At 71.6% G+C, this 230,686-nt stretch carries 159 protein-coding genes, 5 tRNA genes and 2 pseudogenes (1 of these 166 running past the window's edge); 56 read left to right on the top strand and 110 right to left on the bottom strand.

The window, feature by feature from the left end:
• Positions 1 to 189: 189 nt before the first annotated feature.
• Positions 190 to 1,215: an Lrp/AsnC family transcriptional regulator gene (locus N6H00_RS13690; protein WP_268971941.1), complete on the bottom strand. Its 1,026-nt coding sequence runs from the start codon at positions 1,213 to 1,215 to the stop codon at positions 190 to 192.
• 141 nt (positions 1,216 to 1,356) lie between these two features.
• Between N6H00_RS13690 and N6H00_RS13695 the strand changes: the two genes are divergently transcribed.
• Entirely contained in the window at positions 1,357 to 2,079 is a 723-nt protein-coding gene (locus N6H00_RS13695) for an SDR family NAD(P)-dependent oxidoreductase (protein WP_268971942.1), read from the top strand.
• An 8-nt stretch (positions 2,080 to 2,087) separates the two neighbouring features.
• Positions 2,088 to 3,155: an amidohydrolase family protein gene (locus N6H00_RS13700; RefSeq protein WP_268971943.1), complete on the top strand. Its 1,068-nt coding sequence runs from the start codon at positions 2,088 to 2,090 to the stop codon at positions 3,153 to 3,155.
• Here N6H00_RS13700 and N6H00_RS13705 read toward each other — a convergent pair.
• Genes N6H00_RS13705 through N6H00_RS13720 form a run of 4 tightly spaced genes read right to left on the bottom strand, consistent with a single transcriptional unit; the run spans position 3,118 to position 6,684 of the window.
• Positions 3,118 to 4,059, bottom strand: coding sequence for an SUKH-3 domain-containing protein (locus N6H00_RS13705; protein WP_268971944.1), 942 nt, complete (start codon positions 4,057 to 4,059; stop codon positions 3,118 to 3,120). The two genes, N6H00_RS13700 and N6H00_RS13705, sit on opposite strands and share 38 nt — an antisense overlap.
• On the bottom strand, positions 4,056 to 4,445 hold the full coding sequence (locus tag N6H00_RS13710; protein ID WP_268971945.1) for a YwqJ-related putative deaminase: 390 nt from the start codon (positions 4,443 to 4,445) through the stop codon (positions 4,056 to 4,058). Before N6H00_RS13710 ends, N6H00_RS13705 begins: the two co-directional genes overlap by 4 nt.
• On the bottom strand, positions 4,438 to 4,914 hold the full coding sequence (locus N6H00_RS13715) for an SUKH-3 domain-containing protein (RefSeq protein WP_268971946.1): 477 nt from the start codon (positions 4,912 to 4,914) through the stop codon (positions 4,438 to 4,440). The genes N6H00_RS13710 and N6H00_RS13715 overlap by 8 nt, the downstream gene beginning before the upstream one ends.
• Before the next feature lie 39 nt (positions 4,915 to 4,953).
• Positions 4,954 to 6,684, bottom strand: a complete 1,731-nt coding sequence (locus N6H00_RS13720) for a YwqJ-related putative deaminase (protein WP_268971947.1) — start codon at positions 6,682 to 6,684, stop codon at positions 4,954 to 4,956.
• A 216-nt stretch (positions 6,685 to 6,900) separates the two neighbouring features.
• Between N6H00_RS13720 and N6H00_RS13725 the strand changes: the two genes are divergently transcribed.
• Complete coding sequence (locus N6H00_RS13725; protein ID WP_268971948.1) at positions 6,901 to 7,374, top strand: carboxymuconolactone decarboxylase family protein; 474 nt, start codon at positions 6,901 to 6,903, stop codon at positions 7,372 to 7,374.
• 81 nt (positions 7,375 to 7,455) lie between these two features.
• Here N6H00_RS13725 and N6H00_RS13730 read toward each other — a convergent pair whose 3' ends face one another.
• Positions 7,456 to 7,863, bottom strand: coding sequence for a hypothetical protein (locus N6H00_RS13730; RefSeq protein WP_268971949.1), 408 nt, complete (start codon positions 7,861 to 7,863; stop codon positions 7,456 to 7,458).
• A 348-nt stretch (positions 7,864 to 8,211) separates the two neighbouring features.
• On the opposite strand from N6H00_RS13730, the gene N6H00_RS13735 reads away from it, so the two are divergent.
• Both N6H00_RS13735 and N6H00_RS13740 read left to right on the top strand, forming a co-directional pair.
• Complete coding sequence (locus N6H00_RS13735; protein ID WP_268971950.1) at positions 8,212 to 9,564, top strand: S8 family peptidase; 1,353 nt, start codon at positions 8,212 to 8,214, stop codon at positions 9,562 to 9,564.
• A gap of 35 nt (positions 9,565 to 9,599) precedes the next feature.
• Positions 9,600 to 9,848: a hypothetical protein gene (locus N6H00_RS13740; protein WP_268971951.1), complete on the top strand. Its 249-nt coding sequence runs from the start codon at positions 9,600 to 9,602 to the stop codon at positions 9,846 to 9,848.
• Positions 9,849 to 9,891: 43 nt separating this feature from the next.
• On the opposite strand, the gene N6H00_RS13745 is transcribed toward N6H00_RS13740, so the two are convergent.
• A complete protein-coding gene (locus N6H00_RS13745; RefSeq protein WP_268971953.1) occupies positions 9,892 to 10,407 on the bottom strand; it encodes a GNAT family N-acetyltransferase in 516 nt (171 codons plus the stop codon).
• Between the two features lie 127 nt (positions 10,408 to 10,534).
• On the opposite strand from N6H00_RS13745, the gene N6H00_RS13750 reads away from it, so the two are divergent.
• From N6H00_RS13750 to N6H00_RS40515, 3 genes are all read left to right on the top strand, one after another.
• Entirely contained in the window at positions 10,535 to 11,176 is a 642-nt protein-coding gene (locus N6H00_RS13750) for a GNAT family N-acetyltransferase (RefSeq protein ID WP_268971955.1), read from the top strand.
• A gap of 57 nt (positions 11,177 to 11,233) precedes the next feature.
• The gene (locus N6H00_RS13755; protein ID WP_268976953.1) at positions 11,234 to 12,316 is read left to right on the top strand and encodes a glycosyl hydrolase family 18 protein; all 1,083 of its coding nucleotides are present in this window, start codon (positions 11,234 to 11,236) and stop codon (positions 12,314 to 12,316) included.
• A gap of 310 nt (positions 12,317 to 12,626) precedes the next feature.
• Positions 12,627 to 13,025, top strand: a complete 399-nt coding sequence (locus N6H00_RS40515; RefSeq protein ID WP_443072945.1) for a hypothetical protein — start codon at positions 12,627 to 12,629, stop codon at positions 13,023 to 13,025.
• 175 nt (positions 13,026 to 13,200) lie between these two features.
• On the opposite strand, the gene N6H00_RS13765 is transcribed toward N6H00_RS40515, so the two are convergent.
• Both N6H00_RS13765 and leuA read right to left on the bottom strand, forming a co-directional pair.
• Positions 13,201 to 13,914, bottom strand: coding sequence for a TerB family tellurite resistance protein (locus N6H00_RS13765; protein WP_268971957.1), 714 nt, complete (start codon positions 13,912 to 13,914; stop codon positions 13,201 to 13,203).
• 284 nt (positions 13,915 to 14,198) lie between these two features.
• A complete protein-coding gene (leuA, locus tag N6H00_RS13770; protein WP_268971958.1) occupies positions 14,199 to 15,992 on the bottom strand; it encodes a 2-isopropylmalate synthase in 1,794 nt (597 codons plus the stop codon).
• A 345-nt stretch (positions 15,993 to 16,337) separates the two neighbouring features.
• Here leuA and N6H00_RS13775 point away from each other — a divergent pair, with 345 nt between their 5' ends.
• The gene (locus tag N6H00_RS13775; RefSeq protein ID WP_268976954.1) at positions 16,338 to 17,465 is read left to right on the top strand and encodes a M4 family metallopeptidase; all 1,128 of its coding nucleotides are present in this window, start codon (positions 16,338 to 16,340) and stop codon (positions 17,463 to 17,465) included.
• Positions 17,466 to 17,492: 27 nt separating this feature from the next.
• Complete coding sequence (locus N6H00_RS13780) at positions 17,493 to 17,759, top strand: protealysin inhibitor emfourin (RefSeq protein ID WP_268971959.1); 267 nt, start codon at positions 17,493 to 17,495, stop codon at positions 17,757 to 17,759.
• Positions 17,760 to 17,816: 57 nt separating this feature from the next.
• Here N6H00_RS13780 and N6H00_RS13785 read toward each other — a convergent pair.
• The 18 genes and pseudogenes from N6H00_RS13785 to hrcA form a co-directional block, all read right to left on the bottom strand.
• Positions 17,817 to 17,957, bottom strand: a pseudogene (locus tag N6H00_RS13785) (GTPase Era); the annotation flags it as partial.
• Between the two features lie 257 nt (positions 17,958 to 18,214).
• Positions 18,215 to 19,180, bottom strand: coding sequence for a GTPase Era (gene era, locus N6H00_RS13795; RefSeq protein WP_443072946.1), 966 nt, complete (start codon positions 19,178 to 19,180; stop codon positions 18,215 to 18,217).
• Between the two features lie 98 nt (positions 19,181 to 19,278).
• Positions 19,279 to 19,629: a cytidine deaminase gene (locus N6H00_RS13800; protein ID WP_268971961.1), complete on the bottom strand. Its 351-nt coding sequence runs from the start codon at positions 19,627 to 19,629 to the stop codon at positions 19,279 to 19,281.
• A 70-nt stretch (positions 19,630 to 19,699) separates the two neighbouring features.
• Positions 19,700 to 22,681, bottom strand: a complete 2,982-nt coding sequence (locus tag N6H00_RS13805; protein ID WP_268971962.1) for a beta strand repeat-containing protein — start codon at positions 22,679 to 22,681, stop codon at positions 19,700 to 19,702.
• Between the two features lie 540 nt (positions 22,682 to 23,221).
• Positions 23,222 to 24,535 (bottom strand): hemolysin family protein, encoded by a 1,314-nt coding sequence (locus tag N6H00_RS13810; protein WP_268971963.1) that lies wholly within the window; start codon positions 24,533 to 24,535, stop codon positions 23,222 to 23,224.
• Positions 24,532 to 25,029 carry an rRNA maturation RNase YbeY gene (gene ybeY, locus N6H00_RS13815; protein ID WP_268971964.1) on the bottom strand — a complete coding sequence of 166 codons (498 nt, stop codon included), beginning with the start codon at positions 25,027 to 25,029 and terminating at the stop codon, positions 24,532 to 24,534. Before ybeY ends, N6H00_RS13810 begins: the two co-directional genes overlap by 4 nt.
• 12 nt (positions 25,030 to 25,041) lie before the next feature.
• A complete protein-coding gene (locus tag N6H00_RS13820; RefSeq protein ID WP_268971965.1) occupies positions 25,042 to 26,046 on the bottom strand; it encodes a PhoH family protein in 1,005 nt (334 codons plus the stop codon).
• A gap of 167 nt (positions 26,047 to 26,213) precedes the next feature.
• The gene (locus N6H00_RS13825) at positions 26,214 to 27,326 is read right to left on the bottom strand and encodes a carbohydrate kinase family protein (RefSeq protein WP_268971966.1); all 1,113 of its coding nucleotides are present in this window, start codon (positions 27,324 to 27,326) and stop codon (positions 26,214 to 26,216) included.
• 85 nt (positions 27,327 to 27,411) lie between these two features.
• A complete protein-coding gene (locus N6H00_RS13830) occupies positions 27,412 to 28,332 on the bottom strand; it encodes a ribonuclease Z (protein WP_268971967.1) in 921 nt (306 codons plus the stop codon).
• A gap of 3 nt (positions 28,333 to 28,335) precedes the next feature.
• The gene (locus N6H00_RS13835; RefSeq protein ID WP_268971968.1) at positions 28,336 to 28,695 is read right to left on the bottom strand and encodes a histidine triad nucleotide-binding protein; all 360 of its coding nucleotides are present in this window, start codon (positions 28,693 to 28,695) and stop codon (positions 28,336 to 28,338) included.
• 77 nt (positions 28,696 to 28,772) lie between these two features.
• Positions 28,773 to 29,465, bottom strand: coding sequence for a hypothetical protein (locus tag N6H00_RS13840; RefSeq protein WP_268971969.1), 693 nt, complete (start codon positions 29,463 to 29,465; stop codon positions 28,773 to 28,775).
• 118 nt (positions 29,466 to 29,583) lie between these two features.
• Positions 29,584 to 30,459, bottom strand: coding sequence for a short-chain dehydrogenase/reductase (locus tag N6H00_RS13845; RefSeq protein ID WP_268971970.1), 876 nt, complete (start codon positions 30,457 to 30,459; stop codon positions 29,584 to 29,586).
• A gap of 103 nt (positions 30,460 to 30,562) precedes the next feature.
• Entirely contained in the window at positions 30,563 to 32,194 is a 1,632-nt protein-coding gene (locus N6H00_RS13850; protein WP_268971971.1) for a phytoene desaturase family protein, read from the bottom strand.
• Positions 32,187 to 32,690 carry an SRPBCC family protein gene (locus tag N6H00_RS13855; protein ID WP_268971972.1) on the bottom strand — a complete coding sequence of 168 codons (504 nt, stop codon included), beginning with the start codon at positions 32,688 to 32,690 and terminating at the stop codon, positions 32,187 to 32,189. Before N6H00_RS13855 ends, N6H00_RS13850 begins: the two co-directional genes overlap by 8 nt.
• Before the next feature lie 200 nt (positions 32,691 to 32,890).
• Complete coding sequence (locus N6H00_RS13860) at positions 32,891 to 33,634, bottom strand: 16S rRNA (uracil(1498)-N(3))-methyltransferase (protein ID WP_268971973.1); 744 nt, start codon at positions 33,632 to 33,634, stop codon at positions 32,891 to 32,893.
• On the bottom strand, positions 33,631 to 34,722 hold the full coding sequence (locus tag N6H00_RS13865) for a nitronate monooxygenase (protein WP_268971974.1): 1,092 nt from the start codon (positions 34,720 to 34,722) through the stop codon (positions 33,631 to 33,633). Before N6H00_RS13865 ends, N6H00_RS13860 begins: the two co-directional genes overlap by 4 nt.
• A 284-nt stretch (positions 34,723 to 35,006) precedes the next feature.
• Complete coding sequence (dnaJ, locus tag N6H00_RS13870) at positions 35,007 to 36,140, bottom strand: molecular chaperone DnaJ (RefSeq protein WP_268971975.1); 1,134 nt, start codon at positions 36,138 to 36,140, stop codon at positions 35,007 to 35,009.
• The gene (hrcA, locus tag N6H00_RS13875) at positions 36,141 to 37,157 is read right to left on the bottom strand and encodes a heat-inducible transcriptional repressor HrcA (RefSeq protein ID WP_268971976.1); all 1,017 of its coding nucleotides are present in this window, start codon (positions 37,155 to 37,157) and stop codon (positions 36,141 to 36,143) included.
• Positions 37,158 to 37,320: 163 nt separating this feature from the next.
• On the opposite strand from hrcA, the gene N6H00_RS13880 reads away from it, so the two are divergent.
• Positions 37,321 to 38,043, top strand: coding sequence for an MBL fold metallo-hydrolase (locus N6H00_RS13880; protein WP_268971977.1), 723 nt, complete (start codon positions 37,321 to 37,323; stop codon positions 38,041 to 38,043).
• 95 nt (positions 38,044 to 38,138) lie between these two features.
• Positions 38,139 to 38,960, top strand: a complete 822-nt coding sequence (locus tag N6H00_RS13885; protein WP_268971978.1) for a DUF3097 domain-containing protein — start codon at positions 38,139 to 38,141, stop codon at positions 38,958 to 38,960.
• 128 nt (positions 38,961 to 39,088) lie between these two features.
• On the opposite strand, the gene hemW is transcribed toward N6H00_RS13885, so the two are convergent.
• The 4 genes from hemW to lepA form a co-directional block, all read right to left on the bottom strand.
• The gene (gene hemW / locus N6H00_RS13890) at positions 39,089 to 40,321 is read right to left on the bottom strand and encodes a radical SAM family heme chaperone HemW (RefSeq protein ID WP_268971979.1); all 1,233 of its coding nucleotides are present in this window, start codon (positions 40,319 to 40,321) and stop codon (positions 39,089 to 39,091) included.
• Positions 40,322 to 40,465: 144 nt separating this feature from the next.
• The gene (locus N6H00_RS13895; protein ID WP_443073212.1) at positions 40,466 to 42,487 is read right to left on the bottom strand and encodes a SpoIIE family protein phosphatase; all 2,022 of its coding nucleotides are present in this window, start codon (positions 42,485 to 42,487) and stop codon (positions 40,466 to 40,468) included.
• Positions 42,488 to 42,729: 242 nt separating this feature from the next.
• Positions 42,730 to 44,619: an AMP-dependent synthetase/ligase gene (locus tag N6H00_RS13900; protein WP_268971981.1), complete on the bottom strand. Its 1,890-nt coding sequence runs from the start codon at positions 44,617 to 44,619 to the stop codon at positions 42,730 to 42,732.
• 287 nt (positions 44,620 to 44,906) lie between these two features.
• The gene (gene lepA, locus N6H00_RS13905) at positions 44,907 to 46,784 is read right to left on the bottom strand and encodes a translation elongation factor 4 (RefSeq protein WP_268971982.1); all 1,878 of its coding nucleotides are present in this window, start codon (positions 46,782 to 46,784) and stop codon (positions 44,907 to 44,909) included.
• Between the two features lie 205 nt (positions 46,785 to 46,989).
• On the opposite strand from lepA, the gene rpsT reads away from it, so the two are divergent.
• On the top strand, positions 46,990 to 47,256 hold the full coding sequence (gene rpsT, locus N6H00_RS13910) for a 30S ribosomal protein S20 (RefSeq protein WP_268971983.1): 267 nt from the start codon (positions 46,990 to 46,992) through the stop codon (positions 47,254 to 47,256).
• A gap of 233 nt (positions 47,257 to 47,489) precedes the next feature.
• Positions 47,490 to 48,380, top strand: coding sequence for a hypothetical protein (locus tag N6H00_RS13915; RefSeq protein WP_268971984.1), 891 nt, complete (start codon positions 47,490 to 47,492; stop codon positions 48,378 to 48,380).
• 29 nt (positions 48,381 to 48,409) lie between these two features.
• Here the strand turns inward: N6H00_RS13915 and holA are convergent, their stop codons facing one another.
• Positions 48,410 to 49,399 carry a DNA polymerase III subunit delta gene (gene holA, locus N6H00_RS13920; RefSeq protein ID WP_268971985.1) on the bottom strand — a complete coding sequence of 330 codons (990 nt, stop codon included), beginning with the start codon at positions 49,397 to 49,399 and terminating at the stop codon, positions 48,410 to 48,412.
• Between the two features lie 44 nt (positions 49,400 to 49,443).
• On the opposite strand from holA, the gene N6H00_RS13925 reads away from it, so the two are divergent.
• Positions 49,444 to 49,722, top strand: coding sequence for a hypothetical protein (locus N6H00_RS13925; RefSeq protein WP_432280583.1), 279 nt, complete (start codon positions 49,444 to 49,446; stop codon positions 49,720 to 49,722).
• Positions 49,723 to 49,829: 107 nt separating this feature from the next.
• On the opposite strand, the gene N6H00_RS13930 is transcribed toward N6H00_RS13925, so the two are convergent.
• The 16 genes and pseudogenes from N6H00_RS13930 to N6H00_RS14005 all read right to left on the bottom strand — a co-directional run bounded on the left by N6H00_RS13930 (position 49,830) and on the right by N6H00_RS14005 (position 65,189).
• A complete protein-coding gene (locus N6H00_RS13930; protein WP_268971986.1) occupies positions 49,830 to 50,498 on the bottom strand; it encodes an O-methyltransferase in 669 nt (222 codons plus the stop codon).
• Positions 50,499 to 50,589: 91 nt separating this feature from the next.
• A pseudogene (locus tag N6H00_RS13935) lies at positions 50,590 to 52,821 on the bottom strand (ComEC/Rec2 family competence protein); the annotation flags it as partial.
• A 596-nt stretch (positions 52,822 to 53,417) separates the two neighbouring features.
• Positions 53,418 to 54,692, bottom strand: coding sequence for a ComEA family DNA-binding protein (locus tag N6H00_RS13940; protein WP_268971987.1), 1,275 nt, complete (start codon positions 54,690 to 54,692; stop codon positions 53,418 to 53,420).
• Between the two features lie 160 nt (positions 54,693 to 54,852).
• The gene (locus N6H00_RS13945) at positions 54,853 to 55,698 is read right to left on the bottom strand and encodes a DegV family protein (RefSeq protein ID WP_268971988.1); all 846 of its coding nucleotides are present in this window, start codon (positions 55,696 to 55,698) and stop codon (positions 54,853 to 54,855) included.
• A 125-nt stretch (positions 55,699 to 55,823) separates the two neighbouring features.
• Positions 55,824 to 56,606, bottom strand: coding sequence for a hypothetical protein (locus tag N6H00_RS13950; protein ID WP_268971989.1), 783 nt, complete (start codon positions 56,604 to 56,606; stop codon positions 55,824 to 55,826).
• A 242-nt stretch (positions 56,607 to 56,848) separates the two neighbouring features.
• Positions 56,849 to 59,725: a leucine--tRNA ligase gene (leuS, locus tag N6H00_RS13955; protein WP_268971990.1), complete on the bottom strand. Its 2,877-nt coding sequence runs from the start codon at positions 59,723 to 59,725 to the stop codon at positions 56,849 to 56,851.
• Positions 59,726 to 60,003: 278 nt separating this feature from the next.
• Positions 60,004 to 60,076: transfer RNA gene (locus N6H00_RS13960), tRNA-Ala, on the bottom strand.
• A gap of 103 nt (positions 60,077 to 60,179) precedes the next feature.
• Positions 60,180 to 60,413 (bottom strand): hypothetical protein, encoded by a 234-nt coding sequence (locus N6H00_RS13965; RefSeq protein WP_030835565.1) that lies wholly within the window; start codon positions 60,411 to 60,413, stop codon positions 60,180 to 60,182.
• A gap of 5 nt (positions 60,414 to 60,418) precedes the next feature.
• Entirely contained in the window at positions 60,419 to 60,577 is a 159-nt protein-coding gene (locus N6H00_RS13970; RefSeq protein ID WP_268971991.1) for a hypothetical protein, read from the bottom strand.
• Positions 60,578 to 60,910: 333 nt separating this feature from the next.
• A tRNA-Ala gene (locus N6H00_RS13975) sits at positions 60,911 to 60,983 on the bottom strand.
• Positions 60,984 to 61,055: 72 nt separating this feature from the next.
• Positions 61,056 to 61,709 carry a histidine phosphatase family protein gene (locus tag N6H00_RS13980; protein WP_268976956.1) on the bottom strand — a complete coding sequence of 218 codons (654 nt, stop codon included), beginning with the start codon at positions 61,707 to 61,709 and terminating at the stop codon, positions 61,056 to 61,058.
• On the bottom strand, positions 61,706 to 62,149 hold the full coding sequence (rsfS, locus tag N6H00_RS13985) for a ribosome silencing factor (RefSeq protein ID WP_268971992.1): 444 nt from the start codon (positions 62,147 to 62,149) through the stop codon (positions 61,706 to 61,708). Before rsfS ends, N6H00_RS13980 begins: the two co-directional genes overlap by 4 nt.
• Positions 62,150 to 62,265: 116 nt before the next feature.
• Positions 62,266 to 64,056: an LCP family protein gene (locus tag N6H00_RS13990; protein ID WP_268971993.1), complete on the bottom strand. Its 1,791-nt coding sequence runs from the start codon at positions 64,054 to 64,056 to the stop codon at positions 62,266 to 62,268.
• A 10-nt stretch (positions 64,057 to 64,066) separates the two neighbouring features.
• The gene (gene nadD, locus N6H00_RS13995; protein WP_268971995.1) at positions 64,067 to 64,678 is read right to left on the bottom strand and encodes a nicotinate-nucleotide adenylyltransferase; all 612 of its coding nucleotides are present in this window, start codon (positions 64,676 to 64,678) and stop codon (positions 64,067 to 64,069) included.
• A gap of 58 nt (positions 64,679 to 64,736) precedes the next feature.
• Complete coding sequence (locus N6H00_RS14000; RefSeq protein WP_268971997.1) at positions 64,737 to 64,904, bottom strand: hypothetical protein; 168 nt, start codon at positions 64,902 to 64,904, stop codon at positions 64,737 to 64,739.
• A gap of 132 nt (positions 64,905 to 65,036) precedes the next feature.
• Entirely contained in the window at positions 65,037 to 65,189 is a 153-nt protein-coding gene (locus N6H00_RS14005; RefSeq protein ID WP_268977295.1) for a hypothetical protein, read from the bottom strand.
• Between the two features lie 105 nt (positions 65,190 to 65,294).
• Here N6H00_RS14005 and N6H00_RS14010 point away from each other — a divergent pair, with 105 nt between their 5' ends.
• Positions 65,295 to 66,494, top strand: coding sequence for a M48 family metallopeptidase (locus N6H00_RS14010; RefSeq protein ID WP_268971998.1), 1,200 nt, complete (start codon positions 65,295 to 65,297; stop codon positions 66,492 to 66,494).
• 18 nt (positions 66,495 to 66,512) lie between these two features.
• Here N6H00_RS14010 and N6H00_RS14015 read toward each other — a convergent pair whose 3' ends face one another.
• From N6H00_RS14015 to proB, 5 genes are all read right to left on the bottom strand, one after another.
• Positions 66,513 to 67,595: an SCO2583 family membrane protein gene (locus N6H00_RS14015; RefSeq protein ID WP_268972000.1), complete on the bottom strand. Its 1,083-nt coding sequence runs from the start codon at positions 67,593 to 67,595 to the stop codon at positions 66,513 to 66,515.
• 125 nt (positions 67,596 to 67,720) lie between these two features.
• On the bottom strand, positions 67,721 to 68,347 hold the full coding sequence (locus N6H00_RS14020) for an SCO2584 family spore wall biosynthesis protein (RefSeq protein ID WP_268972002.1): 627 nt from the start codon (positions 68,345 to 68,347) through the stop codon (positions 67,721 to 67,723).
• Positions 68,348 to 68,453: 106 nt separating this feature from the next.
• Complete coding sequence (locus N6H00_RS14025) at positions 68,454 to 69,752, bottom strand: glutamate-5-semialdehyde dehydrogenase (protein WP_268972003.1); 1,299 nt, start codon at positions 69,750 to 69,752, stop codon at positions 68,454 to 68,456.
• 91 nt (positions 69,753 to 69,843) lie between these two features.
• Positions 69,844 to 70,302 (bottom strand): hypothetical protein, encoded by a 459-nt coding sequence (locus N6H00_RS14030; RefSeq protein WP_268972004.1) that lies wholly within the window; start codon positions 70,300 to 70,302, stop codon positions 69,844 to 69,846.
• Between the two features lie 241 nt (positions 70,303 to 70,543).
• Positions 70,544 to 71,695: a glutamate 5-kinase gene (gene proB, locus N6H00_RS14035; RefSeq protein WP_268976957.1), complete on the bottom strand. Its 1,152-nt coding sequence runs from the start codon at positions 71,693 to 71,695 to the stop codon at positions 70,544 to 70,546.
• A gap of 331 nt (positions 71,696 to 72,026) precedes the next feature.
• Between proB and N6H00_RS14040 the strand changes: the two genes are divergently transcribed.
• A complete protein-coding gene (locus tag N6H00_RS14040; RefSeq protein ID WP_268972005.1) occupies positions 72,027 to 74,138 on the top strand; it encodes a hypothetical protein in 2,112 nt (703 codons plus the stop codon).
• A gap of 424 nt (positions 74,139 to 74,562) precedes the next feature.
• On the opposite strand, the gene obgE is transcribed toward N6H00_RS14040, so the two are convergent.
• The 17 genes from obgE to N6H00_RS14125 form a co-directional block, all read right to left on the bottom strand.
• On the bottom strand, positions 74,563 to 75,996 hold the full coding sequence (obgE, locus tag N6H00_RS14045; RefSeq protein ID WP_268972006.1) for a GTPase ObgE: 1,434 nt from the start codon (positions 75,994 to 75,996) through the stop codon (positions 74,563 to 74,565).
• Positions 75,997 to 76,137: 141 nt separating this feature from the next.
• Positions 76,138 to 76,395: a 50S ribosomal protein L27 gene (gene rpmA, locus N6H00_RS14050; RefSeq protein ID WP_268972007.1), complete on the bottom strand. Its 258-nt coding sequence runs from the start codon at positions 76,393 to 76,395 to the stop codon at positions 76,138 to 76,140.
• A gap of 14 nt (positions 76,396 to 76,409) precedes the next feature.
• A complete protein-coding gene (rplU, locus tag N6H00_RS14055) occupies positions 76,410 to 76,730 on the bottom strand; it encodes a 50S ribosomal protein L21 (RefSeq protein WP_268972008.1) in 321 nt (106 codons plus the stop codon).
• Positions 76,731 to 76,968: 238 nt separating this feature from the next.
• Entirely contained in the window at positions 76,969 to 81,237 is a 4,269-nt protein-coding gene (locus tag N6H00_RS14060) for an Rne/Rng family ribonuclease (protein WP_268972009.1), read from the bottom strand.
• 223 nt (positions 81,238 to 81,460) lie between these two features.
• Positions 81,461 to 82,237 carry a TIGR03936 family radical SAM-associated protein gene (locus tag N6H00_RS14065; RefSeq protein ID WP_268972010.1) on the bottom strand — a complete coding sequence of 259 codons (777 nt, stop codon included), beginning with the start codon at positions 82,235 to 82,237 and terminating at the stop codon, positions 81,461 to 81,463.
• Positions 82,238 to 82,417: 180 nt separating this feature from the next.
• Positions 82,418 to 84,340 (bottom strand): TIGR03960 family B12-binding radical SAM protein, encoded by a 1,923-nt coding sequence (locus N6H00_RS14070; protein ID WP_268972011.1) that lies wholly within the window; start codon positions 84,338 to 84,340, stop codon positions 82,418 to 82,420.
• A 71-nt stretch (positions 84,341 to 84,411) separates the two neighbouring features.
• On the bottom strand, positions 84,412 to 86,148 hold the full coding sequence (locus N6H00_RS14075) for a CYTH and CHAD domain-containing protein (protein WP_268972012.1): 1,737 nt from the start codon (positions 86,146 to 86,148) through the stop codon (positions 84,412 to 84,414).
• A 43-nt stretch (positions 86,149 to 86,191) separates the two neighbouring features.
• Positions 86,192 to 87,325: a rod shape-determining protein RodA gene (gene rodA / locus N6H00_RS14080; RefSeq protein ID WP_268976958.1), complete on the bottom strand. Its 1,134-nt coding sequence runs from the start codon at positions 87,323 to 87,325 to the stop codon at positions 86,192 to 86,194.
• A 181-nt stretch (positions 87,326 to 87,506) separates the two neighbouring features.
• Positions 87,507 to 89,651, bottom strand: a complete 2,145-nt coding sequence (gene mrdA, locus N6H00_RS14085; RefSeq protein ID WP_268972013.1) for a penicillin-binding protein 2 — start codon at positions 89,649 to 89,651, stop codon at positions 87,507 to 87,509.
• 40 nt (positions 89,652 to 89,691) lie between these two features.
• Positions 89,692 to 90,405, bottom strand: coding sequence for a rod shape-determining protein MreD (mreD, locus tag N6H00_RS14090; RefSeq protein WP_443072947.1), 714 nt, complete (start codon positions 90,403 to 90,405; stop codon positions 89,692 to 89,694).
• Between the two features lie 3 nt (positions 90,406 to 90,408).
• Positions 90,409 to 91,353 carry a rod shape-determining protein MreC gene (mreC, locus tag N6H00_RS14095; RefSeq protein ID WP_268972014.1) on the bottom strand — a complete coding sequence of 315 codons (945 nt, stop codon included), beginning with the start codon at positions 91,351 to 91,353 and terminating at the stop codon, positions 90,409 to 90,411.
• A 142-nt stretch (positions 91,354 to 91,495) separates the two neighbouring features.
• Complete coding sequence (locus tag N6H00_RS14100; protein ID WP_268976960.1) at positions 91,496 to 92,515, bottom strand: rod shape-determining protein; 1,020 nt, start codon at positions 92,513 to 92,515, stop codon at positions 91,496 to 91,498.
• Positions 92,516 to 92,838: 323 nt separating this feature from the next.
• A complete protein-coding gene (gene ndk / locus N6H00_RS14105) occupies positions 92,839 to 93,252 on the bottom strand; it encodes a nucleoside-diphosphate kinase (RefSeq protein ID WP_137977951.1) in 414 nt (137 codons plus the stop codon).
• A 75-nt stretch (positions 93,253 to 93,327) separates the two neighbouring features.
• The gene (locus N6H00_RS14110) at positions 93,328 to 93,681 is read right to left on the bottom strand and encodes a DUF4233 domain-containing protein (RefSeq protein WP_268972016.1); all 354 of its coding nucleotides are present in this window, start codon (positions 93,679 to 93,681) and stop codon (positions 93,328 to 93,330) included.
• Between the two features lies 1 nt (position 93,682).
• Positions 93,683 to 95,188: a bifunctional tetrahydrofolate synthase/dihydrofolate synthase gene (gene folC / locus N6H00_RS14115; RefSeq protein ID WP_268972017.1), complete on the bottom strand. Its 1,506-nt coding sequence runs from the start codon at positions 95,186 to 95,188 to the stop codon at positions 93,683 to 93,685.
• An 80-nt stretch (positions 95,189 to 95,268) separates the two neighbouring features.
• Positions 95,269 to 96,717, bottom strand: a complete 1,449-nt coding sequence (locus tag N6H00_RS14120; RefSeq protein ID WP_268972018.1) for a peptidoglycan D,D-transpeptidase FtsI family protein — start codon at positions 96,715 to 96,717, stop codon at positions 95,269 to 95,271.
• Positions 96,718 to 96,883: 166 nt separating this feature from the next.
• Positions 96,884 to 99,517, bottom strand: a complete 2,634-nt coding sequence (locus N6H00_RS14125; protein WP_268972019.1) for a valine--tRNA ligase — start codon at positions 99,515 to 99,517, stop codon at positions 96,884 to 96,886.
• Between the two features lie 117 nt (positions 99,518 to 99,634).
• Here N6H00_RS14125 and N6H00_RS14130 point away from each other — a divergent pair, with 117 nt between their 5' ends.
• From N6H00_RS14130 to N6H00_RS14140, 3 genes are all read left to right on the top strand, one after another.
• Positions 99,635 to 100,627 (top strand): hypothetical protein, encoded by a 993-nt coding sequence (locus N6H00_RS14130; RefSeq protein ID WP_268972020.1) that lies wholly within the window; start codon positions 99,635 to 99,637, stop codon positions 100,625 to 100,627.
• A 65-nt stretch (positions 100,628 to 100,692) separates the two neighbouring features.
• Positions 100,693 to 101,709, top strand: a complete 1,017-nt coding sequence (locus N6H00_RS14135) for a hypothetical protein (protein WP_268972021.1) — start codon at positions 100,693 to 100,695, stop codon at positions 101,707 to 101,709.
• A 56-nt stretch (positions 101,710 to 101,765) separates the two neighbouring features.
• The gene (locus tag N6H00_RS14140; protein ID WP_268972022.1) at positions 101,766 to 102,614 is read left to right on the top strand and encodes a hypothetical protein; all 849 of its coding nucleotides are present in this window, start codon (positions 101,766 to 101,768) and stop codon (positions 102,612 to 102,614) included.
• Positions 102,615 to 102,701: 87 nt separating this feature from the next.
• On the opposite strand, the gene clpX is transcribed toward N6H00_RS14140, so the two are convergent.
• The 5 genes from clpX to N6H00_RS14165 all read right to left on the bottom strand — a co-directional run bounded on the left by clpX (position 102,702) and on the right by N6H00_RS14165 (position 107,447).
• Positions 102,702 to 103,988, bottom strand: a complete 1,287-nt coding sequence (gene clpX / locus N6H00_RS14145) for an ATP-dependent Clp protease ATP-binding subunit ClpX (protein WP_069865840.1) — start codon at positions 103,986 to 103,988, stop codon at positions 102,702 to 102,704.
• 182 nt (positions 103,989 to 104,170) lie between these two features.
• Positions 104,171 to 104,827 (bottom strand): ATP-dependent Clp protease proteolytic subunit, encoded by a 657-nt coding sequence (locus tag N6H00_RS14150; RefSeq protein WP_268972023.1) that lies wholly within the window; start codon positions 104,825 to 104,827, stop codon positions 104,171 to 104,173.
• Between the two features lie 61 nt (positions 104,828 to 104,888).
• A complete protein-coding gene (locus N6H00_RS14155; protein WP_268976961.1) occupies positions 104,889 to 105,491 on the bottom strand; it encodes an ATP-dependent Clp protease proteolytic subunit in 603 nt (200 codons plus the stop codon).
• A 288-nt stretch (positions 105,492 to 105,779) separates the two neighbouring features.
• On the bottom strand, positions 105,780 to 107,216 hold the full coding sequence (tig, locus tag N6H00_RS14160) for a trigger factor (protein WP_268972024.1): 1,437 nt from the start codon (positions 107,214 to 107,216) through the stop codon (positions 105,780 to 105,782).
• 154 nt (positions 107,217 to 107,370) lie between these two features.
• Positions 107,371 to 107,447: transfer RNA gene (locus tag N6H00_RS14165), tRNA-Pro, on the bottom strand.
• 178 nt (positions 107,448 to 107,625) lie between these two features.
• Here N6H00_RS14165 and N6H00_RS14170 point away from each other — a divergent pair.
• Positions 107,626 to 107,699: transfer RNA gene (locus N6H00_RS14170), tRNA-Gly, on the top strand.
• Between the two features lie 140 nt (positions 107,700 to 107,839).
• Here the strand turns inward: N6H00_RS14170 and N6H00_RS14175 are convergent.
• On the bottom strand, positions 107,840 to 108,034 hold the full coding sequence (locus N6H00_RS14175) for a hypothetical protein (RefSeq protein WP_268972025.1): 195 nt from the start codon (positions 108,032 to 108,034) through the stop codon (positions 107,840 to 107,842).
• Between the two features lie 615 nt (positions 108,035 to 108,649).
• Between N6H00_RS14175 and N6H00_RS14180 the strand changes: the two genes are divergently transcribed.
• The gene (locus N6H00_RS14180) at positions 108,650 to 109,840 is read left to right on the top strand and encodes an acyltransferase family protein (RefSeq protein WP_268972026.1); all 1,191 of its coding nucleotides are present in this window, start codon (positions 108,650 to 108,652) and stop codon (positions 109,838 to 109,840) included.
• 164 nt (positions 109,841 to 110,004) lie between these two features.
• Here N6H00_RS14180 and N6H00_RS14185 read toward each other — a convergent pair whose 3' ends face one another.
• Positions 110,005 to 111,147, bottom strand: coding sequence for a PP2C family protein-serine/threonine phosphatase (locus N6H00_RS14185; protein ID WP_268972027.1), 1,143 nt, complete (start codon positions 111,145 to 111,147; stop codon positions 110,005 to 110,007).
• A 128-nt stretch (positions 111,148 to 111,275) separates the two neighbouring features.
• On the opposite strand from N6H00_RS14185, the gene N6H00_RS14190 reads away from it, so the two are divergent.
• On the top strand, positions 111,276 to 112,508 hold the full coding sequence (locus N6H00_RS14190; protein ID WP_268972028.1) for a GNAT family N-acetyltransferase: 1,233 nt from the start codon (positions 111,276 to 111,278) through the stop codon (positions 112,506 to 112,508).
• A 62-nt stretch (positions 112,509 to 112,570) separates the two neighbouring features.
• Here the strand turns inward: N6H00_RS14190 and N6H00_RS14195 are convergent, their stop codons facing one another.
• Together N6H00_RS14195 and N6H00_RS14200 are read right to left on the bottom strand one after the other, a co-directional pair.
• Complete coding sequence (locus N6H00_RS14195) at positions 112,571 to 113,380, bottom strand: Fpg/Nei family DNA glycosylase (RefSeq protein WP_268972029.1); 810 nt, start codon at positions 113,378 to 113,380, stop codon at positions 112,571 to 112,573.
• Entirely contained in the window at positions 113,380 to 113,868 is a 489-nt protein-coding gene (locus N6H00_RS14200; protein WP_268972030.1) for a ribose-5-phosphate isomerase, read from the bottom strand. Before N6H00_RS14200 ends, N6H00_RS14195 begins: the two co-directional genes overlap by 1 nt.
• A gap of 181 nt (positions 113,869 to 114,049) precedes the next feature.
• Between N6H00_RS14200 and N6H00_RS14205 the strand changes: the two genes are divergently transcribed.
• Positions 114,050 to 115,543, top strand: coding sequence for an amino acid permease (locus N6H00_RS14205; protein ID WP_268972031.1), 1,494 nt, complete (start codon positions 114,050 to 114,052; stop codon positions 115,541 to 115,543).
• A gap of 343 nt (positions 115,544 to 115,886) precedes the next feature.
• Here the strand turns inward: N6H00_RS14205 and N6H00_RS14210 are convergent, their stop codons facing one another.
• Positions 115,887 to 116,480, bottom strand: coding sequence for a biotin transporter BioY (locus tag N6H00_RS14210; RefSeq protein ID WP_268972032.1), 594 nt, complete (start codon positions 116,478 to 116,480; stop codon positions 115,887 to 115,889).
• 278 nt (positions 116,481 to 116,758) lie between these two features.
• Here N6H00_RS14210 and N6H00_RS14215 point away from each other — a divergent pair, with 278 nt between their 5' ends.
• Positions 116,759 to 118,180 carry an amino acid permease gene (locus N6H00_RS14215; protein ID WP_268972033.1) on the top strand — a complete coding sequence of 474 codons (1,422 nt, stop codon included), beginning with the start codon at positions 116,759 to 116,761 and terminating at the stop codon, positions 118,178 to 118,180.
• A 163-nt stretch (positions 118,181 to 118,343) separates the two neighbouring features.
• The gene (locus tag N6H00_RS14220; protein WP_268972034.1) at positions 118,344 to 118,985 is read left to right on the top strand and encodes a superoxide dismutase; all 642 of its coding nucleotides are present in this window, start codon (positions 118,344 to 118,346) and stop codon (positions 118,983 to 118,985) included.
• A 141-nt stretch (positions 118,986 to 119,126) separates the two neighbouring features.
• Here the strand turns inward: N6H00_RS14220 and N6H00_RS14225 are convergent, their stop codons facing one another.
• Positions 119,127 to 119,762, bottom strand: a complete 636-nt coding sequence (locus tag N6H00_RS14225; protein WP_268972035.1) for a mycothiol-dependent nitroreductase Rv2466c family protein — start codon at positions 119,760 to 119,762, stop codon at positions 119,127 to 119,129.
• Positions 119,763 to 119,931: 169 nt separating this feature from the next.
• Between N6H00_RS14225 and pepN (N6H00_RS14230) the strand changes: the two genes are divergently transcribed.
• The gene (gene pepN / locus N6H00_RS14230) at positions 119,932 to 122,577 is read left to right on the top strand and encodes an aminopeptidase N (protein WP_268972036.1); all 2,646 of its coding nucleotides are present in this window, start codon (positions 119,932 to 119,934) and stop codon (positions 122,575 to 122,577) included.
• A 157-nt stretch (positions 122,578 to 122,734) separates the two neighbouring features.
• Positions 122,735 to 123,757, top strand: a complete 1,023-nt coding sequence (locus tag N6H00_RS14235; RefSeq protein ID WP_268972037.1) for a hypothetical protein — start codon at positions 122,735 to 122,737, stop codon at positions 123,755 to 123,757.
• Positions 123,758 to 123,791: 34 nt separating this feature from the next.
• Here the strand turns inward: N6H00_RS14235 and N6H00_RS14240 are convergent, their stop codons facing one another.
• The gene (locus N6H00_RS14240; RefSeq protein WP_268972039.1) at positions 123,792 to 125,534 is read right to left on the bottom strand and encodes a TIGR03767 family metallophosphoesterase; all 1,743 of its coding nucleotides are present in this window, start codon (positions 125,532 to 125,534) and stop codon (positions 123,792 to 123,794) included.
• Positions 125,535 to 125,851: 317 nt separating this feature from the next.
• Between N6H00_RS14240 and N6H00_RS14245 the strand changes: the two genes are divergently transcribed.
• Positions 125,852 to 126,877 (top strand): aspartate-semialdehyde dehydrogenase, encoded by a 1,026-nt coding sequence (locus N6H00_RS14245; protein WP_268972041.1) that lies wholly within the window; start codon positions 125,852 to 125,854, stop codon positions 126,875 to 126,877.
• A 177-nt stretch (positions 126,878 to 127,054) separates the two neighbouring features.
• Complete coding sequence (gene pepN / locus N6H00_RS14250; RefSeq protein WP_268972042.1) at positions 127,055 to 129,625, top strand: aminopeptidase N; 2,571 nt, start codon at positions 127,055 to 127,057, stop codon at positions 129,623 to 129,625.
• 105 nt (positions 129,626 to 129,730) lie between these two features.
• Here pepN (N6H00_RS14250) and N6H00_RS14255 read toward each other — a convergent pair whose 3' ends face one another.
• The 6 genes from N6H00_RS14255 to N6H00_RS14280 all read right to left on the bottom strand — a co-directional run bounded on the left by N6H00_RS14255 (position 129,731) and on the right by N6H00_RS14280 (position 136,826).
• The gene (locus tag N6H00_RS14255; RefSeq protein ID WP_268972043.1) at positions 129,731 to 131,566 is read right to left on the bottom strand and encodes a tetratricopeptide repeat protein; all 1,836 of its coding nucleotides are present in this window, start codon (positions 131,564 to 131,566) and stop codon (positions 129,731 to 129,733) included.
• A gap of 21 nt (positions 131,567 to 131,587) precedes the next feature.
• The gene (locus N6H00_RS14260) at positions 131,588 to 132,562 is read right to left on the bottom strand and encodes an acyl-ACP desaturase (RefSeq protein ID WP_268972044.1); all 975 of its coding nucleotides are present in this window, start codon (positions 132,560 to 132,562) and stop codon (positions 131,588 to 131,590) included.
• 246 nt (positions 132,563 to 132,808) lie between these two features.
• Positions 132,809 to 133,051: a hypothetical protein gene (locus N6H00_RS14265; protein WP_014060726.1), complete on the bottom strand. Its 243-nt coding sequence runs from the start codon at positions 133,049 to 133,051 to the stop codon at positions 132,809 to 132,811.
• 214 nt (positions 133,052 to 133,265) lie between these two features.
• Positions 133,266 to 135,593 carry a 4-alpha-glucanotransferase gene (gene malQ, locus N6H00_RS14270; protein WP_268972045.1) on the bottom strand — a complete coding sequence of 776 codons (2,328 nt, stop codon included), beginning with the start codon at positions 135,591 to 135,593 and terminating at the stop codon, positions 133,266 to 133,268.
• Positions 135,593 to 135,883: a hypothetical protein gene (locus N6H00_RS14275; protein WP_268972047.1), complete on the bottom strand. Its 291-nt coding sequence runs from the start codon at positions 135,881 to 135,883 to the stop codon at positions 135,593 to 135,595. Before N6H00_RS14275 ends, malQ begins: the two co-directional genes overlap by 1 nt.
• Before the next feature lie 406 nt (positions 135,884 to 136,289).
• Entirely contained in the window at positions 136,290 to 136,826 is a 537-nt protein-coding gene (locus tag N6H00_RS14280) for an HNH endonuclease (RefSeq protein WP_268972048.1), read from the bottom strand.
• A gap of 433 nt (positions 136,827 to 137,259) precedes the next feature.
• On the opposite strand from N6H00_RS14280, the gene N6H00_RS14285 reads away from it, so the two are divergent.
• On the top strand, positions 137,260 to 138,372 hold the full coding sequence (locus tag N6H00_RS14285; RefSeq protein WP_268972049.1) for a mechanosensitive ion channel family protein: 1,113 nt from the start codon (positions 137,260 to 137,262) through the stop codon (positions 138,370 to 138,372).
• A 77-nt stretch (positions 138,373 to 138,449) separates the two neighbouring features.
• On the opposite strand, the gene N6H00_RS14290 is transcribed toward N6H00_RS14285, so the two are convergent.
• On the bottom strand, positions 138,450 to 140,375 hold the full coding sequence (locus tag N6H00_RS14290) for a S53 family peptidase (RefSeq protein WP_268976962.1): 1,926 nt from the start codon (positions 140,373 to 140,375) through the stop codon (positions 138,450 to 138,452).
• Between the two features lie 378 nt (positions 140,376 to 140,753).
• Between N6H00_RS14290 and N6H00_RS14295 the strand changes: the two genes are divergently transcribed.
• The 13 genes from N6H00_RS14295 to N6H00_RS14355 all read left to right on the top strand — a co-directional run bounded on the left by N6H00_RS14295 (position 140,754) and on the right by N6H00_RS14355 (position 158,432).
• On the top strand, positions 140,754 to 141,989 hold the full coding sequence (locus tag N6H00_RS14295) for an ROK family transcriptional regulator (protein WP_268972050.1): 1,236 nt from the start codon (positions 140,754 to 140,756) through the stop codon (positions 141,987 to 141,989).
• A gap of 100 nt (positions 141,990 to 142,089) precedes the next feature.
• Complete coding sequence (locus N6H00_RS14300) at positions 142,090 to 143,418, top strand: ABC transporter substrate-binding protein (RefSeq protein WP_268972051.1); 1,329 nt, start codon at positions 142,090 to 142,092, stop codon at positions 143,416 to 143,418.
• 11 nt (positions 143,419 to 143,429) lie between these two features.
• Positions 143,430 to 144,383 carry a carbohydrate ABC transporter permease gene (locus N6H00_RS14305; protein ID WP_268972052.1) on the top strand — a complete coding sequence of 318 codons (954 nt, stop codon included), beginning with the start codon at positions 143,430 to 143,432 and terminating at the stop codon, positions 144,381 to 144,383.
• Between the two features lie 27 nt (positions 144,384 to 144,410).
• A complete protein-coding gene (locus N6H00_RS14310) occupies positions 144,411 to 145,316 on the top strand; it encodes a carbohydrate ABC transporter permease (protein ID WP_268972053.1) in 906 nt (301 codons plus the stop codon).
• Complete coding sequence (locus tag N6H00_RS14315) at positions 145,313 to 146,575, top strand: 6-phospho-beta-glucosidase (protein WP_268972054.1); 1,263 nt, start codon at positions 145,313 to 145,315, stop codon at positions 146,573 to 146,575. The genes N6H00_RS14310 and N6H00_RS14315 overlap by 4 nt, the downstream gene beginning before the upstream one ends.
• Positions 146,566 to 147,642 carry an N-acetylglucosamine kinase gene (locus N6H00_RS14320; protein ID WP_268972055.1) on the top strand — a complete coding sequence of 359 codons (1,077 nt, stop codon included), beginning with the start codon at positions 146,566 to 146,568 and terminating at the stop codon, positions 147,640 to 147,642. The genes N6H00_RS14315 and N6H00_RS14320 overlap by 10 nt, the downstream gene beginning before the upstream one ends.
• Before the next feature lie 137 nt (positions 147,643 to 147,779).
• Positions 147,780 to 149,189 carry a hypothetical protein gene (locus N6H00_RS14325; RefSeq protein WP_443072949.1) on the top strand — a complete coding sequence of 470 codons (1,410 nt, stop codon included), beginning with the start codon at positions 147,780 to 147,782 and terminating at the stop codon, positions 149,187 to 149,189.
• 20 nt (positions 149,190 to 149,209) lie between these two features.
• Complete coding sequence (locus tag N6H00_RS14330) at positions 149,210 to 150,217, top strand: glutamate ABC transporter substrate-binding protein (RefSeq protein ID WP_361256909.1); 1,008 nt, start codon at positions 149,210 to 149,212, stop codon at positions 150,215 to 150,217.
• A 159-nt stretch (positions 150,218 to 150,376) separates the two neighbouring features.
• A complete protein-coding gene (locus tag N6H00_RS14335; RefSeq protein WP_268972058.1) occupies positions 150,377 to 151,702 on the top strand; it encodes a hypothetical protein in 1,326 nt (441 codons plus the stop codon).
• Positions 151,699 to 154,296 (top strand): serine/threonine-protein kinase, encoded by a 2,598-nt coding sequence (locus tag N6H00_RS14340; RefSeq protein ID WP_268972059.1) that lies wholly within the window; start codon positions 151,699 to 151,701, stop codon positions 154,294 to 154,296. The genes N6H00_RS14335 and N6H00_RS14340 overlap by 4 nt, the downstream gene beginning before the upstream one ends.
• Positions 154,297 to 154,299: 3 nt before the next feature.
• Complete coding sequence (locus tag N6H00_RS14345; RefSeq protein ID WP_268972061.1) at positions 154,300 to 155,802, top strand: PP2C family protein-serine/threonine phosphatase; 1,503 nt, start codon at positions 154,300 to 154,302, stop codon at positions 155,800 to 155,802.
• A 22-nt stretch (positions 155,803 to 155,824) separates the two neighbouring features.
• Positions 155,825 to 157,216, top strand: coding sequence for a vWA domain-containing protein (locus N6H00_RS14350; RefSeq protein WP_268972062.1), 1,392 nt, complete (start codon positions 155,825 to 155,827; stop codon positions 157,214 to 157,216).
• A 70-nt stretch (positions 157,217 to 157,286) separates the two neighbouring features.
• Positions 157,287 to 158,432: an FHA domain-containing protein gene (locus tag N6H00_RS14355; protein WP_268972063.1), complete on the top strand. Its 1,146-nt coding sequence runs from the start codon at positions 157,287 to 157,289 to the stop codon at positions 158,430 to 158,432.
• Positions 158,433 to 158,460: 28 nt separating this feature from the next.
• Here N6H00_RS14355 and N6H00_RS14360 read toward each other — a convergent pair whose 3' ends face one another.
• Positions 158,461 to 159,648, bottom strand: coding sequence for a methyltransferase domain-containing protein (locus N6H00_RS14360; protein WP_268972064.1), 1,188 nt, complete (start codon positions 159,646 to 159,648; stop codon positions 158,461 to 158,463).
• Between the two features lie 80 nt (positions 159,649 to 159,728).
• On the opposite strand from N6H00_RS14360, the gene N6H00_RS14365 reads away from it, so the two are divergent.
• Positions 159,729 to 160,133 (top strand): globin, encoded by a 405-nt coding sequence (locus tag N6H00_RS14365; RefSeq protein ID WP_268972065.1) that lies wholly within the window; start codon positions 159,729 to 159,731, stop codon positions 160,131 to 160,133.
• A 10-nt stretch (positions 160,134 to 160,143) separates the two neighbouring features.
• Here N6H00_RS14365 and N6H00_RS14370 read toward each other — a convergent pair whose 3' ends face one another.
• The 7 genes from N6H00_RS14370 to N6H00_RS14400 all read right to left on the bottom strand — a co-directional run bounded on the left by N6H00_RS14370 (position 160,144) and on the right by N6H00_RS14400 (position 169,254).
• The gene (locus N6H00_RS14370; protein WP_268972066.1) at positions 160,144 to 160,980 is read right to left on the bottom strand and encodes a hypothetical protein; all 837 of its coding nucleotides are present in this window, start codon (positions 160,978 to 160,980) and stop codon (positions 160,144 to 160,146) included.
• On the bottom strand, positions 160,977 to 161,480 hold the full coding sequence (locus N6H00_RS14375) for an acyl-CoA thioesterase (RefSeq protein ID WP_268972067.1): 504 nt from the start codon (positions 161,478 to 161,480) through the stop codon (positions 160,977 to 160,979). The genes N6H00_RS14370 and N6H00_RS14375 overlap by 4 nt, the downstream gene beginning before the upstream one ends.
• A gap of 4 nt (positions 161,481 to 161,484) precedes the next feature.
• A complete protein-coding gene (gene ettA, locus N6H00_RS14380; protein ID WP_268976963.1) occupies positions 161,485 to 163,149 on the bottom strand; it encodes an energy-dependent translational throttle protein EttA in 1,665 nt (554 codons plus the stop codon).
• 312 nt (positions 163,150 to 163,461) lie between these two features.
• Positions 163,462 to 164,865 (bottom strand): Cys-Gln thioester bond-forming surface protein, encoded by a 1,404-nt coding sequence (locus tag N6H00_RS14385; RefSeq protein WP_268972068.1) that lies wholly within the window; start codon positions 164,863 to 164,865, stop codon positions 163,462 to 163,464.
• Positions 164,866 to 165,081: 216 nt separating this feature from the next.
• A complete protein-coding gene (locus tag N6H00_RS14390; protein WP_268972069.1) occupies positions 165,082 to 165,585 on the bottom strand; it encodes a single-stranded DNA-binding protein in 504 nt (167 codons plus the stop codon).
• A 147-nt stretch (positions 165,586 to 165,732) separates the two neighbouring features.
• A complete protein-coding gene (locus N6H00_RS14395) occupies positions 165,733 to 167,637 on the bottom strand; it encodes a GTPase (protein ID WP_268972070.1) in 1,905 nt (634 codons plus the stop codon).
• 6 nt (positions 167,638 to 167,643) lie between these two features.
• Complete coding sequence (locus tag N6H00_RS14400; RefSeq protein WP_268976964.1) at positions 167,644 to 169,254, bottom strand: dynamin family protein; 1,611 nt, start codon at positions 169,252 to 169,254, stop codon at positions 167,644 to 167,646.
• A 380-nt stretch (positions 169,255 to 169,634) separates the two neighbouring features.
• On the opposite strand from N6H00_RS14400, the gene N6H00_RS14405 reads away from it, so the two are divergent.
• A tRNA-Arg gene (locus tag N6H00_RS14405) sits at positions 169,635 to 169,707 on the top strand.
• Between the two features lie 187 nt (positions 169,708 to 169,894).
• On the opposite strand, the gene ctaD is transcribed toward N6H00_RS14405, so the two are convergent.
• The 5 genes from ctaD to N6H00_RS14430 all read right to left on the bottom strand — a co-directional run bounded on the left by ctaD (position 169,895) and on the right by N6H00_RS14430 (position 174,529).
• Complete coding sequence (ctaD, locus tag N6H00_RS14410; protein ID WP_268972071.1) at positions 169,895 to 171,688, bottom strand: aa3-type cytochrome oxidase subunit I; 1,794 nt, start codon at positions 171,686 to 171,688, stop codon at positions 169,895 to 169,897.
• A 202-nt stretch (positions 171,689 to 171,890) separates the two neighbouring features.
• Positions 171,891 to 172,088: a hypothetical protein gene (locus N6H00_RS14415; protein ID WP_268972072.1), complete on the bottom strand. Its 198-nt coding sequence runs from the start codon at positions 172,086 to 172,088 to the stop codon at positions 171,891 to 171,893.
• 115 nt (positions 172,089 to 172,203) lie between these two features.
• On the bottom strand, positions 172,204 to 172,398 hold the full coding sequence (locus tag N6H00_RS14420; protein WP_268972073.1) for a DUF2795 domain-containing protein: 195 nt from the start codon (positions 172,396 to 172,398) through the stop codon (positions 172,204 to 172,206).
• 384 nt (positions 172,399 to 172,782) lie between these two features.
• Positions 172,783 to 174,054 carry a cation:proton antiporter gene (locus tag N6H00_RS14425; protein WP_268972074.1) on the bottom strand — a complete coding sequence of 424 codons (1,272 nt, stop codon included), beginning with the start codon at positions 174,052 to 174,054 and terminating at the stop codon, positions 172,783 to 172,785.
• 4 nt (positions 174,055 to 174,058) lie between these two features.
• The gene (locus tag N6H00_RS14430) at positions 174,059 to 174,529 is read right to left on the bottom strand and encodes a cation:proton antiporter regulatory subunit (RefSeq protein ID WP_268972075.1); all 471 of its coding nucleotides are present in this window, start codon (positions 174,527 to 174,529) and stop codon (positions 174,059 to 174,061) included.
• 160 nt (positions 174,530 to 174,689) lie between these two features.
• On the opposite strand from N6H00_RS14430, the gene N6H00_RS14435 reads away from it, so the two are divergent.
• A complete protein-coding gene (locus tag N6H00_RS14435; RefSeq protein ID WP_268972076.1) occupies positions 174,690 to 175,094 on the top strand; it encodes a hypothetical protein in 405 nt (134 codons plus the stop codon).
• 69 nt (positions 175,095 to 175,163) lie between these two features.
• Here N6H00_RS14435 and N6H00_RS14440 read toward each other — a convergent pair whose 3' ends face one another.
• Positions 175,164 to 176,153, bottom strand: coding sequence for a zinc-binding alcohol dehydrogenase family protein (locus N6H00_RS14440; RefSeq protein WP_268976965.1), 990 nt, complete (start codon positions 176,151 to 176,153; stop codon positions 175,164 to 175,166).
• A 352-nt stretch (positions 176,154 to 176,505) separates the two neighbouring features.
• Between N6H00_RS14440 and N6H00_RS14445 the strand changes: the two genes are divergently transcribed.
• Positions 176,506 to 177,549 (top strand): polyprenyl synthetase family protein, encoded by a 1,044-nt coding sequence (locus tag N6H00_RS14445; protein ID WP_268972077.1) that lies wholly within the window; start codon positions 176,506 to 176,508, stop codon positions 177,547 to 177,549.
• A 183-nt stretch (positions 177,550 to 177,732) separates the two neighbouring features.
• Here the strand turns inward: N6H00_RS14445 and speB are convergent, their stop codons facing one another.
• Complete coding sequence (speB, locus tag N6H00_RS14450; RefSeq protein ID WP_432280587.1) at positions 177,733 to 178,734, bottom strand: agmatinase; 1,002 nt, start codon at positions 178,732 to 178,734, stop codon at positions 177,733 to 177,735.
• Positions 178,735 to 178,950: 216 nt separating this feature from the next.
• On the opposite strand from speB, the gene crcB (N6H00_RS14455) reads away from it, so the two are divergent.
• Genes crcB (N6H00_RS14455) through crcB (N6H00_RS14465) form a run of 3 tightly spaced genes read left to right on the top strand, consistent with a single transcriptional unit; the run spans position 178,951 to position 180,163 of the window.
• On the top strand, positions 178,951 to 179,460 hold the full coding sequence (gene crcB / locus N6H00_RS14455) for a fluoride efflux transporter CrcB (protein ID WP_268972078.1): 510 nt from the start codon (positions 178,951 to 178,953) through the stop codon (positions 179,458 to 179,460).
• Positions 179,457 to 179,792: a DUF190 domain-containing protein gene (locus N6H00_RS14460; protein ID WP_268972079.1), complete on the top strand. Its 336-nt coding sequence runs from the start codon at positions 179,457 to 179,459 to the stop codon at positions 179,790 to 179,792. Before crcB (N6H00_RS14455) ends, N6H00_RS14460 begins: the two co-directional genes overlap by 4 nt.
• Positions 179,789 to 180,163, top strand: coding sequence for a fluoride efflux transporter CrcB (gene crcB, locus N6H00_RS14465; RefSeq protein WP_268972080.1), 375 nt, complete (start codon positions 179,789 to 179,791; stop codon positions 180,161 to 180,163). Before N6H00_RS14460 ends, crcB (N6H00_RS14465) begins: the two co-directional genes overlap by 4 nt.
• A 104-nt stretch (positions 180,164 to 180,267) precedes the next feature.
• On the opposite strand, the gene N6H00_RS14470 is transcribed toward crcB (N6H00_RS14465), so the two are convergent.
• The gene (locus N6H00_RS14470) at positions 180,268 to 181,203 is read right to left on the bottom strand and encodes a LysR family transcriptional regulator (RefSeq protein WP_268972081.1); all 936 of its coding nucleotides are present in this window, start codon (positions 181,201 to 181,203) and stop codon (positions 180,268 to 180,270) included.
• Between the two features lie 175 nt (positions 181,204 to 181,378).
• Complete coding sequence (locus N6H00_RS14475; protein WP_329618531.1) at positions 181,379 to 182,428, bottom strand: sulfotransferase; 1,050 nt, start codon at positions 182,426 to 182,428, stop codon at positions 181,379 to 181,381.
• 624 nt (positions 182,429 to 183,052) lie between these two features.
• Here N6H00_RS14475 and N6H00_RS14480 point away from each other — a divergent pair.
• Positions 183,053 to 185,857 carry a helix-turn-helix transcriptional regulator gene (locus N6H00_RS14480; protein ID WP_268972083.1) on the top strand — a complete coding sequence of 935 codons (2,805 nt, stop codon included), beginning with the start codon at positions 183,053 to 183,055 and terminating at the stop codon, positions 185,855 to 185,857.
• Between the two features lie 39 nt (positions 185,858 to 185,896).
• A complete protein-coding gene (locus N6H00_RS14485; RefSeq protein WP_268972084.1) occupies positions 185,897 to 187,555 on the top strand; it encodes a flavin monoamine oxidase family protein in 1,659 nt (552 codons plus the stop codon).
• A gap of 63 nt (positions 187,556 to 187,618) precedes the next feature.
• Here the strand turns inward: N6H00_RS14485 and N6H00_RS14490 are convergent, their stop codons facing one another.
• Positions 187,619 to 189,028, bottom strand: coding sequence for a class I adenylate-forming enzyme family protein (locus N6H00_RS14490; RefSeq protein ID WP_268972085.1), 1,410 nt, complete (start codon positions 189,026 to 189,028; stop codon positions 187,619 to 187,621).
• 53 nt (positions 189,029 to 189,081) lie between these two features.
• Complete coding sequence (locus N6H00_RS14495; RefSeq protein ID WP_268972086.1) at positions 189,082 to 189,693, bottom strand: thioesterase II family protein; 612 nt, start codon at positions 189,691 to 189,693, stop codon at positions 189,082 to 189,084.
• Positions 189,694 to 190,069: 376 nt separating this feature from the next.
• Here N6H00_RS14495 and N6H00_RS14500 point away from each other — a divergent pair, with 376 nt between their 5' ends.
• Genes N6H00_RS14500 through N6H00_RS14510 form a run of 3 tightly spaced genes read left to right on the top strand, consistent with a single transcriptional unit; the run spans position 190,070 to position 193,483 of the window.
• Positions 190,070 to 191,071 carry an ABC transporter ATP-binding protein gene (locus N6H00_RS14500; RefSeq protein ID WP_268972087.1) on the top strand — a complete coding sequence of 334 codons (1,002 nt, stop codon included), beginning with the start codon at positions 190,070 to 190,072 and terminating at the stop codon, positions 191,069 to 191,071.
• A complete protein-coding gene (locus N6H00_RS14505; protein WP_268972088.1) occupies positions 191,068 to 192,510 on the top strand; it encodes an ABC transporter permease in 1,443 nt (480 codons plus the stop codon). The genes N6H00_RS14500 and N6H00_RS14505 overlap by 4 nt, the downstream gene beginning before the upstream one ends.
• 34 nt (positions 192,511 to 192,544) lie before the next feature.
• Complete coding sequence (locus N6H00_RS14510; RefSeq protein WP_268972089.1) at positions 192,545 to 193,483, top strand: ACP S-malonyltransferase; 939 nt, start codon at positions 192,545 to 192,547, stop codon at positions 193,481 to 193,483.
• Between the two features lie 364 nt (positions 193,484 to 193,847).
• Here the strand turns inward: N6H00_RS14510 and N6H00_RS14515 are convergent, their stop codons facing one another.
• Both N6H00_RS14515 and N6H00_RS14520 read right to left on the bottom strand, forming a co-directional pair.
• On the bottom strand, positions 193,848 to 210,728 hold the full coding sequence (locus tag N6H00_RS14515) for a type I polyketide synthase (RefSeq protein ID WP_268972090.1): 16,881 nt from the start codon (positions 210,726 to 210,728) through the stop codon (positions 193,848 to 193,850).
• Positions 210,729 to 210,788: 60 nt separating this feature from the next.
• Positions 210,789 to 230,686, bottom strand: partial view of a type I polyketide synthase gene (locus N6H00_RS14520; protein WP_268972091.1) — the 3' portion only. It continues 2,527 nt past the right edge of the window; 19,898 of the gene's 22,425 nt are visible here — the last part of the coding sequence; its start codon lies off the right edge, out of view — the gene reads right to left on this strand; it ends in the stop codon at positions 210,789 to 210,791.

Here is a 230,686-nt window from a genome sequence, read left to right on the forward strand (position 1 = left end):
TTGAGGTCGTGGCCGACCGGCTGTTGATGTCGGCACCTGGCGCGGCCGTGGCCTCGGCCACCTGGCGCGTCGCCGGGGCCGCAGTCGGCCTGCCGAGGGGGCGCGGGGGAGCAGCCGCCGCGCCCTCTTCGGCCGGGCCTGCGCGGCGTCATCCCGCTGTAGGGCGGCGCCGTGAGCCAGGTGCCCGGTTCACCGGACCCGGCGCCCGGTGAGACGGTCGCCGGACAGACGCGTGCCGGCCTGCTTGATCTGCTGGAACAGCGGAGAGACCGCCAGGCTCTGGAGGCCGGGCAAGGACCCGACGCGGTCCGATGTGAATTCGAACAGTTCATCGAGGTCCCGGCAGTGCGCGACGGCGTGGATGTTGTCGGGCCCGGAGACGGCCGCCGCGAAGGCGATCTCGGGTTCCCGCGCGAGTGCGCGTCCGACGCTTTTGACCGCCGACGGGTGCACGCGGAGCCAGAGGTGGGCCTGAGCGTGGTAGCCCAGCGCCGCCGCGGCGATCTCGACGTCGATGTGGACGACGCGGCGCAGGATCAAGGCGTGCAGGCGGCGTGACGCACGGCCAGGCGTGAGGTCCGCCGCCGCGGCGAGATCGACGAGACTGGCACGACCGTCCGCGGCGAGGACGTCGAGCATCTTCTCGTCCCCGGGGGTGAGGCGCACCGGATCGCGCGCGACGATCGGGGACTCCGTGAAAGGGACTTCGTCGGTCCCGAGGAGCGCTTCCTGCTGCGGGGTCAGCGCGCCGCGCAGGGCGGCCCAATAATGGCCGCGGCCGCCGAGGAACTGACGGAGCATCACGGACGCGTTGATGTCGAGGACCGCCGCGGTGCGCGGAAGCCGCTGGCCGAGCAGGTCGTCGCGCTGTTCCGGAGTCCGCGAGCGGACCGCGCAGGTGACTTCGGAGCCCGCGGCGCCGAGGGCCACCCAGTTGACATCGTCGCGCTTCGCGAGTGCGTCGGCGATCGCCGCCGCACTGCCGGGGCGGCAGCGCAGCCGCACCAGCCACTTGCTCTGCCCGAGCGCCCCCGGATCGACGACGCCGGCGACGCGGATGACGCCATCGGCGCGCAGCCGGCGATAACGGCGGCCGACGGCGCCCTCGGTGAGGCCGAGCGCGTCCGCGATCGAGGCGAACGAGGCCCGCGGAGCGACCTGGAGTGCCCGAATGAGACGCACATCATCAGGCTGCACAGCGCCGGATTCGGTCATGGACGCGCTTGTCATGCGGGCAATCGTACAAATCTGCCCTGTGGACGTGCCCCGGAGGCGGCGTAACGGCAAGACTCCCACGAGGCAGCTCGGTGCGAGCTCGCCATTGTTCGAATGTTCGAAGAAGGAGGATGACCCGAAGTGTCATCAACGGAAACCGAGGCGGACCGGCACCCGCCGACCGCTCTCATCGTCGGGGCGTCGCGCGGTCTCGGCCACGCGATGGCGGCCGAACTTTTCGACCGGGGATGGAACGTCATCGGAACGGTCCGGGACGCGACGGCCCGGACCCTCTTGCACGATCTCGCGGACCGCTCCGACGGGCGCGTCTCCGTCGAGCACCTCGACATCAACGAGCCCGATCAGCTGGCGCCCCTGCGCGAGCGTCTCGGGCCACGAGAACTCGACGTGCTTTTCGTCAACGCGGGGACCACGAGCCATGAACAGGCGCCGATCGGTGCGGTTCCGACGGCCGATTTCATCGACGTGATGGTCACCAACGCGCTCAGCCCCATGCGCGTCATCGAAACGCTCGAAGACCTCGTGTCTCCGACGGGACTCATCGGGGTGATGTCCTCCGGACAAGGCAGCATCACGAACAACACGTCCGGATCGCGCGAGGTCTACCGGGGCAGCAAAGCGGCCTTGAACATGTTCATGCGCAGCTTCTCGGTCCGGCAGTCCGAGACCCGGCGCGCCTTCGTCCTCATGGCACCTGGCTGGATCCGCACGGCCCTGGGCGGGCCGGACGCGCCCTACACCATGGAAGAGGCCGTCCCGCGGGTGGTGGACGTTCTGCTGTCGAGGCTGGGGAAGCCCGGCCTCGAGTATCTGGACCGTTTCGGTCAGACCGTGCCGTGGTGAACCGGAGCATGAGGAACGTCATCGCCATCGAGGAGCACTGGACCACCGACGGCATCGACCGGGCGCTCCGGTCGCGGCCGGTACCGTCGCGCGACGAGAGCGTGGCGTTGAACGACAGTGGGGACATCCCCGAGCGGCTGCTCGACATCGGCGAGCGACGTATCGCGGCGATGGACGCGGCGGGCGTCGACCTTCAGGTCCTCTCGATCGCCCCGCCGGGGACCCACGGGCTCCCGGCCCGTGAGGCCATCGCGCTGAGCCGCGAGGCGAACGACCGCGCCGCCGAGGCCGTCAGCCGCTACCCGACGCGTCTGCGGGCGATGACGACGTTGCCGATGTCGGATCCGGACGCCGCCGTGGCCGAGCTCGAGCGCACCGCGAACGCGCCCGCTCATGTCGGGATCATGTCCTACGGCCGCAGCGGCGACCGCCCGCTGGACGATCCCGCCTACGACGAGTTGCTCGCGACCGCAGCCGCCCTGCGCCGGCCGGTGTTCATCCATCCCCAGATCCCGCCGAACGCGGTCAGGGACGCCTCCTATCGCGGGTTCGACCCCACCGTCGAGCTCGCGCTGGCCACCTTCGGCTGGGGCTGGCACATGGAGGCGGGACTCGCGGCGCTCCGCCTGATCCTGCGCGGCACGTTCGACCGGCACCCGGATCTCCAGATCGTGCTGGGGCACTGGGGCGAGATGCTGCTGTTCGCCCTCGACCGGGTCGACAGCCTCTCGAACGTCGCGACCGGCCTCGACCGTCGTGTCGCCGAGTACGTCCGGACCAACGTCCACATCGCGACCAGCGGCATGCTGACCCCCCGTTTGCTGCGGCACGCGCTGGACTTCACCAGCGTCGACCGGATCCTGCTCTCGGGCGACTATCCCTTCCACCGTCTCGACACCGCGACGCTCGCCGACTTCCTCGGGACGCTCCCCGACCGCGAGGACCAGCACAAGATCGCGTACGCCAACGCCCAGGCGCTCTTCCGCCTGGAACCGTCACCGTCCGGCCCGGACGGCGGGACAGCGCCGATCGGCTCCCTCACCGGGTCGCGGCGTAGCGCTCCACCTCCGCCGTAGCCTCGTCCACGGCGCGCCGGCGGTCCGCGTCGAGCAGGAATCCCGCACGGGCCGTCAGCTGTACGAGGACCCCCTGGACGGGGATTCCGCCGACGCGCTGTCCGCCCGCGGCCAGCGAACAGCCGATGGCGGGCCGCTTCGCCCCGGAACCGGCCGGGCGCAACTCCAGACGCACCTCGGTGGTGTCCAGGGGCGCCGGCCCGAGTGCCTGCCCGATGTCGTCCGCCAGCGGGGCCGCGTTGGCCTCCAGCGTCTTGCGCCGCAGCCGGAACTCGCGGTCCAGGTAGACCCCGCCGAAGCCCCGGAAACCGACGGCACGGGCCCGTATGGCACGCGTCACCAGGAGCCCGTGGCGGTGCAGTACATAGGCGAGCACCAAGGCGGTCTTCACCAGGTCGGTGACGACGTCCTCCGCCGTCCGGACGAGCTCCCGGTCCCGGCTCCATGACGTCACGCGCTGGGGTGCCCGCCCCTCGGCCAGTGACACCAGCCCCTCGGCCACGGACTCGCCCAGCAGCCACCAGCCGCTGTGGTCGACGGCGAAGAGCCGGCCTTCGTCGTCCACCGCCAGCAGGGCGTCGGCGTCGGTGCGGCCGAACGGGAACAGCCGGTGTCCGAGCCCCTCCTGGAACGCCGCGAAGGTGCGCAGGGCATGGCGCCCCAGGGTCGGATCGACCACGCACCCCGTCGCGGCGACGTCGGCGCCGGGCCCTGCCGGGGTCACGGCGAGTCCGTGGAACTCCCGCAGCGCGCGCTCCGCGGCGGGGAAGGTCTGCCAGGCGGTGACCCCGTCGACGGCCACCGTGCTGGTCGTCTCGAGAATCCCCAGGAGCGCCCGGTTCCCGGCGTCCCTTCCCGGTTGCCACCCCGCGGCGACCAGCGCCTCGTTGCCTCTTCCGGTCACGGCCGCATGATCTCCACACCGAGACGCTCCAGGAGAGCGGTGCAGGAACGGCACGGTGTGGTCGTGCGGCCGTGCTCGGGGTCGCCCTCTTCACGGATCAGCTTGGACACGATCACGGCTCCGGCGAAGTGCGGACCGGCCTCGTCGAGCCCGGTCCAGCGCCCGTCCGAGCGGCCCTCGTCGAGCGACCACAGCTGGTCCGAGATCAACGCGGATTCGGCGCAGTAGCCGATGAAAGGCTCACGGAGTGCGTGGGGAAGGGCGGTGAAGAAATCCGTCACGGCGGGGTGGAGGTCGGGGGTTCCTTCGCCGGAGAGATTGGTCTGGCTGACAATGTGGCCCTGGATCAGCAGGCTCGACGAAACGCCGAGATCGATGTCAGACATAGAATTCCTCCGCATCGGACTGATCTCCGGTCAGGAGACTGTTCAACACATCATCCCGCTCCTCACCCAGGTAATAATATCCCGACCAGTGAGTGTAGAAGACCCTGCCGAGCGGATCCATGACGGCGGTGCCCCGCTCCATCCGTTCGAAAGCCACCGGAAACAACGGCTGCTCCAGCAGCTCGGACAGCTCCGCGATCTGCTCGGCCCTGATCGCGTCGACGAATCGCACCTCGAATACGCAGTGTTCCTGCGGAGGCGCACCAGGAGATTCGAGATCGAGAAAAGCGAACTCCCGGAGAAAGTCGGTGACAGCCGGGAACGGGCTGACGGAATACCCATGGGAGCGCAGTTCGGCGGCGGCGGACTCCATGAGTTCGCCCACGTCCTCCCCGACATCTCGTCCCGGGTGCCAGCCTGCTGCGCGCAGTCGTTCTTCGATCTCTTCGTGAGTGAGCCGACGAGGCATGAGGTAGTGCTTCCTGTCTCTCTCTGTTTCTGAGCCGGTCTAGTGGGTGGTGGTGATACCGAGGGCCGGCAGGGCATGCCGGCATGAGTGACATGCCGGCAGAAAGTCTCCGTGCGGTATGACGTCTCCGGTGTCCGGATCAACCTGCTCCCCGATGGAACGGGTATCGATCACCGCTCCGGAAAGAGCGTTTCGCGCGTCTTCGACGGTTCTGATCGATTGTCCGGTCGGATCCATCTGATGCAAACGGTCCGAAATGAGGGCGACCTCGGCACACTGACCGTGACCTCGCCCCGTCCTCTCCCCGGAATCCGCGATCTGCTGGTAGAGGTCACGCACAGCCGGGTGGAGGTCCGGTGTCTGCGCGGCTACCGCCTGGTCTCTGGCATCCCCCGTCAAGTTCTTGGATATCTTCATCCGCTGCATGCTGGTGTGGGCCGTGATCTCGCCATTGTGCAGCAGACTGCCCGCACACCCCGAGTTGACGCGGCTCTTGCCGATCGGCGCCACACCCTTCTCGCTGTCCGGTCGCTTTTTCTGCGCCTCGTTCGCCAGCCGCCGCGACTCCGCCTCGAGCTCTCGCCGCTGGGCTTCGGGAGACAGATGACGCACGTCCCGCGTGTCCAGGCGATGGTGCCGTGTCTGCCGAGCCGTGCGGCCGTGCCAGTTCTGTCCGCCGCCCGAGCCGTTGCCGCCGCCACCCGGCGGCTGGCCCCCGCCGCCGCCTCCGTTCGCCGGCGGCTCACCGGAATGCGACCCGCGTTCCTTCTGGAAACTGTCGCGCGTCTTCTGGTTCTGCGTCTTCTGGCCCTCACCGGCCTTGACGAGCCCGTCTCCGACCTTGTTCAGATGCGTCCGCAGTTTTCCGTGCGCATCTCCCAGAGACGTCATCGCCTCCTCGACGACCCCCTCGATCGCCTGCGCCAGCGAGCCGCGGCCCTTGGTTCTGCCCAAGGCCGTACGACCGCGCCGGAGGTGGGTGCTGCCCTTCTCGTCGAGGTGCTTCGAATGGTCGTACACCCGCGAGGCGAACAGACCGTGTTCGTGGTCGTCGAAGACGAGGTCACCCACGCCCCCGCCCGCTCCCCCGCCGCCGACCCCCGCGAGCACCAGTCCACCGCCCCCGGCGCTCGCCAGCTGCATGCCGTCCTTGCCCGCCTGCGCCGTCTGACCGAGGTCGATACCGTCCTGGATGCCCGCGCCATCGGCGGCGACCTGCACGATGAGATCGGTGGTCATGGCCCCCAGCGCGGCGAACACCGGGCCGGTGGCGACGGCCAGCAGCTCCTCGGCCGCATACTCCGCGGCCTCCCTCAGAAGGCGTTTGACGATCGTGCGCGTGGTCGCCACACCGGCCACGGCCCCGAGTTCCGACAGCCCCAAGGTGAAGGGGGCCGCGGCCTGCGCCGCCGCCACCTCCGCCGCCAGGATGCCCAGTTGGACGATGGCAGCGCCCTTGGCGCCCTCGACGAGGATCGCCGCCCCGTCCAGCCCACCGGCCAACAGCCGCCCGGCCTCGGCCAGATTGTGAAGATGTTCCGCGTTGAGCTTTCGCATGTGCGCGTCGATGGCATCGGCCATCTCGCCGCGATTGGTCGAGATCAATCGGTTCAGGGCCGTGTTGGTGTCCCCGCGCCCGGTGTCCACGTCGTCCGCGAACGTACGCAGCGCGTCGGCCATGTCGCGGTAGTCGTCCTCGTCCACGTTCGGCCAGCTCACGCCGATCAGATCGAGCACGAAGGCCAACTCGTCAGGCAGCACGACGCCCATATCTGCACCCCCCAGTGACGTTCCGGGCCCAGTGAGCCCGAATCAGCTTACGGGGGCGTGTCAGGTCTCCACCTGTGCTGTGACCTGCTGTGACAGAGTCGTTGAGATATACATGCACAAGGAGAGACGCAGGTCACACCCACCCCTGTCACATTCCGCCGAGCCATTCCGTCAGTGAGGTGTAACCAGCAGCAAGCAACCGCATAGGAGCCCACCATGGACGCTCGGCTGAACCTTCTCGGCAACCCGCTCGCGGCCACATTCGTGAAGCACCTCATCTCGGCGGGCAAGGTGTTCGCGGACTCGGCGCTGCCGGCCGCGACACAGGAGCTGGTGAAGATCCGCGCCAGCCAGATCAACGGCTGCGGCTTCTGCACCGACATGCACACCAAGGAGGCCGCGCACGCCGGGGAGACCTCGGTGCGCCTCAACCTGATCGCCACCTGGCGGGAGGCCACGGTCTTCACCGACGCCGAGCGCGCCGCGCTGGAGCTGGCGGAGCAGGGCACCCGCATCGCCGACGCGGCCGGTGGGGTCACGGACGAGGCGTGGGCGAACGCCGCCAAGCACTACGACGAGGAGCAGCTGACCGCTCTGGTGTCGCTCATCGCCATCATCAACGCCTTCAACCGCCTGAACGTCATCGTCCAGCAGCCGGCCGGCGGCTACCAGCCCGGTCAGCTCGGCTGACGAGGAGTGCCCCGCCGGGGCCATCGCGGAGGCGCGATGGCACCGGCGGCCCCGTGAGGCGCTGGAGCGGCGCGCGGCGCCTCAGTCGTAGAAGTCCACCTTGTACGCCCACGGGTCGTTGGTGGCGATGTACAGCTCGGCCCTGTTGTTGCTGCCGTCGACGTAGGCGCTGACGTTCCAGGTCTCGCAGCCGCCGGCCGTCTGGGTGCGGATGGTCCCGATCCGCTCGTGGGAGCTGTTCGGGTCGGATTCGTAGAGGGCGTACTGCGCCTGGCCGGTCAAGCTGGTGTGGATGCAGGCGTGGAATTCGCCGCCGTGCGACTCGGCGTTGTAGCTGTAGTAGACGCCGGCGATCTCGAAGAACTTCGTGGACGTGACATAGTCCCAGCTGGGCGGCACGTCGGCGGTCGTGGCCGACGCGGGGACGGCGAGTCCCAGGGTCGCGGCGGCCGCGATGCCCGCGAGTGTCAAACGGCGTGTCCCGGTCATGGTGTTCCCCCGTGGTTCGGCTGTGCGTCAAGGGATTTGACCATCTCATGGGAGAAAAGTTGCCGGGAAGAGCTGCTTCGGCGCATTGTCCGGTTCCGTTGCGTGAGTGACCGGTTCCGGGCGCACCTCCCCCCGGGTTGCGGGCCCCCGCGCGCGGGGTGACGGTGGAACCGGGGGCACACGGGGGTGGGCTGAAGAAGACTGAAGAGGACCGCGCCGGTTGCGGGCAAGCACCGGACCGTCGTCCTTGGGGCCTTGGCTGTCCGCGCGGTGGCGCGGGTCCGCGATCCGGGGGGGGAGTCCCGGTGGGGGGAGCGCACTGAACGCGCGAAGGAAGCGGAGAAGGCAATGACGAACGGACCTGGGCCCATGGGGCCCATGGGTAAGGGCCCGAACGGGGACCGGCCGGAGCGCCCCGGCATACCGCTCGGAAAGCAGACGACGACCGAGTACACCGGACGCTATGTGGTCCTGCTCGACCAGCAGGAACCCGAGCGCGGCATGGACGCGCTGCGCTCGTCCGTCGGGATCGCGGCCGTGGAACGGGTCCGCGGGGCGGACCCCGGCGCCGCCGCCGAGCTGCTGCGACGGTCCGATGTGTCGGTGGTCCTCGACGAACTCGGCGTCGCCGTCGTCGATGTGCAGCCCGACCAGCGCCATGCGCTGGTGACCACGGCGGAGGCGGAGCCGGCGATCATCGCCACGGAGCCGGAGCGTGTGGTGTACGCGTCGGTGATCACGGAGCCGCAGCGCACGCTGACCGGGTTCTTCCCGACGTACCGCAGCGATGACGACGAGGTGACCCGGCACACCCGGGCCGAGCTCGCCACCTCGCTGGGACCGGCGTGGGACGAGCGACACGTCACCTGGGGGCTCCAGGGAATCCGCGCCAACTGGTCGCATCTGACGGGCAGCGGGGTGAAGGTCGCCGTGCTCGACACCGGGGTGGACACCGACCATCCGGATCTGACCGGATGCGTCGAGGCGACGGCCTCCTTCGTGTCCGGTGCCGGTGTCGAGGACGGCCACGGCCACGGCACCCACTGCATCGGCACGGTGGCCGGTCCGGCCCAGCCCCAGCACGCGCCGCGGTACGGCGTGGCCGGTGAGGCCCGGGTGCTGGCCGGCAAGGTGCTCAGCGACCAGGGCATGGGCTCCGACGGCGAGATCCTGGCGGGCATGGCCTGGGCGGTCTCCCAGGGCGCCCGGGTGATCTCCATGTCGCTCGGGGCCCCGGTGGAGCCGGGCGAGCTGTTCCCGCAGACGTACGAGAACGTGGCGCGGCGCGCCCTGCGGCGCGGCACCGTGATCGTGGCCGCGGCGGGCAACGAGAGTCGGCGGCCCGGTTTCGTGGCGCCGGTGGGGCGGCCCGCCAACTGCCCGTCCATCCTGGCGGTGGCGGCGCTCGGCAAGGACCTGGGGACCGCGTTCTTCTCCTGCGGCGCCATCAACGGCGCGGGCGGGGAGATCGATATCGCGGCGCCCGGTGTCGACATCTTCTCGGCCGCGCCCGGCGGGACGTACCAGACGATGAGCGGCACGAGTATGGCGACGCCGCATGCCGCCGGTGTCGTCACGCTGCTCGCCCAGGCGCATCCGGAGGCGTCGGCGGCCGACCTCAGCACCCGTCTGCGGTCCGGGGCCCATCCGCTGCCGCAACCGGCGGCGGACATCGGCTCGGGCCTGCTCCAGGCACCGTGAGGCCCGCGAGCGGGGGCCCGGTGGGCGAGGACCCGGTGGGCGGAGCGTCGCGGTCCGGGCCGGTCGGAGTCATCCTCTCCGTCGACCCGGACCGGTTCGCCGAGGTCGTGGCGGCCGCGCGCGGGGTCGGGCTGACGGTCACCGGTGAGCAGCCGGTGCTCGGCTCGCTGTCCGGGACCATCGCCGAGGACCGGATTCCGGTGCTGGAGGCGGTGGACGGCGTCGAGTCGGTGGACCGGGAACGGATCGTCCGGCTCCCCCCGCCCGACTCACCGATCCAGTGACGGGCGCTGCCGTTTCTCCGCGGGGGCGCTTCCGTGGGGGCGCTCAGACCCGGTCGAACGGTTCGGCGTAGGCGAAGGGCCCCTTGAGCGTGGGCTGATAGGCGGTCAGGGTCCGGACCTGGAAGTAGTCGCCCCAGGCCGGGTCCGGGGCGGTGATGCCGTACTCGGCCGACGGGCGGAAGCCGAACCGTCCGTAGTAGGCGGGGTTGCCGAGCAGGGCGACCAGCGATTCGCCGAAGGCGTCCGCGGCGCCGAGCACGGCGTGGACGAGCGCGAGGCCGACGCCGCGGCGCTGGTGGGCGGGGTGCACACTGAGCGGGCCGAGGCCCAGGGCCAGCTCGGAGCCGACATGACCACGGGTGCACACGACATGTCCGATCACCTCGCCACGGTCGCCGGTGGCGACGAACGACAGACCGGGCAACCAGGCGTCGCTGGAGCGGAGTTCGTCCAGCAGCGTGGACTCCACCGGAACCTCGGTGTCCGACTTCGCGAACGCGGCCGTGGTGACGGCGCGGACCGCGGCGGTGTCGGAGTGGATCTCTCGTCGGATGAACATCGGGTCAGGATGCGGTCCGGCCCGGCGCGGCGGCAACCGAATTGTTCAGCACCACGCGGTGCGGACGGTGGACGCACCGGGCCGTAATTGGCTCGACGCGGCGCCGTACGTCCGGCAGCCTCCCGTCATGGACCCCCATCACTGGCCCCTGTACGGGCTTCGCCTGCGTACCCCACGCCTGGAGCTGCGGCTCCCCGACATCCCCCGGCTCGACGCGCTCGCCGCCGTCGCGGCGGACGGGGTGCACGACCCGGCCGAGATGCCCTTCAGCGTCCCCTGGACCGACGCGCCCCCGAAGGAGCGCGGACGCGCCACCTTCCAGCATCTGCTGCACACGATCGCCGAGTGGCGCCCGGAGCGGTGGACGCTGAGCCTCGCGGTACTGCACGAGGGAGCGGTGATCGGGCGGCAGGACCTGACCGCGACCGAGTACGCGATCACCCGGGAGGCCGAGACCGGCTCCTGGCTGGGCACCGCCCACCAGGGCAAGGGCCTGGGCACCGAGATGCGGGCGGCGGTGGCGCACCTGGCGTTCGAGGGCCTGGGCGCGCGGTCGCTGACCTCGGGCGCGATGGTGGAGAACGGCCGCTCGCTCGGGGTCTCCCGGCGGCTCGGCTACCGCCCCGACGGGCTGTCCGTGGTCGCCGTACGGGGCGAGGCCCGCACCATTCAGCGGCTGCGGCTGGACCGCGCGGCCTGGGCGGAGCACCGCACCGTCCCGGTCGAGGTGGCCGGATTGGAGCCGTGCCGCGCGCTGTTCGGCGCGTAACGGCCGAAGCCCACTGGCTACGCTCCCCCCGTGACGACACCCCGGATAGTCCTGGCCATGGCTTCCGCCCTGCGGCGGGCGCGCGGCACCCTCGTACGCGGCTGGTCGCACCCCCGGCTGCGTCGGCCCAAAGCAATCGCCCAACGCATCGTGACCGGTCTGGCGGGATGTCTGCTGATCGCCGTGCTGGCCGCCGGGATCTCGCTGCGGCTGCTGTACGCGGGCGACCCCGGGCCCGATACCCGCACCCGGGGCCGGGACGCGGTGTGGCTGGGCCACGCCTGGGTGGACGGCCGCAACGGCGAGGCCGAGCTCACCGCGCTGGTGCGGCGGGTGCGCGACACCGGAATCCGCGATCTGTACGTCCACGCGGGCCCGTTGGAGCACGACGGCACCCTGCCCGAAGGGCGCTACCCGAAAGCGGGGTGGCTGCTGAAGGCGGTGCACCGGGACCTGCCCGGCGTCCGCGTCCAGGCGTGGCTCGGCGACGTCCTGGACACCGAGGGCCCGACCGGGCTCAGCCTGGCCGACGGCGACAACCGCACGCGGATCGTGGCCTCGGCGCGGCAGGTGCTGGACGCGGGGTTCGACGGCGTCCACTTCGACCTGGAGCCGCTGCACTCCGGAGACCGCGCCTACCTCGCGCTCCTCGACGCGCTGCACACCCTCACCCGGGCCCGCCACGCCCCGCTGTCGGTCGCGGCCCACCAGATCGACCCGCTGCCCGCCCTGCACTCGGTCGCGGGCTTCCTCACCGGCCACCCGAAGTGGTGGTCGCAGTCGTACTTCGGGCAGGTGGCCCGGCGGGTCGACCAGATCGCGGTCATGTCGTACGACACCTCGATGCCGCTGGAGCGCCTCTACGGCGGCTATGTGGCCCAGCAGACGCGCCTCGCGCTCGAGGCCACCCCGCCGACCACGGACCTCCTGATGGGCCTCCCCGGCTACCACACCAACAACCTCGGCCGGCACGCCTGGGCCGAGACGGTCCCGGCGGCCGTCCGGGGCGCCCGCCTCGGCCTCGGCCGCGAGGACCGCCACCGTGAGCGCTTCGGAGTGGCGCTGTACGTGGACTTCGCGGCGACGGACGACGACTGGGCGGCGTACCGGGAGGGCTGGGGCGGACGCGCGGCGGGCTGACCGGCCCGACCCCCTGGTCCCCGACCGGCCCGGCACCCCTGACCGGGCCGCTCGCCTCCGCCGCCTGGCGTGCCCGGTCAGGAGCGGGACGGGTGACCAGGCCGGACTCATAGGCGGCGATCGGTCGGCCCGCGCGGCCCCCTCCGTGTCGCGGGTCCGTCGCAGCATCCCGTCCGCCCCCGCGGTGCGCGCCATCACGCTGATCGGCTGGCTGCTGTCGTCCGGATAGGCGCGGGCGAGGGTCTGGGCCGCGGCCACCGACTCGGGCCGGTCGGTGAAGGTGGTCCGTCTCCTTGAGGTCGCCGGGCAGATGGAGCAGGCCGAGGGCGAGCGCCGCCGGCAGCGCGGCACCGCCCAGCAGCACGGCCACGGGCCGGCGGCGGACCGAGCCGCCCATCGCCTCGAAGAACCCGCGCCGGGTCGCCCGCGGCTCCTCGCCGTAGGCGGGTATCAGCGGCCAGAACACCCGCCGCCCGAGCAGTACCAGCGCCGCGGGCATGGTGTCGCCACCGGGCAGCCGCTCCTGGAGCCGGGCCACCTGGGTGGAGTCGGCGCCCGCCGGGAGGTAGTCGACGGCCGTGTCCCGTTGGGCGCCGTCGAGCTTGCCCGCGAAGGGGACGGCGACGAGGAGCACAGCAGCACCCAGCCCGCGAGGACCGCCCAGGGCAGCGAGCGGCGCCGCTTTCCGGCCGGTCGCGGCGGGCGGTGACGCGCCCGGTCGATGGGGATCGCTCGGATTCCGTGACGATGTCGTCCGCATGCCCCCGGGCTTCCGGCGCCGGAGGGCCCGATACGTCGCGCCGACTGCGGAGATGGCGCCTACTGCGCCGGGGGGAGGGGCGCGATGACTCCCCGGGGAGTACGGACGCGGGCCGGCCGCCGGATCAGAAGGCCGCCCTGGTGGCGGCGAGCAGCCGGGCCGTGTCGTCGGGGCAGATCATCAGGGCCCGGCCGACGGTCTCCAGGACCGCGCGCTCGGCCGGGCGGTAGGCGCCGTCGGCGACGGCGATCCGGGCACCCTGGAGCAGGATGGCCTCCCGGCCGGCCGGAGCCAGATGCGGGGCCAGCGGCTCCAGGGACTCGTGCAGCTCGATGGCGAGCGCCGTACCGCACGGGTCCAGACCGTCGCGCTCACCGCTGCCCGCGCCCGGCAGCCGCCCGGTGTCGGCGGCGAGCGCCTCGATGAGCGCGAGCAGCTGCTCCTCGCCGCAGTCGGCGAACCCGGCGGCGCGCACCGCGCCGACCGCGACCTGCCGGACCGCCGCCGATTCGGTGCCGCCCGCGGCGAGGACCGCGAGGGCCACGGTGTGCACCGCGTCGCGGAGCATCGCGGAGAAGCGGGTGGTGGTCGGGTGGTCGAGCACGTCCGTGCCGTGGCGGCTGCCGCAGGCCGCGCATTCGACGATGGGCGCGGCCGGGCCGCGCGGCAGCAGCGGCAGGCCGAGCACCACGATGCGGCGGCGGCCGGTGCGGCGGCGGTAGTTCCGGTCGCCTCCGCACTCGGGGCAGAAGAATTCGCCATCGCCGACGGTCCGCCACAGAGTGCGTACGCCTACCACACACAGGTCCCGGTCACGGCGGGCTCGCCGGTGCACCACGTCACACCTCCATAACGCTTCGGCCACGTTGCCGCGTTGACGTGATGCTAGCCACATCCATGATGTGGCGTCAGTACCCCGAACGGAGACAACAGGCCAAACCCGAGGCCCCGCCCACCTCATGCGGTGAACGGGGCCCATGTGGGTGACGGGTCAACGGGGTGACGGACCCGTCCGGTGAGAGATCGGCCGCGCGGCCGAAGGATCACCTGCGCAGCGGCCGGATCACCTGTACAGCAGCGGGATCACCTGTACACCGCGGGATCAGCCGCGCGGCCGAAGGGTCACCTGCGCGCCCGGTTCACCGCGGAGACGACCGCCTTGAGGGAGGCCCGCACGATGTTGGCGTCGATCCCGACCCCCCACAGCACCTGCCCGTCGATCGCGCATTCGATGTACGCGGCGGCCTGGGCGGCGGCGCCCTCGCTCAGGGTGTGCTCGGAGTAGTCCAGCAGCCGTACGTCCACGCCGATCGCGGCCAGGGCGTCGAAGAAGGCCGCCAGCGGGCCGTTGCCGGTGCCGGTCAGCACGGTCTCGGCACCGTCCACGACCGCCTCGACGGTGAGCGCGTCGGTGCCCTCGCTGGTGGTGGACGTCTGCGCGCTGCGCAGCGCGATCCGGCCCCACCGGTTGTCCTCGGTCGGCAGGTACTCGTCCCGGAAGACCGCCCAGATCTGGTCCGGGGTGACCTCGCCGCCCTCGGCGTCGGTCTTGGCCTGAATCGTCTTGGAGAACTCGATCTGCATCCTGCGCGGCAGGTCCAGGTTGTGGTCGTTCTTCAGGACATAGGCGATCCCGCCCTTGCCGGACTGGGAGTTCACCCGGATCACGGCCTCGTAGGAGCGGCCGACGTCCTTGGGGTCGATGGGCAGGTACGGAACCGCCCACTCGATGTCGTCCACCGTCTTGCCCTGCTCGGCGGCGCTCGCCTCCAGCGCCTCGAACCCCTTCTTGATGGCGTCCTGGTGGGAGCCGGAGAAGGCGGTGTAGACCAGATCGCCCGCGTAGGGGTGGCGCGGGTGGACCTCCATCTGGTTGCAGTACTCGGCGGTGCGGCGGATCTCGTCGATCTGCGAGAAGTCGATCTGCGGGTCGACGCCCTGGGAGAACAGGTTCATGCCCAGCGTCACCAGGTCCACATTGCCGGTGCGCTCGCCCTGCCCGAACAGGCAGCCCTCGATCCGGTCCGCCCCGGCCATGATCGCCAGCTCGGCGGCGGCGACGGCGGTGCCGCGGTCGTTGTGCGGGTGCACCGACAGGCAGATGTGCTCGCGCCGGGACAGATGGCGCGACATCCACTCGAAGCGGTCCGCGTGGGTGGACGGGGTCGAGCGCTCGACGGTGGCCGGCAGGTTCAGGATGATCTCGCGGCCCGCCTCGGGCTGCCAGACGTCCATGACGCCCTCGCAGACCTCCAGCGCGAAGTCCAGCTCGGTGTCGGTGAAGATCTCCGGGCTGTACTGGTAGCCGAAGACCGTCTCATCGCCGAGGATCTTGTCGGCGTACTCCATCACCAGCCGGGTGCCGTCCACCGCGATCTGCTTGACCTGCTCCCGGGTGCCGCGGAAGACGACCCGGCGGAAGGTGGGGGCGGTGGCGTTGTAGAGGTGCACGGTGGCCTTGTGCGCCCCGCGCAGCGACTCGACGGTGCGCTCGATCAGCTCCTCGCGCGCCTGGGTGAGGACGGAGATCGTCACGTCCTCCGGGATCGCGCCCTCCTCGATGATCGACCGTACGAAGTCGAAGTCGGTCTGGCCGGAGGAGGGGAAGCCGACCTCGATCTCCTTGTAGCCCATGCGTACCAGCAGGTCGAACATCTCGCGCTTGCGGGCCGGGGACATCGGGTCGATCAGCGCCTGGTTGCCGTCCCGCAGGTCGGTGGAGAGCCAGCGCGGGGCGACGGTGATGCGGTTGTCCGGCCAGGTGCGGTCCGGGATGTCGACGGCCTCGTACGGGCCGTACTTGTGGATCGGCATCCCCGAGGGGCGCTGCGCGACGGTCGCGGCGGTGATGGGCGTGGGACGGCCGACGGCGTTACCGGAGGTCTCGGAATGACCGGGCGTATCGGAGTGAGTCATGGTGCGCGGGGCTCCTTGTGTGAATCCGCTGTCCGCTGGACGGGTCCGCTGGTACGGAAGTCCTGGGGCGGCCGACGGGGCGTGATCACCGCAACGCCGAACTCCGCGGGGAGGGGGTCGGCCTTCGACTACAGGCCCTCGCCGCGGCAGCTAAGAAGAAGCAGCCCGAAACGCATGATGGAAGGCAGCCTAACCGAGACGGACGGGACACGGCGGGCCCGTATCACTATGCGGACCGATACATGGTCCGCGGGAGAATACACATCTACCACTCGATTTCAGCAATCATGGCCGCAAGGCGTGACACGGCCACCACGCGGTGCGACATTGCCAGCCATGGACGCCATGGACGCCAACGCCAACGCCCGCGGTCACCGCCGGACCGCTGCCCCCGGTGACCGCCGCACCGCCGCCTTCTGCACGATCGTGCCGCCGCATGTCCTCGACAAGCTGGCCCACGCCGACGACCCCGCACTGGCCGAGCCCGCCCGCCGCACCCTGGAGCGGGACGCCCTGGAGCGCACCCGCCGCCGGATCACCACCGTCCGCGGGGTCGTCGCCGCCGCCCCGCCGGCCGAGCCCTCCTACCAGCCCCGGCGCACCATCTACGACGCCCAGCACACGACCTCGCTGCCGGGGCGGAAGGTGCGCGGCGAGGGCGACCAGGCGGGCGCGGACGCCTCGGTCAACCGCGCCTACGACGGGCTCGGCGCGACCTTCGAGCTCTTCCTGAAGGCGTACGGCCGGCACTCGATCGACGGCTCCGGGCTGCCGCTGGACGCGAGCGTCCACTACAGCGACGACTACAACAACGCCTTCTGGGACGGCGAGCAGATGGTCTTCGGCGACGGGGACGGCGAGGTCTTCCTGGACTTCACCATCCCGATCGACGTCATGGCCCACGAGCTCACCCACGGCGTCACGCAGTACACCGCCAACCTCGAGTACTTCGGCCAGTCCGGGGCGCTCAACGAGTCGATGTCCGATGTGTTCGGCTCACTCGTCAAGCAGCACGCCCTCGGCCACAGCGCCGAGCAGGCCGACTGGCTGATCGGCGCCGGGCTGCTGGCGGAGCGGGTCACCGGAGTGGCCCTGCGCTCGCTGAAGGCCCCGGGCACGGCGTACGACGACGATGTGCTGGGCAAGGACCCGCAGCCGGGCACGATGGACGACTACGTCCGCACCTCGCGCGACAACGGCGGCGTCCACATCAACTCCGGCATCCCCAACCACGCCTTCTACCTGGCCGCCACCGCCCTGGGCGGCAACGCCTGGGAGCGCGCCGGGCAGATCTGGTACGACGTGCTGACCGGCGGCGAGCTGGCCTTCGACGCGCAGTTCGCCGACTTCGCCCAGCTCACGGTGGCCGCGGCAGACGCCCGCTACGGCGAGGGCGAGGAGCAGGCGGCGGTGCGGGAGGCATGGGCGGAAGTGGGCATCACCGATCTGCGGAGCCGCGTGGGCGCGCGCTAGGGCACGCCATCGGGTAGTGATGGAGCCATGCGTATCTCCGTCATCCGCACCGGCGGATTCGCCGGCATCGAGCGCCGGGCCGAGCTGGACACCACCGGCCGGCCCGACGCCACCCATCTGGACGCCCTGGCCCACCAGGCCGTCGAGGCCGGCCACACCACGGCCACCCGCGGCGTCCCGGACGGCTTCCAGTACGAGATCACCATCGACGGCCGCACCGTCCACGCCGCGGACCCCCACCTGAGCGACGCCCAGCGGGAGCTGATCCGAACGGTGCTGAAGGAGGGGGCGTAAGGACCACCCGGCCCGCCTCAGAACGCACCGGCCTCCGACCGGCGGCCAGGGCCGACCTCAGAACCCCAGCTTCCGCAACTGCTTCGGATCACGCTGCCAATCCTTCGCCACCTTCACATGAAGGTCCAGGAAAACCGGCGTCCCCAGCAGCGCCTCGAGCCCCCCTACCTCCGCCGCCCTCGCACCGCTCGGCCCCAAGGGGCCTCCCGGGCTTCGCACAGCCGCGCCGGCCTCCGACCGGCGGCCACGGCCGACCTCAGAACCCCAGCTTCCGCAACTGCTTCGGATCACGCTGCCAATCCTTCGCCACCTTCACATGAAGGTCCAGGAAAACCGGCGTCCCCAGCAGCGCCTCGAGCCCCCCTACCTCCGCCGCCCTCGCACCGCTCGGCCCCAAGGGGCCTCCCGGGCTTCGCACAGCCGCGCCGGCCTCCCACCGGCGGCCACGGCCAGCCTCAGAACCCCAGCTTCCGCAACTGCTTCGGATCACGCTGCCAATCCTTCGCCACCTTCACATGAAGGTCCAGGAAAACCGGCGTCCCCAGCAGCGCCTCGATGTGTTTGCGGGACTTGGTGCCGACCTCTTTCAGGCGGCGTCCCTTCGGCCCGATGATGATGCCCTTCTGGCTGGGCCGCTCGATGTACAGGTTGGCGTGGACGTCGAGGAGCGGCCGGTCCGCGGGGCGGCCCTCGCGGGGCAGCATCTCCTCCACGACCACCGCGATGGAGTGCGGCAGCTCGTCCCGTACGCCCTCCAGCGCGGCCTCCCGGATCAGCTCGGCCACCATGACCTGCTCGGGCTCATCGGTGAGGTCGCCCTCGGCGTAGAGGGTCGGCCCCTCGGGCAGCAGCGGGACCAGGAGATCCGCCAGCAGATCCACTTGCCGATCCCCGACGGCCGAGACCGGCACGATCTCGGCCCACTCGATGCCCAGCTCCTTGCCGAGCCGGTCGATGGCGAGCAGTTGCTGGGCCAGCTGCTCGGACTCGACCAGATCGGTCTTGGTGACGATCGCGACCTTGGGGGTCTTCTTGATCCCCGCGAGTTCGGTGGCGATGTAGCGGTCGCCGGGGCCCAGCTTCTGGTCGGCGGGCAGGCAGAAGCCGATGACGTCGACCTCGGCCCAGGTGGTGCGCACCACGTCGTTGAGCCGCTCGCCGAGCAGGGTGCGCGGCTTGTGCAGACCGGGGGTGTCGACGAGCACCAGCTGGGCGTCGGGGCGGTGCACGATGCCGCGGACGGTGTGGCGGGTGGTCTGCGGGCGGTTGGAGGTGATCGCGACCTTCGTCCCCACCAGCGCGTTGGTCAGGGTCGACTTGCCCGCGTTGGGGCGGCCGACGAAGCAGGCGAAGCCCGAGCGGTGCGGGGTCTCCCGCTGCTCGGTCGGGGACGGGGAGGTACGGGCAGTCATGGTCCCCATTCTCCCCGATGCCCCGACCGGCTCCGACCAGCCGTCCCGGCCTCGTGCGACCGCCGCTGGCGGTGGGGGGCGGCCGGGTGGCGGTGGTTGGCGACGGGTCAGGCCGGCAGTGTGGCCCGCGGGGTGCCGTCGGGGCCCGCCAGCAGCACCGGGGTCCCGGCCCCGCCGAGGTCCCGTACGGCCGCGCGGTCCTCCTCGGACACGCTCTCGCTCTCGCTCACCACGGCCGCGGCCTCCAGGGACGTGGCGCCGCTCGCCACGGCCATGGCGACGGCGGTCCGCAGCGCGCTCAGCTTCAGCGAGTCGAGGGCTACGGTGCCGGCGACATACGTACGCCCCGTCTCATCGCGGACGGCGGCGCCCTCCGCCACGGAGTTGCGGGCCCGCGCGGAGCGGGCCAGCGTGATGATCTTGCGGTCTTCGGGGTCCAGCTGCGCTGCTTCGCTCATGCGGATGAGCATATGCGGGGCGCGCCGGACCGCCGTGCGGCGGTCCGGCGCGGACGTGCGGGTTCGGGCCTTACGGGAGCAGCGGTACGGGCTGGAAGGTCAGCGAGGCCGACCCCGACGACGGGCTCAGGCCCGGCGCACCGGCGAAGGAGGCGGTGTACGTCGAGGCGGTGAGGACGGTCGGCGACACGGTGACGTTGCTGAGCGTCGCCGTGCCACTGGCGTTGGTGACCGCGCTGCCCAGCGGGATCGGGCCCAGTGCGGAGTTGGCGACGAAGGTGAGGGTCTGACCTGGGATCGGGTTGTTCGACGCGTCCCTCAGCGTCGCGCTCAGGGTCGGGATGACCAGCGTGCCGTTGAACCGCAGCCGGATGGTGGCCGGGTTGGCGGTCACGGTGGTCCCGGTCGGCGCCGCGCCCACGTTCTGGGTGATCGTCGGCGAGGTGGAGCCGCTGAAGCAGCCGTCGCCGCCGTAGGAGGCGACGACCGTGTGCGGTCCGGCGGTGAGGATGTTGGTGCTGACGCTGGCCTGTCCGAAGGCGTTGAGCGTGCCGGTGAGGGTGGGCCCACCGCTGATCACGAACGTGACGGTCCCGGTCGGAGTGCCCGTCGCCGGCGGCACCGCGGTCACGGTGGCGGTGAAGGTCACGGTCTGGCCGGTGGTAGACGGGTTCGGCGAAGAGGTGAGCGTGGTCATGGTGTTGGCCTGACCGACGGTGACCGATCCGGAGGCCGACGAGCCCCCGACACCGGTGTTGCCCGCATAGGTCGCCGTCACCGCGTGCGTACCCACCGGAATGGCACTGGTCGTCACACACGCCTGACCACTGGCGTTCAACGTCCCGGTCAACGTCGGACCACCCGCGATCGCGAACGTCACCGTCCCGGTCGGCGCACAGGTGCCGGGCGATGTCGTGGTGACCTGCGCGCACAGGGTGACCGCCTGTCCGCACACCGGAGCGGCGGGCGTGATGGTCAGCGTGGTCGTGGACGCGGCCTGGCCGACGGTGATGGTGCCGGAGGCCGACGAGCCCCCGACACCGGTGTTGCCCGCGTAGGTGGCCGTCACCGCGTGCGTCCCCACCGGAATGGCACTGGTTGTCACACACGCCTGACCACTCGCGTTCAACGTCCCGGTCAACGTCGGACCACCCGCGATCGCGAACGTCACCGTCCCGGTCGGCGCACAGGTGCCGGGCGATGTCGTGGTGACCTGCGCGCACAAGGTCACCGGCTGGCCGCACACCGGAGAGCTGGGCAAGAAGCTCAGCGTGGTGGTGGAGGTGCCCTGGCCCACCGTGACGGAACCGGATGCGTTCGAGCCCCCGACACCGGCGTCGCCGGAGTACGTGGCCGTCACCGCGTGCGTACCCACCGGAATGGCACTGGTCGTCACACACGCCTGACCACTGGCGTTCAACGTCCCGGTCAACGTCGGACCACCCGCGATCGCGAACGTCACCGTCCCGGTCGGCGCACAGGTCCCCGGCGCCACCGTGGTCACCTGCGCGCACAGGGTGACCGCCTGTCCGCATACCGGAGCGGCGGGCGTGATGGTCAGCGTGGTCAGGGAGGACGCCTGATTCACCGTGATCGGCGTGGTCGCCGTCGAGCCGATGACATCCCCGTCGCCCGCGTAGGTGACGGTCACGGTGTGCGTGCCGACCGGGATGGCGCTGGTGGTCACGCACGCCTGACCGGTCGCGTCCAGCGTCCCGGTCAGGGTCGGGCCGCCCGAGACGGCGAAGGTCACGTTCCCGGTGGGCGTGCAGGTGCTGGGCGGCGCGACGGTCACGTTCGCGCAGATGGTCACCGGCTCGCCGCAGACGGAGGGGCTGGGCGAGACGCTCACCGAGGTGGCCGACGTGCCCTGGCCCACGGTGATCGGCGCCGAACCGCTGGAGCCCGCGACGTCCGTGCTGCCCCCGTACGTGGCCGTCACGGTGTACGACCCCGCCGTCAGCGCGTTGGTGGTCACACATGCCTGGCCGGTCGCGTCGAGCGTGCCGGTCAGGGTCGGGCCACCGGTGATCGTGAAGGTCACCGTGCCCGTGGGCGTACAGGTGCTCGGCGGCGCCACCGTGACCTGCGCGCAGATGGTGACGGCCTCGCCGCACACCGGGGCGGCGGGCGACACCGTGACCGATGTGGCCGACACTCCCTGGCCGACCGTGACCGTTCCGGTGCCGGAGGAGCCGGCGACGTCCCCATTGCCGCCGTAGGTGGCCGTCACGGCATGCGTCCCCACCGGGATGGCGTTGGTCGTCACGCATGCCTGGCCGGTCGCGTCCAGCGTGCCCGTGAGCGTCGGCCCGCCCGCCACGGAGAAGGTCACCGTGCCCGTCGGGGTACAGGTGCCGGGCGCCACGACCGCCACCTGCGCGCACAGGGTCACCGACTCACCGCAGACCGGCGAGGCGGGAGAGACCGTGAGGGTCGTGGTCGAGGAGGCCGGGTTGACGGTGAGCGGGGTCAAGGGCGAGTTGGACGCGGCGAAGTTGGTGTCGCCGTTGTAGAACGCGGCGACCTGGTGGGTGCCCACGCTCAGGGCCGGGACGGTGACGGAGGCGTTCCCGGAGCCGTCGAGGGTTCCGTTCACCGTGGGCCCGTCGGCGCTGATGATGAAGGTGACCGTACCGGTGGGGGTGCCACTGCCCGGGGGCACCGCCGCCACATGGGCGGTCAGCGTCACGGTCTCCCCGCAGACGGGGGCGGGCGGGACGAAGGTGACGGTGGTGGCGGTCGCGGCCAGGTTGACCTGCTGGATGGTCGTGCCGGAGGAATTGTCCGCCGGGTCGGTGGAGTTGACGAAGTTCGCCGTGACCAGATGGGAGCCGACGGCGAGGGTCGAGTCGGTCACGCTGGCCGTGCCGGAGTCGGGCCCGGTGGGGGTGAGCGTCACGGGGCCGATGGTCGGGCCACCGGCGAGGACGAAGGTCACGTCTCCGAATGGAGGGGATCCGGCGGTGATGCCGGTGACGGTGGCGGTGTAGGTGACGGACTGACCGAAGACCGAGGGGTTCGGTGTGGAGGTCACCGTGGTGGTGGACATGGAAGCGGCCGCCCTTTCCTGCTGGCAGGGGGGATGAGCCGCCCGGCTCCGCGCGGCGCGGGCTGCGCGGAGCCATGGCCTCTGCGCGGGGGTGCCCATACGGTCGGCCTGTCTACGTCAAGCGGACAGGCCGACCGTCCCCCGACAGAGGTATGGGCGACCCACCAGTCGGTATCTGCAAGTAAGCGGGCTGCTACGCCGGATGGGCCAGGGAGGGGACGGCGTTTCCACTCGGATGGCGCAGCGCGGCCCGCGCGTTGCCGATGCGCGGGCGCACGGACGCGCATCGGCCGCGGCGAACGCCGCGCCCAGGCGCACGGGAGAGCGCGTGGGGACGCGGGCAGACCGAGCGACGTACGGCATGCCGATCCGGTCCGGCCCCGTCGGAGACGCCACGGCCCCGCCCCCAAGAGGAGGCGGGGCCGTGGCGGGCAGGAGGCGGTCCGGCGGGGCGCCGCCGGACCGCCGCTCAGCTCTCTCGACTCGGCTGCGGCGGGCAGGGGGCCTGGGCTCTCCGAACTCGGCCCCGCCCGGCGGGGCCTAGCTCTCCGACTCCGCCGCGGCGACCTCGCGGACCGGCTCGACCAGCACCGTGACGATGCGGTTGCGGCGGCCCGCCGGGGACTCGGCGGTCAGCCGCAGCGCCTTCAGGGCGGGGTCGGTGCCGCCCTCGGGGACGTCGACCTCGGCCTTGGCGCCCGCGATCGGCACCCGGCCCAGCGCCTTGGCGAGCAGCCCGCCCACCGTCTCGACGTCCTCGTCCTCCAGGTCGGTGCCGTACAGCTCGCCCAGGTCGCCGAGGGCGAGCCGGGCGGTCACCCGGTGGCTGCCGTCGCCGAGGTCCTCGATGGGCGGCAGCTCGCGGTCGTACTCGTCGGTGATCTCGCCGACGATCTCCTCGAGGATGTCCTCGATGGTGACGATGCCGGCCGTGCCGCCGTACTCGTCGATCACGACGGCGACGTGATTGCGCTCCCGCTGCATCTCGCGCAGCAGATCGCCCGCGTTCTTGGTGTCCGGGACGAAGGCGGCGGGCCGCATCGCGGTGGAGACCAGCTCGGACTCGGCCTCGCGGTTGATATGCGTCTTCCGGACCAGGTCCTTGAGGTAGACGATCCCGACCACGTCGTCCTCGTTCTCCCCGGTGACCGGGATACGGGAGAAGCCGGAGCGCAGTGCGAGGGTGAGGGCCTGCCGGATGGTCTTGTAGCGCTCGATGACCACGAGGTCGGTGCGCGGCACCATCACCTCGCGCACCAGGGTGTCACCGAGCTCGAAGACGGAGTGGACCATGCGCCGCTCCTCGTCCTCGATCAGCGACTCCTGCTCGGCGAGGTCCACCAGGGCGCGCAGCTCGGCCTCGGAGGCGAACGGGCCCTTGCGGAAGCCCTTGCCGGGCGTGAGCGCGTTGCCGAGGAGGATCAGCAGCGGCGGGATGGGGCCCATCACCCGGGCCAGCGGGATCAGCGCATAGGCGGCGGCGGTCGCGGTGTTGAGCGGGTGCTGGGCGCCGATGGTGCGCGGGGAGACGCCCACGGCCACGTACGACACCAGGACCATCACGCCGATCGCGACGGTCAGCGCCTTCCAGGTCTCGTCGAACTGGTGCAGACACGCATAGGTGACGACGGCGCCCGCCGCCATCTCGCAGGCCACCCGGACCAGCAGGGCCACATTGAGGTAGCGGGTGGGGTCCGCGGCGACGAGCATCAGCTTGGCGCTGCCCCGCCGCCCGGAGCGCACGGCCTCCTCGGCGCGGAACCGGGTGGTGCGGGCGAGACCGGCCTCGGCGCAGGCCGCCAGCCAGGCCACCACGACCAGCAGGACGGCCGCGGTGACGAGCTGCGCGGTCATCGGACGGTGGGGGCCGGGGAGGGGCCGGTCAGACCCTGCTCCGCACGCCAGCCGTCGATGATGGCGGCCTGGAGGCCGAACATCTCGGCCCGCTCGTCCGCCTCCTCGTGGTCGTAGCCGAGGAGGTGGAGGACGCCGTGGACGGTGAGCAGCTGGAGCTCCTCGTCCATGGAGTGCCCGGTCGGCGCCTCCTCCCCCTGCCGCTTGGCCACTTCGGGGCAGAGCACGATGTCCCCCAGGAGGCCCTGCGGGGGCTCCTCGTCGTCCTTGGCCGGCGGACGCAGCTCGTCCATCGGGAAGGACATGACATCGGTGGGCCCCGGCAGGTCCATCCACTGGATGTGCAGCTGCTCCATGGCGTCGGCGTCGACGACGATCACCGAGAGCTCGGAGAGCGGGTGGATACGCATCCGGGCGAGTGCGTAACGGGCGACGTCGAGCACCGCCCGCTCGTCGATATCGGTACCGGACTCGTTGTTGACGTCGATCGCCATGAGCGTTTTGGGTTACTTTCCGTTGCGGCTGTCGTACTGGTCGTACGCGTCGACGATACGGCCGACCAGCTTGTGACGGACCACGTCGGTGCTGGTGAGCATGGAGAAGTGCACGTCCTCGACGCCCTCCAGGATCTCCCGCACCTGGCGCAGACCGCTCTTGGTCCCGCCCGGGAGGTCGATCTGGGTGATATCGCCCGTGATCACTACCTTGGAGTCGAAGCCGAGCCGGGTGAGGAACATCTTCATCTGCTCGGGGTTCGTGTTCTGCGCCTCGTCGAGGATGATGAACGCGTCGTTGAGCGTCCGGCCGCGCATGTACGCCAGCGGCGCGACCTCGATCGTGCCCGCGGCCATCAGGCGCGGGATGGAGTCGGGGTCGAGCATGTCGTGCAGCGCGTCGTACAGCGGCCGCAGATACGGGTCGATCTTCTCGTAGAGGGTGCCGGGAAGGAAACCGAGCCGCTCCCCCGCCTCGACCGCGGGCCGGGTGAGGATGATCCGGTTGACCTGCTTGGACTGCAGGGCCTGGACCGCCTTGGCCATGGCCAGGTAGGTCTTGCCGGTGCCCGCGGGGCCGATGCCGAAGACGACCGTGTGCTTGTCGATGGCGTCGACATAGCGCTTCTGGTTGAGCGTCTTGGGACGGATGGTGCGGCCGCGGTTGGAGAGGATGTTCTGGGTGAGCACCTCGGCGGGTGTTTCCGCCACTCCGTTCTCGCCGTTCTCGGCCGCGCGCAGCATGGAGATCGAGCGCTCCACCGCATCCTCCGTCATCGGTTGACCGGTGCGGAGCACCAGCATCATCTCGTCGAACAGACGCTGGACCAGGGCGACTTCCTTCGGGTCCCCGGTGGCGCTGACTTCGTTGCCCCGCACGTGGATATCGGTCGCCGGGAACGCGTTCTCGATCACACGCAGCAACGCGTCACCGGATCCCAGGACCATGACCATGGGGTGCTTGTTCGGGACCGTGAACTGCGCATGCGCCTGCGGTGCTGTGGTTGGTTGCGTCATGGGCCGGCTCTCGGGCCTGCTTCTACCTCCTGTGACAAGGGTTCCCGCCGCTCGACAACCCCGGCTTCCAGAGTACGACGGAGCACCGACAAGACCCGAGCCTTTTACTCCACACCCACGCCGCACGCACACCACGCGCCCCGGCTGCCCCGGGTGCGGGCCCGGTCCTACGCCTGGCGGAAACCGATCGTCGGGACGGCCCGGCGCAGCGGCCAGGGGCGGGCGACGGCCGGGAGCAGACGGTCGAGGAAGGCATAGCGGCGCAGCGCGCGGGCGGGCTGGTCGTCGTAGGCGCGGGCGTGCTGCCACCAGGCGGCGATCTCGACCCAGCCGGGCGCGGACAGCGACCCGCCGAACTCCTGCACCGACAGCGCCGCGGTCAGCCCGGCGAAGGCCAGCCGGTCGGCGAGCGGCCAGCCGGCGAGCGTGCCGGTGACGAAACCGGCGACGAACACATCCCCGGCGCCGGTGGGGTCCAGGGCCTCCACGGCGATCGCGGGCACCTCGGCGGTCTCGCCGGTGCCGCCGTCGACCGCGTACGCCCCCTCGGAGCCGAGGGTGACGACGGCGAGCGGGACCAGGTCGGCGAGGGCCCGCGCGGCGGCGCGCGGGCAGTCGGTGCGGGTGTAGCGCATCGCCTCCTCGGCGTTGGGCAGGAACGCCTCGCAGTGCTCCAGCTCGGCCAGGTCGGCCGGGTCCCAGCGGCCGGTGTCGTCCCAGCCGACGTCCGCGAAGACCCTGCTGCCGCGGCGGGCGGCCTCGGCGACCCACTCCTGGCGGCGGCCGGGCACCAGGGAGGCCACCGCGGCGCGGGCAGGGGGCGGGCAGCTGGGCGCGGGCTCCTCGGGCGGCGGGGCCTCGTGGCCGTGGGAGACCATGGTCCGCTCGCCCTCGTAGGCCATGGAGACCGTCACCGGGGAGTGCCAGCCGGGGATCGTGCGGGACGGCGACAGATCGATGCCCTCGCCCCGGTCCAGGGCGTCGCGGCAGTAGTCCCCGTAGTGGTCGTCACCGAAGGCGGCGGCGAGCGAGGTGCGCAGGCCGAGCCGGGCCAGGGCGGTGGCCATGTTGGCGACACCGCCGGGGCTGGAGCCCATGCCGCGGGCCCAGGACTCGGTGCCGCGGACGGGGGCGGTGTCCAGGCCGGTGAAGATGATGTCGAGGAAGACGGTGCCGGTCAGATAGACGTCGCACTCCGGGTCACCGGGCCGGCGCACGGCCGCGAGCGGGTCGAGCAGCGGGCAGCCCGCCGCGAGCTTGTCTCCGTCGTGTGTCGTCACCGCGCTCTCCCAGGTCTGGCCGGTCCGCTCCGTCGTCGGATACGGGTGCGGCCAGTGTGCACGATGGCACGGACAACCGGCCGCCTCAGCGCCGTTTGGGCAGCGCCACGGTCATCAGGTCCCGGGCCACCGTGAGCTCCCCCTCGAACCCCGCGGCCCGCGCCTGGCGCTCGAAGTCGGCCGGATCGCCGTAGCGCTGCGAGAAGTGCGTCAGCACCAGATGCCGCACCCCCGCCCCGGCCGCGACCCGGGCCGCCTGCCCGGCGGTCAGATGCCCGTACTCGACGGCCAGCGCCTCGTCCTCGTCCAGGAAGGTCGACTCGATGACCAGCAGATCGCACCCCTGGGCCAGCGCATAGGCGCCCTCGCACAGCCGGGTGTCCATGACGAACGCGAAGCGCTGCCCCCGGCGCACCTCGCTGACCTCCTCGATCGCGACCGTACGCCCCTCGCGCTCCAGCACCCGCTCCCGCTGGAGCCGGCCGATCTCCGGGCCCCGGATACCGAGCGCGGCCAGCCGCTCGGGCAGCATCCTGCGGCCGTCCGGTTCGACCAGCCGGTAGCCGTACGACTCGACGGGGTGCGAGAGCCTGGCCGCCTCCAGCGTGTACCCGGGGGTGCGGGCCAGCACCCCGCCGTCACCGGCGACCGGCTCCTCGGCCAGCGCCACCGTCTCGCGGTAGGCGGTCGCGTACCGCAGCCGCTCGAAGAACCGCCGGCCCTCGGCCGGGTAGTGGGCGGTCACCCGGTGCGGCACCCGGTCGAGGTTGATCCGCTGGATCACCCCGGCCAGCCCCAGGGAGTGGTCCCCGTGGAAGTGCGTGACACAGATCCGGTCGATGTCATGGGCGGCGACCCCGGCCTTGAGCATCTGGCGCTGGGTGCCCTCGCCGGGGTCGAAGAGCAGGCCCTCGCCGTCCCAGCGCAGCAGATAGCCGTTGTGGTTGCGGTGCCGGGTCGGCACCTGGCTGGCGGTGCCGAGGACGATCAGTTCCCGTGCGGACAAGGGTTATCCGGGGGGCCAGTTGAGCCCACGGCCGCCCAGGACGTGGGCATGGGCGTGGAAGACGGTCTGGCCGGCGCCGGAGCCGGTGTTGAACACCACGCGGTAGCCGGTGTCGTCGATCTTCTCATCGGCGGCGACCGTGCCCGCCTCGCGCAGCACATCCGCGGTGATCCCCGGTTCGGCGGCGGCGAGGGAGGCCGCGTCCGGGTAGTGCGCCTTGGGGATCACCAAGATGTGGGTGGGCGCCTGGGGGTTTATGTCGCGGAACGCGACGGTGGTGTCCGTCTCGCGGACGACGGTGGCCGGCACCTCCCCCGAGACAATCTTGCAGAACAGGCAGTCGGTCTGCGGTTCTCCCGCCACCGGTGGCTCCTTACGGATCGTCGGCACGTACGGTCCGGATGGTACCGGGAGGCCCTGCCGACGGTCGCGCTCGCGCCCTATTCGCCCTGGGCGGCACGGGTCACGGTGCGGTCCGGGGCCGTGCCGCTCTCGGTGCCGCCCGGAGCGGCGCCGCTCCCGGTGGGGTCCGGGGCGGCGGTGCGCTCCGTGACGCTCGGGGCGGCGGTGCGCTCAGGAGCGGCAGGATTGGTGGCGCTCTCGGTGGTCCGGTGCTCCCGTGGGTGGCTGAAGGTCGGGCGGGGGCTTGCGGTGTCAAGGGCGCGGCCCTGGCACTCCCCGATCACGTTCGCCTGGAAGACCTTCCGGCCGTCCACCTCGCCGGTCAAGTCGCCCCGGACGCAGTGGTTCTCCCGTACGTAGGTGACCCGGCCGCTGACCCTGATGTCCTTGTCACTGTCGGTCCTGCCGCGGCAGTCCACCCGCGCGTCGGTCTCCTGGGCCCGCTCGGTCTCGCGCGGGGGCTCACTCGCGCGTGTCCGCTCGCTCGCGCGCGCGGGCGAGGCGCCGACCGTACGGCCCTTCCTGAACTCGGCGTTGCAGCTCATCCAGCGGACGCCGACACCGCCCCGCTCCAGCGCGTGTGAGGCGACCTTGTCCGTGGTGATCGCGATCGTCACGGAGCTGAGGCCGCCCTCGGCCGGCTCGCACCCCGTCACCGCGACCGCCGCCGCGCCGACCGCCACGACGGCCAAAGCCGCCCGCCCCCGCTCCACTCGGCTGAATACCCCCATGGGGGACAGATTCCCATTGGTCGCCACGAACCGAAAGACGGTCATCGGCCAGCTGGAAACCGCCTTCGGTCAGCCGACCGGGCGGCTCGCGCGCCCGTACGGACGGCAGGAGCCGGGCCTATGGCTCTCCGCGCCGTTCGTCGGCTCGTCCGCCCGCGCCCAGCAGGCCGGTGGGGCGCAACGGCCGCTCGGCCTCGATGCGGGGCAGCGCGCGGCGGGACACGCGCAGCACGACGGGCGGCAGCGCGGCCCGTGCCACTTGGGCGAGGCGGAGCCATGTGGGCACGTAGAGCGCGGTGCGGCGCCGTTCCACGGCGCGCGCCAGCCGGGTGGCGACCGCGTCCACCTCGGAGACGCGACGGACCGGTGGCGGCATGTGGGAGCGCAGCGCACGCAGAGCCTCGGCTGAGTCGTCGTCACCGATCATGTCGGTGTCGACCCAGTTGAGGTAGGCGATGCCGACCGCGACGCCGTGGTGTGCCACTTCGGCTCGGAGCGAGTGGGCGAACGCCTCCACACCCGCCTTCGACGCGCAGTAGGCGCTCATCGTGGGCGCGGCGCCGAACGACGCCAGTGATCCGATCTGGAGGAAATAGCCGGCGGAGGCCATGAGGTCCGGGAGGAAGGTGCGTGCCGTAAGGGCGCTCGCACTGAGGTTCACATCGATCACCCGACGCCAGACGGCCGGATCCGATGCGGCCAGCAGTCCGGCCACCGCGACCCCCGCGTTGGCGACCACGGCCGAAGGGCGGCCCAGGTGTCCGCGGACCTCCCGGGCCGCGCTCTCCAGGGCGGTGACGTCGGTGACATCGACCTCGAGGGCCAGCGCGGCGGTCGGCAACGAGGCGGCCACCTCGTCCAGCGCCCGCTTCTCATGGCCGAGAAGCGCCGTCCGGGCGCCGCGTCGTGCGAGCTCGCGCGCCAGTGCCGCGCCCAGCCCGCGGGCGGCTCCCGTCACCACCACGGTCCGGTCCTCGAGCGGGCTGTCTCCCATGGTCCGTCCCTTCGTCACCGAGTGCCCGGCGCAGTCGGCTTGATGGCACGTCGCCAGGCTCTCGACATGCGGTCGGCTCGCTGGCGTGTCGCCGGCCCGCGGCTCAGCCACCAGGCGGTGGTCGCCTGCCGAGCCGGTCGCGCCGGGCGAGCAGGCGCTGGGCCCGTGCCAGGCCCGGCGGCCGGTGCCGGCGCAGTGCGGCACGTGCGGCGTTGGCGCCCGGAGCGCCGTGGACTCCGCCGCCCGGATGGGCGCCGGCGGAGGCGAGGAAGAGGCCGCCCACCGGTGTCTCCGGCCGCCCGGTCCCGGGCAGCGGACGGAAGACGAGCTGCTGGTGGAGGTTGGTGGTGCCGCCGTTGATGGCACCACCGAACAGGTTGCTGTCGAGCGACTGGAGCGTGGGCGGGGCCAGGATGCGCCGGGAGCGGATCAGGGCCCGGAAGCCTGGCGCGAACCGTTCGACCTGACGTTCCACCCGGTCGGCCATGATCTCCTGCTCCCTGGTGTCCCAGGTGCCGGTCAGGCCCTCCTCCGCCGCGTCGGCCGCTATCCGGTGGGGCACGTGGGTGTAGGCCCAGGCGGACTCGGTGCCCCGGGGCGAGCGCGCCGGGTCCGCGGTCGTCATCTGGCCGAACAGCGCGAAGGGGCGGTCGGGGACCTGGCGCATGGCGATCTGGGCCGCGAACCGGGTGAGCTCGTCCAGACCGTCGGCCAGGTGGACGGTGCCGGCCCGCGCCGCCCCCTCGGCCTGCCACGGCACCGGTCCGCCGAGTGCCCAGTCCACCTTGAAGGTGGCGAAGTCCCACTGGAAGCGGCGCAGGTCGGACAGGAGCGGGGACGGCAGGTACTCGGCGTCGACGAGCTCGCCGTACAGGACCGGTACGGATACGTCCGCGAGCACGGCACGCCGTGCGGACACCGTCGCGCCGCCGGCCGTGGCCACCCCCCTGGCCCGCCCGGCGCGGACGATCACCCGGTCGACGCGCTGTCCGCAGCGCAGCACCCCACCGCGGGTCCGCAGCCGCTGGACCAGGGCCGCGACCAGGGCGCCCGAGCCGCCGACCGGCACCGGAAAGCCGTAGGTCTGGCCGAGCATGGACATCAGCCACCCGAATCCGCCGCTGCCCGCGGCCTCCGGAGCGAGGTCGGCGTGCAGGGCGTTGCCCGCCAGCAGGAGCCCGCCGCCCTCGCCGCGGAATTCCTCCTCCGCCAGGCGCCGCACCGGCAGCACCATGGTGCGGGCCATCCGCAGCCCGCCCGCGCCCCGCAGCCGGACGAAGAGCCGGGCCACCGCCCTGACCGGCGGAAACGGGGTGAACAGGGCGTCCAGCACATCCGGCCGGAGACCGTCCCACATCTCGTGCAACCGGCGCCAGGCGACCCCGTCCCCCGCCGCGAAGGCATCGAGGGAGTCGGCCGTGGTGTCGATCGCGCGGTCGAGCACCGCGCATCTGCCGTCGCCCAAGGGGTGGGCCAGCACATGCGGCGCATGGCTCCACCGCAGTCCGTGCTCCTCCAGCCGGAGCCCGGCCATGACGGGGGACGCGGCGGCGAGCGGATAGAAGGAGCTGAAGACGTCGTGGACGAAGTCGGGATCGACGCCCCTGTCGTGGCGCACGGCCCCGCCGGGTTCCGGCTGCTCCTCCAGCACCTCCACGCTCCAGCCCGCGTCGGCCAGCACATTGGCCGCCACCAGTCCGTTGGGTCCGGCCCCGATCACCACCGCGTCAGCCACGGCCGCCTCCCGTCCCGGGGAGCCGGCCGGCCGGATGCGGGGCGGGGCCGGTCCCGCGCCCGGCGGCTTCCACCTCGCACACCTTGGCCAGCCGGGCGAGCATCGCCCGGTGCCGCAGCTGGATCAGCGCCTCCATGCCCATGTTGTGCAGCACACCGCCCGCCCCCTGGAGCGGATGCTCGTCCACGATCACCAGGCAGTGCTCGCCCCAGGGCCGCAGTTCGATGGCGATCCGCGCCGTGCCCAGGAAGCCCGCATGGGCCTCGAACTCCACCGCGGCTCCCTCTTCGCAGCGCCGTACGACGGTCTCGTTGGTGAGCCGAAGCGGGCCCAGCCGTACCTCGTAGTCGATGACCGAGTCCTTCCCCGGCCAGTCGCCCCGCACCGGCTGGGACGTCGAGGTCCCCACCACCCACTCGCCGTACCGGCTGCCGTCCGCGAGGACGGCCCACACGGTCTGCGGGCTGGTCTTGATCAGACGATGACGTCGTGCCATACGCCCCTCCGATACACGCCTCCGCGGCCGGAACCGGCATCGCCGGACACCACCGGGTCCCCGCCGTGCCGCGGGTCAACCAGGACGCGTACGGAGAATGCCGTGAGGTACGGGCTACCGCCCGAGCGCTCGGTCGCCGCGAGCAGGCGGCCGGGCGAGCGCTCGGACCGGCCGGGACCGCTCGGACCGGCCGGGCTCGCTCAGCTCCAGCGGCCGGTGCGGCCCAGCAGCAGCGCGGCGGCGGCCGTCCCGGCCGTGGAAGTGCGCAGCACGCTCGGGCCCAGCCGGTACGGCCGCGCGCCCGCCTCGGCGAAGGCCGCCAACTCCTCGCCGGACACGCCCCCTTCCGGCCCGACGACCAGCACGATCTCACCACTCGTCGGCAGTTGGGCGGTGGCCAGCGGTTCGCTGCCCTCCTCGTGGAGCACCGCCGCGAAATCGGCCCCGGCGAGCAGCCCGGCCACCTGCTTGGTCGTCATCGCGTCCATGACCTCGGGGAAGGTCAGCCGACGGGACTGCTTGCCCGCCTCGCGCGCGCTGGACCGCCACTTGCCGAGCGCCTTGAGGCCGCGCTCGCCCTTCCACTGGGTGACGCAGCGGGCGGCCGACCACGGAACGACGGCGTCCACGCCCGTCTCCGTCATGGTCTCCACCGCCAGCTCGCCCCGGTCGCCCTTGGGCAGCGCCTGGACGACGGTGATCCGGGGGGCCGGGGCCGTCTCCTGGCGCACCTCGTCCACCGCGACCTGGAGCCGGTCCTTGCCCTCGACGGCCGCCACGGTGCCCTGGACGCCCGTACCGCGGCCGTCCGTCAGCACCACGGGCTCACCGACGCGCAGCCGCCTTACGGACACCGCATGGCGCCCTTCGGGGCCCTCCAGCCAGACCCGGGCTCCCGCGGCCGCCCCCGCCAGGGAGTCGGCCACGAACACAGGGGCGGTCATGACACCACACCCCGCTGCGGCTGAAGCCCCAACGCGGCCCGCGCCGCGTCGAGTTCCACCGCGAGCGTCTCCACCAGCCGCGCGGCGGGCAGCTCACGCGCCAGCCGGTGTCCCTGCCCGGCCCACAGCGCCATGCCCTGCGGATCGCCCGCCTCGGCGGCCGCCTTACGGAGGCCGGCAGTCATGTGGTGCAGCTGGGGGTAGGCGGCGGGCGCGTGCGGGCCGTGCTCGCGCAGGAAGCGGTTGACCAGGCCCCGGGCCGGGCGGCCGGAGAAGGCGCGGGTCAGCTCGGTCCGGCCGAACAGCGGATCCGTCATCGCCCGCTTGTGCAGGGTGTTCGCCCCGGACTCGGGGCACACCAGGAACGCGGTCCCCATCTGGCCCGCGGCCGCGCCCGCGGCCAGCGCCGCGGCGATCTGCGAACCGCGCATCATCCCGCCCGCCGCGATGATCGGGACCTCGACGTACTCACGGACCAGCGTGATCAGCGACAGCAGCCCGAGTCCGGCGCCCGTCCCGTCGGCGGCCGGGTCATCGCTGTACGAGCCCTGGTGGCCGCCGGCCTCCACACCCTGCACACAGACCGCGTCGGCGCCCGCCCACTGGGCGGTCTGCGCCTCGACGGGCGAGGTGACGGTCACGACCGTGCGGGTGCCGACCTTGGCGAGGGCGTCGAGGACCGCGCGGGTCGGACAGCCGAAGGTGAAGGAGACGACCGGCACCGGATGGTCGAGGAGTACGGCGAGCTTGGCGTCGTACGCGTCGTCCGAGCCCGCGTCCGGATCGCCCAGCGAGGTCTCGTACCGGGCCGCCTCGCCCGTGAGCCGCTCCCGGTAGGCCGCGACGGCGGCCGGGTCGGCGTTGGCCGGCTGGGGCATGAACAGATTGACGCCGAAGGGCCGGTCGGTCAGCCCCCGCACCTGTTCGATCTCTTCGTGCATCGCCTCCGGCGTCTTGTAGCCGGCGGCGAGGAAACCGAGACCACCGGCCCCGGAGACAGTGGCGGCAAGGCGCGGGCAGGAAGCTCCGCCCGCCATCGGCGCCTGCACGATCGGGTAGCGGAAAAGACCGGTCAGCGCGGAGGACATGGTCACATCGTGTCATGCCCTCCGCACCGGCTCACCATGGGATCACGACGCCGCGCTGGGCCAACGGCGACTCGGCGACGGGCCGCGACCTCGGCCCCGAGGTCTGCGGATACCAGCGCCACGAACCCCCGCACCCCGGCCGGACAGCGCCTACCGCCCGTTGAACGCCTCGGCGAGCCCTACCGCCCGTTGAACGCATCCTTGAGGCGCGAGAACAGCCCCTGCTGCCCCGGCTTGCCGCACCCACCCGGGGGGCAACCCCCGCACCCCCGGCCGGACAGCGCCTACCGCCCGTTGAACGCATCCTTGAGGCGCGAGAACAGCCCCTGCTGCCCCGGCTTGAACTCCCCGGTCGGGCGCTCCTCGCCGCGTAGCTTGGCCAGCCGCCGCAGCAGCTCCTCCTGCTCCGGGTCGAGCTTGGTCGGGGTGGTCACCTCGACGTGCACGATCAGATCGCCCCGGCCGCCGCCCCGCAGATGGGTGACGCCGCGCTGGTGCAGCGGGATCGACTGGCCGGACTGGGTGCCGGGCCGGATGTCGACCTCCTCCAGGCCGTCCAGCGTCTCCAGCGGCACCTTGGTGCCCAGCGCCGCCGCCGTCATCGGGATGGTCACCGTGCAGTGCATGTCGTCGCCGCGCCGCTGGAAGACCGGGTGCGGGACCTCGTGGATCTCCACGTACAGGTCGCCCGCCGGGCCGCCGCCCGGCCCGACCTCGCCCTCGCCGGCCAGCTGGATCCTGGTGCCGTTGTCCACACCGGCGGGGATCTTCACGGTCAGGGTGCGCCGCGAGCGGACCCGGCCGTCGCCCGCGCACTCCGGGCACGGGGTCGGCACCACGGTGCCGAAGCCCTGGCACTGGGGGCACGGCCGCGAGGTCATGACCTGGCCCAGGAAGGACCGCGTCACCTGGGAGACCTCACCGCGACCACGGCACATGTCACAGGTCTGCGCCGAGGTGCCCGGCGCCGCGCCCTCGCCGCTGCACGTCGTGCAGACGACCGCGGTGTCGACCTGGATGTCCTTGGTGGTTCCGAACGCGGCCTCGTTGAGCTCCACCTCGAGCCGGATCATCGCGTCCTGACCGCGCCGGGTCCTGGACCGCGGACCGCGCTGCGAGGCGGTGCCGAAGAACGCGTCCATGATGTCGGAGAAGTTGCCGAAGCCCGCGCCGAAGCCGCCGGCGCCGCCGCCGCCCGCCCCGGACATCGGGTCCCCGCCCAGGTCGTAGACCTGCTTCTTCTGCGGATCCGACAGGACCTCGTAAGCGGCGTTGATCTCCTTGAACCGCTCCTGGGTCTTCGGATCCGGATTCACGTCCGGATGCAGCTCGCGTGCGAGCCGACGGAATGCCTTCTTGATCTGGTCCTGCGAGGCATCACGCGGCACGCCCAGGACTGCGTAGTAGTCAGTCGCCACTTACGACTCCGCCAGGATCTGTCCGACGTAACGTGCCACTGCGCGTACCGCTCCCATCGTTCCGGGGTAGTCCATGCGGGTCGGTCCGACCACGCCGAGTTTGGCGACCGCCTCGTCGCCGGAACCGTAGCCGACCGCGACGACCGAGGTGGCGTTGAGCCCCTCGTGAGCATTCTCATGCCCGATGCGCACGGTCATACCCGAGTCCTTCGCCTCGCCCAGCAGCTTGAGGAGGACGACCTGCTCCTCAAGTGCCTCCAGAACGGGCCGGATCGTCAGGGGGAAATCATGCACGAAACGCGTGAGGTTCGCGGTGCCGCCGATCATCAGCCGCTCCTCGGTCTCCTCCACCAGCGTCTCGAGCAAGGTCGACAGTACGATCGACACGGTCCCCCGGTCCTCCTGTTCGAAGGACTCCGGAAGATCCTGCACCAATTGCGGCACATCCGCGAAACGCCGCCCGACGACCCGGCTGTTGAGCCGGGCCCGCAGATCGGCCAGCGAATCCTCGGTGACCGGGGCCGGGCAGTCCACCATGCGCTGCTCCACCCGCCCGGTGTCCGTGATCAGCACCAGCATCACCCGGGCCGTGGCCAGCGGCAGCAGCTCCACATGGCGCACCGTGGACCGGGTCAGCGACGGATACTGCACCACCGCCACCTGCCGGGTCAGCTGCGCCAGCAGCCGGACCGTGCGGCCCACCACGTCGTCGAGGTCGACCGCACCGTCCAGGAAGTTCTGAATGGCCCGCCGCTCCGGGCTGGACAGCGGCTTGACTCCGGCCAGCTTGTCCACGAAGAGGCGATAGCCCTTGTCCGTGGGGATCCGGCCGGCGCTCGTATGCGGCTGGGCGATGAAGCCCTCGTCCTCCAGAGCGGCCATGTCGTTACGCACCGTGGCCGGGGAGACCCCCAGCCGGTGCCGCTCGGTGAGCGCCTTGGAGCCGACCGGCTCCTCCGTCCCCACGTAATCCTGGACGATGGCACGCAGCACCTCGAGTCTGCGTTCGCTGAGCACCCCGCGCACCTCCAGTCCAGCGGTCTCATCAGGTCGTCCGTCTGGCACTCACGAGGCACGAGTGCCAGAACCCCTCCGCCAGTGTACGGCGGGGTGCGGTGGCATGGGCAAGAGCCGACGCTGGCAGCAACTCTCCCCACCCCCGCTGAGCTAGCGTCGCGGTATGGAGACGTGTTGGGAAGAGGCAGGCTGGGAGCGGCTCGCGCCGGATGTGGCCCGCCGCCGGATGCCGGAGTGGGACGAGACGGTCGGCGTGGTCGTCGGCCGGACCGACATCCTCGTCGTGGACACCGGCGCGACCCTGCGCGCCGGGGCCGAGCTGCGCACCCGGATCACCCGGCTGACCGGCCGCCGCCCCACCCGGATCGCGTTCACCCATCCGCATTTCGACCACGTCCTGGGCTCGGCCGCCTTCGCGGGCTGCGAGGTGTACGGGGCCACGGGCGTGGACGAGCTGCTGTGCCGGGAGCGGGAGACGCTGCGCGAGGACGCGATCCGCCACGGGGTGGAGCGGGGCGCGGCCACCGAGGCGGTGGACCATCTCGTCGGCCCGCACCATCTGGTCTCCGGGGAGCTCACCCTCGACCTGGGCGACCGGCCGGTGCTGCTGGCCAATGTGGGACCCGGCCACACCGCCCACGACCTGGCCGTTCTGGTGCCCGGCCATCCCGAGGTGGTCTTCTGCGGCGATCTGGTGGAGGAGTCCGGCCCACCCCAGGCGGGGCCCGACGCGATCCCCGGCCACTGGCCCGCCGCCCTGGACCGGCTGCTCGCCCTCGGCGGCGAGGACGCGCTGTACGTCCCGGGACACGGCTCCGTCGTGGACGCCGCCTTCGTCCGCACCCAACGCGACGAACTGGCCGCCCGCTTCGGCGTGTCCACCTAGGCGGCTTCTAGTTGTTCGCCTAGTCGTGCGCCTGGCCGTTCGCGTGGTCGTGCGGCCATGGGGGCGGGCGGTCGTCGCACGCTATCGTCAGCCGGATGCGACAGTACGACCCGGACCTGACCCCGCCCTGGAAGCGGCAGCGGCCCGCCCCCGAGGTCCCCGCCGAACCGGACCTCGTCGTGGAGGAGATCACCACCGGATTCTGCGGTGCGGTGATCCGCTGTGAGAAGACCGCCCAGGGTCCCACGGTCACTCTGGAGGACCGCTTCGGCAAACATCGCGTCTTCCCCATGGAGCCGCGCGGTTTTCTTCTCGAGGGGCGTGTCGTCACCCTCGTACGCCCGCGCGCGGCGGCCCCCAGCGCGCCCCGGCGCACGGCCTCCGGGTCGATCGCCGTTCCGGGAGCGCGGGCCAGGGTCGCCCGCGCGGGACGCATCTATGTCGAGGGGCGGCATGACGCGGAGCTGGTCGAGCGGGTCTGGGGCGACGATCTGCGCATCGAGGGCGTCGTCGTGGAATACCTGGAGGGCGTCGACGACCTGCCCGCCATCGTCGACGGCTTCTCCCCCGGCCCGGACGCCCGGCTCGGCGTCCTCGTCGACCATCTGGTGGCGGGCTCCAAGGAATCCCGGATCGCCGCGCAGGTGACCGGCGAGCACGTGCTGGTCCTCGGCCACCCCTACATCGACATCTGGGAGGCCGTGAAGCCGTCCTCCGTCGGCATCCCGGCCTGGCCCGCGGTGCCGCACGGCCAGGACTGGAAGAAGGGCGTCTGCCGCGCCCTGGGCTGGCCGGAGAACACCGGAGCCGCCTGGCAGCGCATCCTGTCCTCGGTCCGCTCCTACAAGGACCTTCAGCCGGAGCTGCTGGGACGGGTGGAGGAACTGATCGATTTCGTGACGGCCCCGGAGGGCTGATGGTCTCCGGAACCAGGAGGGCTGACGGCCCCAGGAGGACTGACGGCCCCGGGAGGGCTGACGGCTCCCGTCCCGGCGCGCCGGATCGCGTCAGTCCGCCTCGATCACGTCAGTCCGCCTCGATCACGTCAGTCCACCAGATCCCGCACCACCGCGTCCGCCAGCAGCCGCCCCCGCAGGGTGAGCACGGCCCGCCCCCGCCCGTACGGCCCCGGCTCCAGCAGACCGTCCTCCAGCGCCCGTGCCGCGGCCGCCGCCCCGGCCGGGCGCAGCAGGTCCAGCGGGCACCCCTCGGCCAGCCGCAGCTCCAGCAGGATCCGCTCCACCCGGCGCTCCTCGCCGGAGAGCAGCTCCCGGCCCGCGCCGGGCGACCTGCCCTCGCCCAGGGCCTGTGCGTACGCCCCGGGGTGCTTCACGTTCCACCACCGCACGCCGCCCACATGGCTGTGCGCACCGGGTCCGGCGCCCCACCAGTCGGCGCCGCGCCAGTACAGCTCGTTGTGCCGGCAGCGCGCGCCGGGCGAGGTCGCCCAGTTGGAGACCTCGTACCAGGTGAATCCGGCGGCCGACAGGGTCTCCTCGGCGATCAGATAGCGGTCCGCGTGCACATCGTCGTCGGTCATCGGGACCTCGCCGCGCCGGATCCGCCGCGCCAGCTGGGTGCCCTCCTCGACGATCAGCGCATACGCCGACACATGGTCCGGGCCGGCCCCGAGCGCGGCTTCCAGGGAGGCCCGCCAGTCCGCGTCGCTCTCTCCCGGTGTCCCGTAGATCAGGTCCAGGTTCACATGGTCGAATCCGGCCGCCCGCGCCTCGGCCACACACGCCTCCGGCCGCCCCGGGGTGTGCGTACGGTCCAGCACCTTCAGGACGTGCTGCCGGGCGCTCTGCATCCCGAAGGAGATCCGGTTGAACCCCGCCTCCCGCAGCTCCGCCAGATACCGCGGATCGACCGACTCCGGATTCGCCTCGGTCGTGATCTCGGCCCCCTCGGCCAGCCCGAACTCCTCCCGGATCGTCCCGAGCATCCGCCCGAGGTCCGCCGCGGCGAGCAGGGTCGGGGTCCCGCCGCCGACGAACACGGTCCGCACGGGCCGCGGGTCGTCCCCCAGCACCTTCCGCGCCAGCCGCACCTCCTCGGCGACCAGCTCGGCGTAGTTGTCCCGGGAGGCGAGCACGCCGCCGGAGCCGCGCAGCTCACTGGCGGTGTAGGTGTTGAAGTCGCAGTAGCCGCAGCGGGTGGCGCAGTACGGCACGTGCAGATAGAACCCCAGTGGCCGCCGCTCCGCCCCGGCCAACGCGGTCGCGGGCAGTGCGCCGTCCTCGGGCACGGGCTCACCATCAGGCAGTACGGAAGGCATGCCCCCATTGTCCGCCACGGCCCGCCGCGCGGGGCGCGCCCGTCCCGGCGCCACCGTTCCCGGCGTCACCGGTGACCTCGGGATCCACCCCCGGGACCCCGCCCTCGAGACCCAGCCCCCTTGGATCCCGCCCTCGGGATCCGGCTAGGGCTTCGGCTCGGCCGCCTTCAGGACCAGCATCGCCAGGTCGTCGTCCGGCGGCTCCGCGGCGAACTCGTCCACCGCCCGCCGCACCCGCTCCGCGACCTGCCGCGCGCTCATGCCCGCGCACAGCGCGAGCGCCGCCGCCAGGCCGTCCTCGTCGTCGAACTGCCGGTCACCGGATCGGTGCTCGGTGACCCCGTCCGTCACGCACAGCAGCGTCTCCCCGGGCGCCAGGTCGAACGATTCACTCGCGTACCCGACCTCGTCCACGACGCCCAGCAATATCTGCGGCTCCGCGACGGTCCGCACCTCGCCCCCGGGCCGCAGCACCAGCGGCAGCGGATGTCCCGCGCTGGCCAGGGTGCAGCGCACCCCCTCGCCCTCGCCCAGCGGCTCCAGCTCCCCGTACAGCAGCGACAGGAACCGGGGGACCCCGCCGCCCGACGGGAGCCCCGTGCCGACCGTGCCGATCAGGCCCCCGTCCACCAGCTCCACGACCCCGGAGGAACCTTCCGCGGCCTCCACACCGGCCGCCACGGCCTCCGCGGCGCCCTCGACCGCCTGCTCCACCGCCTCCTCGCCCAGCAGCTGGTTGAGCCGGTCCAGGACCTCCCCCACGCCGTACCCCTCGCGGGCGAGCAGCCGCAGCCAGGGCCGGACGAGCCCGGTCACCACGGCCGCCTCCGGACCGTTCCCGCAGACGTCGCCCAGGACGAAGCACCAGCGGCCGGTGCCGGCCTGGAAGACGTCGTAGAAGTCGCCGCCGGCCGAGATGTCGCCGGTGGGCTCGTACACGACCGCCGACTCGACCCCGGGGATACGCGGGATGACGGAGGGCAGCAGCCCGCGCTGGAGCACCCGGCTGATCGTCGCCTGCCGGGTGTAGCGGCGGGCGGAGGCGAGGGCCAGGGCGACGCGCCGGGTGAAGTCCTCGATCAGACCGACCACTTCGGTCGGCATCCGCACCAGCCCGGCCCGCCCCAGCAGCAGCGTGCCGAGCGCACGGCCGCCCGCGACCAGCCGGCAGGCGAGGGCCGCGCCACCGGGCCCGTACGCGGCGGGGTCGGCCGGCCAGGGCCACTCCACGGCGCCGCCGCGGGCGGCGGCGGGCACCTGGGGCGGCTCCTTCTCCAGCACCTGCCGCAGGCCCTCGATGCGCCCTTCGCTGGCGTGCCAGACCCGGGCGAGCCGCGGCGGGCCGCTCGCGGAGTCGAGCCAGATCGCGCACCAGTCGGCGAGCCGGGGCACCAGCAGCTGCCCGGCCAGCGAGGTCACCATGTCCTCGTCGAACTGTCCGGCCAGCAGATCGGACGCCTCGGCGAGGAAGGTGAGCGCACCGCGCTGGATCCACTCGGGGTCGCGGCGGACGGGGACGCGGCCCGGTGCGGGAGCGACGATCTCGACGGCGTCCTTACGGCCGTCATGAACGGCCCCCGTCCCGAATGCGCCCTCCGGCTCCCCCAAGGCGGCGGGCGCCGCGTCCACGGCGGACGCCGCGTCGTGGAAGGCCGAGCCCATGGGGCCGGGCCCGGCGGCGGACCCGGCCGTGGGCGCCACCGCCATCTGGAACCACACCGACTTGCTCGTCCGCCGGTACGTCGTCCCCCATGATTCGGCGATCTCGGCCACCAGCCGCAGCCCGTGGCCGCCGGCGTACTCCGGCCGCTCGTCCGGGTCCGGTGGATCGCCGCGCAGCACCCGGGTGGGGTGGTGGTCGGTCACCTCCACCACGAGGGAGGGCGGTTCGCCCTCGCGGTCCGACACATCCAGCGCACAGCTCACCTCGATGGCGGTGCCGGCGTGCACCACCGCGTTGGTGACCAGCTCGCTCACCAGCAGTACGGCCTCGTCCGCGACCCGGTCGGTGATCCGGTCGGCGGCCGGGACCTCCAGCGCGGCCCAGTCGGCGAGGGCGGCACGGACGAACCGGCGCGCGGCCGAGGCCGCGAGCGGAGTGCCGGGCAGGCTGGCGCGTGCCGAGGCGCTGGTGCGGACGGGGCCGATGCCACCCCCGACCGGCAGAACCACCCCACCGCCCTCAACCGACCCACCAGACGTGGCAGAAGATGACGTCCCCACTGTGCGGCTCCTGAAGAAGCTCCGTCATAACGCCGTATCCGTAACCGTATCCGGCACGGACAGAGTGGCAGACCGACCGCCCTCATATGCACCGAGTTACGCAAGTGAACCGCGATAAGGGGAAAATTCATGTGTCCGGCGGGCCGGTCAACTGGAAATCCGGCGTCGGACCGTATCCTTGCCTGTTAAACCTCTTTCGTGCCCGCGTACATGTCCTCGATCAGAGCCTTGTACTCACGCTCGACCACCGGCCGCTTGAGCTTCAGGCTGGGGGTCAACTCGCCGTGCTCCACGTCCAGATCGCGCGGCAGCAGCCGGAACTTCTTGATCGTCTGCCAGCGCTGAAGCCCCTCGTTGAGCGTGCGCACATAGCCCTCGATCAGCTCCCGCACCTCATCGGTGGCCACGACCTCCGCGTAGGGCTTGCCCTGGAGACCGTGGTCGCCCGCCCACTTCATGATCGTGGGCTCGTCGAGGGCGATCAGCGCGGTGCAGTAGTTGCGATCGGCGCCGTGCACCAGGATGTTGGAGACGAACGGACACACCGCCTTGAACTGGCCCTCGACCTCCGCCGGAGCGACGTACTTGCCGCCCGAGGTCTTGATCAGGTCCTTCTTGCGGTCGGTGATCCGCAGATAGCCGTCAGGGGACAGCTCCCCGATGTCCCCGGTGTGGAACCAGCCGTCGGACTCCAGCACCTGCGCGGTCAGCTCCGGCAGCCCGTGGTAGCCCTGCATGATGCCGGGGCCGCGCAGCAGCACCTCGCCGTCCTCGGCGAACCGCACCTCCAGGCCGGGGAACGCCTTGCCGACCGTGCCGGTGCGGTAGTCCGCCGGGTTGAGGAAACTGGCGGCGCTGGACTCGGTCAGGCCGTAGCCCTCCAGGATGTTGATGCCGGCGCCCGCGAAGAAGTAGCCGATGTCGGGCGTGAGCGCGGCGGAGCCGGACACCGCGGCCCGCAGCCGGCCGCCGAACGCCTCGCGCAGCTTGGCGTAGACGAGCTTGTCGGCCAGCGCGTGCTGGGTCTTGAGACCGAAGGGCACGGAGGCGGTGCCGGTACGGCGGAAGTTGTCCTGAGAGGTCCTGGCGTACTCCCGGGCGACCCCGGCCGCCCACTGGAAGATCTTGTACTTGGCCGCCCCGCCCTCGCGTGCCCGCTGGGCCACTCCGTTGTAGACCTTCTCGAAGATCCGCGGCACGGCACACATATAGGTCGGCCGGACCACCGGCAGATTCTCGATGATCTTGTCCACCCGGCCGTCCACCGCCGTGGCGTGGCCGACGTAGATCTGCCCCGCCGTCAGCACCTTGCCGAAGACATGGGCGAGCGGCAGCCACAGGTACTGCAGATCGTCGGGGTAGAGCAGCCCCTCCTGGGTGCCGATCACGATGGCCATGTACGACCAGGAGTCATGCGCCAGCCGTACGCCCTTGGGGCGCCCGGTGGTGCCGGAGGTGTAGATGAGCGTCGCCAGCTGATCGCCGCGCAGGGCGTCCATCCGCCCCCGTACGGCGTCCGGATGGCGCTCCAGATGAGCCGTGCCCCGCTTCTCCAGTTCGGCGAGCGAGAGCACCCAGCCCTCCGGGTCGTCCGCGGCGGGGACCGCGTCCTCGGCCTCGATCACCACCACATGGGCGAGCTCGGGGAGCTCATCGCGCTGCGCCCGCACCTTGGCGAGCTGCGCCGCGTCCTCGGCGATCAGCACCCGGCTGCCGGAGTCGGAGAGGATGAAGGCGGTCTCGTCGGCGTTGGTGGTCGGGTAGACCGTGGTGGTCGCCGCGCCCGCGGCCAGCACGCCGAGGTCGGCCAGGATCCACTCGACACGGGTGGCGCAGGCCAGCGCCACCCGCTCCTCGGGGCGGATCCCCAGATCGATCAGCCCGGCGGCGATGGCGTACACCCGGTCCGCGCATTCCCGCCAGGTCAGCGACCGCCAGTCGTCGGGACCCTCGCCCGAGGCGGAGGGCACCGGGTAGCGGTACGCCTCCTGGTCCGGGGTCGCCTCGACGCGCTGGAGGAAGTGCGTCGCCAGGGACGGCGGCCGGTTCTCGAGCAAGATCTGTGTGTCGGTCACGGCATCCTCCGGGGCCCGCATCATTGCTTGGTGACTCGCGAGTAACCTTCGAGTGGTGATCAGAGTAGGGGCCGAATCCTTACCGCGTAAGGGGTCCGCGCCACGTTGTTCCCCTGAAGTGCCCAGTTGTTCCGCTGAGGTGCCCCACGAAGCTCTGAGGTACCCACGAGGCTCTGAGGTGCCCAAGAGCCCTGAGGTGCCCACGAGGCTCCCCCGCACGCAGCGGGCCCGGCGCGTCCAGCACGCCGGGCCCGCTGACCGAAGTCTCCTCGGCTCGCTCCCGCTCGCTACTTCTTCGCCTTGGAGTCCTTGCCGTCGGAGTCGGAGGACAGCACCGCGATGAACGCCTCCTGGGGGACCTCCACGCTGCCGACCATCTTCATCCGCTTCTTGCCTTCCTTCTGCTTCTCCAGCAGCTTCCGCTTACGGGAGATGTCACCGCCGTAGCACTTGGCGAGGACGTCCTTACGGATGGCACGGACCGTCTCACGGGCGATGACCCGGGAGCCGATGGCCGCCTGGATGGGCACCTCGAAGTTCTGCCGCGGGATGAGCTCGCGCAGCTTGGCGACCAGCCGGACACCGTACGCGTACGCCTTGTCCTTGTGGGTGATCGCCGAGAACGCGTCCACCTTGTCGCCGTGCAGCAGGATGTCGACCTTGACCAGGTCGGAGGTCTGCTCACCGGTGGGCTCGTAGTCGAGCGAGGCATAGCCGCGGGTCTTGGACTTCAGCTGGTCGAAGAAGTCGAAGACGACCTCGGCGAGCGGCAGGGTGTAGCGGATCTCGACCCGGTCCTCGGAGAGGTAGTCCATGCCGAGCATCACCCCCCGGCGGTTCTGGCACAGCTCCATGATCGCGCCGATGAACTCGCTCGGAGCGAGGATGGTGGCCCGGACGACCGGCTCGTGCACCGTGTCGATCTTGCCCACCGGGAACTCGCTGGGGTTGGTCACCGTGTGCTCGCTGCCGTCCTCCATCTCCACCCGGTAGACCACGTTGGGCGCAGTGGCGATCAGGTCGAGATTGAATTCGCGCTCCAGGCGCTCACGGATGACCTCCAGGTGCAGCAGCCCGAGGAAGCCGACGCGGAAACCGAAGCCGAGAGCGGCCGAGGTCTCCGGTTCGTAGACCAGCGCGGCATCGTTGAGCTGTAGCTTGTCCAGGGCCTCGCGCAGCTCGGGGTAGTCCGAGCCGTCCAGCGGATACAGCCCCGAGAACACCATCGGCTTCGGGTCCTTGTAGCCGCCCAGCGGCTCCTGCGCACCGCCGGTGACCTGGGTGATCGTGTCACCGACCTTGGACTGGCGGACATCCTTCACACCGGTGATCAGATAGCCCACCTCGCCCACGGACAGCCCGTCGGCGGGGGTCATCTCCGGGGAGTTGGTGCCGATCTCCAGCAGCTCATGGGCGGCGCCGGTGGACATCATCCTGATCCGCTCGCGCTTGCTGAGCGTGCCGTCGACGACCTTCACATAGGTCACGACGCCCCGGTAGGCGTCATAGACGGAGTCGAAGATCATCGCGCGGGCGGGGGCGTCCTCGACACCGACCGGAGCCGGCACCAGCTCCACGACCCGGTCCAGCAGCTCGGCCACGCCCTCGCCGGTCTTGGCGGAGACCTTCAGCACGTCGGAGGGGTCGCAGCCGATGAGATGGGCCAGCTCGGCGGCGTACTTCTCGGGCTGGGCAGCGGGCAGGTCGATCTTGTTGAGGACCGGGATGATCGTGAGGTCGTGCTCCATCGCCAGGTAGAGGTTGGCGAGGGTCTGGGCCTCGATGCCCTGGGCCGCGTCGACCAGCAGGATGCACCCCTCACAGGCGGCGAGGGAGCGCGAGACCTCGTAGGTGAAGTCCACGTGGCCGGGGGTGTCGATCATGTTGAGGATATGGGTGGCCGACTCGCCGCCCTCGTCCTTCGTCGGCGCCCAGGGCAGCCGGACCGCCTGGGACTTGATCGTGATGCCGCGCTCGCGCTCGATGTCCATGCGGTCGAGGTACTGCGCGCGCATCTGCCGCTGCTCGACCACACCGGTCAGCTGGAGCATACGGTCGGCGAGCGTCGACTTGCCGTGGTCGATGTGCGCGATGATGCAGAAGTTACGGATCAGAGCCGGGTCGGTACGGCTCGGCTCCGGCACATTGGTAGGGGTCGCGGGCACGCAGGGTCCTGTGTCTAGGCGGGACTCGGTGTTATCGGTATGGGTTGGTCCCGTCCATGGTCCCATGAATGGCGACCTCTTCCGGGTTTGGGACGCCATCGACCCTGCTGGTAACCTGGCCGACTGTGTCTCGTGCCGCCCTCGCGCGGACACAGAAGACACACCGAAGCAAACGAAACCCGACGAACCTGCGAAGGCTTTTTACGTGGCGAACATCAAGTCCCAGATCAAGCGGAACAAGACGAACGAGAAGGCGCGCCAGCGCAACAAGGCGGTCAAGTCCGAGCTGAAGACCGCCATCCGCCGCACCCGCGAGGCCGTGGCCGCCGGTGACGCCGAGAAGGCCACCGAAGCCGCCCGCGTCGCCGCGCGCAAGCTCGACAAGGCCGTCAGCAAGGGCGTTCTGCACAAGAACAACGCCGCCAACAAGAAGTCGGCGCTCGCCCAGCAGCTCGCCGGCCTCAAGGGCTGACCTCGAGGGCTGACACCTTCCGGGGCGTCATCGCCCCATAGCGCCGGTTTGGGCACAGCGGTCCCTCTCACCCGCTCCGACCGGCAGCCGACGGATTCGTCAGCACCACCGCGCCGCACGCGGCCTGCGTTCGCCACGCGGGTGCGGCGCACATGATCGACACGAGGGCCCCGCCCTGTCCTTTCCCCAGGACAGGGCGGGGTCTTCGCGCTTCATTCGGGTATGTTCACGTCATGTCGATACCGGGGGAGACACCCAACCCGTACGGGCAGCCGCAGCCGCCCCAACCGCCTCAGCCGCCTCAGCAGAGCCCGCCGCAGAGCCCGTCACCCGGCCCGTACGGGCAGCCGCAGCCGCACCAGGCCCAGCCGCTCCAGCACAATCCGTACGCCCAGCCGACGATGCCGTCCGTACCTCTGGGCGGATACGGGCCGATGGGCACGCCTCCTGGGGCGCCGCCCACGGGCTCCGGGGGCGGCCGCAAGGGCTGGCCGTGGGCGCTGGGCGGGGCCGTCGTCGCCTCGGCGGTCTGGGCCGGGGTGCTGTTCGCCACGGGAGGGTTCGACGGGGAGGCGAAGGCCGATCTCGCGGGCTACCGCTATACGAACAATCTGTGCACCGCGACCGACGCCCAGACCATCGAGGACGCCGGGTACCAGCAGGAGGACGGGTCGGCGAACCCTCAGCACAGCAGCTCCGAGGACCCCGCACTGGACTCGATGACCTGCAACATCGACTTCGAGCCGAACGACGCGGACAGCGACGACTACTCCTCGGTGTGGCTCTACACCACGGCGTCGCTGCACAAGAAGACCGACCCCGCGCCCGAGTTCGAGGCCCAGTACCGGGCGTACGAGGAGCAGAAGACGTCCAGCTACAGCTACAAGGTGAGCCCGGTCAACGGGCTGGGCGACGAGGCGTATGTGGTGACGCAGGTGAGCAAGAGCGGCTCCGACACCGGCGCTTATGTGATCCTCGGGGTGCGCGACGGCTGGATGACCTACCAGTCGACCTGGTCGGAGTATCTCTCGTCGTCCTCCAGCGCCACGGCCAAGACGCCCGAGGAGGCCACCGCGATGCTCAAGAAGAGCGCCAAGGCCACGCTGGAGAAGATGAAGGAGTGATCGCGGGCCGGTCCCGGACCGGCTCTCTGCTAGCCTCGGCCCGCCCGAGCGGCGCGGGCGATCGTGACGACCGCCTTCTCCAGGGCGTACTCCGGATCGTCCCCGCCGCCCTTGACCCCCGCGTCGGCCTCGGCGACGGCGCGCAGCGCGACCGCCACTCCGTCCGCCGACCAGCCGCGCATCTGCTGCCGCACTCGGTCGATCTTCCAGGGCGGCATGCCCAGCTCACGGGCCAGATCACCGGGGCGGGCCCCGCGCGGCGCGGAGGCCAGCTTGCCGATGGCGCGGACGCCCTGGGCCAGAGCACTGGTGATCAGCACCGGCGCCACCCCGGTGGAGACGGCCCAGCGCAGCGCCTCCAGCGCCTCGGCCGCACGGCCCTCTACGGCGCGGTCGGCGACGGTGAAGCTGGACGCCTCGGCCCGGCCGGTGTAGTAGCGGGCGACGACGGCCTCGTCGATGGTGCCCTCGACATCGGCCACGAGCTGGGAGACCGCGCTGGCCAGCTCGCGCAGATCGCTCCCGATGGCGTCGACCAGCGCCTGACATGCCTCGGGGGTGGCGGACCGGCCGGTGGCACGGAACTCGGACCGCACGAACGCCAGCCGGTCGGCGGGCTTGGTCATCTTCGGGCAGGCGACCTCGCGCGCCCCGGCCTTGCGGGCGGCGTCGAGCAGCCCCTTGCCCTTGGCCCCGCCCGCGTGCAGCAGCACCAGGGTGATCTCCTCGGCGGGGGTGCCGAGGTAGTCCTTGACGTCCTTGATCGTGTCGGCCGCCAGATCCTGTGCGTTGCGCACCACCACGACCTTGCGCTCGGCGAAGAGCGAGGGGCTGGTCAGCTCGGCGAGGGTGCCGGGCCGCAGCGCGTCGGGCATGAGGTCGCGCACATCGGTGTCGGGGTCGGCCGTGCGGGCGGCCGCCACCACCTGCTGCACGGCGCGGTCGAGCAGCAGCTCCTCCTGGCCCACGGCGAGGGTCACGGGGGCGAGCGGATCGTCGGTCGTCGATTTCCTGGCCATCGCGGTCCAGCATCCCACGGACCTCGGACAACCCGGCCGTCCGGATGTCCGACAATGTTCCGGTGATCGATGAAGAGCTGACCGGCGCCCGGCACATCCTGGTGCTGCCCGACCGCGACGCGGCCGAGGAGGTGGCCGAGGCACTGCCCGAGCGGTTCGGCGTCACCCAGGAGCCCCAGCTGGTACGGGACGCGCTGGCGGGCGAGGACGACGCCGAGGACGCCCAGTGGCTGGTGGTGGTCGAGGACCCGGCCGGGGCGCTGGACGCGGCGGCGCTGGACGCGTTCGCGGACGAGTACGACGGCTGGCTGGAGACCGAATAACCCCTGCCCGGCGCCGGATATCCCCACGCTGGATGCCCTGGCGCTGGATGCCCTGGCGCTGGATGCCCCGCACCGGATGCCCCCCGCACCGCCCGCGCCGGCCGTCTCTAGCCGGTGACCAGCGCCAGCGCGAAACCGTCGTACCCCTTCTCGCCGACGGTCTGTATCGCGGTGCCGGTCAGCCGGGGCTCCTGGGCGATCAGCTCGGTGAACCGCCGCACGCCCCGCACCTTCGGGTCGGTGCTGGCCGGGTCCGCCACTGCGCCGTCCCGCACCACGTTGTCGCCGATGATCAGGCTGCCCGGCCGGGTGAGCCGCAGCGCCCACTCCAGGTAGCCCGGGTTGTTGGGCTTGTCCGCGTCGATGAAGACCAGGTCGAAGGGGCCGGCTCCCTCTTCGGCCAGCCGGGGGAGCGAGTCCAGCGCCGGGCCGGTGCGGATCTCGACCACCTTGCCCAGCCCGGCCCGCGCCACATTGGCCCGCGCCACCTCGGCGGACCGCGGATCGGCCTCCAGGGAGATCAGCCGGCCTCCCTCGGGCAGCGCCCTGGCCAGCCAGATGGTGCTGTAGCCGCCCAGGGTGCCGATCTCCAGCACGGTGCGCGCGCCCTGGATCCGGGCCAGCAGCTGGAGCAGCTTGCCCTGGTTGGGGGCGACCTGATGCGGCGGCAGCCCCGACGCCGCGCTGTGTTCCAAGGCCGCGTCCAGAGCCGGGTCCGAGGGTGCCAGCAGGCCGTTGAAATAGGCGTCCACTTCGGTCCACCGCGCAAGCGACATGGGCATTCGTCCTTTCGGAACTGACGGAGTCCGCAAGGGGGAACTTACGCCGCGCGCGGCGCCGGTTGACGGAATATCCCGGAGCCGTGCGGCGGCCCGCCAGCACCGCGCGCAGACCCGGGCCGCCCGTCACCGCGATCGGCCCATCGGTGTCGGTCCGCAGCACGGCCGCCCCTTGACCGCGCAGGGAGGCGATGGTGCGGGGCGACGGATGGCCGTAGGGGTTGTCGGCACCGCAGGAGATCAGGGCGAGGCGGGGCCTGAGGCGTTGGAGCAGCCGTGGGTCCTGGTAGGCCGAGCCATGGTGGGCCACCTTGAGGACGTCGACCTGGGGAAGGGCGGGGTGGGCCGTCAGCAGGGCCTGCTGGGCCGGGGGTTCCAGATCGCCCAGGAGGAGCAGGGTCAGCCCCGCCGTGCGGACGAGGAGGGTGACGCTCGCGTCGTTCGGCCCCTCGGCCGTGGCCGCGGCGGGCGGCGGCGCGGGCCACAGCACCTCCCAGGACAGCGGACCGAGGCGGCGTCGCTCCCCCGGCACCGCGGAGACCACCGGCACATGCGCCGACCGGGCCACGCGCCGTACGGACTCGGCCTGGCCGGGCGGCTCTCGCAGACCGGTCGTCTCGATGGCGCCGACCGCCCGCCCGCGCAACGCCCCGGTCAGGCCCGCCACATGGTCGGCGTGGAAGTGGGTGAGCACCAGCAGCGGGATCCGCACGACGCCGAGCGTGCGCAGACAGCGGTCGACGGCCCGCGGCTCGGGTCCGGTGTCCACGACGACGGCCGTGCCGGGGCCCGCGGCCAGGACGAGGGCGTCTCCCTGCCCGACATCGCAGGCCACCATCCGCCAACCGGGCGGCGGCCACCCGGTGATGACCCGGGCCAGGGGTGCCGGGCGCACCACGGCCAGCAGCACCAGCAGCGCGCATACGGCGCACATCAGGCGGTGGCGCAGCAATCGGCGGCCCGCGAGGACCACGGCCAGGGTGACGGCGGCCAGCAACACTCCGCCGGTCCAGCCGTCCGGCCAGTCCGCCTCGGCTCCGGGCAGCGCCGCACCGGTGCGGGCCACCCACGCGATCCACCCGGCGGGCCAGCCCGCCGGCCAGGCGATCCACTCGGCGACCGGCGGCGCGACGGCGGCCACCGCGAGCGCGGCGAACCCCAGGACGGTGGCGGGCGCGACCGCCACCTCGGCCACGAGGTTGCACGGAATCGCGACCAGGCTGACCCGCGCGGCCATCGCCACCACGACCGGCGCGCAGACCGCCTGGGCCGCGGCGGCGGCCGCCAGCGCCTCGGCCACCCGGGGCGGTACCCCGCGGCGCCGCAGGGCCTCGCTCCACCCCGGCGCGATGGTGAGCAGCGCGCCGGTGGCCAGGACGGAGAGCAGGAAGCCGTAACTCCGGGCGAGCCAGGGGTCGTAGAGCACCAGCGCGAGGACAGCGGCGGCCAGGGCCGGGAGCAGGGAGCGGCGGCGGCCGGTGCCGAGGGCGAGCAGCGTGATCAGCCCGCAGGCCGCGGCGCGCAGCACACTGGGCTCGGGTCGACAGACGATGACGAAGGCGAGCGTGAGCCCACCGCCGAGCAGCGCGGTGGTCCGCAGCCGGATGCCGAGCGCGCCCGCCAGACCGCGCCGCTCGGCCCGCCCGGCCAACTGCGGCGGGCCCGTGAGCAGCGCGAGCACCAGCGTCAGATTGCTGCCGGAGACGGCCATCAGATGCAGCATGTCCGTGGCCCGGAACGCCTCGTCCAGCTCGGGCGGCACCCGTGAGGTGTCCCCCACGACCAGCGCCGGGAGCAGCGCCCGCGCGTCCGGGGAGAGCCCGTCGGTCGCGGTGCGCAGCCCGGCGCGCAGCCGCCCGGCCAGCCGCTGAACCGCGGTGGGCGCGCCCGTGACCCGTGGGGGTCCGCCGCTCAGCCGCACCACGGCCGCGACGCGGTCCCCGTCACGCAGCGGCGGCGCCAGGCGGCCGTGGACGTGCAGACGTGTGGACGGCAGCAGCCGGAGCCAGGCCGCCCGCTCCTCGGGTGTGCCGGGGTGGACCGTCACCAGGACGGGGGCGCGGGTGACGGTCCTGGTGCCGCCCGGTCCGGTGACCCGGGTGACCTCGGCGTCGAGAACCACGGACGCGGGCGCGAGCGCGGCGCCACGCACCCGTGGCCGGGTGAGCTGTGGATCCCCCGTGACGGTCACCTCGGCGGTGGCCTCGGCGTACTGCCGGGCCAGCGCGGGCACCGGGCCGCGACGCACATCCGCCCCGTGCAGCCCGGCGACCGCCCCCGCGGCGGCCCCGCACAACAGCGCCGCCACCACCGCCCCCACCGCACGCCGTCCTCGCCATGTGACGGCTCGTGGCGGCGATGCGGTCCGCTCCCCCGGCGTCGCGTGGGGGCTCTCGCCGGTGCCCGCCCGCCGACGCGCCCGGGGGGCGGCACAAGGTGTGGCCCCGGGTGGCGCTCCCGCCTCCGACGGCCGCCGTTCGGCCTTGGACGGCAGTGACGTCCGGCCCCGCCTCCGAGGTCCGGCGCCGCGCGACGGCGTCGCGGTGGCCCCGGGCGCGTCCCGGCCGTCCAGAGGCGGCCTCGGTGAGCGCGGCCCTGGCGAGGACGGCACCGGTGGGAACACGTCCGGCGCGCGCCGGGACCGGGGCGCGCCGCGCGGTCGTCCACCCGGTGCCGGGGTGACTCGTCGGCGGGCCCCGATGAGCAGGGCGACCGCCACGAGAAAGGCCGCGGCGCAGGCGAGGGCCACCATAGGAGCCGGTGCGTCCAGGGCGAGGGCCGCAGCGGCCCAGGCGGCCAGGGCCGGTGGTACGAGGCGGAGGTCGGGCGGGCCTTCCTGGCGTGGCTGTGAGGCACCGCGCGGGGACGCGGCCGTCGCGTGGACCGGGATGCGGGTCCGCGTCGGCTCCGTGGCCGTCATGGCCGGACCAGCGGGCGCAGATCGGCGAACCGGCGCTCACCGATGCCGTTCACCTCGCGAAGTTCGTCGATGGAGCGGAAACCTCCGTGCTGGGTGCGGTAGTCGATGATGTGCCGGGCCAGCACGGGGCCAACTCCCGGGAGGGTGTCGAGCTGTTCGGCGGTCGCGGAGTTGAGGCTGACCGAGCCGCCGGGCGCTCCTGGTCCGGCCGGTGCGTTCGGCGCACTCGCGCCGTTCAGCGGGCCCGCCCCGTTCGGTGCGCTCGGCACACCGGCGGCCGGATCGGCGGCCGCGCCCGGCGCCGGCGGTCCGCCCGCGGGGGCGCCGACCACGATCTGCTCCCCGTCCACCAGCGGCCGGGCCCGGTTCAGCCCGCTCAGGTCGGTGCCCGGCCGTACCCCACCCGCCGCTTCGAGGGCGTCGGCGACCCTCGCCCCGGACGGCAGCTTCCGCAGCCCCGGACGGCGGACCTTGCCCGTCACATCCACCACGACCGCCCGACCGTCCCCGGAAGGGGCGGGCCGGCCGCCGGATGTCGGACCGGGTGCGGAGGACGCGGCACGCGGGGGCTCCGGATCCGGTGCCCGCACGGTCTGGGGACGGCCGGTCCAGAAGTGGTAGGCCGCGAAGGCCACCGCGGTGAGCAGGGCGACGGCCAGCGCGGCGACCGTCCTGAGCTCCATACCGCAGCGGACCTGGAGCCACACCGGCAGCCGCTCCCGCAGGGCCAGTCCTGCCCGGTCGCGGCGGCGCAACGGACCGTCCCCGGGCGGCTCGTCCTTCCGTACCTCCGCCACACCCTCGGTCGGCATGCCCTCGCCCTCGGTCGGCATGCCCTTGGCCGGGAGGCCCTCGGCCAGGGCGTCCTTGACCGGGCGCTCGTTGGCCGGAAGGTCCTCGGCCAGGAGGTCCTTGGCCGGAAGATCCCTGGCCGGAAGGTCCCTCGCCGGAAGGTCCCTGGCCGGGGGCTTCCCGTCCCGGATCTCCGCGACGCCCGTCGGGCCGTCCCGGCTGCCCAGGGCGAGGGACCCGACCGCGACCGGGGGTGCCGACGACGTGGCGAAGAGCGCCGCCGCGCGAGTGGCCCGTGAGGGGCGCGTGGCGCGTGAAGCTGCGGTCGGGCGGGCATGGCGGTGGGCGCCACCGAGGCGGCTCCCGGCCCGGGACGGGCCAGCGCCGCCGGACGGCGGGCCTGGCCGACGGCCCGCCCCGCCGTCGCGATGGCGGCCGCGCCCCGGCCCTTCGGTTACCGTGCGTGATCGTGACCTCATGTCACCCGACGGTAGACACCCGCGGCCGATCGCGCCGATCGCCCTCAATTCCCGTGGACAACCCTCAGATTGTGGACAAGTTCGTCACCCTGTCGGGTGAGCCGCACCGCCAAACATCGTCCGGAACCGCCATGCATCGTCCGGCACCGCCCACCCTCCGCTACCGCGGAGAGACCACCGCCCCCAGCAGCCCCGGTCCGGTGTGCGCCCCGATCACCGCGCCGACCTCGCTCACATACAGCTCCTCCAGCCCCGGCACCCGCTCCCGCAGCCGCTCCGCGAGCGCCGTCGCCCGTTCGCCCGCCGCCAGATGCTGCACCGCGATGTCCACCGGGCTGCGGCCCGCCCGCTCCACCACGATCTCCTCGAGCCGGGCGATGGCCTTCGAGGCGGTGCGGACCTTCTCCCGCAGCTCGATCCGCCCCTCGTCGAGCTGGAGCAGCGGTTTCACCGCGAGCGCCGAGCCGAGCAGCGCCTGGGCCGCGCCGATGCGGCCGCCGCGCCGCAGATAGTCAAGGGTGTCGACGTAGAAGTAGGCGGCGGTGCCATCGGCCCGCTTCTCCGCCGCCGCCACCGCCTCGTCCAGCGTGCCGCCGCCCTCCGCCACCTCGGCCGCCGCCAGCGCGCAGAAGCCGAGTGCCATCGCGACCATTCCGCTGTCCACCACCCGCACCGGTACGGGCGCGTCCTGTGCCGCGAGCGCCGCCGCGTCGTAGGTACCGGAGAACTCGGCCGACAGATGCAGGGAGACGATGCCCGTCGCGCCCGCCTCGGCGGCGGCCCGGTAGGCGGCCGCGAACATCTCCGGACTGGGCCGGGACGTCGTCACCGGCTTGCGCTTCTGCAACGCCTGCGCGAGGGACCGGGCCGAGATCTCGGTGCCTTCCTCCAGGGCCCGGTCGCCGAGCACCACCGTCAACGGCACGGAGGTGATGCGATGCCGCTCCATCGCATCCGGCGGCAAGTAAGCCGTGGAATCGGTCACGATCGCGACATGGCGGGACATGACTGGGAGGTTATCGGGGGACGGGGCTCGCTGACCGCGCGACCCCAGCGGATGATCAATTGCCTTACGGATCATGCCCTGTTCAGACGTGGCTCAGGTCCCGTTCTCCGGCCGTGTTCCCGGTCTCAGGCCGTGTTCTCGGGACGGGTGGACTCCTGCCAGGGCTCCTGCCGAGGCTCCCGCCGAGGCTTCTGCCAAGGCTGCTGCCACGAGTGGGGCTCCGTCCGTGACGCCGCCCCGAGCGAGGGCGAAGGCGAGGGCGAGGAGGGGGACGGGGGTGACGCCGGCTCCCGGTCCGCCCCGGACCCCGTCCGCGGGCCCGCCCCAGGCTCCTCCCTCGCCGCGGCCCACGGCTGCTCCGCATCCGCCGTCGTCCAGTGCCGCAGCGCCCCGGCCTCCATCTCGATCTCTTGGCCCAGCGTGTCCAGATCGTCGTGTGCCAACCGCTGTGTCCGCTCCTGCACCGCCCAGCGCAGCGAGTCGGCGGAGTGGGTGATCCGCCCGGTGCGCTGCCGCAGCTCGGGCAGCAGGGCCGCGATCCGGGTCTTGTCGGGCTCCTGCTCCAGCCGCTTCAGATCCGCTTCCAGGTCCTGCGCATGGGCGCTCAGCCGCCGCAACAGGCCCAACGACTCCGACAGCGACCGGTCTTGCGGGGCGGCCGCCTGGAGCGCTTGCTCGGTGGCGCGCATCGAGCCGCGCAGGGAGAGCCGCAGCTGGGCGAGCTCGCCGGCCGCACCCGGCTGGGCGAGCTGCCGGGCCCGGAGTCTGGTCTCCTCCACCGTGCGGCGGGCCTGGTGCACCGTGCGGTCGATGCCGCGCTTGGCCGCTCGGACCGTTCGAACGGCCGCGTAGACCCCCAGCAGCATGATCAGGACGAAAAGCGACAACAGGATCCAGATGGCTTCCATGTGCGCTCCTTGGGGCGGCGGTCACGGCACGGTGGCGGTCGTCCTCCCAGCGTAAACGCGCCGGGCGGGCCGGGGGTTCCTGACGAACCCCCAACCCGCCCGCGAGTGGGACCCACGACGCGCTATCAGGCCGGCACGATCCGGACCCGCCACCAGGCCGAACGGGCCGGAGCCATCCGGACCCGCCATCAGGCCGAACGGACCCGGACCCGCCATCAGGCCGGAGCGATCCTGGCCAGCTATCAGGCCGGAACGATGTTGACCAGCTTCGGCGCCCGTACGATCACCTTACGGATGCCCGCGCCGTTCAGCGCCGCCACGACCGCCGGGTCGCCCAGCGCCAGCGCCTCCAGCTCCTCGTCCGAGACCGAGGGCGCGACCTCCAGCCGGGCCTTGACCTTGCCCTTGACCTGCACCACGCAGGTGACGGTCTCGTCCACGACATACGCCGGGTCGGCGACCGGGAAGGGCTCGTGGACGACCGACGTGGAGTGGCCCAGCTTGCGCCACAGCTCCTCGGCGATGTGCGGGGCCAGCGGCGCGATCAGCAGCACCAGGCCCTCGGCCACCGAGCGGGGCACCTCGCGCACCTTGGTGACGTGGTTGTTCAGCTCGGTGATCTTGGCGATGGCGGTGTTGAAGCGCAGGCCCTCCATGTCCTGCCGGACGCCGTCGATCGCCTTGTGCAGGGCGCGCAGCGTCGCCTCGTCGGGCTCGGTGCCGACGACGGTGACCTCTCCGGTGGCCTCGTCGACGACATTGCGCCACAGCCGCTGGAGCAGCCGGTACTGGCCGACCACGGCCCGGGTGTCCCAGGGCCGCGAGACGTCCAGCGGGCCCATGGCCATCTCGTACAGGCGCAGGGTGTCGGCCCCGTAGTCGGCGCAGATCTCGTCCGGCGTGACGGCGTTCTTCAGGGACTTGCCCATCTTGCCCAGCTGACGGGTGACCTTCTCGCCCTGGTACCAGTACGCTCCGTCGCGCTCCTCGACCTCGGCGGCCGGGACGGCGATGCCGCGGCGGTCCCGGTAGACGTACGCCTGGATCATGCCCTGGTTGTACAGCTTGTGGAACGGCTCGGCCGAGGAGATGTGCCCCAGGTCGAACAGCACCTTGGACCAGAAGCGGGCGTACAGCAGGTGCAGTACGGCGTGCTCGGCGCCACCGACGTACAGGTCGACGCCGCCGTGCGGCCGGTCCTCGGCCGGTCCCATCCAGAAACGCTCGATGTCCGGGTCGACCAGCCGGTTCTCGTTGTGCGGGTCCAGGTAGCGCAGCTCGTACCAGCACGACCCGGCCCACTGGGGCATGGTGTTGGTCTCGCGGCGGTACGGGCGCGGGCCACGGCCGTCGCCCAGGTCCAGCACCACGTTGACCCAGTCCTCGTTCCGGGACAGCGGGGTCTCCGGGGAGGTGTCGGCGTCGTCGGGGTCGAAGGTGCGCGGCGAGTAGTCCTCGACCTCGGGCAGCTCCAGGGGCAGCATCGACTCGGGCAGCGCGTGGGCCACGCCGTCCTCGTCGTAGACGATGGGGAAGGGCTCGCCCCAGTAGCGCTGACGGCTGAACAGCCAGTCGCGCAGCCGGTAGTTGACGGTGCCCTCGCCGATGGAGCGGGCCTCCAGCCACTCGGTGATGCGCGCCTTGGCCTCGACGACGCCCAGCCCGTCCAGGGTGATGCCCTCACCCGCCGAGTTGACGATCTCGGCATCGTACGAGGCGAACGCGTCGTCCCAGGTCGACGGGTCGGTGCCGCGGTCGTCCGACGGCTGGACGACGCAGCGCATCGGCAGCTCGAAGGTGCGGGCGAAGGCGAAGTCACGGCTGTCGTGCGCCGGGACGGCCATGATCGCGCCGGTGCCGTAGCCCATCAGGACGTAGTCGGCGATGAAGACCGGGACCTGCTCGCCGCTGACCGGGTTGACCGCGTACGCGCCGGTGAAGACGCCGGTCTTCTCCTTGACCTCGGCCTGCCGCTCGACGTCCGACTTGGCCGCGGCCTGCTTGCGGTAGGCGTCGACGGCCTGGGCCGGGGTGGCGTGCCCGCCGGTCCACACGTCGTGGGTGCCCTCCGGCCAGGCGGCCGGAACGACGGCGTCGACCAGGTCGTGCTCGGGCGCCAGCACCATGTAGGTCGCGCCGAACAGGGTGTCCTGGCGGGTGGTGAAGACCGTGATCTTCGCGTCGGAGTGGCCGGCGACGGGGAAGTCCACCCGGGCACCCTCGCTGCGGCCGATCCAGTTGCGCTGCTGGAGCTTGATCGCCTCGGGCCAGTCCAGCGCCTCCAGGTCCTCCAGCAGCCGGTCCCCGTAGGCGGTGATCCGCATGTTCCACTGGCGCAGCTTGGCCTTGAAGACCGGGAAGTTGCCGCGCTCGGAGCGGCCGTCGGCGGTGACCTCCTCGTTGGCCAGCACGGTGCCCAGGCCGGGACACCAGTTGACGGGCGCGTCCGAGGCGTAGGCCAGGCGGTACTGGCCCAGCACATCGGCGCGCTCGGCCTCGGTCAGCTCGGCCCAGGGGCGGCCGTCGGGGGTCGTGCGCTCACCGGAGGCGAACTGCTCGACCAGGGTGTCGATGGGACGCGCCCGCTTCGCCTCCGGGTCGTACCAGGAATTGAAGATCTGGAGGAAGATCCACTGGGTCCACTTGTAGTACTCCGGCTCGATCGTCGCGAAGGAGCGGCGCCGGTCGTGGCCCAGGCCCAGGCGGCGCAGCTGCCGCCGCATGTTGTCGATGTTGGCCTCGGTGCTGACCCGGGGGTGGGTGCCGGTCTGCACCGCGTACTGCTCGGCGGGCAGGCCGAAGGCGTCGAAGCCCAGGGTGTGCAGGACGTTGTGGCCCGTCATGCGGTGGTAGCGGGCGTACACATCGGTGGCGATGTAGCCCAGCGGATGGCCCACGTGCAGTCCCGCGCCCGAGGGGTACGGGAACATGTCCATGACGAACTTTTTGGGCCGGGCGGCGGCCTCGGGGTCGCCGGCCAGGTCTCCACTCGGGTTGGACGCCTCATACGTGCCGTTCGCGTCCCAGAAGTCCTGCCACCGGGCTTCGATGTCGGCGGCCAGGGCGGCCGTGTAGCGGTGCGGCGCGGCCACCTCGGCCGCGGCATTGGTCTCGCTCATGGTCCTCAAAGCTCCATCGGTCGTCTCTGCCTGCGGCAACGCAGCGGATCCCTCTCGCTTCCGAAACAAAAAGGCCCCTCGCACAGGAGGGGATGCCGCGCTGATGCCGACCGGAGCTGTTCTCGGTCGGTGCTGATCAGCGCGGCCCGCTAAGCAGAAGGCGTACGGCACGCATGGGGCCAGGTTACCGCAGGGCACCGACGGCCCGCACGGAGGTGGCCTCCGTCACGCAACGCCAGAGGCGGGCCGTCCTTGTCGGACGACCCGCCTCTGTGATGTGGAGCTAAGGAGAATTGAACTCCTGACCTCCTGCATGCCATGCAGGCGCTCTACCAACTGAGCTATAGCCCCAGGTCTTGCTCCGCCCGGTTTCCCCGGCGGCGACGCCTACATTACACGGATGCCCCGGCCTTCCGCCAAATCGATTCCCCGGAGGCTGGGAGCGAGGCCCCGGTTACGCCGTGGCGAACGAATAGAAACGCTTCAGCGTGCAGTGCTCGTCGAGCAGCCGACCGTAGATCGGCTCCCCTTCGAGCTCGCGGTAGGTCTCGATGGGATCGCCCCGGATGATCAGCGCCCGCGCGCACTCCGCACACCAGTACTGGTAGTCGGAGTTGAGCGGCTCCATGTCGCGGACGATCGGTGTGCCGGTGCCGCACCAGTCGCACTTCCGGCTGTGGGCTCCCATCTCACTCAGCTCCAGCTATGTCCGCAGGCCGTACACACGTAGGAAACACCGCCGTTGTCACCGAGGACCTGGGCCACGTGCGCGGAGCCGCAGGACGGGCACACCATGTCCGCCGGTGCCGCGCGGGACGGGTCCTCGATCGCATCGAGGATGCTCGTCGGCATCCCACCTGCCCTCCCCATCGGACGTATCGGCCCCGTCCCCCTCCGGGTGTCCGATTCTGCCACGGGACGACGCGCAGGTCAGCGGAGATTCCCCACTGGAATCTCACCAGACTCACCAATGTGCCGCGCAGTTGAGCCGCCGGCACCCGAACTCCGCCGCGTCCGGCGCGTCCTGCCGCCTTACGGCTACCAACATCCGCGTGTCCATAGGGACGTAGGCCGTAGCCGAACCGGCTGGAGAGTCTCAGGTGCGGCGGATCCGAGGGGCGGACCGAAAGCGCGCAGAACGCAGCGATCCCGCCTCCCTCGAAGGGAGACGGGATCGTGGATCTGTGGAGCTAAGGAGAATTGAACTCCTGACCTCCTGCATGCCATGCAGGCGCTCTACCAACTGAGCTATAGCCCCGCTCTTCTCTGCGCCGGAGCGCTTCGAACGAGTAGGAGCATAGCCGGTGACCTGCCGGAAAAGGAAATCGGCTCAGTCGTCGTCGCCGAGGACCGGTTCGGGCAGCGAACCGGCGTTGTGCTCCAGCAGCCGCCAGCCCCGCACACCCTCGCCCAGAACGGACCAGCAGCAGTTGGACAGACCGCCCAGCGCCTCCCAGTTCCTGGGCTCCAGACCGAGCAGCCGGCCGATGGTGGTGCGGATGGTGCCGCCGTGGCTGACCACCACGAGCGTGCCGTCGTCCGGCAGCTTGTCGGCGCTCTCCAGCACCACCGGGGCCGCCCGGTCGGCGACCTCGGCCTCCAGCTCACCGCCGCCGCGGCGGACCGGCTCACCGCGCTTCCACGCCGCGTACTCCTCGCCGAAGCGCTCGATGATCTCCTCGTGGGTCAGCCCCTGCCACGCGCCCGCATAGGTCTCCCGCAGTCCCGCGTCATGCGTGACCGACAGCCCCGTGACGGTGGACAGCTCGGCGGCCGTGGCCGCCGCCCGCTTCAGGTCGGAGGCGATGATCGCGTCCGGCTTCAGGGCGGCCAGCAGCCGGGCCGCACGGTGCGCCTGCGCGACACCCGTGTCGGTGAGCTCTATGTCCAGGGAGCCCTGGAAACGGCGCTCTATGTTCCAGGCCGTCTGGCCGTGGCGCCACAGGACGATGCGGCGGCCGCGGCCGCTCGAGGTGCCGTTCAGCTCAGCTCACCGCCCGCGCCGCCGTCCGCCGCGGCCTGCGACCGCGCGTACTCCTGCGCCTTGCCGCGGGTGGCCTCGGCGTCGGCCGGGAGCTCCAGCTGCGGGCAGTCCTTCCAGAGCCGCTCCAGGGCGTAGAACACCCGCTCCTCGCTGTGCTGGACGTGCACCACGATGTCCACGTAGTCCAGCAGCACCCAGCGGGCCTCACGGTCGCCCTCGCGGCGCACCGGCTTGGCGCCCAGGTCCTTGTTCAGCCGCTCCTCGATCTCGTCGACGATCGACTTGACCTGACGGTCGTTGGGCGCCGAGGCCAGCAGGAAGGCGTCGGTGATGGAGAGCACATCACTGACGTCGTACGCGATGATGTCGTGGGCGAGCTTGTCGGCGGCCGCCTGGGCGGCGGCGTTGATGAGCTCGAGGGAGCGGTCCGTGGCGGTCACAGGCAAGGCTTTCGGTCGGTGGTACCTCGAAGGTCTGGCTCCCCCCAGGGTCTCACGCCCCACCGTCACCCCGGGCGGCCGAGGAGCGGCCGCCCGGGGTGCCCGAGGTGAACGGCTCAGCCCGTGGCGTCGTAGTCCGGGCCGAGGAGGACCGTGATGTCCGCGTTGGCCGCGCCCTTGCCCTTCCGCACCGCGGTCGCGGGCAGCCCGAGCGTCTTGGCGACCTCCTTGGCCTGCTCCGCCTGCGCGGTGTCCGCGTAGGTCACCCGCGAGGCCGACTGCGGCGTACCGCCGCTCTCGGTGGCCGCGACGACCGTGAAGCCGCCGTTGACCAGCGCCACCCGCGCGGCGCTCGACGCGTCCTCGGGGCCTCCGGCGTTGGTCACGCTGACCCTGGGGCCGGTGGTGTTGTCGGTGTTCTTGACCGTGCCGCCGAGGATGTCCTTGACCACCCGGTCGGTCGCCTGGCTGCTGAGCGTCCCGTCCGACTGGACCGGCAGCATCGCGGTGTCGTACGCGCCGCTCTTGGCCCGCTCGGCCAGTTTGGCCAGCGACGCCCCGAGCTGCTGCTCGGACAGCGAGGGGTCGGGGATCTGGGCCAGCGACTCCACGGTGCTGGTGGCGCCCTCCGCATCGCTGGAGACCTTCTTCAGCGCCGCGTGCATGACCTGCCCGAACCGCGCGAGCTGCTTGGTCTGCGCCTCGCCGGACGCCCGGTAGGTGGCGTACGCCACGGCCGCCTGGCCGCCCAGGATCTGGTCCTTGCCCCGCTTGACCAGCGGGTCCTCGCCCTTTTCCGAGCTGGGGACGGTCGCGTCGGTATCGAGGGTGATCCCGCCGACCAGCTCGACGAGGTTCTCCAGATACGGCGTGTCCAGCCGCCAGGTGCCCTGGATCTTCGAGCCCAGCAGGGTGCTCAGGGAGTCCCGGGTGGAGTCGGAGCCCTCGTCGGTCACCGACTTGCCGAGCGTGGTGGAGGCACCGTCCTCGGTGGCGACGGCCAGCGAGTTCGGCAGCAGGACGGTGGTGCCCTTCTGGGTGGTCTCGTTGTCCACCAGCAGGGCCGTGGAGGTGCGCCCGCCCTTGGTCTCGCGCAGATGGACGACGATCACATCGCGCTTCTGCGGACCGCCCGCGGCCGCCTGGTCCCCGGAGCCGCCGGACAGTCCCGGGAGCTTGCCCGCGTACCAGAGGTAGCCGACCCCGCCCGCGACGGCGAGGACCAGGACCACCACGAGCGCGACGAGGCGGTTGCGACCCTTACGGCGGCGCTCGTCACGGCGCTCGGAGCGGGTCTCGGCGAACTTCAGCCAGTCGATGACGTCGTCGGAGTCCTCGTTCTGCTCCTCGACGAAGGAGAACTGCTCGGTGCGGTACTCCCCCTCATCGGAATCCCCGGTCCGCTTCGGCCCAGCTGGCCGCGACTCCTCCGCCTGGGGCGTCTCGGCCCCGGCGCCCAGCTGCTCCGGGCTCAGCTCCTCATAGGGGTTGGGCTCGCGCTGCGGGGGGACGGCCGGGGCGGCGGCCGGCGGGTAGTCGTAGCCGTAGCCCTGTTGCTGTTGCTGTTGCTGTTGCTGTTGCTGTTGCTGTTGCTGTTGCTGGGGAGCGTACGGGTCGTAACCGTGCGTCTGGGTGTACTGCTGCTGGGACTGCTGGTGCTGCTGTTGGTGGTGCTCCGGCTGGGCATAGGGGTCGTAGCCGTACCCGTCGTGCCCGTCGTGCTGTTGCTGCCCGTACTGGGGCTGCTGCTGGGCATACGGGTCGTAACTCTGCTGCTGTGCCGCCTGCGGCTGGTACACCGGACGCCCATAGGCGTCATAGCCGTAGATCTGCGGCTCCTGGCCGTACGGATCCTGTGCGTACGGGTCGTGTGCGTACGGGTCGTACGAGTCCTGCCGGTCGTTCACCGCTACCCCTTCAGCAGTCGTGCCGGTACAGCTCGCGCTTGTCGATGTAACGCACCACGCCGTCCGGCACCAGGTACCAGACGGGATCGCCATGGGCGACCCGCGCCCGGCAGTCCGATGACGAGATCGCCAGCGCCGGGACCTCGACCAGCGACACCCCGCCCTCCGGGAGTCCCGGATCGGCCAGTATGTGCCCGGGTCTGGTCACCCCGATGAAGTGGGCCAGCGAGAAGAGTTCTTCGGCGTCGCGCCAGGTGAGGATCTGGGCGAGGGCGTCGGCCCCGGTGATGAAGAACAGATCGGCGTCACCGTTGAGCGCGCGTAGTTCCCGGAGCGTGTCGGTGGTGTACGTGGGGCCACCGCGGTCGATGTCGATGCGGCTGACCGAGAACTGCGGGTTCGAGGCGGTCGCGATGACCGTCATCAGATAGCGGTCCTCGGCCGGTGAGACCTTCTTGTGGCTCTTCTGCCAGGGCTGACCGGTCGGCACGAACACCACCTCGTCGAGGTGGAACTGCGAGGCCACCTCGCTCGCCGCGACCAGGTGACCGTGGTGGATCGGGTCGAAGGTCCCGCCCATCACGCCGAGTCGCCGCTTGCCGGACCCTTGCTGCTCTTCCATGCGTGCAGACCCTACTGGGCCCGGCCCGGAGCCGGGGCCCATAGGGGCGATCGCCCGATCAGCGGTCCCGGTTGAAGCGCGTGGTGATCCACAGCAGCAGGAAGAGGATCACCAGGGCCGCACCGCCGGTCATGAAGGGGCTGATGCTGGGGTGGGTGTCGGTGTGCTCACCGCCCTCGGCCGCGAGCGTGGTCAGGGCAGCATGTGCGGTGCTGAAAGCGGTCATCGCAGGCAATACCTATCCGGGTCTAGGCGTCACAACACGTCGGCCACATCGTATGCGAGGCGGTTTTCGGTCCTGATGTCCGTCCTGCTTCGAGCCCTGTCCCGCGCTCCGGGGCCGCGGCCGGCCCCGGCGTCAGTCCTGCTTGTACCCGCGCAGCAGGAACCAGGCGAGCAGGGCGGCACCCACGACGCCGACCACGATGACGATGCGCAGCAGCGCTCCCGGGCCGTCGTTGCTGTGGGAGGTGGCGGCGAGGGCTTCGGCGAGGCCAGTCATATCGGGCATGTCTCCACGCTAACCCCCGGCCGCCCAGGGCCTAGGCTGGGGGCCGCCGGACGAGGGGCCCGGACCGGGCGTCCCGTCGAGCGGGTAATCGGACGAGGGGGCCAGATGAGCGACACTCACGAGACCGGTGGCGGAAACGGGGCGGGGGACGCCCGGGAGCACGTGCCCGGCCGGAGCCGGCGGCGGTTCCCGGGGATCTCCTCGCGGGCGTACGAACATCCGGCGGACCGCTCCGCGCTGGTCGCGCTGCGCAAGCTGACCGGCTTCGACACGGTGTTCAAGGCGATGAGCGGTCTGCTGCCCGAGCGGAGTCTGCGGCTGCTCTACCTGTCCGATTCGGTGCGGGTCAGCGAGCGGCAGTTCGCCCATCTCCACGACATGCTGCGGGACGCCTGCTACATCCTGGACCTGGAGCGGGTCCCGGCCATGTACGTGACCCAGAGCCCGCAGCCGACCGCGATGTGCATCGGCATGGACGCGCCGATCATCGTGATCTCCACCGGTCTGGTCGAGCTGCTCGACGAGGAGGAGATGCGGGCGGTCATCGGCCATGAGGTGGGCCATGCGCTGTCCGGGCACTCGGTCTACCGGACGATACTGCTGTTCCTCACCAACCTCGCGCTGAAGGTCGCCTGGATCCCGCTCGGCAACGTGGCGGTGCTGGCGCTGGTGACGGCGCTGCGGGAGTGGTTCCGCAAGTCCGAGTTGTCGGCGGACCGGGCGGGGCTGCTGGTCGGACAGGATCTGCGGGCCTCGATGCGCGGGCTGATGAAGCTCGCGGGCGGCCACCACCTCCATGAGATGAACGTGGACGCCTTCCTGGAGCAGGCGGAGGAGTACGAGTCGAGCGGCGATCTGCGGGACTCCGTCCTCAAGATCATGAACATGCTGCCGCGCAGCCACCCGTTCACCACCGTGCGCGCCGCCGAGCTCAAGAAGTGGGCCGCGACCCGCGACTACCAGCGGCTCATGGACGGTCACTACCCGCGGCGCGACGAGGACAAGGACACCTCGGTCAGCGAGTCCTTCCGGGAGTCCGCGAACCACTACGCGGAGTCGGTCCGCAGCAGCAAGGACCCGCTGCTCGCCTTCGTCAGGGACGTGGCGGGCGGCGCCGGCGACCTGGGCAGCAAGCTGCGCGACCGGTTCACCGGCGGCGGAGGCAAGCAGGGCGGGCAGGCCCCGGAGGACCGCACGCCGCCCCGGGACGAGTCCCAGGACGCCTCCTCGGACCGGCGGCCCGAGGACGGGCCGGAGGAGCGGCCGGGGGACGACGGGCCCGGGGACACTCCGCCGAAGCGCTGAGACGGCCCCTGGCGGCCCTCAGGACCGCCCGTCGAGGGCGGGCTGGGTTCCGGGAGCCAGGACGCCGCACAGCGAGACCGTGGTCCGGCCCCTGGTGTACGGGTCGGTGCCGGTCGGGGCGTCGCCCTTGGCGCTCTGACCGGCGAGCATCGGCCGCAGATACCCTGCGGCGTTCGCGGCACAGGCCTGCGGGCCGGCCAGTACGGCGCTCTGCACCAGCTCCACGTGGCGGTCGCGCAGATCGTCACGGTCGAAGCGGAACCGCGTCTCACGGCGCACGGTGAACAGCGAGGCGTGGTCCGGTCCGCGCTCATGGGCCTGTTGGACCGCGTAGACGAAGACGTGGTCGGCGGCGACCTCCAGGGTCGCGGGGCTGCGCTCGAGGACCGTAAGGGTGCCGCGGACCCGCACCGGGGAGTCGGCGAGAGTCACCTCGGCCGGGTTGAAGCGGGTCAGCCAGCCGGTGGCCGCGTGCCGTCCGTCGTCGACCGGGCGTTCGAGGCTCTGGTCGAACTGCGTCTGCTGGGCGGGGTCCAGCAGCAGCCTTACGGCCCGCACCGGGCCGCCGGTGAGCACACCCGGGTCGAGGGCGGACCTGACCACGTACTCCTTGGCGGTGGTCAGCGCCGTCATCACCTGGCTCTCGGAGAAGTTCCGGGTGCGGCGGGCGCCGGGCACGGTGACCCCTTCGGCGCCGGTGCGGAACTCGGCGGCCGGGCTGTTGCGGAACAGCCGGTCCGGCGTCCCGCCGGGCACCTCACCACGCGGCGCGAGCGGCACCACGCTGGTGCGCAGCGGTTCCACGGCCTGCGGCTGGGGCGCCTGGTACGGGTGGCGCACCCCCATGTAGACGGCCGCGGCGAAGGCGACGGCGATCAGCAGGACGAGCGCGATGGCCTGGCGCGACGCCCCGGCCCTGGCCCAGGCGTGCCGGCTGCGCACCGCCCGTGCGTGCTCACCCATGCGCTCCTGGGCGGAGAATTCCTGGAGCCGGGCAGCACGGACGAAGGACTCGTCGAATACGACGGAGCGGTACTCGTCCTCACCACCTCCCGGGACGCCATCGGGTGTCCCCTCGGGAGGGTCTCCACGCCCGGCCATATCTCAAGAGTAGGTCGCCCGGGGCGGCGGTAAACGCGGTGGTACTCCACGACTTGGCAGCCGGGAGGGGAGGAAACCGAGGAAACCCCCCATACCCCGCGCCGCGTCCGCGACCTGCACGGAGGTCACTGAGACGGCGGTACGGCGGAGGCGGGCGACCCCTTGGCCCCGGTCGGCTCCGGGGCCGACTCCGACCCCGAGGGCTCCAGGCGCGGCTGTCCCGTGGGCGAGCCGTCGACACCGGTGGTGGCGGGCGGCGGCGCGGGGTCCTGGCGGTTGCCCGAGGCGCCCCGGTAGACGGCCGTGAAGGCCAGGGCGACCACGCCGATGCCCATGAGGACGGCCAGCAGCCAGGCCACGGGGCGGTGCCAGCGGGCATGGCCGCGGTAAGGACGCCCCGCGCTGCCGTACCGCCCATAGGGGCCGTAGGCGTCGTCCGCGTCCCGCCCGGGGCCGAAGCGCCCGTCGGGGTCGTCCGGGCCGTAGAACTCGGTCTCCGGGCCGTAGCCGTCCTCGAAGAGCTCGTCCTCGGGGGATACGCCGGCCCTGTGGCGCCGGGACGCCTCGGCCTCGGCGCGGGCCTCGGCGGCGGCCAGCATCCGCTCGATGGCGGTGGGCTCATGGATCGGGGCGGCCCGTACGAAGTCCTCGTCGAAGACCACGGCGGCGAATTCGTCGTTCGCCTCACCGTGGCTGCGGTCGTCGGGCTCGTCGCCGTTCGGGAACGGCTTGCCCCCCACGTCGTCCGGCACCCATTCAGAGTAGACCGGACGGGTCATTTTGGGCAGGGTGAAAGGGTATTCGGGGGAAGATCCGCCCCGGCGCCGCCGGGTGTCGGGCATCCCCCGAACGGGTGAGTCAGCGGGTGTGGCCGTCGCCGGTGACGATGTACTTCGTCGAGGTCAGCTCGGGCAGGGCCATGGGTCCCCGGGCGTGCAGCTTCTGGGTGGAGATGCCGATCTCGGCGCCGAAGCCGAACTGCCCGCCGTCGGTGAACCGCGTGGAGGCGTTCACGGCGACCGTGGTGGAGTCCACCAGCTGGGTGAAGCGGCGGGCGGCCTTCTGGGACGACGTGACGATGGCCTCGGTGTGCCCGGAGGACCACAGGCGGATGTGGCCCACCGCGGCCTCCAGGGAGTCCACGACGGCCGCCGCGATGTCGTACGAGAGGTACTCGGTCTCCCAGTCCTCGACCACCGCCGGGACCACCGTGGCCTTGGAGCTCTCCGCGAGCGCCAGGACGCGCTCGTCGGCGTGGACCGTGACCCCGGCCTCGGCCAGCGCGTCCAGCGCGCGCGGCAGGAAGCGCGCGGCGATGTCCTGGTGCACCAGCAGCGTCTCCGCCGCGTTGCACACGCTCGGCCGCTGGGCCTTGGAGTTCACCAGGATCTCGACCGCCATGTCGAGGTCGGCGTCGGCGTCCACGTACACATGGCAGTTGCCGGTGCCGGTCTCGATGACCGGGACCGTGGACTCCTCGACGACCGTACGGATGAGGGACGCGCCGCCGCGCGGGATCAGCACGTCCACCAGGCCGCGGGCGCGCATCAGCTCGCGCACCGAGTCCCGGCTCTCGCCCGGCACCAGCTGCACGGCGTCCGCGGGCAGCCCGGCCCCGCCGACGGCGTCGCGCAGGACCCTCACCAGCGCGGCGTTGGAATGGGACGCGGACGAGGAGCCACGCAGCAGCACCGCGTTGCCCGACTTCAGGCAGAGCGCGGCGGCGTCCACCGTCACATTCGGCCGGGCCTCGTAGATGATCCCGACGACACCGAGCGGAACCCGCACCTGGCGCAGGTCGATCCCGTTGGGCAGCGTCGAGCCGCGCACCACCTCGCCGACCGGGTCGGGCAGCGCGATGACATCGCGGACATCGGAGGCGATGGCCCGCACCCGCTCGGGGGTGAGGGTCAGCCGGTCGATGATGGCCTCGCTGGTGCCGGCCTCCCGGGCCCGCTCCACATCGGCCGCGTTGGCCTCGACGATCTCCTTGGTGCGCACCTCGAGCGCGTCGGCCATCGCCAGCAGCGCGTCGTCCTTGGCGGCGCGCGGCAGCGGGGCGAGATCGGCGGCCGCGGCGCGGGCCCGGTAGGCGGCCTGGAGGACCGGGGACTTCGGCCAGGGGTCGGTGAGCGGCGACGTGGGTGCGCTGGTCATGTCCGAAGCGTACTGAGCCACGGGCCGGGAGCCACGCGCTATTCCGCAGTTCGAGATGGCGTTCTCACATCTCGATGGCGCACATCCGTCCTCAGAACGGGTGTACGCCCACCGGGGAGGCCGGCGGGGGCCCGTACCCCTCCGCGACCCGCTGGTGGTACGTGTCACGGTCGATGACCTCGAGCCCCACGATCTCCCAGGGCGGCAGCCTGGCCGAGGTCCGGTGCTCACCCCACAGCCGCAGCGCGACCGCCGCGGCGTCGTGCAGATCACGGGCCTCTTCCCAGTAGCGGATCTCGGCGTGGTCGTTGGCATAGCGGCTGGTCAGCAGGAAGGGATGGTCATGGGCCAGCTGCTCCAGGGCCCTGCGGACCTCCCGCAGCGGCGCCTCGTCCCCCGAGACGCTGAGGGTGATGTGCCACAGCCGGGTCGCCTCGCCGCGTCCGGCGCCGCGCGCCGTGGCGTCACCGGCCCCGCCGCCCGCTCCGACACTGGTCAGGGTGCGCTCCGCCGCCCCTCTGGGCGACGCCCCCGGGCGCCCTCGTCTCACCGGCGGCCTCCTGTAACTCGCTGCTCCGCTCACGCGCGGGCGGAGCACTCGGGACGGTGTGCCGTGGTCGCGGCATTCCGCTCGGTCGCCGCCGCGTCTCCCACAGCGGGCGCGCTGCCCGCGCGACCCCGTTGAACAAAGTTGACCAGCCCAGGCCCGCTCGCGGGGTGCTTTTGAGGTTTTTCGGAAGCCCGGTTCTCAAGCCCGGTTCAACGGAGCCCCGGTCCGGCCGTGCGGGGGCTCAGTCCAGGACCACGAGGTCGTCACGGTGGACCACCTCGCGCTCGTAGGCCGGGCCGAGCTCACGCGCCAGGTCCCGGGTGGAGCGGCCGATCAGCTGCGGAATCTCCTTGGCGTCGAAGTTCACCAGGCCGCGGGCCACCGGGTGGCCCGCGGTGTCCCTCAGCTCGACCGGGTCACCGGCGGTGAAGTCCCCCTCCACGGCCGCGATCCCGGCCGGCAGCAGCGAAGTGCGGCGCTCCACGACGGCCCGTACCGCCCCGTCGTCCAGGGTGAGGGCGCCACGCGGCGCGGAGGCGTGGGCGAGCCACAGCAGCCGGTTCGCGGAGCGGCGGCCGGTGCGGTGGAAGAACGTGCCCGTACGGCGGCCGAGCAGGGCGTCACCGGCTCGGCCGGCGGAGGTGAGCACCACCGGGACGCCGGCCGCGGCGGCGATCCGGGCCGCCTCGACCTTGGTCACCATGCCTCCGGTGCCCACCCCGGAGCGGCCCGCGCTGCCGATGGAGACGCCCTTCAGGTCCTCGGGGCCCCGGACCTCGTCGATCCGGGAGGCACCGGGAGTCCTGGGGTCCCCGTCGTACAGGCCGTCCACGTCGGAGAGCAGCACCAGCAGATCCGCCCGAACGAGATGGGCGACCAGGGCCGCGAGCCGGTCGTTGTCGCCGAACCGGATCTCGTCCGTGGCCACCGTGTCGTTCTCGTTGACGATCGGCAGCGCGCCCATGGCCAGCAGCTGGTCCAGGGTGCGGGTGGCGTTGCGGTAGTGGGCGCGGCGGCTGGTGTCGTCCGTGGTGAGCAGCACCTGGCCGACCCGGCGTCCGTAGCGCGCGAAGGAGGCGGTGTAGCGGGCCACCAGGAGCCCCTGTCCGACGCTCGCGGCGGCCTGCTGGCGGGCGAGGTCGCGGGGGCGGCGGTCCAGGCCCAGCGGCGCCAGCCCGGCGGCGATGGCGCCGGAGGAGACCAGGACTATCTCCTTGCCGTTCGCGCCGCCCTTACCGTCGCCATCCTTGCCGCGCAGGCCCGTACCGCCACCGTCGAGCACCTTGATGAGCACGTCGACCAGCGCGTCCACGCGGTCCGCGTCCAGGCCCCCCGCCGCCGTGGTGAGGGAGGACGAACCGATCTTGACCACGATCCTGCGGGCGGCGGCCACCTCGTCCCGCACCGCCGACCCGTCCTGCTCCGCCACACCGCTCCCTTTGCTCGTCCCCGGCTCACCACACGTCCCGAAGAAACGCATGCCCTGCACACTCATCATGACAAGTGGGCAATCTACGACAGCCGGGACCTCGCCCGCCGTGGCATTTCAGCCCCCGGACACCGCCTTACGGGCCGCCGTGAGCGCCTCCGGACACCGGGCGGTGACACCATTGACACCGATTGCGACCGGTTGGCACCGCCGCGGATTGTCACCGGGCGGGACGTCGGCATACGGTCAGGGGTCCCCCCATCAGTCCGTCGCTCTCCTGCCAGGAGCCCACCCCGTGCCCTCTGCCGGAATCGCCCCACGTCGGGTCGTACAGCTGACGGCGCTGCTCGCGATGCTCGTGTTCTTCGCCACACAGCTCGTCGGCGCCGTGCTTCCGAACGTACCGCTTTTCATCGCCGCCTCGGCGTGCGGTCTCGCGCTCGATCTCTTCCTTCAGCACAAGCAGCCAGGTCTGCTGTCGCTGCTGGGCAAGATCCGCCTGGACGTCACGGTGCGCCAGCTGTTCCGCGACATGCTCATCATGGTCGGGCTGCTGCGCATCGAGGGCATCAATCCCCTGCACGAGCAGGCGCCGCTCACCGTCGGGCTGCTGCTGTTCTACCTGGTGCACTTCGCCTGCCAGGCGGCGGCCGTCCTGGTCCGCCGGAGCCGGCAGCTGCCGTTCGTCACGCGCAACATCGACGCGTCCGCGCTGCGGCTGAGCGACGCCCCGCCGCGGCTGTTCGCCCGCCAGCACGGGCGCCGGCTGCTGCGTCTGGCGGTGCCGGTCACCGCCGGTCTGCTGATCACGGCCGCCACCAAGAACGCCGTCTGGGGCGGTGCCGGCCTGGCGATCGCGCTGCTGGTCGGCATCGGCGGCACGGCCCACCTCGCCACCTGGGTGCTGCCGCGCAAGCGCGTGGCGAACGAGGCCGCGGCCCTGAAGTGGCTGGACAAGTGGCTGGCGGACTACAAGCCGACCGTGGGCATGTACTTCTCCGGCGGCACCACCTCGGCGTACCAGGCCAACATGTGGCTCTCCACGCTCTCCGCGCTCGACGGCAAGCCGATCATCGTGCTCCGTGAGCGGTTCATGGTGCAGAAGATCGAGGCGACGGACGTGCCGATCGTCTGCCTCCCCAAGGTCGCGCATCTGATGCGGCTGGAGCACTCGACGCTCAAGGTGCTGCTGCACCCGGCGAACTCCGGCAAGACCTCGCAGGTGCTGCGCATCCCCTCGATCAAGCACGCGTTCATCAACCACGGCGAGAGCGACAAGCTCTCCAGCTGCAACCCGTACGCCAAGGCGTACGACGAGGTGTGGGTCGCGGGCCCGGCGGCGCGCGAGCGCTACCAGCTCGCCGACATCGGCGTCGAGGACAAGGACGTCGTGGAGGTCGGCCGGCCCCAGCTGGCCCCCATCCGTCCCTACGCGGGCGTGCCCACGGGTGCCCTCGGCGGAGCCGGTGACGAGCACTTCACCACCGTGCTGTACGCGCCGACCTGGGAGGGCTGGGACGGGAACCCCGGCAACACCTCGGTGATCCTGGCCGGTGAGAACATCGTCCGCCGGCTGCTCGCCGACCCCAAGGTGCGGCTGCTCTACAAGCCGCATCCGATGACCGGCTCCGTCGACCCGCGCGCGGGCCGCGCCGACGAGCGCATCCGGGCGATGATCGCCGAAGCGAACGGCAAGCGCACCGGTGCCCGCCCCGGCCCGGAGGCCGCCGCCGAGCTGACCCGGCGCGCCGACGAGCTGAACCGGCTCACCAGCACCTCCTTCCGCCCCAGTGCGGACGAGGTCGAGCGCATGAAGCTCCAGGGCGCCCCGGACGGCGACCGCGCGGCGGCCGTCGCCGCGGCCACGGCCGCCTGGGAGAGCGCGTACTGGGCCTCGTTGCCGGTCTGGGAGCACCAGATCGTCACCGGCCCGCGTCCGGGGATCTTCTCCTGCTTCAACCAGGCCGACGTGCTGATCAGCGATGTCTCCAGCGTGGTCTCGGACTACCTGACGAGCGAGAAGCCGTACGCGGTGGCGAACACCAGCGGGATGTCGGAGGAGGAGTTCCGGGCGGGCTTCCCGACGGTGCGCGCCGCCACGATCCTGACGCCCGGCGCCGAGGGCGTACCCGGGCTGCTGGAGGCGGTCCGCGACCCCGGTAAGGACACCCTCGCGGCCGCCCGCGCCGAGCTGAAGGTGCATCTGCTCGGCCCGTCCGACCCGCCGTCGCTGGTGCGCTTCAACCAGGCCACGCAGGACCTGTGCGACAAGGCCGACCAGCGCCGGGCCCGGATGGCCACCCGGCTGTCCGACGAGATCCCCTCGCAGCGCGAGGCCCGGGACGCGGCGGAGGAGACGGAGCTGGAGTCCGGCTCTCCGGAGCCGGAGGAGACCGCGACGGTCTGACCGCGACGGTCTGAGGCCCGGGGCCGGCCACCGGCCGCACGCCGGTGACCGCGACCGCCGACAGGGCATGACGAAGGGCCCGGGAGAGGTCTCCCGGGCCCCTTCGTCATGCCCTCTGCCCAGCGGCCCCGAGAAGCCCCTTCACAGCCCGCGAAGGGGGCTCCGGGCGGCCGCGCGGCCCTCGGAGGGGCCCCAGCACCCCTCAGAACGGCTTGAACGCGTCGAACTCCTGCTCCGCCCCGTCCCGCTCCGCATCCCGCTCGCGCCGCCGCTGAGCGGCCGGACGCGGCGCGTCGAAGCGGTGGGCTGACCCCACGATGGCCACCCTCGCGATGCTCGGCCCCAGCGGGCCTCCCAGGCTTCGGGCAGCCGCCCGGACTCCGTCCGGGGAACGGACACGCCCCGCGACACAGCCCACCACCCCTCAGAACGGCTTGAACGCGTCGAACTCCTGCTCCGCCCCGTCCCGCTCCGCATCCCGCTCGCGCCGCCGCTGAGCGGCCGGACGCGGCGCGTCGAAGCGGTGGTCCTCGCCACGGCGGCCCAGCATCTCCGCTCCGGTCGCGATGCTCGGCTCCCAGTCGAAGACGACCGCGTTGTCCTCGGGGCCGATGACGACCTCGTCACCCGAACGGGCACCCGCCTTCATCAGCTGCTCCTCGACGCCGAGGCGGGCCAGGCGGTCGGCGAGGTAGCCGACGGCCTCGTCGTTGGCGAAGTCGGTCTGGCGGACCCAGCGTTCGGGCTTCTCGCCCAGCACGCGGTAGAAGCCCTCCTCGGCGACGACCGTGAAGCCCGCGTCGTCCACGGCCTTCGGCCGGATGACGATCCGGGTCGCCTCCTCCTTCGGCTTCGCCGCCCGCGCCTCCGCGACGATCTTCGCCAGGGCGAAGGACAGTTCCTTGAGGCCGAGATGGGCGACGGCCGAGACCTCGAAGACCTGGTAGCCGCGGGCCTCCAGATCGGGCCGGATGATGTCGGCGAGGTCCTGGCCGTCGGGGATGTCGACCTTGTTGAGCACCACGACCCGGGGCCGGTCGTCCAGACCGCCGTACTGGGCCAGCTCCGCCTCGATGACATCGAGGTCGGTCAGCGGGTCGCGCTCGGACTCCAGGGCCGCGGTGTCCAGCACGTGCACCAGCACCGAGCAGCGCTCGACATGGCGGAGGAACTCCAGGCCGAGCCCCTTGCCCTGGCTGGCGCCGGGGATCAGACCGGGGACGTCGGCGATGGTGTAGACGGTGGAACCGGCCGTGACCACCCCGAGGTTGGGCACCAGCGTGGTGAACGGATAGTCGGCGATCTTCGGCTTGGCCGCCGAGAGCACCGAGATCAGCGACGACTTGCCGGCGCTCGGGTAGCCCACGAGGGCCACGTCCGCGACGGTCTTGAGCTCGAGGACGACGTCCCCGGAGTGACCCGGCTCGCCCAGCAGCGCGAAGCCGGGGGCCTTGCGGCGGGGCGAGGCGAGCGCGGCGTTGCCGAGGCCGCCGCGGCCGCCCTGGGCGGCGATGTAGGTGGTGCCCTGTCCGATCAGATCGGCCAGGACGTTGCCCTTCTTGTCGAGGACGACAGTGCCGTCCGGGACCGGCAGGATCAGATCGGTGCCGTCCTTGCCGGAGCGGTTGCCACCCTCACCGGGCTTGCCGTTGGTGGCCTTGCGGTGCGGGCTGTGGTGGTAGTCGAGCAGTGTGGTGACGGACTGGTCCACGACCAGGATCACATCGCCGCCACGGCCGCCGTTGCCGCCGTCCGGCCCCCCGAGCGGCTTGAACTTCTCGCGGTGCACGGAGGCGCAGCCGTGGCCTCCGTTACCCGCGGCGACATGCAGTTCGACGCGGTCCACGAAGGTGGTCATGACGGGTGCCTCCAGTTACGTACGGGGTGGATGTGGTGTTACGGGCCTGACGCTCGTAACGCGCCGAGGGCGGACCCGCTTCCCGTTCCCGGGAAGAGCGGTCCGCCCTCGGTAAGGCTGTGCGATGTCGCGCCGGGCTGATTACTCAGCGACCGGGACGATGTTCACGACCTTGCGGCCCCGGCTGGTGCCGAACTGCACCGCACCGGCGGCCAGCGCGAACAGCGTGTCATCGCCGCCGCGGCCGACACCCGAGCCCGGGTGGAAGTGCGTGCCGCGCTGGCGGACCAGGATCTCGCCCGCGTTGACGGTCTGGCCGCCGAAGCGCTTGACGCCGAGCCGCTGGGCGTTGGAGTCGCGACCGTTCCGAGTGGACGATGCGCCCTTCTTGTGTGCCATGTCTCCTCAGTCCCTTACTTCGCAGCCGAGTCGATGCCGGTGATCTTCAGCGCGGTGTGCAGCTGACGGTGGCCGATCCGCTTCCGGTAACCGGTCTTGTTCTTGTACTTCAGGATGTCGATCTTGGCACCCTTGTGGTGGTCAACGACCTCGGCGTGAACCTTCACACCGGCCAGCACCCACGGGTCGCTGGTGACGGCATCGCCGTCGACAACGAGCAGAGTCGAGAGCTCGACGGTGTCGCCGACCTTGCTGGTGGCCAGACGGTCGACCTCGATGACATCGCCCACGGCCACCTTCTGCTGGCGGCCGCCGGTGCGCACGATTGCGTACACGCGGTTCTCACTCTCTCGCTAGAAATCGGGACCTCTGATGCCAGCCGCCCAACACGGCCCATGGAGGGTCGTGACAACCGAGTGATCATGCGATTCACCGTCGGCCGAACGGCCTCTTCCGGCGGAGCGGAAGGGATGTGCTCAGGGGTTTGGCGTACAGACGCCGAGGGTCAAGGCTACCAGAGCCCTGAGGGGCACCCGCGCGGGTACGCGGGCGCCCCTCGGGCACCGGCTGCCGTCAGTCCTCGGCGGCGGCCGACACCGACGGCGGAGTCTGCTGCTCCGCCGCCGCGGTCTTCTTGGCCGCCGTCTTCTTGGCGGTCGTCTTCTTCGCCGTGGTCTTCTTCGCCGTGGTCTTCTTGGCGGCCGTCTTCTTGGCCGCCGTCTTCTTCGCGGCGGTCTTCTTGGCGGCCGTCTTCTTCGCCGGGGCCTTCTTGGCGGCCGCCTTACGGGCGGTCTTCTTCGCCGGCGCCTCGGTCTCGGCCTCGGCCTCGGCGGAAGCCTCCTCGGCGGGCGCACCCTCAGCAGGCGCGTCCTGGGACACCGCCTCCGGCTCCGGGCTCGGCTCGGGCCGCTCCGGCTCGGACGCCGGCTCCGGCTCCGCCGCGGGCGCGCTCACGACCACCACGGCCGCCTCCTCGGAGCCCGTCGGCGAGCCCGCGGGGGCGGTCACCTTACGGGTCACCCGACGACGCGTACGCGGCGCGGGAACGGCCTCCAGCGGGGCCACGGCCTCCGGCTGGGGCGCGGCCTCCGGCTCCTCGACGGGAGCGGGAGCGGGGGCCTCCACAGCCGCCTCCGGCGCCGGCTCGGGCACCGCCTGGGGCGTCTCCTTGGGCTCGTCGGCCACCACGACCACCGCGCCCTCCGGCCGCCCGGCGGCCTTCGGGGCGCCCGCCGGGGCGGTCACCTTACGGGTGGCACGGCGGCGCGTACGCCCACGGGTCGCGGCGGCCTCGGCCTCGGCGGCGCTGCTGTACAGCTCCTCGTCGGCCGCGAACACCGGCTCGGGCAGCGGCTTCGGCTGCGTGGCCTCCGCGGCGATCTCGGCCGCCGCCTCGGTGACGTCCTCGGCCTCGGCCACGGCGGCCTGCTCCGGCTCGGCCGGCTGCTGACCGGTACCGGCCGCGGCCTTCTTCTTCTTGCGCTTGCCGCCGCCGGCGGCGGACGGCTGGTCCATGTGGACGATCACACCGCGGCCGTTGCAGTGCACACAGGACTCGGAGAAGGACTCCAGCAGCCCCTGGCCGACCCGCTTACGGGTCATCTGGACCAGGCCGAGCGAGGTGACCTCCGCCACCTGGTGCTTCGTGCGGTCCCGGCCCAGGCACTCCAGCAGTCGGCGCAGCACCAGGTCGCGGTTGGACTCCAGCACCATGTCGATGAAGTCGATCACGATGATGCCGCCGAGGTCGCGCAGCCGCAGCTGGCGCACGATCTCCTCGGCCGCCTCCAGGTTGTTCCTGGTGACCGTCTCCTCCAGGTTGCCGCCCTGGCCGGTGAACTTGCCGGTGTTGACGTCGATGACGACCATCGCCTCGGTCCGGTCGATCACCAGCGAGCCGCCGCTGGGCAGCCAGACCTTGCGGTCCAGCGCCTTCATCAGCTGCTCGTCGATCCGGTAGGTGGCGAAGACGTCGACGTCCGAGGTCCACTTCTGGAGCCGGTCCACGAGGTCGGGCGCCACGTGCGAGACATAGCCGTGGATGGTCTGCCAGGCGTCGTCACCGCTGACGATGACCTTGGAGAAGTCCTCGTTGAAGATGTCGCGGACGACCCGGACGGTCATGTCGGGCTCGCCGTAGAGCAGCGACGGGGCACCACCGCTCTTCGCCTTCTTCTGGATCTCCTCCCACTGCGCCTGTAGCCGGGCGACGTCGCGGGACAGCTCCTCCTCGCTCGCGCCCTCGGCGGCGGTGCGGACGATCACGCCCGCGTCCTCGGGGACGATCTTCTTGAGGATCTGCTTCAGCCGCGCCCGCTCGGTGTCGGGCAGCTTGCGGCTGATGCCGGTCATCGAGCCCTCGGGCACATAGACCAGGTAGCGGCCCGGGAGAGAGACCTGGCTGGTCAGCCGGGCGCCCTTGTGGCCGATCGGGTCCTTGGTGACCTGCACCAGGACGGACTGGCCGGACTTCAGGGCGGTCTCGATGCGGCGCGGGCCTCCTGCGAGCCCCAGCGCCTCGAAGTTCACCTCGCCCGCGTACAGCACGGCGTTGCGGCCCTTGCCGATGTCGACGAAGGCCGCCTCCATCGACGGCAGCACGTTCTGGACCTTGCCCAGGTAGACATTGCCGACGTAGCTGGTCGCCTGCTCCTTGTTGACGAAGTGCTCGACGAGGACGTTGTCCTCCAGCACCCCGATCTGGGTGCGGTCGCCGTGCTGCCGGACGACCATGACCCGCTCGACCGCCTCGCGGCGGGCCAGGAACTCGGCCTCAGTGATGATCGGCACGCGACGACGGCCCTGCTCACGGCCCTCGCGACGGCGCTGCTTCTTGGCCTCCAGACGCGTCGATCCCTTGATCGACTGCACCTCGTCGGCGCCGGACTCGGCCTCCTTGCCGCGCCGCTCCCGCGGCTCGCGGACCTTGACGACCGTACGCTCCGGGTCGTCACCGCTCGTCTCCACGTCGACGGCCTCGCCGCTGCGCCGACGGCGGCGACGGCGACGACGGCTGCTGGCGCTGGTGGTACCGCCGAGCTCGCCGGCCCCGGGGCCGGCCGCCTCGTCCTGGCCCTCGCCCTGCTCCTCGGCGCTCTCGCCCTCGGCGGCGGGCTCGTCCTCGTACCGCTCACCGGTCTCGGCCTCGGGACGCCCCTCGGCGCCCTCGGCCTCGGCGGCCTCGCCCCGACGGCGTCGGCGTCCGCCCCGGCGACGGCGGCGGGCCGGACGGTCGCCCGACTCCTCCTCGCCGTGCTCGCCCTCGGGCTGGTCCGACTCGGGCTGACCGGACTCGGCCTCGGTCCCGGTCTCCTCGACCTCCGGGTGCTCCTCGACGGGCTCACCGCCACGGCGGCGGCGCCGACGGCGGCTGGTGGGCGCCTCGGGCTCGACGGTCTCGGCCGTCAGCTGCTCCTGGTCTTCCTCCTCCTCGGCCTCCCGCAGCGCGGCGGCGGCGCTCTCCGGCGTCTGGAAGACCGGCTCGGTGAAGACCGGCGCCTGGAACACGGCCTTCGGCGGGCGGACCGCCCGGCGCCGCGAGCGGGGCGCGGGCTCCGGCTCCGCCTCGGACGCGGCCTCGGCAGCCGGGGCCTCAGCGGCCGGGGTCTCGACGGCGGGGGTCTCGACGGCCTGCGGCTCCGGCGCGGCGGCCGGCTCCTCGGCGGGTGCGGCGCTACGGGCGGCCCGGCGGCGGGTACGGGCGCGCGGCGCCTCCACGGCCTCCGTACCGGCGGTCTCCTCGGCGCTCTCGCTCCGCTGCCCGGCGACGGACTCCTCGGCCACGGGCTCCGCAGCCACAGGCTTCTCGGCGGCCTCCGCCTGCGGCGGGCCCGCGGGGGCGGTGGCCTTACGGGTCGCACGACGACGCGTACGGGCGGGCGCCGCAGGCACGGCCTCCGCCTCGGCCGCAGCCTCGGCAGCCGCGCCGGACTCCTCCGCCTCGGCCGGCGCCTCCGCCTCCTCCGACTTCGCCGCCTCCACGGGCGCACCCGCCGGAGCAGTCGCCTTACGGGTCGCACGACGACGCGTACGGGTCCGCGGGGCCTCGTCGGCCGAGGCATCGTCGGCTGCGGCTGGGGCCGTGGCCTCGTCACCAGCGCCACCAGCGGCCGCCGCGGACGACGCGTCCGCGTCGGCGGCCTCCGCCTGCGGCGGGCCCGCGGGGGCGGTGGCCTTACGGGTCGCACGACGACGCGTACGGGCGGGCGCCGCGGGCACGGCCTCCGCCTCGGACGCGGCCTCAGCAGCCGCGCCGGACTCCTCCGCCTCGGCCGGCGCCTCCGCCTCCTCCGACTTCGCCGCCTCCACGGGCGCACCCGCCGGAGCGGCCGCCTTACGGGTCGCACGACGACGCGTACGGGCGGGCGGAGCGGCCTCGGGGGCGGTCTCCACCACGGGCTCGGTGGCGGCCTCGGCCGCCTCACCGCCACGGCCGGCGTCGGCCGGCACCACGGTCTCCGCGGCCTCCGGCGAACCCGCCGGAGCCGCCGCCTTGCGCGTCGCCCGGCGACGCGGACGGGCGGGCGGAGCGGCGGACGCGGCATCGGGGCCGGACGCGGAGCCACTCGCGGTGACCACGGCGGCACCGGCGACCGACGCGGCCTCGGACGAGCCGGCGGAACCGGCCTGATCAGCCGGTATGGCCGGTACGGAGGGCGTGGTCACCTCGGCGTCGCTCACGGCACCGGCCGGTGGGCCGGCCGGGCGGGAGGCCGCACGGCGGCGGCGCGGCGGCAGGGTGTCGCTGGGTGTGCTCTCGATGGCATCCCCGGGCGCCGCGGCACGCGCCGCTGACGGCCCAAGGGGCTGGAAAGGTTGGGTCGGCTCAATTGGTTCGAGCATGCGGGCGTTTCTCCCGTCACGCTCCCGGGCGCCGCGCCTGCCTCCGGCCGGCCACCCGCGCACTGTGCGCGGGTGCCGCCGCCCGGGGCGCGGTCGCCGCACGGGAGCTGTCGTCTCGCTCGCCGGGACCGGATATCTCGGGACCGGCGAAAGTCTCCTGGTCAGTGCGCCAGCCGGACCCGGGTGGCTCCCAAGTGCCATCGGCGGCGCATCGACGGCGGTCCTACGCGGGACCTTCCGGCGCCATCGCGGCGGTCAGCTCGGCGGCCGCGGTTGGGGCGGCTTGAGCTGCCTCGCGATCGGGCGCGAGCGGGTCGGTCACCGTGCCGGACTCCTCATCGAGCAGCCCCTGCGCCAGCCTGGTCACCGCTGCGGGGACCGGCGGCGCCAGGTCGGCCGTAGCGCGGAGACCGGACAGGACGTCGTCGGGTCGCACGGCAGGTGTCAGATGCCGTACCACCAGCCGCAGTATCGCACAGCCACCGTCGCCTGGCCTATCGGACGGCGGCGGAAACGCCTCCAGCCGGGCCACCGCGGCACGGGTGTCGAAGGTTCGCAACCCATTTTTCGTCCGGCGTTCCACCTCGACCGTGTCGGCCTCGAGGAAGGCGGCGACGGCTCGCTCGGCCTCCGCGGGGGCGACCTGGTCGAGCCGGATCTCCCATACGGACGCCTGTAGCCGGTCGGCGAGTCCCGAGGTCCGGGCCTCGACGGCGTCGATGACGTCGAGCCCCGCGGGCAGCGACTCGTTGAGGAGCGCACGCAGCTTTTCGGGGTCACGCGCCGCGGTCAGCTGGATCTCCAGGTACTCCGCCTCGCTGCCGGTGCCGGTGGGTGCGGCATTGGCGTACGACACCTTGGGGTGCGGGGTGAAGCCCGCCGAGTAGGCCATCGGCACCTCGGCGCGGCGCAGCGCCCGCTCGAAGGCGCGCTGGAAGTCGCGGTGGCTGGTGAACCGGAGGCGGCCGCGCTTGGTGTAACGCAAACGGATGCGCTGCACCGCGGGAGCGGGCGGCGGGCCTTCGGGCTGTCGCTTGCCCAGGGGACTGTCTCCTTGTACTTCTTTGCGGTCGAACACCAGGGCCGCTGGGGCCCCGGTGTCTTCCAGCCTACTTTGTGGGCGGCCCGGTGAGCGGAGGGTGGCCGGACGGCCACCGCACGGCTACGTCACCGACAACGGCTACTTCACCGACAGCGGAAGCAGCTTCCGGCCGGTGGGGCCGATCTGGATCTCGGTCTGCATCTGCGGGCAGACGCCGCAGTCGAAGCAGGGGGTCCAGCGGCAGTCCTCGACCTCGGTCTCGTCGAGGGAGTCCTGCCAGTCCTCCCAGAGCCAGTCCTTGTCGAGCCCCGAGTCGAGGTGGTCCCAGGGCAGGACCTCCTCGTAGGTGCGCTCGCGCGTGGTGTACCAGTCGACGTCGAGGCCGAATGCGGGCAGGGTCCGCTCGGCGCACTGCATCCACCGGTCGTACGAGAAGTGCTCACGCCAGCCGTCGAAGCGGCCGCCGTCCTCGTAGACGGCGCGGATGACCGCGCCCACCCGGCGGTCGCCGCGCGAGAGCAGGCCCTCGACGATGCCGGGCTTGCCGTCGTGGTAGCGGAAGCCGATGGAGCGGCCGTACTTCTTGTCGCCGCGGATCTTGTCGCGCAGCTTCTCCAGCCGGGCGTCGGTCTCCTCGGCGCTCAGCTGCGGCGCCCACTGGAAGGGGGTGTGCGGCTTGGGGACGAACCCGCCGATCGAGACGGTGCAGCGGATGTCGTTCTTGCCGGACACCTCGCGGCCCTTGGCGATGACCTTGGTCGCCATGTCGGCGATCTGGAGCACGTCGTCGTCGGTCTCGGTGGGCAGACCGCACATGAAGTACAGCTTCACCTGCCGCCAGCCGTTGCCGTACGCGGTGGCCACCGTACGGATGAGGTCCTCTTCCGAGACCATCTTGTTGATGACCTTACGGATGCGCTCACTGCCGCCCTCGGGGGCGAAGGTGAGGCCGGAGCGGCGTCCGTTGCGGGTCAGCTCATTGGCGAGGTCGATGTTGAAGGCGTCCACCCGGGTGGAGGGGAGGGACAGGCCGATCTTGTCCTCCTCGTACCGGTCGGCGAGGCCCTTGGCGATGTCGCCGATCTCGGTGTGGTCGGCCGAGGACAGCGACAGCAGTCCGACCTCCTCGAAGCCGGTGGCCTTGAGTCCCTTGTCGACCATCTCGCCGATACCGGTGATCGACCGCTCGCGCACCGGGCGGGTGATCATGCCCGCCTGGCAGAACCGGCAGCCGCGGGTGCAGCCGCGGAAGATCTCCACCGACATCCGCTCATGGACGGTCTCGGCCAGCGGCACCAGCGGCTGCTTGGGGTACGGCCACTCGTCGAGGTCCATGACGGTGTGCTTGGACACCCGCCACGGCACTCCCGAGCGGTTCGGCACGACACGCGAGATCCGCCCGTCGGCCAGGTACTCCACGTCGTAGAACTTCGGGACGTAGACGCTGCCGGTGCGGGCGAGCCGGAAGAGCAGCTCGTCCCGGCCGCCCGGACGGCCCTCGGCCTTCCAGGCGCGGATGATCTCGGTCATGTCGAGCACGGCCTGCTCACCGTCGCCGATCACCGCGCAGTCGATGAAGTCCGCGATCGGCTCCGGGTTGAACGCGGCGTGCCCGCCCGCGACCACGACGGGGTGGTCCTCGGTGCGGTCCGCGGCGTCCAGGGGAATGCCGGCGAGGTCGAGCGCGGTGAGCAGGTTGGTGTATCCCAGCTCGGTGGAGAAGGAGACGCCGAAGACGTCGAACGCCGACACCGGGCGGTGCGAATCCACGGTGAACTGCGGCACCTTGTGCCGGCGCATCAGCTCCTCGAGGTCCGGCCACACGCTGTAGGTGCGCTCGGCGAGCACGCCCTCGCGCTCGTTGAGGACCTCGTAGAGGATCATGACGCCCTGGTTGGGCAGCCCGACTTCATAGGCGTCGGGGTACATGAGCGCCCAGCGGACGTCGCAGGAGTTCCAGTCCTTGACAGTGGAATTGAGCTCACCGCCTACGTACTGGATGGGCTTCTGCACATGCGGCAGCAGGGCCTCGAGCTGTGGGAAGACCGACTCGACAGACATCGCGGACTTTCGTGAGCTGACAGGGGTGACCCTCAAGCGTACCTGCCCCGCCGGGGTCCCTCGGCCATGGATCAGGCTCCCAGGGCCGCCCGGTGCTCGGGACGGGAGACCTCGGCCCACAGTCCGGGCAGCTCACGCTCACGGGCGGCGGCCTGCGCCTCCTCCCGCCCGTGGAGCAGCCCGAAGGTGAAGTCGCTCTCCCCCGCGCCGTGGGCCTGGGCGGCCAGCGTCCGCAGCGCCTCGCGCGCGACGACGCTGTCCTGGTGGTCGCCGAGCACGTCCTGCACGGCCCGCATCCGGCGGGCGAACTTCTTGGCGGGCTTGCCGAGCGCGGGCCGGGCCGTCTCGGCGGCGTAGCGGACCCGCTTGGCGGCCTTGCGGGCCTGGTGGACGGCGACGTCGCGGTCCGGTCCCGGGGGCGTCTCAAGGGCGGTGGCCACCCGGCCGGCGAGCCGCTCGTAGTCGCGCAGCACGGCCTTGGCGACCACCGGCGCGGCCGGTTTCGCGGCGGCGGGGCGCAGTGGCGGATCGGCCACCAGGGCGTCGAGGGTGTCCAGGAGCGTGAGATAGCGCTCGCTGTCCAGCGCGCGCAGGACGGTCGCGCGGGCGCCGTCGCGCCGCCCTCGCGACCAGTGGCGCAGCCGGTCCCGCACCGGGCCGCGCCGCAGGTCGTCCGGCAGCTCGGCGAGACGGCCCGCGAGCCGCTCGGTGAGCACCTCGCGGTCGCGTTCCACGCCGAGCTCACCGGCCAGCCACTTCAGCTCGTCGCCGACCGGATCGGTCACCGTACGGTCGAGGACCTTGCGGTAGGAGCGGAAGGCGCTGCGCAGCCGGCGGGTGGCGACCCGCATCCGGTGCACCGCGTCCGGCAGGTCGCGGCGCACGGCGGGGTCGAGCCGTACCAGGGCGTCGAGCTGACGGCGCACGTAGTCCAGGACGACGTCGTCGGCGCCGAGCGGCCGCCGGGCCGCCGGCGCGGCCTGTTCGACCTCACGGGCGGTCTTCGCGGGCTTCCCCGGCTTCGCGGGCTTTCCGGCCTTCCCTGCCCTCTCCGGCTTCCCTGCCTTCTCCGGCCTCCCCGCCTTCTCCGGCTTCCCGGGCTTCGCGGGCTTCCCCGGTCCGGCGGACCGGCCCGGCCCACCTCCGCCGGTCTCGGCCGCGACCGCGCCCCTCTCCGTCTCGGCCAGGGCCTTGGCGAGCTTGGAGGGGCTGTCGGCGCGGTGCAGACCGCCGTCGCACAGCCGCGTCTCGACCGCGTCGAGCAGCCGCTCGTCATGGGCCCGGCCCTCGGCGAGCTCGACCTCGACCTCGGTCCACCGCACCGGCTCGCCGTCCTCGGGCGCCAGGCGCCGGGCCGTCACGCGGTCGACGGACACCTCGGCGAGCACGGTGCCGTCGGCGGCCACCAGGTCCTTGCGGTCCCGCTCGGTGTGCAGATGGGCGAGCGGGCGCAGCGGGTCGTGGCGGACCCGGGAGCGCAGCAGCGCGGCCATCTCGGCGGGCACCTCGCCGCCGAGCGGCGCGTGCAGCTCCTCCCGGGTGTCCGGGCCGACCGGCAGCTTCAGATGCCAGCCCTCGTCATCGCCGCCGGTGCGGCGGCGCAAGGTGATGCCGTCGGCCAGCAGCCGGCGCCCGGGGGTGTCGTAGTAGGTGGCCTCGAGGGTGGCGACACCCCGGCTCACCACGGTCGCGACCGGGCCCGCCCCGGTCAGCTCGGGCAGACCCGGCAGGTCGGGTCGCCCGGACGGACCGGCTTCCTCGGCGGTGGCCTCGTATTTACGTTCGATCTCCTGCTTCGTGTCCACCATGGAGGTCTCGTACCCGAATCCGGACTTATCAGCCCTGAGCTCCTTAAGCGGAGACGGGCCGCTGCACCCGGATGGACTGCAACAGTCCGATCGCGATCCATACGGCGAACATCGAGGACCCGCCGTAGGAGACGAACGGCAGCGGCAGACCGGCCACCGGCATGATGCCCAGCGTCATCCCGATGTTCTCGAACGCCTGGAAGGCGAACCAGGCGATGATCCCGGCCGCGACGACGGTCCCGTACAGCTCCGTGGTGTCACGCGCGATCCGGCAGGCGCGCCACAGCACGATCCCCAGCAGCACGATGATCAGCCCGGCACCGAGGAAGCCGAGCTCCTCTCCCGCGACCGTGAAGACGAAGTCGGTCTGCTGCTCGGGGACGAACTGACCGGTGGTCTGGGTGCCGTGGAAGAGTCCCTTACCGGTGAGACCGCCCGAGCCGATCGCGATCCGCGCCTGGTTGGTGTTGTAGCCGACCCCGGACGGGTCGAGCGCGGGGTTGGCGAAGGCGGCGAAGCGGTCGATCTGGTACTGGTCGAGGACGTGCAGCTGCCAGATGAGCAGCGCGCCGACCACGGCCGCGAGGATCAGCCCCGCGATCCAGCGGTTGGATGCGCCGGAGGCGAGCAGCACGGCGAGCACGATCACCGCCATGACCATCACCGAGCCGAGGTCCGGCATCAGCAGCACGATCGCGATGGGCAGCGCGGCCAGGCCGAGCGACTGGACGACGGTGCGGTGGTCGGGGATGAGCCGGTCCCCGGCGTCCACGCGCGCGGCCAGCAGCATCGCCATGCCCAGGATGATCGTGATCTTGGCGAACTCACCCGGTTGCAGGGAGAAGCCGCCGCCGACCACGATCCACGCGTGCGCGCCGTTGATCGTCGAGCCCAGCGGGGTGAGCACGGCGAGGACGAGGACGATGGACAGGCCGTAGAGGACCGGGACCGCGCCGCGCAGGGTGCGGTGGCCCAGCCAGATGGTGCCGATGGCGAGCACCAGCCCGATCCCGGTGTTGAGGGCGTGCCGGACCAGGAAGTAGTACGGGTCGCCCTGGTTGAGCTCGGTGCGGTTGCGGGTGGCGGAGTAGACGAGCGCGCCGCCGATGGCGGACAGGGCCAGCGCGGTGAGCAGCAGCACCCAGTCGAGACGGCGGACGACCGAGTCGCGCGCCATGAGCTTGCTCCAGGTGCCGCGCTCCGGGGTGAAGCGCCGGACGGCATACCCATGCGTGGAAGCGCTCACAGCTGCCTCCCGTTCGCCCCGCCGCGGCAGCGGCCCATGTCACTGCCGCCCGCGCGGCGCAGAGGTGCGGCTTTCGCCATCGTCTGCGGCCCGGCGGCCGCGCGTGCGTCGCTCACGAATCCGTCCCCCGCCGCCGGTCCCGGCCGGCCGCCTCGAACTGCTTGCCGAGGGGCTCGGCCTCGATGGAGCCGTCCGAGGAGATCTTCGGCAGGCTGGCCTGCGGCTTGGGCAGCAGCGCCTTCTTCTGGTCGATGTTGCCCTTGGCGTCGACCCCGTACAGCGCGTTGTAGATCTTGCGCACGGCGGGACCGGAGGCACCGGAGCCGGTGCCGCCCTGGGAGATCGTCATGACGATCGAGTAGTCCTTGGTGTACGTCGCGAACCACGACGTGGTCTGCTTGCCGTAGACCTCCGCGGTACCGGTCTTGGCATGCATCGGGATCTTGTCCTGCGGCCAGCCCTGGAACCGCCAGGCGGCGGTGCCCTGGGTGGCGACGCCCGCGAGCGCGCTGTCGATCTGCTTGCGCAGCGTGCCGCTCATCGGCAGCTTGCCGTGCGACGTCGGCTTGATCTCCTGGACGTCCTTGCCGTCGGGGCTGACGATCGCCTTGCCGATGGTGGGGTCGTAGAGCGTTCCGCCGTTGCTGATCGCCGCGTAGATGGTGGCCATCTGGATCGGGGTGACGAGGGTGTCGCCCTGACCGATGGAGTAGTTCACCGAGTCACCGGCGCGCATCTTCATCCCCTCGAGGCAGTTCTCGTAGGCGATCCGCTGGCCGTAGTTGCCGTCCTTCTTGCCGCTCTTGCACCAGGCGTCCTTGTTGGCCTCCCAGTAGTCCTTCTTCCACTGGCGGTCCGGGACCCGGCCGGTGACCTCGTTGGGGAGGTCGATGCCGGTCTCCTTGCCGAGGCCGAACTGGTGGGCGGTCTTGTAGAACCAGTCCCCCGGATTCTTCTTGGGCTTGTTGCCGCCGTCCTTCTTCCACTCGTCGTAGGCGATGCGGTAGAAGACGGTGTCGCAGGAGACCTCCAGCGCGCGGCCGAGGCTGATCCCGCCGTAGTTCTCGGACTCGAAGTTCTTGAAGACCTGGCTGCCGATGTTGAACGAGCTGGTGCAGGCGTAGGGGCCGTTGAAGGAGTAGCCGGCGTTGACCGCGGCGGTCGTCGGCACCACCTTGAAGATCGAGCCGGGGGCCGCCTGGCCCTGGATCGCCCGGTTCAGCAGCGGATAGTTGGAGTTCTTGCCGGTGAGCTTCGCGTAGTCCTTGCCGGAGATGCCGCCGACCCAGGCGTTGGGGTCGTACGTCGGGTTGGACGCCATGGCCACCACCCGGCCGGTCTTGGCCTCCATGACCACCACCGCGCCCGAGTCCGCCTTGTAGTTGCGGCCGGTGTTCTTGTCGAACTGCTTGCGGGCGTCCTTCATCGCCTGGGCCAGCTCCTTCTCCGCGACCGCCTGGACGCGGGAGTCGATGCTGGTGACCACGTTGTCGCCGGGACGGGCCCGCTGGCTCTCCCGCTGGCCGATGACACGGCCGAGGTTGTCGACCTCGTAACGGGTCACCCCCGCCTTGCCACGCAGCTCGCTGTCGTACTGGGCTTCGAGGCCGTTGCTGCCCACCTGGTCGGAGCGGAGCAGCGGCGACTTGGTGTCCTCGGCCTTCTTTATCTGCTCATCGGTGACCGGGGAGAGATAACCGAGCACCTGGGCGGCGTTGGAGCCGGCGGGCGCGGCGTAGCGGCGCACGGCGGTGGGCTCGGCGCTGATGCCGGGGAAGTCCTCCTCGCGCTCGCGGATCTGCAGCGCCTGCTTGGCGCTGGCCTCGTCGGTGATCGGGATGGGCTGGTAGGGGGAACCGTTCCAGCAGGGCTGCGGGGTCTTGGCGTCGCACAGCCGGACCTTGTCCATGACGTCCTTGGGCTTCATGCCCAGGACGTCGGCGAGGCGGGTGAGGACAGCCTTGCCGTCGTCCGGCATCTTCATCAGCTCGGTGCGGCTGGCGGAGACCACGAGACGGGTTTCGTTGTCGGCGAGCGGCACCCCCCGGGCGTCCAGTATCGAGCCGCGCACGGCGGGGTGGACGACCTGCTGGACGTGGTTGTTGGCGGCCTCGGCGGTGTACTGGTCGCCGTTGCGGATCTGGAGGTACCACAGACGTCCGCCGAGGGTCAGCAGCAGCGAGAAGACCAGGATCTGGATGGCGACGAGCCGGACGGTGACCCGGGTGGTCCGTCCCGTCTCGGGAATGTTGCTCATGACGCCCCCCTGAGGGCAGCGGGCGACGGGAGGGCGGTGTTCACAGGCGCTTGACCCCCTTGATGCGTGCCGTCCTGTTCTTCCCCGCGCGGGCCAGCAGTCCGCCGCGCTGGCTGCCGATCCGGGCCGCCCGGCCCGGACGCCTGAGCCGGCTCATCCGGCCGGCCCGGCCGGTGCTGACGCCGCCCGCGGTGCTGATCCAGCGGGACGGGCTCTCACCGCCGCCGCCCGCGCTGTCGGCCATCGGATCGTTCTCGCTCCGTCTGGCCAGCCCCATGATCAGCGGCACCGTGAAGGGCGCCAGCAGCAGGTCGTAGAGGGCGGCGGTGAACAGCAGCTTGCCCAGGCCCACCTGACGGGCGGCGTCGTCGCCGACCAGGATGCCGACCCCCGCGTACAGCAGCGTGGCACCGACGGCCGCCGCCACGACCACCAGCATCGGCCCGGTGGCCGACCTCAGCTGACCGGTCTCCGGCTTGGCGAGCCCCGCCAGATAGCCGATGACGCACAGCACCAGGGCGTAGCGGCCGACGGCGTGGTCGGCGGGCGGGGCGAGGTCGGCGAGCAGCCCCGCGCCGAAGCCGATGAGCGCACCGCCGGTGTGGCCGTAGACCAGCGCGAGGCCGAGCACGACGAGCAGCAGCAGGTCCGGGACGGCGCCGGGCAGTTGGAGCCGGGCCAGCACACAGACCTGGACGACGAGCGCGAAGACCACCAGGCAGGTCGACAGGACGATCCGGTTGAGGTGCAGCATCGGTCAGCTCCTGTTGGCGGCCGGGCTCGTGGCGGTGGCGGAGGGGTTGGCCGTGACGGTGACCGTGGGCGTCGGCTTGGGCTTCGCGGGCTTGGGCGGCAGCACGGTGTCGCGCGGGTTGTCGCGCGGCGGCTGGACGACGACCCCGACGATGTCCAGCTTGCTGAATTGGACGTACGGGCGCACCTGGAGCGTGCGGGTGAGGTCCCCTCCGGTGGGATCGACGCGGACGACCTTGCCGACCGGAACCCCGGGGACGAACGGCTTGTCGGCCTGGGAACCGAAGGTGACCATTCGGTCGCCCTTCTTGATCCGGGCCTTTCCGTTGAGGAGCTGTACGTGCAGCGAACGGTCGCCGCGCCCGGTGGCGAAGCCGAGCTCGCCCGACCCCTCCATCCGGGTGCCGACGGTGAAGTCCGGGTCGATGGCGAGCAGTACGGTCGAGGTCGAGGCGCCCACCGTGGTGACCCGGCCGACCAGTCCGTCGCCGTTGATGACGGTCATGTCGCGGCGGATGCCGTCATCGCTGCCGATGTCGATGGTGACGGTCCAGGAGAAGCCCTGGGCGGCGCCGATGCCGATGACCTGCGCGCCCTTGATGCCGTATTGGCCGGCGCCCGCGGTCCTGAGCAGCTTGTCGAGCTCGGCGGAGCGGGCGCGGTTGCGGTCGTCGCTGCCGAGCCGCTGCTTGAGCTTGGTGTTCTCCTCCTCCAGCCGACGGATCCGGTCGTGCCGGTCACCGGATTCCCGTACGGCCGCGACGGCGTTGCCGACCGGGTCCACGGCGGACGCGACGCTGTCCTCCACCGGCCCGAAAACCGAAGCGGCGGCCTGACGGGCGCCGTCGAGGGGGGAGTCCTCGCCGCCGCGGATATCCACCGTGATCAGCGCGAACGCGATGGCGACCAGCAGCACCAGGAGCAGCCGGCTCTCTCGTGTGTCCCTCACGTGCGGCGACGTGCCTTCCTCGTCGAAGTCGGACCGAATGCGGTGATGTGGTGTCCGGCCGGTCCAGGGGAGCCTTATGCCTGTATATCAGCGTTCCGCCGCACGGGCGGCCATCCACCCGTACGGCCGGTCCGCCGGGTTGTCATCTGCGGGGCTGGGCGTCCAGCACCTGCTGGAGCGCTTCGAACTCCTCCACGCACTTGCCGGACCCGAGCGCGACGGAGTCCAGCGGGTCCTCGGCGATGTGGATGGGCATGCCGGTCTCGCGGCGCAGCCGCTCGTCGAGGCCGCGCAGCAGCGCGCCGCCGCCGGTGAGCACGATGCCGCGGTCCATGACGTCGCCGGAGAGCTCCGGAGGGCACTTGTCGAGGGTGGTCTTGACCGCGTCGACGATCGAGTTGACCGGCTCCTCCATGGCCTTGCGGACCTCGGCGGCGGAGATCACGACGGTCTTGGGGAGCCCGCTGACGAGGTCACGGCCGCGGATCTCGGTGTGCTCCTCCTCGTCGCTCTCGAACGCCGAACCGATGGTGATCTTGATGTTCTCGGCGGTGCGCTCGCCGAGCAGCAGGCTGTACTCCTTCTTGATGTGCTGGATGATCGCGTTGTCCAGCTCATCGCCCGCCACCCGGATGGACTGGGCGGTGACGATGCCGCCCAGCGAGATGACGGCGACCTCGGTGGTGCCGCCGCCGATGTCCACGACCATGTTTCCGGTGGCCTCGTGGACCGGAAGGCCGGAGCCGATGGCCGCGGCCATGGGCTCCTCGATGATGTGCACCTGGCGGGCGCCCGCCTGGGTGGACGCCTCGATGACGGCACGGCGCTCGACTCCGGTGATACCGGACGGCACACAGACCACCACACGGGGCCGGGCGAGATAGCGGCGCTTATGGATCTTCAGGATGAAGTAGCGCAGCATCCGCTCGGTGATCTCGAAGTCGGCGATGACGCCGTCTTTGAGCGGACGCACAGCGACGATGTTGCCAGGGGTGCGGCCGATCATCTTCTTCGCCTCGGCGCCCACGGCGAGAATTCCGCCGGTGTTGGTGTTGATGGCGACGACGGATGGCTCGTTGAGGACGATCCCGCGGCCCCTGACGTACACCAGCGTGTTGGCGGTCCCGAGGTCGACAGCCATGTCACGGCCGATGAACGACATGTTGTTCCCCATGAGGATACGTCAGGCCTTCCCTGCTGGAGCGATTGCTTGCTTGAGGTCGGCAGGATGGGTATGCGCTGCGAGGCGCGGAAGCTCTCATCGTAGTCACGCCCGCTCGAACACGCTGCGGGGGTCCTCCGCCATTGTCAGCAGAACACGACCCCGCCTGCTCTTATGGTGACGACGTGTCGCGGAGACGCGTTCCCCCGATCGGGTCGCATATGCCAAGGGGCGGCCGGGTAATTCGACCGCCCCCAGGTCAGCAGGGGTAAGGCAAGCTGATGATCAAACTGATGGCCGATCAGTGAACGATCGGATCGGGATCAGGCGAGACCGGGAAAGAAAATCTTGATTTCCCGCTCGGCGGACTCCGCCGAGTCCGAGGCATGGATCAGATTTTCCCGAACGATGGTGCCGAAATCGCCACGGATGGAACCCGGCGCGGCGGCGATCGGATCGGTCGGCCCGGCCAGCGCCCGGACGCCCTCGATCACCCGCTCGCCCTCGACGACCAGCGCCACGGCCGGACCGGAGGCCATGAACTCCACCAGGGGCTCGTAGAACGGCTTGCCGACATGCTCGGCGTAGTGCTGCTCCAGGACCTCACGGTCCAGCTGACGCAGCTCGAGGGCGCTGATCGTCCAGCCCGCCTTCTTCTCGATCCGCCCCAGAATCTCGCCCACCAGACCGCGTCGGACGGCGTCGGGCTTGAGAAGGACGAGCGTGCGCTGGCTCACGGTGCGGGCTCCTTTGGGAAATGACGTGCGAGTGGGGCTGTGGAGCAGAGGCTACATGGGCGGACCACGACCACGTTACGCAGCGTCAGGTGAAGCGGCCGAGGACGCGGCGAACCGCGCCTTCGCCTCGTCGACCTTGCGGCCGAAGTGGACCGAGGCCCACCACAGCCCGGCGAAGATCGCGCCGAGGAAGAACATCGTGGACACCACGAAGCCGCTCAGCACCAGGCCGATCTGCACCGCCCAGCCGATCTGCACCGCCCCCGGACGGCTCAGCAGCCCGCACAGCAGCACACACAGAGCCATGGCGATCCCGCAGACCGTCCAGACGGTGCCCATGGACAGCCCGGACGTCTTCATCGCGACCAGCCCGGCGAAACCGATCACGAAGAACTCACCGATGAGAGTGGAAGCGCACAGCGTTCGCATATCAGCCCTTTCCCAGAAGCAGCCGGGCCTCGCCGACCGTGATCACCGACCCGGTCACCAGAACCCCCGCTCCGGCGTATTCGCCCTCTTCCTCCGCCAGGGTGATGGCCTCCTCCAGCGCGTCGTCCAGCCGCGGCTCGACCTGGACCCGGTCCGGGCCGAAGACCTCGACGGCGACCGCGGCCAGCTCGTCCGGGTCCATCGCGCGATGGCTGGAATTCCGGGTCACCACGACCTCGGCGAAGATCGGCTCGAAGGCTTCCAGCAGACCCCGCACATCCTTGTCGTCGCTCGCCCCGACCACACCGACCAGCCTGCTGAAACCGAAGGACTCGGTGACCGCCTCGGCCGCCGCGCGGGCCCCCGCGGGGTTGTGCGCGGCGTCCAGCACCACGGTGGGGCTGCGGCGCACGACCTCCATCCGGCCGGGCGAGGTCGCGGAGGCGAAGGCGGAACGGACGGTGTCGATGTCGAGCGTGCGGGCGTGCTGGGTGCCGATGCCGAAGAACGCCTCGACGGCCGCCAGCGCCACCGCCGCGTTGTGCGCCTGGTGGGCGCCGTGCAGCGGGAGGAAGACATCGGGGTACTCCCCGCCGAGTCCGCGCAGGGTCAGCAGCTGGCCGCCGACCGCGACCTCCCGGGAGAGCACGCCGAACTCCATGCCCTCACGGGCGACCGTGGCGTCCACCTCGACGGCGCGCTTGAGCACCACGGAGGCGGCCTCCACCGGCTGCTGCGCGAGCACCACGGTGGCGTCCTGCTTCACTATGCCGGCCTTCTCCGTGGCGATCTGCTCCGGAGTGGTGCCGAGCCGGTCGGTGTGGTCGAGCGAGATCGGCGTGATCACCGCGACGCCCGCGTCGATCACATTGGTGGCGTCCCAGGAGCCGCCCATGCCGACCTCGACCACCGCGATGTCCACGGGCGCGTCCGCGAAGGCCGCGTACGCCATGCCGGTGAGCACCTCGAAGAAGGACAGCCGGTGCTCCTGCTGGGCGTCGACCATCTCGAGGTACGGCTGGATGTCCTGGTAGGTCTCGATGAACCGCTCGGCGGAGATCGGCGCCCCGTCCAGGCTGATCCGCTCGGTGATCGACTGGACGTGCGGGCTGGTGTAGCGGCCGGTGCGCAGCTCGAAGGCGCCCAGCAGCGACTCGATCATGCGGGCGGTGCTGGTCTTGCCGTTGGTCCCGGTGATGTGGATCGAGGGATAGGCCCGCTGCGGCGAGCCGAGGATGTCCATCAGCGCCTCGATCCGCACCAGCGACGGGTCGAGCTTGGTCTCCGGCCAGCGCCCGGCCAGCGCACTCTCCACCTCGCGCAGCGCGCGGTCCACCTCGGGATCGGCCGGGCGGGACGGGATGCCGTCCCCCTGCGGCGGCCCGGACTGCGCGCGCAGCGTCCGGCTGCCGGCCTCGATCACCGCCAGATCGGGGTCGCGGTCGGTCTCGGCTCCGACGATCTCATCGAACTCGTCGGACTCGTTCTGGGGGCGCTCCTCGCTCACGCCGACCAGTCTACGAGGGTGGTCCGACAGGCGACGGCAGCCCCACGGGGCGCCGGAACGGATCGCCGTGAGCGGCCCGGCTACGACAGCGCCGCCTTCATCATCGCCTTGGCGATCGGCCCCGCCAGACCGCCGCCGGAGATGTCGGCGCGGGCCGCGTCGCTGTCCTCGACCACCACCGCGACAGCGACCTTGTGGCCGTTCCCCGCGTCGGCGTAACTGATGAACCACGCGTACGGGTTGGCGCTGTTGTTCTCACCGTGCTGGGCGGTGCCGGTCTTGCCGCCCACCGTCACCCCGGGGATCTTCGCGTTGGTCCCGGTGCCCTGCTCCACCACCGTCCGCATCGCGGACCGCAGCTCGGACGCGGTGTGCTCGGACATCGCCCGGCTGTAGGTCTTGGCCGAGGTGCGGTCCAGGGCGGACGCGCTGCCGTCCGTGGTGCGGTCGACCTCGTACGGGGTCATCAGCTTGCCGTCGTTCGCGACGGCCGAGGAGACCATCGCCATCTGTAGCGGGGTCGCGTTCACATCGAACTGGCCCATGCCGCTCAGTGCCGTCTGCGAGTCGTTCATCCCGCTCGGGTAGACGCTCTTCGCGGCGCGCACCGGGATGTCCAGCTCGGAGTCGCCGAAGCCCAGCTTCTTCGCCTGCGCCGCCACCTTGGACTGGCCCAGGTCCACGGCCATCTTCGCGAAGACCGTGTTGCACGAGTACTCCAGGGCGGTGCGTATCGTCGCGTTCTCGCAGGGCGCCGAGCTGCTCTCGTTGTGCATATCGGTCACCGTGCCCGGCAGCCGGTACGGGTCCGGGCTCTTGGTGGGCTCGTCCACCGACGAGTACAGCCCGTTCTCCAGCGCGGCGGCGGCGACCACGACCTTGAAGGTCGAGCCCGGCGGGTACGTCTGGCGCAGCGCGCGGTTCAGCATGGGCTGCTTCTTGTCCTTCTGCAGCGCGTTCCACGCCTTCTGGTCCGCCGTGGAGGAGCCCGCGAAGGTGCCGGGGTCGTACGAGGGCGTGCTGGCCAGGGCGAGCACGGCGCCGGTTTCGGGGTCGATCGCCACGGCCGCGCCGGTCTTGTTCCCCAGCCCCTCGTAGGCGGCCTTCTGCACGGCCGGATCGATCGTGGTGATCACATCGCCGGGCTTGGACCGCTCCCGCGTCACCGCCTGGAGCGGGTTCTTCAGCCGGCTGTCGGAGCCGTCGAGGACCTGCCGCTCCAACGCCTCCAGCTGAGTGCTGCCGTAGGACTGGGAGGCATAGCCGGTGACCGGTGCGTAGAGCTTCCCGTCGGTGTAGGTGCGCTTGTACTTCAGATTGCCCTGGGTGGCGGCGGAGCCGGTGACCGGCTCGCCTCCGACCAGGATGTCGCCCAGCGGCCCGGCGTACTCGGAGATGGCCACACGGCTGTTGTGCTCGTTGTCCCGAAGACTGCTGCCTCTGGCCAACTGCACATAGGTGACCCAGATCAGCAGGGCCATCACCAGCAGCAGGGAGAAGACGGAGGCCCTGCGCAGCGGCTTGTTCATGGAGGGTGAAGCTCCTTCCGGGGCGTACGGGCGGATAACTCCTGGAAGGCTGGGTTTGGTTCCCGATGGGGCATTCCTGTGAGCTTGCTGTGGGACACTCCACGCGTATCACACACGAGCGCCCCCGCCGGAATCCGGTGGGGGCGCTCGGCGCGGTCGAACTCGGTCAGCCCTGGGGGAGGGCCGCCAACTGGGCGGTGATCCGGGCGATATCGGCCTCGGCGGTCGCCTGCCGGGTGCGGATCTTCTCCACGACATGGTCGGGGGCCTTGGCCAGGAAGCCCTCGTTGGACAGCTTCGCGGTCGTCTGCGCCTTGTCCTTCTCGGCCGCGGCGAGGTCCTTGGCCAGCCGCTTGCGCTCGGCCTCGACGTCGATCGCACCGGACAGGTCCAGCGCCACGGTCGCGCCCGCGACCGGCAGCGAGGCGGTGGCCGTGAAGCCCTCACCGGCCGGCTGGAGGCGCAGCAGGGAGCGCATCGCGTCCTCGTGGGCGGCGAGCGAGGTGCCGGACAGCTCCAGCCGGGCCGGGACCCGCTGACCGGGCTGGAGGCCCTGGTCGGCGCGGAACCGGCGGACCTCGGTGACCACCTGCTGGAGGTTCTCGATCTCCCGCTCGGCCGCCTCGTCCCGGAAGCCGCTGTCCTGGGGCCAGTCGGCGATGACGACGGACTCCTGACCGGTCAGCGAGGTCCACAGCTTCTCGGTGACGAACGGGACCACCGGGTGCAGCAGCCGCAGCGTGACGTCCAGGACCTCACCGAGGACGCGCCGCGAGGCGTCGGCCTCCGCACCGCCCTTGGCGAAGGTGGTCTTGGACAGCTCGACGTACCAGTCGAAGACCTCGTCCCACGCGAAGTGGTAGAGGACGTCGGAGAGCTTGGCGAACTGGTAGTCCTCGTAGTACGCGTCGACCTCGGCGACCACCGCGTTCAGCCGGGACAGGATCCAGCGGTCGGTGGCGGACAGCCGCTCGGGGGCGGGCAGTTCGCCCTCGACCGTCGCACCGTTCATCAGCGCGAAGCGGGTCGCGTTCCAGATCTTGTTGGCGAAGTTGCGGGACGCCTGGACCCAGTCCTCGCCGATCGGGACGTCCACACCGGGGTTGGCGCCCCGGGCCAGGGTGAAGCGGACCGCGTCCGATCCATAGGTGTCCATCCAGTCCAGCGGGTTGACCGCGTTGCCGAAGGACTTGGACATCTTCTTGCCGAACTGGTCACGGACCATGCCGTGCAGCGCGATGGTGTGGAACGGCGGGGTGCCGTCCATGGCGTACAGGCCGAACATCATCATCCGGGCGACCCAGAAGAAGAGGATGTCGTAGCCGGTGACCAGGACCGAGTTCGGATAGAACTTCTCCAGGCTCTCGGTCCGCTCGGGCCAGCCGAGCGTGGAGAACGGCCACAGGCCGGACGAGAACCAGGTGTCCAGGACGTCGCTGTCCTGGTGCCAGCCCTCGCCGCCCGGCGGCTCCTCGTCCGGTCCGACGCAGACGACCTCGCCGTTCGGCCCGTACCAGACCGGGATGCGGTGGCCCCACCACAGCTGCCGCGAGATGCACCAGTCGTGGAGGTTGTCGACCCAGTCGAAGTAGCGCTTCGACATGTCCTCGGGGTGGATCTTCACCCGGCCGTCACGGACCGCGTCGCCCGCCGCCTTGGCCAGCGGGCCGACCTTGACCCACCACTGCATGGACAGCCGCGGCTCGATGGTCGTCTTGCAGCGCGAGCAGTGGCCCACGGAGTGGGTGTACGGGCGCTTCTCGGCGACGATCCGGCCCTCGGCGCGCAGGGCGCCGACGACGGCGCTGCGCGCCTCCAGACGGTCCAGGCCCTGGAAGGGGCCGTGGGCGGTGATGACCGCGTGCTCGTCCATGACGGTCAGGTTCGGCAGGCCGTGCCGCTGCCCGATCTCGAAGTCGTTCGGGTCGTGGGCCGGGGTGACCTTGACCGCGCCGGTGCCGAACTCGGGGTCGACGTGCTCGTCGGCGACGATGGGGATCCGGCGGCCGGTGAGCGGCAGCTCGATCTCGGTGCCGACGAGGTGGCGGTAGCGCTCGTCGTCGGGGTGGACGGCGACCGCGGTGTCGCCGAGCATCGTCTCGGCACGGGTCGTCGCCACGACGATGGACGCCTCGCCCTCGCCGTACCGGATCGAGACGAGCTCGCCGTCGTCGTCGTCGTACTCCACCTCGATGTCCGAGATGGCCGTGAGACAGCGCGGGCACCAGTTGATGATGCGCTCGGCGCGGTAGATCAGCTCGTCCTCGTAGAGCCGCTTGAAGATCGTCTGGACGGCCTTGGAGAGCCCCTCGTCCATGGTGAAGCGCTCACGGTTCCAGGCGACGCCGTCGCCCAGGCGCCGCATCTGGCCGGAGATCTGCCCACCGGACTCGCGCTTCCACCGCCACACGCGCTCCACGAACGCCTCGCGGCCCAGGTCGTGGCGGGAGACGCCCTCCTTGGCCAGCTCGCGCTCGACCACGTTCTGCGTGGCGATACCGGCGTGGTCCATACCGGGCTGCCAGAGCGTCTCAAAGCCCTGCATTCGCTTGCGCCGGGTGAGCGCATCGATGATCGTGTGCTCGAAGGCATGGCCGAGGTGGAGCGAGCCGGTCACATTGGGGGGCGGGATGACAATGGTGTAGGGCTCTTTGCCGCTCTTCGCGTCCGCCTCGAAGTAACCGCGCTCTACCCAGTGCTCGTACAGCTGCCCCTCTACGTCGGCCGGCGCGTACTGGGTCGGCAGTTCGGGGTGGCTGTTCGGCCCGCTCGTGGGGCGCTGCGAAGAGTTCTCGGTCACGCCCGCAGTCTAAAGGGCCGCCGCCTTCCGTTACGAACCCGTTGTGGCCCCGGCGCCAAGGCGCCCCGGGGCGTCGGGAAGGATGTTGGAACCTGTCATGCGCATAAGGAGAGGCACATGAGCCATCAGCAGCCGCCGCCGCAGCCCGGCCCCTATGGGGGGCAGCCGGGGCCGTACGGCGCCGGTCAGCCGCCGGTGCCCAATCCGTACGCGCAGTCGCCGGCTCCGGGATACGGACAGCCGCCACAGGGCGGCTACGGCTACCCGGGGACCTACGGCCAGTCCGGCGGCTACGGACAGCCCCAGCAGCCCGCGAACCCTTACGGACAGCCGCCCCAGCAGGGCCCGGCCCCCCAGCAGCCCGCGAACCCCTACGGACAGCCGCCCCAGCAGGGCCCGGCGCCCCAGCAGGGGCCCGGCTACTACGGCGGCCCCCAGGCGCCGCCTGCGGCCCCGGGACCGCGGGCGGGCTCCGGTGGCGCCGGTAAGGGCAGGAAGGCGGCTCTCGCGGTCGGCGCGGTGGTGGTCGTGGGGGCCCTGGGTGCGGGGGCGTACGCGCTGTTCGGCGGCAGCGGCGGCCCGTACAAGCTCACCACGCCTAAGACGGTCGCCGCGGACTACCAGCGCCAGGGCTCGGGCACGGACGACAGCGATCTGTCCGCGGCGGGCAAGAAGGACCTCCAGCAGGTGCCGGTCGTCAAGGACCCGCACCTGGTGGCGGCCGACTACCAGACCTCCGGCAAGGAGATGCTGAAGTTCACCGGCGTCTGGGGCGAGGTGACCGACCCGGAGCGGGGCGCGGACCTGGCCCTGGCGGTCATCGTCAAGACGCTCCAGGACAACGGCACCGCGCAGGCCAAGGGCAGCCCCCAGGAGTTCTCCCCGGACGGCTTCGACGGGGACGTCCTGAAGTGCCAGTCCATGAAGTTCACCTCGGATCAGGGATCCATGGAGGCCCCCGCGTGCGTCTGGGGCGACAAGGACACCCTGGGTGTCACGGTCATGGCGGACCCGGCGGCAGCGGTGCTCGGCGGTGGCATGTCCCTGAAGGACGCCGCCGAGATCACGGCCAAGGTGCGCGAGGACGCACGCGTCGAGATCGACGGCTAGATCCACGGCTGGCCCGCGACCGGCGCACAGCGACACAACAGCAGTTTCACCAACGAGGGATACAGATGAGCTACAACCAGCCGGGCCCCTACGGCCAGCAGCCCCAGCAGCCGGGTCCCTACGGACAGGGCGGAGCGGCCGGCCAGCCCGGCTACGGCTACCCGCAGCAGCCGGGCCCCTACGGACAGCCGCCCCAGCCGCCCCAGCCGGGCTACGGCTTCCCCCAGCAGCCGCAAGGGCAGCCGAACCCTTACGGCCAGCCCCAGCAGCCGGGTCCCTACGGGCAGCCCGCGAACCCTTACGGGCAGCAGCCCTACGGCCAGCCGGGCATGCCGGGTCCGTACCAGCCGGGTCCGGGCCAGGGCGGCGGCAAGAAGAAGGGTCTGATGGCCGCGATCGGCGTGGTGGTCGCGGTGGCCGCGATCGTCGGCGGTGTCCTGGTGTTCAAGGGCGGGGACGACGGCGACAGCGGTGGCAGTGGCGGCGGTAAGGAGACCGTCGCCGACGACGGCAAGCGGTACAAGCTCACCACTCCCGAGACGCTGGCCGACGGCTACACCAAGAGCGGCTCCGGCGGCGGGCTCACCTCCTCGGACGCCGACGACTTCGAGAGGTTCGGCGTCACCAACCCCGAGACCGTGAGCGCGGAATACGAGTCCGGCGAGGGCATGAACGCCAAGCAGTTGCAGCTCAACGGCGTCTGGGGCGAGGTGGAGGACCCCGAGGCGGTCGTCGACGCCGCCTTCGCGAAGATCGCCGAAGAGGCCGCGAAGGACCCCTCGACCAGCGGTGGGATGAAAGCCGAGCTCGTGGGCAGCCCGGCGCCGGTGACGCCCAGCGGCTTCGAGGACGCCGTGATGAAGTGCCAGAACACCAAGTTCACCCCGGACTCCAGCGCCAGTTCCAGCGGCATCACCAAGAGCTTCACGATTCCGATCTGCATGTGGGGCGACCACAGCACGGTGGGGTACGTGATCGTCTCCGACGCCGCCGCGGCGCTGGCCGGTGACGGCATGTCGCTCGACGACGCCGGCGAGATCACCGCGAAGGTCCGCGACGACGCGCGGGTGGAGATCAACTAGCCGAGCGGGCCGACGAGTTCCAGGCCACAGCCGATCCGGAGGGGATCCTCACACCCATGAGCCACAACCAGCCACCGCCACCGCCGGGGCCCTACGGCGGCGGGCCCGGCCCGTACGGAAGCGCTCAGCCCAATCCGTACGGCGGCGGGCAGCAGCCCCCCGCGGAGCCCAACCCGTACGCGCAGACGCAGGGTTACGGCTATCCGCAGCAGCAGCCCCCGCAGGGCTACGGCTACCCGCAGCAGGCGGCGGGTCCCTACGGCCAGCCGCCCTACCCCGCGCCGCCCGCGGCCGGCGGGGGCGGCAACCGCACCAAGATCATCGCGGTGACGGTGGCCGGGCTCGTGGTGCTGGGCGCGATCGTCACCGGCGCCGTGGTGCTGACCGGCGGCGACGACGGTCCGAAGGCGATGAAGCTCGTCACTCCCAAGACGCTCGACGACGGCACCTACACCCTCGACAAGGGCACGGACGACCTCGACAACGAGGGCACCAGCGTGCAGGACAGCATGCCCGAGGGCGCGACCTCCGTCCTGGCCCAGTACAAGCGGTCGGACGACGACAACTCGGGGCTGGCCTTCTCCGGTATGTACGGGAAGATCAGCGACCCCGACACGGTCCGGGACCAGATGTTCAAGGGCTTCTCGGGCGGCGACGGCTCCCCCACGGTGGAGAAGAAGCGCAAGCAGTTCCAGCCGGAGGGCGCCGACGGTCCGTCGGTGGAGTGCGAGGTCGTCAAGTTGTACGACCGGATCTACGCCCCGGCCTGCGTCTGGGCGGAGGAGACGGACGCGGCGATGGTGCTCGACGTCAACGCCGAGAACACCTCGGCCTCGGACGCCGACATGGAGTCCTTCGCCAAGGTGACCGCGGGCATCTACAAGGACACCCGCAAGCCCGCCTGAACCGCCCACAAGGCGCCACAGGGCGCGTACGACACGAAGAGGGCCCCGGAAGACCGGGGCCCTCTTCGTATGCTCCCTACGGGGCGCTCAGGCGCTCTTCTCGTGCCGCTCACCCGGCTCGGTGCCACGGCTGCGGGGCACCAGCGTGGGATTCACGTTGGAGTGCACGACGTCCTCGGTGATGACGACGCGGGCCACGTCCTTGCGGGACGGCACCTCGTACATCGCCGACATCAGCACCTCCTCGATGATGGCGCGCAGGCCCCGGGCCCCGGTGCCGCGGAGAATCGCCTGGTCGGCGATGGCCTCCAGGGCCGGACGGTCGAAGTCCAGCTCGACACCGTCGAGTTCGAACAGCCGTTGGTACTGCTTCACCAGGGCGTTCCGCGGCTCGACCAGGATCTGGAGCAGCGCCTCGCGGTCGAGGTTGTGGACGGAGGTGATGACCGGGAGACGGCCGATGAATTCCGGGATCATTCCGAACTTCACCAGGTCCTCGGGCATGACCTCCTGGAACTGGTCGCTCGCCTCGATCTCGCGCTTGGAGCGGATCGTGGCGCCGAATCCGATGCCCTTGGCACCGGCCCGCGCCTCGATGATCTTCTCCAGACCGGCGAAGGCACCGCCCACGATGAACAGCACATTCGTGGTGTCGATCTGGATGAACTCCTGGTGCGGGTGTTTCCGTCCGCCCTGCGGCGGCACCGACGCCGTGGTCCCTTCCAGGATCTTCAGCAGTGCCTGCTGAACGCCCTCGCCGGACACATCGCGGGTGATCGAGGGGTTCTCGCTCTTACGGGCCACCTTGTCGATCTCGTCGATGTAGATGATGCCCGTCTCGGCCTTCTTGACGTCGTAGTCGGCGGCCTGGATCAGCTTCAGGAGGATGTTCTCCACGTCCTCGCCGACATAGCCCGCCTCGGTGAGCGCGGTCGCGTCGGCGATGGCGAAGGGGACGTTGAGCATCCGGGCGAGGGTCTGCGCGAGCAGGGTCTTGCCGGAGCCGGTGGGGCCGAGCAGCAGGATGTTGGACTTGGCCAACTCGATGCCGTCGTCGCGGTTGTGGCCGCCGTTCTCCCCCGCCTGGACCCGCTTGTAGTGGTTGTAGACGGCGACCGAGAGCGCCTTCTTCGCGGCCTCCTGGCCGACCACATAGCCCTCGAGGAATTCATAGATCTCGCGCGGCTTGGGGAGTTCCTCCCAGCGCACCTCGGAGGTCTCGGCGAGCTCCTCCTCGATGATCTCGTTGCAGAGATCGATGCATTCATCGCAGATGTACACACCCGGGCCCGCGATGAGCTTCTTCACCTGCTTCTGGCTCTTCCCGCAGAACGAGCACTTGAGCAGGTCGCCGCCGTCACCGATGCGTGCCACGAGGTGCTTCCCCTTCGCCTTGGATCCGCTGCGCTCCGCGGAACCGGGTGCTTGCGCTGCGCTTTCTGCTTCTTATTTCCCGGGGCCGGGGCCCCCAGCCTTCTATGACGGTACCTTGCCGGGCCCCCGGTTCGGGCCCCCCTTGGACCTACTCGGTCCAAGGGGGTGGTGCCATCGATGAATCAGCCGAGACCGACCGACGTCTTGCGGGTCGAGACGATCTGGTCGACAAGACCGTACGCCAGGGACTCCTCGGCCGTGAGGATCTTGTCCCGCTCGATATCGTCGCGGATCTTCTCGATGGGCGTGGTGGAGTGCTTGGCCAGCATCTCCTCGAGCTGCGAGCGCATGCGCAGGATCTCGTTGGCCGCGATCTCCAGGTCGGAGACCTGACCCCGCCCGGTCTCACTGTACGGCTGGTGGATCAGCACCCGGGCGTTGGGCAGGGCCATCCGCTTGCCCGGCGTACCGGCGGCGAGCAGCACGGCCGCGGCGGACGCCGCCTGGCCCATGCAGACCGTCTGGATGTCGGGCTTGACGAACTGCATCGTGTCGTAGATGGCGGTCAGCGCGGTGAACGAGCCGCCGGGCGAGTTGATGTAGACCGAGATGTCGCGGTCCGGGTCCATCGACTCCAGGCACAGCAGCTGCGCCATGACGTCGTTGGCCGAGGCGTCGTCGATCTGGACGCCCAGGAAGATCACGCGCTCTTCGAAGAGCTTGGCGTACGGGTCGTACTCGCGAATGCCCTGGGAGGTGCGCTCGACGAAGCGCGGAACGACATAGCGGGATTCGGCCATCGGGCCGGTGTACAGGCCGCTGCCGGGGAAGTTGCTCATCTGGGTGTTCACCATCCTGTGGCGATCTGGGGGCTGGAGGTCGGCTACGGGACGGCGGGACTCAGGCCCCAGTGCCGCCACCGCCCGGAACGCTGGAGGCGGTCGTCATGACGTCGTCGATCAGGCCGTACTCCTTGGCCTCCTCGGCGGAGAACCAGCGGTCGCGGTCGGAGTCACGGACGATCTGCTCAACCGTCTGGCCGGTGTGGAAGGCGGTGAGCTCGGCCATGCGCTTCTTGGTGTGCAGCAGCCGCTCGGCGTGGATCTTGATGTCCGAGGCGGAACCCGCCAGGCCCGCGGAGGGCTGGTGGATCAGGATCTCGGCATTGGGGAGCGCGAAGCGCTTGCCCGGGGTGCCGGCGCTCAGCAGGAACTGGCCCATCGAGGCGGCGAGGCCCATGGCGATGGTGACCACGTCGTTCTTGATGTACTGCATGGTGTCGTAGATCGCCATGCCGGCCGAGATCGAACCGCCCGGGGAGTTGATGTAGAGGTAGATGTCCTTGTCCGGATCGGCGGCGAGCAGGAGTAGCTGTGCCGTGATCTTGTTGGCGATGTCGTCGTCGACCGGCTGGCCGAGGAAGATGATCCGCTCGCCGAGCAGCCGGTTGTAGACCTGGTCGCCGAGGCCACCGACGGTCGGCTCGCCGGCGGCGGAAGGCATCGTATTCGTCACGTATCCACCTGCTCGTCTCTGACGGCTTACTGGCCGTCTCAGCGTCTTCTTCTGGGTCGGGAGCGCGGCCGCCGGTGCGGCCCCGGCGGGCTTGCGAGACTCCCCTGCCCTCGTACCTACGGACCCTAACGCGCTGGTCGGCGGGCGCCATCCCGCATCAGGAACTGTTCGCTCTGAGCGCATGTCCCGGCGCCGGGCGGACGCCGCGGAACACGAACGGGCCCGGACGCGTGCAGACGTTCGGGCCCGTTCGTACGGGCTGTGAGCGGACCGGGGTCAGCTCTCGGCCTTGTCCTGCTTCTCCTGGGACTCCGCGGGCTCCTCGGCGGTCTCGGCCTCGGCCTCGGCGGGCTCCTCGGCGGTCTCGGAGGTGGCCTCGACCGTCTCGCCGGTCTCGTCCTCCTCGTCGTCCAGGTCGACGGTCTCGCCCTTGTCGTCGACGACCTTGGCGGCCTCGACCACCACGGCCAGCGCCTTGCCGCGGGCGACCTCGCCGACGAGCATCGGCACCTGGCCGCCCTCGACGACGGCCTGGGCGAACTGGTCCGGGCTCATACCGGAGGACTGGGCGCGGCGCATGAGGTGCTCGGTGAGCTCCTCCTGGCCGACGGACAGCTGCTCCTTGTTGACCAGCTCGTCGAGGACGAACTGGGTCCGGATGCCCTTCTCGGCCTGCTCCTTGAGCTCGGCGTCGAACTCCTCGGCGGTCTTGCCCTGCATCTGCAGGTAGGAGTCCAGGTTCAGGCCCATCTGGCCGAGCTGGTGGTGCTCCAGGTTGTGCTTGCGGGTGTTGATCTCGTCCTCGAGGAGCTTCTCGGGGATCGGCACCTCGACCAGGGCCAGCAGGGCGTCCAGCACCTTCTCCTGGGCCTGGGTGGCCTGCTCGAACTTCTTCGACCGCTCCAGGCGCTTGCGGCTGTCCGCGCGCATCTCCTCGAGGGTGTCGAACTCGCTGGCCAGCTGGGCGAAGTCGTCGTCGAGCTCCGGCAGCTCACGGGCCTTGACCTCGGAGACCTTGACCGTGACCTCGGCCTCCTTGCCCTGGGCGGAGCCGCCCTTGAGCTCGGAGGTGAAGGTGGCCTCGCCACCCGCCTCCAGGCCGGTCACGGCCTCGTCGATGCCGTCCAGCAGCTCGCCCGAGCCGATGGTGTAGGTGACGCCATTGGCGACACCGTCCTCGAGGACCTCGCCGTCGACCTTGGCCTCGAGGTCGATCACGACGACGTCGCCCTCGGCGGCGGCGCGCTCCACGGCCGAGGTGGTGGCGAAGCGCTCGCGCAGCTGCTCGACGGACTTGTCGATGTCCTCGTCCGTGACCTCGACGGAGTCGACGGTGACCTCGATGCCGGAGTAGTCCGGGATCTCGATCGTCGGCCGGATGTCGACCTCGGCGGTGAAAGTCAGCAGCTCGTTGTCCTTGAGCTCGGTGATGTCCACCTCGGGCTGGCCGAGCGGGTTCAGCTCACCCTCGTTGACCGCGTCGGTGTAGAACTTCGGGAGCGCGTCGTTGACGGCCTCCTCCAGCACCGCGCCGCGGCCGAACCGCTGGTCGATGATGCGGGCCGGGATCTTGCCCTTACGGAACCCAGGCACCGTGACCTGCTGGTTGATCTTCTTGTACGCCGCGTCGAGGCTGGGCTTGAGCTCCTCGAAGGGCACCTCGACAGTGAGCCGAACCCGGGTCGGGTTCAGGTTCTCCACGGCGCTCTTCACGGTTCGGTCTCCTTGGGGGCTGACGTGTGGTGTTCGGCTGCGGTGCGCTGTCGCGTCGCAGCGGATTCGCGTCCGGTTAAAAGACACAGACACGCAGCTTGCATAGTAACCGCAAGCATGACGGGCCCCACAACGCGATCTTGACGTATGTGGTTGGTCGGGGTGGCCGGATTCGAACCGACGACCTTCCGCTCCCAAAGCGGACGCGCTACCAAGCTGCGCCACACCCCGTCGGTGCGACACGTAGGGTACATGCCCGCGGACGCCCCGGCTGCCGGTTATTCGACTGGTGGCAAGGGTGTGCGGGGAACGGTGCAGACCCGCTACGATGCATCCCGTGCCGCGGTCCGGGCGATCATGCCCGGCCGAGGGTGTCCGGGCGACCGGTGCATCCGCGTACGCGGTGCGTGCGGGCGTAGCTCAATGGTAGAGCCCCAGTCTTCCAAACTGGCTACGCGGGTTCGATTCCCGTCGCCCGCTCCAATGCTTTCGGCCCGGTCCGGGGAGTTTCCCGGACCGGGCCGTTCGCTTATACCGCCGCGTACGCGGCCGGACCGCCCATAGGCGGCGGCCCGGCCGCCGCGGACGGCTCAGAGGTCTTTCAGGGGCTGCGGAGGGGTCTTTCAGAGGCTGATGTCGGCAATCGCCTCGGCGGCCGAGTCGAGGAAGTCCTGAATGTCCGGCGCGATGTCGGACGAGGCGAGCAGGAACCCGAAGAGCACCGCGACGAGCGCCGGCCCCCACTTGACTCGGCCATTGCGGATCATCAGCACCAGGATGATGCCCACCAGCAGCACCAATGACAGGGAAATGGCCACAACATCCCACCCTCGGTCGCACACGTCTCACCGGCCCGGAAGCACGCGACCCCGCACACCCCCGCAGCCACCATCGTGCCATCAACTTCCGCCGGTCAGCAGTGGGATGGAGCGATAAACGGTCACCAGTGCACACAGCACCCACCTCGCCGGTACCCGCCCGGTAAGCGTTCATTCAATCCGTCATGGGTGATGCTGCCCACAACTCGACAAGGTCCCCGATTGATGAATTCCGACCGCCTCCACATGACCTCGGACGGGAATTCGGAATTCGCCCGACGGTCACTCGCCGGGGTGACAAAACACTAATGAATCAGACATTCCACCAGAGCCCGCCGGGGGGCATATGCCCCAATTAAGTGGGATGAAGGCCAACAGAACGGACAGCATGAACCCGGATATCGAATGATCGCATCGCTTTGTCGACTCACCGGGTCGACTTCCCCGGGCCGGCTATCGGCCGCGCCACGAAGACCATGCGGGGAAAAAACTGAACGAGGTTTTACGGCACACAGGTTTCAGCGCTATCGTCCTTCAGATGTTTCACGCTGCCATGCCCCCTCCACGCGCAGTGAGGTCCCGGGTACTCTCCCCCAGTTCCTGGTGGGAGGGCCTGTGACCAACTCCCTGCGCCCGCACGACTCCCAGCGGACTCCTCTGCCCCAGCAGACGACGTCCTCTCCCCCCACGTCGCGGGACGAAGAAGCCGGGCAGCAGGGGACCACCCCGCCCGCCCCCAGCACCCCCAGCGCCCCCGCCCGGCAGAAGCCGAAACAGCGGGACGCGTTCTTCGACAACGCGAAGTACCTCGCGATCGTGCTGGTCGCGATGGGGCACTCCTGGGAGCCGCTGACCGACTCCAGCCGCACCGCGGAAGCGCTGTACATGACCGTGTACACCTTCCACATGCCGGCCTTCATCATCATCTCCGGCTACTTCTCGCGCAGCTTCGACATGCGGCCGGACCGGCTCAAGCGGCTGATCACCGGGGTCGCGGTGCCCTACCTGATCTTCGAGATCGCGTACACGCTCTTCAAGCGCTGGGCGGACGACGACCCCACGTACGACTTCAGCCTGCTCGACCCCTGGTACCTCACCTGGTTCCTGATCGCGCTGTTCGTGTGGCGGCTGTCCACCCCGATCTGGAAGCTGGTGCGCTGGCCGCTCCCGCTCGCGCTGGCGATCGCCACGCTCGCCTCCGTCTCACCCGACATCGGCGACGACCTGGACATGCAGCGGGTGCTCCAGTTCCTTCCGTTCTTCGTCCTGGGGCTGTGCATGAAGCCCGAGCACTTCCAGCTGATGCGCCGCCGCGCGGTGCGGATCGCGGCCGTGCCGGTCTTCGCCTGCGCCCTGGTGTTCGCCTACTGGGCGGCGCCGCGGATGAACTCGGCGTGGTTCTACCACCGCGACAGCGTCCAGGAGCTCGGCGCGCCCCCGTGGACCGGCCCGGTGATGACGCTCGCCCTCTTCGGCTGCTCCATCGTGCTCGTCAGCTGCTTCTTCGCCTGGGTGCCGCGGCGGCACATGTGGTTCACCGTCCTGGGCGCCGGGACGCTCTACGGCTACCTGCTGCACGGCTTCCTGGCCAAGGGCTCCCGCTTCTGGGGCTGGTTCGACAACGAGTGGCTGCACAAGCCGCTGGGCGAGATCGTGGTCACGGTCATCGCCGGCACCGTGATCACCGTGCTGTGCACGCCTCCCGTCCAGCGCGTCTTCCGCTTCGCCATGGAGCCGAAGATGGCCTGGGCGTTCCGTAAGGACCCCGCCGAACAGGCCCGCAGCCGCACGACGACGGCGGCCTGACGGCCTGCGCGGCCACGACGCGGAAGGGCTGGACCGTGGATCCCACGGCCCAGCCCTTTTTGCTGCGCCCGTCCAGGCATGGCTTGGGGATCAGATGGTGCGGAGGTGTGGATCAGATGGCTTGAAACAGTCGCCGAACCCGGTTCACTGGCGGTGGATCAGGCTCACTGGCGGCAGATCAGCAGCAGGGCCCGGTCGTCGTTGACGTCCTTCGCGACCGTCTCGATCAGGTGCCAGGCCGCGCCCTGGAAACCGGAGCCGACATAGCGGTCCGCCTCGCCGGTGAGGCGGTCGATGCCCTCGCTGATGTCCCGGTCGGCGGTCTCGACGAGGCCGTCGGTGAAGAGCATCAGGACGTCGCCGGGGCGCAGCGTGCCCTTGGTGGGGTCGAATTGGGCGCCGTCGTAGACGCCCAGCAGCGGGCCCTCGGCGGACTTCTCCTCCCACTTGCCGGTGCCCGCGCTCAGCTGGAGCGCGGGCAGATGCCCGGCGGAGAAGAGTTCGAAGTCGCCGCTGTCGAGGTCGAGGACGAGATGGATGGAGGTCGCGAAGCCCTCGTCCCAGTCCTGGCGCAGGAGATAGCCGTTGGCGGCCGGGAGGAAGCCGTGCGGGGGCAGGGAGCCGAGGAGGCCGCCGAAGGCCCCGGAGAGCAGCAGGGCGCGGGATGCGGCGTCCATGCCCTTGCCGGAGACGTCGGTGAGGACGACTTCGAGGGTGCGGCCGCCGCCGGTGCGGGCGGCGACGACGAAGTCGCCGGAGAAGGACTGTCCACCGGCCGGGCGCAGCGCCATCTCGCGGTGCCAGCCGCGCGGCAGACCGGGCAGCTTGCTCTGGACGCGGATGCGCTCGCGCAGGTCGAAGAGCATGGTGCCGCCGCGCCGCCAGGGCACCCCGACGCGGCTGCGGAACTGGGCGATCAGCAGGCCGAAGAAGCCGACGGCGGCGACGACCAGGATGGTGCCGGGGGTGACCCGGGAGGAGGCGTCCTCCTCGGTGTACGGGCCGAGCACGGCGGACTCCACGATCAGGGCCGTGGCGGCCGCCGCGTACAGGGCGAGCAGGCTGGCGGGGCGCAGCAGCAGCCCGCCCGCGACGATGGGCAGGACGAGGGCGGACGGCGAGCACCAGTCGGGCTGGGCGATGGTGCCGCCGGCGATGGCGGGGACGCCGAGCAGCAGTGCGGTCAGGGCGAGCCGGTCGGAACCCTCACCGCGGAAGTAGTCGACTCCGGCTTTGCGCACGCCTGTGCGAGCCCGGTGCAGAGCTCTGCGCATCCGGGCCAACGGAGTGTCCACGCCGCCAGTCATTGCATCGGGACCCTACCCACCCGTTCGGACGCGCGTCGATTCGTGGCGCGTTGAACCACCCAGCCAGGGGGGCAATCGTAAGCGAAATTCGTTCGCGCGTGCGGGAAGCGGCTGCTAGGGATGGGAATATGAGGACTGAGCTGCGGGTGCTCGACCCATCGATTTGGGACGATTGGTACGGAAAGCTGATCCTCGCGTTCGGAGGGGTTCCCGAAGCACCGGAGGAATCCGCGCTCTGGCGGGAGTTGACCGAATGCGAGCGCTCGATCGGCGCCTGGGACGGTTCCGACATCGTCGGCACGGCGTCGCTGATCAGCTTCCGGCTGTCGGTGCCGGGCGGCGCGATCGTCCCCGCGGCCGGTGTCACGATGGTGAGCGTGCAGGCCACCCACCGTCGGCGCGGGGTGCTGCGGGCCATGATGCGGCGCCAGTTGGACGACATCCGCGCGGCGGGCGATGAGCCGCTGGCCGTCCTGACCGCGTCCGAACCGGACATCTACGGGCGGTTCGGCTACGGGGCGGCCACACAGACCGCCTACGCCGAGATCGACACCACCCAGGTGCGGCTGAGCGTCCCCGAGGGCACCGATGACGTGACGCTGCGCGCCGTGGCCCCGGAGGCCGCCGTCGAGGCGTGCGAGGCCGTCTACGCCCGGCGGGTGCCCGCGCGGCCGGGCATGCTGGAGCGGCTCCGCGGCTGGGAGCGGGTGCCGCTGCTGGACCCGCCGGGCGAACGCGCGGGGGCGTCCCCGCTGCGCTGTGTGCTGGCCGAGTCGGGCGGCGAGGTGAGCGGCTATGTGCGCTTCGCGGTCAAGCCCGACTGGGATCTGGCGGGGCCCAAGGGCACCGTCGTCCTGCGCGATCTGGAGGCCCTGGACCCGGCGTCCTACGCGGCGCTGTGGCGCTTTCTCTTCGATCTCGACCTCACCTCGGTGATCTCGACCGGACCCCGTCCGGTCGACGATCCGTGGCAGCACCTGGTCTCCGACATCCGGCGGTGCGCCGTAAGGCTGCGCGACTCGCTGTACGTCCGCCTGGTGGATGTGGGGGCGGCGCTCGCGGCGCGGACGTACCCGGCCCCGGTGGATGCCGTCCTGGAGGTCACGGACCCCTTCTGCCCGTGGAACGAGGGGCGCTGGCGGCTGAGCGGCGACGCCAAGGGCGCCTCCTGCGAGCGGACGACGGACGCGCCCGATCTCCGGCTGGGCGCGCGGGAGCTGGGAGCGGCGTATCTCGGCGGCGTCCCGCTGACCGCGCTGGCGGGTGCGGGACGCGTCCAGGAGGTCCGTCAAGGCGCCCTTACGGAGGCCGGGACCGCCTTCGCCTCCCCGGTCGCTCCTTGGCTGCCGCACCACTTCTGACGGCTGCGGGACGGCCGGTGACCGCCTCAAGGACGTCGGCCGCCCCAAGGACGCCGGCCGCCTTAAGGGCGCTGGCAAGCGGGGCACCAGAAGAGGTTGCGCGCGGCGAGGTCGGCGGTGCGGATCTCGCCACCGCAGACATGACACGGCTGTCCGGCACGCCGGTAGACGTAGACCTCACCGCCGTGGTCGTCCACACGCGGTGGGCGGCCCATCGCCTCGGGGGTGTGCTCGGGGCGGACGGTGTCGATCCGGTTGTTCCGCACCCCCTCGCGCATCAGCGCCACCAGATCGGCCCAGATCGCGTCCCATTCGGCACGGGTCAGCGCACGGCCGGGCCGGTACGGGTCGATACCGTGCCGGAAGAGCACCTCGGCGCGGTAGACGTTCCCGACACCGGCGATCACCTTCTGGTCCATGAGCAGCGCGGCCACGCTGACGCGGCTGCGGGAGATCCGGGTCCAGGCCCGCTCGCCGTCGTCCGCCGGACGCAGCGGATCGGGGCCCAGCCGGTCGTGGATCGCCTGCTTCTCCTCGTCGGTGATGAGCGCACAGGCGGTCGGGCCGCGCAGATCCGCGTAGCCCTCGGGGTTGGCCAGCCGCAGCCGGACGGTGTCGGTGGCCGGCGGGGCGGGGGCCGGACCGAAGGTGTACGTGCCGAAGAGCCCGAGGTGGACATGGACCCAGCCGGTGACGGCGAAGTCCAGGAAGAGGTGCTTGCCGTGCGCCTCCGCGTGGTGCAGGGGCCGGCCGTCGATCAGCCCGGCACCGTCGGCGAACTTCCCCTGCGGGCTGGTGGCCCGGACGGGCCGGCCGCCGAAGGTCTCGACGTGGTCGGCGGCCAGCCGGTGGATGGTGTGCCCTTCGGGCATCAGTCGCCGTGCGGGTGGTGGGCCGGGATGGACGGCAGCTCGCCGGTGGTCTCGTAGGCGGCGAGCATCTCGATGCGGCGGGTGTGCCGCTCCTCGCCCGAGTACGGGGTGTTCAGGAAGATCTCGACGAACTTGGTCGCCTCCTCCTGGGTGTGCATCCGGGCGCCGACGCTGACCACATTGGCGTTGTTGTGCTCACGGCCGAGGGCCGCGGTCTGCTCGCTCCAGGCCAGCGCCGCGCGCACCCCCTTGACCTTGTTCGCCGCGATCTGCTCACCATTGCCGGAGCCGCCGATGACGATGCCCAGGCTCTCCGGGTCGGCCGCGGTCCGCTCCGCGGCACGCAGGCAGAACGGCGGGTAGTCGTCCTGGGCGTCGTAGATGTGCGGGCCGCAGTCGACGGGCTCATGCCCGGCCGCCTTGAGCCACTCCACGAGGTGGTTCTTGAGTTCGAAACCGGCATGGTCGGAGCCGAGGTACACGCGCATGTCCCGAGTGTGTCATGGTCGTGTGCCCCCCGCCGTCCCGGGTAGGCGTCGCATAAAAATCTGTAACGCCAAGGAACCTCATGAAAACCTCAAGTAACAATCCGGATTCAAAGGTTCATCTAGCAGGCCCCCTGAGATTCACTGGCGTCGCTCGTAACCCGAGAGCAAAGGAATCGAGCACATGAGCGCACAACCTGCGACTACGCCGGAGCGGCAGCAGCCACCCGGCGCCCCTGGCTCGACCGACGACGGCCTCCAGGCGGGTCTCAAGAACCGTCATCTCTCGATGATCGCGATCGGCGGAGTGATCGGCGCCGGGCTGTTCGTCGGCTCCAGCGCGGGCATAGCGAAGGCCGGCCCCGGCATTCTCGTCTCGTACGCGCTGGTCGGCCTCATGGTCGTCTTCGTCATGCGGATGCTGGGCGAGATGTCCGCCGCCCATCCCACCTCCGGCTCCTTCTCCGCCCACGCCGACCGCGCGCTCGGCCGCTGGGCCGGTTTCTCCATCGGCTGGCTGTACTGGTTCTTCTGGGTCGTGGTGCTGGCGGTCGAGGCCACCGCCGGCGCCAAGATCCTGGAGGGCTGGTGGCCGCAGGTGCCGCAGTGGGGCTGGGCGCTGATCGTGATGGTGATCCTCACCGCGACCAACCTGGTCTCGGTCGGCTCCTACGGTGAGTTCGAGTTCTGGTTCGCCGGGATCAAGGTCGTGGCGATCGCCGCGTTCATCGTGATCGGCGGGCTCGCCGTCTTCGGGCTGCTGCCGCATTCGGACAACGAGGGCGCGGGCCTGGCCCACCTCAGCGACCACGGCGGCTTCCTGCCGAACGGGCCGGGCGCCATCCTCACCGGTGTGCTGCTGGTGGTGTTCTCGTTCATGGGCAGCGAAATCGTCACCCTCGCGGCCGGTGAGTCCGCGAACCCGCAGCGTGCGGTGACCAAGGCCACCAACAGCGTGATCTGGCGGATCGCGGTCTTCTACCTGGGCTCGATCTTCGTCGTGATCACGCTGCTGCCCTGGGACGCCAAATCGATCGCCGACAAGGGCAGTTATGTCGCGGCGCTCGACTCGATCGGCATCCCGCACGCCGGCGACATCATGAACGTCATCGTGCTGACCGCCGTGCTCTCGTGTCTGAACTCCGGCCTCTACACCGCCTCGCGCATGGCCTTCTCGCTCGGCCGCCGCGGCGACGCCCCGGCCTCCTTCGCCCGCACCAACGCCCGTGGCGTCCCGCAGGCCGCGATCCTCGGCTCGGTGGTCTTCGGCTTCCTCGCGGTCTGGTTCAACTACCAGTGGCCGGACACGGTCTTCACCTTCCTGCTGAACTCCTCGGGCGCGGTCGCGCTCTTCGTCTGGCTCGTGATCTGTTTCAGCCAGCTGCGGATGCGCGGGATGATCCTGCGTGAGAACCCCGAGAAGCTGGTCGTCCGGATGTGGCTGTTCCCGTATCTGACCTGGGCGACGATCGCGATGATCTCGTTCGTCCTGGTCTACATGCTCACCGACGACGACGGACGCGAGCAGGTGATCCTCTCCGCGCTGGTGGCCGTGCTCGTGGTGGCCTTCGCCCTGGTCCGGGAGCGCGTCACCGCCGGCCGCGGCCCCGCCCCGGCGGCGCCCTCCGGCCCGTCCGGCCCCACGGACCCCACCCCCAAGGAGCCGGCGGCCCCGTAGGACCCGTAAGAGGGTCCGCAAGAGGCCGTAAGAGCCGTAAGGACGCCTCGCCGAGCGGTCTCCCGTGCCCCTGAGCGGCGGTCGACGCACCGCCACTCAGGGGTACGGCCGTGTCCGGGCTCAGACGCGGGGTGCCCCACAGGGCGGTGCCGGTGGCCGGTCCGGTGGCCGGTCCGGCGGCGCTGGTGAGCCGGCGCAGGGCCGCGATGGACGCCGCGTCCGGTACCGGGACCACCAGGTCGATCACCGCCGGAAGGAAGCCCGGCTCGGTACGGGGCCCAGTCCTGGTACGCCCGGGGCGCACGGGGGCTCAGCCTCCGTGCGCCCCGGGGTGCGAGGGGGTTCAGCCGCGGCGGCCCACCAGCTTCCAGGCGGTGGGCAGGGCGCCCATCGCCAGCGCGGCCTTCAGCACGTCCCCGATCAGGAACGGGGTGAGTCCGGCCGCGACCGCCTGGCCGAGGGAGATGTGGGTGGCCAGCGCGAGGTACGGGACGCCCACGGCGTAGATGATCGCCGAGCCGACCGCCATGGTGCCCGCGGTGCGCAGCGCCCCGCGGTCGCCGCCGCGCCGGGCCAGCGCGCCCACCACGGTCGCGGCCAGCAGCATGCCCAGCACGTAGCCGAAGGACGGCGCGGCGACGCCGGAGCCGGCCTCGGCGAACCACGGCAGGCCCACCATGCCGACGAGGGTGTAGAGCGCCAGCGACAGGAAGCCGCGCCGGGCGCCCAGCGAGGTGCCGACCAGCAGGGCGGCGAAGGTCTGGCCGGTCACCGGCACCGGGGAGCCGGGGACGGGCACCGCGATCTGGGCGGCGAGGCCGGTGAGTGCGGCGCCCCCGAGGACCAGGGCGGTGTCACGGGCCAGGGCGCGGCGGGCGGGGAAGACCGCGTCCGCGAGGACCGTACCGGGTATGGCGGCGGCAGAAACAGTGCTCATCAGCGATGCTCCCAGGTCGTCAGGGTGGATACCGGGACGGTAACCCAGCGCCGGGCTCTCGGACACCGTCGGATGACCACAAAGCCGGACTCATCGGCTTGGCGGCTTCGGGCAGAGATCCACGCTACGGAGCGTGACAGCAATGTCCGATATCCAGAAAAGTATGACCGCAATATTGTCCTGACCGAACAAAGCCCTTCACACTGGGCTCGTTTTGCATCCGCCCGCCCTCCTGTCCTGTGGGGGGCCGCCCTCCTCTCAAGGGACGAAGAAGAAGAATGAACCGGACATCCGCGTCCTCCGCGCCATCCGGCGCCGCCGAGGCGGCCGGTGCGGGCGCGACCGCCTCGCCCCCGCTCTCCCACGGCCTCAAGCAGCGCCATCTGTCGATGATCGCCCTCGGGGGTGTGATCGGCGCGGGGCTGTTCGTGGGCTCCGGTGCCGGGATCGCCGCCGCCGGTCCGTCGATCGTGGTCGCCTATGCGCTGTCCGGGCTGCTGGTGATGCTCGTGATGCGGATGCTCGGCGAGATGTCGGCGGCCAACCCGGCCTCCGGCTCGTTCTCCGTGCACGCCGAGCGGGCGATCGGGCCGTGGGCCGGGTTCACGGTGGGCTGGATGTTCTGGATCCTGCTGTGCGTGGGTATCGCCGCGGAGGCGATCGGCGCGGCCGGGATCATGGTCCAGTGGTTCCCGGGCACGGACTCCTGGATGTGGGTCGCGCTGTTCATGGCGATGTTCTGCGGGACGAACCTCGCGGCGGTCAGCAACTTCGGCGAGTTCGAGTTCTGGTTCGCCGCGCTGAAGATCGCCGCGATCACGATCTTCCTGGCCTTGGGCGTGCTCGCGATCCTGGGCGTCCTGCCGGGCACCGGCGCCCCGGGCAGCTCCCATCTCACCGGTGACGGCGGCTTCCTGCCCAACGGCGTGAACGGCATGGTCGTCGGCCTGCTGGCGTCCGTCTTCGCGTACGGCGGACTGGAGACGGTGACGATCGCGGCGGCCGAGTCCGAGAACCCGGTCAAGAGCGTCGCGGGCGCCGTGCGCACCGCGATGTGGCGCATCGCCCTCTTCTACGTCGGCTCCATGCTGGTCGTGGTCACGCTCATCCCGTGGAACGACGCGTCGGTGGTCGAGAAGGGCCCGTACGTGGCCGTGCTCAACCACCTCGACATCCCGGCGGCCGGCGACATCATGAACGTGATCGTGCTGATCGCGCTGCTCTCCGCGATGAACGCCAACATCTACGGCGCCTCCCGCATGTCCTACTCCCTGGTCACCCGCGGCGAGGGCCCCGCCTTCCTGGGCCGGGTCAGCGGCGGTGTGCCCCGTCTGACCGTGCTCGCCTCCTCCTTCTTCGGCTTCGTCGCGGTGCTGCTCAGCTACTGGTGGCCGGACACCATCTTCAAGTGGCTGCTCAACATGGTCGGCGCCGCGGTGCTGGTGGTCTGGGGCTTCATCGCCGTCGCCCAGCTGCGGATGCGCAGCCGGCTCCAGCGCGAGAACCCGGAGAAGCTCGTGGTGAAGATGTGGCTCTTCCCGTATCTGACCTGGGTGGCGCTGGCCGCCACGGTCGGGGTGCTGCTGCTGATGCTGCGCGAGAGCGACACCCGTAGCCAGCTGTACGCCACGGTCGGGATGGCCATCGTGCTCGCGGTCGTCGGAGCCGTACGGCAGCGGATGACGGCGGCCCGTAGCTGAGCCCTCACCACCCCGCGCAGGGAGGCGGGGCGGGTCCTCGACCGGAGGACCCGCCCCGCCTCCGTCGTTGTGCCCGGTTCCGCGGTTCCGACTGGCGGGAAACGCTCTTGCTGCTAGCGTGTACTTGCAAGTTAATTGCAATAAGCGGTCCGAAGGGCTTCGCATGGCCATCTACACACTTCCTGAACTTCCGTACGACTACTCGGCGCTGGCCCCGGTCATCAGCCCCGAGATCATCGAGCTGCACCACGACAAGCACCACGCCGCGTACGTCAAGGGCGCGAACGACACGATGGAGCAGCTCGCGGAGGCGCGGGACAAGGATCAGTGGGCCTCGATCAACGGCCTCGAGAAGAACCTGGCCTTCCATCTGTCCGGCCACATCCTGCACAGCATCTACTGGCACAACATGACCGGTGACGGCGGCGGCGAGCCGCTGGAGAAGGACGGGGTCGGCGAGCTGGCCGACGCCATCGCCGAGCACTTCGGCTCCTTCGCGGGGTTCAAGGCCCAGCTGTCCAAGGCGGCGGCCACCACCCAGGGCTCGGGCTGGGGCGTCCTGGCGTACGAGCCGGTCAGCGGGCGGCTGGTGGTCGAGCAGGTCTACGACCACCAGGGGAACGTCGGGCAGGGCTCGGTGCCGATCCTGGTCTTCGACGCCTGGGAGCACGCCTTCTATCTGCAGTACAAGAACCAGAAGGTGGACTTCATCGAGGCCATGTGGAAGGTGGTCAACTGGCAGGACGTGGCGCGCCGTTACACGGCCGCCAAGGAGCGCGCCCACAACCTGCTGCTGGCTCCGTAACCGGGAGCGCCCGCCAGACCCCTGCTCGCGTGATCGTCTTCTCACCGGACACCGGGCAGGCGGAAAAAGGGACCCCCGCGCGGTCGACTCGCGCGGGGGTCCCGTCGTGGGCGGTGGTGGTCCTTGCCGCCGGTCGAAACCTCAGTCGAAGATCGGGCCGACCGTCCGGGTCCGCTTGATCTCGTAGAAACCGGGGATCGAGGCGACCATCAGCGTGCCGTCCCACAGCCTGGCGGCCTCCTCGCCCTTGGGGGCCGGGGTGACCACCGGGCCGAAGAAGGCGATCTGCTCGCCGTCCGCACCGGGGACGGCGATGACGGGGGTGCCCACGTCCTGGCCGACCAGGTCGATGCCCTCCTTGTGGGAGGCGCGCAGCTCGGTGTCGTAGGCGTCGGAGTCGGCGTAGTCCGCGAGCTCGGCGGGGAGGCCGGCCTCCTCAAGGGCGGCCACGATGGTCTCGCGGTTCTTCTCCAGGCCCTGGTTGTGGAAGCGGGTGCCGAGGGCGGTGTAGAGGCGGCCGAGGACCTCGCTGCCGTGCTTCTGCTCGGCGGCGATGCAGACCCGGACCGGGCCCCAGGCGGTCTTCAGCAGCTCGCGGTACTCCTCGGGCAGCTCATCGAGCTTGGGCTCGTTCAGCACGGCGAGGCTCATGACGTGCCACCGCACCTCGACCGGGCGCACCTTCTCCACCTCGAGCATCCAGCGCGAGGTCATCCAGGCCCAGGGACACAGCGGATCGAACCAGAAATCAGCAGGAGTCTTGGCGGTCTCGGTCACGATTTCTCCTCGAACGGGCGCGTAGGTATCGCATGTGAAATAAAAGGCTGACCACCTCAGCCAACGCGGGCGGGGCGGGAGCTCATTCCCCGGTGCACCTGTCAGTGCGCCGTGACATGATTCCCGCTGTCCGATATCCGAGACGAGACTTTGCCGAGGGAGCCGCTTCGTGCCCGGTGAGAACCTGACCCGTGACGAGGCCCGTGCGCGGGCGAAGCTGCTGTCCGTCGAGGCGTACGAGGTGGCGCTCGACCTGCGGTCCGCGGTCGGGGAGCACACCGGGTCCGGGCCGCGCACCTTCCGCTCCACGACGACGATCCGCTTCCGCTGCGCGGAGCCGGGCGCGGCGACCTTCGCCGATCTGGTGGCGCCCTCGGTGACCTCGGTGCGGCTGAACGGGCGGGAGCTGGACCCGGCGGCCGTCTTCGACGGCTCCCGGATCGCCCTGGAGGGGCTCGCCGCCGACAACGAGCTGGTGGTGGACGCGCGGTGCGCCTACAGCCGGACCGGCGAGGGGCTGCACCGCTTCGTGGACCCGGAGGACGGCGAGGTCTACCTCTACACCCAGTACGAGCCGGCCGACGCCCGCCGGGTCTTCGCCAACTTCGAACAGCCGGACCTCAAGGCCCCGTTCACCTTCTCGGTGACCGCCCCCGAGGGCTGGACGGTGCTCGGTAACGGAACGGCCGGCCGGGTCGAGCCGTCCGGGGCGGGCGACGCCTCGGCGACCACCCACTTCACCCCGACCCGGCCCATCTCGACGTACATCACCGCCGTGGTCGCCGGTCCGTACCACTACGAGAGCGACCTCTACCGCCGCACGCTGCCGGACGGCTCGGAGCTGGAGATCCCGCTGGGGGCCCTGTGCCGCAAGGGGCTGGCCAAGCACTTCGACGCGGCCGACATCTTCACCGTCACCAAGCAGGGCCTGGACTTCTTCCACGACCACTTCGACTATCCGTACCCGTTCGGCAAGTACGACCAGGCGTTCGTGCCGGAGTACAACATCGGCGCGATGGAGAACCCGGGGTGTGTGACCTTCCGGGAGGAGTTCGTCTTCCGCGGCAAGGTCACCCAGGCGTCCTACGAGCACCGGGCCAACGTCATCCTGCACGAGATGGCGCATATGTGGTTCGGCGACCTGGTGACCATGGAGTGGTGGGACGACCTGTGGCTCAAGGAGTCGTTCGCCGACTTCATGGGGGCCTTCGCGCTGGTCGGGGCGACCCGCTTCACCGACGGCTGGATCACCTTCGCCAACCGCCGCAAGGCATGGGCCTACCGCGCCGACCAGCTGCCGTCCACCCACCCGGTCACGGCCGACATCGGGGACCTGGAGGACGCCAAGCTCAACTTCGACGGGATCACCTACGCCAAGGGCGCGTCCGTGCTCAAGCAGCTGGTGGCGTACGTCGGGCAGGACGCCTTCCTGGAGGGTGCGCGGCGCTACTTCAAGCGGCACGCGTACGGCAACACCCGGCTGTCGGATCTGCTGTCGGTGCTCGCCGAGACCTCGGGGCGGGACATGGCCGCCTGGTCGCGCGCCTGGCTGGAGACCGCGGGGGTCAACGTGCTCACCCCGCAGGCCACCTATGACGCCGAGGGGCACATCACCGAGCTGGCGGTGGTCCAGGAGGCCGCGGGCAGCGCTGGTTCCGATGGTGCGGCTCCGCCGCGCGGGACGCTGCGGCCGCACCGGGTGGCCGTGGGGCTGTACCGCAAGGACGCCCCGTCCGGTGAGCGCGCCGGGGCGCTGGTGCGCTACGCCCGCGCCGAGGTGGACGTCGACGGCCCCCGTACGGTCGTCACCGAGCTGACCGGGGCCGCCCGGCCCGATCTGATCCTGGTCAACGACGAGGACCTCACCTACTGCAAGGTCCGCTTCGACGTGGATTCGCTGGACACCCTGCGCGAGCACCTGGGCGAGCTGACCGATCCCCTCGCCCGCGCGCTGAGCTGGTCCGCGCTGTGGAACCTCACCCGCGACGCGCTGCTGCCCGCCCGGGACTACCTGGAGCTGGTGCGGCGGTTCGCCGGGGCGGAGAGCGACATCGGGGTGCTCCAGATGGTCCAGGCGTGGGCGCTGTCCGCCCTGCACTACTACTCGGCGCCGGACGCCCGGGAGGAGGCCGGCGCCCGGCTGGCCGAGGGCGCGCTGCGCGAGCTGCGGCTGGCCGAGCCGGGCAGCGGCCATCAGCTGGCCTGGGCGCGGTTCTTCGCCCAGGTCGCCGCCGCCGACTCCGAGGTGCGGCTGCTGCGCGGGCTGCTGGACGGCACCGCGCGGATCGACGGCCTGGATGTGGACCAGGAGCTGCGCTGGACGTTCCTGGCCGCGCTGGCCGCGAGCGGCCAGGCCGACGAGGCGCTGATCGCCGCCGAGCTGGCCCGCGACGACACCGCGTCCGGCAAGCGCCACCAGGTGCGGTGTCTGGCCGCCCGGCCCTCCGCCGCGGTCAAGGCCGAGGCGTGGGAGGCGGTGGTGGAGTCCGACCGGCTCTCCAACGCCCTGGTGGAGGCCACCATCTCCGGTTTCGACCAGCCGGGCCAGCGGGAGCTGCTGGCGCCGTACGCACCGCGCTACTTCGAGATGATCGAGCGGATCTGGCAGGAGCGGTCGATCGAGATCGGAATGGCGATCGTGCGCGGGCTGTTCCCTGCCGCCCTGGGCGACGCCGACACCCTGGGGGCCGCCGATGCCTGGCTGAGCGGCCATCCGGACGCGGCGCCCGCGCTGCGCCGGCTGGTCCTGGAGGCACGCGACGACCTCGCCCGCGCCCTGCGCGGCCAGGAGTGCGACGCGCGGGCGGCCCGCTGACGGCTCCGTCAGCCGCGCGCCGAGCCTGTGGCGGCTCGGCGCGCGGGGTGCCTTTTCGGCATTCGAACTGCCGTCCTTTAGTGCGGTGTTGTCCGCTTTTGTCGACGACTGTGTAACAGCGGTTAGCCGGTGGAGCGGGCACGGGAATGGCGGTGGCATGAGTCACAACACGCCGCTGTCCCCCCGCCCTCTCCACCACCTCTCGGACGTCCAGCGCCGCGTCCTGACCACGCGTCAGCTGCGCGAACACGGTGTGTCCGGGTCCGTCGCCGCGGAGCGCTGCCGGCCCGGCGGGCCCTGGCAGCAGATCCTGCCGGGCGTCCATCTGCTCCACCCCGGCCCGCCGACCAGCGAGGAGCGGCTGCTGGCCGCGCTGCTGTACACCGCGAGCCGTGGCCAGGGGGCCGACGGCGGGGCGCCCGGCGGCGGCCCCTCCGGCGAGGCGATGATCACCGGGCTGGCCGCGCTCGCCCTGCACCACTTCTCCTCCGTTCCCCCGCTGGCCTCCCTGGACCAGGTCGACGTCCTGGTGCCGCGCACCCGGCGGCTGCGCGCCACCGGTTTCGTCCGCTTCGTCCGGGCCGGCACCCTGCCCGGCCCCCAGTACCTCGCGGGGGTGCCCACCGCCCCGGTGGCCCGCGCCCTCGCCGACGCGGTGGCCCGGCTCACCGATCCCACCCTGGTCCGCGGACTGCTCACCGAGTCCGTGCGCCACGGCCACTGCGAGGCCGCGGCCGTCGTCGCGGAGCTGAGCGCGGCCCGGCTGCTGTCCCGGCCGCATGTCGTGGACGCCGTGGACGCGCTGCTCGCCGAGGGCCGGGCGATCGCCGAGGGACGGCTGTACGACATGGTGCGCGGCCACCATCTGCCCGAACCGTTGTGGAACGTGGAGCTGCGGCTGCCCGGCGGGCCCTCCCTCGGCGGGGTGGACGCCTACTGGCAGGAGCAGGCGGTGGCGGTGGAGATCGACGCACGGTCGCCGCGCCAGGACGAGCACGCCTGGCGCGGCGACCGCGGCCGCACGCGCGACCATCTGGAGAGGCTCGGCATCACGGTGGTGCGGGTCACCCCGAAGAGGCTGCGGGAGTCCCTGGCCGAGCAGGCCGCGGTGGTCCGTACCGCCCTGATCGCGGCGGCCGACCGCGACCCGGCCTCCTATGTGGTGGTGATGCCCCGCTGACGTGGCCGGCGCCCCGAGCCCCGGCGCGGGCGGATCAGGGCTTGCGCAGCAGCAGCTCGGTGTTGCGGTCCGTCGGGTCACCGGCGAGCTTCTGGCTGGCACCGGGCGCGTTGAAGGACAGCTCGCGGTAGAGGGCCGCGAGGCCGGTCTGGGACAGGTCCGTGAAGTCCGTACGGTGCGGTGCGGCCGACTCGATGAGCGTGGTGAACAGCGAGAGCGTGCCGTCGTGGTTGTCCACCACCTCGATCACCCGGGCCAGCTGGGGGAAGTCCACGTGCGAGGCGGTGGTGATCTCCCAGAAGGTGCCGTGCGGGGTGATCTCGTTCTGGTGGCTGTGGCCGTTGATCCAGGCGAGCACCTGGGGGTTGCGCTGGAAGAGGGCGACGACCTCGTCCCCGCCGTGGCGGGCCTCGCCCGGCCGGTCCGGGTCGTGGTTCATGTTGTCCAGGCTGCGGCTGTAGTGGTGGCTGAAGACGATCACGTAGTCGTCCTCGTGGGCCTTCAGGGTCCGCTCCAGCCAGCGCAGCTGGGCGGTGCCGAGCGACCCGGTGTAGTGGCCGCCCGGGTCGGTGGTGTCCAGGCTGATGCCGACCACGCCGTCGGAGATGCGGAATGTGTAGTAGAGGGTGCCCTGGTCGAGGTTGTCCTTGGTGTAGCCGTGGCCGACCGGGCCGGGGCCGGCGGCGGCCGGGTCGAGGTGCGCGGCCAGGTACTCGGCCTGGGTGAAGGGGGCGCGGCGCTCATCGGGGGTGACCGTGCGCATGTCCTTGGCGTGCGCCTCCAGCAGCGCCTTCATCTCCGTGCCCGTGGGGTCGGCCCCCTTGCGCGTCCCCTTGTAGAGCTGCTCGGCCGCCGCCGCCGAGATGATCTCCAGCTTGCGCTTCCCGGTGGCGAAGTCCGCGTAGTAGTCGTGGCCGAAGGAGTAGACACCGCCGGCCAGGTCGTCGTGGTTGCCGATGGTGGAGTACCACGGCAGCCGCAGACCGGGGCTGTGGACGGTGCGCAGCGCGGCCTCCAGGAAGCCGTCGACGCGCGGGAAGCCGAGCTTCTTGTCGGCGTCGCGCAGGGCCTGTTCGGGGTGCCAGAACTCCTTGTGCCCGCTGTTCTGGACGCCCTCGTAGTGACGCGGATCGCCGGTGTTGGGGGTGATCCGGCCGCCGTTCATCGCGGTCAGGAACCACTCCAGCTCGATCTTGGCGTTGTTGTCGGTGTTGTCGCCGGTGGTCATGACGAACGACAGCGGCGCCCCGGTGGCGGGCCCGCCGCGCAGTCCGTTGATCCGCTCGATGAGCGAGGCGACCCCGGCGATGGTCAGCGCCTCGTGCGGCCGCCACGCCCCGGCGCGCCCGGCGCGCAGGAACTCGTAGCGCATCGGGTGCTGGACATCGGTCAGGTGCAGATCCGTGAGCTGGACGAACGAGGCGAGCGCGGTACGCCGGTCCGCGCGGCCGCCCTGTGCGCCGGTGATCTCGGTGCGGATCTCCCGACCCCAGGCGGGGCCCGCGGCGAGCCGCCGGTAGCCGGTGGTGCCGTGTGCGGCGGAGAACGCTTCCAGCGTGGTACCGGCCGTCGAGGGCGCCGCGGGGGCCTGCACCACCCGGCGGGCCGCGGCGCGCGCGGTGGCGGGCTGCGAGGCGCCGGCCGAACCGCTGCCGGGCCCGAAGGCGAGCCCCAGACCCGCCGTGGCACCGGCGGCGGCGGTGGCGGCGAGGAACGTGCGCCGGTCGACGGCGGCGACGGCAGCTGCGGCGGACCGTACGGACCGTATGCGGGACATGCGCGATCTCCCCGAGTGGACACGCGGTGACGGACAGGCGGACAGCGGGGCCGTCCTCACCTCGGATCGTTGGCATCGGGGGTGGCCTGGGAGTGAACGAGACGGCAACGCCGGCCGCCGATCTCCACACGTGGATCTTGGCGATAGCAAACGGTCATCGCGCCCTGGTGAACCGGAACGCTGCCGCTCACCCGGTGTTCACCCGCGCTGGGAACCGCCCCGCCGTGGGATAAATCACGGGACGGTAACGGGCCGGCCTGAGACACTTGCCGGGGGGTAGGCGCCTCGAACACGCACAACCAAGGAAAAGGGCTGATATGAGGATCGGAATCGTCGGAGCGACCGGGCAGGTCGGCGGAGTGATGCGCAAGGTGCTCGCCGAGCGCGACTTCCCGGCCGAGCAGCTGCGGCTGTTCGCCTCCGCCCGCTCGGCCGGCCGTACGCTCCCGTGGCGCGGCACCGAGATCGCCGTCGAGGACGCGGCCACGGCCGACTACTCCGGTCTGGACATCGTGCTCTTCTCCGCGGGCGGCGCCACCTCCAAGGCGCTGGCCGAGAAGGTCGCCGCACAGGGCCCGGTCGTGATCGACAATTCCTCGGCCTGGCGGATGGACCCCCAGGTGCCGCTGGTGGTCGCCGAGGTCAACCCGCACGCCGCGGTGGACCGCCCCAAGGGCATCATCGCCAACCCGAACTGCACCACCATGGCCGCCATGCCGGTGCTGCGCCCGCTGCACGCCGAGGCCGGGCTCACCGCCCTGGTGGCCACCACCTACCAGGCCGTCTCCGGTTCGGGGCTGGCCGGTGTGGCCGAGCTCGACGGCCAGATCCGCAAGACCGCCGACCGCGCGGCCGAGCTCACCCACGACGGCGCGGCCGTGGAGTTCCCCGAGCCCGGGGTGTACGCCCGCCCGATCGCGTTCAACGTGCTCCCGATGGCCGGCAAGATCGTCGACGACGGCCGGTTCGAGACCGACGAGGAGCAGAAGCTCCGCAACGAGAGCCGCAAGATCCTGGAGATCCCGGAGCTGAAGGTGTCCGGCACCTGTGTCCGGGTCCCGGTCTTCAGCGGCCACTCGCTCCAGGTGAACGCCCGCTTCGAGCGTCCGATCAGCGTGCAGCGCGCCTATGAGCTGCTGGCCGCGGCCCCGGGCGTGGCACTCTCGGAGATCCCCACCCCGCTCCAGGCCGCGGGCCAGGACCCCAGCTATGTGGGCCGGATCCGGGTGGACGAGACGGTCGAGCACGGTCTCGCGCTGTTCCTCTCCAACGACAATCTACGCAAGGGCGCGGCGCTGAACGCCGTGCAGCTCGCCGAGCTGGTGGCGGCCGACCTGAGCTGACGCCGGTGCGCGACACGAGCGTGGGAGCGGCCCGTGCGGGTCGCTCCCACGTCCGCGTCCGGGCGGGCTCGGTCGTCCACTGGCCGCCGGTGCCCTGGGACCGACCGTCCGACATGCGAGGATGGCCATCCGCCTGACGCATGGCGTACCGCACCTGACGAACGGGAGTAATCCGACGTGCCTGGCACCAACCTCACAAGGGAGGAAGCCCAGCAGCGGGCGCGCCTCCTCACGGTGGACGCGTACGAGATCGAACTGGACCTGAGCGGCGCTCAGGAGGGCGGTACCTACCGTTCCGTGACCACGGTCCGGTTCGACGCCGACGAGTCGGGCGCGGAGTCGTTCATCGACCTGGTCGCGCCCACGGTGCACGAGGTGGTGCTCAACGGCGACGCGCTGGACCCCGCCGAGGTCTTCAAGGACTCGCGGATCGCCCTGCCGGGGCTGCTGGCCGGGCGCAACGAGCTGCGGGTGGTGGCGGACTGCGCGTACACCAACACCGGTGAGGGGCTGCACCGCTTCGTCGACCCGGTCGACCAGCAGGCGTACCTCTACACCCAGTTCGAGGTGCCCGACGCCCGCCGGGTGTTCGCCAGCTTCGAGCAGCCCGACCTGAAGGCCACGTTCCAGTTCACCGTGACGGCGCCGGAGGGCTGGACGGTGATCTCCAACTCGCCGACGCCGGAGCCGAAGGACAACGTCTGGCGGTTCGAGCCGACCCCGCGCATCTCCACGTACATCACCGCGCTGATCGTCGGCCCCTACCACAGCGTGCACAGTTCCTACGAGAAGGACGGCCGCTCGGTCCCGCTGGGCATCTACTGCCGTCCCTCGCTCGCGGAGTACCTCGACTCGGACGCGATCTTCGAGGTGACGCGGCAGGGCTTCGAGTGGTTCGAGGAGAAGTTCGACTACGCGTACCCGTTCGCCAAGTACGACCAGCTCTTCGTGCCGGAGTTCAACGCGGGCGCGATGGAGAACGCGGGCGCGGTGACCATCCGCGACCAGTACGTCTTCCGCTCCAAGGTCACGGACGCGGCCTACGAGACACGTGCCGAGACCATCCTCCACGAGCTGGCCCACATGTGGTTCGGCGACCTCGTCACCATGGAGTGGTGGAACGACCTGTGGCTGAACGAGTCGTTCGCCACCTACACCTCGATCGCCTGCCAGGCCCACGCGCCGGGCAGCAAGTGGCCGCACTCGTGGACCACGTTCGCCAACTCCATGAAGACGTGGGCCTACCGGCAGGACCAGCTGCCCTCCACCCACCCGATCATGGCCGAGATCAACGACCTGGACGACGTCCTGGTCAACTTCGACGGGATCACCTACGCCAAGGGCGCCTCGGTGCTCAAGCAGCTGGTCGCGTACGTCGGGATGGACGAGTTCTTCCGCGGCGTCCAGACGTACTTCAAGCGCCACGCGTACGGCAACACCCGGCTGTCGGACCTGCTCGGCGCGCTGGAGGAGACCAGCGGCCGCGATCTGAAGACCTGGTCGAAGAAGTGGCTGGAAACAGCGGGCATCAATGTCCTGCGGCCCCAGATCGAGACGGACGCGAGCGGCGCGGTGACCTCCTTCGCGGTGCGGCAGGAGGCCCCGGCGCTCCCCGCGGGCGCGAAGGGCGAGCCTACGCTGCGGCCGCACCGCATCGCCATCGGCCTGTACGACCTGGACGCGACCGGCAAGCTGGTCCGCTCCGAGCGGATCGAGCTGGACGTGGACGGTGAGCTGACCGAGGTACCGCAGCTGACCGGCAGGAAGCGCTCCGCCGTGATCCTGCTCAACGACGACGACCTCACCTACGCGAAGGTGCGGCTGGACCCGGAGTCGCTGGCCGTCGTCACCGAGCACCTGGGCGACTTCGCGGAGTCGCTGCCGCGCGCGCTGAGCTGGGCCTCGGCCTGGGACATGGTCCGCGACGGCGAGCTGGCCACCCGCGACTACCTGGCGCTGGTGCTCTCGGGCATCGCCAAGGAGTCCGACATCGGCGTCGTCCAGTCGCTGCACCGCCAGGTGAAGCTGGCCCTGGACCTGTACGCCGCGCCGGCCTGGCGCGAGACGGGCCTGGCCAGGTGGACCGAGGCCACGCTCGACCACCTGCGGGCGGCGGCGCCGGGCAGCGACCACCAGCTGGCGTGGGCGCGTGCCTTCGCCGCGACCGCCCGTACCGACGCCCAGCTGGACCTGGTCTCCGGGCTGCTGGCGGGCACCGAGTCGATCGAGGGCCTGGCCGTCGACACCGAGCTGCGCTGGGCGCTGCTCCAGCGGCTCGCCGCCACGGGGCGGGCGGACGAGGCGGCCATCGCGGCGGAGCTGGAGCGCGACAAGACCTCGGCGGGCGAGCGCCACGCCGCGACGGCGCGGGCCGCGCGGCCGACGGCCCAGGCCAAGGCGGAGGCATGGGCGTCGGTCGTGGAGAGCGACAAGCTGCCCAACGCGGTGCAGGAGGCGGTGATCGGCGGCTTCGTCCAGACCGATCAGCGGGAGCTGCTGGCGCCGTACACGGAGAAGTACTTCGCGGTGGTGCAGGACATCTGGAACGGCCGCAGCCATGAGATGGCGCAGCAGATCGCGGTGGGGCTCTACCCGGGGCTCCAGGTCTCGCAGGACACGCTGGACGCCACGGACGCGTGGCTCGCGGCCGCCGAGCCCTCGCCGGCGCTCCGGCGCCTGGTGACGGAGTCCCGCGCCGGGATCGAACGCGCGCTCAAGGCCCAGGCGGCGGACGCGAACGCGGGCTGACCGGGGCGTGGCGCCGTGCGGGGCCCCGCGCCCCGCACGGCGCCGCGGCCGCGGGTGGCCGGGGCCGTCTGACGGGTTCGTTGCCGGGCGCGGCCCGGTCAGCGATCAGCGAGGATCGGGGATGGCCAGGCGGGACATGTCGCCGTACTGCCGCAGCGTCTCGGGGTACGCCGCGGCGGCGACCCGCAGCCAGCGCTCCGCCTCCTCCGTCCGCCCGAGCCCCCGCAGTGCCTGCGCGAGCCAGTACGGCGCCTCCTGGTGGTCCCCCTCACACGCGGCCCGCAGCAGCGGTTCCGCCTCGGCGCAGGCGCCGCGCCGGACCATGCTGCGCCCGGCGAGGAAGGCGGGCGGGACCAGGCCGCTGCGCGCGGCGCGGACGTACCAGCGCTCGGCGTGCTGGGGGTCGCCGCCGCGCTCCTCCGACGTCCGGCCGAGCCACCACGCGGCGCGGCCGTGCCCGAGGTCGGCCGCCCGGCGGAACCAGATCTGGGCGGTGCGCCGGTCCCCGGCCTCGTCATGGACGCGGCCGATGTCGTACGCGGCCCCGGCGTCGCCCTCGGCGGCCGCGGGCTCGTAGTACGGCACCATCCGCAGCCCCTTGGCACCGCCCCGTTCGTGCAGCATCCGGCCGAGGCCGAGCAGGGCGCGCGGGGTGCCCGCCTTGCGGTACCACTCGGCGGCCTCCGGGAGCCGGTACAGCCGCATCAGCGCGTCGGCGTAGGCGCACCAGGCGTCCGGGCCGCCCTCCTCGGCGCGGGTCCGCAGCTCGGGCAGGCGCTCCGCCCACTCGGCGGGCGGCATCCGCTCGGGGTCGGCGCGGATCGCGGCGATGTCCTCCAGCGCCTTGACGATCCGTCCCTCGCTCTCGTCGAACGGGTCCCCGTTCTCCTCGTCGACGCCGGTGGCCCGCAGCCATCGCTCGGCCTCGTCCAGCCGCCGCTGCCGTAGGCACAGCACGCCGAGGTTGAAGCAGGCCCATAGGTGGCCGCCGTCCGCCTCGTCGGCCTTGCGGTACCACTCCTCGGCGGTGTGCAGCTCGCCGTTCTCCTCCGCCCAGACGCCGAGCACGTACGCCGCGCCGTCGTAGCCCAGCTCATGGGCGCGTACGACGAGGGCGCGGGCCTCGTCCCAGCGGCTGTCGTCGCGGGCGATGAAGAGGGCCTGGTCCACCAGCGCCTTGGCGCTGCCGACCGCGGCCGCCCCGGCGTACAGCGCCTCGGCCTCCGCGACCATCCGGGGGTAGCGCTCGAACATCGCCTTGCGGTCCGGGTCGAGCAGATCGCGCAGCGCCTCGTACGCCTCCTCGGGATCGCCCTCGGCCTGCGCGCGGGCGAGGGCCTCGCGCCAGCCCGCCAGGTCCCGGAGCATGTCCTGGATGGCCCGGCGGGTGCGGGTGGCCACCTCGTCGCCCTCGGCGGACGCCTCGGCCAGCCGCTCCAGGGCGGTGTCCCATTCGCCGCGGGCGGCCAGCAGCACGGCGCCGTTGGTCTTGCACTCGACGCTGCCGAGCGCGGCCCCGTGCGCGTACCACGTCTCGGCGCCGGCCGTGTCGCCCGCCTCCTGTAGCAGCCGGGCCAGACCGAACGCACAGCCGCCGTCGCGATCGGCGGCCGTGCGGTACCACCGCTCGGCCTCGGCGAACTCGCCGCGGTCCTTGTGACAGATCGCCAGCGTGCGGGAGGCGTCCGCGTCCCCGGCGTCGGCGGCCCTGGCCCACCACGGCAGGGCCTCGTCCAAGCGGTCCCGGTCGGTGAGGAGTTCGGCGTAGGCCCGGTACGCGCCCGGCTTCCCGGCCTGCGCCGCGGCCCTGAGCCGGTCCGCCTCGGCCCGCTGGTCGGCGTCCTGATCCGCCGACAGCTGGTCCGCCGTCATGTGGTCCGCCGTGGCGGGCGTTTCACCGGGAGCCGCGCCGGGCCCCTCTTGCGATGAATGTTCGACCATCACCCGATGGTGCCAGAGTGATCACGCTCGTTCGGCACGGGCCCTGCGACGGGCCAGCAGCGCCTCACGCCGCTCGTCGAACTTGGTGGCCTGATCGTCCAATCCGCCCATGTAGAGCCCCAGTTCCTCCTGGGCCTTGAGCCCCTCCGGGCCGAGCCCGCCGATCTGGAGGACCTTCAGGAAGCGCAGCACTGGCTGGAGGACGTCGTCGTGGTGGATGCGCAGGTTGTAAATGCCGCCGATGGCGATCTGGGCGGCGGCGCGCTCGAAGCCGGGCATCCCATGACCCGGCATGCGGAAGTTGACCACCACATCGCGGACGGCGCACATGGTCTGGTCCGGGGCCAGCTCGAACGCCTTCGCGAGCAGGTTCCGGTAGAAGATCATGTGCAGGTTCTCATCGGTGGCGATGCGCGCCAGCATGCGGTCGCAGACCGGGTCGCCGGAGTGATGGCCGGTGTTGCGGTGCGAGATGCGGGTGGCCAGCTCCTGGAAGGCCACATAGGCCACGGTGTGCAGCATGCTGTGCTGGTTGTCCGACTCGAAGCCCTCGGACATGTGATCCATGCGGAACCGCTCCAGCTGCACCGGATCGACGGCCCGGCTGGTCAGCAGGTAGTCGCGCATCACGATGCCGTGACGCCCCTCCTCGGCCGTCCAGCGGTGCACCCAGGTGCCCCAGGCTCCGTCGCGGCCGAAGAGGGTCGCTATCTCGTGGTGGTAGCTGGGGAGGTTGTCCTCGGTGAGGAGGTTGACCACGAGCGCGATCCGGCCCACCTCGCTGACCTTGGACTGGTCGGGGGCCCATGCCTCACCGCCCATGACGCCGTCGAAGTTCCGGCCGTCGCTCCAGGGGACGTACTCATGCGGCATCCACTCCTTGGCGACCTTCAGATGCCGGTTGAGCTCGGTCTCGACGACCTCTTCGAGTGCGTACAGGAGCTGGGTGTCGCTCCATACGGCCTGACCGTGGAGATGGGCGGGGGCAAGGGTCACGGCGGGGCTCCAGGGGGACGGGGGCGACGGGCTTTACCTACGGCCCCGTAGGTTACGACACCGTAGGTTAAAGCGAAAATAAACGGCCCGGGACCTGTGGATGGCGCCCGGTGAACCCGCCGTGACCCGAGCGGACTTGGCGACCCGGAGCGGAAGAGAAGGTGGTCCGGGCAACGACAAGGGCGCCCCGGCCGAATGGCCGGGGCGCCCTGGCAGCGGCGTACGCGCGCTTCGTCGATCGATCGCTCAGTCGGTCTGCTTGCGGGACTTCCTGTCTCCCGCCATCACCAGACCCGCGATCACCAGGAAGAGGATGATCGGAGCGGCGACGTAGAGGCCCAGCGTCTCGGCGACGCTCAGGCCCGGACCCGGGTCGTCACCGTCGTCGCGGGTGAGCGCGAACGCGGGAGACGACATCAGCAGCATCGCCGTCGTCGCGGCGATGACTGCACCGGCGCGCACGGCGTTCTTTTTGACCTTGTTGCTCACGGACTCAAGTTATCCGACGCCCCTCGGCGCCGCGTGCCCGGGGTGGTCTTTACCATGCCGTTGAGGTGGCCATGACCGGGCTTGGAGATCACCTCGGTTACGGTCCGCCTCGCTGCGGTGGACGGTGGGTGACAGCAGCCGTGGCGCCGCGCGGGAGGCGGACACGGCAGGCCCACCTGTGACCCACCTATGGAGGCGGTTCCTGGGAGGGCGTTCACGGGGCCGGGGCACGCGGGGTGAGCCGGGACACCTCGGCCATCAGGGCCCGCAGCCGGGGCGAGGCGATGAGTTCCTCGAGTGACATCGGGCGCCCCTCGGCGTCGGCGATGGGCAGCCGCCAGTTCGGGTACTGGTCCCAGGTGCCCGGCAGATTCTGGGGTCTGCGGTCCCCCACCGCGTCCGGCAGCCAGACGCCCACCATCTTCGCCGGGGTGCGCAGCAGAAAGCGGTGGACTGCCTTGACCGCCGCCTCCTCGTCGCCCGGCCCCTCCGGCAGCAGCCCGAGCCGTCCCAGCAGCGTCAGCCACTCGGCGACCTCGGCCGCGTCCGCCGCCCGCTCCTCGGCGAGCGGCCGGGTCAACAGGCCCAGCCGGTGGCGGAGCTCCACATGGTCGCCGGTGAGCCGGGCGGCCGTACTCGGCAGATCGTGGGTCGTCACGGTGGCCAGGCAGTCCGCGCGCCACTCCTCCGGCGACAGCGGCCGGGCCGCGCCGGTGGTGGCGCCCGGGTCGCCGTCGGGGGCGGCAGCGGCCTCGGCTTGGGCTTCGGTTTCGGTTTCTGCTTCGGCTTCGGCTTCGGCTTCGGCTTCGGCTTCGGCGTAGTGGCGCTCGAACCACATCACCGATGTGCCCAGCACTCCCCGCCGCCCCAGCTCCTCCCGCACGCCGGGCTCGACCGTCCCCAGGTCCTCCCCTATGACGACGGCCCCGGCCCGGTGCGCCTCCAGGGCGAGCACGCCGAGCATCGCCTCCGCGTCGTAGCGGACGTAACAGCCCTCGGTCGGCTCGCGCCCCTCCGGGACCCACCACAGCCGGAAGAGCCCCATCACATGGTCGATGCGCAGCGCGCCCGCGTGCCGTAAGAGGCCACGCAGCAGATCGCGGTAGGGGGCGTAGCCGGTGGCCGCGAGGGCGTCCGGGCGCCATGGCGGCAGGCCCCAGTCCTGGCCCCGGGCGTTGAAGGCGTCCGGCGGCGCGCCGATCGACATCCCGGAGGCGAAGACGTCCTGGAGCGCCCAGGCGTCGGCGCCCGAGGGATGGACCCCCACCGCCAGGTCGTGCACGAGGCCGATGCCCATGCCCGCGTCGCGCGCGGCGCGCTGGGCCGCCGCCAGCTGGGTGTCGGTGAGCCAGGCGAGCCAGCAGTGGAAGTCGGTGCGGTCCAGATGCTCGGCGCGCGCCCGCGCGGTGCGCGCGGAGCGCGGATCGGCCAGCCCGTCGGGCCAGGTGCGCCATGCGGGGCCGTGGGTCTCGGCGAGCGCGCACCACAGGGCGTGGTCCTCCAGGGCCTGACCGCGCTCGGCGAGGAAGTCGCAGTAGGCGGCGCGGCGGCCGGGGCTGAGCGGGACCGTCCGCACCAGTTCCAGGGCCTCGCTCTTGAGGGCCCATACGGCGTCGCGGTCGATGAGGGCGCCCTCGCGCAGGACGGACACACGGAGGGCGGCGGCGGCCTCCAGCAGCCGATCGGCCCGCTCGCGGGCGCGGCCGCGCAGATGGGCGTATTCGGGTACGTCCTCGATCCGCAGATGGACCGGGTCGGGGAAGCGCCGAGAGGAGGGGCGGTAGGGCGAGGGGTCGGTGGGCGCGGCCGGGGTGCCGGGGACGGCGGCATGCAGCGGGTTGATCTGGACGAAGCCGGCGCCGAGCGTCCGCCCCGACCAAGCGGCGAGGTCGGCCAGGTCACCGAGGTCGCCCATGCCCCACGAGCGGGCGGACAGCAGCGAGTAGAGCTGCACCAGAAAGCCGTGGCTGCGGGCCGGGGATAACGGCATCCGGTCGGGGGCCACGATGAGGGGGGCGGTGGCGCGGCGGCCGTCGGGGGCCTCGGCGAGCAGGGTGTGGGCGCCGGGCGGCAGCGCGGCGAGCCCGGCCAGGAGGCCGACGGCGCCGGTGCCCTCGGTAAGAGGGCCATCCACACGAAGGCCCTCCGTAAGAGGGCCGTCCGTGCGAGGGCCATCCGTAAGAGGGCCGTCGGCACGCGTGCCATCCGTAAGGGGGCCATCAGCGCCGCGGGCCCGCACGGCCGCCCACCCCCGCACGTGCGTGCCGTCCTCGGCACGCACCCGCAGTGCCGTGCCCTCGGGCAGACTGAGGCGTGGCGTCTTGCCGGGGCGCACCACCACGCAGGGGGGCAGCAGCCGGTCGCGCCGCCGGCTGTCATGCCGGTCCAGCGCTTCGCGTACGGATCGGGGGGTCGAGGCGTCCACGCCGAGCGCGGCGAGTACGGCGACGACCGTGTCCTCGGGCACCTGGACGGTGCGGCCCGGGGCGGGCTCGTAAGAGGTGGCGACACCGTGCAGCTCGGCGAGCCGCGCTCTGCCCATCAGTACTCCATCGGCTCGCAGCCCGTGTCCGCGCCGGAGAGGGCGGCGGTCGGCTCACTCGTCAGAGGACGTTCGGCGGCCAGCGGGGGCTCGCTGGTCAGGGGGATGTTGTCGGCGAGCGGGGGCTCGCTGGTGAGGGGCGCCTCCGCGGCGCTTCCGGACCCGAAGCCGTCCAGGCCGCACAGCCCGCAGTCGGGGTCGGAGACCCCGTCGAAGGGATCCGGTTCGCTGGACACCTCGGGGCCGGGTTTGGACAGGGCGGAGAGCAGAAGCTGAGCTGACGCGGCCACACGGACCTCCGTGGGGTTGTCGGCAGTGGGTCATGTCGAGCCCTACCCACTCCCTGCGGACGCAGACGTAAACGCTACCCGGACGTGCTGTAGCTCACATTCCCTCTGGGCGGCGATTTAACGGCGACAGGGGATTGAGGGCACAGAGTTTACGAACAGGACCGCCCTTCGTCCGTCAGACTTGCGCCGGACGCGCCGCACCCCGTCCCGGTCCACCCGATGGGTGAGGCACGCACCATGCCGACATTCCGGTCGTTCGCGGTGCCACCCACGGGAAGGGCGCCCGGGTCGACGATCGGCATGGACGCCCCGGACACACGATGCATCCGCGTCCGGGACGTCGAGCGCCACCGCCGCAAGGACCAGGGCCAGGGCACCTGCGGGCAGACACAGTAATGGCCCGGCCTCAGGCAGATCTGCCGTCGATCCGGGCCATGGCGTCCTCCGCGCCGTATGCCTGCAGGTATGGCAGCCAGCGCGGGTCCCTATGCCCCGTGCCGATGATCCGCCACGCGAGCCCCGAAGGCGGTGCGGGTTGATGGCGCAGCCGCCAGCCGATCTCGGCGACATGACGGTCGGCCTTGACGTGATTGCAGCGACGGCACGCGGCGACCACGTTCTCCCATGTGTGCTGCCCGCCACGGCTGCGCGGGATGACGTGATCGACGCTGGTTGCGACGCCACCGCAGTACGCGCATCTGCCGCCGTCGCGGGCGAACAGCGCGCGGCGGGTGAGCGGGACGGGGCCGCGAAAGGGCACCCTCACGAAGCGCTTCAGCCGGACGACGCTGGGGGCGGGTATCACACGGGTTGCGCTGTGCATCAGGGCGCCTGAGTCCTCGAGGCTGACGGCCTTGTCGTTGAGGACGAGTACGAGCGCGCGGCGGAGCGGTACGACGCCGAGGGGCTCGTACGACGCGTTGAGGACCAGGACATGCGGCACGGGGGCCTCCTTGTACGCCGGCGGCGCGTGGCTCGCGCCGGGACGATCTCCCCCAGTTTCCCCTGAACCCTGGGCGGAACGCCACTATCACCGGGTTAACGGTTGAGAGGCATTTCCGCGTACCGCGCGTATACCGCCCGCACACCCTCTGTTCGCCGACCGCTTGACCACCGCCCCGATGGCCTGCCGACGCGCTCGCGCAATGGGTGCGCGGGCGGTGGCCGCGACCTTCGAAGTGGCAAGAATCACGGCCCGCCCCGCCCGCGGCCGGACAGCGGGTGGAACTGCGGCCTCCGGGCCCGCTCATACGCGCCCCCTGGGCGCGCTCGCGCGCTCTCGAACACAGGAACGGCGCCTCCCGGGCCCGGCTAGTGTGTGAGAGGTTTCGCGCGGGTGATCCGTGCGGGCATGTCGCATACGAAGGGTTTCTGCTGTGTTCTGGTCCGCTGCTCTGGCCGCTGACTCGACGCCTCGTCCCACGACTCTCGACGATGCGCAGAAGAGCGCCACGAACGCCGCGGGCTGGGTGGAGGAGAACTGGTCCACCTGGCTCGGCATCGGGCTCCGCATAGCCCTGATCCTGATCATCGCGTTCGTGCTGCGGTCCGTCGTCCGGCGGGCGATCACCAAGCTGATAGAGCGCATGAACCGCACGGCCCAGGCCGTCGACGGCACCGCACTCGGCGGGCTGCTGGTCAACGTGGAGCGGCGGCGACAGCGTTCCGCGGCGATCGGCTCGGTGCTGCGCTCCGTCGCCTCGTTCCTGATCATGGGCACCGCGGCGCTGATGATCCTCTCCGCGCTGGAGATCAATCTGGCACCGCTGCTGGCCAGCGCCGGGGTCGCGGGGGTGGCGATCGGTTTCGGCGCCCGCAACCTGGTCACCGACTTCCTCTCCGGTGTCTTCATGATCCTCGAGGACCAGTACGGGGTCGGCGACACGATCGACGCCGGGGTGGCCTCCGGTGAGGTGATCGAGGTCGGTCTGCGGGTCACCAAGCTGCGCGGGGACAACGGCGAGATCTGGTACGTGCGCAACGGCGAGGTCAAGCGGATCGGCAACCTCAGCCAGGGCTGGGCGACGGCCGGGGTCGACGTCCAGGTCGGGGCCGAGGAGGATCTGGACCAGGTCCGCTCCGTGATCACGCAGGTCGGTGTGGACATGGCCAAGGAAGAGCCGTGGAACGAGCGGCTGTGGGAGCCGATCGAGGTCCTGGGGCTCGACGCGGTCTATCTGGACTCGATGATCGTCCGGGTGTCGGCACGGACCATGCCCGGCAAGTCGGTCGGCGTCGAGCGTGAGCTGCGCTGGCGGATCAAGAAGGCGTTGGACGAGGCGGGCATCCAGCTCATCGGCCGGCCCGTGGAGCCGGATCTGCAGACCGACGCCCCCGCCGATCCGGCGGCCACCGCGGCGGCGCCGTCGGCGCTGTCCAACCCGGACTCACCGCAGTCCGCGGCCGCCAGCCCGATCACTCCCTCCGCCGGTTCGTCCGCCGCTCCCTCCACTCCCTCCGCGACCGTGCCGCCGCCCACGTCGAAGTGACGACGCGGACGCGGTAAGGCTCCCGCCCCGGCACGGAACGGGAGCCTTACCGGCATCGCCTTGACGGCAGCGTCGGCTCAACGGCGGTGGTGTCCGCCGAACGAGGCGAGGTAGCCGGCCGCGGGGGTGCCCACACCGGTCACGTCGTCGTAGCCCACGACCGCGTGCAGCGAGCTGTCCCGGCCGAGGCTGCGCAGCGAGGTCACCAGCCCCTCGGAGTCGTCCTGGCCGTTGACGTAGTCGACCCGGACCACGCCCAGCGCGACACCGGCGCCCAGCGGGTGGTCGGTCACATCGTGGTACGAGGCGGTGCCGTACCGGTCGTACAGCGCCGGGTTGGCGAAGCCGATCGGCTGTCCGCCGCGCGCCTGCTGGGCGAGCGCCTGGACACCGGCGATCACGGGCGCGGCCAGCGAGGTGCCGCCGATGCGGTACTCGCCGTACTGGAGCGATCCGTCCGGGAAGGTCTGCGTCTGCCCCACCAGGAAGCCGGTGTTGGGGTCGGCCACGGCCGCGATGTCCGGGGTCACCCGCTGCTTGGTGGAGCCGCCGCCCGCGAGGGCGAGCGAGTCCGGCACCACACCGCGCTGGTAGAAGGGCTGGGCGACGGTCTTGCTGGTGCCGCCGCCGGCGCCCGAGGTGTAGGCGCCGGGCAGTGCGTCCCAGCTGGTGCCGTCGGCCGTGAGGGTGGCCTTGGTGGTGCCCCAGCCGGTCTCCCACTGGTACGTGTCGCCCTTGCCGACCGCCAGGGAGGTGCCGCCGACCGCCGTCACCCACGCCGAGTTGGCCGGGGTGTCGACCTGCTTGACACCGGTGGCGGCCACGTTGTCGCCGTTGTCACCGGAGGAGAAGTAGAAGCCGATGCCCTCGACCGCGCCCTGCTGGAAGATCTGGTCGAAGGCGGCGGCCACGTCCGGTGTCTCATTGGCCTCCACGTCGCCCCAGGAGTTGGAGACGATGTCGGCCAGCCGGTTGTCGACGACCTTGGCGAGCGCGTCGATCAGGTCGTTGTCGGTGCAGGACGCCCCGCCGACGTAGACGATGTCCGCCGCGGGCGCGACCGCGTGCACGGCCTCGACGTCGAGGGTCTCCTCGCCGTACCAGCCGCCCGCGTCGCACTCCTCGGTGTACCGGTAGTCGGCGGGCAGCACCTGCGTCAACTGGCCCTTGGCGTAGGCCGGGTCGCCGTTGCGGCGAGCGTATCGCGCGGCGTCGGCGGCTATCGTCGGCGAGGCGAAGGCGTCGGTGATGGCGACGGTGACGCCCTTACCGGTGTCACCGCGCTTGGCGCCGTAGGCGGCGCGCAGCTGCTTGCCGGTGTACCCCTTGACCGCGTACGGCTGCTTGGCGCCGTAGGCCGAGGGCAGGCTCCGGTCGGTCCGGGAGCCGTAGTAGCTCGAGAACGGTCCGGCGTTCTCGAAGACCGGCCCGGGTGGCGGGAGGGTCTCGTCGTGCTTGGCCTTCTTGGGCGCGTTGTCCAGACCGACGACGGTCAGCACGGCGCCGTCGAGCGAGGCGGGCACGGTGGCCGCCTTCGACGGCGCCCGGTAGACCTTGCCGCCCTTGGTGTAGTTGTGCAGCTGGGTGCCGAACGCCTGCTCGGCGGCCGCGACGTCACCGGTGACGGACAGATAGTGCTCATTGCCGCCGGTGACATCGAGCCCGGAGTCCTCCAACCAAGCGGTCACGGCGTCCTTCTGTTGCCGTGTCGGCCCGAAACGTGCCTGTGTCTGCCGGGCCGACAGGTACCTGCCGTAGTCCGGCGAGGAGGGGTCGGACACCGCCTTCGCGTACTCGGCCAGCCCCTTGGCGTCCCGTCCGGCGAGATAGACGCGCGCGGTGACCTTATGGTCGTCGTCGGTCGCGCCGCGGTCCGAACCCGCCGTCGCCCAGGCGGGCTTGGTGCCGCTCAGGGTGTCACGGCCGTGCGGTGCGGAGTCGGCCTGCGCCGCGGGTACGCCCAGTGCCAGCGCACCGGCCGCCAACGGCAGCACCGCCGCCAGCCCCAGGGCCGTGCGCTGTCTGGAACGGGCCGTGCGCTGTCTGGAAGCGAAAGATCTCACCAAACCCCCTGCGATACGAGTGGTCGCATTCCGGCGGGCGCCGGCAGCCACCGCCACGGACGATCACGGCCACTGACGATCACAGCCACCCCACCGGAGGCCACTCTTGCGGTGACTTGTCCATGTCAGTTCCATGCGAGACCCATCTCTTCGCCAAGAACCCGCCAAGGAAAGCCCACCCGAGGCCCACCCGAAGAACCCAGCCGGAGCCCGCCATGACCCATTGACGCCACCCCGGTCCGCCCCCTAGCTTGCTGTCCATCAATAGGAAACTTTCCTAACAGAGTTCTCCACGACCTGAGGGACGGGGGCAGCACCATGGCCGCACCACCCGGCAGCAGTACTCAGGGCGGCACGCCCGGGACCCCCCGCGTCCTCCGCGCCATGAACGACCGCGCGGCACTGGAGCTGCTGGCCGCGCACGGGCCGCTCACCCGGACCCGGCTCGGCGAGCTGACCGGACTGTCCAAGCCCACCGCCTCCCAGCTGCTGACCCGCCTGGAGACCGTCGGCCTGGTCCGTACGACCGGAAACGTCACCGGACGGCCGGGGCCCAACGCGCAGCTGTACGAGATCGATCCGGCCGCCGCCCATGTGGCCGCGCTCGCCGTGGACCAGGAGGGCATCACCGCCGCCGTCGCGGACATCACCGGCCAGGTGGCCGGCGAACACCGGGTGACGGCCCCGGCCACCGACGAGAGCGTGACCCACCGGACCGGCGAGCTGGTCGCCGAGGCGGTGGACGGGGCGCTGACCGCCGCCGGGCTCGGCCGGGACGATCTGCACACCACCGTGATCGGCACCCCCGGTGCGCTCGACCCGCGCACCGGGACGCTGCGCTACGCCCCGCATCTGCCCGGCTGGCAGTCCCGCACCCTGCGGGACGAGCTGGCCGAGGTGCTGCATACCCCGATCGTCATCGAGAACGACGTCAACCTCGCCGCCGTCGCCGAACAACACCACGGCACCGCCCAGGACTTCGACGACTTCGCCCTGGTCTGGGCCGACGAGGGGGTCGGCGCGGCCATCGTGCTCGGCGGCACCCTGCTGCGCGGCGCCACCGGCGGGGCCGGGGAGATCGGCTATATGCCATTGCCGGGCGCGCCGCTGGCACGGGGCGGACCGGACGCCGCCGCCCGGCCGGACGGGGGCGGCGGGTTCCAGAAGCTGGTCGGCTCCCCCGCCGTCGTCGAACTGGCCCGCGACCACGGGATCGACGCCCCCACGGCCACCAAGGCGCTCGCCGCCGCGCGGCGCACCCCCGGCGCGGGCGACGAGGTGCTGACCGAGCTGGCCCGCCGGCTGGCCACCGGACTGGCCTCCGTCGTCGCCGTGGTCGACCCGGAGCTGGTCGTCCTTTCGGGTGAGGTCGCCCAGGCCGGCGGGGAGCGGCTGCGCGAACTGGTCGAGGCCGAGATGACCGGTCTCGCACTGCCCCGCCCGCAGTTGCGGATCAGTGAGATCGAGGGGAATCCGATTCTCACCGGGGCGCTGCGGACGGCGGTCGCCGATGCCCGCCGGACCGTTTTCGACACCGCCCGATTCGACGCCTGATACGACGCCTGATCCGGCGGCCGACCAGGTAGAAAGTTCGGCATGTGATTCGCTGACCGATTCGCCGCGCGGTCGCGTACCGCAGTAAAGGAAGTCCGCCATGCCACGAAAACTGGCCGCTTTCGCCTCGGTGCTGAGCGCCGGCGCCCTCCTCCTGACGGGCTGTGCACATCCCAGCACCGGCAGCGCCGAGGACGATCCGACCAAACCCGTCACGCTGAAGTTCTGGCACGGCTGGTCGGAGAAGAACGAGGTCAAGGCGATCGATGCGAGTATCGCCCGGTTCGAGAAGCTCCACCCCAACATCAAGGTGAAGGCCACCGGAAACGTCACCGACGCCACCGTGAATCAGGCGCTGCGGGCCGGCGGGGGCGACGCCCCCGACGTCGTCTCCTCCTTCACCACCAACAATGTGGGGCAGTACTGCTCCTCCGGGATGTGGGTGGATCTCGATCCGTTCATGCGGAAGACCGGGCTGGACAAGACCGCGGTCTTCCCGAAAACGCTGCTGGACTACACCAGCTACCAGGGCGACCAGTGCGCCCTCCCGCTGCTCGCCGACGCGTACGGCATGTACTACAACAAGGACGCCTTCGAGGAAGCGGGCATCACCCGGCCGCCCCGCACCATGTCGGAGCTCAAGCGTGACGCCGCCAAGCTGACCAAGCGCACCGTGAACGGCGGCTATCAGCGGGTCGGCTTCATGCCCAATTTCCGGCTCTACCAGAACAGCCCGGACCGCTTCTTCGCCCAGTGGGGTCCGGACTACTTCGACGAGGACGGCAAGGCGCGGCTGGCGAAGGAGAAGGCGACCGAGGAGTTCTACGCCACCACCCGGGAACTGATCCGGCGCCAGGGCGGCTACGGCCCGCTGGAGACGTTCCGCACCTCCTTCGGTGATGAGATGTCGTCCCAGAACGCCTTTCTCACCGGAAAGCTCGCCATGCATCTGGACGGGGAATGGCGCGGGCTCTTCATGAAGGGTGCCGATTTCCGGTGGGGCACCGCACCGCTGCCCGTGCCCGACGACCAGCCCGAGACCTACGGCCGGGGCTATCTCACCGGTACGGTGATCGGCATCGCGCACAGCAGTACCCACCAGAACGCCGCCTGGGAACTGGTGAAGTTCCTGACCGCCGACACCGATCAGGTGGTCGCCTTCGCCAACGCCATTCACAATGTGCCGTCCACCAAAGCGGCGCTCACCTCCCCGAAGCTGGACGCGGATCCCACCTTCCGGGCCTTCCTCGATATCGCGCAGAACCCCCACAGCACCGCCATGCCGCCCTCCATCAACGGCGGTCAGTACGTGTCCTCGCTCCAGGACTTCTCCTACGACGTCGAGGCGGGCAAGGTGCACGACCTGGACGCGGGGCTACGCACACTGGATGCCGAGATCGACGCCGACAATCTCCAGGCACAGAACTGACGGAGTGCGATATGGCCACCCTGACGAACTCCACCGCCCTGCGTCGCAAGGCACGCCGTGAGCGGCTGCGCACCCTCGGCTTTCTCTCCCCCTGGCTGGTGGGCTTCAGCGTCTTCTTCGGCTATCCGCTGATCGCCACCGTCTACTTCTCCTTCATGCACTACAACCAGATCGAGGCTCCGACCTTCGTGGGGCTGCGCAACTGGCGGTATGTGCTGGAGCAGATGCCGCTGTTCGGACCGGCGCTGTGCAACACCCTCTGGCTGGTCGTGGTGATGGTCGCGCTGCGGGTCGTCTTCGGCCTGGGCATCGGGCTGCTGGTCACCAGGATCAAATCCGGGGTGGGGTTCTTCCGTACCGCCTTCTATCTGCCGTATCTCGCCCCTCCGGTGGCGGCCACCGTCGCTTTCGTCTTTCTGCTCAACCCCGGCACCGGCCCGGTGAACGACATCCTCGGGAAAGTCGGGATCGACGCGCCGAACTGGTTCAACGACCCGGCCTGGGCCAAGCCCTCCCTCGTGCTGCTCTCCCTGTGGGGCATCGGCGATCTCATGGTCATCTTCATGGCCGCCCTGCTGGACGTGCCCAGGGACCAGTACGAGGCGGCCGAACTCGACGGCGCCGGGGCGTTCCATAAGTTCCGCTATGTGACCTGGCCGTCGATCACCCCGATCGTGATGTTCGCCGTCGTGACGGGTGTCGTGCAGACCATGCAGTACTACACCCAGGCACTGGTCGCCGGAAAGCTCGCCTCGGGGGTCAGCATCGGACCCGGAACGGTCATTCAGCCCGGCTATCCCGACCATTCCACGCTCACCGTGCCGCAGCTCGTCTATTCGCTCGGCTTTCAGAACTTCAACACCGGAGCCGCCTGTGTGCTCTCACTTGTGCTGTTCGCGATCGCGATGGCCGTGACGGCGCTGCTGATGCGCAGACGAGCCGGACTGCTGTCGGCCGAGGACTGAGCCGAGGACTGAGAGGACCGATCCGCCATGACCGCCACCACCGCCCTCTCGGCGCCCTCCGCGCCCGTGCGCCCCGCCGCGGGACGCTCCCCCGCCCCCGCCGCCCGCCGTCGCGCCGTGCTGCGCTGGATCGCCGTGCACGCGGTCGCCGTCGCCGCCGCGCTCTTCTTCGTCCTGCCCTTCGTCTTCGTCTTCCTGACCTCGGTGATGAGCGACGACCAGGCGATGAGCGGCACTCTGTGGCCCACCGAATGGCACTGGTCGAATTACGCCGAGGTCTTCACCACTCCGGGCTTTCTGGACTGGTGGCGCAATTCGCTGATGTACGCCGGGCTCGGCACCCTCTTCACGGTCTGCTCCTCCGTTCCGGTGGCCTACGCCCTCGCCAAATTCCGCTTCCGCGGCCGCCGCACCGCCATGATGCTGGTCATCTCCACGATGATGCTGCCGCCACAGGTCATCGTGATTCCGATGTATCTGGTCTGGGCCCAGCAGCTGCATCTGTCGGGTTCGCTGTGGCCGCTGATCATCCCGATGGCGTTCGGCGACGCGTACTCCATCTTTCTGCTGCGCCAGTTCCTGCTGACGATTCCCCGGGAGTACCTGGAATCGGCGAAGGTCGACGGCTGCGGTGAGGTCGGCACGCTGCTGCGCATCGTCGTCCCGATGGCGAAGCCGGGAATCGCGGCCGTCGCGCTCTTCCAGTTCTTCTACTGCTGGAACGACTATTTCGGCCCGCAGATCTACGCCGCGCAGAATCCGGGGGCCTGGACGCTCAGTTACGGCCTGGAGAGCTTCAAGAGCGCGCACAGCGTCAACTGGAATCTGACGATGGCCGCGACCCTGCTCGTCATGGCCCCCGTGATCATCGTCTTCTTCTTCGCTCAGAAAGCCTTCGTCGAAGGCGTCACACTGACAGGAGTCAAGGGTTGAAGCTCGCAGTCGTGGGGGGCGGATCCACCTACACCCCCGAACTCATCGACGGATTCGCCCGGTTGCGGGACGCGCTCCCCCTGGAGGAACTCGTCCTCATCGACCCGGCCGCGGACCGGCTGGAGCTGGTCGGCGGACTGGCACGCCGGATCTTCGCCAAGCAGGGCCATCCGGGCACCATCTCCTGGACCGACGACCTGGACGCGGCCGTGGACGGCGCGGACGCGGTGCTGCTCCAGCTGCGCGTCGGCGGTCAGGCCGCGCGGAATCAGGACGAGACCTGGCCGCTGGAGTGCGGCTGCGTCGGGCAGGAGACCACCGGCGCGGGCGGGCTGGCCAAGGCGCTGCGCACCGTTCCGGTCGTGCTGGACATCGCCGAGCGGGTGCGCCGCCGCAACCCCGACGCCTGGATCGTGGACTTCACCAACCCGGTCGGCATCGTGACCCGGGCGCTGCTCACGGCCGGGCACCGGGCGGTCGGCCTGTGCAATGTCGCCATCGGCTTCCAGCGGAAGTTCGCCGCGATGCTGGGCGTGGCCCCCGGCGAGGTGACGCTGGAACACGTCGGCCTCAACCATCTCACCTGGGAGCGATCGGTGCGCATCGGCGGCGCCGACGGCGAGGATGTGCTGCCCAAGCTGCTCGCGGAGCACGGTGAGGCCATCGCCGAGGATCTGCGGATGCCGCGCACACTGGTGGACCGCCTCGGTGTCGTTCCCTCCTACTACCTGCGCTACTACTACCGGCACGACGCGGTGGTGCGGGAGCAGCGCACCAAGCCGTCACGGGCGGCGGAGGTCGCGGCGATCGAGCGGGAGCTGCTGGAGATGTACGGCGATCCGGCGCTGGACGAGAAGCCGGAGCTGCTCAGCAGGCGCGGCGGGGCGTTCTACTCGGAGGCGGCGGTGGATCTCACCTCGTCCCTGCTGCGCGACACCGGGGAGGTGCGGATCGTCAATACGTTCAACCGCGGCACCCTGCCCTTCCTGCCCGACGACGCGGTGATCGAGGTCCCGGCGACCGTCGACGCACAGGGCGCGAAGCCACTGCCCGTGCGCCCTCTTGAACCCCTGTTCGCCGGTCTGGTCGCGCATGTCACCGCGTACGAACACCTGGCGCTGGAGGCCGCGCTGAAGGGCGGCCGGGAGCGGGTCTTCCAGGCGCTGCTGTCCCACCCGCTCATCGGCCAGTTCGATGAGGCCGAGAAGCTGACCGACCACCTCATCGCGCACAACCGGGAGCATCTGGCGTGGGCCTGACCCAGTCCGTACCGAGCCCTTCTCCTTCCTCCCCTCCCGCGCCCGACCGGTCGGTGCTGGCGATCGACGCGGGCAACAGCAAGACCGATGTCGCGCTCGTCGGCCCGGACGGCTCCGTTCTCGGCGCGGCCCGCGGCGGCGGCTTCCGGCCGCCCCTCGTGGGCGCCGAGCGCGCCGTCGGGTCGCTCGCGCCCCTGGTGGCGGAGGTGGCGCGGCAGGCGGGCCGGGCCGGGCCGCAGCGTGTGGGGCATGTCTCGGCGTGTCTGGCCAACGCCGACCTGCCCAGCGAGGAGGAGGAGTTGACGGAGGTGCTGGCCGGTCGCGGCTGGGGCGCCACCGTCACGGTCGCCAACGACACCTTCGCCCTGCTGCGGGCCGGCGTCGCGGACGACGGCGAGCCGACCGGCGTCTCCGTGGTCTGCGGTGCGGGCATCAACTGCGCCGGGATCGGCCACGGCGGCCGTGTCGCCCGCTTCCCGGCCATCGGCCGGATCTCCGGCGACTGGGGCGGCGGGGGCTATCTGTCGGAGGAGGCGCTGTGGTGGGCGGCGCGTGCGGAGGACGGCCGCGGCGAGCCGACCGAACTGGCCCGCGCCCTGCCCGCGCACTTCGGCCTGACCACCATGTACGAGCTGATCGAGGCGCTGCACCTGGGCCGTCTGGAGGCGGCCCGGCGGTATGAGCTGACGCCGGTGCTCTTCGCGGTGGCCGACTCCGGTGACGGGATCGCGCGCGCGATCGTCGAGCGCCAGGCGGAAGAGGTGGTGACCATGGCCGCGGTCGCCCTCGCCCGTCTCGATCTGCTGGGCGAGGAGACACCGGTGGTGCTGGGCGGCGGGGTGATCGCGGCCCGCCATCCGCTGCTGGACGGCCGGATCCGCGAACTGCTGGCGGAGCGCGCCCCGAAGGCCGAGCCGCGGGTGGTCACCGCGCCGCCGGTGCTCGGCGCCGCGCTGCTGGGACTGGACCGCACGGGCGCGCCCGAACCGGCGTACGCCCGGCTGCGCGCGCACTACGCCCCGAGTGACGACGCGGAAAGTGGAACCGAACGTCCTTCCGAAGCGTAATGAGAGGGGGAGGGTAGATCGCGATCCGAACAAGATCCAGGCTCGTCCGGTGACCTCTCCTGGCGCCGCGGTCCATACTGCTGCGACACCGACTGCGACACCACACCATGGGATCCGGGCCAAAGGGGAGAGGTCTTGTGTCATACCCGCCGACCACCGGCAGAGCCGTAGCGCCGCCCGCGCCCGTGGCCCCGCCGCGCACCGTGTGGCGTGAGGGGCTCGACCGGGCGCGGGCGGCGGCGACGACCGAGCCCGGTCGGCTGCGTGTCATCGGGGCGGTGCTGGCCGCGCTGATGGTCGCGTTCGGCGCGGTCACCGCCTGGCAGGTCTCCGATCGGCAGACCGCGGCGGACGCCGTGGCCGAGCGCAGCCAGCCGCTGAGCGCCGACGCGGCGCAGATCTACCGCTCCCTGGCCGACGCCGACACCACGGCGGCCAGCGGCTTCCTGGTGAGCGGCCAGGAGCCCGGCCAGGTCCGGCAGCGGTACGAACGGGACATCGACACCGCCTCCGAGCTGCTGGTGCGGGCCGCGGCCAATACGGAGGGCTCGTCCTCCGCCCGCGAGGAGATACGCAAGATCAATCAGCTGCTGCCGGTCTACACCGGCCTGGTCGAGTCCGCGCGCGCCAACAACCGCCAGGGGCTGCCGCTGGGCGGCGCGTATCTGCGCTATGCCAACGACACCATGCGCGGCGAGCTGCTGCCCGCCGCGGGCAGGCTCTACAAGGCGGAGACCGCCCGCCTTGGGGAGGACTACGAGGACGCCGAGGCATGGCCATGGGTGGCGATCGCCACCGGTGTCGTCGCGCTGGGCGCGCTGGGATGGGCCCAGCGCCGTCACTACGAGCGCACGAACCGGGTGCTCAACCACGGTCTGCTCGCCGCCACGGCCGCCGCCACGGTGGTGATGCTGTGGCTGGTGGTCGGCCACGCGGTCGCCCGCGCCCAGCTCACCGAGTCCAATGACCACGGCGCGAAGTCCCTCCAGGTGCTCAACGAGGCGCGGATCGACTCCCTGCGGGCCCGCGCCGATGAGAATCTGACCCTGGTGGCGCGCGGCGCGGTCGTCGTCGACGAGGACGGCACCGACAAGGGCAAGGACGCCTACGAGGTCAGCTACGGCTCGCGGATGTCCGCGCTCGTGGGAAAGGGGTCCAGCGGGCGCCCCTCGGACGGCAGCCTGCTGGACGAGGCGCGTGCCCTCGCGGACGACGACGCGGGCCGCGAGCCGGTGGAGAAGGCCGCGGACCGGATCCGGGAGTGGCAGGAGCGGCACAAGGCCGCCCGCGCCGCCGACGACGGGGGCGACTACAAAACGGCGTTGACCAAGGTCATCGGCGCCAAGGGCACCACCGGCGAGTCCTTCGACGCGGTGGACACGGAGTTGGCCAAGGCCCTCGACCACGAGCAGCGGGAGTTCCAGCAGGCCGCCGACGCCGGGCGGGGGGCGTTCACCGCCATGGCGCTCGGCGCCGGGGTGCTGACCGTGCTGGGGGCGGCGGGTGCGGTGGTGGGCATAGGCCGCAGACTGTCGGAGTACCGATGAGGACGATGGGGGGCCACAGCATGCGATCGGTGCGATCGGCCGCCGCGGTGACGGTATGCGCCCTGGGCGTGGCCACGGCCATCGCGGTGCCGGCGGTGATGGACGGCGACGGGAGCGGCGGCGACGGCAGGGATGGTGCGCGAAGCCCGCATACGATGCGGGCCGGGGCCGAGGCGGCGGCGGACAGCTGCCGCGATCCCGAGGCGAGCCTGCGTCCGTCGAGCGCGAGCGGTCCGGCCATCAAGCGGATCAAGGACCGTGAGGTCAACGGCCACAAGCTCAACAAGCTGATCGCGGGCGTCGACCAGAACAGCTACCGCTGGGGATACCGCGATCCGGCCACCGGCGATCTCACCGGCTTCGACATCGATCTCGTGCGCGCCATCGCCGAGGACATCTTCGGCGATCCGGACGCGGTCATCTTCCGCACCATCCCCACCAGTCAGCGCATCAAGGCCCTGCAACAGGGCAAGGTGGACGTCGTGGTGCGCACCATGACCATCAACTGCGACCGGATCAAGGACGTCGCGTTCTCCACCGCCTACTTCCAGGCCGGGCAGCAGGTGCTGGTCGCCGACGACTCGCCCATCACCGGCTACAACAAGACCCTGCGCGGCAAGAAGGTCTGCACCGCGCAGGGCTCCACCGCCGAGGCCGAGCTGGACAAGCCGGACACCGGTGCCGAGCATCTGGGCGCGATCAAGGTGAAGCCCGTGCCCAACCAGCTGGACTGCCTGGTCAGGCTTCAGCTCGGCCAGGTGGACGCGGTGATCACCGACAATGCGCTGGCGGCCGGTCAGGCCGCCCAGGACCCCTCCGTCAAGCTGGTCGGCTCGCGATTCACCGATGAGTTCTACGGCGTGGCGATGAACAAGAACGACGACGACCTGGTACGCCGGGTCAACAAGGTTCTGGAGAACTACCGCCAGGGCGGTGCCTGGATGCGGGCCTACCAGAAATGGCTCGCGAAGGACTTCAGCACGGCACAGGGGAATCCGGCACCACCCGCCCCCCAATACAAGGACTAGGGCGGACAAGGGCCCGAGCGGATGAGAACCGGCACGGACGGAAACGGACACATCACGTAGGGCAAGGAACGGACCGGCAAGGATTAGCGCCCGCCTCACACGCGTAGGGATGACGCTGAGACAGATCACATAACGGTTACGGACATGGAGAGGTGATCGATGGGGGTCCCGGGACCCTTCCCCAGCTTCGCGGGGACACCCAACGGCCCGGTCATGGGCCGCGAGGAGGTGGACCGCGCGCTGGCGAAGCTCGCCGCCGAACACGAGGCGATCGACTCCTCACTGCTCGCCCTCCAGGACCACGCGGGCAGAAGGCTCCTCGAGGGCGCCGAGCTCACGGGCGTCACCAAGGACCGGTGGTCCACCACCGAACAGGCCATCTCCCTCCTGTGGAGCTACTTCGACGCGTACTCCGAGGCCCTCACCCGCGCCCGTGAGGTGCGCTCCCGTCACCGCTGGCCGACGCAGGACGAGTTGGCCGAGCTCACCGAGCTGCTCCGCGGCACCGCGATCACCCTGCCCAGCAGCGCCACCTTGGGCGGTTCTCCCCTGCTCAGCGAGGAGTTGAGCCTGGACCGGCTGGTCGACCGGATGAACCGCTGGTACGCCGAGGCCCTCGACGTCATCGTCAGCGCCGACGCCGTATGGTCCACGCTGCCCGCCCGGATCGACATGCTCGCCGCCGAGCTGCACCGCACCCGTTCGCTGGCCCACTCCGTCGGGGTGCGCCCCGGTGAGCACCCCGCGGGGGACGATCTGGAGCAGATCACCGCCGAGCTGACCGCGTTGCGCGCCGACGTGGTCTCCGACCCGCTGGCCTTCTGGAAACCGGCCAGCGGCAGCTCCGCGCCCGGCGGCGGAAGCCCCGACACCGAGCGCTATGACCGCGCCGCCCGCGCCCTGGAGGATGTCCGGCGCGAGATCGAGGCGGTGCTGGATGTGCGGCAGGACGCCGAGCGGCGGCTGATGCGGCTGCGCGATGTGCTCTCCCGCGCCGATCGCACCCTGGCGGAGGCGCGCCAGGCGCGCGGCGAGGTGCTCGCGAAGATCGCGGCATCGGAGGTTCCGGCCGTCAGCGGCCCGCCGACCGCGCTGCACGAGCAGCTGGTCGCGGCCGCCGACTACCGCCGGCGCTCCCAGTGGCACCGGCTCTCGCCGCTGCTGGAGAGCCTGGAGCAGCGCGCCGACGACGAGCTGCTGCGGGCCCGCGAGTCGCTCACCGCGGTCACCGCGCCGCTCGCGGTCCGCGCCGAGCTGCGCGGTCGGCTCGACGCGTACCGGGCGAAGGTCGCCCGCCATGGCATGGCAGAGGATCCGCTGCTGGTGGAGCGGTATGACGTGGCCCGCCGGATGCTGTGGAGCGCACCGTGTGATCTGCGGGCGGCCGAGCAGGCCGTGCTGCGCTATCAGCAGGCGGCGGCCGAGGCCCTGGTGCCACGCCAGTCGGCCCCGGCCGACGAAAGCATCGAGGGAGGCTCGGCATGAATGCGGCGGTGGTCGCCTGCCAGCGGCGTAACTGCGACGGGTCCTACGAGGATGTGGGCGGAGGTGAGCTGTACTGCGATGTCTGCGGTATGGCCCCGGTCGTCTCACCGCAGGGGATGGTCGGCTCACCGGCCACCGGCGTCACCGGGCAGGGCGCGCCGGACGGAAGCCTGTCGTCCGGCCGGGCCGCCTCCTCCGGCCGAGCCCCCTTGTCCGGCCCGGCGCCCTCCTCCGGCCCGGCCCCTTCCTCCGGTCGGGACTCCTCGTCCGGCCGGGTGTCCTCCTCCGGCACCTCGGGCCGGTCGCGGTCCGCACGCTCCGCCTCGTCCCGGCGCTCGGTGTCCGGGCGGCTGTCCCGCTCCATGTCGGGGCGGTCCTCGTCGCGTTCGGTGTCGGTGCGCAGTTCCCGCTCCTCCGCGTCGGCCCCCTCGGGACGCAACGCGCTGGGCGCCGGTCTGGTCAGCGTCCCGGAAGTGCCGCGTCCCGACCCCCGGACGGCGGTGCTGGCGGACCCCGAGGTCCCCGAGCGGAAGCGGTTCTGCAGCCGCGCCGACTGCGGCGCCCCGGTGGGGCGCGCCCGCGGTGACCGGCCGGGCCGCACGGAGGGCTTCTGCACCAAGTGCGGCCACCCGTACTCGTTCCTGCCGAAGCTGAGCCCCGGTGACATCGTGCACGGTCAGTACGAGATCGCGGGCTGTCTGGCACACGGCGGGCTCGGCTGGATCTATCTGGCCATCGACCGCGCGGTGTCCGACCGCTGGGTGGTCCTCAAGGGCCTGCTGGACACGGGCGACGAGGAGGCCCTGGCGGCGGCCGTCTCCGAGCGCCGGTTCCTCGCCGAGATCGAGCACGCCAACATCGTCCGGATCTACAACTTCGTCGAACACCTCGACCAGCGCACCGGCAGCCTCGACGGCTACATCGTCATGGAGTACGTGGGCGGCAAGTCGCTGAAGGACATCGCCAACGCCCGCCGCACCACGGAGGGCCGGCGCGATCCGCTGCCGGTCGAGCAGGCATGCGCGTACGGCATCGAGGCGCTGGAGGCGCTCGGCCATCTGCACAGCCGCAATCTCCTCTACTGCGACTTCAAGGTCGACAACGCGATCCAGCAGCAGGACCAGCTCAAGCTGATCGACATGGGCGCGGTCCGGCGGATGGACGACCACGACAGCCCCATCTACGGCACGGTCGGCTACCAGGCCCCCGAGATCTCGGAGGCGGGCCCGTCGATCGCCTCCGACCTCTACACGGTGGCGCGTACCCTCGCCGTGCTCACCTTCGACTTCCAGGGCTATACCAACGTCTTCGTGGACAGCCTGCCGGACCCCGAGCATGTCGAGATCTTCCGGCGCTACGAGTCCTTCCACCGGCTGCTGGTACGGGCCACCGACCCGGACCCAAGTCGCCGTTTCGCCTCCGCGCGGGAGATGGCCGACCAGCTGACCGGGGTGCTGCGGGAGGTCGTGGCGCTCCAGACCGGGCAGCCCCGGCCGGCCCTGTCCACGCTCTTCGGGCCGGAACCACGGGTGGTGGACACCGAGCTGTTCGCCGCCGACGGCCAGGACCCGTCCCTGCTGGGCGCCCGGCGCACCGGCAGGGGCGCCGCCGCGGCCGCCCCCGCGCAGCGGCCGCCGGGCCCGCTGGCCCTGCCGCTGCCCGCCATGGCCGTGCCGGACGGACGGGCCACCGCGCTGGCGCTCCCGGTGCCGATGGTCGACCCGGAGGACCCGAACGCCGGGTTCCTGGCCGGGCTGCTGGCCGCCGACCCCGCCGAGGTGAGCGCCGCGCTGCGGACCGTGCCCGTCGACTCGCTCGAGCTGCGGCTGCGCCGGGTGCGCGCCCAGCTGGAGCTGGGCCAGGAGCAGGAGGCGGGCGTCGCGCTGACCGGTCTGGAGGCCGCGTACCACGACGACTGGCGGATCGTCTGGTACCGGGGGCTGCACGCGCTGGCCACCGGCGACCGGGAGACTGCCGCGCTCTCCTTCGACGCCGTCTACGACGCGTTTCCCGGTGAGCCCGCGCCGAAGCTGGCGCTCGGCGTCTGCGCCGAGGTGCTGGGCCAGTTGGACAACGCGGCGGAGTACTACCGGCTGGTGTGGACCACCGACCCGAGCTTTGTGAGCGCCGCTTTCGGCCTCGCCCGGGTCCTGCTGTGCTCCGGGGACCGGACGGGCGCGGTGCGGGCCCTGGAGTCGGTGCCGGAGTCCTCGATCCACTACACGGCGGCGCGGGTCGCCGCCGTACGGGCCCGGCTGCGCCAGCGCGCCCCGCAGGACGCCCTGCTGGGCGATCTGTCGGCCGCCGCCGTCCAGGTCGAGCGGCTGGGCGAGTTCGGTCTGGACGCGGTGCGGCGCGAGCGGCTGCGTACGGAGGTGCTGGGCAGCGCCCTGGATTGGGTACTGTCCGGCAGCAGCGGGGCACCGCCGGGACACAACCGGCCGCCGCTGCTCGGCAGCAGCCTGGACGAGCGCGGGCTGCGTTTCGGATTGGAGCGCTCGTATCGGATACTCGCCAGACTCGCGCAGCGAGGCGAGGAGAGGATCGAACTGGTGGAGCGGGCCAACCGTTTCCGCCCCAGGACGTGGGTGTGATCGATGTCGCAGATGCCGCAGCCGCCCCAGCTGTCAGCCTGCCCGACCTGTGAAGAACCTCCGCAGGCGGGGGACAGATACTGCGATCGGTGCGGTGCCGACCTGTTGGCGGCGGCCGCGTCGGCGGCGGAGGCGACCGCCGACCAGCCGGTGCCGCCGCAGGTGAACGGGGCGGCGCGGTCCACCCAGCCGGAGCCGGACGACTACGAGCTGGCCGCTCCCTCGGACGACGACGAGTCGGCCGAGCCGACCGACGACGACGGATCGGCCGCCCCGCCGGACGACGACGAGTCGGCCGCCACCCCGACCGACGAGTACGAGTCGGCCACCTTGACCGACGACGACGAGCCGGCCACCCCGTCGGACGACTACCAACTGGCCGCCCCGGCTCCCGCCGGGTACGGGCAGGTGGCCGACCCGCGGGCCACTGCGGCGCTCGGCGCGGCCGAGGCGACACCGTCCGCCGACGCCGGCACCCGCCCGGAAGCCAACGAAAGCACGCACATCAGCGCGGCGACCAGCACGGACAGCGGTACGGGCACCGGCACCGGTGCGGACCCTCGGCTGCCCGGCGGCGAGCACCACCCCCGGTGCGCCGCGTGCCAGGAGGGCACCATCGACCAGGACGGATACTGCCGGCACTGCGGGCAGGCCCAAGGGCGCGAACGCGACCATATGGAGAGCGAGCTGGAGGGCCTCGCGGCGGCCACCGACCGGGGGCTGCGCCACCACCGCAACGAGGACGCGTTCTCCGTGTCCGCCGCGGAGCTGCCCGACGGCTCACCGGTCATGGTCGCCGTGGTGTGCGACGGGGTCTCCTCGGCCACCCGCCCCGACGACGCCTCGGCCGCAGCGGCCCATGCGGCGGGTGAGGCGCTGCGGGCCTCGCTCCTGCGCGGCGCCCACCCCCAGCAGGCCATGGCCGAGGCGATCGCCGCCGCCGCCGAGGCGGTCAACTCCCTGGCGCTGGAGACCGACGCGGACGCTGTCCACCCCGAGCCGCACCGCCATCAGAACGCACCGGCGTGCACCATCGTCAGCGCCGTCGTCACCAGCGACATCCTCACCGTGGGCTGGGTCGGGGACAGCCGCGCCTACTGGGTCCCCGACGACCGTACGGCCCCGCCCGCCCGGCTCACCGAGGACGACTCCTGGGCGGCGCAGATGGTGGCCGCCGGGCTGATGTCCGAGGCGGAGGCGTACGCCGACGAGCGTGCCCACGCCATCACCGGCTGGCTCGGGGCGGACGCCTATGAGCTGGAGCCGCACACCGCCTCCTACAAACCGGACCGGCCGGGTGTCGTGGTGGTGTGCACCGACGGGCTGTGGAACTACGCCGAATCGGCGGAGGAGATGGCCCGCGCGGTGCCGCCGGACGCCCGCTCACGGCCGCTGAACAGCGCGCAGGCTCTGGTCGGCCACGCCCTCGGCGGCGGGGGCCACGACAACGTAACAGTGGCCATCGTGCCGTTCCCCGCTGCCCCGGGCCGGGCAGGATCCGCCTGACGGTCGCCAAGGAGCGGATGACATGGCCCTTTTCTCCACCTCCCCCGCGCCGCGGTTCTCGGTCGAGGTCCACCAGAACGAGTACCTTCCGGTGGGAGGCCACGAGGTGAACGCGATCATCACGGTCACCTCGGCCGGCGGCGGGGCCGAGGGAGGGTCGCCGATCCCGGCGTCCGGGAGCACCCCCGACGCGTCCGGGAGCACCCCCGACGCGTCCGGCCGGAGTGGCTCCCCTGGCCGCGCGGCCGTGGTGATCATGGTGGACTGCTCCGGCTCCATGGACTATCCGCCGACGAAAATGCGCCACGCACGGGACGCGACCGCCGCCGCGATCGACACGCTGCGCGACGGCGTCGCCTTCGCCGTGGTGGCGGGCACCCACAAGGCGGTCGAGGTCTTCCCCGGCGACGGGCGGCTGGCCACCGCCGATCCGCTCACCCGCGCCCAGGCCAAGGAAGCGCTGCGGGGCCTGAGTCCGGGCGGCGGCACCGCGATCGGCACCTGGCTGCTGCTGGCCGACCTGCTGTTCGACTCCGCCGACACCGCGCTCCGGCACGGCATCCTGCTCACCGACGGCCGGAACGAACATGAGGAGCCGGAGCGGCTGCGGATGGTGCTCGACGCCTGCGCGGGCCGCTTCACCTGCGATGCCCGCGGGGTCGGCACCGACTGGGAGGTCGCGGAGGTCACCGGGATCGCCTCCGCCCTGCTGGGTACGGCCGATATCGTGGCCGATCCCGCCGGACTCACCGCGGACTTCACACGGTTGATGGAGGCGGTGATGGGCAAGGAGGTCGCCGACGTCAGCCTCCGGCTGTGGACGCCCAAGGGCGCCGAGGTGGCGTATGTGAAACAGGTCGCACCGGCGGTCGAGGACCTGACCGACCGGCGCGTCGAGGCCGGTCCGCGCGCGGGCGACTATCCCACGGGGTCATGGGGCGAGGAGTCCCGTGACTACCACGTGTGTGTACGGGTTCCGGCCGCGGAGGTCGGCCAGGAGATGCTCGCGGCCAGGATTTCCCTGGTTCAGCCGCGGCCGGATGGAGTCGGCAGCCCGCCGAGTCCGCTGGCGCAGGGGCTGGTAAGGGCGGTCTGGACGGACGACCTGGCCGCCTCCACCGCGATGAATCCGCAGGTGGCGCACTATACGGGCCAGGCCGAACTGGCACAGGCCATCCAACAGGGAATGAACGCCCGCAAGTCCGGCAATATCGAACAAGCGACCGCGAAGCTCGGGCGTGCCGTACAGCTGGCGACCGCATCGGGAAATGAGGACACGGCGAAACTGCTTGCGAAGGTGGTGGACGTCGTCGATGCGGCGGCAGGTACTGTGCGACTCAAAGCGAAGGTCGCGGAGGCGGACGAGATGACCCTCGAAACGCGCTCCACCAAGACAGTTCGCGTTAAGAAGTAGCACATAACCAGCACTCACGTAGCACTTCTCGGCAGAAAACGCCAAGAACGCCACAAGAGGGGGATCCGACATGCCGACCTGTCCTAACGGCCACCAATCGGCGGCTGACGACTGGTGCGAGGTGTGTGGCCACCGGATGTCGGGGACACCCATGCCCTCCGGCGCCGTTCCGCCACCGCCGGCACCGCCCATGCCGGGTGCCCCCGGTACGCCCGTGCCGCCGGGCGGCTTCGGAAGTCCGGGGCCGGGCGGCCCACCACCGCCCGGTGGCCCGGGTGGCTACGGCTATCCGGCGCAGCAGCAGGAGCTGTGCCCGCAGTGCCGTACACCGCGTGAGGCGCAGGCTCCGTTCTGTGAGGAGTGCCGCTTCAACTTCCAGGCGCAGGCGCCTTCCCCGTACGGCCCGCCGCAGGGCGGTTACGCCCCGCCGCCGCAGCCGGGGATGCCGCAGCCCGGCCCCGGGGGACCGCAGGGCCCGCACCCCGCCCAGGGCGGCGGCTACCAGGCGGCGCGCCCCGACAGCGACTGGACGCTCCCGCCGCCGCAGGGAGGCACGCCGCCGCACGGCGCGCCGCAGCACGGTGCCCCGGGCCCCGGCCAGGGCGCGCCCCCGGCCCCGCAGCAGTACGGCTACGGCTACCCCCAGGCCCCGGCGCCCCCCGCGCAGCCGTACGGAGGCGAGGGGTACGCCCCGCCCCAGCAGCAGGGGCCGGGGCACCAGCCGCCGCAGCAGCACCCGGGTGCCCCGCAGCATTCGACGCCGCCCGGTGGGGCACCGTTCGGCCAGGGCGGTGCGCCGTCGCCCGCGCCCGGAAACTGGATAGCGGTCGTCGCCCCGGACCGTGAGTACTTCGTGGCGATGATGAACCGCAGCGGCCCGGAGGCCGCCGGACTGAACCTCCCGGCCTACTCCCCCGAGCAGCAGCTGCCGCTCAACGGCCACCAGATCACCATCGGGCGGCGCCGCCACAGCACCGGTGAGGCCCCCGACATCGACCTCGGGCGCCAGCCCGAGGACCCGGGTGTCTCGCACCAGCACGCGATCCTCGTCCAGCAGCCCGACGGGGCCTGGGCGGTCGTCGACCAGGACTCGACGAACGGGACGACGATCAACGGCGGCGAGGAGCCGATCCAGCCGTTCGTGCCGGTTCCGCTCCGGGACGGCGACCGCGTCCACATCGGCGCCTGGACGACGATCACGGTGCGCCGGGGCTGAGCTACCGGGCTGTGCTACGGGGCTGGGGCTAGTCGTAGGGCTGAAGCCGACCGGGAGGGCCCAGTGGCCAGCCGTAGGCGCCTTCCGGGTCGTCCAGCCAGGCCCATTGGCGCTCGCCCCGCACCGTCACCCCGTAGCGCTCCCGCCCCGGTCTGCCCTCGTGCTCCCACAGCGCGAGGGCCTCGACCGGCTCCATCTGGCCCGCGGCCAGGTTCAGCAGGAACCGGAAGGAGTCGTCCAGCAAGGGCCGGGACGGCAGCCCGTAGGTGGGCACCTGAGGCGGCGGACCGCTGCCGCGCAGCGGAACGAAGTACGCGGGGGTGGCCAGGAAGCGCCCCTCCGCATGGCGGGCGTCGGCGACCCTCAGGGCGATCAGCCCGGTCGCGAGCGGCGTGAGGATCAGCGCGTCCGGCCCGCACTGGCCGAGCCATGCGGGCGGGACGGACGCCACGGCGCAGGTGGCGATGATCCGGTCGTAGGGAGCGTGCGACGGACAGCCGCGCGCCCCGTCACCCGTGACGACCGCCGGCCGGTACCCGGCCGCGGCCAGATGGTTACGGGCGGCATCGGTGATCTCCGGGTCGAGGTCGAGGGTCGTGACCTGCGCGTCGCCGAGCCGATGTGCCAGCAGCGCGGCGTTGTAGCCGGTGCCCGCGCCGATCTCGAGCACGCGGTCCCCGTCCCGCACCTGGAGCGCCTGGAGCATCTGGGCCATCAGGGAGGGCTGGCTGCTGGAGGTGATCAGCTCGCCGTCGCGCACCCGCGTCGCGAGCGGGGCGTCCGCGTACGCACCGGCCAGCCAGCGGGCCCGCCGCAACGGGTGGGAGTCGTCGCGCCACAACCGGGTACAGCCAACCGTCCCGCGCGCCCCACCTGCCACCACCACTCCGGTGCCGCCCGCCTCGCCCCCTGCGGCTGCCCTCTCGCCGCGCACCTCGCCCGCCCCCGCTGCCCCGCCGCCCGCCTCGTGTGCCTCGCCCGTCTCGTAGTAGTAGGGCACGAAGAGATGGCGCGGCACCTCCTCGAAGGCCGCGCGCCAGGTGGGGTCCGTGAGTCCGCCGCTCGCCACGATCTCCCGGACCAGCCCGGCGCGCACCGCCGCGGCCTCCTCGGCGTACGGATCGGCCTCCCGGCCCGTACGGTCCGGCCGCGCACGTTCCGTAGCGTCCGGAGCGCTGCGCGTGCCGCCGCCCGTGCCACCGCCCGTGCTGCCCATGACTCCACTCTCCTGCGCCCGCCTCCCGGCCGCTACCCACGCCCCCTTTTCCAGACGGGGGCGTCTGAGAGCATGGAGGCGTGAAAGAGATTCCGCGCGGCACACTTCAGGAGCAGACCTTCTACGAGCAGGTCGGTGGCGAGCAGACCTTCCGGCGTCTGGTGCACCGCTTCTACCAGGGGGTCGCGGAGGACCCGCTGCTCAGGCCGATGTACCCCGAGGACGATCTGGGGCCGGCCGAGGAGCGGCTCGCGCTCTTCCTGATGCAGTACTGGGGCGGCCCCCGCACCTACAGCGACAACCGCGGCCACCCCCGGCTCCGTATGCGCCACGCCCCCTTCACCGTGAACCGCGCCGCCCATGACGCCTGGCTGCGCCATATGCGCGACGCGGTCGACGAGCTGGAGCTGGCCCCGGAGCTCGAGCGTCAGCTGTGGCACTACCTCACCTACGCCGCCGCCTCCATGATCAACGCAGAGGGCTGACCCGGCGGGCTCAGGCGGGTGTGACGGACAGACCGGGGAAGCCCGAGGTACGCACCGCCACCGAGCCGTACGGAGTGCGCAGCCGCAGCCAGCCACCCGCGGCGAGCAGCGTCAGAGGCTCGGCCACGGGGCCGGGCGCGGTGGTGGTCACAGCGCCCGCGGCAGCGGCGCCGGGCGTGGTGGCGGTCGGCGCCGCCGCCCGGACCGGCCGCAGGAAGCCCAGCGACTGGGCGGCGTGCACGGCGCGCAGCGGGAGCCCGGTGTCACCGAGCGTGCGGGACCAGATCTCATGGCCGATGCGGTCGCGCTCGGCGCGCGTACGGCGGTCCTCGGGAAGCTCCGCGTCACGGGTCCGGAACTCGGCGACGGCGGCGGCGACCGCCCCGCGCACCTCGTCAGCGCCCGGCAGCCCGTTCACCCGGCGCCAGCCGCCGCGCGGCGGCAGCACCCCGGCCCACGGCGGACCGGTGACGGACTGCGGCACGATGACCACCAGGCCGCGGCCCCCGGACGCTTCGGCGGTCCGCGCGGCCCGCGCCGTGTCCAGCGCGTCCGCGAACTCACCTGCCGAGACCGTCGCGTCCAGCCCCCCGGGCCCGCCCGCCGCCGTCGCCGACGTGGCATCGGTCTCCGTGGGGACGATCGCCTCGAGCCGTGCCGTACGGATCGCGAGGACATCGAAGGACGGCGGCCGGCCGAAGACGGCGAGCACACCGCCGCCCGCCTGTAGCCGCACCGCCGCCGCCCGGTCGTAGTGGATCAGCCGGGCCAGGAAGGCGGCGAGATCGGCTGCCTCCCCCGCGTCGGCGAAGTGCAGCTCCTGTCTGAGAGCGTGGAAGGCCGTCATACCGTGACGGCTCCCTCCGGTCGCCCGGCACGGCCGGCGGACCCGGCGGCCCCCGCGCTTCTCGCGGACGCCTTGCCGGTGTCCGTCACCGGGTCCGGCTCCAGGTACTCGGTCAGGAACTTCTCCTCTTCCGGGGTGACCCGGCGCGGGCGGCCCTGGTCGAGGTCGTACGGCACGATGCGGGTGGTGGCACGCACATACAGGGCGTCCTCGTCCTTGATCTCATAGCGCACGGTGAGATACGCGGCCCCGATCTCCGTCACCCAGGTCTCGACCGTCACCGGCCGGTGCCGGTGGACGAGGGGCTTCAGATAGTCGATCTCGTGCCGGGCCACCACCACGCCGCCGGTGAACGCGTCACTCCCGCTCCCCGGCGCCAGCCGCCACATGAAGTCGACCCGGGCCTCCTCCAGATAGCGGAGGAAGGTCACGTTGTTGACATGGCCGAACGCGTCCATATCGGACCAGCGCAGGGGGCAGGAGTAGACATGGCGTGCCATCCGCTCAGCCCCGGGTCAGCTTCTTGTAGGTGGCGCGGTGCGGACGGGCCGCGTCCGGGCCGAGCCGCTCGACCTTGTTCTTCTCGTACGACTCGAAGTTGCCCTCGAACCAGAACCACTTGGAGTCGCCCTCGTACGCCAGGATGTGCGTGGCGACGCGGTCGAGGAACCAGCGGTCGTGGGAGACGACCACGGCGCAGCCGGGGAAGTCGAGCAGCGCGTTCTCCAGCGAGGAGAGGGTCTCGACGTCGAGGTCGTTGGTGGGCTCGTCGAGGAGCAGCAGGTTGCCGCCCTGCTTGAGGGTGAGCGCCAGGTTGAGGCGGTTGCGCTCACCGCCCGAGAGCACCCCGGCCGGCTTCTGCTGGTCCGGGCCCTTGAAGCCGAAGGCGGAGACATAGGCGCGGGACGGCATCTCGACCTGGCCGACGTTGATGTAGTCGAGCTCGTCGGAGACGACCGCCCACAGCGTCTTCTTGGGGTCGATGTTGGCGCGGCTCTGGTCGACGTAGGAGATCTTGACGGTCTCGCCGACCTTGATGCTGCCCGCGTCGGCGGTCTCCAGGCCCTGGATCATCTTGAAGAGCGTGGTCTTACCGGCGCCGTTGGGGCCGATGACGCCGACGATGCCGTTGCGCGGGAGGGTGAAGGAGAGGTTGTCGATCAGGACCTTCTCACCGAACGCCTTGGAGAGGTTCTCCACCTCGACCACGACATTGCCCAGCCGCGGGCCCGGCGGGATCTGGATCTCCTCGAAGTCCAGCTTCCGGGTCTTCTCGGCCTCGGCCGCCATCTCCTCGTAACGGGTCAGACGGGCCCTGGACTTGGCCTGGCGGCCCTTGGCGTTGGAGCGGACCCACTCCAGCTCCTCCTTGAGGCGCTTGGCCCGCTTGGCGTCCTTCTGGCCCTCGACCTTCAGCCGGGCCTGCTTCTTCTCCAGGTAGGTGGAGTAGTTGCCCTCGTAGCCGATGGCACGGCCGCGGTCGAGCTCCAGGATCCACTCGGCGACGTTGTCCAGGAAGTACCGGTCGTGGGTGATGGCCACGACGGTGCCCTCGTACTTGGCGAGGTGCTGCTCGAGCCAGTTGACGGACTCGGCGTCCAGGTGGTTGGTGGGCTCGTCCAGCAGCAGCAGGTCGGGGGCCTCCAGCAGCAGCTTGCAGAGCGCGACCCGGCGCTTCTCACCACCGGAGAGGTTGGTGACCGGCCAGTCGCCGGGCGGGCAGCCGAGGGCGTCCATGGCCTGCTCGAGCTGGGCGTCGAGATCCCAGGCGTTTGCGTGGTCCAGCTCCTCCTGGAGCTTGCCCATCTCCTCCAGCAGCTCATCGCTGTAGTCGGTCGCCATCTGCTCGGCGATCTCGTTGAAGCGGTCGAGCTTGCCCTTGGTCTCCGCCACGCCGTCCTGGACGTTCTCCAGCACGGTCTTGGACTCGTCCAGCGGGGGCTCCTGGAGCAGGATGCCGACGCTGTAGCCGGGCGAGAGGAAGGCGTCACCATTGGACGGCTGCTCCAGGCCGGCCATGATCTTCAGCACCGTCGACTTACCGGCGCCGTTGGGGCCCACGACACCGATTTTCGCGCCGGGCAGAAAGCTCAGCGTGACATCGTCGAGGATCACCTTGTCGCCGTGCGCCTTGCGCGCCTTGCGCATGGTGTAGATGAACTCAGCCAAGAGAAACCGTCCGGCAATCTGGTAGGTATCGAGGTGCGGCTCCGCCGCGGTGTCCGTATCCGTGGCGGCTTCCACCGCGTGAGGGCAGATACACCCATCTTGCCGTACGGCCGGGCCGAGGCGGAAACCCATTGGTCCGGCGTGCGGCGTGGTCCGGTATCCGCGGCCCGCGCGACGCGAAGGGCCGGAACCTCCCTGAGGCTCCGGCCCTCCATCACTGTGCGTGGTCGATGAGCACTCGATGATCACCACAGTCGGTCATCATCACTTCACTCGGCGATCACTGCTGCCCTGGCGTCGCCGCCCTGGCGTTCACTCGCCCGCGGGGGCCTTCTTCTTACGGACGAAGAAGATCGCGCCGCCACCGATCACGACCAGCGCCACGGCGATGCCCGCGATCATCGGGGTGTTGCTGCTGCTACCGGTCTCGGCGAGGTCGCCACCGGCGGTGTCACCGCCGGTACCGCTGCCGCCACCGGCCGACGCGGGGCTCGGCTGCGAGGAGGGGGTGTCGCTGCTGCCGCCGCTGCTGGAGGTCTTGCAGTCGAGGACGCCGGAGAAGGTCTTCTCGAAGCCGTTCGGACCCGTGATGGTGAACTCGTAGCTCTGGTCCTCCTCCACGGGGGCGGTGACGGTCTTCGACTGACCCGCCTCGACGGTGTGCTTCTGCCCCAGGAGCTCGAAGCTGAACGCCTCGTCGCCCTTGTTGGTGGCCGTGACGTCGACGCCGCCCTTGGCGCAGTCCTTCTCGGCGGAGACGGCCGGGACGGCGCCCTTCTTCGCCCAGTTCGCGGTGGCGGTGGCGGAGACGGTGCTCTCGCTGGACCCGGCCAGGATCTGGGTCTGGCTCTTGGAGGCGCTGGAGAACGCGCGGCCCACCGGAACCTTGGTGGCGGCCTGGGCGGTCAGCGTGGCGGAGCCGTCGGCCGCGCCCTCGGGGACGTCGAAGTACACCTCGCCGCCGTCGGCGGCGCTGGTGATGGTCTTGCCGCTGCCGTCGACGAGCTTGACGCCGCTGCCCGCGTCCTCGGTGCCCGGGGTGAGGGTGACGCTGTCGGCGTTGGTGTGGACCTTGACCGGGCCGAGCCGCTCACCGGCCTTGCCGGAGACGGCCGGCGGGTCCAGGCTGAGCGACGCCTTGGGCTCCTCGAGGTTCTGGGCGCTCTTCTCGAGGTAGTCGGCGAGCTTCTCGGCCTGCGGGTCGACCGCGTCGACCTTGGCGTTGTCGGAGAAGCGCCAGATGGCGACCTGCGTACCGGCGGCGGCGGTCTTCTCGGTGAGGGCACCGGTGCCCGCCGTCTTCGCCAGCGCGTCGAGGTCGTTCACCTGCGGGTAGGAGTTCTGGAGAATCCAGTTGATCTTGCCCGCATCGGGATTGTTCGCCAGCGAGGTCTCGGCCCAGGACTTCTCCTCGTACTTGGCCTTGCTCTGCGTCGGGTTGTGCAGATCAATGCAGTACGTCTGGATGGAACCGCCGTTGTCGACCGACATCTCGAAGAGGCCGGCGCCGATCTGCTGGTCCTTGCCGTTGTCGTGGATGACGGCCTTGTCGAAGGTCTTGAGACCGCTCAGCGTGGCCGTGGCACCGCCCTGACTCGGGGGCACGTCATCGGCGGCGGCGGTACCGGCGGTGACCATCGCACCCGCCGCGACCAGGCCGGACGCCAGAACGGCGGCCGCAAGGCGGGCAATGCCCCGCCTCCGTACAGAAATCATGGTTTCCCCTCCGGGCGAGCGCCAGTCGGTTGGTGCGCCTCGCCAGCGAACTCAAAACACAGGAACCCCCGTTGGGCACCCAGGGATCCTAGGGAGAAAGAAACCGCGTGTTCCCCAGGAATGCCCCGACCCAACCGATCCGAATCGAAATCGTTATCTCGTCCACAGATTTCAAATGACTTGGGATTATCGACAAATCTCTGTGACCACGGCCACTCACGGGGAAGTTGCCCCAGTCGGTGTGTTTAGCAGAGGTTTGGCCTGTGAAACCCGCCGAAAAGCGGATGTACCCCGCGTGAGGTCGTGTCCGACCGCCACCGCGTCGATCTCCGCGGTGACCCAGCGCCTGGGCTGATGCGCCCCGCCGCCGAGGTCCGCGCCGGGCGCGCCCGGGGCCGCGGCCCCGGCCGGGCCTCCGCCGTCCCCCCGCGGCGGACGGTCCCGCTCCCGGTCCCATTCACGCTCCCGCACCCGCAACGTCCCGTGGACGACGAGGGGTTCACCCAGCGATACCGACCCGGCGACATTCGCGGCGAGCGACCGCCATGTCCAGACCGTGTAGAAACTCGTGTACGCGTCCACCCACGCGTCCCGCCCCCGGTCCCAGCGGCGCACCGTCGCCGCCAGCCGGAACCGGGCCACCGCGACACCCGCGGCCGTCTCCCAGAAGTCCGGCCGCGTCGCGGCATTGCCCACCACGGTCACCCAGCTCTCGTTCACCGGCTACGCCTCCCCCGTCACTCATCACTTCGCGGCTCTGCCGTGCCGTTCGTGGACCATGCTGCCCCCGATCGCGAGGCTCCGCCGGGCCCTGTGCACGACCCCGCGATTGTGGACAACTCGGTCATCCGTCCGGGTGACCGGCCGTCATGTCCCGCCCGCCGCGATGACGTACTGCGCCCGCACCTCCGCGTACCGGGCCAGCTCCGCCTCCACCGGCTCCAGCACCCGCGTCCGCCCGCACCCCGCCGCCGCCTCCCGCAGCAGGCCCTCCACCGACTGCCCGTGGCGCCGCGCGGGCCCCCGCGCGGCCGTCCGGGAGGCCCAGGCCAGCGCCGGGCCGACCACCGCGCCGCCCGTCACCGGCAACGCGGACAGCCACCACTCCGGTCCGCCGAACACCCCGGCCACGGCCCCCAGCAGCCACAGCACCCCCACCACTTGCGCCACCAGCAAGGCCATCTGCACCGCCGCCACCATCGACCACCACACGGGCCGGGGCGGCCGCCGGCTCGCCGTCGCGGCCGCCACCGCCTCGTCGACCGCCTCCGCCAGCCCTCTGCCGCCCCACCTCGCCGCCTCCCGCACGGCCTGGGCCCATGGGCCGGGCAGCCCCGCCGTCGCCTCGTCCGCGAGCGCCCGCACGGCCTCCTCCACCGCGGGCCGCGCCGTGACCGCCTCCGCCGCCACCGTCCGCGCCCGCGCGCCCGGGATCTCGGTCCGCTCCGGGACCCCCGAGGTCCGCGAGGCCGAAGGGCACCCCGGGTCCCCCAGGGTCCGCTCCTTCCTGTCCCGCAGCCGCCCCCATGGCGTTCCGCAGGCCCATTCGGCGTCCCTCAGCCAGGCGCGCTCCGCCGCCTGTCCGGCCGCGGCCGCGCCGGCCGCCTCGGCCAGCCGGTCCGCGAAGGCCGTCCGCGCCCGCTCGGTGAGCCCGACCGGTCCGCCGTCCGCCACGTACTGCGGCCGCAGCCGGGTCATCGTGCCCTCCACGTCCGCCGACAGCCGACGCTCGGCCGCCCCGCACTCGGCCGTGAGCCGCCCCAGCATCTCCCGCAGCTCCCGGACGCCCTCGCCGGTCAGCGCGGACAGCGCGAGCACGGCCGCCCCGGGCTCCCCGTGCTCCCCGAGGGCGAGCCCGTCCTCGTCCAGCAGCCGCCGCAGATCGTCCAGCACCTGGTCCGCGGCCTCGCCCGGAAGCCGGTCCACCTGGTTGAGCACCACGAAGGTCACCTCGGCGTAACCGGCGAGCGGCCGCAGATAGCGCTCATGGAGGACCGCGTCCGCGTACTTCTCCGGGTCCACCACCCACACCACCGCGTCGACGAGGCCCAGCAGCCGGTCCACCCGCTCCCGGTGGCCCGGGGCGGCCGAGTCGTGGTCGGGCAGGTCGAGGAGGACCAGACCGCGCAGCGCGGGGTCGTACGGATAGCCCGGGTTGCGCCGGTCCACCGCCGGGATGCCGAGCCGGTCCAGCAGGCCGTCGGCGTGATCGGTCCACGCGCAGGCGAGCGGCCTGGCGGTGGTCGGACGGCGGATGCCGGCCTCGGAGAGGGGCGCTCCGGCGAGCGCGTTGAAAAGTGTCGACTTACCGCTTCCGGTGGCCCCGGCGACGGCGACCACGGTGTGCCCGTAGGGGTGCCGTCCCCGCGCGTCCGCCTCGTCGAGCACCCGCGCGGCCCCGGCGAGCGTGCGGGCCTCCAGCCGGGACCGGGACAGCCCCACAAGCTGGCGCAGGGCCTCCAGACGGGGTCGCAGGGTGCCCGTGGCGAAGCTTCGGACGCCCGCCTCGTACACGGCGTAAGGAGGGCCGCAGAAGGGCCGCCGGCCGGTCCTCTCCGCCGTGAGGCCCGCGGGGCCGTGGGAGGTGCCCGGTGCGGGCTCCGCCACCGTCCCCTCGTCCACCGCGCGGGCCGGGCGGCCCACGGCCCGTCCTCCGGCCCACCGGTGCGCGCGCCGGGCGATCAGGCCGTCGTCCCAGGTGTGGCGGCCCCCTTCCGCGTCCCGGTCTGCCCCACCGCCCTCGTTTCCGTCGTTGTCCTCCGTGGCCGTCACTTCCGGTCACCTCTCCTTCTGCAGTACGGACAGCGCGGCGATCAGCTCGACCTGGTGGTCCGGGGACATGTCCAGGGCGTCCAGAGGGGCGAGTCTGCGGTCGCGCTCCGCCCGCATGACGCGTGCGACGCAGCCGTCGAGCAGCCGTCCGCCGCGGTCGCCCAGGCGCAGCGCCGCGTGCGCGCCCAGGGTCTCGGCGAGCTTCTCGCCCGCCTTACGGGCGCGGCGTCCGCCCAGGAGGGATGCGGCGAGCAGGGCGGCGATCTTCTCCGGGACACAGCTGCCCCCGTGTTCGGCGATCCGGACCCGGGCCTCCTCCTCGGCCAGCTCCTCGACACAGCGCCGCCAGTGCCGGACGGCCACGCCGATCCGCTCGGCGGCGCCGCGCGCGTCGCACGGCGCGAGCCCGGCCCGCGCGGCCGGGTCCTGCCGGCCGGCCTCCGCGAGCTGTTCGTCGGCGGTGGCGGCCGCGCCGCGCAGCAGGGTGGCCAGGGAGCCGGTGAGCGCCGTAAGGAGCTCGTCGGGGGTGCTGTCCTGCGGCAGGCCCTGCCAGTGGGTGAGCGCGCCGCCCGCGAGCGCCGCGCCCCGCTCGATCTCGCGCCGCACCCGCTCCGCCGCCTCCCCGTACGCGCCCTCGACCCGCTGGACCAGCCGCACCGCGGCCGCGTGCTGCGCCGCCGCGGCCCCGGCCAGCGCGGGCATCCGGGAGCGGAGCGAGTCCAGCGTCCCGGCGACCGTGCGGGCGGCGGCGACGGTGCGGGCATAGGGGTCCTGTGCGTGCTGGGTGAGCCAGGTCCGCAGCGCGGCGACGGCGGTGGCGGGCAGCAGCCCGCTGCCGCCGCCCGCGGACTCGGGGAGCTCGGGGATGGTGAAGCGCGGGACATCGCCGAGCCCGGCGGCCGTAAGGAGCGCGGCGTACTGCCGGGAGACCTCGGCGGCCACCTGGTGCGGCACCCGGTCCAGGACGGTGACGAGGGTGACGTCGTACTCCTTCGCGGTCCGCAGCAGATGCCAGGGGACGGCGTCGGCGTACCGGGTGGCCGTGGTGACGAGCACCCAGATGTCCGCGGCGCAGATCAGTTCGGCGGCCAGATCGCGGTTCTGCGCGACCAGCGAGTCGATGTCGGGCGCGTCGAGCAGGGCGAGCCCCCGTGCCAGCCCCGGGTCGGTCTCCACCCGCAGCGCCGCCGGTCCCTCCTGCGCCCGCTCCTCCTCGTCGTACGCGCTCTCCGCCCGCTCCCCCTGCGCCGGCACCCACACCCGGGCGAGCCGCGGCAGCACCCGCTGCCCGGCGAACCAGGGGTGATCGTCGGGGTGGCACACCAGCACCGGCGTCCGCGTTGTGGGACGCAACACACCTGCCTCGGTGACCCGTCGGCCGACCAGCGAATTCACCAGGGTGGACTTGCCCGCGCCGGTCGATCCCCCGATGACCGCCAGCAGGGGCGCTTCGGGGGCGCGCAACCGGGGCACGAGGTAGTCGTCCAGTTGAGCGAGCAGCTCGGCACGGCTGCGGCGAGCGCGGTCGGCGCCGGGAAGGGGGAGCGGAAACCGAGCGGCGTCGACACGGTCACGCAGTGCGGTCAGCGCGTCGAGCAGCCGGGGCCGTACGTCCAAGATCGCCACACGGTGAAGAATGCCCGCTTTTGGCGCCTTTTTGAAGCGTATGCTCACTCGCGCGCGTCAAAGAGACCTACCCGGATCAACCTAAAAGGGGCACGGGGTGAGCGTGACCACAGAGGCTCGGGCATAACGAGTGCACAACACCCGTTCTCTGATGCGTGAAAATCGATGCAAGTTCCGCACCTCCCTGCGATTATCGGATCGCTTCACCGAACCTCCACAACGTGCCACGCAGGTGAAGCACCCGGGGCGAGGCGCAGGGAGCCCTATCCTTGTCCCCGGCAAGGTCACGGTCCGTCGAGTCCGGCCACCCGCACCACGGCCGCCCCGCCGGTCCCGTGGACACCGGGGGCTCACCAGCTCCACGACCACCGGCCCCCGTAGCTCAGTGGATAGAGCAGGCGCCTTCTAAGCGCTTGGCCGCAGGTTCGAGTCCTGCCGGGGGCGCAGCGGACCCTCTCCTCTACGCACGTAGCGGAGAGGGTCCCTTGTCCGTTCGGCCGTCGTGGACGGTTGCCTGTTCGGCCGTCGTAGTCGTGCCGCGGGACCGGGATCGGACCGGAAGGGAACCGGGACGGGGCAGGGCCGGGAGCCATCGCTCCCGGCCCTGCCCTGGAACCGTACGGCGCGGGGGTCAGTCCCCGCGGCCCCGGGTGCCCCCGCCCTCTTCGCTGCCCCCGCCCGCTTCCGGGCCCGGCTCGCCGCCGGTGCGCTGCTCCTTGGTGCCGAGGTCCAGCGGGGCGCCCATGCCCCCGGAGAGGGGCGGTCCGTGGTGGGTGGGCACCTCGTGCACGACCACCTCGGGGTGGTGGAGGTCGAAGGCGGGGGACTCTGAGCGGATTTGCGGCAGGGTGAGGAAGTTGTGCCGGGGCGGAGGGCATGAGGTGGCCCACTCCAGGGAGCGGCCCCACCCCCAGGGGTCGTCGGTCGCGACGCGCTTTCCGTACTTCCCGGTCCGCCACACGTTGTAGACGAACGGCAGGGTGGACAGGCCCAGGAGGAAGGAGCCGATGGTGGAGACCGTGTTCAGCGCGGTGAAGCCATCGGCGGCCAGATAGTCGGCATAGCGGCGCGGCATGCCGTTGGCACCCAGCCAGTGGTGCACCAGAAAGGTCGCGTGGAAGCCGATGAACAGGGTCCAGAAATGGATCTTGCCGAGGCGTTCGTCGAGCATCGTTCCGGTGAACTTGGGCCACCAGAAATAGAATCCGGCGAACATCGCGAAGACCACCGTGCCGAAGACCACGTAGTGGAAGTGGGCGACGACGAAATAGCTGTCATGGACCTCGAAATCCAGCGGAGGCGAGGCGAGGATCACCCCGGTCAGGCCGCCGAACAGGAATGTGACCAGGAATCCGATGGCCCACAGCATGGGTGTCTCGAAGGAGAGGGAGCCGCGCCACATGGTTCCGGTCCAGTTGAAGAACTTCACCCCGGTCGGCACCGCGATGAGGAACGTCATGAAGGAGAAGAACGGCAGGAGCACCGCACCCGTGGCGAACATGTGATGGGCCCACACCGTCGCGGAGAGTCCGGTGATGGCGATGGTGGCGCCCACCAGACCCATATAACCGAAGATCACCTTGCGGGAGAACACCGGAATGATTTCGGTGATGATGCCGAAGAACGGCAGGGCGATGATGTAGACCTCGGGGTGACCGAAGAACCAGAAGAGGTGCTGCCACAGCACCGGCCCGCCGTTCGCTCCCTCGAAGACGACCGCGCCGAATTTACGGTCCGCCTCCAGCACCAGCAGGGCGGCCGCCAGAACGGGGAAGGCGATCAGCACCAGGATCGAGGTGAAGAGGATGTTCCAGGTGAAGATGGGGAGGCGGAACATCGTCATTCCCGGGGCACGCATGCACACGATGGTCGTGATGAAGTTGACGGCGCCCAGAATCGTGCCGAAACCGGAGAGGGCAAGGCCCATGACCCACAGGTCGCTGCCGGTGCCCGGGGCGCGCATCTTGCTGCTGAGCGGCGTATAGGCGGTCCAGCCGTAGTCGGCCGCGCCTTGGGGGGTGAGCAGACTGCCGATCACGATCAGCCCGCCGAAGAGGAAAAGCCAGTACGAAAGCATGTTCAGCCGGGGGAAGGCGACGTCCGGGGCGCCGATCTGTAGCGGCATGATCTCGTTGGCGAATCCGGCGAACACCGGCGTGGCGAAGAACAGCAGCATCAGCGTGCCGTGCAGGGTGAAAGCCTGGTTGTACTGCTCCGGACTGATCAACTGGAGTCCCGGCCGGGCCAGTTCGGCGCGCATGACCATGGCCAGCAGGCCGGCGATCAGAAAGAAACCGAACGCGGTCACCAAGTACAGGTGTCCGATTTTCTTATGGTCCGTCGTGGTGAGCCAGTCGACCACGATCCTGCCGAGTTTGGTGGGTTCCGCGGGAGCTTCAAAGTCGGGCTTGGTTGTCGTCGCCATGTCCGTGTCCGCTCCTCGGCAGTGTGTGGGCGGCCGGCGGCACCGGCCCACGAATCCGTTGTATCGATTCGCCCACCATTACCGGAAGCGGGACGGCGATTCGGACCCGACTCGCCGAAAAGGTCCCGGGCCCCATCGGGCATTGCGCGGAACACGGCAGGAGTTTCGTCCTGGCGAGCCGCTCGGGGATGCCGGAGGGCCCTCACCGTACGCCCTCCTCGCGGGACCGCCGGGTCAGCAGGCCGACGATCCTGCCGCCGAGCGACGGATGGGCCGTCGGCGGGGCGTCGGTCACCGGGGCCGGCCGCGACGGTCTGCGCCGCCACCGGCGGATCCCCGCGCTGACGACGACCGCAGCGGCGCCGAGCAGTGCCGATCTCGCCCGTCGCACACGTGACATCGGTCTTCTCCCATCCTCCGGGTGCGGATGAGCGGGCGCCTCGCATTCGCGAATCAGGCGTGTGCCGGTGCGGAAGTCCTCCGCTCTCCGCACCGGCTTCCGCCTCGCCGAGCTGCTATTCGCCCTTGAAGACGGCTTTCTGGACGTCGTCGGGGCCTTCGAAGCTGCCCTTCTTGACGTGCGACAGCTCATCGACCAATTCGCGGTCGGCCCCGTTCTCCTTGGCGCGTTCCACCAGGGACTGGCGGTCGGCCGGATAGCTGGCACCCTTGAGCGCCTTCTGGAGATCGGTGGGGTTGGGTTTCGTCATGACGAATCCTCCGTTCACCTGCCTGTCGCGGGCCTCGGGGCCCAGCCCCGGTTACCCATGTCCGGAGGGCCCAATCAGAGGGCGGCCCGGCTTTCCAGCCTTCGTCGCCGCCGGTCCTGAGGACGGCCCGGTACGGCGGCCGGAGCCGGGGGTGGAGCCGGGGGTGGCCTGGGCTCGGCCGGGATCGGCGACGCGTGAGGGGGCCTGGAGGAGTCAGCCGGTTCGGGGGGTGGGGGGCACGAGGATGAGGGTCAGGGCTGAGACGGTGGAGCCGCGGTCTTCCCACGGCCTTCCCAGTGATCACCGAACGGACGGTCCGGCGATCACCGAGCTGACAGTCCTGTGCTCACCGGACCAACGGTCCGGCGATCATCGAGCGGACGGTCAGGAACGACGCCCCACGGCGTCGGGGTCGTCCAGCGCCTCATGCGGCTCCTCCACCACGGAACCGTTCCCGCCCTCGGCCGACGCGGCCGGGGCGTGCTTGCGGCGCGCCGCCAGGCGGGCCGTGATCAGCCCGGCGACGGGCTCGGTGTAGCGGGCGGTGAGCGGGCCGAGGACGACCAGGATCAGGACGTACGCCGTGGCCAGCGGGCCGAGCGACGGTTCGATACCAGCGGTGACGGCAAGTCCCGCGATGACGATCGAGAACTCGCCACGGGCCACCAGCGTACCGCCGGCCCGCCAGCGGCCCCGGACGGAGATTCCGGCCCGCCGCGCCGCCCAGTAACCAGTGACGATCTTCGTACCGGCGGTGATGACGGCCAGCGTCATGGCGGGCAGCAGCACCGGCGGAATGCTGGCCGGGTCCGTGTGCAGCCCGAAGAAGACGAAGAAGACGGCGGCGAACAGATCCCGCAGCGGGCTCAGCAGATGGTGGGTGCCCTCGGCGACCTCCCCGGACAGGGCGATGCCCACCAGGAACGCGCCGACGGCGGCCGACACCTGGAGCTGCTGTGCGATCCCCGCCACCAGCAGCGTCAGTCCGAGCACCACCAGCAGCAGCTTCTCGGGGTCGTCGCTGGAGACGAAGCGGGAGATGAGCCGGCCGTAACGGACGGCGAGGAACAGCACCAGACCGGCCACGCCGAGGGCGATGGTCAGGGTGACGCTGCCCGCCGCCAGGCCCGCGCCGGCCAGCAGGGCGGTGACGATCGGCAGATAGACGGCCATCGCCAGGTCCTCGAGAACCAGGATGCTCAGGATCGCCGGGGTCTCCCGATTGCCGAGGCGGCCCAGATCGCCGAGCACCTTGGCGATGACACCGGAGGAGGAGATCCAGGTGACGCCGGCCAGCACGACCGCGGCCACCGGCCCCCATCCCAGCAGCAGGGCCATCACGGCGCCGGGCAGTGCGTTGAGCACGGCGTCCACGAGCCCGGCCGGGTACTGGGTCTTGAGATTGCTGACCAGATCGGTGGCGGTGTACTCCAGGCCGAGCATCAGCAGCAGCAGGATGACGCCGATCTCGGCGCCGGTCGCGACGAACTCCTCGCTCGCCCCCAGCGGCAGCAGCCCGCCCTCACCGAAGGCCAGGCCGGCCAGCAGATACAGCGGGATCGGGGAGAACTGAAACCGCCCGGCCAGTCGTCCCAGCAGCCCGAGGCCCAGGATGACCGCGCCGAACTCGATCAGAAAGACGGCAGACGAATGCATCGCTTCACTCCCGCCCTAGTATCGCCGCGGCCGTCTCCACGCCCTCGCGGGTACCGATCACGATCAGCTCGTCCCCACCGGCCAGCCGGAAGTCGGGGGTCGGGGAGGGGATCGCCTCCGCCCTGCGCAGCACGGCCACGATCGAGGCGCCGGTCTGCGTCCGCATCCGCGTCTCGCCCAGCACCCGTCCGTTCCAGTACGAGACGGTCGACAGCTCGATCCGCTCGGCCACCAGCCCGAGCTCGGTGGTGGACAGCAGGTTCGGGCTGTGATGAGTCGGCATCAACGCCCCTACGAGCGCTTCCGCTTCTCCTGCGGTCAGCCTGGTGGACAGGGCGCATTCATCGGGGTCTTCCTTCCGGTATGTACTCAGTGTCCGTCCGCCGTCGCGATGCGCGATGACCGACAGCCGCCTGTGTTCACGTGTCGTCAGGTCGTATCGAACCCCGATGCCCGGCAATGGCGTACTGCTCATCCGCGGAGCGCCCACAATCATCCCTCTCGTAGCTGCGGTCTCATGCCACCCTAACGAATGGCAAAGAATAGGTAATGATGGCCGGTGTGCGAGGGTGCGATGGGACGATGCCGACCGCACAAGGTGGGGTGACCATCGAGATACGAGGAGGATGGTGCCCATGATTGAGTGGAGGCGGCTCAGCACCGGCGTCAGGCCGGTTCCCGATCCGGTCGCCACCCCCGTCATCTGGGGCGGGGCCTTCCTCGGCGCACTCGTCCTGGTGGCGACCGTGAACTTCTTCGGCGGCCACGGACGGCCGATGTTCGCCCTGGTCACGCTGTCGCTGCTGGCCGCCCTGCTGGGGCTGTGCTCGCGGTTCGTCGCCGCGCCCGGTACGGCGGCGCTGTGCTGGCTGTTCCTCAACGGCTTCGCCATCCCGCCCGCGGGCCAGCTCACTTGGGCGGGCGACCGCGACACCGGCTGGCTCGCCTGCCTCCTGACGGCGGCCGTCGCCGGCACCGCGCTCGCCCGGGTCGTCAACGCCCGCGCGGGATACCGCCGTATCACCCCGCCGGGCCCGTAACGGACGGCGTGGTCAGGGCGCTTCACGGCGCTGTTTTCACCGCACACCTGGTGCCACACACCTGATGCTCTAGTGCGGCATCGTCAGCACCGCCACACCGCCCACCCGGTCGGCGGCGAGGTCGTCGAGGGCGGTGTCCGCCCGGTCGAAGGGGTAGCGGGTGACCGTGGCGCGGACGCGGTGGTCGGCGGCGTTGGCCAGGAACTCCCGGCCGTCCTCGCGGGTGTTGGCGGTGACGCTGCGGACGGTGCGTTCGCGGAAGAGATGGCGCGCGTAGTTCAGGGAGGGGATGTCGGAGAGGTAGATGCCGGCGATGCTCAGCGTGCCGCCGGCGTCCAGGGCCTCCAGAGCGACCGGGACCAGGTCGCCGACCGGGGCGAAGAGGATGGCGGCGTCGAGAGGCTCGGGCGGTCGGTCGTGGGCGTCCCTCGCGCTGGCGGCGCCGAGGTCCAGGGCGAGGGCGCGGGCGGCGGCCGAGCGGGTCAGGACGTGGACGACGGCGCCCTGGGCGATGGCGACCTGCGCGGTGAGGTGTGCGGAGCCGCCGAAGCCGTAGATGCCGAGCCGGCCGCCCGGTGGAAGATCGGCGCGGCGCAGGGCACGGTAGCCGATGATGCCGGCGCACAGCAGCGGGGCGAGCTCCTCGTCGGCGTATCCGGAGGGCAGCTCATAGGCGTAGGCCGCCGGTACGGTGACGTACTCGGCGTAGCCGCCGTCCGCGTCCCAGCCGGTGTACTCGGAGGACGGGCACAGGTTCTCCTGGCCCCGGAGGCAGTAGCCGCAGCGGCCGCAGGTGCGCCGCAGCCAGGGGACGCCGAGCCGGATTCCGGCGCCGGGGGCGTGCGCCCGCTCGCCCGCCGCGACCACCTCGCCGACGGCCTCGTGGCCGGGGACGACGGGGCTGCGGTGCGGGGGCAGATCGCCGTCGCGGACATGCAGATCGGTGCGGCACACCCCACAGGTCCGGACCCGGACCAGCAGTTCGTCCGCCGCCGGCCGCGGAACCGGCAGCTCCAGCTGCTCGATCCGGCCCGGGGTGGGGACCGTCCATGCCCGCATGGTCGCCGGGAGGCCGGCGTGCGCATCCCTCACACCGCCAACGTAACGCCATGAGGGCCGGGTGCGGCTATCCGGCATGCCTCCCGGCCATGCGGGGGCAGAAGGGCGGATATGTGTCCTGAACCTGCCAGAGCTGAGGACAGTGGTGATCAGGCTCGTGGGCCGCGGATCGGGGCAGAGCTCGTTGACATGGCGCGGGTGCGCCTGGCGGTCGTCCTCGCCATGGGCTGCCGTCCGGCCCGCCGGGACCTGGGCTGGGGTAGCGCCCCGGTTACGGGAATCCGGCGCGGGACATGGCACCTTCTTGACAGAACCCACCGTTCCGGTACTTCCCTCGCCTACGGTCCGCGGCATGGTCGCGTCCGTCACAACCGAGCCCGAGAGCTCCACCAGGCGCTCCATGGCCACGGAGCTCACCATCGGTGACCCCGCGCTCGCGGCCCGTCTGGCGCGCGGAATGGACGCCTCGGAGAAGCGGCTGCGCGCTGTCGCCGCCGAGGCCCGGGACCCTGGTGTCGCGGATGTCGCCGGGCATCTCCTCGGTTCCGGCGGAAAGCGGCTGCGTCCGCTGCTGGCGCTGCTCGGGGCGGAATTCGGCGAGCGCGATCCGTCCGCCGCCGTGACGGCCGCCGCCCTGGCGGAGCTGGTGCATGTCGCCTCGCTGTACCACGACGACGTCATGGATCAGGCCCGCACCCGGCGCGGAGTTCCCAGTGCCAACGCCCGTTGGGGCAATTCCACCGCCGTACTCGCGGGCAATTGGCTGCTGTCGAAGGCGGCGCAGCTCTCCTCGGAACTCGGCCCGGAAGCCATCCGATTGCAGTCGGATGCCACCCATCGGCTGGTCATGGGTCAGGTACGGGAACTCATCGGCCCGTCGGGCGACGACGACCCGCTCTCCCACTACTTCGCCGTGGTGGCCGGGAAGTCGGCCGCGCTCATCGCGATGGCACTGCAACTCGGGGCGGTCCGGACGGGCGCCCCGGAGCGTGTGGTCGAGGCGCTCGCGGAATACGGAGAACATCTGGGGATCGCGTTCCAGGTGGCCGATGACATTCTCGACATCACCTCCAGCTCCGAGGTCTCCGGAAAAGAGCAGGGCAAGGATCTCGCGATCGGCGTCGCCAGCCTTCCGGTGCTGCTGGCGCTGGCCGCCGAGCGGCCCGAGGCGGATGAGTTGCGCACCCTGCTGAACGCCGCCACCGCCGCCCCGGAGGGGGCCGGGCTGCCGAGGGCAGTGGCGCTGCTGGACCGCTGCGGGGCGCTGTCGGAGGCGCGGGCCGTGATGCACGCCCGGCTGCTGCGCGCCCGGACCGCGCTGAACGGACTGCCGCACGGCCCGGCCACCCGGGCGCTGCACGCTCTGTGCGACTTCGTCGCACACCGGGACCACTAGGGCCCTTCTGACGTCCTCCGGGGAGGGCCGGGCCGATGCCCTCGGCCGACCGGCGTACCCTCGGCCGACCGGCGTGGCGCCGGCTGGCCCTCGCGTGGCTGCCGTCCGGGACCGCCGGACGGGACTGCCATCCGGTGCCAGAGGCCAAGGGCCAGAGGAGCGGAACGTGGGACGGGCCGCGGCCTACGACTGCTGCTGCTGCTCTTCCACCCAGCGGTAGAAGGCGATCTGCCGGGACATGAGGGTGACCAGCTCGTACGCGGTGTGTGAGGCGGCCACGGAGGTGATGTCCGCGTGGTCGTACGCCGGGGCGACCTCGACCAGGTCGGCGGAGACCAGATGGCAGTCGGCGAGCCCACGCACGATCTCCAGCAACTCGCGCGAGGTGAGACCGCCCGCCTCGGGGGTGCCGGTGCCGGGAGCGTGCGAGGGGTCCAGGACATCGATGTCCACCGAGATGTAGAGCGGCCGCTTGCCGATCCGCTCCTTGAGCTGCTGCACCACCTCGTCGACCCCGCGCCGCATCACATCGGCCGAGGTGACGATTCCGAAGCCCAGCTTGGTGTCCTCGGTCAGGTCCTCCTTGCTGTACAGCGGGCCGCGGGTGCCGACGTGCGAGAGCGCGGAGGTGTCGAGGATGCCCTCCTCGACCGCGCGGCGGAATGGCGTTCCGTGGGTGTACTGGGCGCCGAAGTGGTTGTCCCAGGTGTCCAGGTGCGCGTCGAAATGCAGCAGTGCCACCGGGCCGTGTTTGCGGGCGACCGCGCGCAGGATCGGCAGCGCGATGGTGTGGTCCCCGCCCAGCGTCATCAGCTGCGCGCCCGTGGACAGCAGCTCCTCCGCGCCCGCTTCGATGTTCTCGATGGCCTCGTCGAGGTTGTGCGGGTTGGCGGTGATGTCGCCGGCGTCCGCCACCTGAACGTAGTGGAACGGGTACGCGTCCTGCGCCGGGTTGTAGGGGCGCAGCTGGCGCGACGCCTCGCGGATGGCGTTTCCGCCGAAGCGGGCGCCCGGCCGGTAGGAGACACCGGCGTCGAACGGCACCCCGACCACCGCGATGTCCGTTGTGCCGACCTGGTCCAGGCGCGGAACGCGGCCGAAGGTCGCTGGGCCCGCGAAGCGCAGGGTGCGCTCGGTCTCCTCGGGCGGTACGGGCATGGCGGTGTCGCGATGGTTCGCGGGCATGATCGGTTCTGAGCCCTTCGCGTGGGGGAAATAGGCGAGCAGTGGATCCTGCGTCAACTATTGAATCCCTCGATCGGGTGAATGCCCACCGTAATCACCCCCTAAAGGCAACCACGCCCCCTATCCGGCAGCCGGTACGCGCCGCTGCCGCAGGGCCCTGTCCGCCGCCTTTCCCCAGGTCGGCTGCCTCCGTCGGCACCGCGTAGCATGAATTCCATGGGCAGCTCACGGTCGCAGGTGGCGGACGAGTGCGGCAGCCCCGGCACCGGCCCGACCCCGCCCGTCCGGCACAGCCTGTGGCAGGGGCAGGGTCCCGTGGTGGCCGTGGTGGCGGTGGGCGGCGCACTCGGGGCGACGGCCCGCTACGGGGCGTCGCTGCTCTGGCCGACCCGGCCCGGCACCTTTCCCTGGACGACCCTGGTGGTGAACGGGGTCGGCTGCGCGATCATCGGCGTCTTCCTGGTGCTGATCAGCGAGGTGTGGACGGCCCACCGGCTGGTGCGGCCCTTCTTCGGTACGGGTGTGCTCGGCGGTTTCACCACCTTCTCCACGTACGCCGTGGACGCGACCCGGCTGGTCCAGGACGGCCGTATCGCGACCGCGTGCGCCTATCTGGCGGGGACCTTGGTGGTGGCGATGGCGGCGGTATGGGCCGCGGTGGCGGCGACCCGGCGCGCCCTCGGCGCGTACGGCGTCGGCCCCGGCGGGAAGGCGGCGGCCCGGTGAACGGCGAGCCCGCGCTGCGGCTGACCGTCTTCATCGGCGAGAACGACACCTGGCACCGCAAACCGCTGTTCGCCGAGATCGTGCACCGTGCCCATCGCGCGGGGCTCACGGGTGCGAGCGTGTTCCGCGGTGTCGAGGGCTACGGCTCCTCGTCCCTGATCCACACCTCGCGGCTGCTGTCGCTCAGCGAGGATTTGCCCATTGCCATCGTGATCATCGATACGGAGGAGCGGGTGCGGTCCTTCCTGCCCGAACTGGAGGAAGTCGTGGGCGACGGCCTGGTGGTGGTCGACCCGGTCGAGATCGTGCACCCCCGGGGCCGCATCCGGTGAACTGGCTGCTGGTGATCGCGGGTGGACTGGTCGGCGCCCCGCTGCGCTATCTGACCGACCGCGCGGTACAGGCCCGGCACGATTCGGTGTTCCCCTGGGGCACCTTCGTGGTCAATGTGGCGGGCGCCGCGGTGCTGGGCCTGCTGACCGGGGCGGCCGTGGCGGGGGCGGCGTCCCCGCGGTTGCAGCTGCTCCTGGGCACGGGGCTGTGCGGAGCGCTGACGACATACTCGACGTTCTCGTACGAGACACTGCGGCTGGCCGAGGAGGGCGCCCGGCTCTTCGCCGTCGCGAACGTGGTGATGAGTGTGGCGGCCGGGACGGGTGCCGCCTTCGCGGGTGGAGCGCTCGCCCACACGATCTGGGGCTGACGGCACACCGCTCGCCCCCGGCACACCACCCGCCCCGACACACCGCTCGTACCGGCGCGGCGGGCGCCCCGGCGCGGCGCGCGTGGGAGCACCGCCACCGGACGCTACGGCAGCAATCGCGTCGCGGTCGGTGGCAGGCCGAACTCCCCGGTGGCCGCCGTCCGCAGATGCTCCAGCAGCACCCGGCGCAGCTCACGCGCGGCCCGGGGCGGCGCGACGTCCTTACGGTGGGCGACAGCGATGGTGCGCTGCATGTCGTGCCCCGCGAACGGGGTGATCCGCAGCCCGGACCGGGCCGCCACCATCCCCGGCAGTACGGCGATGCCCAGCCCCGCCCGTACGAAGCCCAGCACCGCGTCCATCTCGCCGCCCTCCACCGTGAAGGAGGGCTCGAAACCCGCCGCCCGGCACGCCGCCGTGGTGAATTCCCGCAGGTCGTATCCGCGGCGGAACATCACCATCGGCCGGTCCCGCAGATCCTCGACCCGGATCCGGCGGCGGCGGGTCGGTGGTGGGGACGCGGGTGAGGATGCCACCACCAGCTCCTCCCGCAGCAGCTCGGTGGCGGCGAGAGCGGGGGCCTGACCGGGCAGCGGGGTGATGATCAGCGCGAGGTCCAGCTCGCCCGCGGAGAGCGTGCGCACCAGGTCCTGGGAACCGCCCTCGTCCACGATGAGTTCGATGCCGGGAAACTCGTCGTGGAAGCGGCGCAGCACATCGGGGACGAAGCTGGCGCACAGACTCGGCGTGGCTCCCAGCCGCACCCGGCCGCGCCGCAGCTGGGCGACCTCCTGGACCTCGCGGTGCGCGGTCTCGGTGTCGGCGAGGATCTGGCGGGCGAGCGGAAGCAGCGCCTCTCCCGCGTCGGTGAGCGCGATATGGCCGCGCGCCCGGTGGAAGAGATCGGCTCCGAGCTCCCGTTCCAGGGCCCGGATCTGCTGGGACAGCGAGGGCTGGGCGACATGCAGAAGCTCCGCGGCACGGGTGAAGTGCCGGGTCTCTGCGACGGTGGCGAAATAACGCAGCTGCTGCAACTGCACACCATGATGATAGGCAGGCCATGGAATCCTGCCGCAGCACGCCCGCGACGCATCGCTGGGGGAGCTGGGGTGTCGCACGTGTCGCACGTGTCGCCCGGAGGACGGAGGGGCGCATCCGGCGACCGGTCGCGACCGGTCTTCCTCAGGCGGCCGTCGCCGGATGACGACGCGCGCCCTACGGGTGAGTGGCCAGCGCCCGCATCCCCGGGCCGCAGGCCTCGATCAGCGGGGCCAGTTCCGCCTCGGGCAGCGTCCGCGCGGCGCCGCGCCGACCGCCGTCGAGATGCGCGACGGAGGCGTCAAGCCAGGTGGGGAGCGGTTCCACACCGATGAATTCGGCCAGCCGGATGAGTTCCTTCTCCGGTTCCTCGACGAGGGTGTCGTACGACATCGAGGTGCGCTGGGAGGCCGGGACCGTGGCCAGCTTCTCCAGGCCGTCGATCATCACCCCGGACCACAGGCCGCCGAACACGGCGAGCGGGATGGGGCGGTCCCACACCAGCGCCGGGTCCCACTCGTCGCCCAGCAGCGGAGCGAGGTCGGGCGGAAGCTGGGCCGCGTGCTCCGGGGTCAGCTGATACGGCGACTCCAGGCCGCAGTGGTCGGCCATCTCCTTCGCCAGCGGGAGCATCCGGAAGCTGACGTGCCGGCTCATGGAGAAGGCGCAGTCAGGGCCTTCGCGGTAGAGGTGCACAAAGCGCGCCTCGGGGAAGGCGCGGTGCATTTCCGCCACCCGGCCTATGGACAGACCGGTCCGCTCGACGACGGCGCCGGGGTTGCCGAACCGTGCGCCGAGGGTGGCGAAGAAGGCCCTCCAGTGGTCCGCCGGACATCGCGTGGGCCACGAGGTGACCTCGGACTCCAACTCGTCGTAGAGGGCGTCCGGGTCATCGGTCAGATGGGGCAGCACCATGACGCTGATGGCCGGGATGCCGGTGGTCCGGGCGTCGAACCGCCGCTTGGGCAGCCGGTGGTAGAGGAACTCGGGCGGGATGGCCCCATTCTTGATCAAGTTATTGGTGAGGGCATGGGGCCGGGACAGATATCCCCAGAACTCCGGGCCGCTCAGCGGGGCCTCGGCCAGCACCTCCGAATCGGGAATACTGGCGAACAATTCATTGATACTGAGTACGTCCGGGTGAAGATTGATGACCCGGGACAGAGCCGTCGAACCACATCGACCGGTGCCGACGACAAATGTCAAGTTCTGGTTGACCACGCGCACTTTCCTCCAGTTTGCTCGAACAACTAGTCATTTCCCTAGTGGTCGATGACACACCACACTTGGTAGCTACAGCGATGCTAATGGAGGCTCAGAAGCGGCACCCATCCACATCAACCGCCAACCACCGGCCACTGAACAGCGGAAACGCACACGACGAGACGTCAGAGGCGAACTCGGAGTTCAAGACTTTCCGAGTCTTTTGCGCAACTTTCACATCCAGCAGGGCCGCTGCCCCCCGGCTCCACCCCGCTCACCAGCGACGGAGCCCGATCCGACCGGTCACGCGGGGCTTCACAACTCGCTTACCACACCGTGACCTCAGTCGAACAAATTCACCCGTGACACAACGGTCATCTTTTCGCATCAACGGCACTGCTAGAGTTCGCAATCACCTCATACCCGAGATCCAGGGCTGGCACACACCAGCCGCGTCGGGAGAGGCCGAGAACACGCGACGTAACACAGAGCAGCCATGCCGCCGCACAGGGTGCAACCGGAGGGAACAAGGGCACCAATGGCCGGCAAGGTATTTTCGTCCGGGGGGACGGTGCGTTACCAGGTGTGCCATGCACGGTGATTCGCTTCCCCTCGCTCACGAGTAATTTCGGGGAAGGTGCTTCGTACGTGTTGGTGGAGCGCGATCAGGAGATGGCGCGGCTCAGTCGGCTCCTCTTCGAGGACGCCCGGCCAGGAAGCCGACTGGCCGTCATCAGCGGTGCCATGACGTCGGGGAAAACCGCGCTTCTGCACGCCGTGGCGGATACCGCGAGTGCGCGAGGCGTCCGGGTGCTGCCCGCCGTCGCCTCCACCTCGGAACAGAACTTCCCGTACGCCGTGCTCGATCAGCTCTACCAGAGCATGCCGGCGCACCTTCGGCACGCCCGGCCGCGGCCGGGTCTCGACGTGCCCCCGAACCCGTACGGCCCCGACCAGGCCGACCTCCCGCTCCTCCAGGAGTTCCACCGCACACTCGACGAACTGACCGCTGACGCCCCGCTGCTGATCGCGATCGACGACGTCCAGTTCGCCGATCTGCCGTCACTGCGCTGTCTGGCGTACGGCATCCGCCGATGTCGCTCCGAGGCGCTGTCCGTCGTGGTGAGCCGCGGGTCACTGACCGGGCCCACCGCCCCGGCACTGGATGAGGTGCTGCACGAGCCGAAGGTCTGCCATGTGCGGCTCGCCCCGCTCACCGTCGCCGGCGTCACCACCCTGCTGACCGAGGAGTTGGGCGCCGAGGAGGCCGAGCGCCACGCCGCCGCGTTCCACGACATGACGGGCGGCAACCTCCTGCTGCTGCGCGGACTCCTGGACGACCGGTTCTCCCGCCTCGCCCGGGGCCCTGTGCACACCGCGCCGGGCTCTCCGGTGGCCGGAGAGTTGTTCCGGCAGGCGGCGCTGTCCTGCGTGTACCGCGGCGGCCCGGCCCACCGCCGGGTGGCCCATGCCATCGCGCTGCTGGGTGACGCGGTGTCCGTTCCCCTGCTGAGCAAGCTGATCGAGGTCGAGGAGCGGCAGGTCCGGCGGTCGGTGGCGACGCTCACCGAGGTGGGGATCCTGCACGACGCGCAGTTCCGCAGCGACGCGGTGCGCACCGTGCTCCTGGAGGATCTGGAGATGGACGAGCTCGGCCCGCTGCACCACCGAGCTGCCCGGCTGCTGTACGAGGAGGGCGCCGACCCCATCGACGTGGCCCGCCATCTGCTCAGCCACGAGGCGGCCGAGCCGGTCGAGGAGTGGATTCCGCAGGCGCTGCGGGACGCCGCCGAGCAGGCGATCGCCGCCGACCGCAGGGAACTGGCGATGAACTGCCTGCAGATGGCCGATCGGTGCAGCACCGATGAGCGCGAGGCGCTCGTCCTCCAGGCGACCATGGTCCAGGCCATGTGGCCGTTCAACCCGCTGTCCCAGATGCGGCGGCTCCAGTCGCTGGCCGGCCCGGCCGGCAGCGGACAGCTGCCGACGCGGCACACTCTCGCTGTGATCATCGGGCTGCTGGGGTTCGGCCGGATGGGCGAGGCGGCAGCCGCCCTCGCGCAGGTCAGCCGGGCCGCGGCCGGGAGCCCGAGCCCCGAACTCGACACGGGTCTGCGGACCATCGGACTGACGCTCGCCACCACCTACCCCGACCACCCCGAACTGCGGCCCTTCCTGCACCGGGGAGAGCCCGTCGGCCGGTGGGACGACGACGCGCCGTCGCCGGACCGGACCCCCGAGTCCCCCCAGCTCACCGCGCTCGGGGCGCTGTGGACCGTGCTGAGCCGGGGCGTCGACGAGGACACCGTACGGGCCGCGGAGCGGGTGCTGGAGACCGTCCGGCTCTCCGACCGGACGATGCTGACGGTGCACGCCGCGCTCCAGACGCTGGTGTACGCGGACCGCCACGCCACCGCCACCACCTGGTGCGACCGGCTGATCGAGGAGACGTCCAAGCGCGGCGCCAAGGCGCTGCTGGCCTACTTCTGCGTGCTGCGGGCCCAGATCGCGCTGCGCGTGGGACGGCTCCAGGACACCGTCCGGTTCGCGGAGCGGGCGCTGGCGGAGCTTCCGGCGCGCGGCTGGGGGGTCACCGTCGGCATGCCGCTGGGGATGCTGGTCAACGCGCACACCGCGATGGGCAACCATGACGCGGCGGCCGAACTGCTGGCCCGACCGGTGCCGGAGGAGATGTACCGGAACCGCTACGGGCTGCACTACCTCTACGCGCGTGCCCGGCATCAGCTGGCCACCGGCCGTCATCACGCGGCCCTCACCGACTTCCGCGCCTGTGGCGAGAAGATGGCCGCCTGGGACCTGGATTCGCCCGCCACCCTCGCCTGGCGGCTCGGCGCCGCCGAGACCTGGCTGGCCCTGGGCGGCCAGGAGCGGGCGGCGCGGCTGGCGGAGGAACAGCTGGAGCTGGCCGGGGAGTCCGCCTCCCCCACCCGTGGTGCCGCGCTGCGGATCCTGGCCGCCACCCGGCCGTTGAACGAGCGGACCGCGCTGCTCCAGCAGGCGGTGGGGGTGCTCCAGGCGAGCGGCGGCTGGTACGAGATGGCGCGGGCGCTGGCGGATCTGGCGGAGACGCACAAACAGCTCGGGGATCTGGACACCAGCCGGCTGATGACCCGCCGGGCCCTGCGGCTCGCGGACAGCTGCGGCGCCGAGGAATTGTCCCGTTCGCTCCAGCGCACCCCGGCACGCTCGGCCCTGTCGGAGGCGGCCCGTACCGGTGAGGACACCGCCGCGTTCTCCGAACTCTCGGACGCCGAGAGCCGGGTCGCGGCGCTGGCGGCCTCCGGCTACACCAACCGGGAGATCGCCGCTAAGCTCTACATAACGATCTCCACGGTGGAGCAACACTTGACCCGTGTCTACCGGAAGATCAACATCAGCCAGCGCCGAGAACTGCCCGCGAGCCTGGATTTCGATGTCGCTTACACCGCCTGATATCCCCGCGATGCCGCTCGGCCCCAAGAGGTTGATGCCATGACGTGTGCGACCACGTCCGCCACGACGATGCTCGTGCCGGATTTTCCCTTTTCCTACGACAGATGGCTGAGCCATCCCGCCGGTCTCGGCACCCTGCCGAGTGCGGCGCACGGGACGGAAGTCGCGGTCATAGGTGGCGGTATGTCCGGACTGACCGCCGCATATGAGCTTCTGAAACTCGGGCTTCGCCCCGTTCTCTACGAAGCGGAGCAACTGGGTGGCCGGATGCGCTCCACACCCTTCCCGGGGAATCCGGAATACAAGGCGGAGATGGGCGCCATGCGCTTTCCCCTTTCCGCCCGGTCACTGTTCCACTACATCGATCTGCTGGGCCTGCCCACCCGTCCCTTTCCCAATCCGCTGGCACCGGCCACCCCCAGTACGCTGATCGACCTGAACGGCGGCCAGGACCGGGCGCGCACCGCCGGCGAGCTTCCCGAGGTCTACCAGGAGGTCGCCGCCGCGTGGGACAAGGCGCTCCAGGAGCGCGCCGACCTGGCCACCCTGCGGGACGCCATCCAGCGGCGGGACGTCGCCACCCTCAAGACCGTATGGAACGCGCTGGTCAGGGAGTTCGACGACCAGTCCTTCTACGGCTTCCTGGCCACCTCCTCCACCTTCCAGTCGTTCCGCCACCGGGAGATCTTCGGCCAGGTCGGCTTCGGCACCGGCGGCTGGGACACCGACTTCCCCAACTCGATGCTGGAGATCCTGCGCGTCGTGGTCACCGAGGCCGACGACAACCACGTGAGCATCGTCGGCGGGTCCTCGCAGGTGCCGAACGGGCTGTGGGAGCACCGGCCGGAGACCCTCGCGCACTGGCCGGCGGGCACCTCGCTGGCCTCGCTGCACGGTGGCCGGCCCAGACCCGCGGTCACCCGGCTGCGGCGGACCGACGACGGCATACGGGTGACCGACGAGAGCGGCGAGGAGCGCGAGTTCCCCACGGTGGTCTTCACCCCGCATGTGTGGACGCTGCTGAACCGGATCGACTGTGATCCGGCGCTGCTGTCCACCCCGCTGTGGACGGCGGTGGAACGCACCCACTACATGGGCGCGTCCAAGCTGTTCGTCCTGGTCGACCGGCCGTTCTGGCGGGACGCCGACCCGGCGGCCGGCCACGACGTGATGAGCATGACGCTCACCGACCGGATGCCGCGCGGGACCTACCTGTTCGACAACGGGCCCGACCGGCCCGGGGTGATGTGCCTGTCGTACACCTGGAACGACGACTCGCTGAAAGTCGCGACGCTCTCGGCCGAGGAGCGGCTGGAGACGCTGCTGACCAAGCTGGGCGCGATCTATCCGGACGTGGACATCCGGTCGCACATCATCGGCGGGCCGCTGACCGTCACCTGGGAGACCGAGCCCCGTTTCATGGGGGCCTTCAAGAACAATCTGCCCGGCCACTACCGCTATCAGCGTCGGCTGTTCACCCAGTTCATGCAGGGTGGGCTGGATGCGCGGCAGCGCGGCTTCTTCCTGTGCGGGGACGACGTCTCCTGGACGGCGGGGTTCGCCGAGGGAGCGGTGACCACGGCGCTGAACGCGGTGTGGGGGGTGCTCCATCACCTCGGCGGCACCACACATCCGGACAATCCGGGCCCCGGTGATCTCTTCGACGCCTTCGCTCCGCTGGAGCTTCCGTACGACTGACGGCCCCGGCCACCGGCCCAGGGGGAGCCGTCGCCGCAGGTCACCGGCTCCCCCTTCGCCACCTCAGCCCCGGGCGATCTGCTCGAGCCGACGCTTGTCCGGCTTGCCGTTGCGGTTGAGCGGGAAGTTCTCCAGCACCTCGACGCGGTTGGGCTGTTCGTAGACCGGGAGCACCTGGCACAGCCGCTCACGCCAGTACTTGGCGTCCCGCAACTGGTCGTCCTCCACGAAGAACACCAGCTGGGTGTCGCCGGCGCGGCGCTCATCGGGCAGCGGCACGATCCGCGTGGAGATCTCCGCGAGGGCCGCCTTCCGCTCGATCAGCTCCGGGTGGAGCGTGTAGCCGGAGCGGTGCACCGCGAACTTCCGCCCCAGGACGAAGAGATTGTCGTGTTCGTCGAGGTAGCCGAGGTCGCCCGTGGACTGCCAGCCGGTGGGTATGGCGTCGATGGTGCCGTCCTCGGCGAGATGGCCCTCGAGCGCGTCCGGGGTGTCGACCTCGATCTCACCGGCCTGGCCGGGGGCGACCGGATGGCCGTCCTCGTCGACGACGCGCAGTTTGATGCCGTCCATGGCCCGGCCGCAGGAGACCGGGTTCTCCAGGGTGGCGAAGGCGATGTTGCCCAGTTCGGTGCTGCCGTAGCTGTCCAGCAGCGGCAGTCCGAACTCGGCGACATAGCGGTCGGAGAGGGCGCCGTCGAGCGGCGCCGCGCCCGAGCAGAACATCCGGACCTGCTCCAGCCGCGCCCGCAGCGACGGTTTGCGGCCGACCAGGTTGAGCATGGTGCGGTAGCTCGACGGGGTGGCGTCGATCACCGTGGCGCCGGTGCGTCCGGCCATCTGCACCGCCCGGTCCAGGCGCTTGTACGGGGCGATCACCAGTGAGCAGCGGGTCAGCCAGGCGATGAGCACCATGGACAGCCCGTACTGGTGGGCGAAGGGCAGCAGCGGCAGCAGCACATCGTCCGGCCGGTGGCCCACCTGGGCGGCGTTGCGCTCCAGGTTGGTGAGGAACTTGCGGCCGGACTTGACGGCGCCCTTGGGCTCGCCGGTGGAGCCGGAGGTCCACATGATCAGGCCGTCGGGCCGGTCGGCCCAGGCGTCGAAGGACAGTTCGCGGGTGGTGAGCGGGCGTCCGGCAGCCGGGGCGATCAGCTCGTAGAGGCTGACCGCACGGATGTCGGCGTGGATCGGGGCGTCGTCGTCGACGAAGGCGATCCCGGCACCGGTGCGCCGGGCGATCCGCCGGGTCTCGTCCGGGTGCTCCTGCTGGTCGACCAGGACGATGGAGGCTCCCACGTGCATGAGCGCGAACAGCACGCTGACGTAGGCGGCGGAGTTGCCCGCCTTGAAGACGACACGGTCGCCGTGGGCCACCCCGTGCTCGCGGATCACATCGGCGACGCGCAGCGCGTCCAGCTCGAAGTCGGCCAGGGTGTGCACCGAGTCGGGCGCGTAGATCTTCGCGGTCATCGAACGTACTCTTTCCTTTCCGCTGACGAGTACGGGAAGCCCCGGGCCGGCCCCTAGGCTCCCTTGTCCTCGGCGCCGGTCTCCCACTCGGCGTCGACGGAGACTTGTGAGAGCAACTGGTCGTGCACCAGGTTGACGACCTCTCTCCGGCTCGAGTCGAGGTAGCCACGGGAGCCGGGAAACACCTCGAGGTCGAATCGTCCGCTCGTACGCCGCCGCCAGGCCCGTACGCCGCGCAGCGGGGTCTTGGGGTCGCCCTCACCGGCGAGGGCGACGATCCGGCAGCCGAGCACCGGGGGCCCCAGGGACCTCCCCCAGTGCGCGGTCCGGCCGGATACGAACAGGGTGAGCAGCGGCGTTCCGGTCTCCCGTTCCAGGCGCTCGGCGACGCGGTAGGCGAGGTCGGCGCCGGCCCGGTGGCCGAAGAACGCGAGCGGGCGGTCCATCCACTCCGCCAGCGCGCCGAAGATCCGGTCCGCCAGCTCCGGGGAGTCGGCCAACCGCTCCTCGTCGCCGTCCTCGACGCCGATGTGCAGCGGGTACTGGATCGCCAGCACCTCCACCGTGGGCAGCAGCAGCTCGGACAGGGAGAGGTAGTACGCGGTGGAGTGGGCGGATTCAGGGAAACAGATCAGCCGGAAACTGCTTGCGGTTTCTGTTTGCAATATCCGAATAAGGCCCACATCATCGGGCTTGATCTGGCTCAAGGAGTACATCCCCGCGATTGCACTGAGGGGCCGGGCACGAGTGCATGGTGGGGCGCGTCGACCACGCTCGTCCGAGATGCTGACTCCGTGAGGTTACGAGCGCCTTCTCCGGCGCCACAACCCCTAGTGACCGCTATTCGGAGGTACGCCTTATATGCGGGTACCGCGTCATCCCGGTGTGACACGGGCCGCCGGAGGTGCCCCCTAAAGCCCCCTCACCCGTGCCACCACCCCCTAACCTGCGAGCAGCCACGGGCCCGGAGTCAAGCAGTCGTGTTAAACATGAGGAAAGAATGTTCTCCTCCTGCCAATTAAATTCGGTGCGACGACAGCGATGAACCCAACACGTCCCATTGATTTCGCCGTCGTTGTCGACGGCTTGGTCAAGAAGTACCCAGGCCGGCCCGTTCCGGCTGTCGACAATCTCAGCTTCACCGTGAAGCACGGTGAGGTCTTCGGCTTCCTCGGCCCCAACGGAGCGGGCAAGACCACCACCATCGGCATCCTGACCACCCGGGTCGCCCCCAGTGGCGGACGCGCCTTCGTGCAGGGTGTCGATGTGATAGCCAGGCCGGCGGTGGCCCGCCAGTCCTTCGCCGTCGTGCCGCAGCGCAACAACCTCGACCGATCGCTGACGATCCGTCAGAACCTGCTGTTCCACGCCGGCTACCACGGGCTCTCCCGCTCGGAGCGGAACCGGCTGGCGGACGAGAGCCTGGAGTGGCTCGGCCTCAGCGACCACGCCAAGGCTCGGGCGGACGAGGTCTCCGGCGGCCAGGCGCAGCGCGTGATGATCGCGCGGGCACTGATGCACCGTCCCCGGGTGCTGTTCCTCGACGAGCCGGCCACCGGCCTGGACCCGCAGTCGCAGATCTTCGTGCGCGACCGGGTGGCCGAGCTGAAGACCCGTGGCGTGACGGTGGTGATCACCACCCACGACATGGAGGAGGCGTCCAGGCTGTGTGACCGGATCGGCATCGTCGATCACGGCAAGCTGCTCGCCCTGGACACCCCCGAGGCGCTGACCGGCAGGATGAGCAACACCGCCCTGACCGTCACGGTGCGGCCGCCGTACAGCGGAATGAACGGCGTGGTCCACATGGTGCAGAGCCTCGGTGTCGCCGAGCGGGTCGAGGTGCTCCAGCAGGAGGAGGGCACACCCGACGGCGACGGCACCTTCCGGATGAAGGTCTACAGCAACGCGCCGTCCTCCGTACTCCTGCCCACCGTCATCAAGGCCCTGTCCGACACCGGCTGTGAAATCAAGGACCTGAATGTGAGCAAGGCGAGTCTGGAAGACGTGTTCGTCGAGCTGACGGGGAAGGAGATGCGGTGAGCACCTCCGCACGACCCCCGTCCTCGACGGGCGAGACCACCGGCGCCAAGGCCACGGAGGAGAAGCCCGCGAGCGACGCCACGCCGTCCGCGAGCCAGGGCGGCGGCCAGGCCCCCTCCGGCGACAAGCCGGCCGAGCGCAAGGTCCCCGACCCCAGGACCCCTGCCCCCGCCGCGCCGGCTCGGGACAAGGGCGACGACGACAGGGCCGCCGAGATCAAGGCCGCCGAGGACGACGGCTTCGAGGACACCCGGACCGTGCTCGTCCGGTCCAAGTCGCCGAACGCCGCGCCCGCCGCCGAGGAACGGGCCGAGGAGCGGAAGGCCCCCGCGGCCCCGCCGGTCAAGCAGCCCACGTCGCACGAGACCAGGCACCACGAGCCCAAGCCGCTCGACACCCGCCCCCATGAGCACAGGCACCACCAGCCGACGGGGTCCGGGACCACGCACGGCGACATCGGCGACACCCTGACGCTGGTCATCAAGCCCCAGCCGGCCCCGTCGGCCTCCCAGGCCGCGCAGGACGCCAAGGCCGCGCTGAACGCCATCATCGCGGCGGCCGAGGCCCGTTCGCCCCTCGTGGAGCCCGAGCCGGAGCGCGGACTCGAACTCGAACTGCCCGACGGGAAGCGCCGCGGCGGACGCCACCGGCGCCGCGCCAGCCGGTGGCGGACGTTCTTCTTCATCCTGTGGCGGGACATCTTCGTCACCGGCCGCGAGATGGGCCCCTTCCTGGGGCAGGTCATCGTGGAACCGTTCTTCATGCTGTTCGTCTTCGGCAAGGTGCTCGGCGAGATCGGCATGACCCAGCCCGGTTTCCAGCAGGTGCTGCTGCCCGGTGTGGTGGCGCTGAACAGCTTCCTGGTCGCCCTGCAGAACACCGCGTTGCCCCTGGCCATCGACTTCTCCTGGACCAAGGAGATCGAGGACCGATTGCTCTCGCCGCTGCCGGTCGGCCTGGTGGCGGTGGAGAAGGCCATCTTCGGAGCGATGCGCGGGGTGATCGGCGCCCTGGTCATGATCCCGATCGGTCTGTGGCTGCTGGACGACGTCTCCTGGCCGCTGTCCAAGATGCCGGAGACCTTGGGCATCCTCGCCCTCGGCGGACTGGTCGGCGCCGCGGTCGGGCTCACCCTCGGCACCCTGACGCCCGCCCGCCACATCTCCATCGTCTTCGCCATGACGCTCACCCCGATCATGTTCACCGGGGCCACGCAGTTCCCGTGGCGGAGCCTGGAGGGCGTCCGCTGGTTCCAGATCCTGTGCTCCGTCAACCCGCTGACCTACGTCACCGAGGCGATGCGCGGGCTGCTGCTGCCCTCCGGCCCCGGAATCCCGGAGTCGATCCCGCTGTGGATCTGCGGATGCGCCATCGGGGCGTCCATCCTGATCTACGGGTTCATCGGTATCCGGGGCTTCAACCGCCGGGCGCAGGACTGAGCGACGGCAGGTCCAGAGAGTAAGGCACCACACCATGACGGCATCCGAGCAGACGAAGACAGCCATCGTGTTCCCGGGCATGGGACCCTCCAGCTTCTCCGAGGTGGGCAGGTTCCTGACGCTCGACCCGTTCGCCCGCAAGCGGCTCGCCGAGGCCGACGACGCACTCGGCTACTCGGTCTTCGACCGGCTCCGCGACTCCGAGGACGACTACTCCGAGGCCACCCAGATCGCCTTCCTGGTGAACTCGATGGCCTCGGCGGACCGGGCGGAGCAGGAACACGGCCTGGTCCCGGACCTGTGCGTGGGACCCAGCTTCGGGCAGAAGGCGGCGGCGGCCTACGTCAGCTCGCTGCCGTTCCCCGAGGTGGTGCGGCTCACCGCGGAACTGGCCCGCTGTGAGCACGCCTACTTCACCGAGGAGTACCAGGACGCGGTCACCCACACCTTCGTCCGCACCCCGCAGGAGAAGCTGACGGAGATCCTCGCCGAGTTCGATGAGCGCGGCGAGTGGTACGACTACTCCGGCTACCTCGACGACGGCTTCTTCATGGTCTCGCTGCGCGAGAAGGAGCTGGAGGGGTTCAAGAAGGCGATCAGCCAGGCCGGCGGCTACTCCATGTACACCATGGTCCCGGCGGTGCACGCGCCCGCGTTCGCGGAGCTGCGGCGCCGGGCCGCCGAGGAGATCCTGCCGAGGTACGACCTCAAGGACCCGAAGCTGCCCGTGGTCACCGACCAGGACGGCACGATCGTGACCTCGGCCGACGAACTGCGCACCATGCTGCTGGACACCTTCGATCTGCCGATCCACTGGCCCAAGGTCGTGGACACGCTGAAGGACGCCGGGGTGTCCACGATGTACATCACCGGGCCGGACAACCTCTTCCACCGGCTGGACCGCACCAAGTCCAACTTCGAGGTGGTGACGGTGGGTCCGGGCAAGCGCTCGCGCCCCGCCCGGAAACGCTGATCGCCCCTCCGCGGCACTCGGCCCCTCTCGCCCCGTCGATCGTGTGATCGGCGGGGCGATGTGCTGCGCGCGGCGGCTGGTCCGGGCCGGCTCCGCGAGAGCCACCGCGTTCAGCGGCCCCGCGCTGTATCCGCCGCGCTGTATCCGCTGGGATGTGTCCGCGGGATGTCTCCGCCGGTGACCTCACTGGTCCGCCCGGCCGCGTCCACGCCGGCATCCCGCCCATACGACGACGTCGGTTCCCGAGCCCGCGTCCGGGGCTCGGGAACCGACGTCGTGCCGGGCCCGAATCGGCCAACAGCGTCGGGGGAGGCGGGGTGGGCCCTTTCGGGCGGGCCCGCCCCTTTCCGCGCCGGAGCGCCCGTCAGCCCGACAGCCAGTCCTCCACTACCCGCGCCGTCGTACCGGCGTGGTCCTCCATCATCGTGAAGTGGTCCCCCGGCGCATCGACCGCGGTGTGCGGCAGTTCCCAGTACGACCGCCAGTCGCCGTCGCGGGACCAATCGAAGAACCGCTCTTCGGCCCGGACCAGCAGGGTCGGGGTCTTGACCTCGCGGGGCCGCCACTGCCCGAACAGCCGGAAGTACGCGCCCATGGCCAGCAGCCGGGTGTCGTCCACCGGCACATGGCCGGTGCTCCGCTCGTCGATCCCGGCCCTCAGGTTCGGCTGGACAGCCATGGCCGCTTCCGGATCGTGCGAGTAGATGTCGAGCAGCACCACCGCGTCCGGGAAGACCCCGGTGCTCTCCAGCCGTGCGGCCACCTCATGGGCGAGCAGTCCGCCCGAGGAGTGCCCCAGCAGCACGAACGGCGCCCCGTCGGTCTGCCGCAGCACCGCCTCGGCGTGTGCTTCGATCACCGCCTCGGGGTTCGCCGGAAGCCGCTCCCCGGCGACGAAACCGGGGTTGCCCAGCGCCCAGACGTCCCGGTGACCGCGGAATCCGGCGGCGAACCGGGCGTACTGGTGCGGGCCTCCGATCGGCAGGATCGAGGGGAAGCAGACCAGCGCGGGCCGGGTGTCACCGCCACGGGACAGCCGCACCACCGTGGGCGACTTGTCCAGTTCCGCGGCGCTCGCGAACGAGGGCCGGAACCGCGAGACATCCATCAGCAGCCGGGTGAACTCCTCCTGTCGGCCGAGCTCCTCGGCTTCCCGCATCATCGCGCCGAACACGGCCGACGACTCCGTGCCCGCCGTCTCTCCCTGCGCGGCGCCCGACACCGTACCGCCCTCGGCGGCCACCGGACCGGCCAGTCCGGCGAGCAGTTGCCGGGCGACCAGCTCGGGCGTGGGCTGGTCGAAGAGCAGCGTCGGGGGCAGCCGCAGCCCGCTCACGGCGTTGAGCCGGTTGCGCAGCTCGACGGAGGTCAGGGAGTCGAAGCCCAGCTCCAGGAAGCCACGCGTGGCCCCCACGGCCTCCGGGCCCTCGAAACCGAGGACCGTGGCGGCGTGGGTGCGGACCAGATCCAGCACGACCTTTTCCCGCTCCGCCTCGTCCAGCCCGGCCAGACGCCGCGCCAGCGAGGGGCCGCTCCCGTCGGCCGCCGCGGCGGAGGCCATGCGCCGCCGGGGCGTCGCCCGGACCAGTCCGCGGAACACGGCGGGCAACGTGCCCTCGGCGGCCTGCTCCCGCAGCGGCGCGGTGTCCAGATGGAGCGGTGCGAGCACCGCCTCACCGTCGACCGCACATGCCACGTCGAACAGCTCCAGACCGTCCGCCGAAGACAGCGGCTTCATCCCGGAGCGCTCGAGACGCCGCACGTCCGCGTCCGTCATGGCGCCGGTCATCGCGCTGCGCTGCTCCCACAGCCCCCAGGCCAGCGAGAGGGCGGGCAGGCCGGCGGACCGGCGGTGTGCGACGAGGGCGTCCAGGAAGGCGTTGGCGGCGGCGTAGTTGGCCTGGCCCGGCGCACCGAAGGTGCCGGCGACGGACGAGAACAGCACGAACGCCGCGAGGTCGAGATCACGGGTCAGCTCGTCGAGGTTCCGGGCCGCGTCCACCTTCGGCCGGAAGACCGTGTCGATCCGGTCCGGGGTGAGCGCGGGCAACGGCCCGTCGTCCAGCACACCCGCGGTGTGCACCACGGCGGTGAGCGGATGCGCCGGGTCCACCTCGGCCAGCATCGCCGACAGCGCCTCACGGTCGGCCACATCGCACGCCGCGACGCTCACCTCGGCGCCCCGCTCGGTCAGTTCGGCGACCAGCTCGGACATCCCCTGGGCGCGCAGTCCACGACGGCTGTTGAGCAGCAGACGCCGCACTCCGTGCTCGGCCACCAGATGGCGGGCGAGCTGCCCACCGAGGACACCGGTGGCGCCGGTGATGAGCACCGTGCCGTCCGGGTCGAACCCCGGCAGTCCCTCGGGCGCCTGGCCCTGGTCCCCAACGGCGACCCGGGCCAGCCGGGGCGCACACAGGCCGCCCGCACGGATGGCGAGCTGCGGCTCACCGCTGGACACCGCCGCCGTGAGCGTCGTGGCCGATATCTGTTCACCGTCCAGGTCCAGCAGCAGGAAACGGCCCGGGTTCTCGGTCTGGGCCGTCCGGACCAGACCCCATACGGGCGCGTGCGGCAGATCGGCCACCTCGGAGTCCGGGGACGTGGCGACCGCGCCGCGGGTGATGAACGCCAGCCGCGCCCCGGCGAAACCCTCCTCCGCGAGCCACGACTGCGCGTCCTCCAGCGCGGCGTGGGCGGCCAGCCGCGCGCCCTCCGCCAGATCAGCGCCATCGGCGCCATCGGCGGGGGCGGTGTGCGGGAGGAGGACAACGTCGGGCCGGTACCCGCCAGAGGCCACCACGGCCGCCAGCTCGGCCAGATCGGGGAAGACATCGCACTCGGCACCGGTGGACTCCAGCGCGGTGACGAGCCCCAGGGCGTCCGTACCGTTCACGGCACCCGCGTCGACCAGGGCCCAGCGGATGGACTCGGGGGCCGCCGAGGGCGCCGGTACCGCGGCCCACTCCAGCCGGAACAGCGATGCGTGGTAGCTCACCTGGGCCGCGCGCAGCTGCTCCGGGGCAATGGTCCGCAGCACCAGCGAGTCCACCGACGCGACCGCGCCACCGTTCTCGTCCGCGACCGTCAGGGACACCGCGTCCGGCCCGGCCGGTGCGATCCGTACGCGCAGCGCCGTGGCGCCCGCGGCGTGGAGGGTGACACCACTCCAGGAGAACGGCATCCGGATGCCATCGGCGTCGGCTGCCACGAAGTCACCCAGCGCCACGCCGTGCAGCGCGGAGTCCAGCAGCGCCGGGTGCAGCCCGAAGAGCGCGGCGTCGGTTCGCTGCCGCTGCTCCAGCCGGAGCTCGGCGAAGACCTCCTCACCACGCCGCCAGGCGGCCGTCAGCCCCTGGAACGCCGGACCGTAGCCGACACCGCCGGCCGCGAACCGCTCGTAGAGGTCGTCCACCTCGATGGCGGCCGCCTCGGCGGGTGGCCATTCGGCCAGGCCCTCGGCGGTGCCGGCGGTCTCACCCGGCGCGAGGACACCACTGGCGTTACGGCTCCAGGACTGGTCCGAGACGTCGCCCCGGTCCGCGTCCGATTCCGGTTCCGGACGGGAGTAGACCTCCAGGGTCCGGCGTCCGTCCGCGTCGGGCGCGCCGACGCTCAGCCGCAGCTGGGCGCCGCCCCGCTCGGGCAGGATCAGCGGCGCCTCCAGGGTGAGCTCCTCCAGCAGATCGCAGCCCACCTGGTCGCCCGCCCTGACCGCCAGTTCGACGAAGGCCGTGCCCGGCAGCAGCACCGTACCGGCCACCGCGTGGTCGGCGAGCCAGGGGTGGGTGTGCAGGGAGAGCCGCCCGGTGAGCAGGAAGCCATCGGTGTCCGGCAGCTCGACAGCCGCGCCGAGCAGCGGGTGGTCGGCGGAGCCCAGACCGGCGGAGGAGACATCGCCCGCCGAGGCCGGGACCTCGATCCAGTAGCGCTGGTGCTGGAAGGCGTACGTGGGCAGGCCGATACGGCGCGCGCCGGTGCCCTCGAACACCGCCTCCCAGTCCACCGCCACACCGCGCGTCCACGCCTCGCCGACGGAGGCCCAGAACCGGTCCAGGCCACCCTCGTCACGGCGCAGCGAACCGATCGCGGCGGCGTCCACACCGGCGTCCTCGGCGGTCTCCTGCACACCCATCGTCAGCACCGGGTGGGCGCTGGACTCGATGAACACCCCGAAGCCCTCGTCCAGCAGACGGCGAACCCCGCTCTCCAGCTCGACGGTGCGCCGCAGGTTGGTGAACCAGTACTCGGCGTCCAGCTCCGGACCCTCGACCCACTCCCCCGTCACGGTGGACAGGAACGGCACCTCGGCGGCCTTGGGCTGTACGGGCGCCAGCAGCTCCAGCAGCTCGTCGCGGAGCAGCTCCACCTGGGCCGAGTGCGAGGCGTAGTCCACCGGCACCCGACGGGCGCGGACCTCGTCCGCCTCACACGCGGCGATCAGCTCATCCAGGGCCTCGGGCTCACCCGACACCACCACCGACGAGGGGCCGTTGACGGCGGCGACGGAGATCCGCTCCTCACCCCACGGCGCGATCCGCTCCCGCACCTGGGCCACCGGAAGCGCCACCGACACCATGCCGCCCTTACCCGCCAGCACCCGGCCAATGGCCTGGCTGCGCAGCGCCACGACCCGGGCGGCGTCCTTCAGGGACAGGATGCCCGCCACGCACGCCGCCGCGATCTCACCCTGTGAGTGACCGATCACCGCCGCCGGGGCGACCCCGAGCGAACGCCACAGCTCGGCCAGCGACACCATCACCGCGAACAGCACCGGCTGGACCACATCCACCCGCTCCAGCGACGGCGCGCCCTCAGCACCCCGCAGCACATCCACCAACGACCAGTCGGTGAACTCCCCCAACGCCGCCGCGCATTCGTGGATACGGGCCGCGAACGCCGGCGCCGTGCCCATCAGCTCCACGGCCATGCCCGCCCACTGGGACCCCTGTCCGGGGAAGACGAAAGCCGTCTTGTCGGACGCCCCGACGTTCTGGACCGTGTGCTCGCCCTGGGCCAGCGCCGCCAGGGCCCGGATGAAGTCGTCGCGGTCGGTACCCACCAGTACCGCACGCTGATCGAAGGCGGCGCGGGTGGTGGCCAGGGAGTAGCCGACATCGGCCGGACGCAGTTCCGGGTCCGCGTCGAGGTGGGCCAGCAGCTTGGCGGCCTGCGCGCGCAGCGCCGCCTCACCCCTGGCGGACAGCGGCCACGGCAGCGCGCCGGACACTTCGAGGGAGGGTTCGGCAGGCTTCGCCGCCGTCTCCCGCTCCGCCGGGGCCTGCTCAAGGATGGTGTGCGCGTTGGTGCCACTGATACCGAACGAGGACACCGCGGCACGCCGCGGCCGGCCCGTCTCGGGCCACTCCACCTGCTCCGTCAGCAACGACACCGCACCCGCCGACCAGTCCACATGCGGCGACGGCTCATCCACATGCAACGTCCGGGGCAGCACACCATGCTCAATGGCCTTGACCATCTTGATGATCCCCGCCACACCGGCCGCCGCCTGCGTGTGACCGAAGTTCGACTTCACCGACCCCAGCCACAACGGCGCCTCATCGGTGTGCTCCTGACCGTACGTGGCCAGCAACGCCTGCGCCTCGATCGGGTCACCCAGCGTCGTCCCCGTGCCATGCGCCTCGACCACATCCACCTCGGCGGCGGACAACCGGGCATTGGCCAGCGCCTGCCGGATCACCCGCTGCTGCGACGGACCGTTGGGAGCGGTGAGGCCGTTGCTGGCGCCGTCCTGGTTGATCGCACTGCCGCGCACGACCGCCAGCACCGGATGCCCGTTCTTCCGGGCGTCCGACAGCCGCTCCACCAGCAGCATGCCCACACCCTCGCCCCAGGCCGTACCGTCGGCCGCCGCCGCGAACGGCTTGCAGCGGCCATCGGTCGACAACCCGCGCTGCTTGCTGAAAGCGATGAAGGTGCCGGGGGTGGCCATCACGGTCACACCACCGGCCAGCGCCAGCGAGCACTCACCGCTGCGCAGCGCCTGCACCGCCATGTGCAAGGTCACCAGGGACGACGAACACGCCGTGTCCACCGTCACCGCCGGACCCTCCAGACCGAAGGTGTACGACACCCGGCCCGACGCCACACTGCCCGAACTCGCGGTGCTGATATAGCCCTCAAGACCATCGGGCGCACGGTGCAGCAGAGAGCCGTAGTCGTTGTACATCACACCGGTGTACACACCGGTCCGGCTGCCACGCACCGCCGCCGGGTCGATCCCCGCTCGCTCGAACGCCTCCCACGAGGTCTCCAGCAGCAGCCGCTGCTGCGGGTCCATGGCGAGGGCCTCACGCGGCGAAATACCGAAGAACACGGGGTCGAAGTGATGGGCATCGTGCAGGAAACCACCGTTACGGGCATAGCTGGTGCCCTGCCGGTCCGGGTCGTCGTCGTAGAGCGACTCGATGTCCCAGCCACGGTCCGTCGGCATATCGGTGATCGCGTCGGTGCCCTCGACCACCAGCTTCCACAGCTCCTCGGGCGAGCTGACCCCGCCCGGGAACCGGCAGCTCATCGCCACAATGGCGATCGGCTCATCCGCACCCGCCGTCGCGGCGACCACGGGAGCACCCGCATCCACCTGACTGCCCTGCGCCTCGGCCCGCAGATACGCGGCGAGGGCGACCGGGTTCGGGTAGTCGAAGATCAACGTGGCAGGAAGCCGGACACCACTGGCAGCCGTCAGACGGTTGCGCAACTCCACCGCGGTCAGCGAGTCGAAACCGATTTCGCTGAACGCACGCTGCGGTTCCACCGCCTCCGGCCCGGCATAGCCGAGCACCGCGGCCACCTGCGCACGGACCAGTTCCAGCACGATCGTCTCGGCTTCAGCGTCCGAAACTCCGGCCAACTGCCGGGCCAGCGCACCGGACCGTGCCGCCGCGGCCGCCTGAGCCGCCCGACGCGGCGGAACACGCACCAGACCACGGAACAGCGGCGGCAGCATCCCCGCACCCGCCTGCACCCGAAGCGCGGCCATGTCCAGCGGCATCGGCACCAGCAGCGCCTCGTCCGAGCCCTGCGCGGCATCGAACAGCTCCAGGCCCATGTGGGCGGTGATGGCGGCCGCACCGCCACGCCGCAACCGGTCCAGCTCCGCCTCGTCCAGCTCCCCGGCCATACCACTGGACTCGGCCCACAGACCCCAGGCGAGGGAGGTGGCGGGCAACCCCTGGGCACGACGGTGCTGGGCCAGAGCATCCAGGAAGGCATTGCCCGCCGCGTAGTTGCCCTGCCCCGCACCACCGAACACACCAGCGGCCGAGGAGAACAGCACGAACGCCGACAGATCCAGGTCCCGGGTCAGCTCGTGCAGGTTCCACGCCGCGTCCACCTTCGGACGCAGCACCCGCTCCACCCGCTCCGGCGTCAGCGACCCGATCACACCGTCGTCCAGCACACCGGCGGTGTGCACGACGCCGGTCAGCGGATGCTCCGCCGTCATTGCCGCCAGCACCTCGGCCAGCGCGTCGCGGTCCGCCACATCGCAGGCGGCCCAGCGCACCTCCGCGCCCGACTCGGCCAGCTCAGCCGTCAGCTCGGCGGCACCGGGGGCCTGACCGCCACGGCGGCTGACCAGCAGCAGCCGACGCACACCCCGCTCGGTCACCAGATGGCGCGCGAAGAGATTGCCCAACATGCCACCGGCACCAGTGATCAGCACCGTGCCGTCCGAACCGAAGGCGACGGGCTCCCGGTCGGTGGCGGGGGCGGTGGTGCGGGTCAGGCGCGGGGTCTTGAGCGCGCCCTGGCGTACGGCGAGTTCCTGCTCACCGGACGCGAGAGCGGCCAGGAGAGCAGTGGCCGAATCCGGGTGACCGTCGAGGTCCACCAGGACGATACGCCCGGGATTCTCCGACTGCGCCGAGCGGATCAGACCGGTCGCGGTGGCCTGCGCGGGCTCCGTCACCACGTCCTCAGCGGCCGTGGCCACCGCACCCTGAGTGAGAACAACCAGCCGCGAGTCCGCGAAACGGTCCTCGCCCAGCCACGTCTGCACCAGAGCGAGAGCCCCGACAGCGGCCTCGTGCGCCACGACGACCGGCGAGGAGACCTCCCCCGACACCGCCTGCGGTGCCAAGGAGACCACGACATGCTCCGGAGCCACAGCACCGGACTCGACCGCCCCGGCCAGCCCGGCCAGATCCGCGTAGACGTCTGCTTCGAGGCCAGGGACCTCCGCACCCACGACCGCCACACGCCCCCCGGAGAAGGTCTCCGAAGACGCCGGCACCGGAACCCACTCCACCCGGAACAGAGCATCCGCCGCGCCACCACCAGCATGACCGGCACCCAACTGCTCCGGAGACACCGCACGCAACGCGAGCCGCTCCACCGACGCCACCGGCGCACCCGTCACATCAGCCAGCTGAAGCGCCACCGTGCCATTCCCGGCCGACGACAACCGAACCCGCACACTGTCCGCACCCACCGAATGGACCCGCACACCGCTCCACGCAAAGGGCAGACCACCCCGCTCCAGACCCTCGGTCAGATCACCCAGCCCGATCGTGTGCAGGACAGCATCCAGCAACGCAGGATGCAACCCGAACACATCGGCACCAGGCTCCGCACCCTCAGGAAGCGCGACCTCGGCGTAGATCTCACCCTCGCCCCGCCAAGCCGCCCGCACCCCCTGGAAGACCGGACCATAACCGAAGCCCGCCTCGGCCAGCCCCTCATACAGCCCATCGGTCCCGATCCGCTCAGCACCCGCCGGCGGCCAGACACTCAACTCGAACGACGGCACCGACGACGACGCCCCCTCCACGAGCACACCCGTGGCATGCCGCACCCACAGCTCGTCGTTCCCGGCCTCCTCGGGGCTCGAGTGGAAGGCCACGGTACGGCGGCCGGTGTCGTCCGGGGCCCCCACGGCGATCTGCAACCGCACCCCGCCCCGCTCGGGCAGGATCAGCGGCGCCTCCAGCGTGAGCTCCTCCACCAGATCGCAGCCCACCTGCTCACCGGCCCGCACCGCCAGCTCCACGAACGCGGTGCCGGGCAGCAGCACCGAGCCCATCACCGCATGGTCGGCCAGCCACGGATGCGTCTCCAGCGACAGCCGCCCGGTGAACAGGAAGCCCTCCGCGTCGGCCAGAGACACGACCGTGCCGAGCAACGGATGGTCGGCGGAGCCGAGGCCGGCCGAGGAGACGTCGCCCAGCAAGGCCGGGACCTCGATCCAATAGCGCTGGTGCTGGAAGGCGTAGGTGGGCAGTTCGACACGCTCCGCGCCGGTGCCCGCGTAGTACGCCTCCCAGTCCAGGGCCGCGCCACGGGTGTGCAGAGTGGCCAGGGCGGTGGTCAGGGTCTCCACCTCGGGGCGGCCGGACCGCAGCACGGGGACGAACGCCACCTGCTCCGCCTCGCCCGCCAGACACTCCTGACCCAGCCCGGACAGCACACCTTCCGGGCCCAGTTCGAGGTATGTCGTGACACCCTCCGCCTCCATGGCGCGGATGCCATCCAGGAAGCGCACGGCCTCCCGGACGTGACGCACCCAGAAGCCGGGGCTGGTGATCTCCTCGGCGGAGACGACGTTCCCGGTGAGATTGGAGACGATCGGGATGCGCGGAGCCTCGTACGCGAGCCCCTCGGCCACCTCACGGAAGGCGTCCAGCATCCCGTCCATACGGGGCGAGTGGAACGCGTGGCTGACGGTGAGCCGCTTGGTCTTACGCCCCTGCGCCTCGAAGCCCGCCGCGATCTCCACCGCCGCGTCCTCATCACCCGCGATGACCACCGACGTCGGGCCGTTCAGCGCGGCGATGTTCACGCTGTCGGTGAGCAGCGGCAGCACCTCGCCCTCCGACGCCTGGACGGCGATCATCGCGCCGCCCGCCGGAAGCTCCTGCATCAGACGGCCACGCGCCGCCACCAGCTTCGCCGCGTCCGCCAGCGACAGCACACCCGCCACATGCGCGGCGGCGATCTCACCGATGGAGTGACCGGACACCACATCCGGCCTCACACCCCACGACTCGACCAGCCGGAACAGCGCCACCTCGACCGCGAACAGCGCGGGCTGGGTGAAACCGGTCCGATCCAGCACAGCGGCGTCGTCGCCGAACAGCGCCTCCTGCAAGGGCCGTTCCCCATGCGGATCGAGCGCGGCACACACCGCGTCCAGCGCCTCGGCGAACACCGGGTACGTCTCGTACAGCTCACGCCCCATGCCCAGGCGCTGACTGCCCTGGCCGGTGAAGAGAAACGCCAGCTTTCCCTCGGTCTCCACACCCCGCACCACCCCGGCAGCGGGCTCACCGGAGGCGAGACGTGCGAGCCGGTCCAGGAAGGTCGCGCGGTCACCGGCGACAACAGCCCCCCGGTGCTCCAACGCGGCGCGAGTGGTGGCCAGGGAGTAGCCGAGGGACACCGGATCCAGTTCGGGGCGTTCGGCCACATAGCTGTGGAGCCGGGCGGCCTGAGCCCGCAGGGCGTCCTCGCCCTTGCCGGACACCACCCAGGGCAGCAGCGGAAGGACACGGGGCTCTGTGCCGGAGGCGGCCGTGCTGTCCGTCTCCCGCCGCGCCGGGGCCTGCTCGATGATGGCGTGCGCGTTGGTGCCACTGATGCCGAACGAGGACACCGCGGCACGCCGCGGCCGGCCCGTCTCAGGCCACTCCACCTGCTCCGTCAGCAACGACACCGCACCCGCCGACCAGTCCACATGCGGCGACGGCTCGTCCACGTGCAACGTCCGGGGCAGCACACCGTGCTCGATGGCCTTGACCATCTTGATGATCCCCGCCACACCGGCCGCCGCCTGAGTATGACCGAAGTTCGACTTCACCGACCCCAGCCACAGCGGCGCCTCATCGGTGTGCTCCTGACCATAAGTGGCCAGCAACGCCTGCGCCTCGATCGGGTCACCCAGCGTCGTACCCGTGCCATGCGCCTCGACCACATCCACCTCGGCGGCGGACAACCGGGCATTGGCCAGCGCCTGCCGGATCACCCGCTGCTGCGACGGACCATTCGGCGCCGTCAGACCATTCGACGCACCATCCTGGTTGATCGCACTGCCGCGCACGACCGCCAACACCGGATGCCCGTTCTTCCGGGCGTCCGACAGCCGCTCCACCAGCAGCATGCCCACACCCTCAGCCCAGGCCGTACCGTCGGCCGCCGCCGCGAACGGCTTGCAACGGCCGTCCGTGGCCAGTCCACGCTGCTTGCTGAAGGCCACGAAAGTACCGGGAGTGGCCATCACGCTCACCCCACCGGCCAGGGCCAGCGAGCACTCACCGCTGCGCAGCGCCTGCACCGCCATGTGCAAGGTCACCAGGGACGACGAACACGCCGTGTCCACCGTCACCGCCGGACCCTCCAGACCGAAGGTGTACGACACCCGGCCCGACGCCACACTGCCCGAGCTGGCCGTGCCCATGTAGCCCTCGAGGCCATCGGGCGCACGGTGCAGCAGCGTGCCGTAGTCGTTGTACATCACACCGGTGTACACACCGGTCCGGCTGCCATGCAGCGTCGCCGGGTCGATCCCGGCCCGCTCGAACGCCTCCCACGAGGTCTCCAGCAGCAACCGCTGCTGCGGGTCCATCGCGAGGGCCTCGCGCGGCGAAATGCCGAAGAACACGGGGTCGAAGTGGTGGGCATCGTGCAGGAAACCACCGTTACGGGCGTAACTGGTGCCCCGCTTGTCCGGGTCGTCGTCATAGAGCGACTCGATGTCCCAGCCACGGTCCGTGGGCATATCGGTGATCGCGTCGGTGCCCTCGATCACCAGCTTCCACAGCTCCTCGGGCGAGGTCACTCCGCCGGGGAACCGGCAGCTCATCGCCACAATGGCGATCGGCTCATCCGCACCCGCCGTCGCCGCGACCACGGGAGCACCCGCATCCACCTGACTGCCCTGCGCCTCGGCCCGCAGATACGCGGCAAGAGCGACCGGGTTCGGATAGTCGAAGATCAACGTCGCCGGAAGCCGGACACCACTGGCAGCCGTCAGACGGTTGCGCAACTCCACCGCGGTCAGCGAGTCGAAACCGATTTCACTGAACGAGCGCCGTGGCTCCACCACCTCCGGCCCGGCATAGCCGAGCACCGCGGCCACCTGCGCACGGACCAGTTCCAGCACGATGCCCTCGGCCTCGGCGTCCGGGACCCCGGCCAACTGCCGTGCCAGCGCACCGGACCGGGCCGCCGCGGCCGCCTGAGCCGCCCGCCGCGGCGGAACACGCACCAGACCACGGAACAGCGGCGGCAGCATCCCCGCCCCCGCCTGCACCCGAAGCGCGGCCATATCCAGCGGCAGCGGCACCAACAGCGCCTCATCGGCGGCGTCCGCGAGGTCGAACAACTCCCGGCCCTGGTCGGCCGTGATCGGCGCGATGCCACCGCGCCGCAGCCGGTCCAGCTCCGCCTCGTCCAGCTCCCCGGCCATGCCACTGGACTCGGCCCACAGACCCCAGGCGAGGGAGGTGGCGGGCAATCCCTGGGCACGACGGTGCTGGGCCAGAGCATCCAGGAAGGCATTGCCCGCGGCGTAGTTGCCCTGCCCCGCACCACCGAACACACCGGCCGCCGAGGAGAACAGCACGAACGCCGACAGATCCAGGTCCCGGGTCAGCTCGTGCAGGTTCCACGCCGCGTCCACCTTCGGACGCAGCACCCGCTCCACCCGCTCCGGCGTCAGCGACCCGACCACACCGTCGTCCAGCACACCCGCCGTGTGCACCACGGCGGTCAGCGGGTGCTCGGCGGGGAGGTCGGCCAGCACGGCGGCGAGCGCGTCGCGGTCCGCCACATCGCAGGCCGCCCAGCGCACCTCCGCGCCCAGCTCGGCCAGCTCAGCCGTCAGCTCGGCGGCGCCGGGCGCCTGACCGCCACGGCGGCTGACCAGCAGCAGCCGACGCACACCCCGCTCGGTCACCAGATGGCGCGCGAAGAGATTGCCCAACATGCCACCGGCACCAGTGATCAGCACCGTGCCATCGGGGCGCCACGGAGCCGAGGTCTCGGCCGGGGCGACGGCGCGGGCCAGACGCGGTGTGGTGAGCGCGCCCTGGCGTACGGCGAGTTCCTGCTCACCGGACTCGAGAGCGGCCAGGAGAGCAGTGGCCGAATCCGGGTGACCGTCGAGGTCCACCAGGACGATACGCCCGGGGTTCTCCGACTGCGCCGAGCGCACCAATCCGGTCACCGTCGTCTGGGCCAGGCTGGCCACCCGATCGTCGGGGGCAGCGGCCACCGCGCCCTGAGTGAGAACGACCAGCCGCGAGTCCGCGAAACGGTCCTCGGCCAGCCACGTCTGCACCAGAGCGAGAGCACCGACAGCGGCCTCGTGCGCCACGGCGACCGGCGAGGAGACCTCCCCCGACACCGCCTGCGGCGCCAGCGAGACCACGACATGGTCCGGAGCCACAGCACCGGACTCGACCGCCCCGGCCAGCCCGGCCAGATCCGCGTAGAGGTCCGCCTCGACACCGAGGCCAGGGACCACCGCGCCCACCACGGCCACACGCCCCCCGGAGGACGTGCCGGACGGAGCCGGCACCGGAACCCACTCCACCCGGAACAAGGCGTCCGCCGCGCCGCCACCAGCCTGACCGGCACCCAACTGCTCCGGAGACACCGCACGCAGCGCGAGCCGCTCCACCGATGCCACCGGCGCACCCGTCACATCAGCCAGCTGAAGCGCCACCGTGCCGTTCCCGGCCGACGACAGCCGGACCCGCACACTGTCCGCACCCACCGAATGGACCCGCACACCGCTCCAGGCGAAGGGCAGACCACCCTGAGTCGGCTGCTCGGTCAATCCACCGAGCCCAATGGTGTGCAGGACGGCGTCCAGCAGCGCAGGATGCAACCCGAACAGATCGGCACCGGGCTCCGCACCCTCGGGAAGCGCGACCTCCGCGTACACCTCGCCATCGGCCCGCCAGGCCGCCCGCACCCCCTGGAAGACCGGACCGTAGCCGAAGCCCGCCTCGGCCAGACCCTCATACAGCCCATCGGTCCCGATCCGCTCGGCGCCCGCCGGCGGCCACGCGCTCAGCTCGAACGTCGGTGCCGGCGCCGACGCGCTCTCCGCGAGCACACCGGTGGCGTGCCGCAGCCACGGCTCGTCGTCACCGGCCTCGTCGGGGCTCGAGTGGAGGGCGAGGGTGCGGCGGCCGGTGTCGTCCGGGGCCCCCACGGCGATCTGCAACCGCACCCCGCCCCGCTCGGGCAGGATCAGCGGCGCCTCCAGCGTGAGCTCCTCCACCAGATCGCAACCGGCCTGCTCACCGGCGCGCACCGCCAGCTCCACGAACGCGGTGCCGGGCAGCAGCACCGAGCCCATGATGGCGTGATCGGCGAGCCACGGGTGGGTCTCCAGCGACAGCCGCCCGGTGAACAGGAAGCCCTCGGCGTCGGCCAGGGACACGGCGGTGCCCAGCAGCGGATGGTCGGCGGAGCCGAGGCCGAAGGAGGAGACATCGCCGTAGGCGGTGCCCGCGTCCAGCCAGTAGTGCTCGCGCTGGAAGGCGTAGGTGGGCAGTTCGACGCGCTCGGCGCCGGTGCCCGCGTAGTACGCCTCCCAGTCGGGGGCGGTGCCCCGGGTGTGCAGGGTGGCCAGGGCGGTGGTCAGGGTCTCGGCCTCGGGGCGGCCGGACCGCAGCACGGGGACGAACGCCACCTGGTCGGCCTCGCCCGCCAGGCACTCCTGGCCGAGCGCGGACAGCACACCGTCCGGGCCGAGTTCGAGGTAGGTGGTGACGCCGTGCGCCTCCATGGCCCGGACGCCGTCGAGGAAACGGACGGCCTCGCGGACGTGGCGGACCCAGAATCCGGCATCCGCGATCTCGGCGGCGGGGGCGATGCCACCGGTGAGGTTGGAGACGACCGGGATCTTCGGCGCCTGGTACGTCAGGCTCTCCGCGACCTTGCGGAACGCCTCCAGCATCGGCTCCATCAACGGCGAGTGGAACGCGTGGCTGACGGTGAGCCGCTTGGTCTTACGCCCCTGCGCCTCGAAGCCCGCCGCGATCTCCACCGCCGCGTCCTCGTCACCCGCGATGACCACCGACGTCGGCCCGTTGAGCGCGGCGATGGACACGCCCTCGGTGAGCAGCGGCGCCACCTCGTCCTCGGACGCCTGGACGGCGATCATCGCACCGCCGCCCGGCAGCCGCTGCATCAGCCGGCCGCGGGCCGCCACCAGCAAAGAGGCGTCCTCGAGCGAGAGCACGCCCGCGACATGGGCGGCGGCGATCTCGCCGATCGAGTGGCCGGAGACCACATCCGGCTTCAGGCCCCAGGACTCGACGAGGCGGAACAGCGCCACCTCGACGGCGAACAGCGCGGGCTGGGTGAACCCCGTCCGGTCCAGCGCCTCGGCGTCGTCGCCGAACATGACCTCGCGCAGCGGCCGTTCCAGACGCGGGTCGAGCGCGGCACACACCGCGTCCAGCGCCTCGGCGAACACCGGGTACGTCTCGTACAGCTCACGCCCCATGCCCAGGCGCTGACTGCCCTGGCCGGTGAAGAGGAAGGCGAGCTTGCCGCGCGTCTCCACGCCCTGGACCACTCCGGCGCCGGGCTCACCGGAGGCGAGCGCGGCGAGCCGGTCGAGGAAGGTGGCGCGGTCCCCGGCGATGACGGCCGCCCGGTTCTCCAGGGCGGCGCGGGTGGTGGCCAGGGAGCGGCCGACGGACACCGGGTCCAGTTCGGGGCGCTCGGCCACATAGCTGTGGAGCCGGGCGGCCTGGGCGCGCAGGGCGTCCTCGCCCCTGCCGGACACCACCCAGGGCAGCAGCGGAAGGGTACGGGGCTCCGCCGCCGCCTCGGTCCCGGAACCGGCCTCGGGGACCTCGTCGCCGTCGGTCTCCTCCGCCACCGGGGCCTGTTCGATGATCAGGTGGGCGTTGGTGCCACTGATGCCGAACGAGGACACCGCGGCCCGGCGCGGACGGCCGGTCTCCGGCCACGGGCGGCCCTCGGTCAGCAGCGAAACCGCCCCGGCCGACCAGTCGATGTGCGGCGAGGGCTCGTCGATGTGCAGGGACTTGGGCACATAGCCGTGCTCGATGGCCTTGACCATCTTGATGATCCCGGCGACACCGGCGGCGGCCTGGGTGTGGCCGATGTTGGACTTGATGGAGCCCAGCAGCAGCGGCCGCTCCTCGCTCTTCTCCTTGCCGTACGTGGCCAGCAGCGCCTGCGCCTCGATCGGGTCGCCCAGCGTCGTCCCCGTACCGTGCGCCTCGACCACGTCGACCTGGTCGGCCGTCAGCCGGGCACTGGCGAGCGCCTGGCGGATGACCCGCTGCTGGGAGGGGCCGTTGGGCGCCGTCAGACCGTTGGACGCACCGTCCTGGTTGATGGCCGAGCCGCGGACGACGGCGAGCACCCGGTGGCCGTTCTTCCTCGCGTCCGACAGCCGCTCGACGAGCAGCATGCCCGCGCCCTCGCCCCAGCCGGTGCCGTCGGCGGCCGCCGCGAAGGACTTGCAGCGGCCGTCGAAGGACAGCCCGCGCTGGCGGCTGAACTCGGTGAAGGTGCCGGGCGTCGGCATCACGGTGACACCGCCCGCGAGCGCCAGCGAGCACTCGCCGTTGCGCAGCGCCTGCATGGCCAGGTGCAGGGTCACCAGCGACGAGGAGCACGCGGTGTCGACGGTGAGCGCGGGGCCCTCCAGGCCGAAGGTGTACGCCACCCGGCCGGAGGCGACACTGCTGGAGGCGCCGGTGCCGAGGTAGCCCTCGACACCGGGCGGCACGGCGCGCAGCCGCGCGGCGTAGTCGTGGTACATGACGCCCGCGAAGACACCGGTACGGGTGCCGCGCACCGAGGTGGCGTCGATGCCCGCCCGCTCGAACGCCTCCCACGTGATCTCCAGCAGCAGCCGCTGCTGGGGGTCCATCGCGAGGGCTTCGCGCGGATTGATGCCGAAGAAGGCCGGGTCGAAGTAGTTGGCGTCGTGGAGGAAACCGCCCTCCCGGACATAGCTGGTGCCCGCGCCGTCCGGGTTGTCGTCGAAAAGCCGCCCGGTGTCCCAGCCGCGGTCGGTGGGGAACTCGGAAATGCCGTCCCCGCCCTCGGACACCAGCTGCCACAGGTCCTCGGGCGAGCTGACCCCGCCCGGGTAGCGGCAGCTCATGCCGACGATCGCGATGGGCTCCTGGTCCTCCGACTCCACCTCTTGCAGGCGGCGCCGGGTCTCGTGCAGGTCGGCGGTCACCCGCTTGAGAAAGTAACGGAGCTTTTCCTCATTCATGCGTGCGTTTCCTTAAGACGAACCCGGAAGGCGGGTCACTTCACGTCGGCCACGGTCACTTCAGGAGATTCCGAATTCCTTGCCGATGAAGTCGAAGAGGTCGTCGTCCGTGGCGGACTCGATCTCCTCGACGACCTCGGCGCCGTCTTCCGGTCCTCGGTTGTCGTTCCATTGCGCGAGCAGCGCCTGCAACCGCGCGGTGATCCTGCTCCGGCCATCGTCGTCCGGGGCGGCTCCGGCCAGGGACTTCTCCAGCCCGTCGAGCTCCGCGAGCAGCGCGGAGACCGCCGTCGCGTCGTCCGGCAGGATCTCGCCCCGCAGGTACTCGACCAGCGCGCCCGGCGTCGGGTAGTCGAAGACCAGCGTTGCCGGCAGCCGGACTCCGGTGGCCGCGTTCAGCCGGTTGCGCAGCTCCAGCGCGGTGAGCGAGTCGAAGCCGACCTCGCTGAACGAGCGGGCCGGGTCGACCGTCTCCGGGCCCGGGTAGCCGAGGACCACCGCCACCTGGGTGCACACCAGCTCCAGCAGCGCCTCCTCCCGCTCGGGCTCGGAGAGCCCGGCGAGCCGCTCCCGCAGCGCCTCGGCACCGGCCGCGGCGGCCGCCGCGGACTCCGCCGCGCGCCGCGCCGGGGCCCGCACCAGTCCGCGGAAGAGCGCCGGGAGCATGCCGCTGCCCGCCTGCGCCCTCAGCGCCACCATGTCCAGCGGCAGCGGCACCAGCAGCGCCTCGTCCGAGCCCCGCGCGGCGTCGAACAGCTCCAGGCCGCTCTCCGGGGTGAGCGCCCCGACGCCGCCGCGCTGGATCCGGGCGATCTCGGTCTCGTCCAGCTCACCGGCCATACCACCGCCCACCGACCACAGGCCCCAGGCGAGGGAGGTGGCGGGCAGTCCTTCGGCCCGGCGGCGCTGGGCGAGGGCGTCCAGGAACGCGTTGGCCGCCGCGTAGTTGCCCTGGCCCGCGCCGCCGAACACACCGGCGGCCGAGGAGAACAGGACGAACGCCGACAGGTCCTTCTCCCGGGTCAGCTCGTGCAGGTTCCACGCGGCGTCCGCCTTCGGGCGGAGCACGGTGGCCATGCGTTCGGGCGTCAGCGAGCCGATCACCCCGTCGTCCAGCACACCGGCGGTGTGCACCACGGCGGTCAGCGGGTGCTCGGCGGGGAGGTCGGCGAGGACGGCGGCGAGCGCGTCCCGGTCCGCCACATCGCAGGCCGCCCACCGTGCCTCGGCGCCCGACTCGGCCAGTTCGGCGGTGAGTTCGGCGGCGCCGGGGGCCCGCTCGCCACGGCGGCCGACCAGCAGCAGCCGCCGTACGCCGTACTCGGCCACCAGATGGCGGGCGAACAGCCCGCCCAGGGTGCCGGTGGCGCCGGTGATCAGGACGGTGCCGTCGGGATCGAACGCGGGAGCCTCCCGCTCGGCGGCCACGGCGGCCCGCGCCAGCCTCGGCGCCCGGACGACACCGTCGCGCACGGCGACCTGCGGTTCGCCCGTGGCCAGGGCGGCGGCCACGGTCTCCCGCGGCTCACCCCGGCCATCGGTGTCCACCAGGACGATCCGGTCCGGGTTCTCCGCCTGGGCGGAGCGCACCAGGCCCCAGACGGCGGCGTGTGCCGGGTCGGTCGCCGGCTCGTCCGCGGTGGCGGCCACCGCGCCGGAGGTGAGCACGACCAGGCGCGCGTCCGTGAAGTGCTCATCGGCCAGCCAGGTCTGGATCAGGTCCAGTGCCTGGGCGGTGGCCCGGTGCGCCGCGTCGGCCACGTTCGCGTCGCCGTCCCCGCCCGCGGGTGGTGCCGCGTCCGGCAAGGAGACGACCACGTACTCCGGGGCCGCCGTGCCGGCGGCCGTCGCGGCGGCCAGCGCGGCCAGATCCGGGTGGGCGGTGAGGCCCAGGGCGTCGGCGCCCAGGACCGCCCAGCGGTCGGGCGACACCTCGCCGGACGACGCCGGGACGGGCACCCAGTCCAGCCGGAAGAGGGAGTCGGACGCGCCGCCCGAGCGGGCCGCGCCGAGCTGCTCCGGGGAGACCGTACGCAGCACAAGGCCCTCGACCGACGCCACCGGGGCGCCCGCCACATCGGCGAGCTCCAGCGACACCGTGCCCGTGGCCGCGCCGACGAGCCGCACCCGCAGCGCGGCGGCGCCGACGGCGTGCAGCGACACCCCGGTCCAGGAGAACGGCAACCGGCCCTGGCCGTCGCCCGGTTCGTCCGTCCGGAGCCCCAGCGCGTGCAGCGCGGCGTCCAGCAGTGCGGGGTGCAGGCCGAACGCGGCGGCGTCGGACGTCCAGTCCTCCGGCAGCCGCACCTCGGCGAACACCTCGTCCTCGCGCCGCCAGGCGGCGGTCAGCCCCTGGAACCCCGGCCCGTAGTCGAAGCCCGCCTCGGCCAGGCCGTCGTAGAGCCCGTCGATCTCGATCTTCTCGGCGTCGGCGGGCGGCCAGGCGACCAGGTCGAACGACGGCGCCGCGCCGTCCGACGCCGTCAGCGCGCCGGTGGCGTGCCGCAGCCACGGCTCGTCGGCCGGGGCGCCCTCGGTCCGCGAGTGCAGGGTCAGCGCCCGGCGCCCGGTGTCATCGGGCGCGGCGAGCGACAGCCGCAGCTGAACGGCGCCCTGGTCGGGCACGATCAGCGGCGCCTCCAGCGTCAGCTCCTCCAGCCGGTCGCAGCCCACGTGGTCCCCGGCGCGCAGCGCCAGCTCCAGGAACGCGGTGCCCGGCAGCAGCACCGTGCCCATCACGGCGTGGTCGGCCAGCCAGGGCTGGTTCTGCACGGAGAGCCGTCCGGTGAAGGCGATGCCGTCCGAGTCGGGCAGCTCCACGGCGGCGCCCAGCAGCGGATGGTCCGCCGCGTGCAGGCCGATCGCGGCGGCGTCACCGCCGGCCGGTCCGGGCTTCAGCCAGAAGGAGCGGCGCTGGAAGGCGTACGTCGGCAGCTCGACCCGCCGGGCGCCGTACGGGGCGTACAGCGCCGCGAAGTCCACGGCGGCGCCCCGGACCTGGGCGGTGCCGACCGCGGTGAGCAGCGTCTCGGCCTCGGCGCGGTCCTTGCGCAGCGCGGCGGCGTAGGAGCCGCCGCTCTCGGTGGCGCATTCCTGCGCCATCGCGGTGAGCACCCCGTCCGGGCCCAGTTCGACATAGGCGGTGACGCCCTCGGCTTCCAGGGTGCGCACACCGTCGAGGAAGCGGACCGCCTCGCGGGCGTGGCGCACCCAGAAGTCCGGGCTGGTGATCTCTTCGGCCGAGACCACGGCTCCGGTCAGGTTGGACACGATGGGAATGCGCGGGGCCTGGTACGTCAGCTCCCGCGCCACCTCGCGGAAGGCGTCGAGCATGCCGTCCATGTGGGGCGAGTGGAAGGCGTGGCTGACGGTGAGCCGCTTGGTCTTGCGGCCCTCCGCCTCGAAGGAGGCCGCGATCTCCAGCGCCGCGTCCTCGTCGCCCGCGACCACGACCGAGGTGGGGCCGTTGACGGCCGCGATGCTCACCCGCTTGCCCAGCTGCGGGGCCACCTCCTCCTCGGACGCCTGGACGGCGATCATCGCGCCCCCCGTGGGCAGCGCCTGCATCAGCCGGCCGCGCGCGGCCACCAACCGGCACGCGTCCGCGAGCGACAGCACATCCGCCACATGCGCGGCGGCCAGCTCACCGATGGAGTGGCCGGACAGGAAGTCGGGCCGCAGACCCCACGCCTCGGCCAGCCGGAACAGCGCCACCTCGACCGCGAACAGCGCGGGCTGGGTGAAGCCCGTCCGGTCCAGCGCCTCGGCGTCGTCGCCGAACAGCACCGTCTTCAACGGCCGTTCCAGATGCGCGTCCAGCGCATCGCAGACCGCGTCGAGAGCCTCCGCGAACACCGGGTACGTGTCGTACAGCTCCCGGCCCATCCCGAGCCGCTGGCTGCCCTGCCCCGTGAACAGGAACGCCAGTTTGCCGCCCTCGCCCACCGTGCCGTCGACCAGCCCGGTGGCGGTGCGGCCCTCGGCGAGGGCGTCCAGACCGGCCAGGAAGGCGTCCCGGTCACCGGCCACCAGCGCGGCCCGGTGCTCGAAGGACGACCGGGCGGTGGCCAGGGAGTGGCCGATGTCGACCAGCGACAGCTCGGGGTGGGCGGCCACGTGGGCCCGCAGCCGGGCGCCCTGGGCGCGCAGCGCCTCCGGGGACCTGCCGGACAGCACCCACGGCAGCGCGGGCGGCTCGACGGCCGGGGCCACGGACTCCCGCACCGGTTCGGCCTCGGACGCCTGCTCGATGATGGCGTGCGCGTTGGTGCCACTGATACCGAACGAGGACACCGCGGCACGCCGCGGCCGGCCCGTCTCGGGCCACTCCACCTGCTCCGTCAGCAACGACACCGCACCCGCCGACCAGTCCACATGCGGCGACGGCTCGTCCACGTGCAACGTCCGGGGCAGCACACCATGCTCGATGGCCTTGACCATCTTGATGATCCCCGCCACACCGGCCGCCGCCTGCGTGTGACCGAAGTTCGACTTCACCGACCCCAGCCACAGCGGCGCCTCATCGGTGTGCTCCTGACCATAGGTGGCCAGCAACGCCTGCGCCTCGATCGGGTCACCCAGCGTCGTCCCCGTGCCATGCGCCTCGACGACGTCCACCTCGGCGGCGGACAACCGGGCATTGGCCAGCGCCTGCCGGATCACCCGCTGCTGCGAGGGACCGTTGGGAGCGGTGAGGCCGTTGCTGGCGCCGTCCTGGTTGATCGCACTGCCGCGCACGACCGCCAGCACCGGATGCCCGTTCTTCCGGGCGTCCGACAGCCGCTCCACCAGCAGCATGCCCACACCCTCGCCCCAGGCCGTACCGTCGGCCGCCGCCGCGAACGGCTTGCAGCGGCCATCGGTCGACAACCCGCGCTGCTTGCTGAAAGCCACGAAGGTGACAGGGGTGGCCATCACGGTCACACCACCGGCCAGCGCCAGCGAGCACTCACCGCTGCGCAGCGCCTGCACCGCCATGTGCAGGGCCACCAGCGACGACGAACACGCCGTGTCCACCGTCACCGCCGGACCCTCCAGCCCGAAGGTGTACGACACCCGGCCCGACGCCACACTGCCCGAGCTGGCCGTGCCCACATAGCCCTCAAGACCATCGGGCGCACGGTGCAGCAGCGTGCCGTAGTCGTTGTACATCACGCCGGTGTACACACCGGTCCGGCTGCCGCGCAGTGCGTTCGGGTCGATGCCCGCGCGCTCGAACGCCTCCCACGAGGTCTCCAGCAGCAACCGCTGCTGCGGGTCCATGGCGAGGGCCTCACGCGGCGAGATGCCGAAGAACACCGGGTCGAAGTGATCGGCGTCGTGCAGGAAACCACCGTTACGGGCGTAACTGGTGCCCCGCTTGTCCGGGTCGTCGTCATAGAGCGACTCGATGTCCCAGCCACGGTCCGTCGGCATATCGGTGATCGCGTCAGTCCCGTCGGCCACCAGCTTCCACAGCTCCTCGGGCGAGCTGACCCCGCCCGGGAACCGGCAGCTCATCGCCACAATGGCGATCGGCTCATCAGCGCCCGCCGTCGCCGCGACCACGGGAGCGCCCACATCCGACTGGCTGCCCTCGGCCTCGGCCCGCAGATACGCGGCAAGAGCGACCGGGTTCGGATAGTCGAAGATCAACGTCGCCGGAAGCCGGACCCCGCTGACCGCCGTCAGACGGTTGCGCAACTCCACCGCGGTCAGCGAGTCGAAACCGATTTCGCTGAACGCACGCCGTGGCTCCACCGCCTCCGGCCCGGCATAGCCGAGCACCTCCGCCACCTGGGCGCGCACCACATCCAGCACGATCGTCTCGGCCTCGGCGTCCGGAACCCCGGCCAACTGCCGGGCCAGCGCACCGGACCGTGCCGCCGCGGCCGCCTGAGCCGCCCGACGCGGCGGAACACGCACCAGACCACGGAACAGCGGCGGCAGCATCCCCGCACCCGCCTGCACCCGAAGCGCGGCCATGTCCAGCGGCATCGGCACCAGCAGCGCCTCGTCCGAGCCCTGCGCGGCATCGAACAGCTCCAGGCCCACGTCGGCCGTAATGGCGGCCACACCATCGCGTCGCAAGCGTGCGAGCTCCGCCTCGTCCAGCTCCCCGGTCATGGCGCTGGCCTCCGCCCACAGCCCCCAGGCGAGGGAGGTGGCCGGAAGTCCGGCGGAGCGGCGATGCGCGGCGAGGGCGTCCAGGAAGGCATTGCCCGCCGCGTAGTTGCCCTGCCCCGCGCCGCCGAGCACACCGGCCGCCGAGGAGAACAGCACGAACGCCGACAGATCCAGGTCCCGGGTCAGCTCGTGCAGGTTCCACGCCGCGTCCACCTTCGGACGCAGCACCCGCTCCACCCGCTCCGGCGTCAGCGACCCGATCACACCGTCGTCCAGCACACCGGCGGTGTGCACGACGCCGGTCAGCGGATGCTCCGCCGTCATTGCCGCCAGCACCTCGGCCAGCGCGTCGCGGTCCGCCACATCGCAGGCCGCCCAGCGCACCTCCGCGCCCGACTCGGCCAGCTCGGCGCTCAGTTCGGCAGCTCCGGGAGCCTGGTCACCACGGCGGCTGACCAGCAGCAGCCGACGCACACCCCGCTCGGTCACCAGATGGCGCGCGAAAAGATTGCCCAACATGCCACCGGCACCAGTGATCAGCACCGTGCCGTCCGAACCGAAGGCGAAGGGCTCCCGGTCAGTGGCGGGGGCGGTGGTGCGGGCCAGGCGCGGAGTCTTGACCGCACCCTGGCGCACGGCGAGTTCCTGCTCGCCCGATTCCAGGGCGGCCAGGAGAGCAGTGGCCGAATCCGGGTGACCGTCGAGGTCCACCAGAACGATACGCCCGGGATTCTCCGACTGCGCCGAGCGGATCAGACCGGTCGCGGTGGCCTGCGCGGGCTCCGTCACCACGTCCTCAGCGGCCGTAGCCACCGCACCCTGAGTGAGAACAACCAGCCGCGAGTCCGCGAAACGGTCCTCGCCCAGCCACGTCTGCAACAGATCGAGAGCACCGACAGCGGCCTCGTGCGCCACGACGACCGGCGAGGAGACCTCCCCCGACACCGCCTGCGGCGCCAAAGAGACCACGACATGCTCCGGAGCCACAGCACCGGACTCGACCGCCCCCGCCAGCCCAGCCAGATCCGCAAAGAGGTCCGCCTCGACACCGAGGCCAGGGACCTCCGCACCCACCACGGCCACACGCCCACCGGAGGACGTGCCGGACGGAGCCGGCACCGGAACCCACTCCACCCGGAACAAGGCGTCCGCCGCGCCACCACCAGCATGACCGGCACCCAACTGCTCCGGAGACACCGCACGCAACGCGAGCCGCTCCACCGACGCCACCGGCGCACCCGTCACATCAGCCAGCTGAAGCGCCACCGTGCCGTTCCCGGCCGACGACAGCCGGACCCGCACACTGTCCGCACCCACCGAATAGACCCGCACACCGCTCCAGGCGAAGGGCAGACCACCCCGCTCCAGATCCTCGGTCAGATCACCCAGCCCGATCGTGTGCAGGACAGCGTCCAGCAACGCAGGATGCAGCCCGAACACATCGGCACCAGGCTCCACACCCTCAGGAAGCGCGACCTCGGCGTAGATCTCACCCTCGCCCCGCCAGGCCGCCCGCACCCCCTGGAAGACCGGGCCGTAACCGAAGCCCGCCTCGGCCAGACCCTCATACAGCCCATCGGTCCCGATCCGCTCGGCACCCGCCGGCGGCCACGCACTCAGCTCGAACGACGGCACCGACGACGACGCGCCCTCCACGAGCACACCCGTGGCATGCCGCACCCACGGCACCTCCTCACCCGCGTCGTCGGGACGCGCGTGCAGGGCAAGGCTTCGGCGGCCGGTGTCGCCCGGGGCCCCCACGACAATCTGGACCCACACCCCGCCCCGCTCGGGCAGGACCAGCGGCGCCTCCAGCGTGAGCTCCTCCACCAGATCGCAGCCCACCTGCTCACCGGCCCGCACCGCCAGCTCCACGAACGCGGTACCGGGCAGCAGCACCGAGCCCATCACCGCATGGTCGGCCAGCCACGGATGCGTCTCCAGCGACAGCCGCCCGGTGAACAGGAAGCCGTCGGAGTCCGGCAGTTCGACAGCCGCGCCCAGCAGCGGGTGATCAGCGGCGCCCAGACCGGCGGAGGACACATCGCCCACCGAAGCCGGAGCGTCGATCCAGTAACGCTCATGCTGGAACGCGTACGTGGGCAGCTCTGTACGGCGTGCGCCGGTGCCGTCGAACACCGCCTCCCAGTCCACGGACACACCCCGCGACCACGCCTCACCGACGGAGGCCCAGAAGCGCTTCAGCCCGCCCTCGTCCCGCCGCAGCGAACCGATCGCGGCCGCCTCGACGCCCGCCTCCTCCACGGTCTCCTGCACGCCCATCGTCAGCACCGGGTGGGCGCTGGACTCGATGAACACACCGAACCCCTCGTCCAGCAGCCGCCGGACCGTGCCCTCCAGTTCGACCGTGCGCCGCAGATTGGTGAACCAGTACTCGGCGTCCAGCTCCGGACCCTCGACCCACTCCCCCGTCACCGTCGACAGGAACGGCACCTCGGCGTTCCTCGGCTGTACGGGCGCCAGCAGCTCCAGCAGCTCCTCACGCAACAGCTCGACCTGCGCGGAGTGCGAGGCGTAGTCCACCGGCACCCGACGCGCCCGCACCTCGTCCGCCTCACACGCGGCGATCAGCTCGTCCAGGGCCTCCGGCTCACCCGACACCACCACCGACGAGGGGCCGTTGACGGCGGCGACCGAGATCCGCTCCTCGCCCCACGGGGCGATGCGCTCGCGTACCGCCGCCGCCGGCAGGGCCACCGAGACCATGCCGCCCTTGCCCGCCAGCACCCGGCCGATCACCTGGCTCCGCAACGCCACCACACGCGCCGCGTCCCGCAAGGACAGGATCCCCGCCACACACGCCGCCGCGATCTCACCCTGCGAATGACCCACCACAGCCGACGGGGCGACCCCGAGCGAACGCCACAGCTCCGCCAGCGACACCATCACGGAGAACAGCACCGGCTGGACCACATCCACCCGGTCCAGCGGCGGCGCGCCCTCCGCACCCCGCAGCACATCCACCAACGACCAGTCGGTGAACTCTCCCAAGGCCGCCGCGCATTCGTGGATACGAGCGGCGAACGCCGGCGCCGTGTCCATCAGCTCCACGGCCATGCCCGCCCACTGGGACCCCTGCCCCGGGAAGACGAATGCCGTCTTGTCGGACACCCCGACGTTCTGGACCGGCGCCACACCCTCGGCCAACGCCGTCAGAGCGCGGATGAGGTCATCGCGGTCGGAGCCCACCAGTACCGCACGCTGATCGAAGGCGGCGCGGGTGGTGGCCAGGGAGTAGCCGATGTCGGCCGGGCGCAGACCCGGGTCCGCGTCGAGGTGGGCCAGCAGCTTGGCGGCCTGCGCGCGCAGCGCCGCCTCACCCCTGGCGGACAGCGGCCACGGCAGCACACCGGACACTTCCAGGGAGGGTTCGGCTGGCTCTTCGGCCGTCTCCCGCTCCGCCGGGGCCTGCTCGATGATGGCGTGCGCGTTGGTACCGCTCATGCCGAAGGAGGAGACACCGGCCCGGCGCGGACGCCCGGTCTCCGGCCACTCCCGCGCCTCGCTCAGCAGCGAGACCGCACCGGCTTCCCAGTCCACATGCGGTGTCGGCTCATCGATGTGCAACGACTTCGGCAGCACACCGTGGCGCATGGCCAGCACCATCTTGATGATGCCCGCAACACCGGCCGCGGCCTGCGTGTGACCGAAGTTGGACTTGATCGACCCCAGCCACAGCGGCTGCTCGGCGGTCTTCTCCCTGCCGTACGTGGCCAGCAGCGCCTGCGCCTCGATCGGGTCGCCCAGCGTCGTCCCCGTACCGTGCGCCTCCACCGCGTCCACCTCGGACGCCGACAGCCCCGCATTGGCCAGCGCCTGCCGGATGACACGCTGCTGCGACGGACCGTTCGGCGCCGTCAGACCATTCGACGCACCATCCTGGTTGACCGCGGTGCCCCGCACCACCGCCAGCACCCGATGGCCGTTCTTCTTCGCGTCCGACAGCCGCTCCACCAGCAGCATGCCCACACCCTCGGCCCAGGCCGTACCGTCGGCCGCGGCGGCGAAGGGCTTGCAGCGGCCGTTGGCGGCCAGTGCGCGCTGCCGGCTGAACTCGGTGAACACCTTGGGGGTGGTGATGATGGTGACACCGCCCGCGAGCGCCATCGTGCACTCGCCGTTGCGCAGCGCCTGAACCGCCAGGTGCAGCGCCACCAGCGACGACGAACACGCCGTGTCGACCGTGACGGCCGGGCCCTCGAAGCCGAAGGTGTACGACACCCGGCCCGAGGCGACGCTGCTGGAGCCGCCGGTGCCGAGATAGCCCTCGACGCCCTCCGGAACGGTGTGCAGCCGCGAGACGTAGTCGTTGTGCATCTGGCCGACGAACACGCCGACCTGCCGGCCGCGCAGCGCCCCCGGGTCGAGCCCCGCGCGCTCGAACGACTCCCAGCTGGTCTCCAGCAGCAGCCGCTGCTGGGGGTCCATGGCGAGCGCCTCGCGCGGGTTGATGCCGAAGAAGGCCGGGTCGAAGTGGTGCGCGTCGTAGTAGAAACCGCCCTCGCGGGTGTACGAGGTGCCGGGCCGGTCCGGGTCCGGGTCGTAGAACGCCTCCAGGTCCCAGCCCCGGTCCTCCGGCAGCCCCGCGATACCGTCCCGGCCCTCGGCCAGCAGCTCCCACAGATCCTCGGGGGTGCGCACATCTCCGGGGAAGCGGCAGCTCATCGCGATGATCGCGATCGGGTCGTCCTCATCGGCCACGGCACCCGCGGGGCCGTGCGCCCGCGCCGGGACGGCCGCGGCCGCCTCGGAGCCCAGCAGCTCCTCCAGCAGATAGCCGACGAGCGCGGTCGGCGTCGGGTAGTCGAAGACGAGGGTGGCGGGCAGCCGCAGACCGGCGGCGCCGCCGAGGCGGTTGCGGAACTCCACCGCGGTCAGCGAGTCGAAGCCGAGGTCCTTGAAGGACCGGACCGCCTCCACCGCGTCCGGCGAGTCATGGCCGAGCACCACGGCCACCTGGGCCCGCACCAGGTCCAGCAGCGTCCGCTCCCGCTCGGCGGCGTCCAGCCGGACCAGCCGCTCCACCAGCGAGGACCCGTCCCCGGCCGCGCCCGACTCGGCGGTGCGGCGGGTCGTACCACCGCGCACCAGACCGCGCAGCAGCGGCGGCACCATCTCGAGGGGCGCGCCCGTGAGCGACGCCAGGTCGAGCTGCATGGGCACCAGGAACGCGTCGCCCACCTCCTGGGCGGCGTCGAACAGCGTCAGGCCCTCGTCCGAGGACAGCCCCAGCACACCGGAGCGGGTCATCCGGGACGTGTCGGTGGCCTCCAGCCCACCGGTCATCCCGCTGGCCTCGGCCCACAGACCCCAGGCCAGCGAGGTCGCGGCGAGGCCCTGGGCCTGGCGGTGGCGGGCCAGGGCGTCCAGGAAGGAGTTGGCCGCCGCGTAGTTGGCCTGCCCGGGGCCGCCGAACGTGCCGGCCGCCGAGGAGAACAGCACGAACGCGGCCAGGTCCTGGTCGCGGGTCAGCTGGTGCAGGTTGACGGCCGCGTCCACCTTGGGGCGCAGCACCTTCTCCAGCCGCTCCGGCGTCAGCGAGCCGATCACACCGTCGTCCAGCACACCGGCCGTGTGCACCACGGCGGTCAGCGGATGCCCGGCGGGGATGCCGGCCAGCACGGCGGCGAGCGCGTCCCGGTCGGCCGCGTCGCAGGCGGCGATGGTGACGTCGGCGCCCAGCTCGCGCAGCTCGGCGGCGAGTTCGGCCGCGCCCGTGGCCCGCTCACCGCGCCGGCTGGTGAGCACCAGACGGCGGGCGCCGCGCACGGTCACCGCGTGCCGGGCGACCAGGCCGCCCAGGGTGCCGGTGCCACCGGTGATCAGCACCGTGCCGTCCGGGTTCCACGGGGCGGGGACGGTCAGCACGACCTTGCCGATGTGGCGGGCCTGGCTGAGGTAGCGGAACGCGTCCGGGGCCTGCCGCAGATCCCACGCGGTGATCGGCAGTGGCCGCAGTGCCCCCTGCCGGAACAGCTCCAGCAGCTCGCACAGCATCTCCTGGATGCGGTCCAGGCCCGCCTCGGTCAGGTCGAACGCCTGGTAGGAGACACCGGGGTAGGCGGCGGCCACCTCCTCCGGCACCCGGACGTCGGTCTTGCCCATCTCGACGAACCGGCCGCCGCGCGGCAGCAGCCGCAGCGACGCGTCCACGAACTCCCGGGCCAGCGAGTCCAGCACCACATCGACGCCGCGACCGCCGCTGGCCTCGCGGAACGTCGACTCGAAGGCCAGGTCGCGGGAGGAGGCGATACGGTCCTCGGCCAGCCCCAGCGAGCGCAGCGTGTCCCACTTGCCCTGGCTGGCGGTGGCGTAGACATCCACACCCCAGTGCCGGGCCAGCTGCACGGCGGCCATACCCACACCGCCGGCGGCGGCGTGCACCAGCAGCGACTCCCCGCCCTGGAGGTCCGCCAGGTCGCGCAGCGCGTAGTACGCCGTCATGAACACGATCGGCACCGACGCCGCCTGGGCGAACGACCAGCCCTCCGGCATCGGGGCGATCATGCGCCGGTCCACGACCACCAGCGGTCCGAAGCCGCCCGGCAGCATGCCCATCACCCGGTCGCCGGGCGCCAGATCGGTGACCCCGGGGCCGGTCTCCAGGACGACACCCGCGCCCTCACTGCCCATCAGGCCCGCGTCGCCGGGGTACATGCCGAGCGCGTTCAGCACATCGCGGAAGTTCACACCGGCGGCCCGGACCGCGACCCGCACCTGCCCCGCCTCCAGCGGCGCGGCGGCCTCCGGGGCGGGCAGCAGCGTGAGGTTCTCCAGGGTGCCCTTGTCCTGGATGTCGAGCCGCCAGGCGGGCTCGCCGGGCGGCGGCACCATGGGCCCGGCGGCGGCGGTGCGCGCCAGCCGGGGGGCGTGCACGGCGCCCCGGCGCAGCACGAACTGCGGCTCACCGGCGGCCAGCGCGGCGCCCAGCGCCTCGTAGGAGGCGTCGGTGCCGTCGAGGTCCACCAGCACCAGCCGGTCCGGGTTCTCCGACTGCGCCGAGCGCACCAGACCCCACACCGGGGCGTGCGCCAGATCGTGCGTACCGGCGTCGCCCGCGGTGGCCACCGCGCCCCGGGTCACCAGCACCAGCTGGGACGCCGCGAACCGCTCGTCGGCCAACCACGCCCGGACCAGCGCCAGCGCCCGCTGGGTGGCGGTGTGCACGGCGGCGGTCACCTCGTCACCGGTGGCGCCGCGCGGGTCGAGGTACGCCAGGACGTACGCGGGCGCGTCCCCGGCCGCGGCCAGCGCGTCCAGGTCGGCGTGGACCGCGGCGCCGGACGTCAGCGGCGCGGGCGCGTCCGCGCCGAGCACCGCCCAGGCCACGGCCGGGCTCTCGGCGGACAGCGGCACGGTGGCCCAGTCCAGCCGGTACAGCGACTCGTGGTACGCGGCGGACCGCCCCTCCGCGAGCTGCCCGGCCGAAACCGGGCGCAGCGCCAGCTGCTCGACCGAGGCCACCGGGGCGCCGGTGCCATCGGCCAGCTCCAGCGCCACCCCGTCGGCCCCGGCCGGGGTCAGCCGGACCCGGAGCGCGTCGGCGCCGACCGCGTGCAGCGACACCCCGCCCCAGGAGAACGGCAGCCGCCCCTGCTCATCTCCGCCCGCGCGGGCGAACGTGCTGTGCAGCGCGGCGTCCAGCAGCGCCGGGTGCAGCCCGAACGCGGCGGCGTCGGACTTCCCGTCCTCCGGCAGCCGCACCTCCGCGAACACCTCGTCGCCGCGCAGCCAGGCGGCGGTGAGCCCCTGGAACATCGGCCCGTACGCGAAACCGCCCTGCGCCAGGTGCTCGTAGAGCCCCTCGACCTCGGCGGGCTCGGCGCCCGGCGGCGGCCACGCAGTCAGATCGAACGAGGGCCGCGGAGCACCGGCCACCAGCACACCGCTCGCATGCCGCAGCCACGGCATCTCGGCGGGCGCGTCCTGCGCCCGCGAGTACAGCTCCAGCGTGCGGTGCCCGGCCTGCTGCGGGGCGCCGACGACGAGCTGGAGCTGGACCGCGCCGCGCTCGGGCAGGACCAGCGGCGCCTCGATGGTCAGCTCGTCCAGCCGGTCGCAGCCCACCTGGTCGCCGGCGCGGATGGCCAGCTCGACGAAGGCGGTGCCGGGCAGCAGCACGGTGCCCATGACGGCGTGGTCGGCCAGCCACGGGTGGCTCTCCAGGGAGAGCCTGCCGGTGAACAGGAAACCGTCGGAGTCCGCCAGCGGCACGGCCGCGCCCAGCAGCGGATGGTCGGCCCGGTCCAGACCCGCCGACTCCACATCGCCCACGACACCCGCCGGGGACGTCAGCCAGAAGCGGCGGTGCTGGAAGGCGTAGGTCGGCAGGTCGACGCGGTGGGCGCCGGTCCCGGCGAAGTACCCGGCCCAGTCCGGCGTGACGCCACGGACGTGGAGGGCGGCGAGAGCGGTGGTGACGGCCTCGGCCTCGGGACGGTCCTTGCGCAGCGCGGTGGCGAAGCCCACGGCCTCGGGAGCCTCGACACACTCCTGGACCATCGCGGTGAGAACACCGTCAGGACCGAGTTCGAGATAGGTGGTCACACCCTGAGCCTCAAGGGCACGGACACCATCGAGGAAACGCACGGCCTCGCGGACGTGGCGCACCCAGAAACCGGGGGTCGTGATCTCCTCGGCGGAGACGACATCGCCGGTCAGGTTGGACACGATCGGAATACGCGGAGCCTCGTACGACAGCCCCTCGGCCACCTCACGGAACGCCTCCAGCATCCCGTCCATACGCGGCGAGTGGAACGCATGGCTCACCGTCAGCCGCTTGGTCTTACGGCCCTGCGCCTCGAAGCCCGCCGCGATCTCCACCGCCGCGTCCTCATCACCCGCGATGACCACCGAGGTGGGCCCGTTGAGCGCGGCGAGGCTCACGCTGTCGGTGAGCAGCGGCACCACCTCGTCCTCGGACGCCTGCACCGCGATCATCGCGCCACCGCCGGGCAGGGCCTGCATCAACCGCCCACGCGCCGCCACCAGCTTCGCCGCGTCCGCCAGCGAGAGCACACCCGCCACATGCGCGGCGGCCAGCTCACCAATCGAATGCCCCGACAGGAAATCGGGACGCACACCCCACGCCTCCACCAGCCGGAACAGCGCCACCTCCACCGCGAACAACGCGGGCTGAGTGAAACCGGTCCGGTCCAGCTCCTCGGCATCCTCGCCGAACACCACGGCCTTCAGCGGCTGCTCCAGATGCGCGTCCAGCGCATCGCACACCGCGTCGAACGCCTCCGCGAACACCGGATAGGCGTCATACAGCTCACGCCCCATCCCGAGCCGCTGGCTGCCCTGCCCCGTGAACAGGAACGCCACCTTGCCGTCGGCCACCGAGCCCTGCACCAGCCCCGCCGCCGACTCACCACGCGCCAGCGCCTCAAGACCCGCGACCAACCCGGCCCGGTCCCCGCCCACGACCACCGCGCGATGATCCAGCGCGGCACGCGTCGTCGCCAGCGAGAACGCCACATCGGCCGGCGACAGCTCCGGCCGCCGCTCCAGGTCGGCGAGCAACCGCACGGCCTGCGCCCGCAGAGCGTCAGCGCTCTTGCCGGACACCGCCCACGGCAGCACGGACGGCTGAACGGCCGGAAGAGCGGCGATCTCGGCCGGTTCGGGCTCGGGGGCCTGCTCGATGATGGCGTGCGCGTTGGTGCCGCTGACGCCGAAGGAGGAGACACCGGCCCGGCGCGGACGCCCAGTCTCCGGCCACTCCCGCGCCTCGCTCAGCAGCGAGACCGCACCGGCTTCCCAGTCCACATGCGGTGTCGGCTCATCGATGTGCAGCGACTGGGGAAGGACGCCGTGGTGCATGGCCTGCACCATCTTGATGATGCCCGCGACACCGGCCGCGGCCTGCGTGTGACCGAAGTTGGACTTGATCGACCCCAGCCACAGCGGCTGTTCGGCGGTCTTCTCCCTGCCGTACGTGGCCAGCAGCGCCTGCGCCTCGATCGGGTCGCCCAGCGTCGTCCCCGTACCGTGCGCCTCCACCGCGTCCACCTCGGACGCCGACAGCCCCGCATTGGCCAGCGCCTGACGGATCACCCGCTGCTGCGACGGACCGTTCGGCGCCGTCAGACCATTCGACGCACCATCCTGGTTGACCGCGGTGCCCCGCACCACCGCCAGCACCCGATGGCCGTTCTTCTTCGCGTCCGACAGCCGCTCCACCAGCAGCATGCCCACACCCTCGGCCCAGCCGGTGCCGTCCGCGTCGGCCGAGAAGGACTTGCAGCGGCCGCTGGTCGACAGACCGCCCTGGCGGCTGAAGTCGATGAAGGTGTCCGGGGTGGACATGACGGTGACACCGCCCGCGAGCGCCATGGTGCACTCGCCGTTGCGCAGCGCCTGCGCCGCCAGGTGCAGCGCCACCAGCGACGACGAACACGCCGTGTCGATGGTGACCGCCGGGCCTTCGAGCCCGAAGGTGTACGCCACCCGGCCGGAGGCGACACTGCCCGCCGTACCGGTGCCGAGGTAGCCCTCCAGGCCGTCCGGCAGGGCGGTCAGCCGGGAGAGGTAGTCGTGGTACATGACGCCCGCGAAGACGCCGGTCTTGCTGCCGCGTACGGTCGCCGGGTCGATCCCGGCCCGTTCGAACGCCTCCCAGGAGGTCTCCAGCAGCAGCCGCTGGTGCGGGTCCATGGCGAGCGCCTCGCGCGGGTTGATCCCGAAGAAGTCGGGGTCGAACTCGCCCGCGTCGTAGAGGAACCCGCCCTCGATGGTGGCGCTGGTGCCCGCCTGCGCGGGGTCGTCGCCCAGCAGCCCCTCCAGCTGCCAGCCGCGGTCGGTGGGGAAGCCGGAGATGGCGTCCACCGAGCCGGTGACCAGCTGCCACAGCTCCTCGGGGCTGGTGACGCCGCCCGGGTAGCGGCAGCTCATGCCGACGATGGCGATGGGCTCGTCGTCGGCGACGGCGACGGTGGCGGCGGGGGCCGCGGCGGCCTCGTCGGCCTGGTCGCCGAGGATCTCGGTGCGCAGGAAGCCGGCCAGCGCGGTCGGCGTCGGGTAGTCGAAGACGAGGGTGGCCGGGAGCCGTACGCCCGTGACGGCGCCGAGGCGGTTGCGCAGCTCGACGGCGGTGAGCGAGTCGAAGCCCAGCTCCTTGAAGGCGCGGCCGGCGCCGACGGCCTCCGGGCCCGCGTAGCCGAGGACGGCGGCGACCTGGCCGCAGACGATCTCCAGCAGCAGCCGGTCGCGTTCGGGGACGGACAGGGCGAGGAGCCGGTCGGCGAGCCCGCCGGGGGCGGCGCCGCCGCCCGCCTCCACGACCCGGCGGCCGGGGGCCCGCACCAGGCCGCGCAGCAGCGCGGGGACCATCGTCGCGTCGGCGTGCCGCAGCGGCGCCAGGTCCAGGTGCATGGGGACGAGCGTGGGGTCGCCCACGGCGAGGGCGGTGTCGAGGAGGGCGAGGCCCTCCGCGGAGGAGAGGGCGGCCACTCCGGCGCGGGTGATGCGCTGGATGTCGGCGTCGTCGAGGTCGCCGGTCATGCCGCTGCGCTCGGCCCACAGGCCCCAGGCGAGGGCGGTGGCGGGCAGTCCCTGGGCGCGGCGCCGGTGGGCGAGGGCGTCCAGGAAGGCGTTGGCGGCCGCGTAGTTGGCCTGGCCGGGGCCGCCGAGGGTGCCGGCGGCGGCGGAGAACAGCACGAACGCGGACAGGTCCAGCTCGCGGGTCAGCTCGTGCAGGTTCCAGGCGGCGTCGACCTTGGGCGGCAGGACGCGGTCCACGCGTTCGGCGGTCAGCGAGCCGATGACGCCGTCGTCGAGCACACCGGCGGTGTGCACCACGGCGGTCAGCGGATGCTCGGCCGGGATGGCGGCCAGGGCCGCGGCGAGCGCGGTGCGGTCGGCCACGTCGCAGGCGGTGAGGGTGGCCTCGGCGCCCAGCTCGCGCAGCTCGGCGACGAGTTCGGCGGCGCCGTGGGCGTCGGCCCCGCGCCTGCTGAGCAGCAGCAGATGGCGCACGCCGTGCTCGGTGACCAGGTGGCGGGCGACCAGTCCGCCGAGGGTGCCGGTGGCACCGGTGACCAGGGCGGTGCCCTCGGGGGCGAGGGCGGGGACGGTCTGGTCGGCGGCGGACGCCACCCTCGCCAGACGCGGTACGACCACGGTGCCGGCGCGGACCGCGAGCTGCGGCTCGCCGGTGGCCAGGGCGGCGGACAGCACCCGGTAGGACTCGTCGGTGCCGACGGTGCTGCCGGTGCTTTCGGTGTTTTCGAAGTCCACCAGGATGAAACGGTCCGGGTTCTCGGACTGCGCGGAGCGCAGCAGACCCCACAGCGGGGCGTGGACCAGGTCCTCGGTGTCGGCGTCCGTCGAGGTGGCGACGGCGCCACGCGTGGCGATCACCAGCCGGGAGCCCTCGAAGCGGGCGTCGGCGAGCCAGCTTTGGACCAGCTCCAGCGCACGGTGCAGGGCCTCGCGCACGGCGGTCTCGACGGGAAGTCCGGTGTCACCCGGGAAGAACGGGGCGACGACGGCCTGCGGCACCGGGGTTCCGGCGTCCACGGCCGCGCCCAGCGCGGCCAGGTCGGCGTAGTCGGCGGCGGTGGGCAGCGCGGTGGCCACCTCGGGGTGGTCGGTGCCCAGCACCGCCCACTGCCCGGCCACGACGGTGGTGGCGGCCGGCACCGGGGCGGGGGTCCACTCGACGCGGAACAGCGCCTCGTGGAAGGCGCCGCGTGCGGCGTGCACCTGGTCGGGCGAGACGGGGCGCAGCAGCAGCGACTCGACGGAGGCGACGGGCGCGCCGCTCTCGTCCGTCACCAGTACGGCCACGGCGTCCTGACCGGCGGGCGAGAGCCGGACGCGGAGCGCGGCGGCGCCGACGGCGTGCAGCCGCACACCGCTCCAGGAGAAGGGGAGGCGGCCGTGTTCGGTGTCCTCCAGGAGAGAGCCGATACCCACGGCGTGCAGGGCCGCGTCCAGCAGCGCCGGGTGCAGCCCGAACAGCTCGGCCTCGGCGCGGGCGCTCTCGGGCAGCCGCACCTCGGCGTACACCTGGTCGCCCTGCTGCCAGGCGCCCTGGAGTCCCTGGAAGACCGGGCCGTAGGCGAATCCGGTCCCGGCGAGCCACTCGTAGAGGCCGTCCACGGGAACCTCGGTGGCACCGGCCGGCGGCCATACGGTGAGGCCCTCGGAGGCGTCGGCGGGCGTGGTGGCGCCGGTGCCGAGCACACCGGTGGCGTGGCGGGTCCATTCGCCCTCGCCCCAGGTGCCGTCGGCGGCGTCCTCCAGGCGCGAGTGCAGGGTCAGCGAGCGGCGGCCGGTCTCGTCCGGCGCGCCCACGGACACCTGGAGCTGGACGCCGCCCTGCGGGGGCAGCACCAGCGGGGCTTCGAGGGTGAGCTCCTCCAGGACGTCCGCGCCGACGTGGTCACCGGCGCGGATGGCCAGCTCGACGAAGGCGGTGCCGGGCAGCAGCACGGTGTCCATGACGGCGTGGTCGGCCAGCCACGGGTGGGTCTGGAGGGACAGCCGGCCGGTGAACAGGAACCCGGCGCCGTCGGCGAGCGACACGGCGGCGCCGAGCAGCGGGTGGTCGGCGGAGCCGAGTCCGGCGGCGGTGACGTCGCCGGTCCAGGGGCCGGGCGGCTCGGGCCAGTACAGCTCGCGCTGGAAGGCGTAGGTGGGCAGTTCGACGCGGCGGGCGCCGGACCCCGCGAAGAAGGCGGCCCAGTCGACGGCCACGCCGTGCACATGGACACGGGCGAGCGCACCGGCCAGGGCGGTGGTCTCGGGGCGGTCGCCGCGCAGCACGGGGATGAACACGGCGCCGTCGGCGGTGACGCAGTCCTGCGCCATGGCGGAGAGCACCC

Origin of the sequence: Streptomyces sp. S465, assembly GCF_026898115.1 — a bacterium.
GTDB lineage: Bacteria > Actinomycetota > Actinomycetes > Streptomycetales > Streptomycetaceae > Streptomyces > Streptomyces luomodiensis.

Coding starts and splice junctions, on each gene's coding strand:
- N6H00_RS13690 (WP_268971941.1), bottom strand. CDS start 1,215: ATGACCGAATCCGGCGCTGTGCAGCCTGATGATGTGCGTCTCATTCGG.
- N6H00_RS13700 (WP_268971943.1), top strand. CDS start 2,088: ATGAGGAACGTCATCGCCATCGAGGAGCACTGGACCACCGACGGCATC.
- N6H00_RS13710 (WP_268971945.1), bottom strand. CDS start 4,445: ATGTCTGACATCGATCTCGGCGTTTCGTCGAGCCTGCTGATCCAGGGC.
- N6H00_RS13715 (WP_268971946.1), bottom strand. CDS start 4,914: ATGCCTCGTCGGCTCACTCACGAAGAGATCGAAGAACGACTGCGCGCA.
- N6H00_RS13720 (WP_268971947.1), bottom strand. CDS start 6,684: ATGGGCGTCGTGCTGCCTGACGAGTTGGCCTTCGTGCTCGATCTGATC.
- N6H00_RS13725 (WP_268971948.1), top strand. CDS start 6,901: ATGGACGCTCGGCTGAACCTTCTCGGCAACCCGCTCGCGGCCACATTC.
- N6H00_RS13730 (WP_268971949.1), bottom strand. CDS start 7,863: ATGACCGGGACACGCCGTTTGACACTCGCGGGCATCGCGGCCGCCGCG.
- N6H00_RS13735 (WP_268971950.1), top strand. CDS start 8,212: ATGACGAACGGACCTGGGCCCATGGGGCCCATGGGTAAGGGCCCGAAC.
- N6H00_RS13745 (WP_268971953.1), bottom strand. CDS start 10,407: ATGTTCATCCGACGAGAGATCCACTCCGACACCGCCGCGGTCCGCGCC.
- N6H00_RS13750 (WP_268971955.1), top strand. CDS start 10,535: ATGGACCCCCATCACTGGCCCCTGTACGGGCTTCGCCTGCGTACCCCA.
- N6H00_RS13755 (WP_268976953.1), top strand. CDS start 11,234: ATGGCTTCCGCCCTGCGGCGGGCGCGCGGCACCCTCGTACGCGGCTGG.
- N6H00_RS40515 (WP_443072945.1), top strand. CDS start 12,627: ATGGAGCAGGCCGAGGGCGAGCGCCGCCGGCAGCGCGGCACCGCCCAG.
- leuA (WP_268971958.1), bottom strand. CDS start 15,992: ATGACTCACTCCGATACGCCCGGTCATTCCGAGACCTCCGGTAACGCC.
- N6H00_RS13775 (WP_268976954.1), top strand. CDS start 16,338: ATGGACGCCAACGCCAACGCCCGCGGTCACCGCCGGACCGCTGCCCCC.
- N6H00_RS13780 (WP_268971959.1), top strand. CDS start 17,493: ATGCGTATCTCCGTCATCCGCACCGGCGGATTCGCCGGCATCGAGCGC.
- era (WP_443072946.1), bottom strand. CDS start 19,180: ATGGGGACCATGACTGCCCGTACCTCCCCGTCCCCGACCGAGCAGCGG.
- N6H00_RS13800 (WP_268971961.1), bottom strand. CDS start 19,629: ATGAGCGAAGCAGCGCAGCTGGACCCCGAAGACCGCAAGATCATCACG.
- N6H00_RS13805 (WP_268971962.1), bottom strand. CDS start 22,681: ATGTCCACCACCACGGTGACCTCCACACCGAACCCCTCGGTCTTCGGT.
- N6H00_RS13810 (WP_268971963.1), bottom strand. CDS start 24,535: ATGACCGCGCAGCTCGTCACCGCGGCCGTCCTGCTGGTCGTGGTGGCC.
- ybeY (WP_268971964.1), bottom strand. CDS start 25,029: ATGGCGATCGACGTCAACAACGAGTCCGGTACCGATATCGACGAGCGG.
- N6H00_RS13820 (WP_268971965.1), bottom strand. CDS start 26,046: ATGACGCAACCAACCACAGCACCGCAGGCGCATGCGCAGTTCACGGTC.
- N6H00_RS13840 (WP_268971969.1), bottom strand. CDS start 29,465: ATGGGGGTATTCAGCCGAGTGGAGCGGGGGCGGGCGGCTTTGGCCGTC.
- N6H00_RS13845 (WP_268971970.1), bottom strand. CDS start 30,459: ATGGGAGACAGCCCGCTCGAGGACCGGACCGTGGTGGTGACGGGAGCC.
- N6H00_RS13855 (WP_268971972.1), bottom strand. CDS start 32,690: ATGGCACGACGTCATCGTCTGATCAAGACCAGCCCGCAGACCGTGTGG.
- N6H00_RS13860 (WP_268971973.1), bottom strand. CDS start 33,634: ATGACCGCCCCTGTGTTCGTGGCCGACTCCCTGGCGGGGGCGGCCGCG.
- N6H00_RS13865 (WP_268971974.1), bottom strand. CDS start 34,722: ATGTCCTCCGCGCTGACCGGTCTTTTCCGCTACCCGATCGTGCAGGCG.
- N6H00_RS13880 (WP_268971977.1), top strand. CDS start 37,321: ATGGAGACGTGTTGGGAAGAGGCAGGCTGGGAGCGGCTCGCGCCGGAT.
- N6H00_RS13885 (WP_268971978.1), top strand. CDS start 38,139: ATGCGACAGTACGACCCGGACCTGACCCCGCCCTGGAAGCGGCAGCGG.
- hemW (WP_268971979.1), bottom strand. CDS start 40,321: ATGCCTTCCGTACTGCCTGATGGTGAGCCCGTGCCCGAGGACGGCGCA.
- N6H00_RS13915 (WP_268971984.1), top strand. CDS start 47,490: ATGTCGATACCGGGGGAGACACCCAACCCGTACGGGCAGCCGCAGCCG.
- holA (WP_268971985.1), bottom strand. CDS start 49,399: ATGGCCAGGAAATCGACGACCGACGATCCGCTCGCCCCCGTGACCCTC.
- N6H00_RS13925 (WP_432280583.1), top strand. CDS start 49,444: ATGTCCGACAATGTTCCGGTGATCGATGAAGAGCTGACCGGCGCCCGG.
- N6H00_RS13930 (WP_268971986.1), bottom strand. CDS start 50,498: ATGTCGCTTGCGCGGTGGACCGAAGTGGACGCCTATTTCAACGGCCTG.
- N6H00_RS13940 (WP_268971987.1), bottom strand. CDS start 54,692: ATGAGGTCACGATCACGCACGGTAACCGAAGGGCCGGGGCGCGGCCGC.
- N6H00_RS13945 (WP_268971988.1), bottom strand. CDS start 55,698: ATGTCCCGCCATGTCGCGATCGTGACCGATTCCACGGCTTACTTGCCG.
- N6H00_RS13950 (WP_268971989.1), bottom strand. CDS start 56,606: ATGGAAGCCATCTGGATCCTGTTGTCGCTTTTCGTCCTGATCATGCTG.
- leuS (WP_268971990.1), bottom strand. CDS start 59,725: ATGAGCGAGACCAATGCCGCGGCCGAGGTGGCCGCGCCGCACCGCTAC.
- N6H00_RS13965 (WP_030835565.1), bottom strand. CDS start 60,413: ATGGGAGCCCACAGCCGGAAGTGCGACTGGTGCGGCACCGGCACACCG.
- N6H00_RS13970 (WP_268971991.1), bottom strand. CDS start 60,577: ATGCCGACGAGCATCCTCGATGCGATCGAGGACCCGTCCCGCGCGGCA.
- nadD (WP_268971995.1), bottom strand. CDS start 64,678: ATGGAAGAGCAGCAAGGGTCCGGCAAGCGGCGACTCGGCGTGATGGGC.
- N6H00_RS14000 (WP_268971997.1), bottom strand. CDS start 64,904: ATGACCGCTTTCAGCACCGCACATGCTGCCCTGACCACGCTCGCGGCC.
- N6H00_RS14005 (WP_268977295.1), bottom strand. CDS start 65,189: ATGCCCGATATGACTGGCCTCGCCGAAGCCCTCGCCGCCACCTCCCAC.
- N6H00_RS14010 (WP_268971998.1), top strand. CDS start 65,295: ATGAGCGACACTCACGAGACCGGTGGCGGAAACGGGGCGGGGGACGCC.
- N6H00_RS14015 (WP_268972000.1), bottom strand. CDS start 67,595: ATGGCCGGGCGTGGAGACCCTCCCGAGGGGACACCCGATGGCGTCCCG.
- N6H00_RS14025 (WP_268972003.1), bottom strand. CDS start 69,752: ATGACCAGCGCACCCACGTCGCCGCTCACCGACCCCTGGCCGAAGTCC.
- obgE (WP_268972006.1), bottom strand. CDS start 75,996: ATGACCACCTTCGTGGACCGCGTCGAACTGCATGTCGCCGCGGGTAAC.
- rpmA (WP_268972007.1), bottom strand. CDS start 76,395: ATGGCACACAAGAAGGGCGCATCGTCCACTCGGAACGGTCGCGACTCC.
- N6H00_RS14060 (WP_268972009.1), bottom strand. CDS start 81,237: ATGCTCGAACCAATTGAGCCGACCCAACCTTTCCAGCCCCTTGGGCCG.
- N6H00_RS14070 (WP_268972011.1), bottom strand. CDS start 84,340: ATGTCTGTCGAGTCGGTCTTCCCACAGCTCGAGGCCCTGCTGCCGCAT.
- N6H00_RS14075 (WP_268972012.1), bottom strand. CDS start 86,148: ATGGTGGACACGAAGCAGGAGATCGAACGTAAATACGAGGCCACCGCC.
- rodA (WP_268976958.1), bottom strand. CDS start 87,325: ATGGCGCGCGACTCGGTCGTCCGCCGTCTCGACTGGGTGCTGCTGCTC.
- mrdA (WP_268972013.1), bottom strand. CDS start 89,651: ATGAGCAACATTCCCGAGACGGGACGGACCACCCGGGTCACCGTCCGG.
- mreD (WP_443072947.1), bottom strand. CDS start 90,405: ATGCTGCACCTCAACCGGATCGTCCTGTCGACCTGCCTGGTGGTCTTC.
- N6H00_RS14100 (WP_268976960.1), bottom strand. CDS start 92,515: ATGTCGTTCATCGGCCGTGACATGGCTGTCGACCTCGGGACCGCCAAC.
- N6H00_RS14110 (WP_268972016.1), bottom strand. CDS start 93,681: ATGCGAACGCTGTGCGCTTCCACTCTCATCGGTGAGTTCTTCGTGATC.
- N6H00_RS14120 (WP_268972018.1), bottom strand. CDS start 96,717: ATGAACAAGCCGCTGCGCAGGGCCTCCGTCTTCTCCCTGCTGCTGGTG.
- N6H00_RS14130 (WP_268972020.1), top strand. CDS start 99,635: ATGAGCCATCAGCAGCCGCCGCCGCAGCCCGGCCCCTATGGGGGGCAG.
- N6H00_RS14135 (WP_268972021.1), top strand. CDS start 100,693: ATGAGCTACAACCAGCCGGGCCCCTACGGCCAGCAGCCCCAGCAGCCG.
- N6H00_RS14140 (WP_268972022.1), top strand. CDS start 101,766: ATGAGCCACAACCAGCCACCGCCACCGCCGGGGCCCTACGGCGGCGGG.
- N6H00_RS14150 (WP_268972023.1), bottom strand. CDS start 104,827: ATGAGCAACTTCCCCGGCAGCGGCCTGTACACCGGCCCGATGGCCGAA.
- N6H00_RS14155 (WP_268976961.1), bottom strand. CDS start 105,491: ATGCCTTCCGCCGCCGGCGAGCCGACCGTCGGTGGCCTCGGCGACCAG.
- N6H00_RS14185 (WP_268972027.1), bottom strand. CDS start 111,147: ATGACTGGCGGCGTGGACACTCCGTTGGCCCGGATGCGCAGAGCTCTG.
- N6H00_RS14190 (WP_268972028.1), top strand. CDS start 111,276: ATGAGGACTGAGCTGCGGGTGCTCGACCCATCGATTTGGGACGATTGG.
- N6H00_RS14195 (WP_268972029.1), bottom strand. CDS start 113,380: ATGCCCGAAGGGCACACCATCCACCGGCTGGCCGCCGACCACGTCGAG.
- N6H00_RS14200 (WP_268972030.1), bottom strand. CDS start 113,868: ATGCGCGTGTACCTCGGCTCCGACCATGCCGGTTTCGAACTCAAGAAC.
- N6H00_RS14205 (WP_268972031.1), top strand. CDS start 114,050: ATGAGCGCACAACCTGCGACTACGCCGGAGCGGCAGCAGCCACCCGGC.
- N6H00_RS14210 (WP_268972032.1), bottom strand. CDS start 116,480: ATGAGCACTGTTTCTGCCGCCGCCATACCCGGTACGGTCCTCGCGGAC.
- N6H00_RS14215 (WP_268972033.1), top strand. CDS start 116,759: ATGAACCGGACATCCGCGTCCTCCGCGCCATCCGGCGCCGCCGAGGCG.
- N6H00_RS14220 (WP_268972034.1), top strand. CDS start 118,344: ATGGCCATCTACACACTTCCTGAACTTCCGTACGACTACTCGGCGCTG.
- N6H00_RS14235 (WP_268972037.1), top strand. CDS start 122,735: ATGAGTCACAACACGCCGCTGTCCCCCCGCCCTCTCCACCACCTCTCG.
- N6H00_RS14240 (WP_268972039.1), bottom strand. CDS start 125,534: ATGTCCCGCATACGGTCCGTACGGTCCGCCGCAGCTGCCGTCGCCGCC.
- N6H00_RS14245 (WP_268972041.1), top strand. CDS start 125,852: ATGAGGATCGGAATCGTCGGAGCGACCGGGCAGGTCGGCGGAGTGATG.
- N6H00_RS14255 (WP_268972043.1), bottom strand. CDS start 131,566: ATGGTCGAACATTCATCGCAAGAGGGGCCCGGCGCGGCTCCCGGTGAA.
- malQ (WP_268972045.1), bottom strand. CDS start 135,593: ATGGGCAGAGCGCGGCTCGCCGAGCTGCACGGTGTCGCCACCTCTTAC.
- N6H00_RS14295 (WP_268972050.1), top strand. CDS start 140,754: ATGGCCGCACCACCCGGCAGCAGTACTCAGGGCGGCACGCCCGGGACC.
- N6H00_RS14300 (WP_268972051.1), top strand. CDS start 142,090: ATGCCACGAAAACTGGCCGCTTTCGCCTCGGTGCTGAGCGCCGGCGCC.
- N6H00_RS14305 (WP_268972052.1), top strand. CDS start 143,430: ATGGCCACCCTGACGAACTCCACCGCCCTGCGTCGCAAGGCACGCCGT.
- N6H00_RS14310 (WP_268972053.1), top strand. CDS start 144,411: ATGACCGCCACCACCGCCCTCTCGGCGCCCTCCGCGCCCGTGCGCCCC.
- N6H00_RS14330 (WP_361256909.1), top strand. CDS start 149,210: ATGCGATCGGTGCGATCGGCCGCCGCGGTGACGGTATGCGCCCTGGGC.
- N6H00_RS14335 (WP_268972058.1), top strand. CDS start 150,377: ATGGGGGTCCCGGGACCCTTCCCCAGCTTCGCGGGGACACCCAACGGC.
- N6H00_RS14340 (WP_268972059.1), top strand. CDS start 151,699: ATGAATGCGGCGGTGGTCGCCTGCCAGCGGCGTAACTGCGACGGGTCC.
- N6H00_RS14345 (WP_268972061.1), top strand. CDS start 154,300: ATGTCGCAGATGCCGCAGCCGCCCCAGCTGTCAGCCTGCCCGACCTGT.
- N6H00_RS14350 (WP_268972062.1), top strand. CDS start 155,825: ATGGCCCTTTTCTCCACCTCCCCCGCGCCGCGGTTCTCGGTCGAGGTC.
- N6H00_RS14355 (WP_268972063.1), top strand. CDS start 157,287: ATGCCGACCTGTCCTAACGGCCACCAATCGGCGGCTGACGACTGGTGC.
- N6H00_RS14360 (WP_268972064.1), bottom strand. CDS start 159,648: ATGGGCAGCACGGGCGGTGGCACGGGCGGCGGCACGCGCAGCGCTCCG.
- N6H00_RS14370 (WP_268972066.1), bottom strand. CDS start 160,980: ATGACGGCCTTCCACGCTCTCAGACAGGAGCTGCACTTCGCCGACGCG.
- N6H00_RS14375 (WP_268972067.1), bottom strand. CDS start 161,480: ATGGCACGCCATGTCTACTCCTGCCCCCTGCGCTGGTCCGATATGGAC.
- N6H00_RS14385 (WP_268972068.1), bottom strand. CDS start 164,865: ATGATTTCTGTACGGAGGCGGGGCATTGCCCGCCTTGCGGCCGCCGTT.
- ctaD (WP_268972071.1), bottom strand. CDS start 171,688: ATGGCGACGACAACCAAGCCCGACTTTGAAGCTCCCGCGGAACCCACC.
- N6H00_RS14415 (WP_268972072.1), bottom strand. CDS start 172,088: ATGTCACGTGTGCGACGGGCGAGATCGGCACTGCTCGGCGCCGCTGCG.
- N6H00_RS14420 (WP_268972073.1), bottom strand. CDS start 172,398: ATGACGAAACCCAACCCCACCGATCTCCAGAAGGCGCTCAAGGGTGCC.
- N6H00_RS14425 (WP_268972074.1), bottom strand. CDS start 174,054: ATGCATTCGTCTGCCGTCTTTCTGATCGAGTTCGGCGCGGTCATCCTG.
- N6H00_RS14430 (WP_268972075.1), bottom strand. CDS start 174,529: ATGAGCAGTACGCCATTGCCGGGCATCGGGGTTCGATACGACCTGACG.
- N6H00_RS14435 (WP_268972076.1), top strand. CDS start 174,690: ATGATTGAGTGGAGGCGGCTCAGCACCGGCGTCAGGCCGGTTCCCGAT.
- N6H00_RS14440 (WP_268976965.1), bottom strand. CDS start 176,153: ATGCGGGCATGGACGGTCCCCACCCCGGGCCGGATCGAGCAGCTGGAG.
- N6H00_RS14445 (WP_268972077.1), top strand. CDS start 176,506: ATGGTCGCGTCCGTCACAACCGAGCCCGAGAGCTCCACCAGGCGCTCC.
- speB (WP_432280587.1), bottom strand. CDS start 178,734: ATGCCCGCGAACCATCGCGACACCGCCATGCCCGTACCGCCCGAGGAG.
- crcB (WP_268972078.1), top strand. CDS start 178,951: ATGGGCAGCTCACGGTCGCAGGTGGCGGACGAGTGCGGCAGCCCCGGC.
- N6H00_RS14485 (WP_268972084.1), top strand. CDS start 185,897: ATGACGTGTGCGACCACGTCCGCCACGACGATGCTCGTGCCGGATTTT.
- N6H00_RS14490 (WP_268972085.1), bottom strand. CDS start 189,028: ATGACCGCGAAGATCTACGCGCCCGACTCGGTGCACACCCTGGCCGAC.
- N6H00_RS14500 (WP_268972087.1), top strand. CDS start 190,070: ATGAACCCAACACGTCCCATTGATTTCGCCGTCGTTGTCGACGGCTTG.
- N6H00_RS14510 (WP_268972089.1), top strand. CDS start 192,545: ATGACGGCATCCGAGCAGACGAAGACAGCCATCGTGTTCCCGGGCATG.
- N6H00_RS14515 (WP_268972090.1), bottom strand. CDS start 210,728: ATGAATGAGGAAAAGCTCCGTTACTTTCTCAAGCGGGTGACCGCCGAC.